Raw genomic sequence first — 223613 nt, 5'->3', positions numbered from 1 at the left:
AGGCGTCGTCGGAGGAGAACCGCGCCTTCGAGCAGGCCGGGGCCGGTGACTGGGACGGCAACATCCACCCCTCGGAGCAGCAGTTCGGCGCCTTCACCATCGCCACCGACATCTGTGACGACCGGGGCGTGCGCTACCACAACGTCATCCGGTACCAGAACACCGACCTCGAGAACCGGTTCACCCGACGCTGGATGTACCCGGTGGTTCCCGAGCCGACCCCCCGGGAGCACCTGGAGGGCAAGGCCAACCTGGGCCCTACCGACGACTTCACCGCTCCGAACCCCGAGGACTGGCGTCCCTTCGGGGAGCCGCAGTCGTTCTGTTACAACGAGGTGCCCACGAAGGTCAACTGGCACTACCTGCGCTGGCAGATCGACACGGAGGCCCAGCGCAACGTCGAGCTCCAGGTGAACGACCGGGTCTACGACATGCGCGACATTCCCGTGCCCGCGTACGAGGAGCGCTACGACTCGCTCGACAACCTGCTCAACTTCTACGTCAGCACCCGTACGCACACGAACGTCCGGAACTTCCTGTTCCTGGACTCCGTGCTCATCTCGGTGGATTGGTAGGTCCTCATGCGACAGACGCAAACAGCCGTCCTCGAACGTTACCGGGTCCTGGAGGGGGACTTCGTCACCGAGCCGTACGAAGCGGCCTGGGCCGGCGAGGCCCGCTGGTTCGTGCAGGTGCTGGAGAGTTCCCAGCCGAAGACCCGGATCAGGATCACCACGCAGATCTCGCCCGACGGCCTGCACTGGTGCGACGCCGACGTGCCGACCCAGTTCACCGAAGGGAAGACGTTGATCTCGTGGCCGGTGCGCGAATTCGGGCAGTGGCTGCGCATCAAGGGATGCGTCGAAGGAGAAGGGGAATCGGTCAAGGTCCAGATCTACCTCACGCTCAAAGAGTGAGCCCTGGAGAGTCTCATGGCGACCACCTACAACCGGCGTAGCTTTCTCAGGATCAGCAGCTTGAGCCTCGCCGGCGCCTACCTCGCCGCCTGCAGCTTCGGAGGCGGCACCCGAGCCGGAGCCGAGGGACTGTTGCGGGCGGCGTTCAGCCAGCCGATCAACGACCTCGACCCGCACGGGCCCAGTAGCGTCGACGAGAGCACTCTGCTCGCGAGCAGGCTCGTCTACGACACGCTCATCCGGCGCGACGGCGAGGAGCTGGCGCCGAGCGTCGCCACGTCCTGGGAGCAGACCGACCCCACGACGTGGGTTCTCACCTTGCGTGACGACGTGACCTTCCACGACGGGACCCCGCTGACCGCGCGGGACGTCAAGGCCTCGCTGGAGCGTGTACGGGACGCCGGCACGGCGCAGTCCGCGCTGTGGACGTCGGTCACCGAGGTGGAGGCCGCGGACGACCACACCGTGCGTGTGGTCACCGACGAACCGTTGGGCACGCTGCCGGTGAACCTGACGCTGATGTTCATCCTGCCCGCGGACAAGATGAACGACGAGGGCTTCTTCCGGAAGCCCATCGGCAGCGGCCCGTTCAAGGTCGATTCGTTCACCCCCTCCGACGTGCTGGAGCTGTCGGCGGCGGACCACTGGAACGGCAGGCCGGAACTGACCAGGGCGGCCCTGCCGTACATCCCGGAGACGTCCAGCCAGATCACCGCGTTGCGGACCGGTGAGCTGGACGTGCTCTGGCCGGTGCCGCCCGACCAGATCCGGCAACTCGACGGCCGCGACGACATCACGTTGGAGACGGTGCCCAGCTACGCGTACTACTTCAACTGGTTCAACTGCGGCCGCGAACCGTTCACCGATCCGCGCGTCCGGAGGGCGTTGTGGAAGGCCGTGGACGTCGCGACCATCGTCGAGAGCCTGTTCGGGGCGGGGGCGGAGCTGATGACGGCGCCCATCCCGTCCACGGTGTTCGGGCACGCGGCGCAGAAGCCCTACCCGTACGACCCGGAAGCGGCCAGGAGGGAACTGGCGGAGGCCGGCCTCGGTGACGGATTTCGCACCTCGCTGATGTGGTTCTCCGGCACCGGACCGCTCGCCGACGGCCTCGCCCAGGCGATGATCTCGGACTGGGCGAAGATCGGCGTCGTCGTGGAAGCGCAGAACGTGGAGAAGGCCGAGTGGCTGCAACGGCTCAACGACAAGGACTTCGACATGGACCTGCAGATCAACACCGTCACCACGGGCGACGCCGACTTCACGTTGGGCAGGCTGTACGACTCGGCCGCCGACCGGATGGGGTATGCGAACCGGGAGCTCGACGTGGTTCTGCGCCAGGCACACAAGGAGTCTGACCAGGGCAAGCGCCGCGAGTTGTACGCCGAGGCGTGCAGGATCATCTGGGACGACGCCGTCGGTATCTTCCCTGCAGCATTGGTCAGCACCTACGCCCTGCGCGGTTCGGTGAAGGGCTTCGAGCCCGTTCCGAGCAACCAGCCGGACCTGCGCGGCGTGACGCTCGCGAACTGAGGGGGAGCACATGGGTGAGTCACGGCGGGTGACGTTGAAGGACATCGCCAGGTCGCTCGGAGTGTCGGTCAACACCGTGTCCCGGGCGTTGGCCGACAAGGACAGTGTCGGTGAGGACACCCGGGCGAGGATCAAGGCTGAGGCCGCGCGACTGGGGTACGTCCCCAACTCGATGGCCCGGTCCCTGGTGCTCGGCTCCGCCATGACCCTCGGCCTGGTGATCACCAACCCGTCGAACCCGTTCTACTCGCAACTGATCAGCACCATCGAACAACGGGGCCGCACCCACGGCTACTCGCTGATGTTGCTGGTCACCGAGGAGAGTCCGGAAGTCGACCGCCGTGCCGCGGAAACCCTCCTGCGGTGGGGTGTGGACGGTGCGCTCGTCGTCCCCGTCCAGGGCGAAGGGGAGCACTGGGAACGGCTCGACGAGTCGGGGATCCCGCTGGTCTGCCTCAACCGTGACCTCCCGACGCTCGACCTCGACTTCGTGGGCGTCGACTACGAACACGGCGCCTACGAAGCCACCCGGCACCTCATCGACGGCGGTGCTCGCTCGCTCCGCCTGCTGGAGGAGGACCTTCCGATCTCCCCCGTCGCTGAACGAACCGCGGGCTTCCGCAAGGCGTTGGCCGAGGCTGGAATCTCCTCGGCCGGAGACCCCGTGATCTCGGTTCCCACCCGGCGCCGCGAGTCGCTCGCGCTGCCGTGGGAACCCGCCGACGCCTACCGGTTGGCGCAGGACATCGTCGACCAGGGCGACCTCCCCGACGCCGTCATGGTCGGTAACGACTACTTCGCGCTCGGCGTGTACCGCGCGCTGACCGAGGCCGGATTGCGAGTGGGTGACGACGTGCTGGTCGGCGGGTTCGGCGACCACCCGTTCTCCGCCTACCTCAGTCCGGGGCTGACCACCGTGCGGCTGCCCGCCGCGCAGATCGGCACCGCTGCCGTCGACCTGCTGCTGAACCGCATCCGTGGTGGCAGCCACGGCGGCGGCGACAATGCCGCCGCCGAGAAACGACGCGAACGGTGTGATCTGGTCGTGCGGGCATCCAGCCGAGCCAGTAAGGGCACAATGACGTGATCATTTACATCGCACGCCGGCTGGGACAGTCGGTGTTCCTCATCTTCGGCGCGATCACCATCGTCTTCGTGGTGTTGCGCGTGGTCTCCGGTGACCCCGCCTCGCTCATGCTGGGCGCACAGGCCACCGAAGCGGAGCTCGAAGCGGCACGCGAGCGACTCGGTCTCGACGACCCGTTGTGGGACCAGTACCTCCGCCACCTCGGCGAGGTCGTCACGCTCGACTTCGGAGAGTCTTGGCGCCTCGGCGGGGACGCGCTGGCGAACGTGCTGGAACGGCTTCCCGCGACACTGACCCTCGCGGGATGGTCGCTGCTGTTGACCGTGCTGATCGGCTTTCCGCTGGGTGTCTACGCCGCTCGCCACACCGGCAGGCTCGCCGACCGGTTGGTGTCGTACCTGTCGCTTGCGGGCCAGGCCCTGCCGTCCTTCTGGGTCGGCATCATGCTGGTGCTCGTCTTCGCCCGGATGCTGGACATCCTTCCCGGCACCGCCGACGGCACTCCGCTGGGCGCGATCCTGCCCGCGTTCACACTCGCGCTGCCGTTCGTCGGCTGGCTCGCCCGCCTCGTCCGCAACGGCACGCTGGAGGAGCTGGGCAAGGAGTACGTCCGCACCGCCCGCTCGAAGGGACTGCCCGAACGCGTGGTGTTCAACGTCCACGTGCTGCGCAACACCCTGACCCCCGTGGTGACCGTGCTCGGCCTGGTCATGGGCAACTTCATCGCCGACGCCGTCATCATCGAGCAGGTGTTCGCCTGGCAGGGCATCGGCACGCTGATGATCGACTCGATCATCCACCGCGACTACGCGGTCGCGGAGGCGGCGATCATCCTGATCGCGGTGTTCTACATCGGACTCAACCTGCTGGTCGACGTCCTTTACTTCCACCTCGACCCGAGAATCACACTGGAGACCGTATGAGGTCCACGGCTGCCAAGATCGCGGGCGGAGTGCTGGCGTTGTTCGCGCTCGTCGCGGTGTTCGGCCCGTTGGTCGTGCCCTACGACGGCGTCGCGACCCACGTCACCGACCGCCTCCTGCCCCCTGGAAGCACCTTGTCCGACGGCGGCCTCGCGCTGCTCGGAACCGACCAGGACGGCCGGGACGTCTTCGCCCAGTTCATCGCGGGGTCCCGTGTCTCGCTGCTGGTGGCGGTCACCGTGGTGGTCGTCGGCGGACTCGTCGGCCTGGTACTCGGACTGCTCGCCGGCTACTACGGCGGCTGGCTCGACGCGCTCATCTCCCGCGTCGGCGACATGCAACTGGCCTTCCCCAGCATCCTCCTCGCGATCCTGCTGGCGGGTGTGCTCGGACCAAGCCTCCTCAACGTGATCATCGCGCTCGCGGTGACCCGGTGGGTGATCTTCGCCAGAGTCGTACGCGGCTCGGCACTGGCGGCACGCAACCGCGAGTTCGTCGACTCCGCGCGTGTCCTGGGCGCGAGCGACGTGCGGATCATGGCTCGCTACGTGTTCCCGTCCTGTGTCCAGCCCCTGGTCGTGGCCGCCACTATGCAGGTGGGGCTCACCATGGTGGCCGAGGCCGCGCTGTCGTTCCTCGGGCTCGGCGTTCCCATCGACCAGGCGTCGTGGGGGTCGACGATCGCCAACGGACGTGACTACCTCGACTCGGCCTGGTGGATCGCCACGGTGCCCGGGGTTGCGCTCACCCTGGTGGTGATCTGCGTCGGTGTGCTCGGTGACGCGTTCCGGGACCGTACCGACCCGAAGATCACGAAGAACCGGAAGACGACGACAACGACGGCAACGGCGGTGATCCGATGAGCAGGCTACTGGAGGTGTCCGACCTCGCTGTCGCGTTCGGTGACGTTCGCGCGGTCCGAGGTGTGTCGTTCACCGTCGAGGCAGGCGAGTCACTCGCGATCGTGGGCGAGTCCGGCAGTGGCAAGAGCCTCAGCTCGCTCGCCGTGCTCGGGCTGTTGCCGCCACAGGCCCGGGTGGTCGCAGGCGATATCCGCTGGGACGGCCACGACCTGCTGGCGTGCGGCGACGAGGAGCTGCGGCAGCTGCGCGGCGAGGAACTGGCGATCATCTTTCAGGATCCTCTCAGCGCGCTGAACCCGTCGTTGACCGTCGGTTATCAGATCGGCGAGATGTTCCGCCGGCGCCGCGGGCTGAGCCGGGAGGAAGCGCGAAACCGGGCGGTCGAGGCGATGGCCGAGGTCGGCATTCCGGACGCCGCGGCCAGGGCGGGCAACTACCCGCACGAGTTCTCCGGTGGTATGCGCCAACGCGTGATGATCGCGATGGCTCTGGCACTGGAGCCTCGGCTGCTCATCGCCGACGAGCCGACCACCGCCCTCGACGTGACGGTGCAAGCCCAGATCCTGCGACTACTTCGCCAGCGGCAGGAAGCCGGCCTCGCGGTGATCATCATCAGTCACGACCTCGGCGTGGTCGCTCGTACGGCACAGTCGGTCGTGGTGATGTACGCCGGGAGGGCCGTGGAGTCGGGCACGGTCGCGGACCTCTACAGCGCGCCCGCGCACCCCTACACGCGGGGGCTCATGGCGGCGAGCCCGTCGGCACGCGACGCGGATCGAACCATCCGTCCCATCGACGGCTACCCACCGGACATCACGTCGCCCCCCAGCGGCTGCGCGTTCCACCCCCGGTGCCCGTTCGCGCAGGGGCGCTGCCGGACCGACGAACCGGAGCTGCGCACCATCGCGCCCGGCAGGAAGAGTGCGTGTCACTTCGCAGAGGAGGTGCTGAGCCGTGGCGAGTCACTCGGTGCAGCCCGTGCTTGAGCTGGTCGACCTGGTGGCGGGCTACCAGCAACGGCAGGGCATGTGGGGACGGCGTCGGAACGTGCGCGCCGTCGCGGGAGTGAACCTCACCGTCCACGCGGGCGAAACGGTGTGCCTGGTGGGCGAGTCCGGTTGCGGGAAGTCCACAGTGGCCCGAACGGTCGTGGGACTTCTGGAGCCGCAGTCCGGCGAGGTCCGGTTCGACGGACGGGACGTGCGCACACTCTCCCGCGCCGAACGCAAGGACCTCCGGCGTCAGGTCCAGCTCGTGTTCCAGGACCCGTACGCCTCGCTCAACCCGAACATGACGGTGCACGAGTTGGTCAGCGAGGCGTGGCGTATCCATCCCGGCCTCGTCGAGCGGGAGTCCTGGGACGCCGAGGTCGCGTCGCTGTTGGAACGCGTCGGATTGAGTCCCGGTCACGCCGAACGCTACCCACACCAGTTCTCCGGTGGACAACGACAGCGGATCTCCATCGCCAGGGCTCTGTCGGTGAGGCCCCGGCTCATCGTCTGCGACGAGGCTGTCTCGGCTCTCGACGTGTCGATCCAGGCGCAGATCCTGAACCTGCTCGCGGAGCTTCAACGCGACCTCGGAGTCGCCTTCCTGTTCATCACCCATGACCTCGGCGTGGTACGGCACTTCGCCGACCGGGTCGCGGTGATGCACCTGGGCACGATCGTGGAAACGGGCGAGGTCGGCCAGATCTACGAGCGACCCGCCCACCCGTACACCCAGGCGCTGCTTTCGGCCGCGCCCAGCCTGGAGGACTGGCGTTCTCCGAGCACGGACGAGATCGTGCTGCGGGGAGACGTACCCTCCCCGCTCTCTCCACCGCAAGGCTGCCGGTTCCACACACGGTGCTGGAAAACGAGAGATCGGTGCCGGGTCGACGAGCCGGAACTCGTCCACCGCGACACCGATCACCCGGTCGCCTGCCATTTTCCGGCGGAGGTGCTCACCTCGTCCACTATGGATTGAGCCAGTTCACTCGGCGGTTTCCACCATCGTGGCGTAGGCGACGACATTGTCCCGGTAGCTCGCCGCGGACTGGTCGAACTCACCGCCGCAGGTGATGAGCCGCAACTCCGCGCCCTCGGTGTCGCCGTACACCTTCTCGGTGGGGAACTCGTCCTTCGGGTACTGCTCGACCTCGTCGACCTCGAACCTGATCGACGTGCCGTCGGACCGGTCCACGATCACGTCGTCACCGACCTCCAGGTTGCGCAGCTCGAAGAACACACCCTTCTGGTTCTTCCAGTCGACGTGTGCGGCCAGGACCGAGGGGCCGCGCTCGCCGGGGGTGGGAGACTCGACGTACCAACCGACGGCCTGCGCGCCCTCGGGCACCTCCATGGTGTTGTCCGGCTTCAGGCCGAGCCCCACGAACGTTCCCGAGTCCACCCCGAGTGCGGGGATACGTAACCGAGAAGGTGGCGACGGCGACAGGAAATCCTGAGCGCCGACTTCGCCCTGCTCCATCCCCGCCTCGGCATGCCCCGCGATCTGTTCGGAGCCGCCGCAACCGGAGAGCAGTAGCAGGAGGGCCAACGCCACCGTCCCCGCCAGTCGGCGAACCGACGGGCGGGAACGGAGAGACGTCACATCACGCATCGCGGATCGGCTCAGAGCAGGGCCGCCAGCGACCCGTCACCGGTCTCGACACCACCGTGCGGCTTCTTGTGGACCTGCTTCTTGTGGTGCTTGCGGTCCTTGTCGTGGTGCTTGCCCTTGTCGTGGTGCCTGTCCTTGTCGTGGTCCTTGCCGTGGTCCCAGTCCTTGTCGTGGCCGTGGTCCTTGCCGTGGTCCCAGTCCTTGCCGTGGTCCCAGTCCTTGTCGTGGCCGTGGTCCTTGCCGTGGTCCCAGTCCTTGCCGTGGTCCCAGTCCTTGCCGTGGTCACCGTCGTGACCCTTGTCGTGCTCCCAGTCCTTGCCGTGGTCACCGTCGTGACCCTTGTCGTGCTCCCAGTCCTTGCCGTGGTCACCGTCGTGACCCTTGTCGTGCTCCTTGTCCCACTCCTCGCCGCTGCTGACGAAGTCGTACTCGGCGCACTCGGTGTCGGACAGCGACTGCACGGAGATACCGGTGGCGCAGTCCTCGTCGGTGGAAGCGTTGGTGGTGCCGGAAACGGCCAGCGCGGCGCCGATCGCGATCGCAGTGACAACTGCACCTCTACGGATTGCCATGGTGAGAGTTCTCCTCGGAAATACTGGTTTCGATCACAACAACGGTGCGCTACTCAGGTACGCTCCGCGCCCGTGTGGCTACAGTGTGCGCAGCAATCGAGATCAGCAATCCTCGCCGCGTCCGAAACAACCGCGTGAGTGACGTTCGTGCCGCGGAGTCCGGGTCGGCAACGTCCACTTTCTACCGGCGGTGGAAGGGCACGCCACGATCGCGGGTTCCCGGGCGATTGCCCCGCCCTTCGGAGGGGTACTGCTTCCGGTGATGACAGCGGACATGCAGACCGTGCGCACACTGGCGCAGCTCGCCGAACTCACGAGTTCCGGCGAGGCTCCGTACCTGCGCTACTCACCCGGGCCCGAATCCGACGCCGAGCACTCCAGCACCGACCACGAGAGCGGCCTGACGATGCCGGGGGTTTCGGCGAACCCGCTCGCGGCACCCAAGTGGTGGACCCTGCCACTGGAGGACTGGCTCGCCCGCCGCGTGTGCCAGTACCTGCGCGAGCTCGACGAGGGTGCTCGGCCGTGGGTACTGTCGGGCAGGCAGGTGGATTTCGGGCCCGACAACGAACCACTGCTCGTGGACATCCAACCGGTCGCGTGGGTCGCCCCCGAACTCGTCGAGGAGGCACGCGAGCGCTACACCACCCGGCTCAGGGCGGGCGCGGCGACTCACCGCGACCGGTGACGAGTCCCCGGCTGCGCCAGACCCGCCTCGTAGGCGATGTGAACGAGCTGTGCTCGGTCCCGAGCGCCGAGCTTGGCGAGCAGCCTGCTGACGTAGGTGCGCGCGGTGGCCGGGCTGAGGTGGAGAACCGCCGCGATCTCCGTGTTCGACAGCCCAGCGGCGATCTCGGCCAGGACCTCCCGCTCGCGCTCCGTGAGCGGATCGAGCAGCCGGGGCTCGACTGTCCCGCTGTCGGAGGCCACGGCCGCGAGCACGCGACGGGTCACCGACGGCGACAGCAGCGCCTCACCCTCGGTCACGGTCCGCACCGCTGCCCGTAGTTCCTCGGGAGCCGTGTTCTTCAGCAGGAAGCCGGCCGCACCCGCACGGATGGCGTCGAAGATGTGCTCGTCGGTGTCGAACGTCGTCAGTACGACCACCCGGACCGACCGCAGCTCGGCGTCGGCCGTGATGCGGTGGGTCGCCTCGATGCCGTCCATGCCCGGCATCCGGATGTCCATCAACACGACGTCGGGGCGCAGCGAACGGACCGCGTGCACCGCGCTCGTCCCGTCCGACGCCTCCCCCACCACCGTGATGTCGTCGGCCCGGTCGAGCAGCGAGCACAGGCCGGCCCTCACGAGTTGCTGGTCGTCGGCGACCACGACCTTGATCATCGTTGCTCCAGGGGAAGTAAGGCGTCGATACGGAAACCCTCACCGGGCCGGGAATCGACGGCCAGGGACCCGCCCAGCAGAACGGTGCGCTCCCGCATGCCGCGCAGGCCGTTGCCCACCGCGTCGTCCACCGAACCCGACCACCCACGGCCGTCGTCGGCGACGCTGATCTCCAACCGGTCGTCACCGTAGGTGAGCACGATCTCCGCATGCGTGGCCGCCGAGTGGCGCAGGCTGTTGGCCAACGCCTCCTGCACGATGCGGTACGCGGTCGAGTCCACCGCCGACGGCAGTGATCTCGGAGTGCCCTCGACCGTGATGCCGACGGGCAACCCGCTGTCCGACGTCGCCTGCACCAGGGTGTCGAGGTGGCGCACGCTCCCGACCGGCGCGCGCGACGGGTCCTCGTCACCGGACGAGGCCAGCAGCCCCACCGTCGCCCGCAGTTCCCGCACGGCTCCGTCGGCCGCCTCTCGGATCACCCCCAGCGCCGCTCGCACCGACTCGGGGTCGTCGTCGACGGCCTCGGTGGCGACGTTCGCCTGGATCGAGATGACCGTGACGGTGTGGCCCAGCACGTCGTGCACCTCGCGGGCGATCCGCATGCGTTCCTCCTCCATCCTGCGCCGCGCCCGCTGCTCCTGCTCCGCGGCCAGCAGCGCCCGCGAGCGGACGCCGTCGCCCAACGCGATCGCCGCCGCCATCAACCCGACGGTGGAGGCGAACTCGTACCCGAACAGGTACACCGGATCGTCCCCCTCCGCGAGCCGGAAACCGGTCGTCACCGCCAGCAGTCCGACGGACACCGCCACGGCCACGCGCGTTCTGCCCGCCTCGGCCGTCGAGTACAGCGCCGCGGCGACCGGGATGGCGAGCCCGATGGGCGGGTAGTCCGCGAGGTAGTAGCCGATGATGCCCGCGACCGTGGCCGCGAGCGTCAGCACGGGGTAGGAACGCCGCACGAACATCAGGGCACCGAGCCCCAACGCGAAGAGGAACGCCCCCGGTTCCGGACCGCGCGTCCCACCCAGATCCGCCGCGATGGCGACCGCGACCACCGCGGACACCGCGACGGCCAGGACCGCGTCCACCACGCGGTCGTCCACCCTCCCGTCGACACGCACGTCGTCGAGGGTAGCGATCGGAGCGCCGCCGCGCGGTCGTCCACAGTCGAGTCCGCGCTACCTCCGATGTCGCCTCCCGCCGACACACGGGCGTGGTGAGAACCGAGTCCGGACGGACGACGAGCACCCGTCCCCGTACCTACCGTGCTGGACATGCGCACTCTCGGAGTTGCCGTGCTCGGCGTCTTCGCCGGGCTGGCAGTCGGTTTCGCCCTCTTCAGCGAACTCGTCGGCCGGCTCGTGGCCGATGACGGCGTGGTGGAGGCACCGTGGACGTTCGTCATCGGTTTCGGCCCCCAGCTGTCCGCCGTGGTCGGTGGCGTGGTCGCCGTCGTGCTCGACACGAAACTGCGCCGCAGGCGGGAGGAACGGTGAACGCGGGCATGTCACGGCGGACGGCGTTGCGGCTGGCCGCGGGCGGATTGGCGGCGCTGCCGCTGTCGTCGGCATGTTCCGGACCCGGACTCTCACTGTCCGTGTCCGGTGGCCCCAACGTGACGACCGAGTCGAGCGCGGGTGCCGTGCTGCGGTCGCGTGCCCGGCTGCCCGAACCGTTCACGCTGCCGCTGAGCGTCCCCGAAGTACTGCGGCCGTCGTCGTCCGACGCCACCACCGATTACTACGAGCTCACCCAGCGGGAGTCCGACCTGGAGATCCTGCCGGGTCTGCACACCCGGGTGTGGGGCTACGACGGGCGGTTCCCCGGACCCACGATCGTGTCACGGCGCGGGCGGCGCACGGTGGTGCGGCACCGCAACGAGCTGCCCGTGCCGACGGTGGTGCACCTGCACGGCGGCCGGACCCCTCCCGAACACGACGGTTACCCGACCGACCTGATGCAGCCCGGCGCGCGACGCGAGTACGTCTACCCGCTGGATCAGCCCGCCGCCACGCTCTGGTATCACGACCACCGCATGGACTTCACCGGCCCGCAGGTGTACCGCGGGCTCGCCGGGTTCCACCTCCTGCACGACGACGAGGAGGACCGGCTCGGGCTCCCCTCGGGCGAGCGCGACATCCCGCTGCTCATCGCCGACCGCGCCTTCGCCGAGGACGGCTCCTTCGACTACCCGGCGCGCGATCCCTCGTTGCGCGGCGAACCCGGGGTGACCGACGACTTCGCCAGCGGAGTCCTGGGCGACTGCGTGCTGGTGAACGGCGTGCCGTGGCCCTTCCTGGAGGTTGAGGCCGTGCGGTACCGCTTCCGGCTGCTCAACGCCTCGAACGCCCGGCGCTACCGCCTGGCGCTCGACCCTCCCCCTCCCGGCGGGGCCGCCTTCACGCAGGTGGGCGGCGACCAGGGGTTGCTCGCCTCGCCGGTGCTCCACGAGGAGCTGCCGATCGCGCAGGCCGAACGGTTCGACGTGGTGGTGGACTTCTCCGCGTACCGGCCGGGACAGCGGATCACACTCGTCAACACCCTGGGCGAGAGCGGCACGCGCGCCGTGCTCCGGTTCGTCGTCACCCGGCGGGCGCGGGACGACAGCCGGGTGCCACGCACGCTGGCCGAGGTGGAGCCTTTGTCGCGATCGCAGGCACGTGTCGAACGGGAGTTCGTCTTCGCCCGTGGCGGCGCCCAGCACCACGGCATGACGCTGTGGACCGTCAACGGGCAGGCGTTCGATCCCAGACGCATCGACGCCGACCCGGAACTGGGTTCGGTGGAGCTCTGGCGGATCAGAGCACAGAACGTGCCACATCCGATCCATGTCCATCTCGCACCGTTCCAGGTGCTGGGCGGCGGACCGACCACCTCGGGCTGGAAGGACACCGTGGACCTCGACAACGGTGGCGAGGCGGAGATCCTGCTGCGGTTCGACGGCTATCGCGGCCGGTACGTGTTCCACTGCCACAACCTGGAACACGAGGACATGATGATGATGGCCAACTTCGAGGTGCGCTGACACCGTGTCCGCGGTTCCCGTACGCGGCGGGTCCAGGAACCGAGCGGGCCACGGCCGTGCACGCTCGGACCTACCGATCGATGCCGCTGCGGGCGTGCACCAACCGCACGAGGCTTCCAGGCACCAGCTCGTCCTGGCGTTCCCACAGGTCGGCGGGTACGGCGGCACGCTCATCGTGGTCAGCCACCACGACGAAGGTGTGGCTGCCGAGCAACGCCGCCACACCGTCGGGCGTGAACGTGCTGCGCCACGGTTCCGCCCCGTCCGAAGCCACCGCGGACACCGCGCGAACGTAGAGTTCGGCACGCGCGTCCCGCCATCGCGGCGGAACGTGGTAGTCGGCGACCAGCTCACTGCCCGGAGACAGGCGCGCCAGGTCTGCGAGCACCCGGTGGAGTTCGCTCTGCCGGAAGTACGGTATCCCGCCGAGCCAACTCACGAACACCGGACGTGAGGGATCGAGCCCGGCCTCCACCACACGGCCGAACACCGAGTCGAGTGTCAGGTCGAGCTCGGCATAACGCACGGTGTCCGGGACGTCCACATCGGACTCCGCAAGGCGGTGTCGCTTCCATCGCTGCGTGCCTGGATGGTCGACCTCGACGACGAGGAGACGGCGGGCGAGATCCGAGCGCGCGCCGAACGTGTCGAGCCCCGCCCCCACCAACAAGTACTGGTCCACACCACGATCGACGGCGGCTCGCAACGCGGCCTCGGCGAATCGACTACGCACGGTGGCGCTCACCCGGGCGTTGACCAGGATGGGGTGACCGCCCTGCTGTCGGTGGTAGCGGATCATCTCGGCACCGGCACTTCCGAGGACCCGCTCGGCCAGGGTGTCGAGGAAAAGGGCGGGTTCGCCATCGACGGTGAGATGTGCGGCACGGGCCGCGGCGGACAACAACGCGGTACGACTCGGCTGAAAATCGACTGTCACACCGGCAGGATATTCCAAAACAAAACAATAATACCAAAAAACAATATTTTCTACAAGGCGGAATCCATTTCGAATTGATAACCACGTCGACAATGTGACACGCCCACCGCCGCACCACACCGTCATCGGCCGAGCTCGGCCAGGAGGCCACGAACTGCCTCCCGGCCGGCCCGGCTCGCACCCACGGTGCTCGCCGAGGGCCCGTATCCCACGAGACGCAACCGCGGCACGCCCACCACCCGCGTGCCGTCCATCCGGATACCGCTACCTGCCCCGCGTAGCCGCAGCGGTGCCAGGTGGTCCAACGCCGGGCGGAAACCCGTCGCCCACAGGATCACATCGGCACGTTGCTGCCGACCGTCCGCCCAGCGCACACCGTGCGGCGTGATCCGCTCGAACATCGGCCGCCGCACCAACAGCCCGGCCTCCCGGGCGGCGCGCACCTCGGGAGTCAACGTCAACCCGGTCGCCCCCACGACGCTGCCCGGCGGCCTCCCGGACCGGACCCGCCGGTCGACCTCCGCGACGACCTCACGCCCGTGCTCCGGTGTGAACTCGCCCTCGTGGAAGACCGGGGGGCGCCGGGTGACCCAGGTGGTGCCTTCGGCGACCTCCGCGATCTCGACGAGCAGCTGCACCGCCGACGTGCCGCCACCGACCACCACCACGTGAGCCCCCGCGAACGGTGCAGGCCCGGTGTAGTCGGCGGTGTGCAGTTGCCTGCCGCGGAACGTCTCCCGGCCCGGGTAGTACGGCCAGAACGGCTTGTCCCACGTTCCCGTCGCGTTGACGACGCCGCGCGCCGACCACGTCTCGCCCGCCGTGTCCACGAGGAACCGGCCGTCGGATGTCCGCCGCACGGCACGCACGCTCACCGGACGGTGCACGGGCAGATCGAACGCACGCTCGTACTCCTCGAAGTAGGCGGCCATGACCTCGGCTGCGGGGCGGGCCGGGTTCCCGCTCCCGGGGACCTCGACGAGCCGTAGTCCCGGCAGGTCGTGAACGCCGTGGACCCGGTCCATCCGCAGCGTCGGCCAGCGGTACTGCCACGCGCCACCTGCCCGCTTGCCGTGGTCGAGCACCACGAACCCGGCGCCGCCGCGCAGACCGGCACGGTGCAGGAAGTACGCGGACGACAGCCCCGCCTGTCCGGCGCCGATGACGACGACGTCGGTTTCATGGTCAGCTCGCATGTCCGGTGCAACGCCGCGACAGGCGGCCGCCTTCCCGAGTTCGCCGTGCGCAGGCCGCGGACACGCCTACAAGAAGTGCGGACACGCGTGCGCAGCCTGCGGACACGATGTCGGGGTTCAGCGACGGCGGCGGAGCAGCCTCCTGACCGCCAGGAAGGCGAAGAGGGCCGCCAGGCCCGCGAGCGCGGGCGCGAGGCGCTTGGCGACGGAGGCGCCGGCGTAGTCGACCAGGTCGATGGGCTCGGCTTCCCTCGGTGTGGTGGCCGTCGGCTTGACGCTCTCCAGCTTCGGCTTCCCAGTGGACGGGGCCTCGACCGACGCGGCGGCCGCACCCGACGTTCCCGCAGCGGTCTCGACCCCGGTCGCCGCGGCGGTACCCGTCGTGGCCCCCGCCGTGGCCCCCTCGGAGGTCTTCGGCGCGCCCGGGGTGGTGTCCTCACCCTTCACCTCCCCCGCACCGCCGAGCATGTCGGCGAGGTTGGTGGCGAAGTTGTCGAGGATCTTGCCACCGACCTCGGAGATCATGCCGCGCCCGAACTGCGCGGGCTTGCCGGTGACGTTGAGGTCGGTGGCCACTGCGCCCTTCGTGGAGCCACCCTCCGCCGTGAGGGTCACGGTCACGGTGGCCGCGGCCGTCCCGGCACCACGGGCGTCCTTACCGGACGCCTTGATCATGATCTTGCGCTCGTCGGCGTTCTTCTCGAGGAACTCGCCCGACCCCTTGTACAGCAGGGACACCGGCCCGAGCTTGACCTTCACCGTGCCCTTGAACTTGTCCCCCTCCACGGAGGTGAGGGTGGCTCCTGGCATGCAGGGCGCGACGCGTTCCGGGTCCAGCACCGCCTTCCACACCTCGTCGATGGGCGCCGGAACGGTGAATTCATGGTCGAGCCGCACAGGCCGACCTCCTTCCTCAACTCTTCCTCAGTGCCTGGCCTTGCTCACCAAGGCCGTCCCCGAGGCCACTGTAACCCGGTGATCACTACCGAACGTGGCCTCGGGAACACGGTCGTGGGCCAGACCTCAGCCCGTGACCGCCGTGGTGAGTGCCCTGCCGGTGAGTACCCGGGCAAGGTGCTGCCGATACTCGACATCGGCGTTGCTGTCGGGCGTGGGACTGGTGCCCTCCGCCGCCCGCTCGGAGGCGGCCCGGATGGCCTCCGCCGTGGCGGGCTGCCCGATCAGGGCTTCCTCGACGGCACGAGCCCGTACCGGCACCGACGCCATGTTGGTGAGCCCGACCCTCGCCTCGGCGATGTTCCCGGCCTCCGTTCGCACGGTGGCGGCGACGGCCACGATCGACCACGCCTGCGCGACGCGGTTGAACTTCTCGTAGTGCGCTCGCCAGCCGGTGTGCTTGGGAATCCGCACCTCGACGAGAATCTCGTCGGGCCGCATGGCGGTGGTGAAGAAGTCGGAGAAGAACTCCGTGGCGTGCACGGTGCGGGAACCGTCCATGCCGCGCACCACCATCTCGGCGCCCAACGCGAGGGCTGGTGCCAGGAGGTCGCCTGCCGGGTCGGCGTGGGCGAGGGAGCCGCCGAACGTGCCGCGGTGCCGCACCTGCGGGTCGGCCACCGTCGCGGTCGCCTTGGCGAGCAGTTCCGCGTGGTCGGCGATCAGCGGGTCGTGCACGACCTCGTGGTGCGTGGTCATCGCCCCGATGACGACGGCGTCCCCGTCGTCGCGCACCCCACGCAGCTCGGCGATCCGTCCGAGGTCGATCAGCGTGGTGGGCGCCGCCATGCGCAGGCGGAGCACGGGCAGCAGGCTCTGACCACCCGCCATGATCTTCGCGTCCTCACCCGCCTCGGACAGCGCCCGCACCGCCTCATCCACTGTGGACGGGGCAACGTAGTCGAACGGAGCCGGGATCACTGCGCACCTCCGTGTTCGGCGTCGATCGATCCGAGGCCACCACCGGCCTCGGTACCCAGGCCACCAGCGGCCCGTTCCCCGGTGTGAATCGCCCGCCACACCCGCATGGGTGTGCACGGCATCTCGATGTCGTCCACCCCGAAGTGCCGCACCGCGTCGACGACGGCGTTCACGACGGCCGGCGTGGAGGCGATGGTGCCCGCCTCGCCGACGCCCTTCACCCCGAGCGGGTTGGTGGTCGACGGCGTCTCGGTGCGGTCGGTGACGAACGACGGCAGGTCCGCCGCCGAGGGCAGCAGGTAGTCGGCGAGCGTGCCCGACATCAGCGTGCCGCTCTCGTCGAACACGGCTTCCTCGAACAGCGCCTGCGCGATGCCCTGCGCGAGTCCACCGTGGATCTGGCCCTCGACGATGAGCGGGTTGACCACCGCGCCGACGTCGTCCACGCACACGTACTTGCGGATCGCCACCCGGCCGGTCTCGGTGTCCACCTCCACCGCGCACAGGTGGGTGCCGTGCGGGAAGGAGAAGTTCTCCGGATCGAAGGTGGCCTCGGAGTCGAGCGACGGTTCCACGTCGTCCGGCAGGTCGTGGGCCGCGAACACGGCGAGCGCGATGTCCTGGATCCCGGTGGACCGGTCGGTGCCCTTGACCTTGAAGGTGCCACCGGAGAACTCCAGGTCGTCCTCGGCGCACTCCATCATGTGGGCGGCGATCCGGCGGGCCTTGGCGACGACCTTCTCGGCGGCCTTCACGACCGCGATCCCGCCGACGGACAGCGAGCGCGATCCGTAGGTGTCGAGTCCCTTGTGCGACGACTGGGTGTCGCCGTGCAGGATCTCCACGTCCTCGAAGGGAACGCCGAGCTGGTCGGCCACGATCTGACTCCACGCCGTCTCGTGACCCTGGCCGTGGGCCGACGAACCCGTGACGACCTCGACCTTGCCCGTGGGCAGCATACGGATGGCGGCGTGCTCCCAGCCGCCCGCGCCGTAGTCGAGGGAGCCGAGCACCCGCGACGGCGCGAGGCCGCACATCTCGGTGAACGTCGAGATTCCGATGCCGAGCTGCACCTTATCCCCGCGTTCCCGCCGCTCACGCTGCTCGCGTCGCAGCCCCTCGTAGTCGAACAACTGCATGGCCTTCTCGGTGGCTGCCTCGTAGTTGCCCGAGTCGTAGGTCAGCCCCGCGACGGTGGTGTAGGGGAACTCGTCGTGGGCGATCCAGTTCTTCTCCCGCAGCTCCATCGGGTCCATGCCGAGCTCGGCCGCGAGCTCGTCCATCATGCGCTCGATGGCGAACGTGGCCTCCGGCCGTCCGGCGCCCCGGTAGGCGTCGGTGACGGTCGTGTTGGTGAACACGTTCGTGCACGTGAAGTGGTACGCGGGGAGCTTGTAGATCGCGTTGAACATGAACGCGCCCAGGATCGGCACCCCGGGCCCGACCAGGCTGAGGTAGGCGCCCATGTCGGCGAGCAACTCCACCTTCAGACCGGTGAGCGTGCCGTCACGCTTGGCGCAGATGGTGATGTCCTGGACCTGGTCGCGACCGTGGTGAGCCGCCACCATCGACTCCGACCGCGACTCGGTCCACTTCACCGGCCTGCCGAGCTTGCGAGCCACGAGCAGCGCGATGAACTCCTCCGGGATCACGGCCAGTTTGCCACCGAATCCGCCGCCCACGTCGGGGGCGATGACGCGCAGCTGGTGTTCCGGAATGCCGAGCGTCAGAGCGGACAGGGTCTTGGTGATGTGCGGGATCTGGGTGGCCGACCACATGGTGAGCTGCGCGGCCGTCGGATCCACCACCACGGAGCGGGGTTCCATGAACGACGGGATGAGGCGCTGCTGGCGGAAGCGCTTCCGCAGCACCACCTCCGACTCGGCGATGGCCTGCTCGACGTCGTCGCCCGAGCCAGCCTCGGCGGAGTCGAACGTCCACACGGCACTGCGGTTGGTGCCGAGGTCGGCGTGTACGAGCGGCGCGTCGTCGGCGATCGCGTTCTCCAGTCCCAGCACCACGGGCAGCTCGTCGTAGTCGACGTCGATCTCGGCGAGCGCGTCGTACGCCTCGGCCTGGCTGCGCGCCACGACGACGGCGATCCCCTCACCCGCGTGGTTGACCGTGCCCTGTGCCAGCACAGGCCTGCGCGGCCACTTCATGTCCGGGGTGATCGGCCACGCGCACGGCAGACCGATGGCGCCCTCGGGGTCGAGGTCGTCGGCGGTGTACACCGCGATGACGCCGGGCATCTCGCGGGCCGCCGACGTGTCGATGTTCGTGATGCGCGCGTGCGCGACGGTGCTGCGGAGCACAGCGAAGTGCACCATGCCGGGCAGCGTGATGTTGTCGGTCCACCGGGTCCTGCCGGTGATCAGGCGCGCGTCCTCCTTGCGGCGACGGGCCTTGCCGATCTCCGGCTCCATCGTGGCGGTCATCTACTCAGCACCTCCACCCATGCTCGGCGCCGTCGCGGTGCCCGTGGCCTCGCCGACGCGTTCGGCCTCCGGACCGGCTCCGGGGCGCATGCGCTCGGCCGCGTCCCGCACCGCGCGGACGATGTTCTGGTAACCGGTGCAGCGACAGAGGTTGCCCTCGAGGCCCTCGCGCACGGACTGCTCGTCCGGATCGGGGTTCTCGGAGAGGAGATCGAGGGACTGCATGATCATCCCGGGCGTGCAGAAACCACACTGCAGGGCGTGGTTGTCCTGGAACGCCTGCTGCACCGGATGCAGCTCGCCGTCGCGCGAGAGTCCCTCGATCGTCGTGACCTCGTGGCCGTCGGCCTGGACGGCGAGAACCGAGCAGGACTTCACGCTCTGCCCGTCCAGGTGCACGGTGCACGCGCCGCAGTTGCTGGTGTCGCACCCCACCACGGTGCCGACCTTGCCGAGCTGGTTGCGCAGGTAGTGGACGAGAAGCGTGCGCGGCTCGACCTCGTCGGTGTAGCGGGTTCCGTCAACGGTGACGGTGATGCGCATTGGGCCTCCTGTACTGGCTCGACCCGCCGGGGCGGGCCGCGGGTGGAACGGCCGTAGCCGATCAGCTAGTGATCGGCCTCACAGGCAACCCTGCTACGTCCGCGCGGTGACGACAACCCCTGCCGCCGTCGAACCGGTGGGGTCTCCCTCCATCGGGAGCGGACTTTCCAGCGCAGCGACAAAACCAGCGTTTCGTGTCACCGGTGCGGGCGATACTGGCCGTCATGGGACGCCCGTCACTCACCCGACACCTGCTCAGGGCGAAGGACCTCGCCGACGCCTACTACGCCGAGCCGCTCACCGTGGCCGGTCTCGCCGAGGCGGCCGGGCTCTCGCGTTCCCACTTCTGCGAGCAGTTCCGGAAGGCGTTCGGGGAGTCACCGCACGCGTACCTGCTGACGCGACGGCTGGAACGCGCGGCGGCCCTGCTGCGCACCACCGACCGGACGGTCACTGAGATCTGCCACGCCGTCGGACTGACCAGCGTCGGATCCTTCACCACCAGCTTCACCCGCACCTACGGCCGTTCACCGAAGGCGTACCGGCGCTCGTTTCCTCCCGCGGCCGTGCACGCCCGCGTCCCCGGGTGCGTCCTGCGCGCGTACGGGCGTCCCCGACTCCGGACGTTTCGAGAAGAACCGCCGCGTGGTGACGGTCTAACGTCATCGAACACACCGTCGAACACACGGTCGAACAGTGAGGAGTGACGATGTTCCGGATCGGCAGCATGCAGGTGTGGGTACACGACCAGGACGAGGCACTGGACTTCTACACGCGCAAACTCGGCATGGAGGTCCGTGCCGACGTGACGGTGCCGGAGATGGGCGACTTCCGGTGGCTGACCGTCGGCCCCGCGGGTCAGTCCGACGTCTCGATCGTGCTCATGGCGATCCCCGGCCCACCCGTACTCGACGAGACGACCTCCGCCCAGGTGGCCCAACTCATGGAGAAGGGCGTCGGCGCGTCGATCTTCCTCGTCACCGACGACTGCCGCAGGACCTATCAGGAGCTGAGTGCCCGCGGGGTGGAGTTCGTGGAGAAGCCGGAGGAACGGCCCTACGGCATCGACGCCGCGTTCCGCGACCCCTCGGGCAACCACATCCGGCTCACCCAGGTCTTCGACGGCATGGGGTGACCGCGAGCCGGGGAGGAGGTGCCCGCTCGCCGGTCAGCGGTGCTGTTCGGTGTGGATACGGCCGTCGATGTCGGACAGTCGGCGGCCTCCACCTCCCCACCGCAGCGCGATGATCTCGGCGGCGATCGACACGGCGGTCTCCTCCGGTGTACGCGCGCCGAGGTCGAGGCCGATCGGGGAGGCCAGCCGTTTCAGCTCGGCGTCGGTCATGCCGGCCTCGCGCAACCGGCGCAACCGGTCCTCGTGGGTGCGGCGGGAGCCCATGGCGCCGACGTAGGCCACGTCGAGCCGGAGCGCCACCTGGAGCACCGGCACGTCGAACTTCGGGTCGTGGGTGAGCACGGTGACGACCGTCCTGCCGTCGATACGGCCCGCCTCGGCCTCCGCCGTCAGGTAGCGGTGCGGCCAGTCCACGACCACGTGGTCGGCGTCCGGGAAGCGGCTTCTCGTGGCGAACACCGGGCGGGCGTCGCACACCGTGACCTCGTAGCCGAGGTAGGAGCCCATCCTCGCCATCGCCGCGGCGAAGTCGATGGCGCCGAACACCAGCATCCTGGGCGGCGGTTCGAACGAGTTCACGAACACGGCCATGCCCTCGCCCCGGCGCTGCCCCTCGGGCCCGTAGTGCAGGGTGCCCGACCGGCCCGAGGCGAGCAGGCCACGCGCGTCGTCGGCCACGGCGTCGTCGATGCGGGACGAGCCGAGCCCGCCCACCACGCGGTCCTGCCACACCAGCATGCGCCTGCCCAGCAGCGTCGCGTCGGTGTGCTCGACGATCGTGGCGACGGCCACCGGCGTGCCCTGGCGCACCGAGGCGACCAGTTCGGGCAGCTCGGGCATCGACTCGCGGTCGATGCGCTCGACGAAGATGTCGATGATGCCGCCGCACGTCAGCCCCACGGCGAACGCGTCGTCGTCACTGACGCCGTAGCGTTGCAACACCGGAGTGTGGGTCCGCACGACCTGCTGCGCCAGCTCGTACACCGCGCCCTCGACGCAGCCACCGGACACGCTGCCCACCACGTCGCCGTCGGCACCCACCAGCATCGCCGCGCCGGGCGCGCGCGGCGCCGACGAGAAGGTGGCGACCACGGTCCCGACTCCCACGGTCTCCCCCGCCTCCCACCGGCGGTGGAGTTCGTCCAGCACGTCATGCATGTGCGATCTCCCTCAGCAGTCGTTCGAGCGTGGCCAGGCTGTGACCCGCGAGCAAGCGGTCCACGTGCGGCAGGACGGCGGCGATGCCGGACTGCACGGGCTCGTAGCCCTCGTGCCCGGCGTGCGGGTTGACCCAGAAGACCCGGTGGGCGAGGCGGCGCAGGCGTGCCGCCTGGTCTCCGAGCAGCCGGGTGTCGCCGCGTTCCCAGCCGTCCGAGAAGACGACGACGGTGGCGCGGCGAGCCATGCCGCGCTGTCCCCACCGGTCGAGGAACACGCGCAGTGTCTCGCCCAGCCGCGTGCCTCCGGCGAAGTCGGCGACCGCGCCCGCGGCGTCGAGCATCGCCCGCTCGGGGTCGCGCTGCCGCAACTGCCGCGTCACGCGGGTCAGCCGCGTGCCCAGGGTGAAGACCTCCACGTCCGCAGGCGACGCCCTCACCACGACGTGGGTGAAGCGCAGCAGGGCGTCCGCGTACGGCTTCATCGACCCCGACACGTCCACGAGCAGCACCGTCCTGCGGGGCCGGGTGCGCCGTCGGGAGTGGACGAGGCGCCCGGGTTCCCCGCCGTCGGCGAGCATCGCCCGCAGCGTGCGGCTCGCGTCGAGGCGACCTCGCCGCGCGGTCCGGTACCGCGGCGAGGAGCGGCGCGCGGGCACGGGGCGCAGCGTGTCCAGCAGTTCGCGCAGGTGGCGCCGTTCGGCCTTGGTGAGCTCGGCCAGGTCGCGGTGCCGCAGGACCTCGGCGTCACTGGCGGCCACGCTCAGCCGCTCGTCCGTTCCCGAGCCCTCACCGGCACCCGCCGGTTGCGTCACGAGAGCCGCGATCCGGGGCTGCGTGGGCACCGGCAGGGCGTTGCGCTGCCGCACGGGAGGTTCGTCGCGGAACCACGCGGCGAACGCCTCGTCGTAGCGCGGCAGGTCGTCGGGCTCCGAACACAGGGCGAGCCTGCCCGCCCAGTAGAGCTGTCGCGGGTCGGCGACGTCCACACGCTCCACCGCGTCGAGGTAGGCCTGCACCCGGTGCGCGTCGCAGCGCACCCCGGCCTCCCGCAACGCCGCCGCGAAACCGACCAGACCGGTCAGTGGGTCGGCCCCTGGGTCGAGGCCTGGGTCGAGCCCTGACTCGTGCGGAGCCCGCGTGTTCATGTCTCCATTGTCGCCCTCCGGGAAGGGAAGATCCATGCTCACGGCGCCGAAAGCCCGTCAGCCCAGGAGCGAGTCGAGCGCTGCCCGGACCCGGTCCAGGTCCTCGCTGTACTTCAGCACGGCTCCGAGCGTGGTGGCGGCGGAGGCGGCGTCGAGTTCGTCCCTGCCCAGAGCCGTCAGCGCCTGCGCCCAGTCGATCGCCTCGGCCACGCCCGGCGGTTTGAGCAGCTCCATCGCACGCAGGCGCTGCACCGCCTCGGCGATCTGCCGGGAGAGCCGCTCACCGAGGCCGGGCACCCGGCGGCGCAGGATCGCGATCTCGCGGTCGAGTCCGGGATGCTCCACCCAGTGGTAGAGGCAGCGGCGCTTGAGCGCGTCGTGGACCTCGCGGGTGCGGTTGGACGTGAGGACCACCAGCGGCGGGGTCTCGGCCCGTATCTGGCCGTACTCGGGAATCGTGACGGCGTTCTCGTCCAGCAGTTGCAGCAAGAACGCCTCGAACTCGTCGTCGGCACGGTCGATCTCGTCGACGAGGAGCACGCACGGCGCGGAGGTGAGCGCCCGCAACAACGGCCGCGCCAGGAGGAACCGTTCCGTGTAGAGGGACTGCTCTGCGCTGTCCGCGTCCAGCCGTCCGCCCTCGGCCGCCTCCAGCGCCCGCAGGTGCAGCAGCTGCCGGGGAAAGTCCCACTCGTACAGTGCCTGCCCCGCGTCGATGCCCTCGTGGCACTGCAAGCGGATCAACGGCAGGTCGAGCGACTCCGCCAGTGCGACCGCCAGCGAGGTCTTGCCCGTACCCGGTTCGCCCTCACAGAACAGTGGTCGCTGCATGCGCAGAGCCAGGAACGCTGCCGTGGCCACGCCCGCGTCGGCGAGGTATCCCGCGCGTTCGAGGATCTTGGCGAGTTCGTCGGGTGTCTCCGGCGACGTGCCCTCCGCGCCGGGTGCTCCGCTGCTGTCGGCTGTCACACGGCCGAGCCTACTGGCCTCGGCTCGCGACGGCGGCGCTCCGGCCCCCGCTCCGTTCAGCTCTGGTCGGGCGCGTCGCTTCCCGGCAGGTCGGCCGGCGAGTCGACGTCGGTGCCCTCGGACAGGTCACCGCACTCCACGAGCCGCAGGTCGGCTCGGCCCCGCAGCCACTCCCGCGCGCCCACGTCACCGCGCGTGACGTCGGCGATGTCGGCCCACCACCGGCGGCCGAGCAACACCGGGTGTCCCGGTACACCGTCGTACGCGGCGCGCGCCACGGCCTCCGGCGCGGCCATCGCCCGCAGGCGGGTGACGACGTCGGACCCGACGCCGGGAAGGTCCACCAGGTGCACCAGAACCGCGTCCGGCACCGGAGCGAGGTGGGCGAGCGTGCGCAGTCCCTCCCGCAGGGAGGCGCTCATGCCCTCCTCCCAGTCCGGCACGTTCACCGTCGTGACCCGGCCGGGCAGCAACGTGCGCACGTCGTCGGCCCGCGCGCCCAGCACGACGACGACGGGATCGCAGCCGCCCTCGGCCAGCACCCGCACGGCACGCGTCACCAGCGCCTCGCCGTCGACCTCGACGAGTGCCTTGGGCCTGCCGAACCGGCGTCCCGCCCCGGCGGCCAGCAACAGGCCCGCGGTCCTCATGACACCCGCGCCGAGGGAGCGACGGCCAGGTCGGCCTCGATGCGTTCGGCGGTCTCCCGCAACCGGGGGAGCAGCCGGGTCCGCGCCTCCTCCGGACTCGTACGGCTCGCGTGCGTCGAGATGTTCACGGCAGCCACCACCTTGCCGTCCTTGTCGTGGATGGGAGCGGCCACCGACCGCAACCCCTCCTCCAGTTCCTGGTCGACGAGCGCCCAGCCCTGTTCGCGCACCACGTCGAGCTCGGCTCGCAACGACGGGGCGGAGGTGATCGTGCGGTGGGTGAGCCGGTCGAACTCAGCCTCGTTCAGGTACGCGGAGAGGGCGTCCTCGTCGAGCCCGGCGAGCAGCACGTGTCCCATCGACGTGGCGTGGGCCGGGAACCGCGTGCCCACGTCGATGCTCACGGTCATGATCCGGGAGACGGCGACCCTGGCGACGTAGACGATGTCGGTGCCGTCGAGCACCGACACCGAGCACGACTCGTGCACGTCCGCCGACAGCCGTTCGAGGTGCGGCTGTACCACCTCGGGAAGGGAGAGGCTCGACAGGAACGCGTAGCCGAGTTCGAGCACCCTGGCGGTGAGCCCGAAGTACCGGCCGTCCGAACGGACGTAGCCGAGGTCGGCCAGGGTCAGCAGGAACCGGCGCGCGGCGGCCCTGGTCAGCCCGGTCGCCTTCGCCACGTCGCTGAGCGTGAGCTGCGGTGTCCCGGCACCGAACGCCTTGATCACGGCCAGCCCACGCTCCAGCGACTGCACGTGGTGTGCGGCCCGTCCGCTGCCTGACTCCATGCGTCCAACCTATCGCGGCGGGGCCCCCTCCGGAGCCCGCCCGTCTCGGAGAGTGAGCGTCGGCGTGGGCGTGCCCTCCTGCGTGCCGTTCACGCCTCCAGCACCACGGCGAGCCCCTGACCGACGCCGATACAGATGGCGGCCAGGCCCCAGCCGCCGCCCTTCCTGCGCAGCTGGTGCGCCAGCGTGCCGAGGATACGTCCGCCCGACGCGCCGAGCGGGTGTCCGATCGCGATCGCGCCACCGTGGACGTTCACGATGCCGGGGTCGAGGTCGGGCCAGTCGGCCAGGCACGCGAGCGACTGCGCGGCGAACGCCTCGTTCAGCTCCACCGCGGTGAGGTCGCCCCAGCCGATGCCCGCGCGCTTGAGCGCGAGCTCGGCCGCCCTCACAGGCCCGATTCCGAACACGTCGGGGTCGACGCCGGCCGCCCCGCGTCCCGCGATCCTGGCCAGCGGGGTCGCGCCGATCCGGTCGGCTCCGGCACGGTCGGCGAGCAACACCGCCGAGGCACCGTCGGACAGCGGCGAGGCGTTGCCCGCCGTCACCGTGCCGTCGGCGCGGAACACCGCCTTGAGCTTCGCGAGTTTCTCGGGCGACGTGTCGGGCCGGACGCCCTCGTCGCGGCGCAGCTCCGTGCCCTCCACCGGCACGACGTGGTCGTCGTAGAAGCCCTCTTCCCACGCCTTCGCGGCGGCGCGGTGACTGCGCAGCGCGAACTCGTCCTGCTGCTCGCGACCGATGCCGTACCGCTGCGCGAGCAGTTCGGTGCTCTCCCCGAGCGAGACCGTCCACTTCCCGGGCATCCGCGGGTTGACCATGCGCCAGCCCAGGGCGGTGGAGTACAGCGTCTCGTTGCCGTTCGGGAACGCCTTCCCGGGCTTGGGCAGCACCCACGGCGCGCGGCTCATCGACTCCACACCGCCCGCGACCGCCACCGACGCCTCCCCGACCGCGATCTGCCTGCTCGCCTGGATCGCGGCGTCGAGGCCGGAACCGCACAGGCGGTTCACCGTGCTGCCGGGCACGCTCGTGGGCCAGCCCGCGAGCAGGGTGGCCATGCGGGCGACGTTGCGGTTGTCCTCCCCGGCGCCGTTCGCGTCACCGAGCACGACCTCGTCGACGAGTTCCGGGTCGAGGTCCTGGCGTTCGCCCAGCGCCCGCAGCACGTGCGCGGCGAGGTCGTCGGGGCGCACGCCGGACAGCGCGCCGCCGTACCGCCCGAACGGCGTCCGAACCGCGTCGAGTACGAACACGTCAGTCATGGTGTGCCTCCTGCGTCCTGGTCACGATGCCGCCTGCAACTCGCGCAGCACGGTCAGCTCCCGGTCCGTCGGCGGTTCCGTCGTCGACAACTCGGGCGAGACCCGAAGGTCCCAGCCCGTCGCCTCCCGTACCCGTTCGACGTCCACGCCGGGATGCACCTGGGTCAGCACGAGTTCGCGGGTCTCCGGGTCGGGCCGCAGAACACCGAGGTCGGTGATCACGAGCGTCGGTCCGGCACCGCGGAGCCCCAGCTTCTCCCGATCCCCCGGACCGCGGCCGTGCCCGACCGAGGTGACGAAGTCGACCCGGTCGACGAAGGTGCGCCTGCTCTGGCGCACCACCACGAAGACCTCACCGCACGAGCCCGCGATCTCCGGTGCGCCGCCCGCGCCCGGCAACCGTACCTTGGGGGCCGCGTAGTCGTCGCCGATCACGGTGGTGTTGATGTTTCCGAAGCGGTCGAGCTGCGCCGCGCCGAGGAAGCCGACGTCGATGCGGCCCGGCTGGAGCCAGTAGTTGAACACCTCCGGCACGCTGACCACCGCGTCGGCGGTCTCGGCGAGGATGCCGTCACCGATGGAGGCGGGCAGCCGGCCGGGCTTGGCCCCGAGCGCCCCGGACTCGTAGATCAGCACGAGGTCGGGCGCGTGGGTCCGCCGCGCGACGTTGGCCGCCGTGGAGGGCAGTCCGATGCCGACGAAACAGCGGGTGTCGCCGGTGAGCGCCCTGGCCGCCGCGATCGACATCATCTCGTCGGCGGTGTACCCGGAAGCCGCCTGTTTCGAGGAGTTCACGCCTTCACCTCCGCACCGGACCTCGTTTCCCGCACCCACTCCTGGAACGCCTCGCGATCCCGGCTGACGGCGTCCCACCGACGGTAGTAGTCGTTGTCCCGCTCGTAGTAGCCCTGCGCGTACGAAGGGTGCGCGCCGCGGGGGACCTCGGCGACGCGGGTGACGACCCAGGACGGCAGCATGACCTGGTCGGGCACCGGTTCGAGTTCGTCGACGACCTCCTCCACGGTGACCAGGCTGCGCCGGGCGGCGAGCACGGCTTCCTTCTGCACGCCGGCCAGCCCCCACAGCTGGACGTTCCCCCTCCGGTCGGCCCGCTGTGCGTGGATGATCGAGACGTCGGGGTTGAGCGCGGGCACGGCGGCGAGCCGCTCCCCGGTGAACGGGCACGTGATCTCGGCGATCGTGCCGGTGTGGTCCGGCAGATCGGTGCCCGCGTAGCCACGCAGTACCGCGAACGGCAGGCCGGAGGCACCGGCGACGTAGCGGTTGGCCATCCCGGCGTGGCTGTGCTCCTCGATCTCCAGCGGCACCGGCCACCCGTTCTGCACGGCGTCGCGGAAGCGGTGCAGCGAGCCGACCCCCGGGTTGCCACCCCACGAGAAGACCAGCTTGCGCGCGCACCCGGCGCCGATGAGCTGGTCGTACACGATGTCGGGCGTCATCCGCACCAGTTCCAGGTCACGCCGTCCCTGCCGAATGATCTCGTGGCCTGCGGCGTGCGGGATGAGATGGGTGAACCCTTCCAGCGCCACCGTGTCACCGTCCCGAACCAGCTCGGCCACGGCGTCGGCCAGAGAAACGATCTCCGCCACGTCATCACCCTCGTTCGCATTACGCACAACTGTTCTCAATGTGAACATAGCAGCGTCGTCAAGACCGGGCGAGCCCGTTAAGGTGCACCCGGACCCTGTGGCCGACGAGTAGCAGCGAGAGGACGACCGCGACGTGAGACCCCGGATCGTGGTGACCAGGAAGATCGCCGAGCCCGCGTTGGAACTGCTGCGCGAGACGGGAGAGGTGTGGGTTCCCGAACCCGACCGCGCGCTGCCCACGGAGGAGCTGCACGCCGCCGTCGCGGGTGCCGACGCGGTCGTGAGCGCGCTGCACGACCAGGTGGACGGAGCCTTCGCCGACGCGGCGGGCCCACAGTTGAAGGTGGTCTCCACGGTCGCCGTCGGATACGACAACATCGACGTTCCCGCGCTCCACGCCCGCGACGTCGTCGTCACCAACACCCCCGGCGTCCTCACGGACGCGACCGCCGACCTCGCTTTCGGCCTGCTGCTGTCGGTGACCCGCAGGCTCGGCGAGGCCGAACGGCTGCTACGGGCACGCACGCCGTGGATGTTCCACCCGAGGTTCATGCTCGGAACCGGGCTGCAGGGCAAGACACTCGGCATCGTCGGACTCGGCCAGATCGGCAGGGCCATGGCCCGGCGGGCGCTGGCCTTCGGCATGGACATCGTCTACACCGGACGCAGGCGCGCCGACCCGGGCGTCGAGAGGGAACTCGACGCCCGGTACGTCACGCTGGACGAGTTGCTGCGTACCTCCGACGTGGTCTCACTGCACTGCCCGCTCACCCCGCAGACCCGGCACCTGATCGACGCCGACGCGCTCGCCACGATGAAACCCACGGCGTTTTTGGTCAACACCACCCGCGGCCCCGTGGTGGACGAGGCCGCCCTCGCCGACGCGCTCAAGCGGGGCGCGATCGCGGGCGCGGCGCTCGACGTGTTCGAGAAGGAACCCGAGGTCCATCCCACGCTCCTGGAGCTGGACAACGTGGCCCTCGCACCGCACCTGGGGTCGGCCACCACGGAGACCCGCACGGCGATGGCCGTGCTCGCCGCGCGCAACGCCATCGCCGTGCTGCGCGGTGAGGAACCGCCGACCCCGGTGAGGAGCTAGCCGTGCGCGTGGTCGTCGCTCCAGACAAGTTCAAGGGCAGCCTCACCGCCGTCGAGGCGGCCGAGGCCATGGCGGCCGGGGTCCGCGACGTCGTCGACGCGCGCGTCGACCGTTGCCCCGTCGCCGACGGCGGTGAGGGAACCCTCGACGTCCTGCTCGCCGCGGGCGGGCGCAGGGTCGACGTCGAGGTCCCCGGACCACTGTCGGCGCCGGTCGCCGCGCACTACGTGGTGCTCGACGGCTGGGCCTACGTGGAGTCGGCCCGCGCCTGCGGGATCGAGTACGTCGAGCCCACCCCCAGAACGGCACTGCGCGCCCACACCCGCGGCGTCGGCGAACTCGTGCGGCACGCGGTCGAGCACGGCGCCCACGGCGTGGTGCTGACGGTGGGCGGCACGGCGAGCACCGACGGCGGCGCCGGCATGCTGCGCGCACTCGGCGGAGTCGTCCACGACGCGCGCGGCAACCCCGTGGAGCCGGGCGGGGGCGCGCTGGCCTCGGTGGCGACCGTGGACCTCACCGCGGTACGGCGGCTCCTCGACGGCGTCGAACTCAGGGTGGCGACCGACGTCACCAATCCTCTCCTGGGCCCCCACGGCGCGGCGGCGGTGTTCGGCCCTCAGAAGGGCGCGGGGGTTCAGGAGGTGCGACAGCTCGAAGCCGGCCTGCGCGTCTGGTCGCACGCGCTCACCCAGGCGGGCGCCTCCGACGTGGCCGACACCCCCGGCGCGGGGGCGGGCGGCGGCGTCGCCGGATCCGCCATCGCGCTGGGCGCCGAGGTCGAGTCGGGCTTCGAGCTGGTCTCCACCGTCATCGGCGTCGACGAGGCCGTCCGGGGAGCCGACCTGGTCATCACCGGCGAGGGCTCTCTGGACGCCCAGAGCCTCGCCGGAAAGGCCCCGGCCGGGGTCGCCGACCTCGCGCGCCGGGCGGGGGTGCCGGTGGCCGCCGTCGCGGGCCGGATCGCGCTGGCTCCGAACGAACTCGCCGGTGCGGGCATCACGGCATGGCGTGCCCTCGTGGACGAGGCCGAGTCGGTCGAGGACGCCCTGCGGCGCGCGGCGGAACTCCTACGCGGCGCGACGGCGGCCGTCGTCCGGGAGTTCAGGGCTGGAGCACGATCTTGACGGCGCCGTCGCGCTTCTTCTGGAACATGTCGTAGGCCTCCGGTGCCTCCGACAGCGGAAGGTGGTGGGTGGCGAGGTCCTCGACGCCGAGCGGGTCGCCGTCACCGGTGATCAAAGGCATGACGTCGTCGATCCAGGCATGCACGTTCGCCTGTCCCATGCGGAGCTGGACCTGCTTGTCGAACAACGTCATCATCGGCATCGGATCGAGCATGCCACCGTACACACCGGACAGTGAGATCGTGCCGCCGCGGCGAACGGCGTCGATGGCCACGTAGAGCGCAGCCAGCCGGTCGATCCCCACCTTCTCGACGGCCTTGGCCGCCAGCGGCCCCGGCAACAGCGTCGCCAGCTGCTGGGCCAGTCCCGTCACCGGAGCGCCGTGGGCCTCCATGCCCACCGCGTCGACCACCGAGTCCGCGCCCCGGCCGTCGGTGCGGTCGCGGACCGCGTCGGCCACGTGCTTGTACTGGCGCAGGTCGATCGTGTCGATGCCGTGGCTACGGGCCAGTTCGAGTCGCTCGTCCACGAGATCGACCCCGATCACCCTGCTCGCACCGCGATGAAGGGCGATCCGCGCGCACATCTGCCCGATCGGCCCGAGCCCCAGAACCAAAACCGATCCGCCGGGCGGGACGTTCGCGTACTCCACGGCCTGCCAGGAGGTGGGCACCACGTCGGACAGGTAGAGAAACCGGTCGTCGGGCGGCCCCTCCGGCACCTTGATCGGCCCGAAGTTCGCGAACGGCACCCGCAACCGCTCGGCCTGCCCGCCGGGCACCTGCCCGTAGAGCTTGGTGTAGCCGAACAGCGCCGCACCCTTGCCGTGTTCGGTGACCTGCGTCGTCTCACACTGCGAGTACAGCTTCTGATCACAGTAGTAGCAGTGTCCACAGGAGATGTTGAAGGGCACGACCACCCGGTCGCCCGGCTTGAGGTTCTCCACCTCGCTGCCGACCTCCTCGACGATGCCCATCGGCTCGTGACCGAGGATGTCGCCGGGGTCGATGAAGGCGCCGAGCACCTCGTACAGATGCAGGTCCGAACCACAGATGCCCGTCGACGTCACCCTGATCACCGCGTCGGTGGGCTTCTCGATCCTGGGGTCGGGTACCTCGTCCACCCGAACGTTGCGCTTTCCCTGCCAGGTCACGGCCTTCATGGCGCCTCTCTCCCTCGCCCGCCGGCCTGGCGGGTCATCGGTGGTCGCCTTCTTCCGGTGTCGTCGAAAGGCGGCGTACCACCGATGACCGACGGCCAAACGGATCAACCCGCCTGCGGCATCACGGCGAAGTTGAGTTGACCTTCCTCGTCCTGCTGGATGTCGAGGACCTTGTCGTCGAGGAACGTCGCCGCCTGGGGTTCGAGGAAGACCCTGGCGCCGCTTTCCGTGCCGAGGACCTGGTCACCCGCTTCGGGTGCCTGGGCGATCGACAGCGCAAGCTGTGCGCCTTCCTCCGTCTCCTCCCGCAGCGCGAACCGCAGACCCGCGGAATCCTGACCGTCCTGTGCGGTCAGAACGCTGATCGCCTCGGCGGCAGCGTCGGTCATGGCGAGCATGTCGGTGTTTCCCTTCGTTCGCGTACGGCTGCCACCCCCACCGTAAGGGCATCCGGCCCGGTGCGCCGCCCGCGCGCCGGACGCCGCGGGCGGAAGGCCCTGACACTCACAGTGCCTCCGCCGCCGTGACGAGGTCGGCGACGAGGCCGGCGTACGCGCGTTCGCGGTCGGAGTCCCTGGCCCGGAGCACGGCCGACGGGTGCACGGTCGCGACGGCGAGCGGTGGATCGGCCACCCCCGGCAGTTCCAGCAACTCCCCACGCCGGGAGCTGACCCGGAAGTCCGGGCCGAACAGCGACTGTGCCGCCGTGGCGCCCAGTGCGACCACCAGTTCGGGCCGGACGGTGTCCAGTTCGGCCAGCAACCACGGCTTGCACGCCACGATCTGCGACCGCGACGGTTTCTTGTGAATGCGCCTGCCGCTCTTCTCGTCGCGGGTGAAACGGAAGTGCTTGACGGCGTTGGTCACGTACACGGTGTTCCGGTCGATACCCGCCTCCACGAGCGCACGGTCGAGCAACCCGCCCGCGGGACCGACGAACGGCGCGCCCTCGCGGTCCTCCCGATCGCCGGGCACCTCCCCCACCATGACGATCCGGGCGCGTTCCGGTCCCTCACCGAACACCGTCCGCGTCGCGTCGGCGTAGAGGTCGCAGCCCCGGCAGACCGCCGACGCCTCGCGCAGCGCCGTCAGGTCCCTCTCCCGCGGCAGGTAGTTCTGCGCCCCCTCGTAACGGACCACGCGGGACCCCCTCGCCCTGGTCGTTCGTCGCTGTCAGTCCGGGTCGGTGGCACGCCCGGCGGACGTGTCGTCGAGCACACTGACCCACAACAGGGCGTGCCACAACGCGTCGAGCCGGGCGAGCGGATCCGGGTCCGCGCTCACCAGCGAGAGCTGGAACCGCGCGTCGTCGGTCTCGTCGTTGAGCTGGGCGAGCACGGCACGCAACACCGCGCGAAGGGCCGGGTCGACCTCGTCGATGTCGACGTCGTTGTCGGCCGCGTCCACCAGGTCGGCGGTGTAGGTCCCCCCGGGTTCCCGGTCGTCCGCGTTCCTCCGCAACGCCCGCACCACCGAGGCGACGAGTTCCGCGAGCACGGGCTCGAACAGGCGGTCACCGTGCGGGCCGACGACCCGCGTGAGCAGTCCGGCGAGCGCTTCCACGTCGTCGCGCCGGGCGATCTCCACGAGCTGTTCGGTGAGCCCGCGCACGTCCGCGCCCGCCGAGCTCATCGGCCGGCCTCCGGGTCCTCGGGGGTGCGGGCATCGGCCACCGGGCCGTCCGCCTGGTTGGCGTTCTGCGCCGGCCCGACACCCTTCGCGTCGGGATGGACGAGATCCTCGTCCGGCGGTACGGGTTCGACGTCCTCCGTGACGTCGTCCACCGTCTCGTCCAGCTCGCCGGCGGGAGTCGCGGCGACGGGACGTTCCGGAACGTCGGCCGCCTGGACGTCGGGTCGCTCCTGCCGCACGCGTTCTTCCAGAGGTTCGCCCTGCCGCTGCTCGAACGGGGTCATGCCGTAGCGATCGGCCTCGCTCCAGTGTTCCGGCGGATCCATGCCCTCCTCGAGCGGATCGAGCCGCATCCGGTCCTCGTCCAGGTCCTCGGCGCTGTTCAGTGCGGCCGGATCGGTCTCGACACTGTCCGGCATCCCGGTGTCCTGTGGAGGAGTCACTGGTTCGCTGCCGTCACTCATGGGCACCCTCCTTGTTCGCGAAGTCCCGGCGTACCCACTCGACGTCCACATCAAACGCCGTGCGAAGTCCGTGTGAGTAGAACCGGGAAAAGGTTGCGGCGCGCATGGCGGGCTTCCTACGGTAGGAAGAGCGGTTGACACGTGGCAGCCGCGAACCACGGCAGGACTTCATCTCCACGCGTTCATCGCGAGGGATCCGATGTCCGCCGGTGTGCCCTGTCCGAACCGCTACGGAGGGACAACAGTGCGTAGCACCGACCCGAACATCCTGACCTCCCAGTCGACGCCCGCCGCAGAGCCGCGGTCGCTGGACAGCCACGGCATGCGCATCGACGCCGAACGACGGTCGGGAGACGTGGTGGTGGCGCACGTCTCCGGCGAGGTGGACCTGCTGTCGGCACCCGAGTTGCGGCAGTGGGTGGAGCAGAGCACGACCGCCGCGAGTGGGCTCGTGCTCGATTTCGACGGTGTCGGTTTCCTCGGCTCGGCCGGACTGTCCGTGTTGGCCGAGCTGGCGGAGAAGGCCGCGCACGACAAGCTCACGTGGGCGGTCGTGGCCACCAAGCGCGTGGTCCTGCGTCCCCTCGAGGCCACGGGACTCGTGGCGCAGATGCCGGTGTACTCGAGCGTCGACGACGCCGTGAAGGCCGTCACCGACGGCGAGTGACCGCCGGTCCCTGTTCCGCGTGTCGGCACGTGGCTCCGCTCACCGTGACGACGTGACCGACCACCGCGACGAAACCGACCCGGACTACCGGTTCACCCTCGCCAACGAACGCACCTTCCTCGCGTGGATCCGCACGTCACTGGGTCTTGTCGCCGGTGGCGTAGCGGTGCACCAGTTGGTGCCCGGTCTGGCCACCGAGACCATGCGCACGCTGCTCGCAGCGTTGTGCATCGGCCTGGCCACACTGCTCGCCGCCCTCGCCTACCCACGCTGGTGGCGCATCCAGCGCGCCATGCGCCGCGGTGAACCGCTGCCCCGGAGCCCGCTGCTACCCGTCGTTTCGGCCGTCGTGCTCGTCATCACCGTGGTGGCGGCCGTTCTCGTGGTGACGGGATGAGCGACGACCCCGCGCGGGGGTTGCCGTCCGAGCGCACGGGACTGGCCTGGCAACGCAGCGCACTCGGTGCCGGTGCGGTGTCGTTGCTGCTGCTGTACCACACCGTGCACACGGGCTGGAGTGCGCTGACAGCCGCCGCCGCGTGTACTGCCCTCGCCGCCGTGGTGCTCGCGCTCGCGGGCGCGAGGCGAGACCGTGATCTCCGCCGCGCCACCCCGACCGCGCCGCCGAGGACTGCCCTCGCCGCCGTGGCGTTCCTCGTGACGACCGCGACCGTGCTCACGTTGACGGCACTGCCGTGGTGACGCGCGACGCGTGCTCTGTGGATCGGTCGGCGCATCCCCTGGTTCGCCGCCATGTCAGCGCCTAGCATGTGCTGCACGGTCGCGACCACGACACCGGTTGCCGTCGCACCGGTTTTTCCGTCGCGACCGGATGTCTCGTTCGCATCCGCGCCGCCGCTGCCGGACCGACGGCGATCTCTCGTTCGCCCGTGGAGCCGACAATGGACAGTGCTGCCTCCGGTGGTCCGCCCCTGCCCGACCCCGCGTTGACCGCGGCGCAGATCGACCCCGTGGTCCACGACGCCGTCGAGGGCGACGCCCTGGCCGTTCACACATTGACCCGCATGATCGCCCCGGTCGTGACGCAGTACTGTCGCGCCAGGCTGGGCAGGCGCGACTTCGGCTACATCTGCGCGGACGATGTCGCACAGGACATCTGCGTCGCCGTGTTGCAGGCGCTGCCGCACTACCACGACCGCGGCGGATCGTTCCTGTTCGTCGTGAGGGCGATCGCCTCGAACAAGGTGGCCGACGCGTTCCGCCTCCTCGCACGTGAGCGCAGCCGTCCCACGCCCGACCTCCCCGAACGTTCGGACGACGGCAGGGACGATCCGGAGCCGAGGTCGATCAACGCCGAACTCGGTCGCGAGTTGGGCCGGCTGCTGCGCCGGTTGCCGAGCCGGCAGCGCGACATACTCGTGCTCCGGGTCGTCGTCGGCCTTTCCGCACGTGAAACCGGGGAAGCGCTGGGCCTGTCACCAGCCAACGTGCGTACGTCCCAGCACCGGGCGCTGTCCCGGTTGCGCACGCTGGCCGCGGCGGCACCCCTCTGAGCCCACGGCCTCCCGGAGACCTCTCAGTGCGGGGCCGCGTCGCGCAGCGCGGGCAGCAGCTCCCGTTCGGCCGCGTCGAGGAACGACTCCTGATGGTCACCACCGATCTGGACGAGCGCCAGGTCGGTGAAACCCGCGTCGAAGAACGGCTTGGCCGCGTCGACGACTCGCTCGACGTCGGCGCCGCACGGGATCGAGGCCGCGACGTCGGCGGGCGTCACGAACTGCGTGGCGGCCGCGAACGCCTGCGTTCCGGGGAGCTCGGCGTTGACCTTCCAACCGCCCGCGAACCACCGGAACTGCTCGTGCGCGCGGGCCGCCGCGGCATCCGGGTCGGTGTCCCAGCACACCGGAATCTGACCGATCTTGCGGGACGCCTCGGCGTTCGCCGCGGTACGCACCTCGTCCCACAGGGAGCACAACCGCGCCTCCGGTTGCACGGCGATCAACGCGTCGGCCAGCGGGGCGAACCGCCGTACCGACTGATCACCCGACACCGCGACACCGACGGGTGGGCGCACCTCCGGCAGGTCCCACAGTTTCGCCGAGTCGACCCGGTAGTGCTCACCGGCGAAGTTGGTGTACCCGCCGTCGAACAACCCGTTGATGATCTGCAACGCCTCGGCCAGCATGTCGTGGCGCACGTTCACCGGTGGCCATCCCCGACCCACGACGTGCTCGTTGAGGCTTTCCCCCGCACCCAGACCGAGGAGAAAACGCCCCTCGGCCAGCAGTTGCACAGTGGCGGCCTTCTGCGCCACCACCGCGGGGTGGTACCGCATGATGGGGGCGGTCACGTAGGTCATGAGCTCCATGCGCTCGGTGGCCTGCGCGACCGCTCCGAGCACACTCCAGGCGTACGGGGCGTGTCCCTGCGAGTCGAGCCACGGTGAGTAGTGGTCGCTCATGGCCGCGAAGTCGAAACCCACCTCTTCGGCGCGGACCGCGTGCCCCACGAGAGCACGTGGTCCAGCCTGTTCGGTGAGCAACGTGTAGCCCAGCCGCACCGTTTCGGTCTCCTTCCGACGGCGAACGAGGGTTCTTGCGTCAGGCCGTCGGCTGGAGCTTCTTGCGCCGGGCGATCGCCTCGCGACGTTCGGTCTCGTCAAGCCCGCCCCAGACCCCGAACGGCTCCTGCACCGTCAGCGCGTGGTGCCTGCACTGCACGATCACAGGACACGTGCGGCAGATCTCCTTGGCCCTCGCGACCCGGTCGGCGCGCGCGAAGCCGCGTTCTCCGTCAGGATGGAAGAACACGGAGCTGTCGAGATTCCGGCAATTGCCGTGTCGCTGCCACTCCCAGACCTCGGCGACCGGAGTGGGCAGGCGAGACGTGTCGGCCATCGGTGGTGTCACCTCCGTGCTTGTACGAACCGCGTCAGTGGGGGCCGTTTACCCCGGTTGCGAGAAGCTCACACCTCAGGTACCCGGATGGAACTCGTCGTCCTCGTCATGGGGCACCGGGGCCGCCTGTTCGGCGACGTCGGCGGGATCGGCCTCCATCGGCACTCCCGTCTCGACCGGGTGGTCGGCCGTGTCGACGGCAGGAAGCTGCTGCTCGGTGACATCCGCCTCGGGCGCGAGGTCGTGGTTCTCGGTCATGATCGAGCAGGTACCCCGCCGCCCGGCCTTTCAATCGATCCGCTCACCGCCGGACACGTCCGACCGGATTGACTCTCGTCACCTCCGGTGCCGCACGCACCCGTGGCGTGTTACGCATAGAACACGGCGAGACCACGGAGGGACACCATGGCCGAGCGGGAGTACGACCTCGTCCTCTTCGGGGGAACGGGATTCACCGGTGGCCTGACCGCGGAGTATCTGGCTCGCAACGCTCCCGAAGGCTGCCGCTGGGCGCTCGCGGGACGCAGCTCCGCCAAGCTCGAACGGCTCCGCGACCGCCTCGCCCGCATCAACGCGGCATGCGCGGAGCTTTCCCTGCTCGAGGCCGACGTCACCGATACCGGGTCACTGCGCAGGCTGGCCGAGTCCACCCGCGTGGTGATCACCACCGTGGGCCCTTACCTGCACTACGGTGAGGCGCTCGTGGCGGCGTGTGCCCGCAGCGGCACCGACTACGTCGACCTCACCGGCGAACCCGAGTTCGTCGACCGCATGTACCTCGCACACCACGAGACCGCCCGTGCGACGGGAGCCCGGCTGGTACACGCCTGCGGCTTCGACTCCGTGCCCTACGACCTCGGCGTGTACTTCACCGTGCAGCACCTGCCGAAGGCGGTGCCGTTGACGGTGGAAGGGCAGGTGCGGGCGCAGGCGGCGTTCTCGGGCGGCACCTACGCCTCCGCGCTCACGGCGTTCTCCCGGTCGAGGCAGATGGCGCAGACCGCACGTCGCCGCCGCGCGGTGGAGAAACGCCCGCACGACCGTGGCATCCACCTGCCCACCGGCCCGCTGTACCGCGACCGGGAGACCGGTCGCTGGCTGGTGCCGCTGCCGACTCTCGACCCGCAGATCGTCGGCCGGTCCGCCGCCGCGCTCGACCGCTACGGTCCGGACTTCACCTACCGCCACTACGCCGCCGTCAAGCGGCTCCCGACCATCGCGGCGGCCGGGCTCGGACTCGGCGTGCTCGGGATACTCGCCCAGATCCCGCCCGCGCGCAGCGCCCTCGGCAACCTGCGCAAGCCCGGTGAAGGTCCGAGCGAGCAGCGCCGCCTGCGGTCGTGGTTCTCCGTCCGCTTCGTCGGCGAGGGCGGCGGCGAGCGCGTCGTCACCGAGTTCGCCGGTGGCGACCCCGGCTACGACGAGACCGCGAAGATGCTCGCCGAGTCGGCGTTGTGCCTGGCGTTCGACGAGCTGCCCACCACAGCGGGCCAGGTGACGACGGCGGTGGCGATGGGCGACGCCCTCCTCAACCGCCTCTCCCGGGCGGGAATGACGATCCGCGTCGTCCAGCGGTCGTAGGGCCTGTCCTCGGCCCCTCCCCCGTCGCGAGCGGCTGGCCGGGGTTCAGGGACGGGCTCGTAGCCTGCGGTCGACTACGCCACGAGACGGCGGACCACGGCGTCGGCGAGCAACCGTCCCCGGTCGGTGAGCACCGCCTTACCCTCGGCGGCGGCGCCCCGGTCCAGCAGCCCGTCGGCCACGGCGCGGTGGGCCCGCTCCACCCCGTCGGCGCCGAGGGCGTCCAGCGACAGCCCCTCCGCGAGACGCAGTTCGAGCATCACCCGCTCCAGGCGCCGGTCGTCCTCGGTCAGCCGCTCCTGCCCGGCCACGGGAAGTTCACCCCGCGCGAGCACCGACGAGTACCGCGCCGGATGCTTGACGTTCCACCAGCGCACCCCGCCGACGTGGCTGTGCGCTCCGGGGCCCGCACCCCACCAGTCGCCGCCGAGCCAGTAGCCGAGGTTGTGCCTGCACCTGGCCTTCGGCGAGGACGCCCAGTTGGAGACCTCGTACCACCGCATCCCCGCGGCCGTGAGCATCGAGTCGATCAGCTCGTAGTCGTCGGCGAGCACGTCGTCGTCAGGCGGCGGCAGCTCTCCCCTGCGGACTCGCCGGGCCAGTGCCGTGCCCTCCTCGACGATCAACGCGTAGGCCGACACGTGGTCCACGCCCGCGTCGAGCACCGCCTCGACGGAGGCCCGCAGGTCGGCGGTCCGTTCCCCGGGGGTGCCGTAGATGAGGTCGAGGTTCACGTGCTCGAACCCCGCCTCACGCGCTTCGGCGGCCGCACGCGTGGGACGTCCGGGCGTGTGCACGCGGTCGAGCACCTTCAACACGTGCCGGGCCGTCGACTGCATCCCCAGCGACACACGCGTGTACCCCGCCTCGCGCAACCCGGCGAAGAACTCCGGCGACGTGGACTCGGGGTTCGACTCGGTGGTCACCTCGGCGTCCGGGGCGAGCCCGAACGAACTCCGCACGGCGCCGAGCACGTGACCCAACCCGTCCGCGCCGAGCAGGGACGGAGTACCGCCCCCGACGAACACGGTGTCGGCGGGCGGAGGCGTGCCGAGCAGCTCCGCGGCGAGGTCCAACTCCCGGCGGAGGCCGTCGAGCCAGGACTCGGGCGAGGCGGCCGTGCCCAACTCCCCCGCCGTGTAGGTGTTGAAGTCGCAGTAGCCGCAGCGCGTCGCACAGAACGGCACGTGCACGTACACGCCGAACGGTCTGCTGCCCACCCCCTCCACCGCGGCAGGGGGAAGAACGAAGGGAACTGTCGACTCACCCACGCGCCCAGTGTCGCACCCGGCATATCACCCGAGGACGGCGACGTCGAGGCGGTCCGCCCACGCCGGAGTGACCGTGGGCACACCATCCCGCGAACCCGTGCGTAGGGGCCGGTTCCCACGATGCGAACCGCCCTGGACGCCGTCCGGAGCGCGTGCGACGGTGAGCCCGTGACTTCAGCAGGTGTGTTCCTCGTGGTGCGACGCCACGTCGACTACCTGCGGGTGAACAGCAGCCTCTGCCGCCGCTGACCGACCCCGAACCCAGCGGCCCGGCCCACTCCCGAGGACCCGGCACCCATAGCGCCGCCGCGCCGGTCGCCGCCTTCACCGACTCGCCGCCCCATCCCGACCAGGATCCGACACCCAGCTCTCGGAGGACCAGGACATGGCCCCACACGCAGGCAGTGCCACCCGCACCCGACGCCCACGCGGTGAGGGCCAGTGGGCACTCGGTTACCGGGAACCCCTCAACGCCAACGAACAATCCAAAAAGGATGATCCGCCGCTCAACGTCAGGGAGCGGATCGAGAACGTCTACGCCCACCGGGGATTCGACTCCATCGACCCCGGCGACCTGCGGGGGCGTTTCCGCTGGTACGGCCTCTACACCCAGCGCAGACCGGGCATCGACGGCGGCCGGACGGCGACGCTGGAGCCGGAGGAGCTCGAGGACCGCTACTTCATGCTGCGCGTGCGCATCGACGGCGGCGCGCTGACCACCGACCAGCTCGCGCTCATCGGCGAGCTGGCCCAGACCTACGCCCGCGACACGGCCGACATCACCGACCGGCAGAACGTCCAGTACCACTGGGTTCGCATCGAGGACGTGCCCGCCATCTGGGCGAAGCTGGAGTCCGTGGGCCTGTCCACCACCGAGGCGTGCGGCGACAGTCCCCGGGTGATCCTCGGCTCCCCCGTGGCTGGCATCGCCGCCGGCGAGGTGCTCGACGCCACACCGGCGATCGACGAGATCCGCCGCCGCTACATCGGGGCTCCCGAGTTCGCCAACCTTCCGCGCAAGTTCAAGACCGCCGTCTCCGGCCTGCCCGACGTCGCCCACGAGATCCACGACGTCGCGTTCGTCGGTGTCGACCACCCCGACCACGGGCCCGGCTTCGACCTGTGGGTGGGCGGCGGCCTGTCCACGAACCCCATGCTCGGCGTGCGCCTCGGTGCGTGGGTGTCGCTGGAGGAGGTTCCCGACGTGTGGGCGGGCGTGGTCGGCGTGTTCCGGGACTACGGCTACCGCAGGCTCCGCTCCCGCGCGCGGCTCAAGTTCCTCGTGAAGGACTGGGGGGCCGAGAAGTTCCGCGAGGTGCTGGAGCGGGAGTACCTCGGGCGACCCCTGCCCGACGGCCCCGCCCCCGAGGTACCCGCCCACCCGGTCGACCACGTCGGCGTGCACCGGCAGAAGGACGGGCTCTACTACGTCGGTGCGGCCCCCGTCGCCGGACGTGCCTCCGGATCGATGCTCATCGCCGCGGCCAAGGCGGCCGAACGCGCCGGCTCCACCCGCGTGCGGCTCACGCCGCAGCAGAAGCTGATCGTGCTCGACGTGCCGGCCTCGGAGGTCGACGGCCTGCGCACCGCACTCGCCGAGGCCGGTCTCGACACCGACCCCTCGCCGTGGCGGCGCGGTGTCATGGCCTGCACCGGTATCGAGTTCTGCAAGCTCGCGATCGTCGAGACCAAGGCCCGCGCGCAGCGACTCGTGACCGAACTCGAACAGCGGCTGGCCGACGTCCAGTCCGGTGTCGAGCACCCGGTGAGCGTGCACCTCAACGGCTGCCCCAACTCGTGTGCCCGCATCCAGGTCGCCGACATCGGACTCAAGGGACAGATCGTCACCGACGCCGAGGGCAGACAGGTCGAGGGCTTCCAGGTGCACCTCGGCGGCGGCCTCGGCCTCGACGCGGGATTCGGCCGTAAACTGCGCAGGCACAAGGTCACCGCCGCCGAGCTGACGGACTACGTGGAACGTGTCGTACGCAACTACCTCGCCCAGCGCGAGGACGGTGAACGGTTCGCGCAGTGGGTGGCCCGGGCCGAGGAAGCGGACCTGACATGAGCGAGTCCGTGTCCACCCCGCCCACCCGCGCCACGCCTTTCCACTGTCCGTACTGTGGCGATGAGGATCTTCGCCCGGAGGACGGCACGGCCTGGCTGTGCGGCGCCTGCAGGCGGGTCTTCGCGGTGCAATTCGTCGGTTTGCGGATAGCGGAGGTAAGTCGATGACCGCAGCGGCTTCGCGGGACGAGCTCAAAACGCTGGCGGCCGAGGCGTCCGAGAGGTTGGCGGAGGCGACCGCCGACGAGGCGCTGCGGTGGGCGGTGGAGCAGTTCGGCGACGACCTCATCGTCGCGTCCAACATGCAGGACGCCGTGCTCATCGACCTCGCGACGAAGGTCAAGCCCGACATCGACGTCCTCTTCCTCGACACCGGCTACCACTTCGCCGAGACCATCGGGACGCGCGACGCCGTCGCCACCGTCTACCCGGACGTGCGCATCGTCAACGCGCTGCCCGACCAGACCGTGGCCGAACAGGACGCCGAGTACGGGCCGAAACTCCACGACCGCGACCCGAACCGGTGCTGCCACCTGCGCAAGGTGGTCCCGCTCCAGCGGACCCTCGCGTCGTACTCGTGCTGGATCACCGGCGTGCGCCGCGTGGACGCGCCGACGCGGGCGAACACGCCCGTCGTCATGTGGGACGAGCGCAACGGGCTCGTCAAGGTCAACCCCATCGCCGCCTGGACGGACGCCGAGTTCGACGACTACATCCAGCGAGGCGGCATACTGCAGAACCCCCTCGTCGGCGAGGGCTACCCGTCGATCGGTTGCGCCCCCTGCACCACGAAGGTGGCCCCCGGTGCCGATCCCCGCAGCGGGCGCTGGGCCGGCACGTCGAAGACCGAGTGCGGCCTGCACGCCTGACGCTCACGACTCCGAGGGAAGGGTCCCTTTCGACGCCGAGGGACCCGATGCCAAGGGAAGGGAATCCATGACGACTGCGCAGTCCGCGACCGACGTGGCGCGGGACAACCTCGCCGCCCTCGAATCGGAGGCGGTGCACGTCTTCCGCGAGGTCGCAGGCGAGTTCGACCGCCCGGTGATCCTGTTCTCCGGCGGCAAGGACTCCACTCTGCTGCTACACCTCGCGATCAAGGCGTTCTGGCCGGCGCCGGTGCCGTTCCCGCTGCTGCACGTGGACACCGGGCACAACTTCGACGAGGTCATCGCCTTCCGCGACCACGTGGTGGACAAGTACGGCCTGCGGCTCGTGGTCGCGAAGGTGCAGGACTGGATCGACGACGGCCGGCTGGCGGAACGCCCCGACGGCACGCGTAACCCGCTGCAGACCCAGCCGTTGCTCGACACCATCGCCGAACACCGCTTCGACGCCGTGTTCGGCGGCGGCAGGCGCGACGAGGAACGCGCCCGCGCCAAGGAACGCATCTTCAGCCTCCGCAACGCGTTCGGCCAATGGGATCCTCGCCGCCAGCGGCCGGAGCTGTGGAACCTGTACAACGGCAGGCACCGCCCCGGCGAGCACGTGCGCGTCTTCCCGTTGTCCAACTGGACCGAGGCCGACGTGTGGAACTACATCAAGCGGGAGAACGTCGAGCTTCCCTCGATCTACTACGCCCACAAGCGCCAGGTGTTCCGCCGCGACGGCATGTGGCTCACCGAGGGGCCGTGGGGCGGGCCTCGCGAGGGTGAGGAGGTCAAGGAGCTGATGGTGCGGTACCGCACCGTCGGGGACGGCTCGTGCACCGGTGCCGTGGAGTCCACGGCCGCCACCGTCGACGAGGTCATCGCCGAGGTCCAGGCCAGCCGGCTCACCGAGCGCGGCGCCACCAGGGCCGACGACCGGCTGTCGGAAGCCGCCATGGAGGACCGCAAGCGGGAGGGGTACTTCTAGATGTCGAGTCTGCTGAGGCTGGCCACCGCCGGAAGCGTGGACGACGGAAAGTCCACACTCGTCGGGCGCCTGCTCTACGACACGAAGTCGGTGCTCGCCGACCAACTCGACGCCGTGCAGCGCGCGAGCGTCGACAAGGGCCTCTCCACGCCCGACCTGTCCCTGCTGGTCGACGGGCTGCGGTCCGAGCGCGAGCAGGGCATCACGATCGACGTGGCTTACCGGTACTTCGCGACCCCGAAGCGCAGTTTCGTGCTCGCGGACACGCCGGGACACGTGCAGTACACGCGCAACACCGTCACGGGCGCCTCGACGGCGCAGCTCGCCGTGCTGCTCGTGGACGCGCGCAAGGGTGTGGTGGAACAGACCAGGCGACACGCGGCCGTGCTCGCCCTGCTCGGCGTTCCGCGCCTGGTACTTGCCGTGAACAAGGTCGATCTGATCGGCTACGACTCCTCGGCGTTCTCCGTCATCGCCAAGGAGTTCACCGCGCACGCCACCTCGCTCGGGTACGCCGAGGGCTCCGTACTGGCCGTCCCGGTGTCGGCGTTGCACGGCGACAACGTGGCCACCCGTTCGGAGAACACGCCGTGGTACCAGGGCCCCACGCTGCTGGAGCACCTGGAGACCGTGCCGGTGGCGCCGGACCCGCACGAGGCCGCGTTCCGCTTCCCGGTGCAGTACGTGATCCGGCCGCGCACCGCGGAGCACCCCGACTACCGTGGGTACGCCGGACAGATCGCGGCGGGCACCGTGCGGCCCGGTGACGAGGTCGTGGTGCTGCCCGCGGGGCTGCGCAGCACCGTCGAGCGCATCGACACCCCGGGCGGCCCGCTCGACGAGGCCGGTGCGGGCACGTCCGTGACGGTGCTGCTCTCCGACGACATCGACATCGCGCGCGGCGACCTGATCGCGTCGGCCTCGGCGCCACCGACCGTGACCGACGAGTTCGGCGCCACGCTGTGCTGGTTGTCGGCCAAGGCGTTGAAGCCGGGGGCCAGGGTGCTCGTCAAGCACGGCACCCGCACCGTGCAGGCGCTGGTGCAGGAACTCACTTCGCGGTTCGACGAGCAGACGCTGTCGACCGTGCCCGCCCCCGAGTCGCTGGAGCTCAACGAGATCGGGGCCGTGACACTGCGGTCGTCCGAACCGATCCCCGTGGACGACTACGCCGACAGCCCCCGGACGGGCGCGTTCCTGGTGATCGACCCGGCCAGCGGCGACACACTGGCCGCGGGACTCGTCGGAGAGCGCTTCGCCGCGCTGAACACAGGCGCGTGAACCGGTGAGCCGACGTCCCGCGCTGCTGGTGGTGGCGCACGGCAGCCGTGACCCACGCTCCGCGGCCACCGTGCGCGACCTCGTCGGTGTGTTGCGCGGGAGGGCCCCGGAACTGGACGTCCGGGAGTCGTTCCTCGACCTGTCGCGACCGTGGACGGGCGACGTGCTCGCCCGCCTGCACGGTGACGGGCACCGGCACGTCGTCGCGGTGCCCCTGCTGCTGGGCAGCGCCTACCACGCCCGCGTCGACCTGCCCGCGATCGTCGCCGACGTGACCACCCGGTTACCCCACCTGCGCGTCACGGTGGCCGACGTCCTCGGCGCCGACCCGGCCCTGCGGGCGGTGGCGCTGGACCGCCTCATCGAGGCGGGCGCGGACCTGGACGACCCCGGGCTGGGCCTCGTGCTCGCGGCCGTGGGGTCGTCGCACGCCCCGGCGAACGCGGTCGTCGAAGGCCTCGCGCGGGAATGGCAGGGACGGCACGGCTGTCCGGTGGCTCCGGCGTTCGCGAGCGCGACCCAGCCCGACGTGCCGTCGGCGCTGGTCGCGCTGCGTGCCCGCGGTGCGCGGCGGTTCGCCGTCGCGTCGTGGTTCCTCGCGCCGGGCCTGCTGCCTGACCGTGTGGCCCGGCTGGCGGAGCAGGTCGACCGGGATGTGCTGATCGCCGCCCCGCTCGGCGCCGACGTCCGAGTGGCCGACGTCGTGCTGCGCCGCTACGCCGACGCCCTCGCGGCGCCGCGGGCGGCGCGCCGCTCGGCCTGACACCGTGTCCGCAGCCTGCGCACGCGTGTCCGCACTTCCCGTACGCGGGAGCGGTCGACCCGCACGTGGGGTCAGAAGAGCAACGTGACGACAGCACCCGCGTAGATCGCCGCCAGCAGTACCCCGTCGAAGCCCAACCGCCACCAACCACGGGGCTGCCGCAGCAACAGCCCGCCCAACAGCACCGCGGTCATGAGCAGCGCGGCCGTGGTGAGGAACAACTGGTCCGGTCCGGCCGCGTGGTAGAGGGAGCCCGCGCGGAAGGCGACATCACCGACCACAAGGTTCAACGCGTCGAGGCTGTTACCTCCGATGATGGCCGCCACGGCGAGGGTCAACGCCCCTCGCCGCACGGCAGTGACGGCTGTCACGGTCTCGGGTAAAGCGTTCACGAAGCCCATCAACACCGCTCCCACGAAACCCGCGTTCAAGCCGGTGGCGGCCACGAGACTCTCGGCGGCCCGCGCGACCGCCCAGCCACCGACCACCACCACAGCCGCGATGACCACGAACTCCCCCACGAGCGAGGCGGTGGACCGCCTGCCGAACGGATCGTACTCGTCGGGGCGATCGATGCGCGTCTCCCGCGTGGACACCGCCAGCCACATCGGCCGCGAGCGCCCTTGGACCAGCTTCAACCCACCGAGGTAGAAAGCCACCATGATCGGTGACACGGGATGCACGCCGAGCACGGTCACATCGGGGCTGAAGGCCCCCAACAGCGCGGTACTGAGCAGCACGATCAACAGGCAGCCGAAGAGGAGGTTCTGCTCGGACGCGGCGGCGTGTTCCAGGTTCACCCTGCGGTACGCGACGTCAGCGGCCACGATCGCCAGCGTCTGCACCGCGATACCGCCGACGGCGTTGCTGTAGGCCAGTTGTGGTGCGCCGTCCGCCGCGCTGACGGCGGTCATCACGATGCCGGACAGGGACGTCACGAGCCCGAAGAACACCGCCCCGAAGAACGCCTCCCCCTTGCCACTGCGGTCAGCCAGGGTGTCGCCGAGGCTGACGATCCTGACGCTGCACACCACGGTGACCGCCCCGGCGAGCACGAACCCCACCACGGCGAGCCAGACCGGCCACTGTGCTGAGAACATGGCTGCAGTCTGGTTCAGCGCGTCCAGCGGTGCAGTGCGGCAAGTGCGGGAAGTGCGGACACGCGTACACAGGCTGCGGACACGATGGGGGCGGGTGATGTGCCAAGGTGTGGACCATGGCTGACGAACTGGTGCACTACACCACTGCCGCGGGAGTCGCCACGATCACCCTGGACTCCCCGCACAACCGCAACGCGCTGTCCGCGCAACTGCGATCGGAACTCGCCTCGGGTCTGGAGCGGGCCATCGACGACGAGTCGGTGCGCGTGATCGTGCTCGACCACACCGGCCCCGTTTTCTGCGCGGGTATGGACCTGAAGGAAGCCAGGGGCGCGGGTGCGGGACAGCAGGGCGTCAACGAGTTCCCCGCCCTGCTTCAGCGGCTGTGGACGTGCCCGAAGCCGGTCGTGGCCAAGCTCGCCGGTCCGGCGCGCGCCGGTGGGGTCGGCCTGGTCGCCGCCACGGACATCGCCGTCGCGGCCGAGACCGCCACGTTCGCGTTCACCGAGGTCCGCATCGGTGTCGTCCCCGCCGTGATCTCGGTGACCGTGCTCCCCCGCCTCGACGCCAGGGCCGCCCACGAACTGTTCCTCACGGGCGAGACGTTCGACGCCAGGCGTGCCGCCGAGATCGGACTGCTCAACGCCGCCGTGCCCGCCGACGAACTCGACGCCGCGGTCGACCGTTACGTCGACTCGCTCCTGCTGGGCGGGCCCGCCGCCCTCGCGGCCACGAAGGAGCTCCTGCAGGGCGAGACGGCCCGCACGATGCCCGAGACGTTCGAGAGGATGCAGGCGCTGTCCGCGCGGTTCTTCGCCAGCGAGGAAGGCCAGGAGGGCATCACCGCGTTCGGCGAGAAGCGCGAACCGAACTGGGTACCGGAGCGCCCCTGACACCGCTCGCCCGGGTCCGCGCCGCCGTGCGACGCCGTGGACCCGGGCCGCTCAGTCGGCGAGCACCACGGTGAGGCTGCGCCCGTCCCGCCGTCCCTGACGCGGGGTGAGCGCACGCTGGGCGTCGGAGAGCACGCCGTGCACCGCGAGATACGACCGGGGGTCGGCGCGCTTGAGCACGTCGGCGGCCCGCCAGATCAGCACGTGCTCGCCCGGCGGAAGCCACGACAGGTCGGTCAGCCCGTCGTACATCGTGTCGAGGTTGCGGCCGAAGTGCTCCGGCAGCGACAACGCCGACGCGATGGCGTCCAGCGTGCCGCCGCGGTCCGGGTACGCCGCCGTGTCCACCACGTGCGGGTACGCGCCACGGGCGCGCGCCTGGTCGGCGAGCGTCTTCGAGTCCAGCTTGGGCCTGACGGTCGTCACTGCGTTTCCACCGTGACGCGTTGCGGAGCGTCCGCCCCGCGGATACCGGCTGATGTGTGAACCACCAACGTCTCCCTGGTTCCGAAGCTCGAATCGTCCCGTTGCGGCACCGCGAGGACGTCGCACGTCGACACGCCCCCGGAAACCGGTTCCGCGCCCGGCAGGCTACCCCCATGGGGGCCCGGATTTCCAACCCCGAAAGCCTGTTGTGCGAACCACCCCACGATCGCCAGCACGATCAGCGCCACGAGCGCGATGCGGATGCGCCTACGAGACAGCATCGGACCTCCCGCGCCCCTCACCACGCTCCGTGTCGTCGGCTGGGGCCCCGGCTCGGCGCAGTGCGGCGAGCCTGTCGGCCACGCCGTCCACTCCGCGGTGAACCACCCACGCCGCTACGGCGCACAGCGGAAGTAGGACGGCGATCACCAGCACGAATTGAATGGGGAACCACTGCTGCGCGAGCCACAGCTCGAAGCCGTCCCACCAGCGGGCCACTCCGTCGAACACGTCACCGAGCGTACGCCAGGTAGGTTGGCGCCATGTTCGCCGTCTACGCCAAGGAACCCAACGCCGACGATCCGCTGGCCTCGCTCGTCGTGGGCGACCGGCCCGACCCCGAGGTACCCGAGGGCTGGGTGCGGGTGTCGGTGCGTGCTGCCAGCCTGAACATGCACGACATCTGGACCCTGCGAGGGGTCGGAATCAAGCCGGACCAGTTCCCGATGATCCTCGGTTGCGACGGGGCCGGTGTGCTCGACGACGGCACCGAGGTGGTGCTGCACTCCGTCGTCAACGCTCCCGAGTGGCGGGGCGACGACACCCTGGACCCGAAGCGCACGCTGCTGACGGAGAAGCACCAGGGCACCTTCGCCGACAGCGTGGTGGTGCCCGCCCGCAACGTGCTGCCCAAGCCCGCCGGACTGTCGTTCTCGGAAGCCGCCACGATGGGCACGGCGTGGCTGACCGCCTACCGCATGTTGTTCGTGAAGTCGGGGCTGCGTCCCGGCCAGACGATGCTGGTGCAGGGCGCGTCCGGCGGTGTCGCCACCGCGCTCGTCCAGCTCGGGCGTGCCGCGGGCTTCCGCGTGTGGGTGACCGGCAGGACCGAGGAGAAGCGGGCGCTGGCCGAACAGCTCGGCGCCCACGCCTCGTTCGAACCGGGCGCCCGCCTGCCGGAGCGGGTGGACGCCGTGTTCGAGACCGTGGGCAAGGCCACGTGGGCTCACTCGCTGAAGTCGCTGAAACCCGGCGGGATCGTGGTGGTGTCGGGCTCGACCAGCGGCCCGGACCCCAGCGCGGACCTGCAGCGCGTGTTCTTCCTCCAACTGCGGGTGACGGGCTCCACCATGGGCACCCGCGAGGAGCTCGCCGACCTGCTCTCCTACGTCGACCTCGCCGGTATCCGGCCGCGGATCGGGGCCGAACTGCCGATGACCGAGGCCGCCACCGGGTTCGCCGACATGTTGGAGGGCCGCACCTCGGGCAAGATCGTCTTCACGAGGTGACTCCCGGCCGTCCGGTCGTGGGATGACCTGGACCGCCACACCGACGCGCCCGCGCGGGCGGCGAACTCGCCGCCCGCGTCGCGGCCTTCCCTCGACACCACTACGCGAAGCGGCGTGAGGAACGCCGCAGTGCCTCCCGCGCCTCGTCCCACAGCCGGTCGACGATCCGCTCCGCGGGGCCGCCGTCGGCCAGGGTGTAGGTCTGGCCCGCCCACAGGGACATGGCCTCCGGGTCGCCCGCCTGCCCGGACGCGGCCCTCACGGGTTTGGTGAGCCGGTGCAACTGCGGGTAGGCGGCAGGCGCGTGGTCGGAGTGCTCCCGCAGGAAGCGGTTGACCAACCCCCTGGCCGGACGGCCGCTGAACGCCCGTGTCACCGCGGTGGGACGGCCACCGGCGACGAGCGCCTCTCGCTGGGTGGGGTTCGTCCCCGCCTCGTCAGCGCGTAGGAAGGCGGTCCCCAGTTGCGCGGCCACGGCTCCGGCGGTCACCACGGCCGCCACGTCGGCGCCCCGCACGAGCCCACCCGCGGCCACCAGCGGCAGGTCGGTGACCGCCGAGCACAGGCGCAACCCCGCCAGCAGCCCGTACAGCGGCCCGCCGCTGGGGTCGTCCGGGTCGTCGGTGAACACACTGCGATGCCCGCCCGCCTCGAAGCCCTGCACGCACAGCGCGTCGACACCGAGCTCCGACGCCTGGCGGGCCTCCTCCGGCGACGTCACCGTGACGACCACGGTGGTGCCCACCTCGTGCAACCGGTCGACGTCCGAACCCGAAGGCAGCCCGAACGTGAACGAGACCACGGGCACCCGAGCCTCGACGAGCAGGTCGAGCTTCGCCGAGTAGCCGTCGTCGTCCCAGCGCGGTTCACCCGCCTCGGTTCCGTACCGTCGCGCCTCGTGACCCACCCGCTCGACGTACGCGCTCAGGTCCACAGTAGAGCGGATTCCCGGCACGAACAGGTTCACCCCGAACGCGGCGTCCGACAGGCGCCGGACAGTGGTGATCTGCTCGGCCAGGCTCGCGGCGGTGAGGTACCCGCCCGCCAGGTATCCGAAGGCTCCGGCTCGTCCCACCGCGGCGACGAGCTCAGGCGTGGAGGGGCCACCGGCCATAGGCGCGGCGATCACGGGCACGCGCAGGCTGTCGAACATGGCACCAGCGTACGAAGAGCCCCACCGACGGTGTGACGCGCCCACCGGTTGCCGAGCGGACCCGTGGACCACAGGTGTGGACCACGGGTGTGGACCAGAGCCGGGCTACTTCTTGCCCTTGCCCTTCCCCTTGTCCGCCTTGTCGCCCTTGTCACCGTCACCGCTGGACAGCGCGGCCACGAACGCCTCCTGCGGCACCTCGACGCGGCCGACCGTCTTCATCCGCTTCTTGCCTTCCTTCTGCTTCTCCAGCAGCTTGCGCTTCCGCGAGATGTCACCGCCGTAACACTTGGCGAGAACGTCCTTGCGGATCGCCCTGATCGTCTCGCGGGCGATGATGCGGGAGCCGACGGCGGCCTGGATCGGTACCTCGAACTGCTGCCGAGGGATCAGTTCACGCAGCCTGGTGGCCATCCGGTTGCCGTAGGAGTAGGCGGCGTCCTTGTGCACGATCGCCGAGAACGCGTCCACCGGCTCGCCCTGCAACAGGATGTCCACCTTGACCAGATCGGCCGCCTGGTCGCCCGCCTCCTCGTAGTCCAGCGACGCATAGCCGCGGGTGCGCGACTTCAGCGCGTCGAAGAAGTCGAAGATGATCTCGGCGAGGGGCAGCTTGTACCGCAGCTCGACCCGGTCCTCCGACAGGTAGTCCATGCCCAGGAGCTGGCCGCGCTTGCCCTGGCACAGCTCCATGATCGCGCCGATGAACTCCGAGGGCGCGATCACGGTGACCTTGCTGACCGGCTCCCGGACCTCCGCGATCTTGCCGCCCGACGGCCAGTCGGAGGGGTTGGTGACGACGTGCTCGCTGCCGTCCTCCATGAACACCTGGTACACCACGTTGGGGGCGGTGGCGATCAGGTCGAGCCCGAACTCGCGTTCCAGCCTGGCCCTGGTGATCTCCAGGTGCAGCAGTCCCAGGAACCCGCAGCGGAACCCGAATCCCAGTGCCACCGACGTCTCGGGCTCGTAGCTCAGCGCGGCGTCGTTCAGTTGCAACTTGTCGAGCGCCTCGCGCAGGTCCGGGTAGTCGGAACCGTCCACCGGGTACAGGCCGGAGAACACCATCGGCACGGGCTCGCGATATCCGGCCAGCGGCTCGCTGGCCCCCTTGCGCTCCGACGTCACGGTGTCGCCGACCTTCGACTGGCGGACGTCCTTGACACCGGTGATGAGATAGCCGACCTCCCCGACCCCGAGTCCCGCACACGCCTTGGGCTCCGGCGAGATGATGCCGACCTCCAGCAGCTCGTGGGTGGCGCCGGTGGACATCATCTTGATGCGCTCCCGCGGCGTGATCCTGCCGTCCACGACCCTGATGTAGGTGACCACACCCCGGTAGGTGTCGTACACGGAGTCGAAGATCAACGCCCTCGGGGGCGCGTCAGGGTCGCCCTCAGGGGGCGGGACCTGGGCGACGACCTGGTCCAGCAACTCCCGCACGCCTTCGCCCGTCTTCGCCGACACGCGCAAGACGTCCTCGGGTTCGCACCCGATGATGCCCGCGAGCTCGGCCGCGTACTTGTCCGGCTCCGCGGCGGGGAGGTCGATCTTGTTGAGGACCGGGATGATGTGGAGGTCCTTGTCCAGGGCGAGATACAGGTTCGCCAGCGTCTGCGCTTCGATGCCCTGCGCCGCGTCCACCAGCAGGATGGCACCCTCACACGCCTCGAGAGCCCGCGAGACCTCGTAGGTGAAGTCGACGTGTCCCGGCGTGTCGATCAGGTGCAGCACGTGGTCCTGGCCCTCGTGGCGCCACGGCAGGCGCACGTTCTGCGCCTTGATCGTGATGCCCCGCTCCCGCTCGATGTCCATGCGGTCGAGGTACTGGTCGCGCATCGTCCGTTCCTCGACCACACCGGTGAGCTGCAGCATGCGGTCGGCCAGGGTGGACTTGCCGTGGTCGATGTGGGCGATGATGCAGAAGTTGCGGATGAACTCCGGCGGTGTGAACGTGGCGTCGGCTGACGGGCGTGGCTGTGTCACTCGTACCTCGGGGGTCATTCGTGGCTGGTGAGCTCCATGTTCCCATGCCACGCCGCGCCGGGATTCCGGGGTGATCCCCGATGCGCACGGGACGGTTTCGTGTTGACCTCGAAGGATGAGCTCTCTCGGACAGGTACTCGACCGCGCGTTCGGCCACCCGCGGGGACCGCTCGGCAGACTCGGCGGGATGGTGATGGCCCGTGGCAACGCCGCGACCGAACACCACATCGTGTCGGTCGCCAGACCCACGACGGAGGAGACCGTGCTCGTCGTCGGGCCGGGGCCGGGAGTGGGACTCGCGGCGGCCGCCGAGCGGGCACGCACGGTGATCGGCGTCGACCCCTCGCACGAGATGCTGGAGTTGTGCGCCCGGCGCTGCGCCGACGCGGTCGAGGCGGGCACCGTGGTGCTGCGGCACGCGACCGCGGCCCGGACCGGCGTCGATCCCGCGTCCGTCGATGTCGTCGTGAGTGTCAACAACGTGCAGCTGTGGGAGGATCGCGCCGCCGCGTTCACCGAGCTGCACCGCGTGCTTCGCCCCGGCGGGCGAATGGTGCTCTCGGCACACGAGAAGTGGCTGCCCGTCACCCGCCACGAGCTCGCGGCGGAGGTAAAGGCCGCCGGCTTCACCGACGTGCAGACATGGGCGTGGCAGCCTCCGAGCCCACTCGCGGGTCGCGCCGTGCAACTACGGGCCTGGCGTTGAGCCTGTTCTGCGAACCCTCAGCTACCTGCCGCGCACCGCTCACGACGGAGAAGGGTCCGGGAACAGGCTCTGGGACTCACGGTGTGCGCACGTCGACCCGCAGGGGATGGTCCGGCGGGATCTCCACCAGCACGATCCGCGTGCTGTCGGGATCGGACAGCCAGGCCTCGTCGAGGCCCCACGGCTCACGGCGCGGCTCCCGGTCGAGGGTGACTCCCCTGGCCCGCAGCTCGGCCACCGTCGTCGCCAGGTCTCGGACCTGGAGCCACAGCGCGACGTCCTCGGTGCGGCCGGCTTCACCCCGGCCGACGATCTCCAGGAATCCACCACCGAGGAAGAACACCGTGCCACCCGGGAACTCCCGGTAGATCGCCAGCCCGAGGGTGTCGCGGTAGAACGCCGTCGTCACGGCGGGGTCCTTCGGGTTCAGCAGGATTCGGCTGCTCAGCACGTCCATGCCCCCACGGTCTCACGGCCCGCCGCTCGGGGTGCGGCATCTCGCGCCGCCGGCGTTGCTAAGCTGTTGAGCTGTTGCCGTGCGGCATTCCGCAGGGGAGGAAACCCGGGCCCTGCCGCCCGGGGCCGTATCAGCGCGGCAACGACAACCGAGACGAAGGAGCGCCCGCATGGCCAACATCAAGTCCCAGATGAAGCGCATCAAGACCAACGAGAAGCGCCGTCTGCGCAACCAGTCGGTCAGGTCGTCGGTGAAGACCGCGATCCGCAGGTTCCGCGAGGCCGCCGAGGCCGGTGACAAGGCGAAGGCCGTGGAGCTGCAGCGCGAGGCCGCGCGCAAGCTCGACAAGGCCGTGACCAAGGGCGTCCTCCACAAGAACCAGGCCGCCAACAAGAAGTCGGCGATGGCGCTGCGCGTCAACCAGCTCTGAGATCGGTGAGCTTCGAGAACCCCCGGCGCGGACTTCCGCCCGGGGGTTCTCGTCATGACCGCCTCCAGGTGGTCAGCGCTGCCTGCGGGCTGCAACGATGTCGAGAACGGCGCGTTCGAGGGCGTACGCCGGATCGGCCGCGGCACCCTTGACCTCGGCGTTCACCCGCGCGGCCACGCGCATGGCCGCAGCGAGCCCCGCGGCACTCCAACCCTTCGACTGGCCCTGCGCCTTGCGGATCTTCCACGGCGGCATGCCGAGCTCACCCGCCATCTGGTTCGGGTTTCCCCTCCCGGCCGCGGACACCCTGGCTATGGTGCGCACCGCGTCGGCGAGAGCGTCCGCCAGCAACACGTGGGCGACCCCGATCTGCTGGGCCCAGCGCAGCGATTCCAACGCTGCCGCACGGTCACCGGCCACCGCCTTCTCGGCGACCTGGAACCCCGTCACCTCCGCGCGACCCCGGTGGTAGCGCCGCACCGCCTCCTCGTCGACCGACCCGCCCGAGTCCGCCACCAGCTGCGTCGCCGCCGACGCCAGCTCGCGCAGATCCGTGCCCACGGCGTCGACCAGGGCCACCACGCCGGCGGCGTCGATGCGGCCTCCCGCCCTGCGGACCTCGTTACGAACGAACGACTCACGCTCGGCGGGCTTGGTGATCTTCGGACATTCCGTGACGGCGGCGCCTGCCTTGCGCAACGCCGCGGGCAGCGACTTCGCGGCCTTGCTGCGTCCACCGCCGCTGTGCACGACGACCAGCACGACGCCGTCCGCCGGGTCGGCGATGTACGACAACACGGCGTCGGCGTTCTCCTGACCGATGTCCTGGGCGGCGTCGAGCACGACGACGCGTCCCTCGCTGAACAGTGACGGGCTCACCAGTTCCGCGAAGTACGAAGGCGTGAGTTCGCTCACGCGCACGCGGACCGCGTCGGCCCTCGGGTCGGCCAGGCGCGCGGTGTCGAGCGCTTCGCGCACAGCCCTTTCGACGAGCAGTTCTTCCTCACCGAGTACCAGGTGCAGGGGCGGTGGCGTGGTGGCTGGACGACTCACGGTTCGATCCTGCCACGAATGACCTCGCCCGCGGCGCACGTGGCACGCGGCGCGGCCCATGCCGTACGCTACCTCTCGTCGCCGCGACACACCGACGGCGAACCACAACCGAACAGCTCATCCAGAGGGGCAGAGGGACCGGCCCGTTGAAGCCCCGGCAACCGGCGTCAGCCTGTCATCTCGGATCACGCGAGGTAGCTGACGACATCGGTGCCAATTCCGTCCCGCGTCAGCGGGAAAGATGAGGAAGGACCTCGCGATGACCGCAGTTGTATCCACGCCCTCCCGCCGTGCCGTCGACCTGGGCCCCGCCGTGGAACTCGTGTCGAAGGAGGAGGGCCACCGCCAGCCGCTGGCTCCGGAGTTCGTCTCCCCGCACGACTTCTCGCCGCTGGAGGTCGCCTACGACTTCGGGCGCGTGCGCCGGGAGGACATCGAATCCGGACCGCGCAACATCTGGCGCTACAAGAAGCTGCTCCCCGTTCCGTCGAACGTCGAGGAGATCCCGAACACCGAGCCCGGCTGTACCCGGCTGGTGCGAGCGGACCGGCTCGCGAAGGAACTCGGTGTGCGGCGACTGTGGGTGAAGGACGACACCGGCAACCCGACGCACTCGTTCAAGGACCGTGTGGTGGCCGTGGCTCTGGCTGCCGCTCGTGAGTTCGGCTTCGACACCCTTGCCTGCCCCTCCACCGGCAATCTCGCCAACGCCGTCGCCGCCGCCGCTGCCAGAGCGGGCTGGCGGTCGGTCGTGCTGATTCCCTCGTCGCTGGAGCGGGCGAAGGTACTCACGACCGCCGTGTACGACGGCGCGCTGATCGCGGTGGACGGCAACTACGACGACGTCAACCGGCTGGCCACCGAACTCGCCGCCGAGCACGAGAGCTGGGCGTTCGTCAACGTCAACGTGCGGCCCTACTACTCCGAGGGGTCCAAGACGCTCGCCTTCGAAGTCGCCGAACAGCTCGGCTGGCGGCTCCCGGAACAGATCGTCGTTCCGATCGCGTCGGGCTCGCAACTGACCAAGGTGGACAAAGGTTTCCGGGAACTCGGCGAGCTCGGGCTGGTGGACGCCGCTTCGTATCGCGTGTTCGGCGCACAGGCCACCGGGTGCTCACCGGTGTCGGCCGCGTTCCGTGACGGGCACGACGTGGTGCGGCCGGTGCGACCGGACACCATCGCCCGCTCGCTGGCGATCGGCAATCCAGCCGACGGTCCGTACGTCCTCGACACCGTGCGCCGCACGGGCGGAGCCATCTCCGACGTCAGCGACGACGAAGTGGTCGAGGGCATTCGGCTGCTGGCCCGCACCGAGGGGATCTTCACCGAGACCGCCGGGGGTGTCACCGTGGCGACGGCGAAGAAGCTCCTCGAGGCGGGCAAGCTCGACCCGGACGCCGAGACGGTACTGCTGATCACCGGTGACGGGCTGAAGACCCTCGACGCACTCGGCGACCGCGTCGGCCCCAAGGCCACCGTGCCGCCGTCGGTGGAGGCCGTGCAGACCGCACTCGACGGCTGAGTCCTCCGGTTCGGCCCGGCCGCCGACGCGGCGCCGCACCCCGCGTCACCACGGCGGGTTCACCCTCGTCCACCACGACGGCCGTGTCGCCTCCGGTGTCGGTCCTGGTCACCAGCGACCCCACTCCGGCGAGCACCTTCAGCGTCACCGGGCTGGGATGGCCGTAGGAGTTGTCCGCCCCCACGCTGGTGACCGCGATCCGTGGCGACACCGCCGTGAGGAAGCCCGGGAGCGTGTACCGGCTGCCGTGATGCGGGACCTTGAGGATCTCCGCGCGGAGGTCCTCACCCGCGAGGAGGTCCGCCTGCGCGGAGAGTTCCACGTCCCCGGTCAGCAGGATGCGGCCCGCCGGGGTGGTGGCGCGCAGCACCACCGAGCTGTTGTTGACCGTGGTGCCGTCGGCGTCCTCGGCCGGTGCGGTGACGGGCGCGGTCGGCGCCAGCACGTCGAGCCGGAGTTCGGGCCACGTGAGTCGATCGCCTGCCCCCAGTTCCACCACCGGTACACCGCGCGCGGTGGCCGCCCCGAGCACGTCGTCCCACGCCCAGCCCGGGCTACGTCCCGGTCCCACGGCCACCGCCCCCACGGCCCGTCCGTCGAACACCGAGGCGAGCCCACCCACGTGGTCGGCGTGCAGGTGGGTCAGCACCACCAACGGCACGCGTTCGACGTCGAGTCGTTCGAGACAGCGGTCGAGCAGCAGCGGGTCGGGGCCGGTGTCCACGACCACCGCCCGCCCTCGCTCTCCCGTGGCCAGCACGAGACCGTCGCCCTGGCCCACATCGCACGCGACGAGCACCCAGTCGTCGGGTGGCCAGCCGGGCGCCAACACTCGCGTGGGTACGGCGAGCACGAGCACTACGACCGCGAGGAGCGCGAACAGCGACCGTGTTCGGCGATACCGCATGCCGCACACGACCACAGCCACGACGAGTGCGGCGAGTACCGCACCCCACCACCCCGACGGCCAGTGCAGCACCGCGCCGGGTATCGCCGCCGCATGTCGCGCGACGAGGATCAGCCACTGCACCCCCGGGCCGACGATGTGCACGACGATCTCGGCCGCACCGGGCCACCACGGTGCGAGAACCGCGGCCACGACCCCCAGCACGGTCACCGGAGCCACCACCGGAGCCGCCAGCAGGTTCGCGACGACGGACACCAGGCTCACCTCGCCCGCCATCCCGGCGATGACCGGCGCGGTCACCAGGAACGCCACCGTCGGCACCACCAACGCCTCGGCCGTCCCCCTCGGCAGGCCACGCCGGGACAACGCCCGAGACCATCGCGGCGCCAGTAGCACCAGCCCCGCCGTCGCCACCACCGACAGCACGAATCCCATGCTCACGGCCATTTCGGGGTCGTGGAGCCCAAGTACGCACACCGCCGCGGCCAACGCGGGCAGAGCCGAGCCCCGGCGGCCCAGTACCAGGGCGAGCAGTCCCACCGCACCCATCACACCAGCACGCAGGACACTCGGCTCGTAGCCCACGAGGGCGACGAAGCCGGCCAGGGCGACCGCGGCGAGCGCCGCCGAAGTGCGCGGCCCACACCGCAGCACCCGAGCCAGCAGCAGCACCGCTCCGCACACAATGGCCACGTTGGAACCAGAAACCGCGGTCAGATGCGACATCCCCGCTTCGAGGAACTCCTGCTCGACACGGCTCGACAGCGCGCTCGTGTCACCGACGACCAGACCCGGCAGCAGACCCGCCGGCTCCTCCCCCAGCACGCCGGAGACGAGCCGGAACTCCTCCCGCAGCGCCTCGGTGGCTCGTTGCCACCACGGTGGTTCCTCTTCCAAGTCAGGCGGGCCACGCACGTACCCGACCGCGACCGTCATCTCGTGCGGACGAGCGGGCGCCAGCTCCGCACGCACCGTCACCCGCTGCCCGGCAAGCACGCCGTCCCAGGATTCCGCGGTGCCCAGGAGCAGCACTCGGCCCTCGGAACCGACGTCCTCACCGCCGGACACCGTGGACACAACGTCGACGGGAACAAGCACCGACCTGCTCCCGCCCGGCCGCGACCCGTACCCGCTCGTGTGCACGGGTCGTGGCCGTTGCGCGACCACAACCGTCAGCGTCACCTCCTCGCCTCGCCGTGCCTGTTCCCTCAGCGGGTCGTGCTCCGCGGTGTGCAGGCGTGCCGTGGTCGGCCACACCGTGAGCAGTCCACACACCAGCAGTGCACCGGCAGCGGGTCTCCATCGGCGGCGGTCGCGCCCGCCACGCGAGGCCCATCTCCACAGCACCACCGCGCAGGCACCCCCGGTGAGGCCGTACACCAGTCCCGCCCACCAGCCCCACAGCAGGCCGAGGGCCGTGCCCGCCCACACCGTCACGGCAGCCGGGACCAGCCGCCAATCGTGTCTTCCCGCGTCCATGCGCGTCATGGGACCCGTGGCTCGAAGAACCACTTCCGTTCTCCGTCACCCGACCATCACCCGATCGCGCAGGCGCGCGAACCGTTTGGCGCCGATGCCGTCGACTTCCCGCAGCTGCTCGACCGACGTGAACCGGCCGTGCTGCTCGCGCCATTCGAGAATCCGCTCCGCCGTCACCTCCCCCACACCCGGCAAGGTCTCCAACAGTCCCTGGTCCGCCGAGTTCAGATCGATCTTCACTCTGTCCTCAGTGGACTCCGATGCTCCACCTGAGCCCGTGGGGCCGGAACTCGCTCCTGGGGGCGGTGTCACTCCGACGTAGATCTGTTCGCCGTCCGACACCCGGCGCGCCAGGTTCACCGTCAGCAGATCGGCGTCCCGCTTCGCCCCACCGGCGAGTTCGATGACGTCGGCCACCCTGGCCCCCGGTTCCACGGTGATCAGGCCGGGGTCGGCGACCGTGCCGACGACACTGACCACGAGAGACGTCGGCGCCGCACTCGTGGAGGTTGCCGAGCCGGTGGGAGCCGAGTGCGACACCGCCGACACCTGCCGAACGGTGGGCAGTGGAGGCGCTCGCTCCGGTTCGGGCCTACTGCCGAGAACCATCGCCGCCACGACACCGATCCCTATGGCGCCGACCACTGCGGCGGCGATCGTGCTCCGTCTGCGATGCCCGGCCGCCGCACGCCGTCCGCCGGGACACCACCGCTCCACGAGTCTGGCGACCGTCGTGTCGCGGGACGGTGCGCCATGGCGCGGTGATGCCTGCTCCTCAGGCCCGGCACGTCCCGCACGTCCTTCCGCCTCGGCGGCCAGCTGGGCCAACCGAACACGGGGCGGCGCGCCCGTGTCCCGGCTTTCGCCGTCGTCGTCCGGTGGGCTGCTCGGCGGAACGTTCGCCTCGTGCTGCGTCGCACGGCGGTTCCGTGTGAGAACAGAGTCTGCTGTGGTCTCGAACACGCATTCGACGCTACGGTGACGCGTCCCACCGTCGCGAGAGGACGTCACGGCACCTGTGGACAACCCCGAGACTGTGGACAACTCCGGCGCGACAGGTACCGGTCGCTTACCGCGGCGTGACGCTCACGCCATTCCGGTACGTCGGCGCACCACGACCCCGACCACGCCCGGACCGGTGTGCGCACCGACCACCGCTCCCAGTTCGGACACCACGCAACCCGCCGAACCCGGCACGCGCTCGTCGATCCGCGTGGCGAGCTGGGCCGCCCGGTCGGGAGCAGCCAGGTGATGCACGGCAATCGACACCTCGTCGTCGCCCGCGGCCTCGGCGACGAGGTCCACCAACCGGTTCAGCGCGCGCTGCATCGTGCGGACCTTTTCCAATGGACGGATCTCACCCTCCGCCATGTGCAGCACCGGCTTCACAGCGAGCGCCGTGCCGAGCAGCGCCGCGGCGTGGCCGATACGCCCGCCCCTCCGGAGATACTCCAGGGTCTCCACCGCGAAGAACGTCTCCGAAGCCTCGGCGGCAGCCACGGCCGCAGCCTCGACCTCCTCCACGCACGCGCCGCGCCGCGCGGTCTCCGCGGCTTCGAGGGCGGCGAACCCCAGCCCCATCGCGATGGTGCGTGAGTCGACCACGCGTACCAGGTCCGGTCCCACCTCCTGAGCCGCCAGCACGGCGGCCTCCCAGGTACCGGACAACTTCTTGGACAGGTGGATCGACACGATCGCGTCGGCACCGCCGTCCAACGCCGCCCGGAAGGCCGCCGCGAAAGCGGCGGGCGTGGGACGCGAGGTGGTGACGATCTTCCGCTGTTCCAGCGCACCGGCCAACGCCGCCGGACCGAACTCGGCGCCGTCGAGGGAGGACACGCCGTCGACGAGCACGTGCAGCGGAACGACGCTGATGCCGTTCCGCTCGGCGAAGCCCTCGGGCAGGTGAGCTGTGGAATCCGTGACAACCGCGACCGGCACGCGGTCAGCCTACGTGGCCGAGCCGCTCGGCGTCCGGAGCGGCGCTACCCACCCGGGTGACGAGCGGACGGATCAGCTCGGCCATCGCAGCTCCGATCGCAGCGTGCCCCTCCCAACCCCAGTGCATCCCGTCGGGGTTGCCGTGACCACCGAGGACGTGGGGGGCGACGACGGCGGGCACGTCCAACACCGGGACGTCCGCCCGCGCCGCCCAGCTCGCGATGGCGGCGGTGGTGCGAGGCCGGGCAGTCTGCACGTAGCCGTACGAGGCCGCCCGGTGTACCGACGGCAGCCAGCCCACCACGGGAAGCGACGGCCTGAGCACCCGCAGGGCCGACACCGCCGTGTCGAGGTAGCGCACCGTCAACCGCGTGGGCAGGACCGACGGCCGCCCCCGCAACGCGACCGACAACACGGGCTGCGCCGCCAGGTACGCCCGGCGTGCGACGCGCCGCAACGGGTCGGGCCGGAGATACCGCAGACCCGTACGCAGGTACGTCGGCAGCGGCGACGGCAACGTGTCCATGCTTCCCACCGCGAGCACCACGACATCCGCGCGGTGCAGCTCCGCCCACACCCTCGGGTCGCCGATCATCGCCCACCACGCGTCGCGGGCCGTCCACCCGGCTCCCGCCACGAGATCGGCGCTTCCTCCGAGCGCGTGCGCGGCGACGTTGGGCCACAATCTCGGATCGTCCGCTGGATGGCCCCCTTCCGGGCCGTGGAAGCTCAGCGAGTCACCGAACACCAGAAGCCGTGGCGAACGCTCGCTCAACCGGTGATTCCCGCGTTGTAGGCGCGAAGCCTCCAGGTCTCGTCCTGACGCTCCAACTCCACCCAGTGACAGTTGGCGATCCCCCCGAGCGAGGGCCACAACTCCACGGGAAGTCGCAGCAACTTCGCGGTCAACGCGAGGATCAGCCCACCGTGCGCGGCGAACAGCACGGTCCGGACGTCGTCGTCTCCGTGCAGCAGGTCGGCGACCACCTCGTGGGCTCGCTCGGCGACCTCCAACCGCGACTCGCCGCCTGGTGGCGCCCACGTGGCGTCGAGGCGCCAGCGGTCGCGTTCGCCGGGCGCGCGCTCGTCCACGGCGCTGCCTGTGAGCCCCTGCCACTCGCCGAGGTGTGTCTCGCGGAGCCGCTTGTCCAAGCGCAGCGGCAGGTCGAACGCCTCCGTCAGCACGGTGGCGGTGTCGGTGGCACGACGCAGGTCGGAAGCGATGACGAGATCCGGCTCGAACCGGGCGAGCGCGGGCGCGGCGAACCTCGCCTGGTTCCACCCGACCTCGGTCAACGCTGAGTCGAGCTGGCCCTGCATCCGCCCGGCCGCGTTGTAGTCGGTCTCACCGTGCCGCCACAGCACGAGCCGCCGCAGCGTCACGACGCGTCCGCCCCCTGATCACCGTCCGTGTCGGCGGGCTCCAGCCCGTCCACCTCGATGCGCGGGCAGTCCTTCCACAACCGCTCCAGTCCGTAGAACGCGCGCTCCTCGGTGTGCTGGATGTGCACGACGACGTCGACGTAGTCGAGCAGCACCCAGCGCCCCTCCCTGGCGCCCTCCCTGCGCACCGGCTTGTGCCCGGCGATGCGGAGTTTCTCCTCGATGTTGTCGACGATGGCCCCGATCTGCCGCTCGTTGGGCGCGGACGCGATCACGAAGACGTCGGTGATCACGAGCCGCTCCGAGACGTCGAGCAGCACCACGTCGGTCGCCTTCTTGTCCGCCGCCGCGTGCGCGGCCGCGGTCGCGAGGTCTCGGGCTTCGGCCGTCGCTGCCACGGTGCTCCTTACTGAGTTGAACGTATGCCGAAAAAGCCTACCCGCAGCGGCGCGTTCAGCCCCAGGCAACGTGCCCACCGGACTCCGGCCCGGCTTGCTTCCGCGGCCGCGCAACGTGGGCGGGGAGGGCACTCGCCGTCACTCGCTCGGCAGGTACAGCTTCCGCTTGCTGATGTAGCGCACCACGCCGTCGGGCATGAGGTACCACACGGGCTCACCGTTGCGCACGCGCTGGCGGCACGCCGTCGACGAGATGGCCATCGCGGTGACCTCCACGAGGCTCACCCGGCCCTCCGGCAGGTGGTGGTCGTTCAACTGGTATCCCGGCCGGGTGACACCGATGAAGTGCGCGAGGTCGAACAGCTCGTCCACGTCACGCCACGTCAGGATCTGCTCCAGCGCGTCGGCGCCGGTGATGAAGAACAGTTCGTCGTCGGGGTACTCCTCCCGGAGGTCACGGAGGGTGTCGACCGTGTAGGTCTGGCCGCCCCGGTCGATGTCGACACGGCTGACGGAGAACACCGGGTTCGACGCGGTGGCGATGACCGTCATCAGGTAACGGTCCTCCGCCCTCGACACCGCCCGGCCCGCCTTCTGCCAGGGCTGCCCGGTGGGCACGAAGATCACCTCGTCGAGCCCGAACCGGTGCTGCACCTCGCTCGCGGCGACGAGGTGACCGTTGTGGACGGGATCGAACGTGCCGCCCATGACCCCGAGCCGACGTGCGGACATGACAACCCACCTTAGACGCTGCACCATGCCACCGGGATGCCGGCGACCCCTGCAATGCAACCACCGCGGTGGTGAGGACCTTTCCCGACACCGTTTCGTGTGGCACAGTTCACGGCCGGGCGGGTGCTGGGACGGCGGGGAGGAACGACATGGCCGGGCCTGGAGTGGAGACCACGGGAGAGCCGACCGGACGGCACCGGCTCCCCGTCCGCAGGTTGTTCGCCGCCAGCGCGGGCAACGCGCTGGAGTGGTTCGACTGGACCATCTACGCGACGTTCAGCATCTACTTCGCGAGCGCCTTCTTCCCCGGGGAACTCGCACAGCTCAACACGTTCGCCACCTACGCGCTCGCGTTCTTCTTCCGGCCACTCGGTGGGCTGCTGATCGGCCGGTTCGCCGACCTTCGTGGGCGCAAACCCGCGATGCTCTTCACGATCACGCTCATGGCGGGTGGGTCGGTGATGATCGGCCTGCTCCCGACGTACGACCAGATCGGTTGGGCGGCTCCGCTGCTGTTGCTGGTGGCCCGGATCGCGCAGGGGCTCTCGCTCGGTGGCGAGGTGTCCAACGCCTCCGCCTACCTCGCCGAAGTCGCACCGGCGAGGCGACGCGGCCGGTACTCCTCGTTCTTCTACCTCTCCACCGGCACCGCCGTGCTGCTGGCCTCCGTCCTCGGGTTCGTCCTCGCACGCTCGCTGACCGAGGCGCAACTGGAGTCGTGGGGATGGCGGCTGCCGTTCCTGCTCGGCGGCGTGCTCGGTCTCGTCGCCCTGTGGCTGCGCCGCACGCTGGAGGAGACCGAGCAGTTCCGCAGCAACGCCTCCGCCGCACGCCGGGTACACCGGCCGCTGCTGACCACGCTGCGCAGGCACCCGAGGGCCGTGGGACAGCTCGTCGGCTTCACCATGCTGTCCACGCTGTGCTACTACACCTTCTTCAGTGCACTGACGCCGTTCGCCGTGACCACGCGCGGCGTGGACGACGTCGACGTGTTCCTGGCGCTGTCCATCGCGACGGCGTTGTTCGTGGCGCTGCAGTATCCGATGGGTGCGTTGTCCGACCGCGTCGGCCGCAGGCCGCAACTGCTGGTCTGGTCGGCGGCCACGGCGATCCTGATACTCCCTCTGTCCTCGCTCGTGCGTCCGGGATTCGTCAACCTGCTCGTCGTGTTCTGTGTGGGCCTCGGCCTCTACACCGCCATGACGTCCATCGCACCCGCCGTCATGAGCGAGTTGTTCCCCACCGCACTACGCGGACTGGGTATCGGCGCCTGGTACAACCTCACCGTCGCCGTGTTCGGCGGCACGGCGCCGTTGCTGGTCACGGCGCTGTCCGCGGCCGGACTGTCGACGGTGTTCTTCGGCTACGTCGCCGCCGGGGCCGTGGTCGCGTTCCTCGTGATCTGGCGGCTGCCGGAGACCAGCGGCACCGAGCTGCGCTGAGCAGGGCCTGGCGAGTGGTGTCCCGCCGTGCTAGGACTGCGGACACGAGACGGGACGACTCGGGTCAACGTCGGCGTAGCGGGACCAGGTCGTCGGCGTGGACCACCTCTCGACGTTGCTCCGGAGGGAGTTCGTGGGAGGAGTGGCCGATCAGCTCCGGCAGCTCGGTGACGTCGAAGGCCACCACACCCCGCGCCACCACGGTCTGCTCCGGATTCACGAGGTCCACCACGTCGCCGGCCTGGAAATCGCCGTCCATCCCGACGATCCCCGCCGCGAGCAGCGAACGGCGGTGTCGCACCACCGCCGCCACGGCACCGTCGTCCAGCAGCAGCCTTCCGCGCGAGCCCGCCGCGTATCCGAGCCAGAACCGGCGTGCGGGCATCCGGGTCGGAGCGTGCGCGAACGCCGTGCCGACCGCCGCGTCCCCCAGCGCCGAACGCGCCTGCTCCGCAGCGGCGATCAACACGGGGATCCCGGCCGCGGCGGCCGTGCGCGCGGCAGCGACCTTGGACATCATGCCGCCGGTCCCGAGCCCGGAGCTGGACCGGCCGACGGCCAAGCCCTCCAGATCGGACTCCGACGTCACCTCACTGATCTTCCGGGTGCTCCCGGAACGCGGGTCACCGTCGTACAGCGCGTCCACGTCGGACAGCAGAACGAGGCCTTCGGCACCGATCAGGTGCGCGACGAGCGCGGCGAGCCGATCGTTGTCACCGAAACGGATCTCCTCGGTGGCCACCGTGTCGTTCTCGTTCACCACCGGCACCGCGCCGAGGGCCAGCAGACGGGAGAACGTGCGCTGGGCGTTGCGGTAGTGCGCGCGACGCACCACGTCGTTGGCCGTCAGCAACACCTGCCCCACGGTGAGCGAGTACCTGCCGAACGACTCGGCGTACGCGTGGGCCAGAGCCAGCTGGCCGACACTCGCGGCGGCCTGCTGCGTCGCCAGGTCCCTCGGCCGTGCGCCGATCGACAACGGCGCCAGCCCCGCGCCGATGGCCCCCGAGGAGACGAGCACGATCTGGGTTCCACGGGCCACCCGGTCGGCGATGGCGTCGACGAGCGCGTCGAGCCGTGCGACGTCGAGTCCGCTGCCCGCGGTGGTGAGCGCCGACGAGCCGACCTTCACCACCAGTCGCCCGGCGTGGGCGATGGCGTCCCGTACCTCACTCATCGGCGCCTTCGGAGTCGTCTTCAGGGTCGTCTTCGTCGGGTACACCCTCTCGCCGCAGGCGACGGGCCTCCTTACGCTCGGCCGCGCTCACCCTGCCGGAGCCTTCGAGACGCGGATCGGTGCCACGACCGGCCAACGTGCCGACGACACCCGGTGTGGAGGGCTCCCAGTCGAACGTGACACCGGCGATGGTCACGGGGCAGCCCGGCTCGGCGCCGAGCCGGGTCAGCTCCTCCTCCACCCCCAGCCGGTTCAGCCGGTCGGCGAGGTAGCCGACGGCCTCGTCGTTGGCGAAGTTCGTCTGCCGGACCCACCGTTCGGGCTTGGCGCCCCGCACCACGAAGCCGCCCTCTTCCTCCGGGTCGGGCTCCACGGTGAAGCCCCCGTCGTCCACGGCCTTCGGTGTCACGACGACCTTGGTCGGTGTCGGCGGCGGCTGCGAGGCACGGTAGGACTCGACGATCTCCCCGAGGGCGTAGGTGAGCTCCCGCAGCCCCTTGTGCGCCACGGTGGAGATCTCGAACACGCGCAGGCCCCGCGCTTCGAACTCGGGCCTCACCAGCTCGGCCAGCTCGGCGGCGTCCGGAACGTCGATCTTGTTGAGGACCACGATCCTGGGCCTCGACGCCAGGTCGCCGCCCAGTGCCGGGGTGTACCGGGCCAGTTCGTCCTCCAGCGCGTCGACATCCGACACGGGGTCGCGTCCCGGCTCGTACGTGGCGCAGTCCACCACGTGCACCAGTACCGCACACCGCTCGATGTGGCGTAGGAAGTCGAGCCCGAGCCCCTTGCCCTGGCTCGCGCCGGGAATGAGCCCCGGCACGTCGGCCATCGTGAACACCATCTCGCCCGCCGTCACCACGCCCAGGTTCGGCACCAGCGTGGTGAACGGATAGTCCGCGATCTTCGGTTTGGCTGCGGACAGCACGGAGATCAGGGACGACTTGCCCGCCGAGGGGAAACCGAGCAGACCCACGTCGGCGACCGACCGCAGCTCCAGGACGAGATCGCGTTCCTCGCCGGGTTCACCCAGCAGCGCGAATCCCGGTGCCTTGCGGGCCCTCGACGCGAGTGCGGCGTTGCCGAGCCCGCCCCGGCCGCCCTGGGCGGCCACGAACCGGGTGCCCGCACCGATGAGGTCGGCCAGCACCTCTCCGTCCTCGTCGAGGACGACGGTGCCGTCCGGAACGCGCAGCTCCAGTGTCTCGCCGGCAGCTCCGTTGCGGTGACTTCCCTGCCCCTGCTTGCCGTTGCCACCGCGCGCGTGCGGGCGGAAGTGGAAGTCGAGCAGCGTGTGCACGCCAGGGTCGACTACGAGCACCACGTCGCCGCCGTGGCCCCCGTTGCCGCCGTCCGGGCCGCCGAGCGGCTTGAACTTCTCACGGTGCACCGACGCGCAACCGTTCCCGCCGTCGCCCGCGGCGACATGAATCACCGCGCGATCCACGAATCGGGATGCCATTGGGCCGCCTTCCTGGGGCAGAGAACACCTATCACAGCAAAACGAGGGACGGGGCCGGAGGTGTTCCGGGCCCGCCCCTCGTTTCGAGTAGCGTGTGCTGGCCGGGCCGGTCAGGCCTCGACCGGCACGATGTTGACCGTCTTGCGGCCACGCTTCGTGCCGAACTCCACCGAGCCCGCAGCGAGAGCGAACAGAGTGTCGTCGCCGCCCCGGCCGACGTTCACGCCAGGGTGGAACTTGGTACCGCGCTGACGGACGAGGATCTCGCCCGCCTTCACGACCTGACCGCCAAACCGCTTGACGCCGAGGTACTTCGGGTTGGAGTCACGGCCGTTACGAGAGCTGGACGCGCCCTTCTTGTGTGCCATGGCTGGTCAGGTTCCTCACTTGTTGATGCCGGTGACCTCAAGGCGGGTCAGCTGCTGCCGGTGACCCTGGCGCTTGTGGTAGCCGGTCTTGTTCTTGAACTTGTGGATGCGGATCTTCGGGCCCTTGGTCTGCTCGACGATCTTGCCCGTCACCGAGACCTTCGCCAGCGTGTCGGCGTCCGTCGTGACCTTGCCGTCGTCGACCACCATCACGGCGGGAAGGGTGTGCTCGGTGCCCGGCTCGCCGTCGAGCTTCTCGACCTCGACGACATCGCCGACGGCGACCTTGTACTGCTTGCCGCCGGTCTTGACGACTGCATACGCCGACACGGAAGTCTCCTGATTACTCGACTACTTGGGTTGGGGCTACGACGACCCGCCTGGTCGCGGGCCGCCTTACAGGGTACTGAGTCCCTTACTCACGCGGCGCACCGGGGTGCTTGGAAGCAGTGAGCCTCCGGCGCGCCGCGTCAGGTGGTCTCAGCCGTTGTCCCGGGCGGGCACCGGTGGCCCTGCGGGACGGCTCGCGGCACGACGTGGCCGTCGGGCCGCGCGCGTTGCGGGGGCGGGAACGGCCGGTGCCTCGTCCTTCGCCTCGGTCCGGGGTTCGTTCTCCGGCTCGGCGTGCCCTGCCGGCACGGAACCCGCGGGCACGACGCCGTTGCGCTGCTCCTCGGGCTCGGGCCTGGCCTTCTGCTCGGCCTTCACCTCGTCACGGCGCTCAGCGGCCTGGTCGGTCGCCGGCGTTTCCGAGCCCTTCGTACCGACGGCCTTGGACGCGTTGGCCATGGCCTGCACGGCGGACACCGCCGACTCGCGCTGCTCCGGGGTGGGAGTCGGCGCGGCCTGCTCGGCGGCCTTCGCCGCCTCCTGCTCCGCGGCCTTCGCCTTGCCGCGCGAGCGACGCGACGAGTGCTGGCCACCCTGGTGATGTCCGTGGTGACCGTGGTTGCCGCCTCCGCCGTGCCCGTTGCCACGCTGAGGCTCGGTCGACACGATCACACCCCGGCCCTTGCAGTGCTCGCAGGTGGTGGAGAACGCCTCCAGCAGGCCCGTGCCGACGCGCTTGCGCGTCATCTGCACCAGCCCCAGCGACGTCACCTCGGCGACCTGGTGCCGCGTGCGGTCGCGCCCGAGGCACTCGGTGAGCCTGCGCAACACCAGCTCGCGGTTCGACTCCAGCACCATGTCGATGAAGTCGATCACGATGATGCCGCCGATGTCCCGCAACCGGAGTTGCCGCACGATCTCCTCGGCCGACTCCAGGTTGTTCCTGGTGACCGTCTCCTCCAGGTTGCCACCCGAACCGGTGAACTTGCCGGTGTTGACGTCGATCACCGTCATGGCCTCGGTGCGGTCGATCACCAGGTACCCGCCGGACGGCAGCCACACCTTGCGGTCGAGCGCCTTCATGAGCTGTTCGTCGATGCGGTACTCGGCGAACACGTCTCCGGTGCCGACATAGCGCTTGACGCGGTCGACCAGGTCCGGAGCGACGTGTTCGACGTAGGCGTGAATGGTCTCCCACGCGGTGGTGCCCTGGATCTCGAGCTTGCTGAAGTCCTCGGTGAACAGGTCGCGCACGACCTTCACCAGGAGGTCCGGCTCCTCGTACAGCAGGACGGGCGCGCTGCCCTTCTTGCCGTTCGCGGCGTCGGCCTTCTCCTTGATGACCTCCCACTGGGCCTCGAGCCTGCGGACGTCCCTGGCGAGCTCGTCCTCGCTGATGCCCTCCGACGCCGTACGGATGATCACACCGGCGTCCGCGGGGACGATCCGCTTGAGGATGTCCTTGAGCCTGCGGCGCTCGTTCTCCGGCAGCTTGCGGGAGATGCCGGTGGCACCGCCCGAGGGCACGTACACGAGGAACCGGCCGGGCAGGGAGATCTGCGTGGTCAGCCGCGCACCCTTGTGACCGACGGGGTCCTTGGTGACCTGCACCAGTACGTGGTCGCCGGTGGACAGCGCCTGCTCGATCTTGCGGGCTTTGCCCTCCAGGCCCGCGGCGTCCCAGTCGACCTCGCCCGCGTACAGGACGGCGTTGCGGCCGCGGCCGATGTCGATGAACGCCGCCTCCATCGACGGCAGCACGTTCTGCACCCGGCCGAGGTAGACGTTGCCGACGATCGAGCCGCTGCCTGCCGAGGTGACGAAGTGCTCCACGAGCACACCGTCCTCGAGCACACCGATCTGGGTGGAGTCGCCACGTTCGGCCACCACCATCGTGCGCTCGACCGACTCGCGCCGCGCGAGGAACTCGGACTCCGACAGGATCGGGGCGCGCCTGCGGCCCGCCTCCCTGCCGTCACGACGGCGCTGACGCTTCGCTTCCAGCCGAGTGGAGCCACGCACGCTGCGCACGCCGTCCTCCGCCTTGCCGTCCTTCTCCTCGGCCGGCTTGGCGTCGCGGACGTGCACGACGGTGTTCGGCGGGTCGTCCGAGGCCGCGGCCGTCTCGGCGTGGTCGCCGTCCCCGCTCTTGCGGCGGCGCCGACGACGGCGGCGTTTGGTGGTCGCCTCCGTCTCGCCCTGGGTCGTGCCCTGGTCGCTCTGGTCGTCCCGGCCCTGCGCGGAACCACCGTCCTCCTGCTTCGTGGCTTCCGTCTCGGCGGCCGTGGCCTCGGAGGAGTCCTCGTCCTCCGACGAGTCCTGCTCGTCTCCGGCACCCGCGTCCTCGCCGCCCTTGCCGCGGCCCCGGCCCCGGCGGCCTCGCCGACGCCGACGGCGGCTACCGCCTTCGGACCCGTCGTCGTCGCCGGTCCGGTTCTGGGCCTGCTCGGTCTCGCTGTCGGATGCCTCGTCGGTGTCCTGCCGGACCGGAGCGCTGGGCGGAGTCACGGCCGCCACCGGGTCGGGCGGCAGGAACAGCGGGGAGGGAGCCGCGAAGACCGGTGTGTGCGGCGGCCCCGGCTCCGGCTCTCGCGCGGGCGGGGTGAGGGCGGGCGGCGTGGCCGGAACGGACGGAGCGGCCGGAGCGGACGGAGTCGTCGCAGCGGGGACCTGCTGCTCGGCTCGTCGCTCCTGCTGTGTCCTCGCCTCGTCCTTCCGCTCCTGCGGCGCGGGCTTCCGAACCGGTTCCGCCGGTGTCGGCTCGCTCACAGTTTCGGCCGCCGGCTCCGACGGCTCACCGCCCGCGGTCACCACCTGCGCGCCGGAGCCGGTTTCGGAGCCCTCCGCCTCGGGTTCGGGCGCCTCCTGGACCGTGTCCACCCCGAGTTCCTCCGCCACCCGCAGGGCGACGTCCTTCGCGACGCCCGACTGCGGGCTACGCGCGGTGTGCCCGAGCCGGGCCAACGTGGCCAGCACCTCACGGCTGCTGGTGCCCAGCAACTTGGCCAGCAGGTGAACCCGGGTCTTCTCCGGAAGCTCGGCCAGCGCACGTGCGGTGGATGTGGCGGCAGTCCCGCCAGCGTTCTCGGCGGGTGTCTCCGCGTTCGACATACATCTCCTCCGCCCCCGGGCGCGTTCATCACGCGGCCGCGCAGGGGCCGTATCTCTGTTGTATACCGCCCTGGTGGGGTCACCGTGACGGAAATCCTTGCCTGTCATGCCACCGGAGGGCCGGCCACACCGGCACGACCCCGATGACGGGTCCCGCGGCGACGAACCGGTCGACCTCGAACGCCCCGCAAAGCGTCGCCACGTCGTCGAGCCGCCCGACACAGGATGTGCGTGGCGGCGACCAACGCGCGGTTCTCCCAGCTCATCGCCGGGTCGCCCGAAGCTGTCCGCCACCTCGTCGGCGACGGCGCCAACCCGGCAACCGACACCCAGTATCCCATACGACCCCGGCGCCATCGTTCGCGTTCGGCAACGATGCCGTCGGGGCAGGCTCACGCGTTCCGGTTGTCGGCCTCTGACCTGCTCGTTACCGTGCGCTGACAGGGACACGCGAGGACACGCCGGAGGTGGGAGTGCGCAGAACCGGAGGGGCGGCCCTGCTCACCGCCGCGCTCGTGCTCGGCAGCGGCCCGGTCGAAGCCGACGCCACACCAGCGGCGACCGAGGAGTGCGCCCCCGAGGGGCCCGCACTGCGGTATCTCGTGGTGTTCGAGCGTCGGACCTCGGACGCCGACGCGACCACCCTGGTGGACACCGCGTGCGGCGAGCTCGAGACCTACCATCCCGAGATCGCGGTCGGAGTGGCCACCTCGGCCGACGACCGTTTCGCCGACCGGCTGGGTCCACACCGCGCCTTCAGCGCCGGACAGGCCGGTGACGACGCCGAGACGAGCGCCACCACGTCGCGGCCGCACCCCGACCTCGACGGCTCCGCGGACCTCACCGGCCGGCAGTGGAACCTGCGGGCCGTTCGCGCCGAGGAGGCACACTCCCGGCAGCGGGGCACCGACGACGTCGTGATCGGCGTGCTCGACTCCGGTGTCGACCCCACTCACCCGGACCTGCGACATGCCGTCGACCGGAAGCTGTCGGTGGGCTGCCTTTCAGGGACGCCCGACCGTGCCCCGGAGGCCTGGCAGCCCACGAACTCCGCCCACGGCACGCACGTCGCGGGAATCCTCGCCGCCGCCGACGACGAACGCGGTGTGACGGGAATCGCACCCGGCGCGCGGGTGGCGTCGGTACGGGTGATCGACGACGACGGCCAGGTGAGTCCCGAGGCCGCCGTCTGCGGACTGATGTGGGCGGCGGAGCACGACTTCGCCGTGGTCAACGGCAGTTTCCTCGTCGCACCGTGGTCGGCGGCGTGCGCGCGGGGACCGGGGCACGGAGTCGTGCGCGAGGCACTGAGCCGGGCTCTTCACCACGCGCACGAAGAAGGCACGCTCACCGTCGTGGCCGCGTCCAACAAGGCCACCGAGCTGACCCCGTCTCACCCGGCCAGGAACGCCCGATCGGGCCCGCACGCCTGTGAGGCCCTCCCAGCGGGCCTGCGGGAGGCGGTGTCCGTGTCGGCGTCCACCCGGTCCGGCCGCAAGGCCGGGTACAGCGCCTACGGCCTCGGGGTGATCGACCTGACCGCCCCCGGCGGCGAGGCGGGCCAGTGTGTGCTGTCCACTGTCCCCGGCGGCTACGGCACGCTCTGCGGCACGTCGATGGCGGCTCCCCACGTCGCGGGCGTCGCGGCGCTCGTGGCTTCCGACCATCCCGGTGTGACGCCGGACGAGCTGGGCGAAAGGCTCACCGCCACGGCCACCGCGGTGCCCTGCCCCGACGACTACGACCTCACCGGCAACGGAACCCAGAACGCGTACTGCGAGGGCTACACCGGCTACAACGGCTTCTACGGTCACGGCCGCGTCGATGCCCTGGCCGCCCTGACCGCCCTGGCGAGGGCGGGCTCACCCCGGTGAGATCCCACAGTCCCGGACCTGCCTCAGGCGGCCTCACGCGCGGCGGCGTTCCAGGATGTCGTCCAGCACCAGGGACGCGCCGATGCCGAGCATCCACACGTCCTTGGCCAGTGACAGTCCCTCCTGGGTGGGGCGCAGGCTCTTCTCCATACGCATACCGGGGGTTTTGAAGTACATGCCGACCAGTCCCGCCGAGAACACCGCGAGGCTGGCTCCGGCGACGACCGACGGGACCACCGGCACCATGAGCGCCGCCCCCAGTGCCATCTCCCCCATCGACAGCAGTCGCACGAACTTGCTCGGTGGCACCTTCTTGAGCTGCGGATACGTGCCGGAAGCGAAACCGTGCAGCTGTCCCGCCGTCGCTTCGTCCGCGCCCCGCTTGGAATAGCCCGAGTTGAAGATGAAGGCACCGGTGGTGAGCCGCACCGGCAGGTGCGACGGCCTCGGCCACATCACGGTGCGCGCCCCGGTCGACCGGCTCGCAAACAAGCCCCGTTTCCTGCCCACGTCGTGCTCCGTTCCCACTCACACTGAACCTGGCGGTGGTCTTCCCGCCGACGTGGCGGCTCAACCGCTCCGGGCGCGGGGTCAGGCGTCCGTGTCGCCCCTCGGGCTTGGTCGACGACAGGCACACTCCTGCCCCTCCCACCGCGGCCTCCAGCACCGCTCGGTGACTGAGGGCGGGCGCGAACTCACCCGCTCAGCGGTCGGGATCCCACACGAACCGACACACTCTGCACTCACGCATGCCGTTCAGCCGGTTGTCGGACACCACGATCGTCGACCGACGACTCCCACAGTGAGGACAACTGCCGGGTGGGAACAACCGTGGGTGCCGTCGACGGAACTTCTCCGACGGCCGCCAGGAGTCGAGCTTCACGACGAGCACGATCCCTCCCACGACCAGCACACCGAGGGCAACGACAACGATCACCGAGCTGGGCACCGGCGGAGTGTACGCCGCGCCGCTCGGACGTCACCGCAACAGCGTGTGCAGTCGGCGGGACACGCCGTACACCCCCAGAGCGGCGAGCACGACGAGATACGCCACGTGCCCCACCATCGACCAGTCGAGCACACCGGCGGCGAACCCACGGGACAGCTCCACACCGTGGTAGAGCGGCAGGCACTGCACGAGCACCTGGATCGGTTCCGGGTAGACCGACAGCGGGTAGAACGTCGTCGAGAAGAAGAACAGCGGCATCACGGCGAGCTGGATGTAGTCGAACTGCGAGGTGGTGCGCAGCAACGTCGCGCAGACCATCCCCACGGCGGCGAACGCGAACGACACGAGGACCGCCACCGGGATCACCAGCACCGCCCACGGCGTGGTGATCAGACCCATCGCGCCCATCACCCCGAAGAACGACACCGCGTAGAGGGCACCGCGCAGCACCGCCCAGCCGATCTCGCCGAGAGCGATGTCGAACGGCCCCATCGGCGTGCTGAGCACGGCCTCGTAGGTCCTGTCGTAACGGAACTTGAAGAACACCCCGAACGTCGCGTCGAACATCGCGCCGTTCATCGCCGACGCCGCCAGCAGGGCCGGGGCGACGAACGCCACGTAGTCCATCACCTGCCCGCCCGGGCCGGTCACCTCGGGCACGAGCCTGCCGAAGCCGACCTGGAACGCGAGCAGGTAGAACAGCGGCTCGAAGACGCCCGAGACGAACACGAGCCACGCCCGCGAGTACACCATCGCCGAGCGCTCGATGAGCGCACTGGCCCGACCGACGTAGAGCGACGGCGGAAGGATGCGCAGCAAGAGCCCGCCGGTTCTGCGTGAGCCGGACCGGGACGCGGGCGTCGCACTGCCGGTGACGACCATCGCCTACACCACCAACCTGCGGTAGAAGAAGTGCCGGGCGGCGAGTCCCCCGACGGCGAACAGCACCACGAGCACCGCCGCGTGTCCCAGCGCAGGGAGAAGTTCGAGACCACCCAGGGTGACGCCACGGGCGAGCTCGTTGCCGTGCCACAGCGGTGAGATCCAGGCCAGCCAGCGCAGCGCGAGCGGAATCTCCGACACGGGGAAGAACGTGCCGGCGAACAGCACCATGGGCATCAGCACGAACCGGAACAGCGCCGAGAACCGACTTCCCTCGTCATAGGTCGTGGCGGCGAACGCGGTCACCGGAGCGGCACAGGCCAGACCGGTCGCGACGCCCACCACCGCCGCGCCCACCACGCCCGGGCCGGTCCAGGCGCCGAAGAAGGACGCCACCACCACGTACACGACCGCGGCGAGCACGATGCGGAGCCCGACCCAGAGGAGGTGTCCACCCAGGACCTGCCCCGGCGTGACGGGCGTCGAGGTGATCGCCAGGTAGTCCTTATGCCACTTGAAACCGGACAGCACGGGCCAGCTCGACTCGCCGACCGCGAACTGCACGGAGCCGGCGACCAGCAACGTGGGCGCGACGTACTGAACGTACGAGAACCCACCGGTGAGCACGCCGGGTTCGACCTGCGAACCGAAGCCCACGCCCATCGCGAGCAGGAACAGCAGCGGCTGCAGGCCCGACGAGTACAGATTGGACTTCCAGTACCGCCGGTACCACGTCCAGTACCCCTCGACACGCAGCCAGGCGCCCCGCCACGCACCCACGACCCGCACCTCGGATCTGGTGGAGCCGAAAGCCCTTTCCGTCGTGGTCATTCGATCAGACTCCTGCCGGTGAGACGCAGGAACACGTCCTCGAGCGTGCTGCGGCGCACGAGGCTCGACACCGGGCGCACACCTCGGGCGTGAACGCGCTCCAAGGCCGACTCCCCCGAATCGACGTAGACGAGGATGCGGTCGGGCAACACCTCGGTGCGCCGGCCGAGATCCGACGCCGCGGCCACCGCCTCGTCCTGCTCGCCGGGCGGCAACCGCAGCTCCAGCACCTCCCGCGTCGAGTAGCGGTCGATGAGCTCCGCGGGCGATCCCTCCGCGACGATCCTCCCGCCGTCCATGACGACGAGCCGGTCGCAGAGCTGCTCCGCCTCGTCCATGTAACAACGATCGTCGTGAGGCGAACGGGTTACCGGGAGACCGGGACCAGGCGACCAGCGGACACACAGCTACGGCGGAAGTGCGACGGGATCGCCTCCGATAGAGGACCGGCCGGACCGTTCACCACGGTCCGGTCCTGGCAACGGAGGTGCAGAAATGGAATTCGAAGACTACGTGCGTGAGGTCTACAAGCTCGCCCACCGGATTCACGAGGCAGCCGGGGCGACCATGCCACCGGCCGCCATGCTGGCGCTCTCAGACAACCTCATGACTGCTGCCGGCCGAGCGTCCGAGGGCGTCCTAGACCAGGTGGACTTGCTGATGCTGGTCACCCAGGCCACCGAGGACCGTGCCGAAGGGGAGGCCGCGTGACGCTGGCCCTGGTAAACGACCGGGACCGGCCGCGGTCGGAGATCGTGGACGATGTGGCCGCGGCCCTCGCACCCGTAGCGATCGACGGAGCCATGTTGCTAGCCGGAGTCGTGCTGGCTCAGCGAAAGTGAGAGGCCGGGGACGTCCCTACCGTCCCCGGCCCGCTGGCCAGGTTACCCGATTCCCGGCCCCGAGTTGGCCGTAGACGAGAGGGAGGACGTATGTCGATAGCCGACGACGAAGAACGCTCACAGCCGTGCCCGAGGGGGCACGGCCCGGAGCACAGAGAGTTCAAAGGGAATGGCCGGTGGGTGTGTTACGCCTGCCGGTCTCAGTTCGCCAACCGCACGAGAAACCTGAAGCGCAGTATCCGTAAGGAGAGTAAGAATGCCGGTCGTCACCAAAACCACTGAATGCGACATTTGCGGGCTGGAAATCGAGTACACCAGCCGCAAGCCGCCCCGAGTCCACCCGAAGCCGTCCCCATGCTGGAAAGAGGCCCGGAATCGTCAGCAGAGAGCCCGGAGAGGGCGGGAGGACACCGAATACCCGTGGAAGTTGCCGAACCGGGAGAGGCCAACTCAGCGGCTTTGCGAGCCGTCCTGTTGGGTGCCCGCCCGACGGAAGGGCGAGCCGGTCAAGGTGCGTTACGGCTGTCGGGTGTGCTGTAGCTACGACGGCCTCCGTACCCGCGGCAGCTTGGCAGACGGGATGACAAGGAGGCCGGCCGTCAACCGGGACGGCTCCGAGATGGTCAGCGTGGCCCACCGGCTGGAGATGGTCCAGGACACCGGGGTAGACATCCCCGCTTTCGCTGACAATGAAGAGCGGGACGACCAGGCCAAATCTTGGCTGCACCCGCTCCGCCTGGTTCGCGACGAGGACACCCGGAAAGCCGCCTCAGATTGGCTCTCGCGGGCCGGGCTCGGTCAGGGCATCTTCTGCGGGGATACGGGCGCTCTGAACGACAGCGGGCAAACCATCCCGGTTATCGGACTGCTGGAGCCGATGCCCGCTCAGCCAGCCCGGCGGCCCCGAGTGCTGGTGCATGGTTGCCAGCCTCCGCCCGATCTCGAAGTGTTCGCCCCGTTGGCTTGAGTCTGCGACGGACCGGGGCTCACGGCCCCGGTCCCCGCTGGTCAGGACACGAGTGAAGCTTTTCTCAGTATGGTGAGAGGAGGGGGTAAAACCTCTCCTCTTGGAGCTAAACCACCTTTGGCCGGGTGGTCACTGGCGCGGCCGGGCTACCAACCCGGCCGGGGGCAACTCGCATGGCGACTAACGCGAGCCCGTCGGACACCTCCGCCTTGACGGCCGGGACAACGAAGGGCACAGCCCCCTTACCCCTGATCATCTATGGGGGGTAGGGGGGGGCAAGTGTCCCTTCGTTGTCCTCTCCCTGAGCGGAGCTAACCAAGGTCAACACCTTCAGCAGACTTAGTTAACTAGCCGAGGACGGACGGTAGTTCGGCTGAGGCTTCCTGAGCTAACCGAGGTAGACGAGGACCAGCCCGGCCCGAAGCCGGGCAGGTCCGGAGTCAACCCAAAGTCAACCGGCCGCCTAACTCCCGGCCGGTTCAGAGCGCCTAGCGGGCTTCCTTCCGCCCGCCTGAGCGCTCCTTCCTGTTGCGGGGAAGTCAGCCACCCGGCGGCTATCTGGCCGGCCGTCGGGTGGCTTCTCACAGTCTTCGGTGACCTTGCGGCGGTCACCGAGGGGCAGCCGTTCGGCTGTCTGGTGTCGATGCCCCGTGCGTCTGGTCTGGTCAACCAATGGTGGCGCATGGAGCGAGGAGCCCCGGCCCTAACGGCCGGGGCTTCTCCCATGTCTACGGAGGTTACTACGGTGAACGTTCGTCGGGCCGTCCTAAAGGCCATCGCAGACGGTTCCTGGTACTCATACCCCGAGGTTCGCGACTACGTGGCCGCCGAGCAGGGCGTACCGCGTGACCAGGTTTACCGGACCATCCGCGGGATGTACCGGAAAGGCGTCATCGAGCGGCACGGTTGGCCGTTGCCGTTCGATGCCGAAGAGGACGTCAGACTCATTCGACTCGCTACCCCCACCCGGTCCACTGGAGGCCGGTCTTGAAACGTCCGGGGCTTAGTCCCCCCGGTCGACCGTCGCCTTCGGGTGACGGTGGTCGCTCAGGCGTGTGAGCACTCGTGCGCCGGCCCGGCCTCTACCACATCTGGCCGCCGGGCTCCGAATCTCCCGGGCCACCTACGTGTTGTCGAGTTCGCGTAGGTAGGCCCGGGTCCTAACTCGACGAACTCGACATCCCTGGTTGGCGCGATGCCGCCGGGCTGCTATCCGCGATGGAGGCAACCAATGTCCGAAGAGCACACTGAGGCGACCGAGGTCACCGAGGAAGAAGCCCTCGGGGACGCCGGGAAGAAAGCCCTAGCCGCCGAGAGGGCCGAACGTAAAGCCGCGATGGCGCGCGTGAAGGAACTCGAAGCGAAGCTAGCTGAGCTGACTTCCGACTCGGACGACGAGGAAGCTCACCCCGAGGAAACCGAAGAGCCGCCCCCGGAGCCAACTCCGGAGCCCGCTCCGCAACCTCGGGTCTCCCTGGAATCAGCGCGAGGTAGAGGCGTCCCAGCAGACTCCCAACTGACCGCGGCTGACTTGAAGGTCATGTCACCTAAGCAGATTGAAGCAGCCCGGAGAGCTGGACGACTTCGCGATTACCTCGCCAACCGACGATAAGGATTACCGACAATGGCCGTTGACTCTTTCCGCCCCGAGGTGTGGGCCGCGGCGATCATCACCACGCTTGACGAGAAGCTGACCTACGGCACTCCCGGGGTGACGAACCGGGACTACGAGGGTGACATCTCGGAGTACGGCGGTACGGTGCGGATCAACTCCGCAGCGGACCCGGCAATCGTGGACTACGTGCCGTACACCCCGATGACCTCGGGTGCGCCGACGACCACGAGTCAGCTCCTGGAGATCAACCAGCGTAAGGCGTGGGTGTTCGACCTGGACGACGTGGACGCCGCCCAGGTCCGCAACGACGGCGAACTGATCTCGAAGCTGACCGCGAGGGCCGCCCACAAGTTGGCTCTTACGGCGGACGCCTACGTGGCCGGCCTCATGGCTGCCGAGGTCGCCCCGGGTGCCGAGGTTGCCGCGGACGCTACGAACGCTTATGAACTCCTCGTTGACCTCGGTACCGAGCTTACGGAGAACGACGTTCCCCAGGCTGGCCGGTGGGTTGTGGTACCCCCGGCGTTCCACGGCCTGCTTCAGAAGGACCAGCGGTTCGTGTCCTCGGGTGACGACCGGGGTGCCGTGGTCCGCTCTGAAGGCGTGGTCGGCCGGGCGGCCGGGCTCGACGTCCTCGTGTCCAACCAGGTTCCCGAGGGGCCTGGAGCCACGGCAGGCGGCTACCTGGTGATTGCCGGTCACGGCATGGCGACGACGTTCGCTCAGCAGATCAGCAAGACGGAGGCCGTCCGTACCCCGGATATGTTCGTGGACCGGATGCGTGGTCTGCACGTCTACGGGGCGAAGGTGGTTCGCCCTGAGGCTCTGGCAGCCCGAGACGTCACGATCTCCTGACGCTGACAGTGAAGGCCGGACCGCTCGAAAGCGGTCCGGTCCCACTCCCGGAGGACTCATGAAGGTCTGTAGTACGCCAGGGTGCCCGGAGTTGACGAAGGCCGGCCGGTGCGACGAGTGCCGCCGGACAGCCGACCGTCGCCGAGGCAGCTCTAGTCAGCGTGGGTACGGCACCCGGCACGCCCGGGTGTTCCGGGAGGCCGTGCTCGCTCGGCAACCGTGGTGTGCCCTCGGGTGCGGTAGACCCAGTGCCCACGCCGACCACTACCCGGTAGACAGGCGGACTCTAGTGCTCCGCGGTGCCGACCCTGACGACCCGGCGAACGGTCGTGGTCTTTGTCATCGGTGTCACTCGAAGGTGACTGCTCGCGAGCATGGCAGCTTTGGTCGCCCTGGGTGACTGAATCCTGGTGGCTTTCGGTGACGGTGGGGGGTACCCCCTGTGGCTGTGGGTAGCAAAGACCGCTGGAGAGGTGTCTCTGTGGTCTGTCAGGTTCAGAAGGTCGCTCAGGGTGGCAAAGGTAGACGGAGAGTGACCGGCCACTGTGGACGATCTGGACACTTCGGCTTCACTGCAACGCTGGCCACAAGATTTCGAAGCTTGTTTCTGTGAACTAGATCGCACAGTAAGTGCGGTTACTCATGGTTGACTTATACCGACTTGTAAGAGAAGGGCCGAACAATGGCCGATAGGTCTATCTCGGTTCGCCTGAAGGCCGACGTCGCCCAGTACATGGCCAACATGAAGCGCGCCGGCCGCGTGACTTCTGAGGCGATGGACGAGGCCGAGAAGTCCACTGCCGGCCTCGGTACCGCGGCCGACAAGGTGGCCCGCCGGGCGAACCTCCAGTTCAACGCATTAGCCACCACGGTCGGCTCCGCTCTCCCCGCGGCCTCGTCCGCTGCTATCGCGGCCATGACGACCGGGGCCGCTGCCGGGTTCGCGGCCCTCGGCGCTGTGGCTCTCCGGGAGAACGAAGCCGTTCGGGCTTCGTTCGAGTCCCTGGGCAGCACAGTCAGCGACGGGTTGGCCCAGGATGCGGCCGTCATGGAGTCCGCTTTCACGGGGGCAGCCGCCGAGATCGGGGCCGCGTATGAGCGGATGCGGCCTCAGCTCCAGGAAGCGTTCACCGCTTCCGTCCCGGCTGTCGAGTCGATGACGGATGGCGTGATCGCACTCGGTGAGAACGCCCTCCCCGGCCTTGTTCTCTCGGTGCAGCGGGCCGAACCCGTGTTCGACGGGTTCGAGTCCGCCCTAGGATCACTCGGTTCCGGTATCGGGGAGTTCGCCGAGGTCACTTCTCGGAGCTCCGAAGCTGTCGGCCTCGGACTCGAACACCTCGGGGACCTGACCGAAGAGGTCTTAGGCGGCATGGCTCCGCTACTCGGTGACCTCTCCGCCTTGTGGGCGGACAACGGTGACGAGGTGGCCGAGGCTGTCGGCCGGATTCTCGACGTGATCGGGGAGCTGTCCGGCGGGGCCATGCCTGTGATGTCTACGGCTGTCGGGTCGGCCGTGGACGTCCTGAACGCCCTACTAGCCGTCCTGGAGCCGATCGCCGGAGCGATCGGGCCAATGGTTGGCACGTGGCTGTCTGTGGCTGCCGCTATGAAGGCTGTCGGGGCCACCCGGTCGGCTATTGCCGGGGTGTCTACGGCGGTCGGCAACCTCGGGGATTCGATGGCCCGGGCCAACCGCCCGGCGGCGACGTTCCGCACAGTCGGAGCCGGTATGGCGTTGGCCGCGGCGATGGCGGCTGACGAGATGCTTCGTCTTCGGCCGAACGTTGACGGCCTCGTAGCCTCGTTGAACACGTTGAACCGGGAAGGCCGGTTGTCCGGTGAAGCTCTCTCCGTCTTCGGTGACGACCTCAGCGGCGTCCAGCAAGCCCTAGACATGGTGAACGACACCGGGGTTACCCGGTGGTTGAACGAGGTCGGCGAAGGTCTGCCGTTGATGGCCTCGTTCACGACCACGCTAGGCGAAGCCGAGGCCGCTCTAGGTTCGCTGGATGATGCCCTAGTACGCATCGCCGAAGAACAGGGACTAGACGCCGCTCAGGGCGCTTTCAACGACCTCGTAGACCGCGCCGGCCTCAGTAGCGACGCGGTTCAAGACCTCCGAGACCGGCTGCCCGGCTTCGCTGACGCCATGAGCGACGCCGCTAACGCCACCTCCGAGGCATCCGAGGCGCTGAACACCTATTTGGAGTCTCAGCGGGCCGCTACGGACCCGGTTTTCGCGTTGGGGCAAGCCATCCGAGGTGTGGACGAGGCCCAACGGGCGTACAACAAGGCCGTCAAGGACTACGGGGCGAACAGCCCACAAGCGCGGGAAGCCTCGTGGGCGTTGGCTGAGGCGGTCTCGGGCGCTGAGCAAGCCGCGCTGAACGGCGAAATCTCGTTCGAAGAGTTCGAAGCCCGGCTACAGGACTGGGTTGCTCAGGGAGCGATCACGGGCAAGCAGGCTGACGACATCCGTAACCGGGTCGCCGACCTCCGAGGCGAAGCCGAGGACTACCGAGGCAACTACGCCGCGGACTTCAAGGCCAACACAGCGGACGCCGTGCGGAAGCTTGGTGGCATCATCCGGATGATTAACGGCATCCCGCGGACTGTGACGACGACTCACAACGTCGTCACCTACTACAGCTCCCGAGGTAACCGGGTTGGTACCCAGAACTCCGCCGGCGAGTGGTACCAGGGTGGCGGAGGGTACGCCGATGGCGGCCTTGTCCGCGGCCCCGGTGGGCCGCGTACGGACTCCATTCCGGCGATGCTGTCGGCCGGGGAATTCGTGGTGAACGCCAAGGCGACTCAGGATCACCTGCCGTTGCTCGAAGCACTCAACTCCGGCCGGTCTACCGGTGCCTCGGACACCCGCGTCAACGGCGTCCGGTCGGTCCCGGGTAGCTCTGCCACAGTAGTTAACAACTACAACCTGTCGGCCCCGCACTACGTCGGCTCGAAGGATGACCTCTTGCGGACGCTTCGAAAAGAGGTGTCTAAGGCGTACGGCGGCAACGTGCAGAAAGCGCTAGGCAAGGCGTAGACGGAGAGAGCCCCGGGGCCGAAACCCCGGGGCTCTATGCTAACTTCACTCCTGCCACAGATATGAAGTTGCAGGGTCGAGGGTACACCCGGAAGTCCCTCCCTCGTCATCCGCCCCCGGCAGGTTGACGGCAGGTGTAAGCCCGGGCCGACGTTCACAGCGCCGAGGCACCCGTTAGAGGGGTGATGCGCTGGAGCCTGCACACGTGTGGTCTAGGCGCACCCCGCTACCGACTGTGGAAGCTGTGCAGGCGAGACCAGGGCAACCTACCCGCCAACGTAGCTCTGCCCTGATTCCCCGGCGCGACGACGGCTTAACAACCGTTGTGGGACGACCGACGACCGACCGACGGCGTACGGACGTTCTTCCTCTGAGTGGGCCCACCCCGGCTTTTGGCCGCTGTGAGCCCACCAGGGGGATTCCCTTCCTCACTCACTCCGGCCCCGGAGCATGGTCCTCCGTGCGTTGAGGGAGCTATGAAGACGTTCAACTTCAAGGGACTCGACTTCCGCGTGATCGAGCGGGGCGGAGACCCGTGGTTCGTGGCGAAGGATGTGTGCGACGTCCTGGGCATCCGGTCGGACACGGTACGCGCCGTGTTGGACGCGGATGAGGTGGCAGAGACCAACCCCAACAGTATTGGGGTTGCCTCTGGGGGCCGAAACCCCCTGATCATCAATGAGCCAGGCCTGTACTCGCTCATCCTCCGCAGCCGGAAGGAGCGCGCCCGCGAGTTCAAGCGTTGGGTGACTCACGAAGTTCTCCCCGCTATCCGGCAGACAGAGAACTACGTCAGCCCAGGCGGTGAAGGCGCTCGCCACGCTCCCCGGTCACGGGGAGGCGACGACGGCTCAGGTAGCGGAGTTCTATGAGGTCGATGCGGAAGCGATCCGCTTCCATGTCTCCGCGCACAAAGACGAGTTGATTGAGAACGGATACCGTGTTCTTGCAGGTCAGGAACTGCGTGAGTTTCGCTCACTTAGCCCTGACCTGGGGATTCGCGGCTCCCGGCTCGCACTCTGGGACCGACGAGCCGTCCTCAACCTCGGGATGCTCCTCCGAGACTCCGAGGTCGCGAACTGTCAGCCGTCCCGACGTCTCACGTCGGCTATCTGCCGCCGAAGGTCTTCCAGGTCCCACCGGGCGTGACCGCCCGCGGTGACCTCGGTAGGCAGCACGCGACCTTCCCGCAACCAGCGGGCAAGCGTTGACCTGTCCACGGAGAGCGCCTTAGCGGCCTCCCCAGTCGTCAAGAGTCGTCCCACGCTACGGAGAGTCGTCTACCTCGTTCGCTCGACTCCACCCGTTCGCCTGGTTTACCTCGTTTACCTCGTTCGCTACGTTCTTCGGCGTGGCCAAGACAACAGAAACCGTCGTGGGCTTGTTGGGTATCCGGCACGTGGTCGTGGGCTGGACGACGGACAGCCGCGGCCGGGAAGGCGACTTGACGGCGTGCGGCCGGGTAGTCCACACGGCCGTCAAGCCGTCCCCGGATACCGTGGATTGCCGGTTGTGTCAGAGCTCGTCAGCCAACGGGAAATAAAGGTGGGTGTACACGGCTAGCGGTAGATCACCCCGGGTCTTCCTCCACTGGGCCATCACGTACACGCCGAACTTCCGGAGGATTTCGCCGCGTTCCTCGTTGTCCGCGGCCTCCCAGAGGTCACGGTAGGTCTTCCCGGTTGGCGTGGAGCGAACCCCGGGCGTGGTCGATTGTTGGGCCGTGAGTTCGTCCCGTTCGGCCTCTAATGACGAGTACAGCCGGTGGAATCGCCGTTCCCCGTCGTCCCCGGTGAACCGACCGCGGATATAGCGGTCGGTTTCCAGCTGGTCCATGGCCTCCGCTATCTCGGCCAACCGGGCGGAGTGGTCGAGCACGGGTACCGCGTCGACTTCGATCACGGGTAGGTCACCGTAGTCGTCCAGGAACGCCGATTCCACGAAGTCTTCTAGCGCTTCAGCCGGGTATCCGGCTGCCCAGCAGTCCTCCACCCCGGGGAACGTTCGCACCGAGCACACGTATCGACGCTGGTCTTTCTCCCCGCCGGGGTGGTGGACCATCGGCCGGCCGCACCCGTTGCAGTACGCCACCCCTCGGAGCATCGATTGCCCGCGTACCCGGTAGGTCTTCGGCGGCCGGTTGATCAGCGCTTGCAGCTCATCCCACTCTGCACGGGTCAACATCGGTTCCCCGATCATCCGGGGGTTGCCCTCGTCGTCTCGGACGACTTCGCCGCGGTAGACGTACTGGCCTAGTAGGTGGCGGCGTCTCAGGGTGTCGTGCAGGGTTTTCCGTCGCCACGGTCGGCCCTTCGGTCTCCGGCCCATGCGGACCGCGTGACGGTCCCACGCGGTTAAGACGCCTTCCTGGTTCAGGTACGCGGTGCAGTAGTTCAGGGTGTAGCCCTGCCGGAGCAGGCTGATTACCGACACGATCGCTTCCTGAGCCTCGGGGTCGATAGCGAGCTTGTAACCCTCGGGTGTCTTGACAGCGTAGTAGCCGAACGGAGGCGGACCGCCCGCGTAACGGGCGGTACGTCGGAGAGCTCTCCGGGAAGCCCGGGCGCGGTTCCGTAGTTTCGTGAGTTCGTCCTGTGCCATACCCACCCTGAAGCCGAGTTCTGTGGCGGAGGTCGTCAGTGTGTTAACTCCCTCGGTGACGGCTACAGCAGACTTCCCGAGTTCGGTCAACATCGGCACTAGGTCGCCGTAGAAGTGCGTAGCTGACCTGACGGCGCGGTCTATCTTCCAGAAAGCCACGATGTCCCACTGAGCTAACTTCTGTGGATTGGTCAGCCAGGGGCCGAGTTCGGGCCGCCGGGAGGGCGGCACGGACGCCGATACCCCGATATCCACGGCCTCCCCCGTGATCTCGTGGCCTTCCCGGTCGGCCCACGCCATGATGTCCCGTCGTTGGGTGTCGGGTGACTCGGACAGCTCCCGCCTCTTGGACTGCCGGACGGCGATAAGTACGCGCATGACCAGGGAGTTTACCGAGAAGTTGACAACAACGAAAGTTGTTGCTTAGAGTCGTCCATGTAGTGGGTTGTGACGAGCAGGGTGACACCCTGCGACTTGAGCCGGAACAACTTGTCCCACAACAGGTGCCGGGCCTGGGGATCGAGCCCGGTGGTCGGCTCGTCGAGCAGCAGCACGTCGGGATCGTTGACGAGCGACCGTGCGATGGTGAGCCTGCGCTTCATTCCGCCGGACAGCGACTCCACCTCGGCGTCGGCGCGGTCGGTGAGCTGGGCGAAGTCGAGCAACTCCTCGGCCTTCGCCCGCGCACTCGCCCGCGACAGCCCGAAGTAACGGCCGTACACCTGGAGGTTCTGGCGCACCGTCAGTTCGAGGTCGAGGTTGTCCTGCTGCGGCACCACGCCCAGCCTCGCGCGGATGCGGGGGCCGTCGCGCTCGGGGTCCATCCCGAGCACCGTCAACCGCCCCTCCGACCGGGGGGACGTCGAGGCGATCATGCGCATGGTCGAGGACTTACCCGCGCCGTTGGGGCCAAGGAACCCGAACGCCTCTCCTCTTCGCACGTCGAGGTCGATCCCGCGTACCGCTTCGAACTCGCCGAAGCGTTTGACCAGCCCCTCGGCCCGCACGAGGGTATCCACGGGTGCCGTTCCGGGCCTGCTGTCGTCGGACACGACGGCAACCCTGCCAGAGCCCTCCGACAGAACGAACCGATTTACCGAGACGACGTGTCGCGACCGCGGTCAGGCCGACCGGCTCCGGTCGGGCACCCTCGCCCGGATACCCCGGAAATGGTCGTCGACGGCGGCTCGCAGGGCCGCTTCGTCCCTGGCGCGCAACGCCTCAAGGATCGCCCGGTGCCTGCGAGCGGTGAGCAGCGGTGTGTCGTTCGCCCTCGGAAGCTCGGGGTCAAGCGTGTTGAACACTCGCCAGAACACGCGCAGCAGGTCGAGGACGAGGTCGTTGCCCAGCGGCCGGTACAGGGTCTCGTGGAACCGCCAGTCCGCCTCCGGCGCGTACCGGCCCTGCTCGGCCTCACGCTCCATCGCGGTCACCGTGGCGGTCAGCTCGTCGAGGTCGAGCCGGTCGTAGGCGTCGAGGACACGGCCCACGAGCCCGCTCTCCAGCACCTCCCGTACCTCGAGCAGGTCCCGGATGTCGGCGTAGTCGCCGCGCAGCGACAGGGCCCCGCGGAACGCGAGCCCCGCCTCCAGGCCCGTCAGCGGCATCGACCCCACGTACGTGCCGTAGCCGTGGCGGATGTCGACGATGCCGACCGCCTCGAGAGCCTTCATCGCCTCGCGCAACGGGTGTCTGCTGACGTCCAGTTCCTTCATCAGCTCGACCTCGGTGGGCAACGCGGCACCCGGAGCGAGTTCACGTTCGACGATCAGGCGTTTGATCGCCTCCTGCAGCGCCCTCTGGTTGGCGCGCGCACCGTGCCTGCGTCCACCCGCCGTCGAGGTTGTCACGCCACGCGAGTCTAGAGGTTCACGCATTCCGGCCCCGCACCGTCGTCGCAGCGCCGGAGACCGAGCCTTGCATTCGCCATCCCTCCGGGACTACGGTACGCGCCGACATAGGACATCCTATGTCTAGTCTCCACGGAGGTCCAGGTCATGGCAACGACGCCGCCCGACACCCCCAACTCGTTCCGACAACTCAGCCGTCCCCAGCGCAAGGCGTTCTTCGCCGCCTGGCTGGGCTACCTGCTCGACGGATTCGACTTCATCCTCATCACCCTGGTGCTCACCGAGATCGCCGCCGACTTCGAGCTCTCGCTGACGCAGGCGGCGACGCTCGTCTCCGCCGCCTTCGTGTCGCGCTGGCTGGGCGGGCTCGCGCTCGGGGCGATCGGTGACCGGTACGGCCGCAAACCCGCCATGATCCTGGCGATCGTCGCCTTCTCGGTCGGCAGCGCCCTGTGCGGCTTCGCGTGGGACTACTGGTCGCTGTTTTTGTTCCGCGCGGTCGTCGGCATCGGCATGGCCGGCGAGTACGGAGCCAGCGCCACCTACGTCATGGAGTCCTGGCCGAAGTCGATGCGCAACCGCGCCACCGGCTTCCTCCTGTCGGCCTACCCCATCGGCACCGTCCTCGCCGCACTCGCCTACGAGCTCATCGTTCCCGTCGGCGGTTGGCGCTGGCTGTTCTACGCGGGCATCGTTCCGATCGCCCTCACGCTCTACCTGCGTCGTTCCCTGCCCGAGGCGGCCGAGTGGGAGGAACAGGTCGGCAGGCGCGCCGAGACGACCACGTCCTCGGTGCTGTTCGCGGCGAAGCGCCGGATTCCCAACACCGCGCTGGCCGTGGTGCTCTCGGCTGCCCTGGTGCTCATCTTCAGCCAGCTCGGCGGAGGTGCCATCCCGTACCTGATCGTGCTCTGCGTGCTGTGCTTCGTGGCGTTCGCCGTGCAGCTCGCGGGCCGGTTGTGGCCGGTGATGATCGCGATCATGCTCACGGTGTTCTGCGCGTTCCTGTACTCGTGGCCCATCCAGTCGCTGCTGCCGACGTACCTCAAGACCGAGCTCGGCTACGACGCGGGACAGGTGTCCAACGCACTGACGTGGGCCGGCCTCGGCTACGCGGCCGGGTCCTGCCTGGCGGGGTCGATCGGCGACAGGCTCGGCACCCGCCGCGCCTACGTGCTCGGCCTCTTCGTGTCGCTCGCGTTCGTGTTCCCGGTGTTCGCCCTGCCCGCGGGCAACGTGGTGTTGCTGTGGGTGCTCCTGTTCGCCATGCAGGCCACCAGTCAGGGGATCTCCGGGCTGCTCCCGAAGTTCATCGGCGACCACTTCCCCACCCGGTTGCGCGCCGCCGGACTCGGGTTCTCCTACAACGTCGGCGCGCTCGGCGGGGCCGTGGCTCCGCTCGCGGGCGCGGCGATCGCCGAGGACTTCGGCAGCCTCGGCTCGGCGCTCACCACGCTCGCCGTGTCGCTGACCGTCGTGGTGGCCCTCATCATCGGACTCGACATACCCGCGCGCATCGGCCGCGCCCTGCGCGTGCCCTCCGACGCTCCCGCACTGTCCACACCGGAAAGGAAGGAAAGCAGTGGTGCCTGATCCCGCCACCCGACCGCCGCACGGCGTCGTTCCCCCGCTCGTCACCCCGCTGGACGAGCACGGAGAGGTGGACCGTGCCTCCCTGGAACGCCTCGTGTCGTTCCAACTCGACGCCGGGGTGGACGGCGTCTTCGTCGGTGGGTCGAGCGGTGAGATCGCCCTGCTCGACACCGCGCAGCGCCGAGCGGCGGTGGAAGTGGTGGTCCGCACGGTGGCGGGTGCCGTGCCGGTGCTCGCCGGAACGATCGACACGGGTACCCGCAGGGTCGTCGAACACGCCCGGCAGGCCACCGAGCTGGGCGCCGACGCGGTGGTGGTCACCGCCCCGTTCTACGTGCGGCCGGGCGCGGCGGAGATCGTCGACCACTTCCGGTACGTGCACGCCGCCGTGGACGTACCCGTGGTGGCGTACGACATCCCCAGCGCCACGCACGTCGCGCTGACACCCGACATCGTGGCCGAACTGGCCGCCGAGGACCTAGTGGTGGCGTTGAAGGACTCCAGCGGCGATCTCGCCGCCTTCCGGGAGATCCTGCGGAGAACGGAACTTCCCGCCCTGACCGGCTCCGAGCTGTTCGCCGACACCGCGGTGCAGGTCGGAGCCGCCGGCATCGTGCCGGGCCTCGGCAACGTCGACCCCCACGGCTACGTGCGCCTCCACCGGGCGGCACGCGAGGGCGACCACGCCACGGCCGCGGCGGAGCAGGACCGCCTCGCCCGGCTGTTCCGCATCACCACCGTGGCCGACCGCTCCCGCGTCGGCTTCACGGCGGGCGCGCTCGGCGCCTTCAAGACCGCGTTGGCGGTCCGCGGTGTCATCGCCCACCCCGCCACCAACCTGCCGTTGCGCCCACTCGACGACGACGAGGCACGGGGAATCGCCGCCATGCTCGACGAGGCCGGACTCGGCCCCGTACGAGCGAACTGAACGTACGTCGAGGTGACCGGGTCGCCGATCCCGCCCGGTCACACTCGGTGTGCGGTCCTCACAGGTCGGGGAACCACAGCTTCAGCTCACGCTCGGCCGACTCCGGCGAGTCGGAGCCGTGCACGAGGTTGTACTGCGTCTCCAGCGCGAAGTCACCGCGGATGGTGCCCGGCGTCGCCTTCTCGACGGGGTCGGTGCCACCCGCCAGCTGGCGGAACGCGGTGACGGCGCGCGGGCCTTCGACCGCGATGGCCACGAGCGGCCCCGACGTGATGAAGTCGAGCAGGTCGCCGTAGAACGGCTTGTCCTTGTGCTCGGCGTAGTGCTCCTCGGCCACCGAACGCTCGGCGATGCGCAGGTCCATGGCAGCCAGGCGCAGGCCCTTGCGCTCGATCCGGGCGATGACCTCGCCGACGAGACCGCGCTCGACGCCGTCGGGCTTGACCAGAACCAGCGTGCGCTCACTCACGGTGCGTTACTCCTTCGGGTTATCACGTACGGAAATGAACCGGATTCGACCCCCGGTATGCGCAGCCTAACGGGCTGACCGTGACACACCACGTGCCGGTCACCCCACCCGGTCGGCCGTTGACACCATCCGATACCGCTGGGACAGTTTCCGGGAACTGTTCTTCGTTTCCGGAATGGTCATCGAGCTGGGGGCGTCATGCCTGACGAATACGGTCTCGACCGGGACGGGATCGAACGACTCGACGACATCCTCCACCAGGTCGGCAACGAACTCGGGCTCCCCGGTTTCGATCAGCGCGCCACCCTCGAAGGGTTTCTCACGACGCAGTCGGTGAGCCGGTACGAGAACGTCGAGAAGCCCGTGGAGGAAACGGCTCTCGAACTGACGAGATCCGCCAACGAGAAGTACCCGCGGGGCGTCGAGGCCGTGCAGCAGTTCGCCCACCACGCCCACGTGACCATCGGGAACACGGCGGAGGGTATGGCCAAGGCGGGCACCCGACACCAGGTCACCGGGGACGACGTGGCGGCATGGATCCGCGAGCGCGGCACCGGCGGCTGAAGGGCGATCGCGCATGGCTCCCGAGGACGTGATCGACGAGGGACTTCTCTCGGACACCCGTGAGGAGGACTCGTTCCTCCGGCAACACGGGAAGAACCTCCCGCCGGGCGGGAACACGCTACGGCTCGTCCGCGACGTCGGCACCGAATTCGACGCGTGCGTCGCCGAACTCGACCAAGCGGTGCGGGAGTCATCCGCGTGGACCGGCGCCGGAAAGAACGCCCGCACACAACGGATCGAAAAGATCGAAAAAGGGTTCGCCGCCGTGAGCGCCGCGAAAGTGCTCGACTTCGACCTCGCGTCACTGGCGAACGAACTGGAGAACACCCCTGCGCTGCGGGTCCGGGTGGAGTCACTGCCCCCACCGGAGCAGCCACGACGGCAGGAAAGGCCCGGAGACGATGACTTCTTCGACGGGTTCGGGATTCGCGGCTGACGAGGGGAACGAGGAACGCGAGTGCGTGTTCCACTCCGGCACCCCATCGCTCGGTCGTGAGGACGTGTCACCGGCTTCCCCCAGGCGTGCCGCTGGCAGCCGGGTCTCCGCACTGCTGCTCATCGTGTGGACGTGCGCGTCACTGCTCGCCTGCCTGCTCGCGGGCCTGCTCGGCTTCGTCGAAGTCGTGCGGGCGTGCGACGGCACCGCCGCACTGCGGTTCGGCGCAGGCATCGAAGTGCGGTGTCACGACGCCGGAAACCCGGCGGGCACGCCCGTGAACGCCGTCGCGGCGGTCGTTCTGTTCGCCGGAGCCGGACTGGCGGTGACCCTGCTGCTGGCCATCTGGCACGGGATCGTGCGGGCCCGTGAGGACTCACGCTGAGCCCGCGTACCGGAGCTGTGGACACGCGTGCGCAGGCCGCGGACACGGAAGTTCAGGAGGGTTGGCCGCCCTGCGCACCGGCCTGTTGGCTGGGCAGCCGCCCCTCCGCCATGCGGCGGGCGACGTCACGGCGCAGCCACATCAGCCAACCCCACACGGCCAGGAACAGCACGCCGATCACCGTCACCCACGGCAGCGTGACGACGAACGCGACCAGACCGACGTTGAGGGCGAGGATCACCCAGATCGACCACGGGAAACGCAGCAGCCCGCAGCACGCGAGCAACGCCACGGCGATACCGCCCACCGTCCAGCCCTGGACACTGCTCAGACCGTCGCCGAGCTGCGCGACGACCGGCAGGGCGAGCCCGACGACGATGGCCTCGAGAACCAACGTCCCGGCCTGCACACCGCGGAAACCCTTCATCGGGTCCTTCGCGGGCGGCGCCGGCGTCCCCAAGGCCGCCTGCGCTCCGGACGAGGCTGACTCACTCATGCGGGCTCCTTGCCGAACAACGTGCGGGCCTCCCCCGCCGTGACCACCGATCCCGTGATGAGCACCCCGCCACCGGACACCGGCTCCTCGGGGTCGTCCGTCTGCTCGACGAGGGCGATCGCGGTCTCGACGGCCGTGTCGAGGCGCGGTTCCACGGTCACCCGCTCCTCGCCGAAGACGGACACGGCGAGCGCGGCGAGTTCGTCGACCGGCATGGCCCGCGGCGACGAGTTCCGGGTGACGACGAGGTCGGACACCACGGGTTCGAGGGCTTCGAGGATACCGGCGGCGTCCTTGTCCGCCATGACTCCGACCACGGCGGCGAGCCGCCGGAAAGCGAACTCCTCGTCGAGGGTGCTCGCCAGTGCGGCGGCACCGTGGGGGTTGTGCGCCGCGTCGAGCAACACGGTCGGTGCCGCCTTGACCCGTTCGAGCCTGCCGGGTGTCGACACGGCGGCGAACGCCTCCCGCACCGCATCCACCACCAGTTTGCGGTCCTTTCCCGCCCCGAAGAACGCCTCGACGGCGGCGAGCGCCAGTGCGGCGTTGTTGGCCTGGTGCAGGCCGTGCAGGGGCAGGAAGATCTCGTCGTACACGCCGCCGAGCCCCTGCAGGTTGAGCAGTTGCCCGCCCACGGCGACGTCGCGGCTCAGCACCCCGAACTCGCTGCCCGCGCGGGCCACGGTGGCGTCCACCTCGACGGCGCGTTCGAGCAGCACCCGCTCGGCGTCGGGCTGCTGCTGGGCCAGCACGGCGATACCGCCGGGTTTGATGATTCCCGCCTTCTCGCCCGCGATCGAGCGGAGGTCGTCACCGAGGTAGTCGGTGTGGTCGAACCCGACGGGGGTGACGACGGAGACCTGGGCCTCGGCGATGTTGGTGGCGTCCCACCGACCGCCCATGCCGGTCTCCAGCACGGCGACCTCGACGGGAGCGTCGGCGAACGCGGCGAACGCCATGCCGGTGAGCACCTCGAACTTGCTCATCTTCGGCTCGTTCTCGCCCGCCGCGTCGTCCACCATCGACACGAACGGCTCGACGTCGCGGTAGGTGTTGACGTACTTCTCCGCGGAGATCGGTGCGCCGTCGATGCTGATGCGCTCGGTCACCAGTTGCAGGTGCGGGCTCGTGTACCGGCCCACCCGCAGGCCCAGGTGGCTGAGCAGGGCCTCGATCATGCGGGTCGTGGAGCTCTTGCCGTTGGTACCGGCGACGTGGATCACCGGGTACGCGCGGTGCGGGTCACCGAGCAGGTTCGCGAGCGTGGAGATCCGCGTCAGCGAAGGCTCGATCTTGGTTTCGGGCCAGCGCCGGTTCAGCTCGGCCTCCACGGCCAGCAGGTCCTGGCGGGCCCGCGCGTCGATCGCGGCTTCGTCGACCGGCTCGGCGTCGGCCTCTTCGTCGGGGTCGTCGGGCAACGGCCCGGCGATGAAGTTCTCCCCCTGCGACAGTTCGGGGGGAAACTCCTGGTCGTCGGACGGCACGCACTCTCCTCACAACTAGCGGTGACGACCTCGAGTCTACGTCGCCGCCGATACGGTGACCGCGTGCCCTTCAACCACAACGACTGCTACCACCCGCTGCTGATCCGGCTCGTGCCCGACGGTGCGCGGCGCGCGCTGGACGTGGGGTGCGGAACGGGCAAGCTCGCCCGCAGACTCGCGGCGCAGGGCTTGGAGGTCGACGCGCTCGATCCCGCGGACGAGGTGCTGTCCGTGGCCCAGGCGCTCGGCTCTCCCGGCCCGGGAACCATCGTCTACCGGCAGGCGGACGTGACCACGCACCCGCTGCCGTCACGCCACTACGACCTCGTCACGTGTGTGGCCTCGTTGCACCACGTGCCGTTCGAGACCGTGACGACGCTGCGGGACGCACTCGCACCGGGCGGTGTGCTCGCGGTGCTGGGGCTGGCGAATCCCAGCACCGTGCGCGACCGGGCGGTCTGGCTCGGTTCCATCCCGGTGAACCTGCTGGCGAAGGCGACGGTGTCGGTGGCCGAACGGCTGGCCGGCGGTGCCGACCCGGTGCCCCGGGCCCCGATCCGGGACTGGGACATGTCGCTGGACGACGTGCGCCGTGAGGCCGCCCGGCTGTTGCCGGGCAGCCGGGTACGCGTACTGCCGTTCTGGCGCTACCTCCTCACCTACCGCCGGGTGTGAGACCCGACAGCGACGGGACGTCCACGCTTCCCGGCGGGACGACGACGGTGACCGTCGTGCTCCAGAAGCATGCCCCCGCTTCCGGTGAGCTCCGGGTGGTCACCGGAAGCGCCACCTGAGCGCTCCGGAGGGACACAGGTCCACCGCCAGGCGGACCGACTCGGCGTGCTCGGCGACGGGGTCGGCCCGCACGACCACGACGCCGTCGTCGTCCTGGTCGAACACGTCGGGCGCGGTCAGCGCGCACATGCCCGAAGCGGCGCACACGCTCCGGTCCACCTCGATCACGACCACTCCACGGGCAGCGCGTGCACACCGTAGATCGCCATGTCGTGGCGCAGCGGGACCTCGTCGGCGGGAACGGCCAGGCGCAGTGCCGGGAACCGCCGGAACAGGGCCGTGTACCCCGCGCGCATCTCGATCCGGGCGAGCTGCTGCCCGAGGCACTGGTGCACGCCGTGCCCGAACGCGAGGTGGCCGCGTGCGTCGCGTCCGAGGTCGAGCGTGTGCGGGTCGGCGAACCGGTCGGAGCTCCGGTTCGCCGCCGGAATGGAGACGATCACCATGTCACCGGCCTTGATGTGCTGCCCCGCGAGGTCCACGTCCTCCAGTGCGGCGCGCCCGGTACCGAACTGGGTGATCGACAGGTACCGCAGCAACTCCTCCACCGCGGAGTCGGCCGAGACCGTGCCCGCACGGAGGGCCTCGGCCTGCTCGGGGTGCCGCAACAGCGCGAAGGTTCCCAGCGCGAGCATGTTCGCCGTGGTCTCGTGCCCGGCGACGAGCAACAGCAACGCGATCCCCAGCAGTTCCTCGTCGTCGAGAGTCCCGCTTTCGGCGAGGCCACCGAGGATGTCGTCACCCGGTTCGCGCCGGGTGCGGGCGATCAGTTCCTTCAGGTAGCCGAGGAGAGTGGCCATGGCCTCCCCTGCCTCGGCGTCCGACACGCCCAGCCGCAGCAGCACCGCGCTGGCGTTCTGGAACAGTGCCCGGTCCGCGTACGGCACCCCGAGCAGTTCACAGATCACGAGTGACGGGACGGGCAACGCGAACGTCGCCACCAGATCGCTTCCCGGGCCTGCCTGCTCCAGAAGGTCGAGCCGCTCGGCCACGATCTGCTCCACCCTGGGACGCAGTTGGTTCATGCGGCGCACGGTGAACTGCCCCGTCAACGCCCGCCGGTAGCGGGTGTGGTCGGGCGGGTCCATCGCGATGAAGAACCCGGGCAACGCCGCCTGGCCCGCCTGGAAGTTGGGAACGTTCGGCCGGTGGACCGGTGAGCGGCGGAACTCGAGTCTGCTGGTGAACCTCCGGTCCGCCAGCACCTCCCTGGCCACCGCATGGTCTGTGACGAGCCAGCCGACGTGCCCGTCCGGGAAGGCCAGCGGGCGCAGGGGCGCACCGTCGAGGAGTACCGCGGGCGGATCGAACGGGTTCGGCCTGGCGATCGGCAGTGGTGCGGCCATGGGTGCTCTCCCTTCGACGAGGACACCCACAAATTACACAAGGTGTATTTTTACAGTCAATGAATATTCGGTGATCGGTTTACAGTGATGCCCATGGCCGAGGTCGGGTTGCGGGAACGCAAGAAGGAACGGACACGCCACACCCTCCAGCGGGAGGCCATGCGCCTGTTCACGGAGAAGGGCTACTCGGAGACGACCGTCGCCGAGATCGCCGCCGCAGCCGACGTCTCGACGAAGACACTGTTCAACTACTTCGGGAGCAAGGAGGACATCCTCCTAGCTCATCGGAGGCGACGCATCGACACCCTCGCGGCCCGGCTGGCTGAACACGCGACGACCATGTCTCCCAGGGACGCGCTGCTCGCCACGGCCGAAGATCTGCTGCGCTGGTTGCTCGAGGGCGACGGCGAGAGCTTCAGCACCGCCGAACAGCTCGCTCAGGGCCGGCTCATCCTGGCGGTCCCCGAACTTCGCAGCGGGGCTCTGACCCTGTTGTACGACGCTCAGCTCCGCCTGGCCGCCGTGCTGCACGACGCGTACCCCGAGGCACTCACCCCGGTGGAGGCCGCCGCAGCCGTAGGGGCCCTCATCGGTGCCATGCAGAGCGCCGGGCTTTCGGCGATCGCCCGGTCCGGGTCCCCAGCCGAGACCTTCGAAGCAGCGCGCCACGCCGTGCGCGTCGTCGCCGGCGGCCTCGACGCCCTCCCGCCGGCATGACAAGGCCGGCGCCGGATGACATGGTTTGCCACCCGACGCCGGCCGTAGCGGGGCGGCCCGGCATCCGCGCCCGCGTCTGTCACCGATCCGTCACGCGCGCCACTGTTCGATCACAGCCTGCGCGTCGCGGACCAGCACGGTCTTCACCTCCTCGTCCGACACCCGCTTCTCGACGCTGTCGGCGAACGTCTGCATCACCGCCGAGGCGGCGGAGGCGCTGAACCGCTTGAGGCCCTCGGCGACGGAAAGCCGGAGCTTCAGGTCCTTCGCCGTCTTCGCGCTGATGCGGTCCTCGTCGGCGAAGCGCTCCACCAGTGCCCGCAGGTCCTCGACCGACGTCGTCACGGTGAAGGTGACCTTCTGCTCCGCCGTGTTGCCCGCCTTGTCGGTGGCCTTCACCACCAGCTCGTGCGAACCGAGCTCCAGCGTGTAGAGCGGGATCTCCGCGCCGTTCTCCACGGTCTCACCGTCGAGCGTCGCCTCGACCGAGTCGACGCCCACACCGGAGTCCGTGGCCTCGAAACCGAGCGTGAGGTCACCGGAGTCACCGTAGGACGTACCGTCCTCCACACCGGACACCGTGACGGTCGGGGCGTCCTTGTCGACCTGCGCCACGCCGTCGCCGATGAACGTCAGCGAGTCGAGGTCGAACGGGCTGGTGCCGCCGCGGAACACGACGAACAGCTCCGTGGTCCCGCCCGGGTCGGTGACGGCGACCGGAGGCAGCTCGACGTAGTTGTCCCAGCCACCCGTGGAGGGCACCTCCACCTCGGCGACGAGCGGGCCGTCCACCGCACCCGCACGCAGCTCGACCGAGCCTCCGCGACCGTCCGGGGCCGACACGCGCAGCGACACCTCGTCGATGCCCGTGAAGTTCACCGGGGTGAAGGCGATCCAGTCACCGTCACTGATGTCACCGATGCGCTTGCCGTTCTCCGCACCCTCCTGGTTCACCACGCGGATGCCCTGCGACGAGGTGAAGTACTCCGCCTGCTTGTGCTTCGGCTGGAGCACCACGGTGTCCCGGCCGGTGAGCGCGGGCGCGCCGTCGCCACCGTGGTCTGTGTAGCTGGCGTCGACGGAGTAGAAGATGTTCGCCCCGGCGTGCCCGTCGTCCACGATGGTCTCGATCACGCCCTCGCAGGCGTTGATCGGGTCCATCGGGTGAGCGTGCGCGTCGTGACCGAGCGCGGGCTGGACGACGACCTCGCCGCAGTCGATCTGCCCGTCCTCGGGGTCGGTGACGTCGACGTCGAAGGCCACCTGGTCACCGAACTCGAAGAACCCACCGTCGGCGGGCGCCTTCACGGAGACCGACGGGGCGGTGTTGCCCACCGTCACCGTCACGTTCCCGACGCCGGCCTTCCCCGTCGCGTCCGTCACCGTGAGCTGGACGTTGTACTGACCGTTCTCGGCGTACGTGTGCGTGGGGTTGGCCTCGGTGGACGTGCCGCCGTCACCGAAGTCCCACGAGTAGGACAGCTCCGTTTCCTCGGGGTCGTGGGAACCCTCGCTGCTGAACGACACCTCCAGCGGCGTCTGACCCGAGGTCGGGTCGGCGCTCACCTTGACGATCGGCCTGCGGTTGCCCTGGTTGTACTCGATGCGGTACAGACCGGAGTCGGGGTTGTCACGACCGTAGCCGCCACCCCACTCCAGCAGGTACAGCGCCCCGTCGGGACCGAACCGCATGTCCATCGGGGCGAGCGTCTGCTGGCTCGTGAGCCACGGGTCGAGGTTCAGCACCTCGCCCTGCTCGTCGAGCGTGATCGTGTAGATCTTGTTGCGCGCCCACTCGTAGAAGAACGGCTTGCCGTCGTAGTACTCGGGGAACTTGATCTCCGAGTCGAGGTCGGGGTCGTACCGGTACACCGGCCCACCCATCGGGGCGGCACCGCCCGTCTCCAGGATCGGGAACTCCTCCGAAGCGCCGTAGCCGTACCACACGTCGGCTTCCTGCGCGGCGGGCAGCTCGGTCAGCCCCGTGTTGTTCGGCGAGTCGTTGACCGGGTTGGCGCAGTCGAACTTCTCCCCCGAGGTACCGGTGGCGAAGTCGTAGTCGTTGTACGGGATGTTGTTGCCGATGCAGTACGGCCAGCCGTAGAAGCCCGGCTCCTTCACGATGTTCCACTCGACCTTGCCGTCCGGTCCGCGGTCGGGGTCGGCAGTGCTCGAGTCGGGACCGTAGTCGGCCATGTAGATGGTGCCGTCGACGTCCACCGTGAACCGGAACGGGTTGCGGAAGCCCATCGCGTAGATCTCGGGCCGCGTCTTCTCCGTGCCGGGGGCGAACATGTTGCCCTCGGGGATGGTGTAGCCACCGTCGGCCTGCGGGGTGATGCGGAGGATCTTGCCGCGCAGGTCGTTGGTGTTGGCCGAGGTCTTCTGCGCGTCGAACAGGTCACGCCCTTCCCGCTCGTCGATCGGTGAGTAGCCGCCCGACTCGAAGGGGTTCGTGTCGTCACCGACGCCGATGTAGAGGTCGCCGTTCGGGCCGAAGGTCAGGTAACCGCCGGTGTGTCCGGGCTCGGAGCGGCGTGACGCGGGGATGTCGAGGATCTGCACCTCGGTGTCGGGCGAGATCGTGTTGCCCTCCACCGTGAAGCGCGAAACCCGGTTGATCTCCTGGTCGCCCGGGGGCGAGTAGTACAGGTAGATCCAGCCGTTCTCGGCGAAGTTCGGGTCGAGCACCAGACCGACGAGGCCGTCCTCGCCACCGGAGTAGACGGGAAGCTCCATCGCGGTGGAGGTGCTTTCGGTCGCCGGGTCGTACACCATCACGCGACCGAGGATCTCGGTGTAGAACACGCGGCCGTCCGGGGCGATGTCCATCGCGGTCGGGGCCTGCGTGTTGGTGTCCAGGGCGACCTTCTCGAAGGCGTCGTCGACAGTGGCCGAGCAGTCGGCCTCCACCGTGCGGGCCGCCGTGCGCAGACCGCCGAGGATGTGCTGGATGAACAGCTCCTCGCTGTACGCCGCCGTGTCGTGGCCCATCGCCGTGGCCCAGACGCGGGCGAGACCCACGTCGCGACACCAGGAGATCGGGTGGTCAGCACCCATCGCGTCGGGGCCGGGGTTGTAGGTCGACTCGTCCGCCGACACGAGCACGTGCACGTCGCCGCGCATGCTCTTGTCGAAGTTGTACCACTCCTCGGCGCGTTCCCAGCGCGCCGGCAGCCCTTCTGTCGAAGGGTGGTGGTGGTCGGTGACCTTCGCCGTGCCGTCGAGCACGCCCGGCGAGTGCGACGGCATGTGGGCGCCCGCGTTCACGAGGTCGTCCCAGTAGGGGAAGTCGTTCTCGATCCCCATGTCCGTGGCGTTGTGGATGGCGGCGATGCCACCACCGTTCTCCACGTACGACTTCATCGCCTCGCGCTGTGCGTCGTTCTCCCAGACCATGCCCGAGGTCTGGAACATGATGATCACGTCGTACTCGGCGAGGTCGGCGTCGTTGAAGACGCTGGAGTCCTCGGTGTGGTCGAACGTGAAGTTGTTCTCCGCGGCGAGGTTTTCGAACATCTCGATCCCGGCCGGGATCGACGTGTGCCGGTAGCCTTCGGTCTTGGTGAACAGCAGCGCGTGGAACTCGGCCTCCTGGGCCTGCGCGCCCGCCGGGAGCATTCCGACGGCGAGCACACCGCCCAGCGCGCCTGCGCCGATGCGCGACAACAGTTTCTTGCGTCTACTCATGAAATCCTCACGTGTGAAGAGGGAAATGAGCGATCACGGCGTGCCGGCGCCGTCGACGGTCAGGACCGGGTTTCCTGTTGCGACATCACCTCCTTGAGAAACGCCAGGCCGTCGATCGCCAGCGCGTCCTGGCTCGTGGCGAGCGGACGCCAGATCGAGGCGGCCGTGGCGATGCTGTTGTTGTGGGCGGTGAAGGACTCGATGCACAGCGGACCGGCGTAGTCCGTGTCGGCGATCGCGGCGAGCAGTTCCGGCCAGTCGAAGTGGTCACGACCGGGTGTGCCCCGGTCGTTGGCGCACACCTGCACGTGCGCGACGCGGCCGTGCGCCGACCGGATGGCCGCGGCGACATCGCGTTCCTCGATGTTCTGGTGGTAGACGTCCAGCGCGATCCCGCAGGACGGCAGCCCGTCCATCGCCCGCAGCGTCTGCTCCACGGTGTTGAAGAGGCTGGTCTCGTAGCGGTTGAGCGGCTCGACGCCGAGCAGCACACCGACGTCGGCGGCGTGCTCCAGCACCGGGCCGATGTTGTCGCGCCACTCGCGCACGCATTCGGCCCGCTCGCGCTCGGTCATCCGCCAGGTCCTCCCCACGGAGGCGTACGCGGGCCCGCTCAGCGCCGGTGCTCCGAGTGAGGCCGCGATGTCGAGACACCTGCGCAGGTAGTCCTGCGTGGCGGTGATCGTGGCCGCCTCCGCCCGCACCAGCTCACGGCCCTCGCCCATGACGAGCACCAGCGACGCCCCCAGGCCGTGGTCGGCCAGCAGCCGGGCCGCCTCGCCGGGGTCCCAGTCGCCGAGGTCCTCCACAGGGAGCTCGGCGACGTCGAACCCCGACGAGGCGATGGCCGGCACGAGCCCACGCAGAGCGGCGTCGTCCAGCGGTGACGTCCAAACCCAGGTGTTCACCCCAATGGGATGCACTGTGGACACTCGCCGCTCCTCGTCACTGCCAGCGCTGCGGGAAGTCGGGCATCTCCTGGCAGCCGCACAGCGCGTAGTGCAGCGGCGGCATGCCCTCGGTGAGGTACTGGTCAAGGCTCTCCGAGGTCACCACCGGCTGCGGCAGGATCCACTCCTTGGGCACCTCCTCGCCCTTCAGGATCTTGAGGGCGGCGATCACCGGGGTACGCCACTGGTAGGTGGGGTACGTCGGAGCCTGGGCCGTCAGGTTCTCGCTCTTCCACTTCTCCAGGAACTGCTGCTGGTCCTCACCGGAGATGGCCGGAGCCTCCATGCCCTGGTCCTCGAACGCCTCCAGCACCGCGACGGCCGCCGTGCCGTCGTCCATCCAGATGCCGTCGATCTGGCCTTCGCGCTGCAGGTAGTCACTGACGATGCTCTTGGCACCGGCGGTGTCGTTCTCGGTGAACTCGACGCCCACGACGTCGACACCGCGGTCGGCGAAGATCCGCTCCGCCGCGGCCCACCGGTGCTCCAGCACGTCCACACCGGGCAGCACGCGCAGGGCCAGCACCTTGCCGCCCTCGCCCACCTCGTCGGCCAGGAACTCCGCGGCCGAAGCACCGAACGCGTAGCCGCCGATCGGGTGGATGAACGTCACCGGGCAGTCGGTGTTGACGCCACGGTCGAACACGATCACCGGCATACCGCTGCCACACGCCTGCTCCACGGCGGGCGTCAGCGTGGACGTCGTGTTGGGCGAGACGATCAGCGCGTCACAACCCTGCGACGTCAGCGACGAGATGTCGCTGATCTGCTTGTCGTCCTTGGCCTCGGCGTCGAGAACGGTGAACTTCTCGATCTCGTCGTGCAGGTCGACCTCGGCCTGCATGGTCTTCCACCCGACCTGCCGCCACGGGTTGTCCACCGACGCGTTCGAGAAGCACAGGTGGTAGGGGCCGTCCTTGGCGTAGGACGACGTGTCCACCATCTCCGGTTCGAGCGCCTGCTCCCACGGCTTGCCCTCGGGGCCCTCCGGGGTGGCGTCCCGCAGTGCGAGCTGCCGCTCGTACTCGGCCTGGTCGAAGAACTCGTTCGACTGCGACGACTCCGACTGCGACGCGTCCCCTGGCCCGGTGTCGGCGGGAAGCTCGCTGGTACAGCTCGCCATCGCGAGCGCACCGACCGCCGCGACGACGGTCAGCCATGTCTTTCTCATGTCGTTCTCCTTGTCCGGAACCTCGACCGCCCCACTGCCGCGTAGGCCACGGCGGCGATGATGATGACGCCCTGTACCGCAGACTCCAGTCCTCCCGAGACGCCGAGGAGGTTGAGCAACGAGAACAGGGCTTCCAACGTGAGCGCGCCCGCCATCGCGGCGACGACGGAACCGCGTCCGCCACCGAGCACGACGCCCCCGAGCACGACCGCGGTGATGACCTGGAACTCCAAGCCCTCACCGACCTGTGCCGACACCCCGGCGAATCCGCCGAGCAGGATCGCGGCGACGGCCGCCGAGATGCCCGACAGCACGAACGCCAGCGTGCGCATTCCCTCGACGCTGCCACCGCCGAGCCGGACCGCGGTCTCGTTGTCCCCGACCGCGACCAGAGTGCGCCCCCTACCACTGCGCATGAACATCACCGCCGCGACCACGAGTACTGCGAGCAGCAGCACCGACCACGGCACCTGGCCGAGCAGCGGCACGTCGAACCCTTCGCGGCCCACGGTGCGGAACGCCTCCGTCAGCGAACCGCGCGGCGCGCCGCCCGTCCACAGGAACACCGCTCCGTCGAGCACCAGCAGCATTCCCAGCGTGACGATGAACGACGGCACCAACAGCCGGGTGGTGATGAGCCCGTTGACCAAGCCCACGACAGCGCCGATCACCAGCAGCAACGGGATCACCCACAGCGTGGCGCCCTCGTCGCCGTTCAGCAGTCTGGCCGCGATCACGACCTCGGCGGTGACCAGCGAACCCACCGACAGGTCGAAACCACCACTGACGATGACGAAGTACTGTCCGATCGCGAGGATCATCAACGGCGCCGCCCGCTTCAGCAGCGCCAGGTAACCGGACGGCTCGCTGTAGGCGGGACCGGCGAACGCCAGCGCCACCAGCAGGATCGCGAGCACGGCCAGCACGGGGCCCGTACCGTCGGTGAGCTTCGGGCGTGGCAGCCGGCGAGTGGCCGGGGTAGCGGTGTGCGTCATCGGGCGGCCTTCCTGCGACGGGCGTACAGCGCGACGGCCACGATCAGCACGACTCCCCGGACCACGTCCTTGAAGAACGAGTTCATACCGAGGTCGTCGAAGATCGTGTCGAGCGTGGCGAGGATGAAGACGCCGCCGATCGTTCCCGCGACACCGCCCCGACCGCCTGCCAGGATGGTGCCGCCGAGCACCACGGCCGCGATGGACTCCAGGTCGTAACCGCCGTCGGTGCCGACCCACGGCGAGCCGGAGCCGAGCCTGCTCGCCAGGAACAGTCCCGCGAGCCCGGCCGCCACCGCACACAGCACGTGCACGGTGATCACGGTGCGGTCGTTACGGATACCCGAGAACCGCGCGACCTCCTCGTCACCGCCCACGGCGTACACGTGGTATCCGGGGCGGGTCCTCGCGAGGAACCACCAGGCGAGCACCGCCAACCCCAGCATCAGCAGCGCCGACACCGGAACCGGACCGATCCGGTCGTACCCGAGGTGCTGGAACGCCGTCGGCACGTCACCGGCCGGGCCCTCGTAGTTGTTCTCCAGGTAGCCCCGGATGACGAGTCCCGTGCCCAGCGTGGCGATGAACGCGTTGACCTTCAGCTTGGTGACGACCAGCCCGTTGACCAGTCCCACACCGGCGGCGCACGCGAGCGTCAACAACACGGCGGGAAGGATCATCGAGTCGTTGCCCGCCATCGTCTCCGCCGCGATCAGCGAACACAGGCCGACGAGATACGCCACCGACAGGTCCAGCTTGCCGGTCAGAATGACCATCGTCTGGCCGATGGCGACGAGACCGAGTGCGGTGCTGCGCGTCAGGATGTTCATGATGCCGCCCTGGTCGAGCAGCACACCACCCTGCAGTCCGACGAGCACACTGCCGATGACCAGCACCAGAACCAGTGCCGCGTAGACGGCGACGACGGGGTTCGTGAGGTGCCGAGTCCACTGAGGACGCTTCGGTACCGCCGGGGCCGTGACAACCTCGCTCACACGGCCTCCTCTGTAATGCGGGACACCCGCACCCGATCGGCCTCCGCGAGCAGCACGAAATTCTCGCTCACACGGCCTCCCAGCATCCTGCGGGACACCCGCACCCGATCGGCCTCCGCGAGCAGCATGGATTCTCGCTCACACGGCCTCCTCTGTCCTGCTCTCGGTCACGGCGTGGCCCGTGGCCAGCCTCATCACCGCCTCCTCCGTCGGCCCCGCGGGCAGCTCACCCGCTATTCGCCCGTCGTGCATCACGAGCACCCGGTCGCTCATGCCGATCAACTCGGGCAGCTCGGACGAGATCATCAGAATCGCGACGCCGTCCCGGGCCAGACCACGGAGCAGCTCGTACACCGCCTGCTTCGCACCGACGTCGATGCCTCGCGTCGGCTCGTCGACGATGAGCACCCGCGGTTCCACCGCGAGCCACTTCGCGAGCACGACCTTCTGCTGGTTCCCACCGGACAGGAAGCGCACTTCCTGCTCCGGCGAGCGCGCGACCACGGCCACCGACTTCAGCAGCTCCGAGATCGGCACCGCCTTTCCACGCGGCCGCCGGGAGAACGCCGCCCGCCGCACGAGCAGCGCGTTGTCCCGCACCGACTGGCGCAGCGCCAACCCCTCGCCCTTGCGGTCCTCGGTGACGTGCGCGATCCCGAGTCGTACCGCTGTACGGGGTGAGGACACGCGTACCTGCTCGCCGTCCAGCTCGACCGTCCCCGTCCTGAACGGCTCGACACCGCACACCGCGCGCGCCACCGCGGAACGGCCCGCTCCCTGCAACCCGGCCAGGCCGACGACCTCACCGGCCCGCACGCTCAGGTCGATGTCCGAAAGCCGCTCGTTGCCACAGCCCACCAGTCGCAGGCGCGTCCTGCCCACTTCGGACTCGGTGGCCCTCGGGGGGAACAGAGCGTCCAGGGAGCGGCCCACCATGTGCCGCACGAGGTCGTCGCTCGTGAGTTCACTCCTCGGCTGTGAGGTCACCAGCGCGCCGTCCTTGAGCACGGTGATGCGGTGGCTGAGGTCGAAGACCTCCACGAGGCGGTGGGACACGTAGAGAATCGCGATACCGCGCTCGCACAGCCGCCGCACGAGCCCGTACAGCAGGTCCACCTCGTTGTCGGCCAGCGCGGCCGTGGGCTCGTCCATCGCGAGCACGCGGACATCGCTGGATAGCGCCTTGACGATCTCCACGACCTGACGCTGCGCCACCGACAGCAGCCGGACGGGGTCGCGCGGCGAGATGCCCACGGCGCCGAGGTCGTCCAGCAACGCGGCGGTGTCCGCCTCCATGCGCCGCCGGTCGACCACGCCGCGGCGGACGGGCTCCGAGCCGAGGAAGACGTTCTCCGCCACCGAGCGATCACCGAGCAGGTTCAGTTCCTGGTGGACGATCGACACGCCGGAGGCCTGCGCCTGTCGCGGCGACGAGAACGTCACCGGACGGCCGTCGAGTTCGACACTCCCGCCGTCGGCGGTATGGACCCCGGCCAGGATCTTCATCAGCGTCGACTTGCCGGCACCGTTCTCGCCCACCAGCGCATGCACCTCGCCGGGGTACAGGTCGAGGTCCACACCATGGAGCACCGTGTTGCCCAGGAACTGCTTGGTGACACCCCGCATCCGGACCACCGGCGCATCCCCGGTGAGGCCAGTCACAGTCATGACTGGGCACAATAGTGTCGAGCTTTTGCGTATGTCAAACAAAAGTTACGACTTGCAACACCTAAGCGCGTGCACAGCACACCCAACGATGGGTGTCACGATTCGCAAAACTCACCCATTCGGAAGATCCACCCGCGGGTTCGAGCAGATAGAACTAGGGCATGCGCAGCCGCCGGAGCCTGGTCACCGTCCTCGTGTCCGTGCTCGTCTCGGTGCTCACACTGACCTTCCTCCACCCCGCCACCGCTGCGGCAAAAGCACCACAGCCGTCCCAGGCGTCTCAGCCGGTCCAGACGTCTCGCGGGTGGGTACATTACGTCGCGCTCGGCGACTCGTACACCTCCGGCCCGCTGATCCCCTTCCAGCGGCTCGACCCCCTCGGCTGCCTGCGGTCCACTCAGAACTACCCGTCCGTCGTCGCCCGTGGACTCGACCGCACCGTGCTCACCGACGTCAGTTGCGCAGGAGCCGACACCGGTGACATGACCCAGCGGCAGGAGGTCACGCTCGGGTACAACCGGCCGCAGTTCGACGCCCTGCGCTCCGACACCGACCTGGTCACCGTCGGCATCGGCGGCAACGACTACGGGGTCTTCGGCAGCATCATCAGCACGTGTCCCGGCCTCCGTGACTCCGATCCGACCGGCAACCCGTGCCAGAAGCACTTCACCGTCGACGGCGTGGACACCCTGAAGGCGGCCATCGCCGAGACGCGGAAGGACGTCGAGGCCGTGCTCGACGGTGTCCGGAAGCGGTCACCCGAGGCCACGATCCTGCTCATCGGATACCCGCGGATCGCCCCACCGAGCGGGACGTGCCCGGACATCCTGCCGTTCGCCGACGGCGACTACGCCTGGCTGAACGACATCGAGGAGACGCTCAACGCCGCACTCGCCTCCGCGGCGGCGAACAACGGCACGGCGACGTTCGTCGACACCTACCCGGCGTCCCTCGGCCACGACGCGTGCGCCGACCACGCGTGGATCCAGGGGCAGCACATCAACCCGATCGGCGCGGCGAACTACCACCCGAACCGCCGGGGTATGGAAGGCGTCGCCGAGGTCATCCTCGACCACCTCGCCGCACGCGGGTGGTGACGGCACGGGCCGCCACCACCCTGGGCGTCAGGAACCGAGCTGTTCCAGCCGGGCCGTGATGCGCTCGATGTCGGCGGCGGCGACGTCCCGGCGGGTGCGGATCTTCTCCACCACCTCGGCGGGTGCCTTGTCCAGGAAGGACTGGTTGCCGAGCTTGCCCTCGGTCTGCTTGAGTTCCTTCTGGGCCACGGCGAGGTCCTTCTCCAGCCGCTTGCGTTCGGCCGCGACGTCGATGGCACCCGAGGTGTCCACCTCCACCGTCGCCATGCCGCCCGCCAGCGCGACCTCCAGGGACGCCGTCGCGGAGAAGCCGTCACCCGGCTCGCTCAACCGGGCCAGGGAGCGCACGGCCTCCTCGTGTCCGGCGATGACCGCGAAGCCGTCACCCGACAGCCGCGTCGCGACGCGCTGCCCGGGCTTGAGGCCCTGGTCCGAACGGAAGCGCCGCACCTCCGTGACGAGCTTCTGCACGTCCGCGATCCGGGTGTCGGCGTCCGGGTCGGCCTGCCTGGTCCACTTCTCACCGACCGGCCACTCGGCCACCACGAGCGACTCCCCGCCCGTGAGCGTGGTCCACAAGCGTTCCGTGATGAACGGGATGAACGGGTGCAGCAGCCGCAGCACGACGTCGAGCACGTGGCCGAGCACCGCGCGTGTGCCGTCGGCGTACTCGCCGGAGAGCTGCACCTTCGCCAGCTCCAGGTACCAGTCGCAGAACTCGTCCCACGTGAAGTGGTAGAGCACGTTCGTGGCCTTGGCGAACTGGAACTGCTCCAGCAGCGTGTCCACCTCGGACACGACGGCCGACAGCCTGCCGAGGATCCAGCGGTCGGACTCGGTCAGCTCGCTCGCGTCGGGAACCGGTGCCGCCACGGTGGCGCCGTTGGAGAGCGCGAAGCGCGTGGCGTTCCACAGCTTCGTGCAGAAGTTGCGCGAGCCCGCGGCCCACTCCTCCGCCAGCGCCATGTCGGCACCCGGGTTGGCCCCGCGCGCGAGGGTGAAGCGGGTGGCGTCCGCGCCGAAGCGGTCCATCCAGTCGAGCGGGTCGATGACGTTGCCGCGCGACTTCGACATCTTCTTGCCCTGCGCGTCGCGGATGAGACCGTGCAGGTAGATGTGCTCGAACGGGATCGAGCGCTCCGGCCCGTTGTCCCGCATGCCGTAGAGGCCGAACATCATCATCCGGGCGACCCAGAAGAAGAGGATGTCGTAGCCGGTCGACAGCACGCTGCTGGGATAGAACTTCGCCAGGTCGGCGGTCGGCTCCGGCCAGCCCATGGTCGACATCGGCCACAGGCCGGAGGAGAACCACGTGTCGAGCACGTCCGCATCCTGCGTCCAACCCTCGCCGCTGGGCGGCTGCTCGTCCGGGCCCACGCACACCGTCTCGCCGTTCGGGCCGTACCAGACCGGGATGCGGTGGCCCCACCACAACTGGCGCGAGATCGTCCAGTCGTGCATGTCGTCGACCCAGTCGAAGTAGCGCTTCGCCAGCTCCGGCGGGTGGATCTTCACGCGGCCGTCGCGCACGGCGTCGCCCGCGGCCTTCGCCAGCGGCTCGACCTTCACCCACCACTGCAGCGACAGCCGCGGCTCCACCACCGTGTCACAGCGCGAGCAGTGACCCACCGCGTGCACGTAAGGGCGCTTCTCGGCCACGACGCGGCCCTGCTCGCGCAGCGCCGCGACGATGGCGGGACGGGCCTCGAAGCGGTCCATGCCCTCGAACGGGCCGTGCGCGGTGATCACGCCCCGCTTGTCCATGATCGACGGCATGGGCAGGTCGTGCCGCCTGCCGATCTCGAAGTCGTTGGGGTCGTGCGCGGGCGTCACCTTCACCGCGCCCGTGCCGAACTCCGGGTCGACGTGGGAGTCGGCGACGATCGGGATGCGACGTCCCGTCAGCGGCAGCTCCACCTCGGTGCCCACCAGGTGCGCGTAGCGCTCGTCGTCGGGGTGCACCGCCACGGCCGTGTCACCGAGCATCGTCTCGGCCCGCGTGGTGGCCACCACGATCGACGCGTCACCGTCGCCGTAACGGATGGAGACGAGCTCGCCGTCGTCGTCGGAGTGGTCGACCTCGATGTCCGACAACGCCGTCATGCAGCGCGGACACCAGTTGATGATGCGCTCGGCACGGTACACCAGGCCGTCGTCGTAGAGCCGCTTGAACATCGTCTGGACGGCCTTCGACAGGCCCTCGTCCATGGTGAAGCGCTCGCGCGACCAGTCCACGCCGTCGCCGAGCCGCTTCATCTGGTCGAGGATCTTGCCGCCGTACTCGGCCTTCCACTCCCAGACGCGCTCGACGAACCGTTCCCGACCGAGGTCGTGGCGGGACAGGCCCTCCTTGCCCAGCTCCCGTTCCACGACGTTCTGCGTCGCGATACCCGCGTGGTCCATGCCCGGCAGCCAGAGCACCTCGTAGCCCTGCATGCGCCGCCGCCGCGTCATGGCGTCCATGAGCGTGTGGTTGAGCGCGTGCCCCATGTGCAGGCTGCCGGTGACGTTGGGCGGCGGGAGCACGATGGTGAACGGCGGCTTGTCCGAAGCCGCGTCGGCTTCGAAGTAACCAGCCGATACCCACCGCCGGTAGATGTCGGCCTCTTCGGCGGCCGGGTTCCAGGCTCCTGGCAGGTCGGGGGTGCTGGCTGCGCTTTCCGTCACGATGAGTAAGTCTACGAACGTCCTCGCCGCGCCTCTCACCGGCTCTCACCGCCGCGCCCCCGCGTGGGCGGGCGGAACCCGTCAGGACACAGCCGGCATGACGACGGTCGGGATGAACACGGCGGCCATGACGATCTCCTCGGCGGCGCGGCGCAGGGCGTCGCCTGCCCAGTTTCCCTCCGCGATCTCCTTCGCCCTTCGCTGGGCCACGCGGGCGTCCTCACGGCCCACGACGTGTTTGGCCTCCACGGTGGTGGCCAGCAGGGCGATCAGTGCCGCCATCCGCTCGTCGGGCTGCTCCCCGTCGACCAGCACGCGCCGCAGCCCGGCCTTCAGGTTCTCCTCGTGCCGCGAGTCCTCGGCAGGCCACCGGGTCGTCGGGAACAACCCCAGGACCCTGCCGTCCTCCCTGCGGAGGATGCCGCGCTCGGCCAGGCCGTCGAGCAGGCGGGTGACCAGGTCGCCCTTGGCGAGGGGACGCAGCGCGTCCTTGGGCTTCTTCCCCGCGAGACCGAACACGCGCTCCAGGGCGTCGTCGAGCGGGCCCCTGCCGGTCGGCGTGCTGTCCCTGACCACGATCCGGCCGGGCTTTCCCTCGTCGGCCTCGGTGGTGACGTCCACACGCTCCAGCAGGGCGAGTTCCACCAACAGCGCCCCGGCCAGCGCGTACTCCAGGTGCGAGACCATGCCGACCGGCTTGCCCGCCTCGTCGTCGTAAGCCAGCAGCAACAGGTCCTCGGCGATCAACATGCCCGGCAGCCTACGGACATGATCATCTTTCCGCAGCGTTCACCACGACAGCGCCACGTACAACGACGCCACGGCCGACGCGAGGTAGCAACCGGGAAAGGCGATGTTTCCCAGGACTCGCGCCCGGACGTGAGCCAGGACCGCGCCCACGTAGAAGCAGACGAGCCCGAGTGCCGCGGCGACCCCGACGACAGGTACCCCGAGGAGTCCGAGCAACAGCCCTATACCTCCCAGCCCCTTGAGAACTCCCAGCCAAGGCAGCCACGACCGGGGCACTTCGACCGCGGCCGAGTTGGTGAGCACGAACTCGGCCGCCACGAGATCCGCCACGGCGATGGCCAGGTTCGCCACGATCGTGACCACGACGACGGCCCATTCGACGGCGTTCACGACCGAGCCCCCTCGCCTGAGACCGGGTAGACCTCCAGCAACGCCAGTCGTCGCGGATCGGCCATGACGTCGTAGCGCACGACACGGCCTCCCTCGACGTGGAACAGCAGCACGGATCGCACAGCGCCGTCCGACACGACCACGATCGCCGGACGGCCGCCGACGGTGGCGACCCGGGCCCGTCTCGCGTTCGCTCTCAGCGACCGCGTCTCCTCCACCACAGCCCCGGCACCACGGACCAACTGCGGCATCCCCGGGGCCAGTGCCTGTGGGTCGGCCGTCCGGACGACGTCCGGGTCCAGGACCGTCGCCAGAGCGTCCATGTCGCCGTCCTGAGCGGCGCGCAGGAAAGCCTCCACGACCTTCCGGGCGCTCTCGGCCGGGGCCTGCCGTGGCTTCGGGCCGCGACGCCGGAGGCGCTCCCTGGCGCGGCTGGCCAGTTTCCGCGCCGATCCGGTCGTGGTGCCGAGGACGGCGGCCACCTCGCCGAACGACATGCCGAACACCTCGTGCAGCACGAGCGCGACCCGCTGCGGCGGCGTCAGTTCCCGCACAACCACGACCAAAGCCGCTGTCACCTCGTCCGCGAGCTCGACCACCTCCCCCGGTTCCCACTCCTCGTCAGTGGGCGGGAGGTCCCCCGGCTGCCAGGGCACCTCCCGCCGCTTGCGGAGCAGGTCGAGACACAGCCGGGTCGTCACCGTCGTCAGCCAGGCCGCGGGATTGTGGAGCCCGCGCGCGTCGGCGCGCTCGTAGCGGATCCACGCCTCCTGGACGACGTCCTCGGCGTCGGGATCGGAGCCCGTGATCCGGAATGCCATGCACAGCAGCTGAGGTCGACATGATTCGAAGAGTTCGAGTCGGGCAGGCGTCACCGCGGCACCTTTCGTGATCGGGCGGTCAACAGCGTTGCCCCTTCGACGCGCTCGCGCCCCGGAACGTGACTCCACAGTGGCGAGCTCCCATGGCTCCCGCACGTGCGAGCCCGTCGCGAAACGCGCCATCATGGAACTGCCGACCCGGTTCGCACGAGAGGCGAGGGAGTGGTGCCCGGTGGGCCGAGTGACCGTACGCAGGCCCGTGCGCAAGTTGACACCGCACGGCGAGCGGCGACGGCCCGACACGCTCGCGGCCGAGGAACCGCTGGAGATCCGCCTCTCGGGCACGCCGCTGGCGGTCACCATGCGCACCCCGGGCCACGACGTCGAACTCGCCCACGGCTTCCTGCTGTCCGAAGGCGTCATCGGTCACCGGGAGGACGTCGTGCTGGCGCGGTACTGCGACAGCGTGGACGACTCCGGGCGCAACACGTACAACGTGCTCGACCTGCGACTGGCCGAGGGCGTGCCGATGCCCGACGTCGGCGTGCAGCGCAACTTCTACACCACGTCGTCGTGCGGGGTGTGCGGCAAGGCGGCGCTGGACGCCGTTCGGCTCAAGAGCCGGTTCCACCCGGCAGGCGCCTCGTTCACGATCGAGGCGGACCTGCTGACGACCCTGCCGGACTCGCTGCGGGAACGGCAACGCGTGTTCGCCGCCACCGGCGGCCTGCACGGGGCGGGACTGTTCACCTCGGACGGCACCGTGCTCGCGGTGCGGGAGGACGTCGGCAGGCACAACGCGGTGGACAAGGTGCTCGGCTGGGCCATCCAGCAGGACCGGGTGCCCGCACACGACCTCGGGCTGCTGCTGTCCGGTCGTGCCTCGTTCGAGTTAGTTCAGAAAGCGGCCATGGCGGGTATCTCCCTCGTCGCCGCTGTGTCGGCTCCGTCCTCACTGGCCGTCGAACTGGCCGAGGAGTGCGGCATGACGCTGGTGGGCTTCCTGCGCGGCGAAAGCATGAACCTGTATACCGGAAACGCAATCGCATGAGGACGGTCCGTGAGGCCAAGGCACTACCTGGGGGCAGAGGTGTTGGGGACGGGCGACGGCCGACGATGGACCAGCAGGCGGTCGGTCCTGCTGGGCGCCACCGCCGTCACGACGCTCGGGATCACCTCGTTGTGCGGAGCGTCGTCGACGACGCGCTCGATGCACTACGACGGTGCGGTGGTCGTCGAACGGCGCTACTCGCGGCATCGGGGTGAGAGCGTCGATGTCATCTACAAACTGCCCCGACGGCAGCCGCCGCCCGGCCTGCCGATGGTGCTGTTGTTGCACGGGCGCAACGGCACAGCCCGCCGCGCGGGCCCGCCCGGCCTGGTGCCCGGGCTCGTCGAGGCCGTGAACGAAGGACGGATCCCCCCGTTCGGGTTCGTAGCCGTGGACGGGGGCAACACCTACTGGCACGAGTACCACCACGGGGACGACCCCATGGCCATGCTGCTGGAGGAGGTGCCCGCCTGGTTGCGGGAACGCGGACTGGCCGACCGGCGCGGTCTTCCGTTCGCCGTGGTGGGAACGTCGATGGGTGGTTTCGGTGCGTTGCTCTACGCGCGCCGCCGGTCCGAACGGCGACAACCCGTGCGCGCCGTCGGTGCCATCGCCCCGGCCTTCATGTCGTGGCAGAGGATGCGCGAGCGCAACGCCTGGCGCAGCAAGGCGGAGTGGCGTTCCATGGACCCCCTGGCGAACGTCCACGCCACACGCGGCATTCCCACGGGAGTCTGGTGCGGCAGCGACGACCCGTTCATCGACGGGGTGCGCGCGTTCATTCGCCGAGCCGATCCCGAGGTCGCCGACATCGACCCGGGCGACCACGATGGTTCGTACTTCCGCACCACTGTGCCGGGGCTGCTGCGCTTCCTCGGGCGGTACGCGCCCGGCAGGCCGCAGCGCCGGGTCTAGTGCCTCAGCGGCGCACGTGGATGTGCGTGGTCAGCCCGTCGGGAGCGACGTGCGTACGGACGAGGTCGGCGACCTGGTTCACGAGGAACAGGCCTCGTCCCCCGTGCCGGTATTTCGACACCGGCCTGCGGCCGGCGAGCCGGTCGGTGAGCCTGCCCTCGTCCGAGACCTGGCAGACCACGCCGTCACCGTTCCCCCACACCGCGAGCTCGCCGTGGCCACCTCCGTGCCGGACGCTGTTGGCACACACCTCACCCACGGCGAGCGCGACGTCGTCGAGCCTGTCCCCCTCGATACCTGCGCGGGCCGCGAACTCCGTGGCGACGCGACGTGCCTTCGACAGGGTCTCGACGTCGAACGGGACCACGAACGCCTCCGGCGGGGCCGACAACGGCTCGTTGTAGCGGTCGTACGCCAGTTCGGGCGAGTAGCGCGGACTCGGCCGCGCACCGTCGCCGCCCGCGTCGGCTTCCATGAGCAACGGATGGGTGGCCTCGGCGTCCCGCACCACGCCGGGCCCGAGAGCGTCCACGTCGTAGGGACACATGAACGTCGCCGGCCGGCAGACGAACGCCAGGTTCACCATCGCCTCGTGCTGCACGCACGCCGGGTACTCCTCTTCGGCCCGCCCGGACCACACGGGTTCGCCGATCACACGAGCGGGGCCCGACGGGTGCTCGTCGAGGAAGGTGTGCAGGGCCGGGATGATCCGACCGGGATTACGACCGAGCTCCTCGATGTCGACCAGGCGCACCTTCTCTGCGGCAGCTCCGAGCGCGTCCTCCAACCGACGTAGCCGCCGCGCGGGCACCGCCACCACCACGGGCTCTCCCCTGTCGAGCCCGTCGAGAACGAACGGGACGGTACTCGACACGTAGCCGATCTCGTCCCGGTAGAAAAGCGCCCGATGGGAGAACGTTCCCTCGGCTGCGCGCGACCCTGTCGTCACCACCGGTCCCCTGCCGTCACACTTCTGACTGGTTGCGGGCTATCCGGAGTGGGCTTCTCGTAAACCCTTCAGACGAAGGTACGGACGACGTACGACATGGACCACAGCGCCACCGCGACGGCGATGGTGTACCACGCCACGTACGTCACGAGTTGCCGGTCGGTCTGCGCCGTCCGGGCCCGCCAGGCGGCCAACCCCGCGGCAGCGAGCCCCGCCAGAGGAATGAGGGGCGCGGCCGAAGCGCGCGTGACGGTGGCCAGCAGGCACACGGCGGCCAGGACACCGAGCGTGACCACGAGAGCCAGGTGCACCCCGAGGCGGCGCAACCCCACGACCACGACGAGCTTGTGGGCCAGTTCGTCGAAGTCGACGTCCTGGTCGCCACCCGGTACAGGCGGAGACTTCGGCGGTGTAACTGTCATGGGTACCGAGAGTAGCGGTCAGCTGTCAGGCCGACTTCTCGCCACGCTCCCGCTGCCTACGGGTGGGCTGACGCGACACGATCGTGGGATTCACGTTCTCCCGCACGGTCTGCTCGGTGATGACGACCTTGGCGACGTCGTCCCGGCTCGGGATGTCGTACATCACCGGCTGGAGGACCTCCTCCATGATCGCGCGCAACCCTCGGGCACCGGTGCCCCGCAACAGCGCCTGGTCGGCGATCGCCTCCAACGCCGTCTTGGTGAACTCCAGCTCCACGTTGTCCATCTCGAACAGCTTCTTGTACTGCTTGGTCAACGCGTTGCGCGGTTCGGTGAGGATCCGCACCAGCGACGGCTTGTCGAGGTTGGTGACGCTGGCGACCACCGGCAACCGGCCGATGAACTCGGGAATCAACCCGAACTTGATCAGGTCCTCCGGCATGGTCTCGCCGAAGATGTCGCTCTCCTCGATGTCCCGCTTCGTGCGGATCTCCGCACCGAAGCCCAGACCGCGCTTGCCGATGCGATCGTTGATGATCTTCTCGAGCCCCGCGAACGCGCCTGCCACGATGAACAGCACGTTCGTGGTGTCGATCTGGATGAACTCCTGGTGCGGGTGCTTGCGGCCACCCTGCGGCGGCACCGAGGCGGTCGTGCCCTCCAGGATCTTCAGCAGCGCCTGCTGCACGCCCTCGCCCGAGACGTCGCGGGTTATCGACGGGTTCTCCGACTTACGGGCGATCTTGTCGACCTCGTCGATGTAGATGATGCCCGTCTCGGCGCGCTTGACGTCGTAGTCGGCGGCCTGGATGAGCTTCAACAGGATGTTCTCGACGTCCTCGCCCACGTAACCGGCCTCGGTGAGCGCCGTGGCGTCGGCGATCGCGAACGGCACGTTGAGCAGCTTCGCGAGCGTCTGCGCGAGATACGTCTTGCCGCACCCCGTGGGCCCGAGCATCAGGATGTTGGACTTCGCCAACTCCACGGGCTCGTCCTTCGAGTCCTTCGTGCCCTTGGACTCCGACTGGATGCGCTTGTAGTGGTTGTAGACGGCCACGGCCAACGTCCGCTTGGCGTCGTCCTGACCGATGATGTACTGCTCGAGGAACTCGTGGATGTCAGCGGGCTTGGGCAGCTCGTCGAGCTTGACATCGCTCGTCTCGGCGAGCTCCTCCTCGATGATCTCGTTGCAGAGCTCGATGCACTCGTCACAGATGTACACGCCGGGCCCGGCGATGAGCTTCTTCACCTGTTTCTGACTCTTGCCACAGAAAGAGCACTTCAGCAGGTCTCCGCCGTCGCCGATCCGTGCCATGACCGCTGACCTCGTCCCCTCCCGGTGTCGATGACACCTCTGTCCTGCGTTGCCACTGACGGTACCCGCCCCGCGCGCCTCGCGGGAGAATTACCAGCGATCGGGCGCCCGGCAGGTCCAGCCTAATGCGGGAAACGGGCGGCGGCCCTCCGACGGAAACGCCGACACGCCGCCCGTTCCCCCATCGCCGTCAGTCCTGCGACGCCTTGCGGTACTCCAGCACCTGGTCGATGATGCCGTACTCCTTGGCCTCCTCGGGCGTGAGGATCTTGTCACGCTCGATGTCGGCCCGGACCTCGTCCGCCGACTTGTTCGTGTGCTTCGCCAGGGTGTTCTCCATCAGGCGACGCACCCGCTGGATCTCGGCGGCCTGGATCTCCAGGTCCGACACCTGCCCGTACGCGCCCTCCGTGGCGGGCTGGTGGATCAGCACGCGCGAGTTGGGCAGCGCCAGCCGCTTGCCCTTCGTGCCCGCCGCCAGCAGCACGGCCGCGGCCGACGCGGCCTGACCGAGGCACACCGTCTGGATGTCCGGACGCACGTACTGCATCGTGTCGTAGATCGCCATCAACGCGGTGAACGAGCCACCCGGCGAGTTGATGTAGAGGATGATGTCGCGGTCCGGGTCCTCGTGCTCCAGGTGGAGCAGCTGGGCCATCACGTCGTTGGCCGAGGCGTCGTCGACCTGGACTCCCAGCATGATCTGCCGCTCTTCGTAGAGCTTGTTGTACGGGTTCGACTCCTTCATCCCGTAGCTGGTGCGCTCCACGTACGACGGCAGGATGTACCGGGACTGTGGAAGTTGGAAACCGTTCATGATTCTCCTCCTACCCTGCCCGGTCAGTTGGCGTTCGGGGTCGGGTTTTCACGGGTGAGGACTTGGTCGACGAAGCCGTAGTCCTTGGCCTCGGTCGCGGTGAACCACCGGTCGCGGTCACCGTCGGCGATGATCTGCTCCACCGTCTGGCCGGTCTGCTCGGCGGTGATACGTGCGAGCTCGTACTTCCACTTGCTGAAGACCTCGGCCTGGATGGCGATGTCGGAGGCAGTACCGCCGACACCCGCCGACGGCTGGTGCATGAGGATGCGCGCGTGCTGCAAAGCGTAGCGCTTGCCCGGCGTCCCCGACGACAGAAGGAACTGACCCATCGAGGCCGCGAGCCCCATCGCGTAGGTGGCGACGTCGGGCTCGATGAGCTGCATCGTGTCGTAGATGGCGAAGCCGGCGGTCACCGACCCACCCGGCGAGTTGATGTAGAAGCGGATGTCCGCCTGCGGGTCCTCCGCGGCCAGCAACAACAGCTGCGCGGTGATGCGGTTGGCGACCTCGTCGTTCACCTCGGAGCCGAGCACGACGATGCGCTCCTGGAGCAACCGCTCGTACACCGAGTCGGTCAGGTTGAGCCCGGCGGTGCCGGTCCGCCCCTCGGGCATGTGCTGCGTCACGTCTGCCTGCCTTTTCGGGAGTTCGAAGATCTTGACACCGACCCTAACGAACTCGGGCGGCGCAGGAGTCCTGACACCGCCCGAGTTCGCTCAGAGCATGAGAAAAGGTCACCGGTCAGGCGTCGAAGCCGCCTCGTCCGAGACGTTCGAGGCCTCCGAGCCCGTCGACGCACTGTCCTCACTCGACCCTTCCCCAGCGGCAGTCTCGTCGCCCTGCGCCGAGTCCGCAGCCTGGCCGGCCTCCTCGGCCTCGTCGGGGCCGAACAGCTCACCGAGGTCGAGGGCCTCACCGGAAGCGTCGGTGACCGTCACCTGGCGCACCACGTTGGCGAGCGCCTTACCGCGCCGCACGTCCGCGTAGATCGCGCCGAGCTGGCCGGCCTCCTGTGCCCTCCGCACGTACTCGTCCGGGTTCATACCGAAGCGCTGGGCCTGGTAGATGATGCGCTCGGTGAGTTCGGAGTCGCTCACCGAGAGGTCGCGCTCGTCGGCGAGGGCGTCGAGCAGGAGTTGGGTGCGCACCGCCTTCTCGGCTTCGGCGCGAACCTCGGTCTCCCACTCCTCGGGGTTGCCGCCCTGCTCCTCCAGCGAGCGCTTGAACGCCTCCTCGTCGTGGTCGAACGGGTGGATGGCGTCGTGCTTGCGGTTGGAGATCTCGGCCTCGAGGACCTTCTCCGGCAGCGGCACCTCGACGCGCTCCAGCAACTCGTCGAGAACCTTGTCCCTCGCCTGCACGCCCTGCTGGACACGCTTCATACGCAGCAGCCGCTCGCGCAGGTCGGCCTTCAGCTCGTCGAGCGTGTCGAACTCGCTGGCGAGCTGAGCGAACTCGTCGTCGGCCTCGGGCAGCTCACGCTGCTTGATCGAGTTCACCTTCACGGCGACCTCGGCGTCCCTGCCCGCGTACTCGCCCGCCACGAGCTTGGTGGTGAAGGTCCTGGTCTCACCCTCGCTCGCGCCGATGATGGCGTCGTCGATGCCCTCGACGAGCTGGCCGGAGCCGATCTCGTAGGACAGGCCGGTGGTGGCGGCGTCGGGCACCTCTTCACCGTCGACGGTGGCCGAAAGGTCGATCGAGACGAAGTCGCCGTTCTCGGCGGGCCGGTCGACGCCTGTCAGCGTGCCGAACCGGGCGCGCAGCTGGTCGAGCTGCTCGTCGACCTCCGCGTCGTCGAGCTCCACGTCGTCCACGCTGACCGTGAGGTCGTCGAGGTCGGGAAGGGTGATCTCAGGACGGACGTCCACCTCGGCGCTGAACTCGAGCACCTCGCGGTCCTCGAGCTTGGTCACCTCGAATTCGGGCTGCCCCAGCGTGCGAACCTCGCCGCTGCGCACTGCCTCGAGGTACTTCGCGGGGATGGCCTCGTTGACGACCTCTTCGAGCACCGGGGCGCGGCCGATGCGGCTCTCGAGTACGCGAGCCGGGGCCTTGCCGGGACGAAAACCTGGGATCCGAACCTGCTGAGCGATCTTCCGGTAGGCGCGGTCGAAGTTCGGTTTGAGCTCGTCGAACGGCACCTCGACATTGATCTTCACGCGCGTCGGGCTCAGCTGCTCGACGGTGCTCTTCAACGTTATCTCCTCGCCGGGACTGTATCGGTATCGGTAACCGGTCCAGCGACCGCAGGCCAAGCAGGGACCGGATGTCCGAGTCTAGGCCACCGACCGCACCCCCCCGTGGTGCGGGTCCGCACCCGGGTGAGCGTGCGGGACACCTCAGCCGAGCGGGTCTTCGCTCGAGTGGCGGCCCTGGTAGATGTCGGGGACACCGTCGCGGTCGGCGTCTTCGGTCTCCTTCTCGTGGACCTTGCGGTAGTGCCGGTTGCGCAGGCGCAGCACCACCGCCGCGATGAGCGCGGACAGCAGCGAACCGCACAACACGGCGATCTTCACGACCTCGCCGCGCTCGTCGCCCGAGGCGAACGACAGCTCCCCCACGAGCAGGGACACGGTGAACCCGATGCCGGCCAGGACGGCGACGCCGAACACGTCCACCCACGCCACGTCACTGTCCAGTTCGGCCTTGGTGAACCGGCTCATGAGGAACGTGGTGCCGAAGATGCCGACGGCCTTACCGAGCAGCAGACCGGCCATGATGCCGAGGGCCACGGGATCGCTCAGCGCCGAGACCAGCCCGTCGAGACCGCCGAAGGCCACGCCCGCGGCGAACAACGCGAAGATCGGCACCGCGACGCCGGCCGACACGGGCCGCCAGCGGTGTTCGAAGTGCTCGGCCATCGACACGGCCTCACCCTCACGCCTGAGCGCGGGCACCGCGAACCCGAGCAGCACACCCGCCACCGTCGCGTGGATGCCCGAGGCGTGGACGAGCGCCCAGGCCACCACGCCGAGCGGGATGAGCAGCCACCACGACCGCACCCGGCGCTGCACCAGCAGGGTGAACAGACCCAGCGGGACGAGCGCCAGGAGCAGCGGTACCACCGACAGCTCCTCCGTGTAGAACACCGCGATGATGCAGATGGCGATGAGGTCGTCGACCACGGCCAGCGTCAGCAGGAACATCCGTAGCGCCGACGGCAGGAACCGCCCGACCACCGCGAGGACCGCGACAGCGAAGGCGATGTCCGTGGCGGTCGGGATGGCCCAACCTCGCAGGGCGCTCGTATCGCCCAGGTTCACCAGTACGTAGATGGCCGCAGGAAGCACCACGCCGCCGACCGCCGCCACGATCGGGATGGCCGCCTTGCGTGGATCCCGCAGGTCGCCGACGACGAACTCCCGTTTGAGCTCCACACCCACCACGAAGAAGAAGATGGCGAGCAACCCGTCGGCCGCCCACTGCGACACCGACAGGTCCAGGTGAAGGGCGTGCGGGCCGATGGTGAACTCGCTCACGGCGGTGTAAGCACCCGACCACGGCGAGTTCGCCCACACCAGGGCCACGACCGCACCGATCAGCAGCAGGATTCCGCCGACGGTCTCCTGCCGCAGGATGTCGGCCACGCGTCTCCACTCGCCCCAGGACGAGCGGCTGAACAACTTGGTCTTCGCGGGTGGTGGGGAGCTCATGCGGGTATCGTCAACCCCTCCGGATCGGATCGACAGTCGGGCATATTGACCGTCACTTTACTTACCGAACCTCACGATCAGTGGAGTCGAGAAGACCTACTCCGGCTCCTCAGTCCTCCCCGCGCAACCACACCCGCCACGTCACGACCGCCGGAACGACCACGGCCAGAACGGCGCCCAGGGCGCTGACCGGCCAGAATCGCAGTTGCGCACCGGCGGCCACGAGCGCCAGCCCCACGACGAAGCAGGCGCACAACGCGACGAAGGTCACGACCTGCCGCGACAGGTGGTCGGAACCGAAGTGCGCGAGACGCCGGGCGAGCCGGGGATCGTCCTCGCTCAGCCCGCGTTCGATCTCGACGAGCCGACGCCGCTCGTCGTCGCGAAGTGTCACGGCGCCATCACCACCACCATTCACCATTGTCGAACGACGACGGGTCCATCTGGCACCGCTGTTCGCGCGGTCTCACCGGACCCCGGGGCACAACTCACCCCTTCCGGGATGCCCGGCACGCCGTTAGATTCCCCGTACCGCCGACGTAGCTGGGAGGCCCATGTCGATGCCCGGAGGGCGGGCGGCGTCCGTGGCGGCCCGGACTCCGTCCCGAAGCCGATGGCCGTTGCGGGCGCGCGGGCTGCGCGACCCCGCCCCCACCCTCGAAACGGCGAGGCACGTGGCGGAGGACCTCGCGGACGGGCTCTCCGGCCCCCGGGTACGCGCGGCCGCACGCGGCATCCGCCGCCTGCTCGCGGCCGACGCCGTGGGCCTGTCCGACCTGTCCGGTCACCTCGTGGCCGTGGGCACGATGCCGTCCGACGTCGACACCACAGCGATGGTCGAGGACGTACTGCACACGGAGAGCCAGTGCAGGCGGGCGGAGGTGGTGGCCCTGCCGCTGGTCGTGCACGACGAACTGGCCGGAGTCCTCGTCGTTTCCGGAACGGCGAGGATGGCCGCGCTGCGCGAGGTGGCGAGCCTCGGCGAGGCCGCGCTCGAACGGGGCAGGCTCGAAGCGTCGGCCGAGGAGGCCGCGGCGGCGGAACTGCGCGCGCTGCGCGCGGAGATCTCCCCCCACTTCGTCTACAACGCCCTCACGGTCATCGCCGGGCTGGTGCGCCCGGATCCCGACCGCTCGCGTGAGCTGATGCTCGACTTCGCCGACTACATCCGCTACAGCCTGGCCCGCCACGGGGAGTACACGACCGTCGCGGACGAGTTCCACGCCATCGAGACGTACCTGGCCCTGCAGCGCGCCGTCCTCGGTGAGCGGCTGCGGGTGCAGGTGCGGGTGGCGCCCGAGGTCCTGCCCGTGTCGATCCCCTACCTCGTGCTCCAGCCGCTCGTGGAGAACGCGGTACGGCACGGCATCGAGCGCAGGCCGGAGGGCGGCACGGTGACCGTGCTCGGGGAGGCGGAGGGCACCGACTGCGTGATCAGCGTGGAGGACGACGGGACGGGGATGGACCCGGCCAAGGCCGAACGCCTGCTCGCCGGCACCGGGGAGTCGGACAGCGTGGGGCTCGCGAACGTCGACCGGAGACTGCGTAACGTGTACGGACCGTGGTTCGGCCTCGTCGTGGAGACCGCGGAAGGTGAAGGAACACGGGTGATCGTGCGAGTGCCTCGGTTCCAGCCGGGAGTGATGCCGTGACCGGAGAAACCCAGCCGGCACTGCGTGTACTGGCGGTCGACGACGTGCCCGCCGCGCTGGACGACCTGTGCGGAATGCTGCGGGACGCACCCGAGGTGACCGAGGTCGCCGCCGCGGGCGACGCCGTAGCCGCGCTCAAGCGGTTGCAGTCGGAGGAGTTCGACGCGGTGTTCCTCGACATCTCGATGCCCGGCCTCGACGGGCTCGAGTTCGCCTCGCTGCTGACCAAGCTCGCGAAACCCCCGGTGATCGTGTTCGTCACCGCCTACGACGAGCACGCCGTGGCGGCTTTCGGCATCGGCGCGGTCGACTACCTGCTCAAACCCGTGCGTCCCGAACGGCTGGCGGACGCTCTCGCCCGGGTGAGCAGGATGGTGTCGGCCCCCTCCGCGCAGCAGACACCGCAACAACCCACTCCCGACGCGCTCGCGGCGCTGCCCGTGGAGTCGGGTGGCCGCACGCGTTACGTCAGCAGGCAGGACGTGCGGTTCGTGGAGGCGCACGGCGACTACGTGCGGCTGCACACCCGCTCGGGGGTCCACCTCGTACGGATGCCGATCTCCCGGCTGGAGGAGTACTGGGCGGGAGCCGGGTTCGTGCGCACACACCGCGGGTTCCTCGTGGCTCTGGCCGCCGTGCGCGAACTGCGCAGCGACTCGGTGGGCGGGCTGCTCGCCCACACCGACCTCGGTGACGTGCCGGTGAGTCGCAGGCACGCGCGCAACCTCAGGGAACGCCTCCTGCGTGCCGCGCAGCGCGGTGAGCTGCGTCCGGACACGGCACTATGACCGTCCAGCGCAGGGTGACGGTGACGAGCCCGCAGACCCGGCTCGCCCACGCCCGCCGCCGTTACCGGGGACCGTGGCGACCGACCACGCTCGATCCGGTCGAGGCCCCCTTCGCGGTGGCTCTCTACCGGCGGCAGCGGCGACGCGCCGTGGTCGCGCTGACGACGGCGTTCGCCCTGGTGTTCGGGTTGCCACTCGTGCTGGCACTCGCCCCGGGGCTGGGCGAGCTGCGGTTGTTCGGCGTCCCGGTCTCGTGGCTTTCCGTGATGGTTCTGCCGTTCCCCGCGATGGCGTTGTTGGCGTTCTGGCAACTTCGGGGGGCCGAGCGGGAGGAGAGCGCCGTGGGAGCGGAGGCCCCCGGCGAGGACGGGCGATGATCGTCGCACTCGCCGTCGCGCCCGTCCTGCTCGTCACTCTCGCCATCGGTCTGCACGGGGTCGCCGCGATGCGCACGACCTCGGACTTCCTCGTGGCCTCGCGCCGCGTCTCCCCCCTGCTGAACTCCGCAGCGGTGTCCGGGGAGTACCTCTCCGCGGCGTCCTTTCTCGGTGTGGCCGGGCTCATGGTGCGCGACGGGGTCGGAGCGCTGTGGTACCCGGTCGGCTTCACGGCGGGCTACATCGCCATGCTCACCCTCGTCGCCGCTCCGATGCGCCGGTCCGGGGCGCTCACCGTGCCGGACTTCGCCGAGGCCCGGCTCGGCTCGCCCGCCCTGCGCAGGCTCTCAGCCGTGGTGGTGCTGGTGATCGGAGTGCTGTACCTGGTGCCGCAGTTCCGCACGGCCGGGCTCGTGCTCAGTGTCGTGAGCGGCACGCCGTACTGGGTCGGCGTGCTGCTGTCCGGCGTGGCGGTCAGCGCCACCCTCGCCCTGGGCGGAATGCGGGCCGCCACCTACGTCCAGGCGTTCCAGTTCGTGCTGAAACTGGTGCTCTTCGTCGTCCCCGCCGTGTGGCTGCTGGCGCAGGCGGGTCCGGACGTGCGGCAGGAGGCGCTGCACCCGGCCGAGTTCACCCACTTCGAGACGCGCACGCCGGTGTCCTTCCGCGTCGACGCCACCCTGGAGGTGCCCGACGGCGTGCGGGTGGTCGGCCGCGACGGCGAGGTGAGCCCGGTGCCACCCGGCGAGTGGCACGTGCCCGCAGGCACCACGGTGGTGTTCGAGGAGGGCAGTGCCGCGCCCGTACCGGAGGGCGAGGCCGCGCCGGGCGCGCCCGGCTGGGAACGACCGCTGCTCGAACTCGGCGACACCGGCCACCCGCTGCTCGCGACGTGGGCCGTGCTCATGGCGACCATGTTCGGCACGATGGGGCTGCCGCACGTCATCATGCGGTTCCACACCAGCCCCGACGGACGCGCAGCGCGGCGCACTGCCGCCCTCACCGTGGCGCTGCTCGGCGTCTTCTACGTCTTCCCCGGCGTCTACGGGATGCTCGGCCGGGTGCTCGTGCCGCACCTGTACCTGTCGGGGGCCACCGACAGCGCCGTGGTGGCGCTGCCCGCGCAGGTGGACGCGGGTCCGATGGGCGGGTTGTTCACAGGGCTGCTCACGGCGGGTGCCTTCGCCGCGTTCCTCGCCACGTCCCTCGGTCTGCTGCTGGTGGTCTCCGGCGCCATCTCCCACGACCTCGTGCCCGGCGGGCTGCGGCAGCTCAGGGTCGCCGTGGTGGGCGCCGCGGTCGTGGTGGTGCTGCTGGCGCTGCCCGCCGTGTCCTTCGACGCGAGCACGCTGGTCACGTGGGGGTTCACCGTCGCGGCGTCCACGTTCTGCCCGCTGCTCGTGCTCGGCATCTGGTGGTCCCGCCTGACCGCGACGGGTGCCGTGGCAGGCGTGACCGCCGGGCTGCTCGCCTCCTGCGGTGGTTTCGTGCTCGGCGTCGCCGACCCGCCGGTACCCGACTGGGTGTCGATCCTGCTCGTGCAACCCGCCCCGTGGTCGGTCCCACTGGCGTTCGCCACGATGGTCGTGGTGTCCCTGTTCGGCAGGCCACCACCGTGGTCGACCGCCGCGATGCTCCGCCTCCACCTCCACGAGCACCGCCGGTTCCCGTTCGCCGACCGCTCGACACTGGCACGTGATCTGGGCCACTCGTCGTGGACCGCACGCCGCTCGTCGGCCGTTCGTCGCATCACACGCCGATTGGTCCGCTGACGATTACGTCCCGTCCGTCCCCCTCCCTACTGTGACGCACCACGCACACCCACGTGTCACTGACGAGGAGGTCAGGAGTGAGCGCCACCGAGCCCCCTACCCATCCACCGGGGTCGCCGACCTGGGCGGAGGTCCACGCGAGTGAGGACTTCCAGCGGCTGCGCAGGCGGCTCCGGCGGTTCGTCTTCCCCATGACCGCGCTGTTCCTTGTCTGGTACCTGCTGTACGTCCTGCTGGCGGACTACGCGCACGGCTTCATGTCGATCAAGCTCGTCGGCAACATCAACGTCGGGCTGGTCCTCGGCCTGCTGCAGTTCGTCTCGACGTTCGTCATCACCGGGCTGTACGTGCGCTACGCCAACCGCAAGCTCGACCCGATCGCCGACCGGATCAGGCAGGACATGGAAGGGGAGGCGTCATGACCCTCGCCCAGGGCATCGAGGGCAACAACCCGATCCTCAACATCAGCATCTTCACCCTGTTCGTGCTGGTCACCCTGGTGGTCGTCTTCCGGGCGTCGCGCAACACGAAGACGGCCTCCGACTACTACGCCGCGGGGCGCGCCTTCACCGGGCCACAGAACGGCACGGCCATCGCGGGCGACTACCTTTCGGCCGCCTCGTTCCTCGGCATCGCGGGTGCCATCGCGGTGTACGGCTACGACGGGTTCCTGTACTCGATCGGCTTCCTCGTCGCCTGGCTGGTGGCACTGCTCCTCGTCGCCGAACTCCTGCGCAACACCGGCAAGTTCACGATGGGAGACGTGCTCGCGTTCCGCATGCGGCAGAAGCCGGTGCGCGCCGCGGCGGCGACCTCCACGATGGCGGTCTCGTTCTTCTACCTGCTGGCCCAGATGGCGGGCGCGGGCGCACTCGTGTCACTGCTGCTGGGCGTCGAGGGCGACCTCGGGCAGGCCGTGGTCATCGCCGTCGTCGGCGTCGTCATGATCGTGTACGTGCTCGTCGGCGGCATGAAGGGCACCACCTGGGTGCAGATCATCAAGGCCGCCCTGCTCATCGCGGGTACCTTCGCGATGACGGTGTGGGTGCTCGGCCGCTACGGTCTCAACCTCTCCGAACTCCTGGGATCGGCCGCCGCGCAGTCCCCCGACGGCGAGGCCGTGCTGAACCCGGGAGCGAAGTACGGGGTCAGCGAGATGTCCAAACTGGACTTCCTGTCGCTCGGTGTCGCGCTGGTGCTGGGCACGGCCGGTCTGCCGCACGTACTCATGCGGTTCTACACCGTGCCCACGGCCAAGGACGCACGCAAGTCGGTGGTCTGGGCCATCGCCCTGATCGGCCTGTTCTACCTGTTCACGCTGGTGCTGGGCTACGGCGCCGCCGCGATCGTCGGGACGGACACGATCAGCAACGCGCCCGGAGGGGAGAACTCGGCGGCACCGCTGCTGGCGGAGGCGCTGGGTGGACCACTCCTGCTGGGCTTCATCGCGGCGGTGGCGTTCGCCACGATCCTCGCCGTGGTCGCCGGCCTGACGATCACCGCGTCGGCCTCGTTCGCCCACGACGTGTACGCCAACGTCATCAAGCACGGCAAGACGGACACCAAGAACTCCGAGGTGAAGGTCGCGCGTATCACGGCGTGCGTGATCGGTGCCGTCGCGATCCTCGGCGGGATCCTCGCCAAGGACCAGAACGTGGCGTTCTTGGTGGCGCTCGCGTTCGCCGTCGCCGCGTCCGCGAACCTGCCGACCATCCTGTACTCGCTGTTCTGGAAGCGCTTCAACACCTCGGGCGCACTGTGGTCGATCTACGGCGGGCTCGCGGTGACGATCGTGCTGATCGTGTTCTCCCCGGCGGTGTCGGGCACCGAGAAGTCCATGATCACCGGTGTCGACTTCCACTGGTTCCCGCTCCAGAACCCGGGGCTGGTGTCGATCCCGGTGTCCTTCTTCCTCGGCTGGCTGGGCACCGTCCTGTCGAAGGAACACCTGGAGGGCAAGCACAAGGAGATGGAGGTGCGGGCCCTCACCGGCGCGGGAGCCGAGAAGGCCACCTCGCACTGACCTCGACCGCCCTGACGGCGGCCTGCTCCCAGCGGGAAGCAGGCCGCCGTCAGGGCGTCCGGACCTGGTCGGGGTGACAGGATTCGAATCGGCCACCACGGAGCCGATGGCCCGGACTGGTCAGGGCCCTCCCTGCGCGAGGGCCCGTAGGTGGGAGAGAGTGATTCGACGTCGGGTGGGGTCGACGTCGAGAATCCTCACGACGAGGGAATCGCCGACCCGGACCACTTCCTCGGGATCGGCAGCGGGATCCTCGGACAGCTCGGTGTGGGGTACGAGCCCTTCGATGCCATCCTTTCGTTCCTCGATGCGAACGAAGGCGCCGAAGGGCACGCGTTTGGTCACGACCCCGGTCACGACCTGGCCGACCCGCTGTACGAACTGCGGCATCGGGTCCGCCTGCAACGCCTTCAAGGACAGCGACACACGCTCCCTCACCATGTCGACGTCGAGGATCTCGGCCGAGATCTCCTGACCCACGGTGACGACGTCGGACGGGTGATCGACGCGCCTCCAGGACAGCTCCGGAACATTGATCATTGCGGTGAATCCACCGATGTCCACGAAGGTGACACCGAAGTCGGCGATCTCCGTGACCACGCCGGTGACGATCTGTCCGCGACGGAGAGTCCTCAGGAAGGCCCAGTCCCGGTCGTCGGGGGTCCGCTCGGTCCTCCACCGGGCCCGCAGAACGCCGTCACTGTCGGGCATCACAGCGGTGAACAGCGGGTGGCGCGAGTCGACGTCCAGGGGCAGGACGGCAGCGGCCCTGGCACCCGCCACCCGGGTGGCCAGTGCCCCGTACCCGGTCTCGTCGACGATTGCGCTGGTGATCTCCCCGTTTTCGGCCTCCCACACGAGTTCCACCAGGCCTTCGTCGGGGAGCATGGCGAGAACCGCGGCCACGTCGGCGGACAGGTCCGGCCAGACGGTCAGCCTGGCACGCGGGGTGATCCTGGCGCGTATCGCGTCGAGGGTGTTCTCCGTGAGACGGTGCCAGCGGGAGGCGTTGCCGACGTATCCCTCCTCCAGTATGGCCGCCTGCTGTATCGCGATGGACCAGCGCAAACGGGCCCAGAAATCCTCGTCGGCAGGCCGCTGTGGGCCTGACTCGTCGAAGTCCGCCTCGTAGGGTGACACCTGCAGTCGTTCCGGGAAGAGTCCGAGCGCCCGGGTGCGCGCAAGGGCGCTCTCGCAGGGCTTGTCGCTACTGACGTAGACGTACTAGTCCCACCCGACGTGCACGGCGAACGTGTCCTCGACTTCCAGACGGCACCAGGCGCCGTTGTCACGGAGCATGGCCCGCACCAGCTCCAGACCGACGGAGAGGGAAACCTCCGCGCCGTCGTGGAAGCCACTGAGGTCGGGCGGGAAGAGCCCGCCCAGGCCGTGGTCTTCCACTGTCGGCTCCAGGCCGAAGTGGGCGACGCCGCTGATCTGCGGCTCCCGAATCGCCAGGTGGTCGACGCCTGTGGCCGCCGCGAAGGCGGCCACAGCCTGCAGGTAGGCCGACTCCACCGCCCCATGGTCGCTGGTCGGCTCCTCCACACCGATGTAGTGGCCGTGCTGGTCCCGATCGGCGGGGTCGTACTTGGTGATCCGGTGGACGAAAGGCAGCACACTGCTCCCTGCGGGGTCGACGATGCTCGCTCAGCGGTCGATCTCGTGACCGGGAGCTCGGGACGGGACGGGCCGGCGCGTCACCACCCGGTTCGTCCTGCCGCCTACGAGGATGACCATCGAGATCGTCTTCTGCAAACGGGATTTCGTGCCCTGGCAGGCTCGGCGGCGATCGATGCGGGTGACGCGGTTCTTGGGTCCTTCGGTGGCTTCGTGCCGTCCACGGGGTTCGGCCGGTGGTTCGGATGCTTGAGGGAGCCACTCGGCAGGGTCCTCAGCGTCGGTGGCGACGGGCTTCACTGATGGCGCCGGCATGCGGCCATCCGCCAGGCGAAGTGTCACCAAGCGCCGTGCCGAGCGGACGGGCGGCCAGCAGACCCACCGGGACCGGTGTCCTGCTGGCCAGCGACCTACAGTCGGGGTGACAGGATTTGAACCTGCGACCCTTCGCTCCCAAAGCGAATGCGCTACCAAACTGCGCCACACCCCGTCCGCCACGCGAGGGCGGTGTGCGACCACTCTAGCGGGTACCGCTACACTACCTACGCAGCCGGGTGATCCGGCCGCACGCGGGCGTAGCTCAATGGTAGAGCCCCAGTCTTCCAAACTGGTTACGCGGGTTCGATTCCCGTCGCCCGCTCCACCTGGGAAGGCCCTGGCCACGCCGGACACGGCGAGCCGGGGCCTTCGCCGTCGGGGCCGCTGAACGGTACGGCGCGGCCACCTCGTCGAGGCGCCGCCATCCGAGGCCCGCGTCGCAGCCCGCTTGACAGCGGTCGGAACCGCCTTTCTCCACCCATATTCAGTGACCCATATCACATTTTTCCCTGTGATCCGGGTCACCACCTTTAGTGGTCACTCGGTTGCTCAGCGTAACAAAACCGCAGGTCCGCGCGCCCTCGCCACTAAACCCCCCGTTCTTCGATTTCACTCCTTTATCGACAATCCCCTTTGAACAATTCGCTTTGTACACGTTGTACGTGGTTACCGTTTTGTGTCGCCGAAAACGGCGGCGCAGCCCCAGAGGAGATCCGTGAACACGCAAATCCGCCCGGAGGAAACAGTTGAGACTCAGAGCATTCGAGAGGTCGGTCGCCATGGTGGCCGTCAGTGCGATAGCGCTGCTCTCCGGCCCGAGCGTCAGTTCGGCCATGATGAACCAGAACGCGAATGGCGGCGATGGCGAAAAACCTCCCTCGACAACGGTCAAGGACAAACCCAGGCCGGGCGACAACATCGGCAGACCCGCCACCCCGACCGGGGAGCGAATCGTCGACATAGCCGCCCGGCAGGCCGGTGACCCGTACGTCTACGGAGCCGTGGGACCCGACCGGTTCGACTGCTCCGGGCTCACCCAGTACGTCCACGCACGGCTGGGCATCGAACTACCCCGCACCTCGCAACAGCAGCGAGCGGCGCTCCCCGAACTGTCGAAGAAGCAGATGCGCCCCGGTGACCTGCTGTTCTTCCACTCAGGCGGCCACGTCTACCACGTCGGCATCTTCGCGGGGAACGGCAGGATGTGGGCCGCCCCCGAACCCGGCGACGTCGTCCGCCTCCAGAACATCTGGACACAGTCGTTCACCGTCGGTCGCGCCTGGTGACCCGGCCCCGGGAACTCCTGGGCTCCTGTCCGCGTTGCTGGTTCAGAGAGCCCAACAATCGGGGAGTAGCCCATGGGAACCACGATCACGGTGATCGTGCTCCTGCTGATCATCGTCGCAGGCGCGACGTACCTCGTCCGCTCCCAGGCCCAGGCCAAGCGACGTCAGCTCGAAGACGCGAAGGCCGAAGCTCGACGCTGGGTCGAACGCCTCGGTGGCCAGGTCCTGAACCTCACCGGGACCGACACGGCCTCCCAGCAGGCGATGGCCGACGCCAGCGAGCGGTACAACGCCGCGGGATCCGAGATGGAGCGCGCCGAGACTGTCGAGCAGGCACACCTAGCCAAGAAGACCGCGCTGGAGGGCCTCTACTACGTCCGTGCCGCACGCACGGCGATGGGCCTCGACCCCGGTCCCGCGCTTCCTGACGACCCCGAGCGGGAGCGTGCGGGCAAGGTCACCGAGCACCGTTCGGTCGACGTGGAGGGCCAGCACTACGAGGCGTCTCCTCAGCCGACGGCGAGCACCCCGCACTACTACCCGGGTGGCCGGGTCGCCGGCCGCCCCGTGCCGCAGGGCTGGTACAGCGAGCCCTGGTGGAAGCCCGCCCTCGTCGCGGGAGCGTGGGGTTTCGGCTCGATGTTGCTGTTCTCCACCATGTTCTCCGGGATGGCCGGAATCCCGAGCGCCGCAGCCTGGGAAGCAGGCTACGACGCCGGCCAGGAGGACGCGCTGGAGGGCGGTGACGCCGGCGGTGACGCCGGGGACGCCGGTGGCGATGCGGGCGACGCCGGAGGCGGCGAGGACTTCGGTGGCGGTGATTTCGGAGGCGGAGACTTCGGCGGAGGCGACTTCGGCGGAGACTTCGGCTTCTAGGCCGCTCGACAGACGGGCGGGCCGGTCCCTGAGCGGGATTCGGCCCGCCCGTTCTCATGTCCCGGTTCTCGACCTCGTCCCTGAGCGAACCCACCAGGACCCGCTACTGCTCCGCCGGCCCTGCGGCGAATTCAGGCACCTGGCTCAGGACGGCTGGCAGGTGGGACACCAGTACAGGTTCCGCCCCGCGAGCTCGGTGTGGGCCACGGGCGTGCCGCACACCAGGCACGGCTGCCCGGTACGGCGGTAGACATACACCTCGCCGCCGTGGCGGTCGTTGCGGGGCGCCCGGCCCGTGACCTCGGGACGGTGTTCCCAGGCGACCGTGTCGATGCGTCCCACGCGGACGCCGTCGCGCATCAGTTCGCGCAGATCGGCCCAGACCGCCTCCCACTGCTCCCTGTGCAGCGCTCTGCCGGGCAGCATGGGCGCGATGCCCTGCCGGTACAGCACCTCGGCTCGGTAGACGTTACCGACACCGGCGATGACGGACTGGTCCATCAGCAGCGCGGCCAGCGACGTGCGCGACCGGGAGATGCGTTCCCAGGCCCGTTCCGGGTCGGCGTCCCGGCGCAGCGGGTCGGGGCCGAGCCTGGCGACGATGGCCTCCACCTCGGGTGGGCTGAGCAGTTCACAGCGGTTCGGGCCCCGCAGGTCGGTCCAGTGTGTACCGCCCACGAGCCGCATACGCACCTGTCCCACGGGCTCGGTGACAGGAAGGACGTTCTCGGTGAAAGCGCCGTACAGTCCGAGATGGATATGGACGGTCCCGTGTGGACCGTAGCTGTGGAACAGGTGTTTGCCGTACGCCTCGGCCGCCGTCATCACGTGTCCGCTGAGTACGGCGGCCTCGGCTGCAAAGCGTCCCTGCGGGCTCGACACCTCCACCGGCGCGCCGACGTAACGGCGCTCGTGCAGGCGCGCCAGCCGGTGCAGCGTGTGGCCCTCGGGCATCAGCTCTCCGGCAGCTCCGGAGCGGTGCCCGTGCGCTCGTAGTGGCTGATCTGCCCCACCCGACGGACGTGCCGCGCGTCCTCGGACGCCGGAGTGGCCAGGAACGCCTCGACGATCTCGGTGGCCTCCTCGAGCGAGTGCATACGCGCGCCCACGCCGATCAACTGGGCGTGGTTGTGCTCGCGGGTGAGCTTCGCCGTCTCGACACTCCACGCGAGCCCCGCGCGGGCGCCGGGGACCTTGTTGGCGGCGATCTGCTCGCCGTTGCCCGACCCGCCGATGACGATGCCGAGGCTGCCCTCGTCGGCCACGACTCGGCGGGCGGTCTCGATGCAGAACGCCGGGTAGTCGTCAGCCGCGTCGTAGACGTGCGGACCGACGTCGGTCACCTCGTGGCCCTGCCCGCGCAGGTGGGTGACGAGGTGGTTCTTCAGCTCGTAGCCGGCATGATCGCTTCCCAGGTACACGCGCACGGCTGTCAAGTCTGCCATCCGCGCGGGCGCGCGACCGAACCCACCCGCGCGGAGGTGCACTACGCTCCGCGGATGAACGCACGGTGGATCGAACTGGGTGACGGCGTCTTCACGCGCCGGTACGAGGAACTGGACCTGTCCACAGGCCTCGTGCTCGGTGAGCAGCGGTGCCTGGTGGTGGACACCCGCGGCGACGCCGAGCAGGGGGCGGAACTCGCCGCCGCCGTGCGGGGCATCACCCCGCTGCCGTGGACGGTGGTGCTCACGCACGACCACTTCGACCACGCCTACGGCGTCCCCGCTTTCCTGCCGTGTGACGTGTGGGCTCACCCCGCGTGCTGGGCCGAGCTCGTGCGTGCGGACCGGGCCGCGCGAGCCGGCCTGCCGGTGACGGACCGGGTCGAGCTCGACCTCGGTGGCCGCCCCGTGGTGCTCGCACACCCCGGCGTCGCCCACTCCCCCGGTGACGTCGTCGTGCACGTGCCCGACGCGGACGTGCTGTTCGCAGGTGACCTCCTGGAGCACGTGCCGGGCGGTACGTACAGCGCCGAGTCGTTCGGAAGCGACACCGCGCTGGACGCCTGGCCCGCGGCGCTGGAACGGTTGGCGGCGTTCGGCGCCACGACAGTGGTGCCGGGCCACGGCGAACCGGCAGGCCCCGACCTCGTCGAGTCCTGCCGCGAGGGCCTGCTGGCCCTGCGCGGTCTGCGCCGGAAGGTGCGGGCGGGGGAACTGACCGAGGAACAGGCGGTCGCCCACTCTCCCCTGCCCGCCGACGTCACGCTGGCCGCGCTGACGAAGCCTCCCGCCTGAGAGCCTGCTCCCGCACCCTCGACCACCTGCTGCGCGAGGCTCACGACGGAGAAGGGTCCGAGAACAGGCTCCGAGGTGTCAGTCGAACTTCAGCGAACCGGTACGCGTGCGCTTGAGTTCGAAGAAGTCCGGGTAGCTCGCGAGCGCGCGAGCGCCCTCGAACACGCGGACGGCGTCCTCGCCCTTGGGGATCGACGTGAGGACGGGCCCGAAGAACGCGACGCCGTCGATGTGGATCGTCGGGGTGCCCACGTCCTCGCCCACCGGGTCCATGCCCTCGTGGTGGCTCGCGCGCAACGCCTCGTCGTAGTCGGTGCCCTCCGCCGCCTTCAGCAGCTCGGACGATCCGCCGACCTCCTCGACCGCCTGCTTGAGCACGAGATCGATGTCCTTGTTGCCCTCGTTGTGGTAGCGGGTGCCGAACGCGGTGTAGAAGTCGCGCAGCACCTCCTCACCGCGCTCGGCGGCGAGTGCGACGGCGACTCGCACGGGAGCCCACGCCTTGTCCAGGAGTTCGCGGTACCACTGGTCCAGTTCCCGGCCCTCGTTGAGCACCGACAGACTCATGACCCGGAACCGCAGATCCAGGTCGATCTGCTTCTCGACTTCGAGGATCCACCGCGAGGTGATCCACGCGAACGGGCACAAGGGGTCGAAGTAGAAGTCGACCCGTGTGCGATCGGACTGGGCACCTGCCGTCATGACAACTCCTTGTCGTCACTGATTGCGCTGGAAACAGGCCGGGTAAGCCTCACCGAGGACCAACAGCGCGCCCGGTTGCGTTGTTCCCGTCGCTGTGTCCTACGGCGCATGATTGGATGCGCTGAGCACAGTAGTTGCGATGACCGACAAGAAGACATCCACGACAGACGAACAGCGCAGAGGTGCCAGTGCCCGCCCCGAACCTGACTCGCGAACAAGCTCAGCAGCGCGCCGACCTGCTGGAGGTTTCCGAATACGACATCGAGCTCGATCTCACCGACGGCCACGGCGGGCCGGGTGAAGGCACGTTCGAGTCCAGGACGGCCATCCGGTTCGCCTCCGCCCGGCCGGGAGAGAGCAGTTGGGTGGACATCGTCGCCGCGGGCGTGCGGGAGGCGGTGTTGAACGGCCGGCCGCTCGACGTCTCGGGCTACGTGGAGGACGAGGGCATCGCGCTGCCCGACCTGGCCGCCGACAACGAGCTCGTCGTGCTCGCCGACTGCCGGTACATGAACACCGGCGAGGGCCTGCACCGGTTCGTCGACCCCGTCGACGGTGGCGTCTACCTCTACACGCAGTTCGAGACGGCCGATGCCAAACGCATGTTCGCCTGTTTCGACCAGCCCGATCTCAAGGCCACCTACCGGCTGGTCGTGACGGCGCCGAAGGACTGGAAGGTGGTGTCCAACGCACTCGTGGCCTCGCGCGAGGAGACGCCGGAGGGCGCGGTGCGCACGGTGTTCGAGACCTCCGAGCGCATGTCCACCTACCTGGTCGCGTTGATCGCCGGCCCGTACGCCGAGTGGCGCGACACCTACACGGACGAGCACGCCACGATCCCGCTGGGCATCTACTGCCGGGCCTCGCTGGCGGAGTTCATGGACGCCGAGCGGCTGTTCACCGAGACCAAGCAGGGCTTCGGCTTCTACCACGAATCCTTCGGGGTGCCGTATCCGTTCTCGAAGTACGACCAGCTGTTCGTGCCCGAGTTCAACGCGGGCGCGATGGAGAACGCCGGCGCGGTGACGTTCCTGGAGGACTACGTCTTCCGCAGCCGCGTGACCCGCTACTCCTACGAACGGCGCGCCGAGACACTGCTGCACGAGATGGCGCACATGTGGTTCGGCGATCTGGTGACGATGCGGTGGTGGGACGACCTGTGGCTCAACGAGTCGTTCGCCACCTTCGCCAGCGTCCTGGCTCAGGCCGAGGCCACCGAGTACACCGGGGCGTGGACCAGCTTCGCCAACATCGAGAAGTCGTGGGCGTACCGGCAGGACCAGTTGCCGTCGACCCACCCCATCGCCGCCGACATCGTCGACCTGCACGCCGTGGAGGTCAACTTCGACGGCATCACCTACGCCAAGGGCGCCAGCGTGCTCAAGCAGCTCGTGGCCTACGTCGGGCTGGAGAACTTCCTGTCCGGGCTGCGGGTCTACTTCGACAAGCACGCCTGGGGCAACGCCACCTTGGCCGACCTGCTCGCCGCGTTGGAGGAGGCGTCGGGCCGTGACCTGTCGTGGTGGAGCGCGCAGTGGCTGGAAACCACCGGCCTGAACACGCTGCGCCCGCGGTTCGAGGTCGGTGACGACGGCCGCTACCGTTCCTTCGCGATCGTGCAGGGCGGCGCGAAACCCGGCGCGGGGGAACTGCGCACCCATCGCGTCGCGGTCGGCGTCTACGACGACGACGGCTCGGGCAAGCTCGTGCGCACCCGTCGCGTGGAGCTGGACGTCGACGGTGAGTCCACCGACGTGCCCGACCTCGTCGGCGCCGAAGCGGGGGCGCTGGTGCTGGTCAACGACGACGACCTCACCTACTGCGCCATGCGGCTGGACCCCGGTTCGCTGGAGACGCTGGTGGACCGCATCGCCGACATCACCGAACCTCTCCCCCGCACGCTGTGCTGGTCGGCGGCGTGGGAGATGACGCGGGACGCCGAACTCAGGGCCCGCGACTTCGTCACGCTGGTTCAGCGGGGTGTCCACGCCGAGACGGAGGTCGGTGTGGTGCAGCGGCTGCTGCTGCAGGCTCAGACGGCGTTGAACTCCTACGCACAGCCGTCGTGGGCGGCCGAGCACGGCTGGCCCGGCTTCACCGCCGCGCTGCTCGAACTGGCCCGCTCCGCCGAGCCCGGATCGGACCACCAGCTCGCCTTCGTCAACTCGCTGACGAGTTCGGTGCTCGACGGGCCCGCCCTCGACGTCCTGGCGGGCTGGCTCGACGGGTCCGCTCCGCTGGAAGGGCTCACCGTGGACACCGACCTGCGGTGGCGCCTGCTGCACGCGCTCGTCGCCCACGGACGCGCAGCGGACCCGGAGATCGACGCCGAACTGCGGCGCGACGACACCGCCACCGGCCGAAGGCACGCCGAACGGGCCCGTGCCCTGCGACCCACTCCCGAGGCCAAGGCGCAGGCGTGGGAGCGCGCGGTCTACGACGACGAGTCGCCGAACGCCGTGAACGAGGCCGTCATCGCGGGGTTCACCCACCCCTCGCAGAAGCACCTGCTCGGTGACTACACGCAGCGGTACTTCGACATGCTCGACGAGGTGTGGAGCCGTCGGTCGAGCGAGCGCGCTCAGCCGACCGTTCTCGGGCTGTACCCGTCGTGGGAGGTGTCGCAGGACGGCATCGCGCAGGCCGACGCGTGGCTCGCCGGCGCCCACGCCGCCGCCCTGCGGCGGCTGGTGACCGAGGGCCGCGCCGGTGTCGTGCGAGCACTGGCCGCCCGGCGGTTCGACGAGAGCTGACCCGCGTCCACCCGGACACGACGAAGGCCGCCGTCCCCGCTTGAGGGGCGGCGGCCTTCCGGTCCGGTGGAGCGACTCAGGAACGCGGTGCGGAGCCTGCCTGGTCGGCCATCATGCGCAGGCCGCTGACGAGGCCACCGATGAGGTCGCCCTCCTTGAACGAGGCGACCATGCTCATCACCGCGAGCTTGGCGCCGCGGTCGGACAGCCGCTGCTTGGCGTGAGCACCGGTGATCACCTCGACGACGCGCTCACCCGGCGACACGGCCACCAGGACGGACTCGTCACCACGCTCACGGAGCGTGTCGTGCAGCGTTTCCGCACCCTTCCGCGGCTCGTCACCGAGCTCGCCGACGTAGATGCTGAAGTTGAGGCCGGTCTCCCGGCTGGCCAGCGTCAGCGCCTCGTCGAGTCGAGCGAGTTGCGCAGTGCCGAAGGGGCCGGATGGAGTAACGGGCTCGTACATCTGCGCGACCGAGACTCGCCCACTCGCCGTCACGGCGGCACCGGGCTGGAGTTCGGTCCCCTCAAGCCCGGTGGACGAGCTCTCGCGGGTCAGTTCACCAGTTGCCACTGGCACCTCCTCGAACCTTTGCCGGAACGGCGTCACCGTGCTCGGCGTCGTCGGCGTGTCGCTGTCCCACACCCTCCGGGTTGGCGGTCCACCACACGGGCGGGTAGTCCCACGCCTGCCCCGGCCGGTAACGGGGCCTACTCGCGAACTTCGACCGTAGCGTCACCAGCGCGAAGAAGCCGTAGACGGCCAGCGGTATCGCCACGAAGACCAGGATCGTCTCGAGGATGCTCACGGCGGCAGGGTAACCGACCGGCCCTTCCGCTACTCACCTGCCACGGTGAAACATCGCCCGCACTCACGGGCAGGCCCCCTGGTCACCCGCTTGCCACGCGGGTAATCCCACGATGAGGGGAAGGCCCATTCGCGAAAGGTCGCACTTCCACGTACGTGCGGTGGCACCCGCCGACAACACCTTGTTCCTCCAAGGAAAGGCTCGTACGTTTTTCACCTGTACGGGCCTTGCGCCACCGTCCTCAAGTCCTTATCAGGTCACCACGGTCACAGGAGGACCTGCCATGTCCACCATTTCGAGCGTCACCCCCGTCCTGTCCGACACCGCTGTTCGCGGCACTCGCGTCACCGCCGGCACCCGCGTCACCTGCGGAACCAGGGTCACCAGAGGAACGCGCGTCACGCGAGGAACGCGGGTCACGGCAGGCACTCGCGTCACCCGAGGCACTCGCGTCACGCGAGGAACGCGGGTGACCGCCGGCACCCGTGTGACGAGGGGCACCAGGGTGACGCGGGGCACCCGCGTGACCTGCGGGACCCGCGTCACCCGCTGAATCCTCTGCCGACGACGCCGGTCAGGCTGCGGGAGCGCCCAGGTAGCGCTGCCACGACGGATCGGCCTCCTTGGCGTGCGCCAACAGCCGCCAGTGCGGCCCGCGCGGCTCCCTCGGCACGATCCGTAACCGCCATCCCAGCTCGGACAGGAGCTTGTCGGCCTTCCGGTGATTGCACTTCGCGCAGCAGGCGACGCAGTTCTCCCACGAGTGCGCCCCGCCCCGGCTACGGGGTACCACGTGGTCGATGGTCTCCGCCCTGCCGCCGCAGTAAGCGCAACGGAACCGGTCGCGGTGCATGAGCCCCGCCCGCGTCAGCGGAACCTGGGCCCGGTAGGGTACCCGGACGTATCTGCTGAGCCGGATCACCGACGGCAGCTCCACCGTCATCGTGGCCGAGTGCAGCGTGATCCCGGCCGGATCCTCGTGGACGACCTCCGCCTTGCCGCAGACGAGCAGCACGATGGCCCGCCGCAGCGGTAGCGCGGTGAGCGGCTCGAACGTGGCGTTGAGCAGCAGCACACGCCGTTTTCCCAGACCGGGCGACGTCGGAGTCGGCCCTGTAGACCCTCCGGGGTCCCGCGACCAGCGATGGTGGGACCGGGTGACCCGGCCCACCCTCGCGGGCGGGCCCGTGGGCGACGGTCCGACGACGGTCGTCGGCACGCAGGGCGCGAACGTCTCGGGCGCCGACCCGGCGGGCTGCCGGGCTCCGGCGCCGTGAGGGCTGGGTTGTCGGTCTTCCACGCGACCACCTCCACCGGTGCAGCCCTAAGTCGACCACACATCGCCCCCCGAGCGCACGTGCGTTCTGCCACCGACCTCGTCTGGGTACGGTTGCGGACGGGTCGATTTCGGCCCACATACCCCGATCGAGACCCACGTCGGGCCCGGAAGCGTGCCGTGCCGTACGAGGGAGGGAGTGCACCGTAGTGGAGGAGTTCCTCAACGAGCCACCCGCTTGCATCAAAGAAGTGGGAACGTGGTGTGAGCAGGTCTACCGCGTCACCGGCAACGAGTGGCTCGCGGCCTCGGCCGACTGGCTGGTGGCACGACCACTTCGCATCCTGCTCATCCTGCTCGGTGCATTCGTCATCCGGTTCGTCATCCGCAAGCTGATCGACCGGTTGACCAGGACTCCCGACGACGCGGAGTCCGACGGCAACGCCAAGGTTCCCGCGCTGCTCCGCCCGCTCAAGGAACGGGTGGCCCCCGAAGTGCTGGGACCCGTTGCGCTGGAACGACGGCGACAACGGGCTCAGACCATCGGGTCGGTGCTCAAGTCACTCACCAGTTTCGTGGTGTTCGGGCTGGCGTTCGTTCTCGTCCTCGGTGAACTGGGCATCAACCTCGCCCCCATCCTGGCCTCCGCGGGGATCGTCGGTGTGGCCATCGGTTTCGGCGCGCAGAACCTCGTGCGGGACTTCCTGTCGGGCATCTTCATGATGCTGGAGGACCAGTACGGTGTCGGCGACGTCGTGGACGTCGGCGAGGCCGTCGGCACGGTGGAGTCCGTGGGCCTGCGCATCACGACGGTGCGCGACCTCAACGGCACTGTCTGGTACGTGCGCAACGGTGAGGTGTTGCGGGTCGGGAACTTCAGCCAGGGCTACGCCGTCGCCGTCGTGGACGTCCCCCTCGGCTACGACACGGACGTGACGAAGGCCACCGCCGTGCTGGAGCAGGTCGCGCAGGAGGCCGCGGACCTCGACACGATCCGCCCCGACGTGCTCGAGCATCCTCAGGTGCTTGGTGTGGAGAACGTCACCCCGGAGGCCCTCCAGTTCCGCCTGACGACGAAGGTGCGGCCCGGTCGCCAGTGGGCGGTCCAGCGCGTGTTGCGCGCCGAGATCATGCGCGCTCTGGAACGCGAGGGGTTCGATCCGCCGCTCGGGCGTTTCTTCGGGTCCCTGCGGGGCGGTGACGGAGGGGCAGCCCGCGACTGAGAACCTGCAGAATGGAGACGTGACAGACGTGAGCAGTGCCCAGCCCTCCCAGCCGGCGCCGCAGCCCGAGTCCTTCTACGAGGCGGTGGGCGGCGAGGAGACGTTCCGCAGGCTCGTCGCCCGGTTCTACGCGGAGGTGGCCGACGACGAGATCCTGCGGCCGATGTACCCCGAGGAGGACCTCGGCCCCGCGGAGGAACGGCTCCGGCTCTTTCTCATGCAGTACTGGGGTGGGCCGCACACGTACTCGGAACGGCGGGGGCACCCGCGGCTGCGGATGCGTCACGTGCCGTTCAAGATCGGACCGTTCGAACGCGACGCGTGGCTACGTGCCATGCGGATCGCCGTGACCGAGTCAGGCATCGAGGAGCCCTACCGTTCCCAGCTCTGGCAGTACCTGGAGATGGCGGCCAACTCGCTGATGAACAGCTGGGAGTGAACGCAGCGACCGACACGGGCGCCGGCCCGCCGCTGACGGCGGAAACCGGCGCCCGTGTGCTGTCAGCAGCCTCTCAGCCCGGCGTTCGCCTCAGCGGCGACCGTAGGAAGGCTGGGTCTGCGCGTTGAACTCGTCGAACCTCACCGACTTCGCCGGAGCCGTGCGAGGATCACGGAGGTCCAGCACGTCGAACCCCTTCTGGATGTCCGACGAGTAGATGTAGCCGTTGTAGTAGTACGCCGACCACGAACCGCCGGTGATGTTCTCGGTCTCGGACAGCGGGCCACGCTCGAAGTAGGCGATCTCCTTCGGCCGGTCCGAGTTCGTGAACTCCCACACCGACACCCCGCCCTGGTACCAGGCCTGGACCATGATGTCGCGGCCCTTCACCGGGATCAGCGAGCCGTTGTGCGCGACACAGTTCTCGGTCTCACCCTGGTGACGCGGGATCTTGTAGTAGCTGCGGAACTTCAGCGTGGCACGGTCTCCCTCGCCCCTGAGGTCGTAGATGCCGTTGGCCCCGCGCTCCGAGCCGATCTCCGCGTTGCAGGTGGGCATGCCGCCACCACCGAGCTCGTCGGTGAACACGACCTTCGTGCCCGCGTTGTTGAAGGTGGCGCTGTGCCAGAACGCGAAGTTGGTGTTGTCCTGCACACGGTCGATCACCCGCGGGTTCATCCGGTCGCTGATGTCGACCAGGATGCCGTCCCCCATGCAGGCTCCCGCCAGGAGGTCCTTCTCCGGGTAGGCGGTCAGGTCGTGGCAACCGGTGGTCTTGCGCGAGTAGCCGTCACCGGGGTTGCCGCCCTCGGGGAACAGCACCGGCGTGGCCACCAGCTCGGCGTCCTCCGGACGGTCGACGGGGACCTCGACGATGGACACCTTGTCGTGCGGCGGCTGGCAGTTCGGCAGCTCCGGCGCGGGCGAGTACGACGACACGTACAGCAGCACGGAGTCCCGCTCCGGGGCGGGGACCATGGTGTGGGTGTGCGATCCACAGTCCGTGCGCACCGAGGCGACGTAGGTGGGCCTCGACAGATCGCTGATGTCGAAGACCTTGATGCCCTCCCACGCGTCCGGGTTCGACGCCTGCGCGGGTTCGCTCGTGCAGGAATCGTTGGTGCGGGCGTAGTCGGTGGACAGGAACAGCAGGTCGCCGGACACGGACACGTCGTTCTGCCCACCAGGGCACAGGACCTGGCTCACGACCCTGGGCTTCTTCGGCTTCCTGACGTCGTAGACGGTGAAGCCGTTGTAGTTGCCGACGATGGCGTGTCCTCGGGTGAACGCGATGTCGGTGTTGAACGCGCTCTGGTTCGCGAAGGGCCCTTCCTTCTCCAGGTGAGCGACCTGGCTCAGGTTGCGGCTGTGCACCACTTCGTCGACGTCCGGGATGTCGTTCTGCTGGGCCGCGGCTGGCGCGGCGAGGCCCGCGACCGCCAGCGCCGCGGTACCGATCAGCACCCCGGCCAGACGTCCGCGTCTGCGTGTTGTGTTCACGCGCGTTCTCCTCTCCCCGGTCGGGCGGGTGAACAATCGAGCCATTCTGGTCGGGGACACCCGTTCGGGGATAGCGACGATCGGACGGTTTTCTCGGTAACGCAGCGTGACCACTTGACGCGGCCGAGTGCTGCCTGTTGTCTTGGAGGCCATGCGACGTGTGCTGGCGGCCGGCGCGGCCGTGACCCTGCTGCTCGTCACCGGGTGCACGGCGGAACCGGAGCCCCTCCCTGCTCCTCAGTCACCAGGCGTCATCGTGCCGCAGGGCCCCGGCGACAAGGCTCGGATCGTGCCCGCCGACGAGGCCGCCGAACAGGCGGGGCAGGTCCGGGTCTCCGACGCCGACATCGAGTACATGCGCAGGATGATCCCGCACCACGAGCAGGCGATCGTGATGACGGACCTGGTCGCCGACCGGGCCGAGAGCGCACAGGTCAAGTCCATCGCCGGGCGCATCGCCGCGGCGCAGGAAGGCGAGATCGCCGTGATGGAGTCCTGGCTCGACGAGCATGCGGGCGGAGGCGACACGGAGGACCACGGCGAAGCCGGTGCTCACGGCGGCCATGCCGGGCACGACATGCCCGGCATGGCGACCGAGGAACAACTCGACGCGTTACGCGCGGCCACGGGCGAGGAGTTCGACCGGCTGTTCTGCGAACTCATGATCGCCCACCACGAGGGTGCGCTCACGATGGCCGAGGACTACCTGCCGCGTGGGATCGAACCGCGCGCCCTCGCGATGGCGCAGGAGGTCGTCACCACTCAGACCGCGGAGATCGAGCACCTGCGCGCCATGACGCCGTGACGCCCGCTCACAGCAGCAGCGGCAGCAACGCGTGCCGACGGCGCAGCACGGCCCCGTAGCGGGCGTCGAGCCGGAGCCACGCGTCCGTCGCCGACACCCGCACCACGTCGTCGGCCAGCGAGGAGTCCACGAAGCCCATTCCCGACAGGGCGAACAGGCAACGCATCGGGACCTTGACCTCGTCGCGGTCCCGGGACACCGTGAGCACGGTCTGGTCCATCAGGGACGCGGGTGGTGTGCCGTGGGGACCGACGTTCTCGCGTGCGAGTTCGACACCCCGATCGGCGAGGTCGCTCACGACGGTGACGGGCAGCGTGTCCACGGCCCGCCAGCTGCTCCCGGACGGCAGTTCGGACCGCCACAGCAGGTCGCGTGGGGGCCCGGGGTCCATCCGATCGGTGCGCGCGACCGTGAGCGCCGCCAGGAGTTCGTTGCCGGACACGGTGACGTCCGACGGAGTCACCTCGCCCTCGACGGCGCGCGTCACGAGGACGTCGAAGGGAGTGGTGGCCCACGCCTCCACGAGGCGGTCGTTGCGCTGCCGCAACCGCACCGCGGTAGCGGCGTCGAAACGCACCGCCCTGGCCACGAACGCACCCAGGCTCGCCCGGTCGGCCGGGTCGGGAATCCGCAGCTCCGTCACACCCGGCCTCCACTCGGTACGTGCTCGACCAGAAAAGCCCGCTCGGCCTCGGAGAGCCGGCGCGGCCTGCCTCGTTCGAGGTCGTAGGGAGCGAGCACGGTGGTCGCCGTGGCGGCCACCGCGTCCTCCTCGGACGGCCCCGTCCGCACCCGGTAGTCGAGGGCGAACGAGGCGTGTCGCAGGTCCGCGAGTGTGATCTCGACCCGGACCTCCCGGCCGTCGACCACGATCGGCGCCCGGTAGTCGACGTGCAGCCGTACCACGACGATCCCCTTGGCGAAGTCGGACAACCCACCCGAGTCGCCTCCGGTGTCTCCGGTGTCGCCGGGTCCGTCGGGCGCGCCGCCGAACAGCAACGGCACCCTGGCCTCCTCCAACAACGTCACCAGGCGCGCGTGGTTCACGTGCCCGAACGCGTCCATGTCCGACCACCGCGGCCGGACCCGCGTGACGTACCGGGTCGCCTCCCGTTTCATCCCGTCGCCCCTCAGCGCACCGTGCCGCGGATCTGCCGCACGGCCACCGAGAGCGTCGCCAGGTCGAGCCTGCCGGAACTCTCGATCTCGTCCAGCGTGACCCGCGCGCGAGCCAGCCTCGACGAGTTCGCCTGCTCCCACTGCGCGATCTTGTCGTCCACACCGTCCTCGGGATCGCTGTGCCGCAGCGCGTCCAGCGTGATCGCCCGCATCGACGAGTACAGGTCGTCACGCAACGCCAGTCGCGCCAGAGCATGCCACCGGCTGCCCCGCTCGAGCGCGTTCACCGAGGTGAGCATGCGGTCCATGCCCAGGTGGTCGGACAGCGCGTAGTACAGCTCGGCGGTCTCCACCGGACTGCGCTCGGCGGCGAGGCCCACCTCGCGTTCCGCCAGCTCCGCCACCTCGACGATGTCGAGCAGCGAGTAGCTGGTGAGCAGCAGCGAGACCCGCCGGGCGAGGTCCTCGGGAACGCCCTGCTTCATGAGGGCTTCCGTCTCCCTCCTCACGGCCTCGGCCTCCTGGCCACGCAACAGGTCGGCCAGCTTCGGTACCAGCGTGCCGACGGGCTCGGCGAACCGGCTGATCTCCGCGCCCACCGCGAGCGGCTGCGGCCGGTTGGTGAGGAACCACCGGGCCGCGCGGTCGAGGAGTCGACGGGTCTCCAGCACCATCGCGTCGGCCACGTCGGTGGGCACGACGTTGTCGAGCGCGTCGATGCCCTTCCACACCGCGGGCAGGTCGTACACACCGGTGACGACCGCGAAAGCACGCACCGCGTCCGTGCCGTTCGCGTTGAGCTCCTCGGCGAGGCGGAACGCGTACGACACGCCCGCACCGTCGACGACCTCGTTCACCAGCAGTGTCGTGGTGATCTGCCGGCTGAGCGGGTGCTTGGCGATCTCGTCGGCGAAGTCACGCCGCAGCGGAGTCGGGAAGTACTCCGAGAGCCTGCGGGCGAACACGTCCGCGTCCGGAAGGTCGCTGTCGAGGATCTCGTCCTTGAGGTCCAGCTTGACGTGCGCGAGCAGTGTCGCCAGTTCGGGCGAGGCCAGCCCCTCCCCCGCCTTCTCGCGGGCCGCGATCTCCGCTTTGCTCGGCAGAGCTTCGAGTTCGCGGTCCAGAGCGCCCTTCTTCTCCAGCGCGGCCACCAACCTGCTGTGCACCGAGAGCATGGGTCCGGCGTGGGCCCTGCTCACCCCGAGGACGCTGTTCTGCCGGTAGTTGTCGGCCAGCACGAGCTGCCCGACCTCGTCGGTCATCTCCTCCAGCAGGGCGTTGCGCTGCTCTTCCTTCAACTCGCCCTTCGACACGAGCTGGTCGAGCAGGACCTTGATGTTGACCTCGTGGTCGGAGCAGTCGACCCCGGCGGAGTTGTCGAGAGCGTCCGTGTTGATCTTGCCACCGTGCCGGGCGAACTCGATCCGGCCGCGCTGGGTGAAACCGAGGTTGCCGCCCTCACCGACGACCTTCGCACGGAGCTGACCACCGTTGACGCGCACGGCGTCGTTGGCCTTGTCCCCCGCGTCGGCGTGGGTTTCGCTCTCCGCCTTGACGTAGGTGCCGATACCGCCGTTCCACAGCAGATCCACCGGCGCCAGCAGGATCGCCCGGATCAGCTCGGCGGGTGCCATCGTGGTGACGTCGTCGGGCAGGCCGAGCGCCTGGCGCACCTGCGGACTGACCGGGATGGTCTTCGCCGAACGCGGGTAGACGCCGCCGCCCTCGCTGATGAGTGAGCGGTCGTAGTCCTCCCACGACGACCTCGGCAACTCGAACAGCCGCTTCCGCTCCCGGTACGAGGTCGCGGCGTCGGGGTTCGGGTCGAGGAAGATGTGCAGGTGGTTGAAGGCGGCCACGAGCCGGATGTGCTCCGACAGCAGCATTCCGTTGCCGAAGACGTCCCCGGCCATGTCGCCGATACCGACGACCGTGAAGTCCTCGCGCTGCGTGTCCTTGCCGAGTTCCCGGAAGTGCCGCTTGACGCTTTCCCACGCGCCCCGCGCGGTGATGCCCATGGCCTTGTGGTCGTAGCCTCGCGAACCACCCGAGGCGAACGCGTCGCCGAGCCAGAAGCCGTAGCTGGCCGCCACCTCGTTGGCGATGTCGGAGAACGTCGCCGTGCCCTTGTCGGCGGCGACCACGAGGTAGTTGTCGTCGCCGTCGTAACGCACGACGTCCCGCGCGGGCACCGTCACCCCGTCGACCAGGTTGTCGGTGAGGTCCAACAGACCCGAGATGAACATGCGGTAGCACGCGATGCCCTCGCGCTGGTGGTTCTCCCTGTCGATGCCGGGATCACCGGTCGGCTTCGGCGGGTTCTTCACCACGAAGCCGCCCTTCGCGCCCACCGGGACGATGACGGCGTTCTTCACCGCCTGCGCCTTGACCAGGCCCAGGATCTCGGTGCGGAAGTCCTCGCGGCGGTCCGACCAGCGCAGCCCCCCGCGCGCGACGGAACCGAACCGCAGGTGCACTCCCTCGACCCGGGGCGAGTAGACGAAGATCTCGTACGCCGGACGGGGTTCGGGCAGGTCGGGAATCCGCTGCGGGTCCAGTTTGAACGCCAGGTACGGGCGCGGTGAGCCGTCCTCGTCCGTGACCCAGTAGTTCGTGCGCAGCGTCGCGGAGATGACCGACAGCAGGCGCCGCAGGATGCGGTCGGTGTCCAGACTGGTCACCGCGTCGATCATCGAGTTGATCTCGGCGACCTGGGCGTCGACGTCCTCGGCCCGGTGGCTGTCGTCGCGGCCGGGCGCGAAACGCAACTCGAACAGCCGCACCAGCGCCTTGGCGACGTCCGTGTGCGCGAGCACTGCCGCCTCGATGTAGCCCTGCGAGTACTGCGATCCGGCCTGCCGCAGGTAACGCGAGTACGCCCGCAGCACCGCGGCCTGCCGCCACGTGAGCCCCGCCTTCAACACCAGCGCGCTGAAGCCGTCGCTCTCGGCGAGCCCGTGCCACGCCGCGGCGAACGCGTCCTGGAACCGCACGCGCAGGTCCTCCTCGGCGGCGTCGCCGAGTTCGGCCAGCACCCGTGGCTCGATCCGCATCCCGAAGTCGTAGATCCAGCACTGGTTGCCGTCCTCGGTACGCACCTCGTACGGCCGCTGGTCCACCACCTCGACGCCCATCCGCTGCAGCATCGGCAGCAACGTGGACAGCGTGACGCCCTCCCGCAGGTACAACTTGAACCGCCGGTCCCCCGGCGCCGCGTCCACGGGCAGGTAGAACGACATGTCCAGCGAGCCTGGCTCGCTCAGCGCCTCGAGCCTGCGCAGGTCGGTCAGCGCGGTGTCTGCGCCGAAGTCCTCCTTGTACGCCTCCGGGAAGGCGGAGGCGAACCGCTGCGCCTGCTCGGTGGCCGACTCCTCACCAGCCAGGGTGACGGCCTTGCCGTTGCCCGCGCGCACCCTGCGCTCGGCCAGGATCGCCTCCACCAGCGAGTCGTCCCACGTGCGGACGGCTTCGTTGAGCCGCTCCTGGATACGGACGGTGTCGGGCTCTGTGACGGCGTCCGGCTCGGTGTACACGGTGAAGTGGATCTGTGCGAGCAGGGTCTCGCCGAGACGGGTGCTGTACTCCAGCGACGTGCCGTCGAGCTCGTCCAGCAACACCTGCTGCATGGCCAGCCGCGACCACGTGGTGTACCGGTCGCGGGGCAGGAACACCAGGCACGAGTAGAAACGCCCGTACGGGTCCTTGCGGAGGAACAACCGCAGTCTGCGGCGGTCGGCCAACGTGATCGCGCCTGTGGCCGTGGCGTACAGCGAGTCCGCGTCGGCCGACAGCAGGTCGGCCAGCGGCCAGTTCTGCAGCACGTCCAGCATCCGCTGTCCCGAGTACGACTCCATCGGGAACCCGGCCCGGCGGATGACCTCGCGGACACGCCGGTTGACCACGGGGATGTCGAGGACGTCCTCGTGCAGGGCCGAGGAGGTGAACATGCCGAGGAAGCGGTGCTCTCCGGTGACCCGGCCCGCGTCGTCGAAGGTCTTCACACCGACGTAGTAAGGGTAGATCGGTCGGTGCACAGTGGACGGTGAGCTCGCGTGGGTGAGCACGAGCAGCGTGGGAGACAGCACGCGCGACGCCGTGTCGGGGCCCTTGGTGAGACTGCGCGCGGCGAGGCTGTCCTGCCGCAACACGCCGAGGCCGGACGCGAGCACCGCCCGCAGCACGGGTTCCTCGCCGGACTGCGACTCGGGCACGACCTCGTAGTGGCGGTACCCCAGGAACGTGAAGTGGTGGTTGGCGAGCCAACGCAGCAGCGCGGCGCCCTCCGCGACCTCCTCGTCCGGCAGCGGCGGCGGTTGCTCCTCGAGCGAGACCGCGATGTCGATCGCGGCCTGGGTCATCTTGTCGGTGTCCTCGACGACCTCGCGAACGTCGCTGAGCACCGCGACCAGCTTGTTGTCCAGGTCCCTCGCCCGCGCCGGGTCACCGATCGGGTCGATTTCCAGGTACATCCACGATTCGGCTGCGGCGCCCGACGGAGGCTGCGCGACGTCGGCCTTCGGGTGGATCTCCTGCAGTGCGCCCGTGACGTCCCTGCTCACGACCACGATCGGGTGCACGATGCGCTGCACCTGAACCCCGCTGCGGGACAGTTCGGCGGCCACCGAATCCACCAGGTAGGGCATGTCGTCCGTGACGACCTGCACGACCGTGGCCTCGCGTGCCCAGCCGTCGTGGGCGGCGTTCGGGTTGAACAACCGGACGACCGGCCTGCCCGGAACACGCTGCCGGGCGAGTTCCATGTGCGACCTGACAGCCCCGACCAGATCGGTCGGATCGTCACCGAGGATCTCCTCGGCGGGGACGAGTCGGTAGTACAGCCGGACGAGGTCCGCGATGTCCGGCGCCTGCGCGGCGGCCGCCTCGACGAGTTCGTCGCGGATCTGTTCCGGGCTCCGGGGCCGGCCGGGCGGGTCGGTGTTCACGCCCTCCGTGCCGGGGTGGATCGATGTTCCGGTCGAGTGTATGTCAGACAACCCAACTCTCCACTGTCCTGGCTAGACCCCAACGTCACGCCTCTCCACGCTACTGTCCCACGCCCCCCGAACAGCGGTTGCCAGGCCCCCTGTGGCGCGCTAGCCGTTGCCGCGGTGCTTGCCGTTGACAGGTGGTTGCTCGTCGTCCACGCCGAGCCGCCTCACCAACGCCGCGGCGCTCGCGGTACCCGCCTGGTGCTCGGCCAGCGCCCTGGCCAGCAGCTCCGCGAGACCCGCGTCCGGTGGCGGGTCGTCGGTGGGCGCACCGTAGGCGGCACTCGGGTTGGAGAACTGCTCCGCGTGGTCGGTGGTGGAGCTCGACGCGCTCCGGTCACCCGATCCGTTCGCCGAGACCTCCGCCGAGGGGACGGAGTCCTCCTTCAACGGGGCCAGCGACGGCGGCAGCTTGAGCCGGGGCAACCAGCCGTAGGAGTCGGTCTGGGAATCGGGCCGTTCACTCGGCTCGGCACGGGACGACGACCGGTCCGCCGCCCTCGGCTCCGACTGTTCCGGCGCCGCCTGCTGGGTGGGTGCGGAACTTTCCTCGTCCTTGTCGGCGGCACGGCGCCGGCCGCCGCCTCCCGGCGAGATCCCCAGCCGGTCGAGCACCGACCGCGCCGCGACGGAGCCGTGTTCGGCGTCGTGCCGGGTCTTGCGCGTGGTGTCCGACGGCGTTTCCGAGTCGGCGGGTTCCGGCTTGCGCCGTCGCCGCCTCGGCTCCGGCTGCTGCGTCTCGTCGGTGATCACGGGCGTGACGGCGGTGACCTCGGTGGCCGACACGCTGTCTTCCGTGCTCGTCCTCGGCGCGGGGGTTTCGGCCACGTTCGCGGCCGGGTCCCGCGACGGCTCCGACCGCGGTGCGGAGCTCTCGTCGGAAGCCGCCAGCCGCAGCATCGGCAGCACGACCCTGGGCCTCGACGAGCCGCCGCGTTCGTCGGCCCTGCGCCTACCACCGGACTGCCTGCCGGACTCGGTCACCGGTTGGGACGACGTCCGCTGGACGGGAGGCTGCGCCGCCATGGAAGAGCCCGAAGCCGCCGAGGCGGCCTGCGCTGCCGCGGCCACCATCTCCGCCAGGTCGACGGGCGCCTGCTCCCCGGCTCCGAACGCGCCGGTGAGCAGTGCCCGGGCCTGGCTGCTCACGCGCGTGTACAGATGCTCGGCGGACCGGGCGCGGTACAGGCACTGGATCGCTTCGCTCGCCTCGCCGATGCGCTCCTCGACGTTGGCCAGCTCCAACCACAACCGCGCCGTCAGCGCGTACAGGCCGTGCCTGCCCGCACTGTGCACGGCCTCACGTAGTGTGCGCGCCGCCGTCTCGGCGGAGCCGTTGACCAGGTGCACGCGAGTGGCCACGGCCAGCCTCAGCCACGCCATCGGAGCGACAGCGGCGGCGCGCTCGGGCTCGGCCAGCAGAGGTTCTGCCACCTCGAGTGCCAGGTCCGCGTCCCCGCGGTCGAGCAACGCGCAGACCAGTTCGAGGACCAGCCGGACGCGCGCCAGACCGCCGTCCGCGCCGGGGTCCGCCAAGTCGTCGAGGAACCCGATCCCCGTGCGGGCGGCGTCGGCGGCACTCACCAGATCACCGTGCCGCCTGCGGTGAGCCGACACGCCGACGCGCAACAACGCCCTCGCGATCAACCGGTCGTCGTCAGGAAGCCGGGAGTCACGGGAGATCAGGCGGTCGCCCTCCATCAACACCCGGTCGAGTTCGACCTTGCGGCCGAAGGTGCCCAGACAGCCGACGAGGTGACACAACGCCGCGGCACGCTGCACCGACGACAACCCGCCGACGGTCAGCACCGGCCGGAGCGCCGCCAGGCCCGTCAGGGGCGCCCCCACCGACCGCGCGCACACCGCCAGGTCGGTGCGCAGCTGCGCCACGATGACGGGATGTTCCGCGTCCTCGGCCGCCCGCAACGCCGTCACAGCACGACCCACCGTGGACGCCCGGTGTCCCAGCCGAACCTTCGCGTGAACGGCGAGGCTCTCCGCCCGCACCCACAGTTCGTTGTTCCCACACGCCTCCGCCACCGCGGCGGCTCGCTCGCCGAGAATGAGAGCCAACTCGGGAGCCCTCACCTGGAGGGCCGAGGCCCGCTCCACCAGACGCTCGGCAGAAGCCGAACCCCCGGTCACGCCACCGGACGCCGCTCTCCGGTCGCCCGTCGCGCTTTCGCCTGTCTGCTCAGTGGTCGCCACTGGGTCTGTCCTCAACTGTCGGCTCCGGGGCTCGGACTCCGTCGTGCGACGTCAGTCGCGGGTCAGTTTCCGATGCGTCACCCGGTGAGGCCTGGCCGCTTCCGCACCCAGCCGCTCGACCTTGTTCTTCTCGTAACCTTCGAAGTTGCCCTCGAACCAGAACCACTTCGCCGGGTTCTCCTCGGTACCTTCCCAGGCGAGAATATGGGTCGCGACCCGGTCGAGGAACCACCTGTCGTGCGAGATCACCACGGCGCAACCGGGGAACTGCTCCAGCGCGTTCTCCAGCGACCCGAGCGTTTCGACGTCGAGGTCGTTGGTCGGCTCGTCGAGCAGGATCAGGTTGCCGCCCTGCTTCAGGGTCAGCGCCAGGTTCAGCCGGTTGCGCTCACCGCCCGAGAGCACGCCCGCGGGCTTCTGCTGGTCCGGCCCCTTGAAACCGAACGCGCTCACGTACGCGCGCGACGGCATCTCGGTCTGCCCGACGTGGATGTAGTCCAGCTCGTCGGACACCACCTGCCACACCGTCTTGTTCGGGTCGATGCCCGCGCGCTGCTGGTCCACGTAGGAGAGCTTGACGGTCTCGCCGATCCGCACCTCGCCCGAGTCCGGCTGCTCCAGCCCCACGATCGTCTTGAACAGCGTCGTCTTGCCGACACCGTTGGGGCCGATGACCCCGACGATGCCGTTACGCGGCAGCGTGAACGAAAGGTCGTCGATCAGCAGGCGGTCGTCGAAGCCCTTCCTGAGGTTCTCGACCTCCACGACGACGTTGCCCAGCCTCGGACCCGGCGGGATCTGGATCTCCTCGAAGTCCAGCTTGCGGGTCTTCTCCGCCTCCGCGGCCATCTGCTCGTAGCGTTCGAGCCGTGACCGGGACTTGGTCTGCCTGGCCTTCGCGTTCGAGCGGACCCACTCGAGTTCCTTCGACAGCCGCTTCGCGAGCTTGGCGTCCTTCTTGCCCTGGACCTCCAGCCGTTCCCGCTTCTTCTGCAGGTAGGTGGAGTAGTTGCCCTCGTAGCCCTCGACCCGGCCCCGGTCCAGCTCCATGATCCACTGGGCGACGTTGTCGAGGAAGTACCGGTCGTGCGTGACGGCGAGGACCGCGCCGGGGTAGTTCGCCAGGAACTGCTCCAGCCACAGGACGCTCTCCGCGTCGAGGTGGTTGGTGGGCTCGTCGAGCAGCAGCAGGTCCGGCTTCGACAGCAGGAGCTTGCACAGCGCAACCCGGCGCCGCTCACCACCGGAGAGGTGGGTCACCGGCTCGTCGCCCGGCGGGCAACGCAGCGCGTCCATCGCCTGCTCCAGCTGCGAGTCGAGCTCCCACGCGTCGGCGTGGTCGAGCTCCTCCTGCAGCTTGCCCATCTCCTCCATCAGCTCGTCGCTGTAGTCGGTGGCGAGCAGCTCGGCGATCTCGTTGAACCGGTCGAGCTTCACCTTGATGTCGCCGAGGCCCTCCTCGACGTTGCCGCGCACCGTCTTCTCCTCGTTGAGCGGCGGCTCCTGCTGCAGGATGCCCACGCTCGCACCGGGCTGGAGGAACGCCTCGCCGTTGCTCGGTTGGTCGAGCCCAGCCATGATCTTCAGAACGGTGGACTTACCCGCACCGTTCGGCCCCACCACGCCGATCTTGGCGCCGGGGTAGAACGCGGTGCTGACGTCGTCGAGGATGACCTTGTCCCCGACGGTCTTGCGCACCTTCTTCATGGTGTAGATGAACTCGGCCATACCCCGATCGTAGAGCGAGGCCGAGGCCGCCCTCACCCCGGTCACCGGTGGGTCACCCGGTACGCGAAGGGCGCGTCGGTCAGTCGCGTGGTCCGCCCCGCTGCGCCAACTGCTTCAACATGGCGTTGTAGGCGGTCAACTCCGCGTCACCGGTGCTTTCCTCCCGGCGGTCACGCCGCTTGGCCTCACGCTCGTCGCTTCGCGACCACTGCACGAGCAGGGCGATCATGACGATCAGTACGGGCAGCTCGCCCGACGCCCACGCGATACCGCCACCGATCCGCTGGTCGGTCAACAGGCCGTCCACCCACGGGAGGTCGAGCGAGCGGTAGAAGCTCTCACCGATCACCGTCTGCATGTTCATCAGGATCACCCCGAAGAACGCGTGGAACGGCACGGACGCCAGCAGCAGGCCGAGCCTGCCGAGCGGCGGCAACTGCCGGGGCGCCGGATCGATACCGATGATCGGCCAGAAGAACGTGTAGCCCACGAGCAGGAAGTGCGCGTTCATCGCCACGTGGGCCCAGTGCTGGTCGAGCGCGACGTCGAACAGGCCCGAGTAGTACAGGGCGTAGAACGAACCGACGAAAAGGACCAGCGCGACGATCGGGTTGGTGAGCACCTTCGCGACCGGCGAGTGCACCAGGGCCAGAATCCACTCCCGGGGCCCCGGTGGGCGGTTACGCCCCGCCGGGGGCAGCGCCCGCAGCGCGAGCGTCACCGGACCGCCGAGCACCAGCAGGATCGGCACCAGCATGTTCAGCGTCATGTGCCCGATCATGTGGATGCTGAACATCGCGGGTGAGTAGCGGCCGAGACCGGAGGACGTGGTGAGAAGCAGCACCGCGCACCCGGACAGCCACGCCACCGTGCGCCCAACCGGCCAGGCGTCGCCCCGGCGCCGCAGCCTGCGCACTCCCGCCAGGTAGAGCGCGGCGAGCACGACGGCCGCCGTGCCGTAGACCAGGTCGAAACGCCATTCCGTGAACACGCCGAGCGGGGTGAGTGCGGTGTCGAGGTCGTAGCCGATGAGCAGCTCGGTGGTGGACGGCTGGGCCGCGATCTCCAGGGGCGGCGGCGTGCGGGACAGCGCCGTGGCCAGACCGAACGTCACGAACATGACCAGTACCTCGACGGCGGCCAGCCGCACCAGCGTGCCACCGCCCCTGCCGTCGGCGAGCTCCCGCACGCTGCGCTTCCGGTGCTGATGGCCGAACACGCCGAGCACCGCGATCGCGACGACCTTCGCGAGTACCACCAGCCCGTAGTCGGTGGTGAGGAGCTGGTCGGGGGCCACGCGCACGAGTGCGTTCACCACGCCCGAGACACCCAGCACGATCCAGCAGACCAGCGCCGTCGTGGAGAACCGCGAGGCGGCCAACGGCAGGTGGTCACCCCTGCGCCGGGCGTGCGCCAGCAGGGCGATGAGCCCACCCACCCACAGCGCGGCGCCGACGAGGTGGAACAGCAGGCTGTTGGTGGCCACGTCGTGCGAGCCGCCACTCGCGGAGTGTCCCGTGGCGGCGATCGGCAGCAGCCCGCCGATCGAGACGAAGAACAGCACCGCGGTCCAGCCCCACGACAGCACCAGGCGACAGCCCAGTGCCAGCAGCAACGCGACGCCTGCCGTGATGAGCCAGCCCTTCGGCTGTTCGATGGCCTCGACGTAGTTCAGCAGTACCACGGGATCGAACACGGCCGTGACGGGCTTGCCCGCGCCGTCGGCCGCCGTGAAGAACACCGACGCGACCGCGAAGAGGAACCACACCCACGCCGCCGTTCCCGCTGTCCGCAGGGCGGCGTAACCGTCCACGTCGAGTGTTCCCGACCTCTGGGGCGGCACGAGGAACGCGGCCAGCAGCAGCGAGCCGACGCACACCGCCGCGGACAGGTCGGAACCGACCCGCACGACCATGATCCCGTAGCGGGTGACGTCGCCGGGGTCGGTCAGGCCCGCCACCCCGTAGCTCAGGCCGCCGGTGAGCACGACGATGCCCACCGCGACGGCGACGGCGAGCAGGCCGCCCACGAGCAGGAGCGGTCCCAGGGCCGCACGGCGGCGTTGCCGCCGGGGCGCTGCCCCGCTCTCGGCGCTCACTGTGCTGCTGTCGGGGGCGTCAGGTTCGGCTTCCGCGGACACGCCTTCGAGGGTATGCCCGGTTCACTGAGACTCCCTCAGCGGAGGGCGCCGGATGTGGGACGGCTCGCGCGTTCGGGTTCGCGGCCTTCCCGGAAGGTCCGGGAAGACTTTTCGGGTACGGCGCTGTAGCACATTCGACACACGAAGTGAGCACTCTCGGGCCTTTGGGGACAACTTCCACTCCTCCGGGGCGCCTCCGCGCGGTTGTCCACAGGACCACGTTTCCCCGGCTGACTCCCCACCCACCGAGCGGCCATCGTGGACCGCGACAGCCACCCCGGCCACAGGGCCGGCGTCGAGAGGGGAGAGCACCCGTGAACCACCACCCGCGCCACCGCAGCTTCGCCGAGGCACTCACGAGCACCCGTACCGCCCTGCGGCGTCGTCGTGCGGTCGTGCTCCTGTCCGGACTGGCGTTCACATTGGCGTCGGGCGTCGCACCCGCTGCCGCCACGACTCAGACGGAAGCGGGTACGCCCCGTGGGGAGAGCGCGTGCGAAACGGGTGAGTTCTGCGCGTGGCCGGAGGCCGGCTACGGCGGCGCCATCGTCCGACTCGACCTGCGCAACACCAACCCCGAGGAGTGCAGGCCCCTCCCTGACGGGATGACGGCGCGTTCGTTCAGCAATCTCATCGATCGGCACGTGACCGTCTACCAGGACGCGCAGTGTTCCACGGAGGCGGACTTCAGCACCTATCCCGGGCCCGGCACGTTCGTGCCACGAAGTCCGTACGTGGTGCGGGCGGTGCAGATCTGGAACTGAACTCGCTCCCCGCCATCCGGTCCGAGCCGCGGCGTCACCACGGCAGGGGAACCCGTGTGTGACGGCGTGGGTTCCGGGGCCGCCGCCCGCCCCGACCGCGCGGCCCCGTTCCCGGGACGTCCGACCGCCACCCGACGTCCCGGGAAGCCCACCCGGTCGGTGGCCGGTCTCGCTCACAGCGACGGCCGGTCACCGGCCGGGCACGGGTGACCGGACACAAGCCGCCGAGCCGGGGGCCACGACAGCACGCCGCAAAAGAGATCGTCGTCACCACGGAGGCGGCGGCTGGGAGCCCCAGGGGGCCTTGAAACGTGTTCAAACTGGCCCCCGGACTCGCCGTTACGCCCGACTCCGGGTCCGCTGATCACGATTGTGCTTACCTTGAGCGAAGATTCGGTCACCAGCCCGGGTGAGGGGTGAAACGATTCCCCGGTATCGAGCGATCAGGCAGGTAGCGGCGACTAAGCTGGGTCACGTGCAGTGACCGAGTGCGGTCGCCACAAGCCTCCGTAGCTCAGCTGGATAGAGCAAGAGCCTTCTAATCTCTAGGTCGCAGGTTCGAGTCCTGCCGGGGGCGCAAAGCAGCACGTCAGCACTAGTTTCGAGCAGCAAGGACGACGCTTCGAGTGGCGCACCGTCCATAAACTGGCCATAAACGAACGCGCGTACGGCCGCCCTGCGTGGCCACGTCGATACTCTGACTGGGTACTTCGAGGTCTGGCAGCGCCACAGTGTCGTCGACCCGCGCACGCGAGGATGGTTCCCTGATGAGAGGGCCGTCTGACGGCACCGGCCCCGGACACCGCACACAGTGCCGGGCCGCTCTGTGTGCCCGCTCACGCACTTTCCGCCACTCTCGCGGGTGATTCTCTTCGCGGAGATCGTGCCCCGGTTGACCCACCGGGGGTTTTTCGCGAAGAGGACACGACTCCGCGAACGAGGTGATCCGCGTGCACGTCGACGAACTCGCCGGGAACCCGTGGGCGAACGGATTCAGGAGTATCGGGAGCGGCGTGGCATGTCCCGCCCTGTCCTCGCTGGCTTGGTAGGTCGGTCCCCGACTGGCTGAAGAAGGTGGAGCGTGAGCATCTGCTGCCGCCTCGGCTGGAAATGCTGGTGAAGTTGGCTGACGCGCTTGACCTGCATGAAGTCGCCGCGCTCACCGGAGATCAGGCGGCCACGGTCAGCGCCGCCCGCCGGAAAGGCCACGAGGCCGTGCCCGCGATCCGCGAGACGATCGAAGAGACCGTGCTCGTGGTCGACCGCGAGCAGCACTACGACGTGGACGCTCTGGTCGACCGGGCCGCGTACGCCTGGCGGGTGGGACACACCTCGGCTACACCGCGCGCCGATGTCGGCCGCGTGTTGCCGTCGCTGCCGCGGGATGCACGCCGGGCCGCCCGTGTGCTCACCGGGCCCGACCGCCGTACGGCGAATACCGCGCTCGTCGCCGCGTACGCACTGGCGGAACAGGCGCTCGCGTGGGTGTCCGATTCTGCATTGCTGTGGCTGTCCGCTGACCGGCGCATAACGGCCGCCGAACAGGCCGACGACCCAGCAAGCCTCGCGGCCGCGGCGTGGGTCGTGGGCAACGTGTGGAGGTCGACGGGCCGTGGGAATGAGGCGCTGCGACTCGCGGTCGGCGCGGCCGACGTGCTTGCGCCGTATCTCGATGGCGACGACGACAGCATGCGTGCATTGTGGGGTGCGTGCAGGCTGCACGCGGCGATCACGGCCGCTCGCCTCGGCGGGACGCGTTTCGTTACCTTGACGACGCCGACACGATGGTGCCTCGCCTCCCCAATGACTACGCGCACCCGTGGACGTTGTTCGGCCACCCGAATACCGACCTCACCGGGGCGTCGGTCGCAGTCGACCTCCGTAAGGGCGGAACCGCGCTCGACAAGGCCGAAGCAGTCGGCCCGGACGTGATCCCGTCATGCGATCATCAGGCACGGCTGTGGCTGGAAACCGCACGGGCGTACGCACACAGCAACGCGACTACACCGGCGCGCTTCACACGCTGCAACGCGCCAAGGCGGCGAGCACGGAGTCGACGCGCTGCTGACGCTGCCGGAACCGTCGTGACCCGCGTGCTTACGGAACCGTTGCCCGCTATCGACGACCAACCCACGACTCTGCTCACCCCGGTACCGGACCGGACTTACCACAGTGGCCGGTCTTCGACTGCGACTCACCGCTGCGGGCCGGTGACTGGCGCCTACGGCCGATGCCGTCAGGGTGGGCACCGTTCACGACCGCACTCGGCCGGCGCCTCGTCGACGGACTGCACCGCCTGTAGACCTCCGACCGCCGCGGGCGACCTCTTCCCCTCCGCCTCCTCGCGGCGGCGGACTCCACACAAGAAAAGAACAATCCCGCGCCCAACACCGTGGCCAGGGGCGCCACGCACAACAGCATGCCCATGCTTAACCCGCGTTATACGCGGGCACTCACCAAGAGCGCCACTCGCAGGCACTGACGGAACCGACGAACTGGTCGAGCTTGCCTCGTTCAATGGTCGACACGGTCCTGTCGCCCCAGCACAGCGCGTGTACTCACACTTTCTCCTCGTGTTCAAGGACGGCCTCGCCGGGGGCCATTTCGGTCGGTTGGCTATTCAGTACACCATTCCCCCTGCGTGCTCCCGCACCCGCTGGAGGCACCCGAGAGCCATCGACCGAGCTTTCTCGTTGCCACGGTTGAGGATTCGGCGGACCTCGGCGCGATCGCGTGCTCACTCCGCGCGGGCTTTCCTGATCGGGCGCAGATGTTCGTTGACGCTCCCCGTGACCACCTTCCTGAGCGTGCCCTCGCCGCCGTCACCGATCTCATCGGCGACTTCCAGAGGCGGCCGCCCCTGACAGAGCGCCGCGAGGAGGAGAAAGCTCGACACCTCGGGGCGTCTCTCCGGTTCGGAGGGTGGTCCGCCGTTCCGGATCGGTCTTCGCACGCCTGTTCAAACGGGTCGTTTCGTCTTCGTCGGCAGCGAGCGGTATCGCGTTGTTCCGGCTCTTGCTCATCTTCTGCCCGTCGATCCCGAGTAGGGACGGTGCCTCGCTGAGCAGGGCGTCCGGTTCCGGAAAGAGGTGCCCGTAGCGGTTGTTGAACCTCCGCGCGACCAATCGCGTCATCTCGAGGTGCGGCAATTGGTCCTTGCCGACGGGAACGAGGTTCGCCACACACGCCAGGACGTCGGCGGCCTGGTGCACGGGATAGGCGAACATCAAGCCACTCACCGCGGCCTGCCTGCTCGCGGCGCTCTCTTCCTTCGATGGGGTCGCGGCCGAGTTCCGCGACGGTCACAAAGCTGAGGAACAAAAAGCAGCAGCTGGTTGAGTTCGGGCACCTGGCCGTGAGCGAACACCGTCGCGCGCGGGATCGATGCCGACCGCCCGACAGTCGAGCCCGAGCCCCTCCACGTGCTCGGGGAGGTTCTCCGCGACGTCGCGGTCGGTCAGTACCTGGTGGCCGGCGACGAGCACGAACGTCTCGACGCCGAGCCGTTGTAGCCGCACACGGTGGCGCAGGCTGCCGAAGTAGTGGCCCACGTGCAGCGGCCCGGTGGGACGGTCACCGGTGAGCACTCGGAACCACGCGGGTCCTGGCGATCTCGCGTTCCGGTTCTTCGCTGCGTTGGTGAGCCGCCCGCAGCGACGGTGCGAAGGATTCGGTCATAGCGCGCCTTTCTCGTTCGGTGGGTCGTCCGCCGACCAGGCGCGTCACACGGGGGCTCGCGGGGCCGTTCGCAGATGACCCGTACGCATAGGCGAAGACACCCCATCGTTGTGGACCCACGCAAATACTCCGGATCACTGATTCGGTGAGAGAGGCCAGAACACCTCGGCTCAAGGCCACGCCGCATGTCCCGTCACGTGGTGGCGCCCATGCGAGCACGGTTGTCCGCGTCGAACACGCCCCCCGGGTCACGGCACCCGGCCTGTGCCGGCCCGCCGCTCACTCGGTCGACCGGCCCACTGTTTCGGGACGTGTGGGAAGGTCTCGGACCCGCGCCACCGGACTGCACAGCAGCAGCACGGTGCACGCGGTGAGAGTGCCCGCGATGATCCACATCGTGGTTCGGGGGCCGAGCGACTCACCGAGCGCGCCACCGAGCAGTGCGCCGAGGGGCAGAGTGCCGAAATTGACCACTCGCATGCTCGCCGAGATCCGGCCGATCATGTTGTCCGGGCAGTAGGTCTGCACGAAGGCCGCGCTGATGACGTTCGGGGGCACGATCCCCGCGGTCACCACGACACCACCCACCACGAGGAACACGATGCCGAACCCGGTGTCGGCCAAGGGAACCAGCAAGGCGAACGGCATCGCGATCACTTCACACAGGATGATCGTCCGCGCGGTGCCGAACCGGCGTGACAACGGCGCGGCGACCATCGCACCGAGGACGCCCCCGACACCGATGGCACCGATCAAAATGCCGATGGTGGCGGGTGGAAGTCCGACCGTGCGCGCCAGGAAGACCACGAGAATCGCTTGCAGCGCACCGGAGGCCAGGTTCGAGACGGCCGCATAGAGCGTCAGGGAGCGCAGGTAGCCGTCCGTCCCCACGAAACGGACCCCCTCCCCGATCTCCCTCAGCAATCCCCCTGCTTGCTTGCCGTTCGATTTCTCGGCGCGCAGGTGTTGCTCGGGCACCCGGAGGAAGCGCAGACAGACCGCGGACACGACGAACGTGAAAGCGTCGACGAGCAACACCCCGGCCGCGCCGACCGCTTGGGCGATCACCCCACCGAGGCCGGGCCCCGCCACCTGCGCGGCCTTCTCCGTTCCCTGCAGTCTGCTGTTCGCCGCCGCGAGATCGGCGCCGGGAAGCAGCGCGGGCAGATACGCGTTGTACGCCGTGGAATAGAACACCGCCGCCACACCGCCGACCAGCGCGACGGCGAGAAGGTGCCACACGGTCAGCCAGCCGAACCACCACGCGACCGGTACCGACGCGAACGCCATCGCGGAGACGACGTCGCTGACCAGCATCACGCGCCACCGGGAGATCCGGTCGACCCAGGCCCCCACCACCAGGCCGATCACCAGCCACGGCAGCCAGGCCGCCGCTTGGAGGACGCCGACGAGGAACGTACTGGCGTGGAGCGTGTCCACGGCGATGAGCGGTAGTACGACGACGGTCATCGCGCTGCCGAACTTGCTGGTCGCCTGGCTGGTCCAAAACAGCAGGAAGGTTCGGCTCCGCAGTGTTCGCGGCCCCGTCGCGACGGGAACACCACGCCCGGCATCGGCAGCGGTCCCGGTCATCTGCCGTCCTCCCGATGCCGGGGGAACGCTTGCACCTGGAAGATCACGTCTTCGGCTTCCTCGCCACGACTGTCCCGCGACAGGGCCTCGTACCGTGCGAGCACGGCGGTCACCTCACGGCCCAGTGCCAGGAGTTCGTCCGGCGTCAGCCGCAGCACCCAGTGCCCTATCCCGGCGGCGTCACGCCACGCGTCGTCCCAGTCGCCGTGCAGGAACTCCTCGGCTCGTCGCAGCTGTTGGGCCAGGGTGTGTGACTTCAACCCGACAAGGGACTGACGGGCCTCCGGATCGCCCCGGAAATCGGCGTCTCGCACACTGGTGTAGCGGTGGCAGGCCCGCCACCAGCGTTCCCGTCGGTTACCACGCTCGCCGTCCTCCTCGATGAATCCCGAAGCGGCGAGCTGACGCAGGTGCCAGCTCACGTTCCCGCTGGTCTCACCGACCCGCGCGGCAAGCTTGGTGGCCGTGGCGGGGCCATCCATTCGGAGCAGGTCCAGCAACCGCAGCCGTAGTGGGTGGGCAAGTGCGCGCAGACTCCCCATGTCCAGCCGCTTGGCGTTCGCCTCTTCGGTCACCCGACCAATCTAGAATCCAAAGAACTCTTTGCATAGAGTTCTTTGCAATTGGCCCCCACGGAGCACCTCCATCCCCGCACATGACGACATCCGCGCAACGACCACCACGAACGAACAGTGGAACGACGCGCTATCGAGGCACTCGGCGTCGATCCGAACGCGTAAGCCGCGACGATGCCCGTCGTACCGCTCAGGACTGGCCGGTTTCGCGGGACACCACGGCCATCACCCGTTGCAACAGGGCCTGACCGACCTCGTCACCCAGGCTGGCGCGCAGGTACAGTCCATCGCCGAGCAGCCCGATCACTTCCGCCGTCAACGGGTCGTCGACATACTCGGCAAGCAGTTCCGCCCACATCCTGCTGACCTTGATCATGGTGTGGTTCACGCGGGGCTCGGTTCCCAACAGCCGCAGCGCCGCCATCGCGGCCCGGTGAGCCGGGTTGTCCATACGCGCGTCACTGACGGACGAGAACAGGTAGTACCGCAACGCGCCTTCCGGGGCCGTCCGCGCGTACTCGATGTCGGCGGCGGTGAGCCGCAGTACTCGGTCGAGAAGCCCGTCGAGCAGGGCTTCCTTGGAACCGAAGTGGTAGAGAAGGCCCCCCTTCGACACCTTCGCCCGCGCCGCGACGGCATCGAGCGTCACGGCGGTGGGGCCATGCTCGATCAAGACACCCTCGTAGGCGTCGAGAACCAGCTCACGCGATGACGGCCTGCCCATGCCGCTTGACCATACCGTCCAGACGGTCTAGTTTCGAGCCGGAGGGAAACTACACCGTCTGGACGGTTCAGGGAATTGATCGTGGAGAAGGCCGGGCGCCGCGAGTGGGCCGCGCTCGCCGTGCTGGTACTGCCGGTCCTGCTGATCAGCGTCGACATGACCGTGCTCGGGTTCGCGCTGCCCTATCTCAGCGAGGACCTGGCACCCACCGGCGCCGAGCAGCTGTGGATCGTCGACATCTACTCGTTCGTGCTCGCCGGGCTGCTGGTACTCATGGGCACGCTGGGCGACCGGATCGGCCGCCGCAAACTGCTGCTCAGCGGCGCCGTCGCGTTCGGCGCGGCCTCGGTGCTCGCCGCCTTCGCCCCCACCCCGGCGCTGCTCATCGCCGCGCGAGCGCTGCTCGGCGTCGGCGGTGCGACGCTGATGCCGTCCACACTCTCCCTGCTCCGCAGCATCTTCACCGACCCTGCCCAGCGCAGGCTGGCGATCGCGGTGTGGGGTTCCGGGTTCTCCGGCGGCATGGCACTGGGTCCGGTGCTGGGCGGCTGGCTGCTGGAGCACTTCTGGTGGGGCTCGGTGTTCCTCGTCAACGTGCCGGTGATGCTCGTCCTGCTGGCCGCAGGCCCGTTCCTGTTACCCGAGGCGAAGGACCCGAAGCCAGGCCGCTTCGACGCGCTCTCGGCGGTGCTGTCACTGGCCGCGATGCTGCCCGTCGTCTACGGCATCAAGCGGTTCGCCGAACACGGCCTCGACCCGATCGCCGCGCTCGCGGCGGTCGCCGGGCTGGGAGTCGGCGTGGTCTTCGTGCGAAGGCAGCGCGCGCTGGCCGACCCGATGCTCGACCTCTCGCTGTTCCGTCACCGGGCGTTCAGCGCCTCGGTGCTGACGAACATGCTCGGGGTGTTCTCCCTCGTCGGGTTGCTGTTCCTCGTGCCGCAGTACCTGCAGCTCGTGCTGGGGCTGCGGCCCATGACGGCAGCGTTGTGGCTGCTTCCCACCACCGTGGCCGGGGTCGCGGGTTCCCTTACGGCGGCACGGCTGGCCCGGCGTGTATCGGTGGCGCGTCTGGTGTGTGGCGGTCTGCTGGTCGGAGCGGCCGGGTTCGCGGTGCTCGTCGCGCTGGGAGCCGAGAGTGGGCTCGCCACGCTCACGATCGGCATGGTGCTCGTCGGATTCGGCGTTCCACTGACGGAGACACTCACCAACGACCTCATCATCACCGCCGCGCCCCGTGAACGGGCGGGCGCGGCCTCGGCGATCTCCGAGACGGGCTACGAACTCGGTGGTGCCCTCGGCACGGCGGTGCTGGGCAGCATCGCGACCGCCGTCTACCGCGGCGGCGTGCCCACCGACGCGGGTTCAGCGGCTCGCGAGACCCTCGGTGGCGCCGTCGCCACCGCCTCCGAACTACCGCCGGAGCAGGCCACGTCGCTGCTCGACACGGCACGCGAGTCGTTCGTCCAGGGTATGCACGTGAGCGCGGTGGTCGGAGCACTGCTTCTGACCTACACGGCGGTGCAGGCGCTGGTGCTGTTGCGGCAGCGTTCCACCGGAACCGGCGCACCGGCGATGCCTCACGCCGGCTGAGTGTCCGGCGGTTCCCCGTCGACCGCCGGACACGCCACGGCCCGCTTACAACGCGACGGCCGCCCTGCCGAGGTGGTTGTCCCAGTACGCCCACAGCACGGAGGCCGACGTGCGGTAGACCACGGTGTCGGAGGCCGGGTCGAGCACCAGGTACTGGCCGTTCTCGTAGCCGGCGACGGTCAGGAAGTGGGCCACGTCGTTGCCCGACCACGGCAGGTCCCTCATGTTGCCCGCCATGATCACCGGCCTGCCGCCGCGCACGTGTGCCAGCGCGGTGTCGAAGTTCCACAGCACGGTGGCCTGCACGCCGTTGGCGGCCAGTGCTCTACGGACGTCGGACTCGCTGGTGCCGAACTCGTTCGGGTTGTTCCAGGTGGGGTCGTAACCCATGTCGGCCCTCGCCCGGTTGATCGCCGCGACCGGGTACGACGGGTCCCACGACCTCGGTGTCACTCCCAGGGCCAGCAGGGCCGTGACCACACTGGTGGGCCCGCAGTCCTCACCCTGGTTGGGCTGTCCCTGGAACTGCGAGATCGGCACCAGGCGGCCGTCCGAACCACCGTCGTCACCGCAGTCCGGCACACCCGGGATGCGGTGGTCGTGGCCGGTGGCCATGTACGCGTCGGCGACGTATCCGCCGAGGCTGGGTACGTAGTCCCACAGGTCGCTGGTGAACCCGTAGGTGTTGGTCACCGCGTCACCCTGGGCCTGGCACGAGATGTCCACCACCGTGCCGTCCCACACCAGACCCACCACGGAGCTCGCCGTGGTTGGTCCACTTCGGACGTTGAGTCCGTCGCCGTCGGTGTTGCCGACGGTCGCGGTCGCCGCCGACGCGAGCCCGCCGGTACCGACGAGCGTGGCGGCGAGCACCGCGAACACCAGCAGCAGCCGGACCGGCAACGACCGTGCTCTCGACACGTTCTTCCCAGGTGTTGTCACAAAGCCCTCCCCGTTGTCGGGTCCCCGGTGCGGTGTGGCACGGGTGCGTCCCCCGGCAGACCCGCACCACCGTGCTGCCTGGTTGTACGTGCGCACACGCGGGGAGGGAACCGACGAACGGTGCAACGCCGGAAAGAGCTTTGGAAGTGGGAGCTACCGGTGAACGCGCTGCGGCACGTTCCACGGGTTGTCGTCACGCAGTGGTTCCGGCAGCAGCGAGGGAGGCCAGTTCTGGTAGCTCACCGGGCGGAGGAACCGCTCGATGGCCGCCGTGCCCACCGACGTGGTCGCAGGCGCGGTCGTGGCGGGGAACGGGCCGCCGTGTTGCATGGCGGGTGTCACCGAAACCCCTGTGGGCCAGCCGTTCCACAGCACCCGGCCGCTACGGTCCACACAGGCCACCACGAGGTCGGACAGGCTCGCGGCCTCGTCGTCCTCGGCGTGCACGGTGGTGGTCAGCTGCCCCGGCAGTCCCCGGACGACGGGCGCGACGTCGGCGAGTCGGGAGTACGTCACCACGAGCCCGAAGGGTCCGAAACACTCCTCCGCCGAGGCGGAATCGCCCGCGAAGGTCTCCAAATCGGTGGTCACCAGGCGGGGCGCGAGCGAGGTGGTGTCCTCGGGCCACACGAGCTTCGTCACTCCCGGGCGCTCGCCGAGCCGGGCCGCCGTCCGCAGGAATCCGGTGCTGATGCGGTCGTTCAGCATCGGGGCGGCGGCGACCTCCCGCAGGGCGGCGGTGACGAGACCGAGCAGCTCGCTGCCCTCCGGCACGAACAGCAGGCCCGGGTTGGTGCAGAACTGCCCGGATCCCTGGGTCAGCGATCCGACGTAGCCCTGCGCGATCTCCGCCGCCCGAGCTCGCGCCGCGCCGGGCGTGACCACGACCGGGTTGCTGCTGCCGAGCTCACCGAAGAACGGGATGGGCTCGGGCCGCTCGGCCGCGATCTTCGCGAGTGCGAGCCCGCCGGTGACCGAACCGGTGAACGCGGCGGCCCGGATCTCGGCGCTGCGCAACGCCTCCACACCGGCCTGTTCCCCTTCGATCAGCGTGAACACGCCGGGCCGGTCGAGCGCGGTGCTCACCAGCTCGGCCGTGCGCCGGGACAGCTCCGGGTGCCCGGGATGCGCCTTGAGGACGACGGGACAACCCGCTGCCAGCGCCGACGCGGTGTCCCCGCCCGCCACGCTGAAGGCGAACGGGAAGTTGCTCGCCGCGAACACCAGTGTCGGGCCGAGCGGCACGCGGTAGCGTCGCAGCTCCGGGCGTGGGCCGGTGGGCCAGTCCGGATCCGCCCGGTCGATACGCACGTCGAGGAACTCCCCCGCCGCGGCGACCTCCGAGAACAGCCGCAACTGGAACACCGTGCGGGTCAGTTCGCCGTTCAGCCGGACGCTGCCGAGCCGGGTTTCCGCGTCGGCCAGCTTCACCAGCTCGTCGCGGTGCTCCTCCAGCGCGTCGGCCACCGCGGCGAGCGCCTCGGCGCGCTCGGACGGTGAGGTCCGGGCCCAACCGTGGGCGACGCGGGCCGCCTCGGTCACGGCGATGCTCACCGCACTGCTGTCGGCATGGTGTGTCACGTCAGGTCCCTTCTCGGTCTGTGGTGGGCAGCTCGGCGAGATCACCGATCCGCACGGGCGCCGCGAGAGGGCGCTTCACCGCGCCCGAGGTGGCGTGTCCCGCGCTCTGCCCGGTGTCCGATGTGGAGAGGCATCCGGCCGCGAATCCGCAGATGCGGCCCTGACACCAACCCATCCCGGTGCGGGTGAACGACTTGAGCCCGCGCGCGTCGTCAGCGCCGAGCTCGGTCCTGGCCTGCCGCACCCGCTCGTACGGCACCTCCTCGCACCGGCAGACGAGTGTGTCCGGCGTCAGCCACGACTCCCATCCGGCGGGCACGGGATGTGCGGTGTGCATGGCGGCGGCGAAGTCGCGGTGTCGTCGGATGTCGCGTACGAGCGCGGCGTCCGGGCTCGGCGCTCCGGCCGCGGAGGCGCCCGCGACGGTGCCCTCGGCCACGGCGAGCAGCGCGCCGCCCACCCCGGTGAGTTCACCGGCCAGGAACAGTCCGGGCACGTCGGTGGCCTGCCGGTCGTCGACCACGCCCACGAGGCTGCCGTCCACGTCGACGCGCGTGCGCGCGCCCAGCGCCGTCGCCAGTTCCAGTTGCGGGGTGAAGCCCCAGCCGAAACCCACGACGTCGACGTCCGTCAGGACGGTGTCGCGGCCGGGCAGGACCCGCCCCGCCGCGTCCACGCGAGAAAGCCGGACGCCGGTCACGCGCTCACTCCCCAGCACCTCGGTGACGACGGTGCGCGTGCGCCACCGGATGCGGTGCCGGGCGAACGTCGCCGCGTACTCGGCGGCCTCGCCCAGTTTCGCCGGTGAACGCACGGCGCTTCGCAGGTGGGGAAGCCACCCGGTGAGCGACGCCGACTCGCAGACGGCGGCCACCGTCGCTCCCGCCCGCGCGACCGAGGCGGCCACCGGAAGCAGGAACGGTCCCGTGCCCGCCACGACGACCCGGCGACCCGGTGAGACGCCGTTCGCCTTGACGAAGGCCTGCACTCCCCCCGCCGACATGACGCCGGGGAGGTCCCAGCCCGGTACCGGGAGCTGCCGGTCGTAGGCGCCGGTGCACAACACCAGCCGGTCGCACTCCAGCACGTCGGTGCCGCGTCCGTGTGCCGCCGTCGTCGGTGTCGTCCGCACCTCGAATCCGGTGCCTTTCCGCGAGACCATCCACACCTGCCTGCCGGGCCGGTAGGTCACCGCTTCCCGCGCGACCGCGGCGTCGAAACGGCTCCGCAGTCGCGTGTACACCGGCCACGCGTGCTGGCCCCGCCCGTCGTAGCCGGGACGCGCCACCTCGTTCGGGTGCCGCCAGAACTGTCCGCCGGGCTGTTCGCCCGCGTCCACCACGACGACCTTCCGGCCGCGCTCGACGGCGGCGACGGCCGCGGCGAGTCCCGCCGGACCGGCGCCGACCACGACGACCTCGCTGCGTGTCGTGCTCGCCGCGCTCACGAGTCCACCGCCGTGGAGACCCGCATCCCGTCGGCCACCTGCACGCAACACGCTCGCTGGCCCGGCTCCCCGTCCACGGTCACCAGGCAGTCGAAGCAGACACCGATGCCGCAGAACAGCCCGCGTGGCCGTCCACCGACCCGCGTGCTGCGCCAGGCCGTGATCCCGTTCATCACCAGCGCCGCGCCGAGCGTCTGCCCGGCCTGCGCGCGAAGCGGCCTGCCGTCCACGGTCAGTTCGAGGTCGCGCTCGCTCATGCGTCACCGTCCTCCGTCGTGCCGAAGCCCTCTGTCGCACCGAAGCGCTGTGGCGCGAAAGGCTCCAGGTCCAGCTCAGTCGGTTTGCCCGTCAGTGCCTGCGCGAGGAGTTTGCCGGTGCCGACGGACAGTCCGACGCCCGCGCCCTCGTGCCCGCACGCGTGCCACAGACCCGGCGCGCGAGGGTCGGGGCCGATGACCGGCAGGTGGTCGGGCGAGTAGGGCCGGAAGCCGTGGTAGTGACGCAGCGCCCGCACCTCGGCCAGGAACGGGAACAGCGCCACGGCGTTGCGCGCCAGCGTCCGCAGGGCATCGGCGCTGGGAGTGCGGTCGAACCCGACCCGTTCCCGGGTCGAGCCGATGAGAACGGTGCCGCCCGGTGTTCCCTCCACCACCGCGGAGGCCTGCAGGCCCGCGTCGGAGCTGCCGACGTTGTCGACGTACTCGGCGGCGTACACCTTGTGCCGCACGGTCGGTGGCAACGGCTCGGTGACCAGCACGAACCCCCGTCGCGGTTCCACGGGCACCCGTACCCCGGCCAGTGCGGCGATCTCGGCCGCCCACGGACCCGCCGCGTTCACCACCGCACCGCAGCCGAGATCGCCCGCGGTGGTGCGCACCCCGCACACGCGGCCGTCACGCCGCACCAGCCCCGTCACCGTGGCCTTCGTGACCAGCCGGGCGCCGTGCTCACGCGCCAGCCGCACGAGGTGGGCGGCGACGAGCATGGGCTGCACCTGGCAGTCGTCCGGGTAGTACGCGGCGCCCAGCGCGTGCGGCGTCACCTCGGGCTCCGCCTCCCGCAGCGCATCACCGTCGAGCCGCTCCACGGTGATGCCGTGTTCCCGCTGGGAGGCCACCAACCGCTCCAGCGAGGCGAGGCTCGACTCCCGCGACGCCACGATCACGCCGCCCTTCGGCTCGAACTCCCACAGGTGCGCGAACTCCGCGAGGTCGTCGCGCCACACACCGAGGGAGTACCGGGCCAGTTCCAGTTCCGGGCCGAGCTCCTTGTCGGAGATGAGAACGTTGCCCTCGCCCGACGACGAGGTTCCCGAGGCGGGCCCCGCCCGGTCGACGACCGTCACCGACAGCCCCTGCCGGGCCGCGAAGAAGGCCACCGCCGAGCCGACGACGCCCGCGCCGATCACCACGACGTCCGCGGCCGTGCTCGTGGGTGCGTTCATCCGCGCACTTCGCTTCCTATCCTTCGTCGGTCTCGGCCGAGTCGTATCCGGTGGCCCACAACCCTCGTGCGTGCCCGATGTGCCGCCGCATGAGCTCGAACGTCGCCTTCGCGTCGCCCGCCTCCATGTGGTCGAGCAACTCGTGGTGCTCGCGGGCCGAGCCGTCGAGCAGGCCCTGCCGCATGAGGGACTTCAGGCCGTACATCCGCGTGCGCATGCGCAGGCTCGTGGCGAGCGCCACCAGCTGGTCGTTGCCGGTGTGGCTCAGCAACCGGGCGTGGAACTCGCGGTCGGTCACCAGGTACCGCGCGAGGTCCTTGTCCCTCGCCGCGTCGACGATCCGCTGCGCCAGCTCGCGCAGCTCCACGAAGCCGCCCTCCGGCACCCGCCCGACGACGTCGGCCACGGCGGGCGGCTCCAACAGCAACCGGACCTCCGTGAGGTCGTCCAGTTCCTTGTCGCTGACGCCGCGAATCCGGAAGCCCTTGTTCTTGACGGTCTCCACGAGACCGTCCTGCGCGAGTTCCACCATGGCCTCGCGGACCGGTGTCGGCGACACCCCGAACGCCTTGCCCAGGGCGGGCGCCGAGTACACCTCGCCCTCCTCCATCTCACCGGAGATGATCGCCGCGCGAAGCTGCTCGATCACCGTCTCCCGGAGGCTCGCGTGGCGGTTCAACGGGGGCAGGTTCGGTGTGGTGCTCATGTGTCTCCTCGAGAGCGGATGGACACCAGCATCATCCTGGCCCGTCGCACCTCCACGAACGGGTGGGTGCGACGGGTCCGCCGACGAACGCGGCCGGGTGACCTCACAGCAGGAACCCCGCCGGGAACGGGTCGTCCGGGTCGAGGAAGTACTGTGCGGTACCGGTCAGCCACGCACGTCCCGTCACCGTGGGGACGACCGCGGGCCTGCCGCCGACCGTCGTCTCCTCGACCAGCCGGCCCACGAACCGGGTTCCGATGAACGACTCGTTCACGAAGTCGGTTCCCAGCGCCAGTTCCCCGCGTCCGTGCAGCTGCGCCATCCGGGCGCTCGTGCCCGTTCCGCACGGCGAACGGTCGAACCAGCCGGGCGCGATGGCCATCGCGTGCCGTGACACCGCCGCGGTGGATCCCGGAGCCGCGAGGTAGACGTGGTGGCAGCCCCGGATGTCCTGCCGCTCCGGGTGCACCGGCTCGTCGGTGGCGTTGATCGCCTCCATGATCGCCAACCCGGCGCGCAGCAGGGCGTCCTTGTTGTCCCGGCTGAACTCCAGGCCCAGCTCCGAGACCTCCACGACGGCGTAGAAGTTGCCGCCGAACGCGAGGTCGTAGCGCACACTGCCGACGCTCGCGACGTCCACCGTCGCATCCAGCCGGTCCACGAAGGACGCCACGTTGCGGATCGTGACCGACTCCGCGTGGCCGTCGCGCACCGCCACCTCCGCGTGCACGAGCCCGGCGGGCGTGTCGAGGCGCACCGTGGTGACCGGCTCGACGACCTCCACCATGCCCGTCTCCACGAGCACCGTGGCCACTCCCATGGTGCCGTGCCCACACATCGGCAGCAGGCCGGAGACCTCGATGAACAACACGCCGAAATCCGCGTCCGGCCGGGTCGGCGGTTGCAGGATCGCCCCGCTCATCGCACTGTGCCCGCGCGGCTCGTACATCAGCAGGGTGCGGACGTGGTCGCTGTTCTCACGGAACCACAGCCTGCGCTCGGCCATCGTGTCACCGGGGATGGGAGGCACTCCCCCGGTGACCACACGCGTCGGCATCCCCTCCGTGTGGGAGTCGACGACGTGGAAGATGCGCTTGCTCCTCATCGTGGCGTCCCCGTTCTCAGCGGTAGCCCTTGGCGAGCGCGGCCTCGGTGTCGCGGACCACGCGCTCGTGGATCTCCGGTGCCAACGGGCCGCGCGGGGGACGGCACGCACCACCGCGGAGCCCGGCGACGTCCATCGACAGCTTGATGCACTGCACGAACTCCGTCTTGCTGTCCCAGCGCAGCAACGAGTGCAGGTCGCGGTAGAGCTCCATGGCCTTCGGCAGGTCGGCCACGTCACCCGAGGTCGCCAGACGGTACAACTCCACAGTGGACCTCGGGATGGCGTTGGGGTAGCCCGCCACCCAACCCACGGCACCGGCCATCGCCGTCTCCAGCAGCGTGTCGTCGGTGCCGATGAGGATGTCCACCTCGGGGGCCAGTTCGCGGATCTCGTAGCAACGGCGGACGTCACCGGTGAACTCCTTGACACCGACGAGCAGTCCCTCCTCGCCGAGGCGCGCGATCAACGCGGGCGTGAGGTCGACCTTGGTGTCGATGGGGTTGTTGTAGCCGACGACCGGCAGGCCCACCTTGTTCGCATGGCGGAAATGGTCGACGACCTCGTCGGTGTTCGCGCGGTAGGCGTTGGGCGGCAGCAGCATCAGCGCCTTCGCTCCCGCCTCGGCGGCCTGCTCGGCCCAGTGCGCGACCTGGAGACCACCGTAGGCGCCGACTCCGGCCATGACGGTGAACCCCTCGGGCGCGGCCTGCACGGCGGTCTCCACGACCTTCGCGCGCTCCGCCTCCCCGAGCGTCTGGTACTCACCCAGCGAGCCGTTCACCGCCACGCCGTCGCAGCCGTTGTCGGCGAGGAAGCGGACGTGCTCGGCGAACGCGTCGTAGTCGACACTCAGATCGTCGGTGAAGGGCAGCGCCGTCGCCACCAGAACACCATGCCAGGGCTTGCGAGCTTCGGACATGAACGATCCTTCCCACCTGTCACGACCCGGGACCGGGTCCGCAAACAAAGTACCATGTGACATTTTACTGCGCCAGCTCCTCCGGACCGGTGGCCGACCGCCCCGGCGGCGCCGTATCCGTCGCCCGCTCCGGCTGAGCCTCCTCCGCCCAGAAGTCGGCACCCGTGATGCCGAGCGACACCGGATCGAACCGCGGATCGAGCCCCTGCCCGCGCTGCGCGTCGTAGTCCCGCGCCACCTTGCGCACCACCGGCGACAACAACAGCAGGCAGACCATGTTCAGCCAGCCGAGAGAGCCGTAACCGATGTCTCCGATCGTCCAGATCACGTCGGCCGACTCCACCGCGCCGTAGAACGTGATGGCCAGCATGCCGATCTTCAGACCCTGCGACGCCCACCCCACGGCCCTGCCGCCCAGCAGGTACAGCAGGTTGGTGGAGGCGATGTAGTAGAACGCGATCAGCGTGGTGAAAGCGAAGAAGAACAGCGCGACAGCCACGAAACCGGGTCCGAAGCCGGGCGCCACGGTGTCGACGGCGTGCTGGGTGTACTCCGGTCCGGCGGCGAGGCCCGGCACGTTGGTCATGAGCTCCGCGCCGTCGCCTCCGACGACGTTGTAGGAACCCGTCACCACGATCATCACCCCGGTGGCCGTGCAAACGAGCAGCGTGTCGACGAAGATCGAGAACGCCTGGACCAGACCCTGCTTCACCGGGTGCGACACCGCTGAGGCCGCGGCCCCGAAAGTGCCCTCCCCGACACCGGCCACGTTCGAGAAGACCGCTCGCCTCACCCCCCACGCGACGGCGGCGCCCACGATCCCGCCGAACACCTGGTGAGCGCCGAACGCGCTGCCGACGATGAGGCCGAGCGTCGGGACGACGCTGTCGAGGTTCAGCAGGAGGATGACGAAGGTGGCGAGCAGGTAACCCACCGCCATGATCGGGACCATGACCTGCGCCGCGCCGACGATGCGCCGGGTTCCACCCAGGACGACGAACGCGAACAGGCCCGTGACCACGATCGCGGTGACCCAGCCCGGGACCCCGAAGGCGCCTTCGACACTCGCGGCGATGTTGTTCGACTGCACACCGGGGAACACGAACCCGTAGCCCACGAAGGTCACGAGCGCCAACACCACGGCGAGCCACTTCAGCTTGAGTCCGTGCTCCACGTAGAACGGAATGCCGCCGCGATGCTCCCCGGCGACCCTGCGTTTGTAGACCTGCGCGAGCACGGTCTCGGCGAAGGCGGCGGCCGAGCCCAGCAGGGCACACAGGGCCATCCACACGAGCGCGCCGGGACCGCCTGCCGCGATGGCCGTGGCGACACCCGCGATGTTGCCCACCCCCACGCGACTCGACAGGGTCAGCAGCAGCGCCTGCAGCGGGGAGATGCCCTCCTCCGACGTCTTTCCGGCGGTGATCTCCCTGAGCATGTCGGGAAGGCGCCGGAACTGCACCCCGACGGTCAGCACGGTGAAGAACAGGCCCACGGCCAGCGCGAAGTACGCCATGGGATTCCAGATGCTGTCGCTGATCGCGACGAGCGTGTCCATCGGAGCTCCTTTGCACGCGGATGTGACAACGACCGACGTGCGGCGACAGACAGCCCGGCGCACCAGATCGACCGGGATCGGCGCTGCCCGAGGGCCGGTCGGCCCCGCCGGTGCGCAATACAATGTCACATTGCTTCGCGTGTGGACAAGAGTCCGGCCGGAGTTGGTTCCCCGCGACCCCGCCGGTCGCGCAGTTCGGCTTCCGGACGCCCGCCGCGGCGGAGATGACCCGCGGCGACCTTCGCGGTGAAGTCGGCGAGTTCCCGCTTCACCACCGGAGCGAGCAGGACGAAGCCGCACACCACGAACTTGTAGACCAGTCCCGCCACGCGTCCGCGCCCGAACAGGTGCTGCCACGCCTGCTGGCCGTAGTATGCCCAGCTCAGCACGGTGGAGAAGGCGAAGAGCGTCACCACGACCGACAGCACCACCGGGAACCACGGCAGCACCGTGGCGAACGCATCGGACGTCAGGGTGACACCTTCGGGCGCGTCCGCGCCGATGGACACCGCGGCGCGCGCCTGTTCCCAGCTCGGCGTACTCGCGATCACGATCGTCAACGCCGTCATCGTGCGGACCACGACGGTGTCGACGAACGGTTCCAGCAACGCGACGAGCCCCTCGGTGACGGGGTGACGCGTTTTCACGGCCGAGTGGTGATCACCGCCGAGCCGATGCCCGCCTCGCTGGAGAACAGCGCCCGCTGGAACCCGACGATGAGCGCACCGAGGACATCGCCCGCGACTCCCTCGGGCGCGAACGCACCGGAGAGGACCTCGCCGATGGCCGCGGGCACGTGAGTGATGTTGACGAGGATGACCGTCAGGCACCCGGCGACGTAGACGGCGGCCACCAACGACACGAGACGGGAGGCGACCGTGGAGATGGACCTGATGCCGCCCATGATCGCCGATGCCACGAGGTCCGCCTCAGACCGCCCGCGCTGCCGAGGAGCAGGATCAGCGGAGCACCCGGGGAGGCCAGGACCTCGCCGGGTACGGATCCCCTGCGCCCGAAGCGGTCCACCAGTTCCCGTCGGAGGTAGTGCATCGGGCCGCCGGAAACCGTTCCGTCGGCGTGTACTTCGTGGCCATGTCGAGGAATCCACAAAGGATCGCCCAGAAAGCGGCTCCCGGACCACCGATCGTGGCGGCGGCTGCACCGGCGGCGGGCCAGCCCGACGGTGCCGGACAGCGCCGCCGTGAGAGCGCGGAAACGACTCACCTCGCCGGGATCGTTCCTGTCGGTGTACCCGCCGCGCTCGATGCCTCAGCGGCGAGGACCTCGGTTCCGTGACTGTGCAACACGGGGCGCCGTACAAGCACAACCACCGGCTCGGCGCAGCCGAACAGAAGTTCGCCTGACACCGGCCACGCCGACGGTATTGGATGTCACCATGCGGAACTCAAGACCGTTGTGTCCCAAGGTGATCCTCGAAGGAACCCGGCTGACGAAGAAGACGGAACTGGCCTTCACCCTGCGAGATCATCCCCGTTTCGTCGGTGCTCGCCGGTACCGCTACCACCTGCCGCTGGTGTCGGCTCCAGTGGAGTGGCCTGACGAACGAGGCCTGGGGTCCCAGCCTCATCACCTTCCCGCCGGAACACGAGGAAAAGGCGTTGGAGGCGTACCGGACGTGGCTCCGGTTGTTCGAGTTGCACCGCTACTACACCTGGGTCGTCGATCGTTTCCACCTCTCCACGGCGGTCCACCAGGAACGGCAGGAGCGCGCCTTCGACATCGAGCAGATCGAACGCCGACTGCTGCCTCTCGGGTTCGCCGTCGTGTTGTGCACGCGGACACCAGAGAGTTTCGCGGCGGCGCGCGAGGAGCGGCTGCGGGTCTCGGCCAACCCGAGCCAGTACGACGACCTGGACGTCTTCGTCCGTGAGCAGGACGCGTTGCGGAAAGCGGCGGAGCGCAGCGCGCTGCCGGTGCTCGAACTCGACGTGACGAACCGCTCGGAGGCCGAACTCGCCGACGTGGTCACCGACTGGTACGCCGATCACAACCTCTTGCATCAAGATCACTGAAAGTTACAGAAAGATTCTTGCATCCTCGGGGGACCGGGGCTACCGTCTTGCGCACCCGGTCTCAGCGAGGAGAGCCATGACACGCAGAAAAGTCCTGGCGCTCGCCGCGGCCACCGCCCTTGCGGTGACCGCGTGCGGCGAGTCCGCCACCGACCAGAGCAACGCGGCGGAGCAGGCGAACAACGATCCCCAGGCCGTGACGGGCACCGTCACCTTCTGGGACACCTCGGACGCCACCACCGAGTCGCCGGCCTACAAGGAACTGGCCAAGCGGTTCGAGCAGGAGTATCCGAAGATCAAGGTCGAGTACGTCAACGTCCCCTTCGACGGTTCGGACGACAAGTTCAAGACCGCGGCGCAGAACGGTGAGGGCGCACCGGACGTCATGCGTTCCGACGTCGGTTGGACGGCGACGTTCGCCGCGCTCGGCTACCTCCAGCCGCTCGACGGCACGCCCGCGCTCAAGGGCTCGGACGACTACCTGCCGGTGCCCATGGAGAGCAACGTCTACGAGGGGAAGACCTACGGTGTCCCACAGGTCACCGACACCCTCGCCCTGCTCTACAACAAGGAGCACTTCGCCGAGGCCGGCATCGCCGAGCCGCCCGCCACGTGGGAGGAACTGCGCGAGGCGGCCGAGAAGATCGAGGAGAAGGTGCCGGGCACCACGGGCATCTTCCTCAACGCCGACTCCTACTACCTGCTGCCCTTCGTCTACGGCGAGGGAGCCGACTACGTCGACGTCGAGGGCAAGCGCATCACGATCGACAGCCCCGAGGTGAAGGCCGCGATCGAGACCGTGCGCGAACTGACCGCCGACGGGGTCGGCACCACCGACACGAGCGCGAACAAGTACACGAACATGCAGGACGGGTTCAAGAAGGGGTCCGTCAGCATGATCATCAACGGCCCCTGGTCGGTGTCCGACGCCCTGTCCGGAGAGGCGTTCGAAGACCCCGGCAACCTCGGCGTCGCGCCCGTCCCCGCGGGCCCGAAGGGCCAGGGCGGCCCGGTGGGCGGCCACAACTACACCGTCTACGCGGGCTCACCGGATCTCGCCGCCTCCTACCTGTTCGTGGAGTTCATGAACCGGCCGGAGAACCAGGCCTACGTGGCGGCCGAGAACAACACCCTGCCCACGCGCACGTCGGTGTACGAGACCCCCGAGGTCACGGACAACGAGATCCTCGCCGCGTTCCAGGAGCCGATCGAGCTGGCCAAGCCCCGGCCTGCCGCGCCGGGCGCGGGCACGCTCTACGACCTGTTCACCCCGTTCTACGAGCAGATCCTCGGCGGTCAGGCGCCCGTCGAGGAAGGACTGGCGCAGGCGCAGCGCACGGTGCCGGGCTTCGAGTCATGACGACGACGGCCGTTCGTCCCCCTGCCGGGGCGGCACCCGAAGCGGTGCCGCCCCGCGGGCGCCTGCGCGACAGGATGAGCAGGCACTGGTACGCGTGGGCGATGGTGGCCCCGGTCGTGCTGGTGCTCGCCGTGCTCGTGTTCTACCCGCTGGCCCAGGGCGTGTACCTCTCCCTGACCAACGCCAACGAGATGAACAGCGCGCGCACGATCGGCGTCAACGAGATCGAGGCGACCTACGAGTTCGTCGGCCTGGCCAACTACGTCGACGTGTTGTCCGGTGTCGAGGGCGCGTTCTACTCGCGGCTCGTGTGGACTCTGGTGTGGACGGTCACGTGCGTCGTCCTGCACTACTCACTCGGGCTCGGGCTGGCGCTGTTGCTCAACCGGGCCTTGAAGGGTCGCTCGGTCTACCGGATGCTGCTGATCCTGCCCTGGGCGGTGCCACCGTTCGTGGCCGCGTTCGCGTGGCGCCTCATGCTGAACACCGAAGGCGGCGTGCTCAACGCACTGCTGGGTGCCGTCGGGATCGACAGCGTCGACTGGCTGGGTGACCCGACGGCCGCCAAGATCGCGGTGATCCTCGTGAACGTCTGGCTGGGGGTGCCGTTCATGATGGTGGCGCTGCTGGGCGGACTGCAGACGGTACCCAGGGAGCTGTACGAGGCGGCCGAAATGGACGGTGCGACACCGTGGCAACGGTTCCGTGCCGTCACCCTGCCGGGCCTGCGGCCCGTGTCCGGGACGGTGATCCTGCTCGGCACCATCTGGACGTTCAACCAGTTCGCCGTCATCGCCCTGCTCACGGGAGGCGGTCCGGGCGGAGCGACGAACATCCTCGTCACCGAGGCCTACGAGCGGGCGTTCCAGGGAATCCGGGACTACGCGGGCGCGGCCACCTACGGTGCGCTCATCGCGTCCATGCTCGTGGTGTTCGCGTTCTTCTACCGCCGCTGGCTCGACCGGCAGTCGAGTGAGGTGCTGTCATGACCGAGAAGGTGCGCCGCAGGGACCAGCGCAGCGTGCTGTCGTCCACGGCGCTGCACACCACTCTGGTGCTCGCGAGTGTCGTCGCGGTGTTTCCGGTGGCGTGGGTGGCCCTGACGTCGCTCAAGACCGACCGCGGCACCTGGACCCGGCCCGACGAGCTCGGCACGCTCGGCCTCGACAACTACTCCCAGGTGTTCGGCGAAACGCAGTTCACGACGTGGTTCCTGAACTCGCTGATCGTGGCGACGGCCACCACCGTGTTCGCGGTGCTGATCGCGGCCACGGCGGGTTACGCGGCCTCCCGCATGCGGTTTCCGGGCAAGCGGCCGCTGATGTGGTCGTTCCTCATCACCCAGATGTTCCCGGCGGCCGTGCTGATCGTGCCGCTGTACAACGTGCTGTCGGAACTGGGTCTGCTCGACTCCTACGGCGGTCTGGTGCTCGCGTCCTCCACCGTGGCGGTGCCGTACTGCGCGTGGATGCTCAAGGGCTACTTCGACACGATTCCGGTGTCGATCGACGAGGCGGGGCGCGTCGACGGGCTCAGCCCGTTCGGCACGTTCTGGCGTCTCGTCGTGCCCCTGGCGAAGCCGGGCATCGCGGTGACGGTCTTCTACTCCTTCATCACCGCGTGGGGCGAGGTGGCCTTCGCGGGTGTGTTCATGCAGAGCGAGGAGCACTACACGCTCCCGGTGGGTATGGCGACGTTCGTCAGCGACTTCAAGGCCGAGTGGGGGCTGCTCACGGCGAGCTCCGTCGTGGTCATGGTGCCGTCGGCGATCGTGTTCTTCCTCGTCCAACGTCATCTCGTCGCCGGGCTCACGGCGGGCGGCGTCAAGAGCTGAAAGGAAACCATGAGCAACGAGTGGTGGCGCACCGCGGCGATCTACCAGGTGTACGTGCGCAGCTTCGCCGACGGCAACGGCGACGGCGTCGGGGACCTGCCGGGCGTGCGGTCGAGGCTCGACCACCTGGCCGACCTCGGTGTGGACGCCGTGTGGCTGACCCCGTTCTACACCTCCCCCATGGCCGACGGCGGCTACGACGTGGCCGACTACCGCGCCGTCGACCCGGTCTTCGGTGAGCTCTCCGACGCCGAGGCCCTGGTCACCGAGGCACACGACCGTGGGTTGAAGGTCATCGTCGACGTGGTGCCCAACCACACGTCGTCGCAACACCCGTGGTTCGTCGAGGCGTTGGCGGCGGGCCCCGGCTCGCCCGCCCGCGACCGGTACCTCTTCCGCGACGGCCGGGACGGCGGCCCGCCCAACGACTGGGAGTCGATCTTCGGTGGTCCCGCGTGGACGCAGGTGGCCGACGGCCAGTGGTACCTGCACCTGTTCGACCCGGGCCAGCCCGACCTGAACTGGCAGAACCCCGAGGTGCGCGCGGAGTTCGAGAGCATCCTGCGGTTCTGGCTCGACCGCGGTGTCGACGGCTTCCGCATCGACGTCGCCCACGGCATGGTGAAGGCGGACGGGTTGCCCGACGCCGCGTGCACCGACCAGGCGTCGCTGCTCACCTCGCGACCGTTGCCGTACTTCGACCAGGACGGCGTGCACGAGATCTACCGCGAGTGGCGGAAGATCCTCGACTCCTACCCCGGCGAGCGCATCGGCGTCGCGGAGGCGTGGGTGCCGAGTGCCGAACGGCTGGCCCGCTACCTGCGGCCGGACGAGCTGCACCAGGCGTTCAACTTCCACTACGTCGAGGCGGACTGGTCGGCAGCGGCGTTCCGCCGGGTCGTCGACGAGTCACTGGCGGCCGTGGCCGGCGTGAACGCCCCTTCGACATGGGTGCTGTCCAACCACGACGTCCAGCGGCACGTCACCCGCTACGGCGGCGGGGAGCGGGGGCTGCGCCGGGCCAGGGCCGCCGCCCTGCTCACCATGGCGTTGCCGGGTTCGGTGTACGTGTACCAGGGCGAGGAACTGGGCTTGGAGGAGGTCACCGACCTGCCGGACGAGGTGCTCGCCGACCCGGTCTGGGAGCGTTCCGGGCACACCGACCGGGGGCGTGACGGCTGCCGGGTGCCGCTGCCGTGGTCGGGCACGGAACCGCCGTTCGGGTTCGGCGGCTCGTCGTGGCTGCCACAGCCCCGGCACTGGGCGGAGTTCACCGTCGAAGCCCAGCGCGACGACCCGGACTCCACGCTGTCGCTGTACCGTGAGGCTCTGCGGCAGCGCCGTGATCTTCCGGCGGAGGGCCTCGCGTGGGGCGCCTCGCCCGACGACGTGCTCGTCTTCCGGCGGGGATCGGCTTTCACGTGCACGGTGAACTTCTCGTCGTCACCGGTGACGGTCGACCGTCCGGGGACGGTGCGGCTGGCGAGTTGCCCGGCCTCGGAACTCGACATCGCCGGCGACACGGTGACGCTGCCGCCGGAGAGTGCCGTGTGGTGGAGCGGAGACGTGGATGGTTAAGGGCTCACTCGACGGTATTCGCCTCGCCGACATCGCCGAGCTGGCGAACGTCAGCGAGGCGACGGTGAGTCGCGTGCTCAACGGCAAGCCGGGTGTCGCCGCGGCCACCCGGCAGGCCGTGCTGGCGGCCATGGACCGGCTCGGTTACGAACGCCCCGCCCGGGCGCGGCAGCGCAGCGCGGGCCTCATCGGGTTGATCATCCCCGAGCTGGACAACCCGATCTTCCCGGCGTTCGCCCAGGTGATCGACCGGACGCTGGTGATGCGCGGCTACCGGTCGGTGCTGTGCACGCAGGCGCCCGGCGGTGCCACCGAGGACGAGTTCATCGAAACGCTCACCGCGCGGGGCGTGTCCGGCATCGTGTTCGTGTCGGGCCTGCACGCCGACACCACCGCCGACCACGACCGGTACCGCCGGCTCATCGAGGGCGGGGTTCCCGCCGTGTTCGTCAACGGGTACGCACCTGACGTGAAGGCACCGTTCTTCTCCGACGACGACGGTGCGGCGGTGGAACTGGCGCTGACTCACCTGCGCGAACTGGGCCACGAACGCATCGGGCTCGCCGTGGGGCCGAAGCGGTTCGTCCCCGTCCAGCGCAAGACCGAGAAGTTCCGCGAACTCATGGCCCCCGTGGTCGGTGCCGACGAGGTCGACGAGCTCATCGTGCACACCCTGTTCTCCGTCGAGGGCGGGCACTCCGCGGCCTGGGCGCTGCTGGAGCGGGACTGCACGGCGGTGGTGTGCGGCAGCGACCTGATGGCTCTCGGCGCGATCCGCGTGGCCCGCAGGCGCGGGCTGGAGGTGCCGAGGGACTTCTCCGTGGTCGGCTACGACGACTCGCCGCTCATCGCGTTCACCGATCCACCGCTGACCACCATCCAGCAGCAGGTGACCGCGATGGTCACCGCGGCGGTGCGCACGTTGCTGGACGAGATCGCCGGCGCCGCACCTCCCACGGAGGAGTACCTGTTCCAGCCGGAACTCGTCGTGCGCGGCTCCACCGCCGCGTGCCCGGTCCGGGAGTGAAGTCACGCCGTTCGCGGTCAGGTCCAGCATCGGGACCGCGAACGGCGACCCGTCGTGGAGGGCCGTCACCGACGGTTCGCCGTCGTCCGCGCCGTGGATCGGGCGCAGGCTCGTCGCGGGCCCTTGCCTCCGTCCATCCACAGTGCCACATCGGGAGCGAGGTTCCCGAGTGCGGCGCCACAGCGGTGGGCGCCGCACGGGTGCTGCACGAGGCAGGCGTGCCAATCCTGGCGGGCACGGACGCCACCCCGCTCGCCCCGACGGCGCGGCGAGAGCCCGGTCAGGACGCGACCTCGAACGCTCCCCCGCCGCGCCAGACGTCGGCCAGTTCCTCCACGGACACGCCGAGGGCGTCCGCCAGCCGCACGACCGTGCCGAACGCCGGACTCGGCAGCCGCCCCGTCTCGATCTTGCGCAGGGTCTCCGGGGACATACCGGCCCCACGGGCGACCTCGTCGAGACCGCGGTCGCGCCGGAGTTCGCGCAACAACGCTCCGAGGCGGGCCCCGGCCTGGACCTGCTCGGGTGTGAGCGGCAGACGCACCATGCGACCAGGGTAGGGTCGGTATACAAATACCGACAAGTGCTACTCTGCGACGCGCCGGTATTTTTATACCATTCAAGGAGCGTCACATGATCGAGTTGAAGTCCCCCGCCGAGATCGAGCGGATGCGCACCACCGGGGCGTTCGTCGCCCAGGTGCTCGCCGAGCTGCGGGCCAAGGCCGCCGTCGGCGTGAACCTGCTGGACCTCGAACACCACACCCGGACGTTGATCCGCGACCGCGGCGCCGAGTCCTGCTACTGGGACTACGCGCCGTCGTTCGGTCGCGGCCCGTTCCGCAACACCGTCTGCCTGTCCGTCAACGACGCCGTGCTGCACGGCCTGCCCCACGACTACGTTCTGCGCGACGGCGACGTCCTCAGCATGGACCTGGCCGTCGCGATCGACGGGTGGGTGGCCGACGCCGCCGTCACCGTCGTCGTGGGCACCCCCGCCGAGGCGGACGTCCGGCTCGTGCGCGCCACCGAGGAGGCACTGGCCGCGGGCATCGAGGCGGCACGGCCGGGCAACCGGCTCGGTGACGTCTCGGCGGCCATCGGAGCGGTGGCGGCGGCCCACGGCTACGGGGTCAACACCGAGTTCGGCGGACACGGATTGGGCCGCACCATGCACGAGGACCCGCACGTGCCCAACCGGGGCCGTCCCGGCCGGGGACTGCTGCTGCGTCCGGGGATGACACTCGCGCTGGAACCGTGGTTCACCGCGGGCAGCGCCCGGATCGTCATGGACCCCGACGGCTGGACCATCCGCTCGGCCGACGGCTCGCGCACGGCGCACTCGGAGCACACGGTCGCGATCACCGAGGACGGGCCCGTGGTCCTCACCCGGCTCGGCGACGGGGAGTGAGACGTCATCGACTCGCCTCCGCGCGGCGTTCGGCACGTCTCCGAAGCACCTGCTTGACCGCCACCACGACGACGAGAACCTGCGGCAGCAACAGCAGTCCCGCGCACAGCGCCCCGTACCAGAACCGGCCCGACAGCGGTCCTCCCGCGAGCATGTCCGCCGCCCAGTCCACCACCGTGACGATCGGTGGCAACGCGAACACCGCGAACCACGCGAGGACCCCGGCCGAACCGGCCAGCCACACCCAGCGGAACCACAGCCCGGCCCGGACGTCCGCCGGCGCCGCGCCGGCGAGTTCGGCCCGCTGTTCGGCGGTGAGCCGTCCGAACGCCCGCCGCAGCAACAGTGTCTTGACCCGCCAGAGGTTCCGGCAGCCCAGCGCGTTCACCAGCACCGCGTAGAGGTCACTGCGCAGGAACACCATGCACTGCCACAGCAGGCCAGCCAGCTTCACGTACACCCAGACGGCGAGTGTGGCGTCGACGACCCCGGGCGGCGTCCACACACCCGTGTGGACGAGCAACCGCGCCCCCAGCAGCAGGCTCAGCACGACGACGTCGACGGCGAGGCCACCGAGCAGGGGCACGTACCGCCTCCGGCGTGGCACCGTCCACACCTGTGTCAGGTCGGTCTCGAACACGAGGAGCACCGACCGGCGGTCCACACCGAACCGGGCGTTGATACCGATCGCTCTCGCCGCGAGCCAGTGGCCGCCCTCGTGCAACGCCATCGACAGCAACGCGAACGGCACCAGCAACAACGCGCTCGATCCGATGTCGCCCGTCAGGAAGGCGTCCTCACCCGGCGACGGCCACAGTCCGGGCACGGTGAGGAAGGTGCCCACGCAGAACAACGCCAACACGCCGTAGACCGTCCAGGCGGCCCGGCCGAAGAACGGCGCGGCCACCCGGGGGCTCAGCCCGGCGAGCCACCGCTTGTTCTGGATGGCCGCCGTTCGCTCGGCCTCCCGTGGCTCGCCCGAGCCGTCGTCGACGAATCCGAGTTCGCGCAGCACCTCCACGAACGCGGCGACGTCCACCGGCTCTCCAGCGAACGCCTCCGCCTCCTCGGCGGCCTCACGCTGCCCCGCGCCCCGTTGCAGCGCTCTCACGACGACACCGCCCACGGGTGGGATCGTGACGAACGTGCCCGACTCGGGGTCGCCGACGACGACTTCGTCGCCGTCGGACACCACGCTGAGCGGGCGCAGCCGCACCCGGCTCTCGCTCGGTGCGCTCATCGCCGCTCCGGCGCGAGCGCGCACGCCCGGCAGTCCGGGTCGCGCGGGAACGGCACGGTCTCGGTCGTCAGCCCCGTGCGCAGGTCCAATGTGACTCGCGTGCCCGCGGCTCTCGGTGCTTCGAATCCCGTCAGGTACCGCAGCGCCTCCAACGCGATGAGAGACCCCACCTGCATGGCGATGGGAGCGATCAACGCGTTGTTGAGTTCCAGACCGTGGGAAAGCCGGCGGGCGACTCCCGCGGAGGTTCGCTCGGTGGGGGACGGCTGGTCGGACTCGTCGCACAACAGACACGGGCTGACACCCGGGTCGACGGAGCAGTACATCACCTGGGTGCGCCCCATACCACCGCAGACCAGCGGGACACCGGCGCGCATCACCGCCTCGTTGACCACCAGGTGGATGTCGTGCTCGCCGTCGAGCCCGCCCGCGACCACGTCGACGTCGTCCAGCAGGTCGGCGAGGTCGTCCGGGCCGCTGATCCAACGGTCGACCGTGCGCACCTCGATGTCGGGGTCGTAGTCGCGCACCCACTCCGCGGCGCGGTCCACCTTCGACCGGCCGATGTCGGCGTGCCGGTAGAGGAACTGGCGGGCGAAGTTGCGGGGCGCGACGTCATCACGGTCCACCAGGGTGAGCCTGCCGACCCCGTACCCCGCGAGGCACTGGACCAGGGACGATCCTCCACCACCGACCCCGAGCACGAGCACGTGCGCATCCCGCAGCCTCCGGACGAAGTCAGCCCGCGAACGCTCCAGCGAGGAGTAGGTGCCGAAGAAGGTCAGGTTCGAGAAGTGCCGCTCGTCGAGACGGGGGTCGCCGAGCCACTGTTCGTCGGCCTTCTCCACGAGTCCGAGTGAGTCGAGCCCCTTCAACCCGTCACGTACGTCCTCCGCTGTGAGGTCAAGGCCACGATCACGCAACCGCGCGGCCAGTTCCTCCGCCGTGGCGGGTGCGGCGGACAACGCCTCCAGGAGCGCCCGCACGGTGCCGTCGGGGTCCGTGAGGGTGAGCGCCTCCCGAGGGTCGTGCACCAGGATGAGATCGTCGCCGAGGCGTTCCCACGCGCAGTCCTTCAGCTTTACGCGCATCGTGTCTCCCGTCGGTGGAACCGGGTGGGGCGGAAAGGAGCACCTCCCGCCCCACCGCGAGGTGGATCAGACCTCGAAGCCCGTCGCCTTGACGGACTCGACCTTGCGAACCTCGATGGTCATGTCACCCTCCTTCCTCCGTGAACCGGCTGGGTGTCATCAGCTTTGTGGGCAGCGCTCGAAATCCGCCATAGAGTCGCCACAACAGCGGTACACGTGGAGGTGACCGAGATGGACTTCGCGGTCCTCGGGCCGGTGCGCGCCTCACTCGACGGTCGTCCCGTCCCGTTACGAGGCAAGCGATCCGCCGTTGTGAGCACTCTGCTGCTCCATCCGGACGTCGCCGTGCCGCGGGAGCGGATCGTCGCGTGGCTGTGGGACGAACCACCGAAATCGGCCGTCGCCAACGTGCAGACCTACGTCTCGCAGTTGCGCCGTGCCTCGGTCGACATCGCCCCCGAAGGTCGGGCCTACCGCATCCCGCTCGACGGCCACCGACTCGACCTGGTCGAGTTCGAGGACGCGGTGCGCTCGGCACGGCGCGCGGTCACCGCGGGCGAACTCGATGTGGCGCACTCCGAGTTCGGGCGGGCTTTCACGCTGTGGCGCGGAAGGCCGGCAGAGAACGCGCCACTGGCCGACGCCGCGCTGCCACGGATCGCGGAGCTGGAGGAACGAGCCCGCAGCGCCAGGGCGGAGTGGGTCGAGGTCCGGCTGCACCTGGGCCTGCACGACGAGGTGATCAGCGAGTTGACCGTCCTCGTGGAAGCGGAACCGCTCCGAGAGAGGTCGTGGCGTCAGTTGATGACCGCCCTGCACCACTCGGGTCGCCGCGCCGAGGCGCTCCAGGTCTACGCGAGAGCCCGCACCACGCTGGTGGACGAGCTCGGCGTCGAACCCGGTCCCGAACTACGCGACCTGCACCTGGCGATCCTCCACGACGAGGAGCCCACGACCTTCCGGGCCCTGGGCCCGGCCGAGGTGCGGACGTGGCGTCCGGCCGAGCCGTCACCGTCGGGACCCGGATGCCAGCTCCCACCGGACATCGCGGACTTCGTCGGGCGAGAGCGGGAACTGACCGACATCCACGCCGCGTTGCGCCGGAAGGGCTCGGCACCGTCCATCGTGGTGATGAGCGGCCCACCGGGGGTCGGCAAAACCACCGTCGCCGTGCGCGCGGCGCACCTGGCCCGCCCGGAGTACCCCGACGGCCAGCTCTTCGTACGGTTGCGTGGTGGCGAACACGACCCCAGGACGCCCGCTGACCTGCTCGGCGAACTCCTGCGGCTGCTCGGCGTGGACGGAGCCGTCATTCCGGCCTCGGTGGCAGAACGCGCGGCGATGTACCGCGCGAGGATGGCCGACCGGCGCGTCCTGGTGGTGCTGGACGACGCGGCCGACGAGGAACAGATAGCACCGCTGCTGCCGGGAACCTCGTCCACGGCCGTGCTCGTGACGTCGCGAACCCCGCTGGCCGCGCTGCCGGGCACCACCGCCGTCAACGTCGACCTTCCGGACCCGGACTTCGCCAAGGCCCTGCTCGCCAGGTTCGTCGGCCGTGAACGGGTGGACAGCGAGCCGCGATCGGCGGAGGAGTTGCTGTCCTCCTGCGGGTACCTGCCGCTCGCGATCCGGGTCGTCGCCGCTCGGCTCGCCACCCGTCCCGGCTGGCCGCTTTCCGAGCTGTCCCGGCGGTTGCGCGGCGCGCGGTCACGTCTCGACGAGTTACGAGTGGGTTCGCTCGACGTGCGAAGCACGTTCTCTGCCGGTTACTCGGCTCTGCCCGATGACGCCCGCCGTGCCTTCCGGCTGTTCGGGCTCACCGGCGCCGAGTCGCTCGCGCCGTGGGCCTTCACCGCGTCACTGACCGGGTCCGCCTGCCCGCAGCGCGCCGACCGAGCCATGGAGGCACTCGTCGACGCGGGCCTGGTGACCGCGTACGAGCGCGACGGCGCGGGGCAGTTGCGTTACCGCATGCACGCTCTGCTCAGGTCGTACGCCCAGGAGCACGCCGACGCGGCGCACGACCCGGACAACCGGGAAGACCGGACGGGGCTGCTCCGGCTGGCGGCCCGGGCACACGCCCGAGTCGTGGCGGCCTCCCGCCAGCTACCGCTGCCCTTCGCTCCTCCCCTACCCCACCATCCGCCGCGTAGTGAGCCCTGCCTCGACGACCGTCTCTGGTCGTCGGCCGAGCGGGCGACCCTGCTGTCGTTGATCGAAGCCGTGGCTCCCAGCGCGCTCGGCACGGCGGTGGACCTCGCCTGCGACTTCACCCCGCACCTGGTGAACGACGGCTTCCACGACGACGCCGTGAGGGTGCTCGGGACGCTCGTGGACAAGGTGAGCGGTACCGACCCCCACGCCGAGGCCCGCCTGCGACTGGTGCGGGCGGACGTCGAGATCGACCGGGGACACGTCGGCGTGGCGGGGAAGGAGTACCGGGCACTGCTCGATTCCCTCCGGCTACACGGCGAGGATCACGCCGCCGCGTACGCGCTGACGGGACTGGCCGCCTGCGAGGTGATGAGCGGCGCCCTCGACGTGGCCGGTGCGCTGTCCGACGAGGCGGCGGCGACTTTCGACGCACACGGTGACGCCCACGGCCTCTTGCAGGCGTGGCTGGTCCGCGCCGGGGGCCTGCTGCAACGCGGCAGGCACGCCGACGCCGTGACCCTGTGCCTTCGCGCGCTGTCCCTTCCGGAGGCGCGCTGCGGTGTCCACGAAGCGGCCTTCCTGAGGGTGCTCGGCATCGCGTGGTTCGAGTCCGGCTCACCGCGGCGTTCCCTCCCCTACTACGAGGAGAGCCTGCGGCTGAGCAGGGAACTCGGCTGGCGCAAGGGCGAGCGCATCACCCTGCGCAGGCTCGGGGAGGCGCGGGCCGCGCTCGGCGAGATCGACACCGCGATGGCGTTGCTGGAGCAGTGCCGGGCGATGTTCGGCGAAGCGGGCGACGTGCAGGGCGAGGCGCTGACCGCGTACTCCCTCGGGGAGGCCCACCGTCGTCGGGGTGACGTCAGGACCGCGCTGGGGCACTTCGTCGCGAGTGTGAGCCTGCTGGGCTCCCAAGCCGACCCCTCGTGGCGGGCCAGGGCCGCGCACGCGATCAGCCGATGCCGTGCCGCTCTCGTGGGGTCGTGACACGCAACGCCGCCTCGACGTGCCGCAGCGATCGGCGCACGTTGTCCTCGTCCGTCAGCTCCCGCGCCTCGCGCGGACTCGCCCATCTCAGGGGTGCGTCGGGTCGTTCCGGGCGGACGTCGTCCGGCCGGTCCGTGACGAACACGAACCGAAGGTCGGCATGCTCCACGGCGACCTCCGCCGGCGAGGTGGCGACCGGCACCACCGCCACGTGGAGGAGATCGGAGGTGTAAGGCCTGAGGTCGATGAGCGCGGTCTCCTCGCGGGCCTCGCGCAGCGCGACCGCCACGGGGTCGGCCTCACCCGCGTCGCCGTGTCCTCCGACGTGCAGCCAGGTGTTCTGCCGGGGATGCCAGCGCAGCAGCACCCGGCCGGTCTCCGGATGCACGACGAACGCCGACGCCGTCAGGTGGAGCGGCCTGGTCCGGTCCCAGGGATCGGCGGCCTCGTCCAGCAACGCACGGACACGCGCGACGTCGGCGCGTTCGGTGCCGTCGGCGGGACGGTGGCGGTCGAGCAACCGCAGGACGACTGTCACGGTGTCGGGCGGAGCGGACATGCTCGGACGGTACCGATGGCCACTTCCAGCGGTCGACCGGTTTTCAACACCACGAAAAGATCGGATGTATCGTGTCGGTAACCGCGTCCGGAAGGGAGCAGTGACCGGCACATGCCGCAGATCGCCCTGCACACCGTGCTCAAACCCGGTAGAGAGGCCGACTACGAGGCGGTCCACGAGACGATCCCCGCCGACGTCGCCGCGGCACTCGCGGAGAACGGCGTCCGGGACTGGCGCATCTGGCGCGACGGGCAGCACCTGTTCCACCTGATCGACGTCGAGGACTACCACGCCATGCGCGACGCGCTGCGGGAGCACCCGGCCAACATCCGCTGGCAGGCCACCGTCGGGCCGCTGCACGACAAGGCCGACGACTACTCGGGTACCGACGACGGCATTCCGCTGTTGTGGAGCCTGGCCGAGCAACGTGGGCGCGGACCCCAGGACAGCACCGAACGCGAGGAGTGACCCACCACCATGTCCGTCACCGACAGCGCCATCGAGGCGATCAAACAGATGATCGTCGACGGGGAACTGCGGCCCGGCGACCGCCTGCCGAGGGAGGCCGACCTCGCCGAGCGACTCGGACTGTCCCGGAACTCCCTGCGAGAGGCCGTACGGGCGCTGTCGCTCATCCACGTGCTCGACGTGAGGCAGGGTGACGGCACGTACGTCACCAGTCTCGAACCCGCACTGCTGATGGACGCGATGGGTTTCGTGGTCGACTTCCACCGCGACGACACCGTGCTGCAGTTCCTGGAGGTGCGACGCATCCTCGAACCCGCGGCCACCGCCATGGCGGCGTTGAGCATGCCGCAGTCCGAGATCGCCGAACTGGGCACGCTGCTCGACTCGCTCGGCACCAACCCCACCGTGGAGGAACTCGTCGCGAACGACCTGGAGTTCCACCACCGCATCGCGGCCGGCTCGGGCAACCAGGTGCTGTGTTCCTTTGTGGACAGTGTTTCCGGGCGCACCCAGCGGGCGCGCACCTGGCGCGGCATCACGCAGGACGCCGCCGTGGCACGCACGGTCGCCGAGCACAGGGCCATCCAGCAGGCACTGGCCGAGCGACAGCCGGAGGTGGCGCGGTCGTGGGCGACCGTCCACATCGCGGGCGTCGAGCAGTGGCTGCGCCAGACACTGGTCGAGGAAGAAACGGGCCAGGACACCCCGGTCCTGTGATACCTTCTCGCCAGCGTCGCGTGTCGGTGGCAGACCGTGTCAGGCATGGAGGCGCCGGAGTTGAAGGAGCACGACGATGACCACGTCGTTTCCTTCGCCCTCACGTGACTGAGGGCGAGAAGGCCAGGCTCGTCGCCTGGAGCCGCGAACTGCACGCCGTCCACAAGCGGCTGCGCGAAGCCCTGCGATTGACCAGGGACGCGCTCGGCAGTGAAGACAGTGGAGACAGCGGAGACAGCGGAGACAGCGGAAACCACGGGAACAGTGGAAACACTGGGGAGGCGGCTGAGCCGCTCACCCGGGAACTGTTGTTGTTCTGCCACGGCTTCTGTACCGCGCTGACAGGACACCACGAGGGCGAGGACCGCGAGTTGTTCCCCGCCATCGCCGAGGCCCACCCGGAGCTGCGCGAGACCCTGCGGCGACTGGAGCAGGACCACTCGATGATCGCCCACCTGCTCACCGGATTGCAGGCGGCGCTGGAGCGAAACGCTTCCCACACCGAACTCGACCGGCACCTCGAGGGAATCGAAGCGATCATGGAGAACCACTTCCGCTACGAGGAACGCCAACTGCTGGCGGTGCTCGACACGCTCGCGCTCGACGCCGATCCCCGAGCCGTCCTGGGACCGCTGTGAGTGTCGGTGAGAGGATGGAACCGTGATCGAGGACCGGGAACTGCCCTACCTGCGTCGATGCGTGGAGCTCGCCGCCGAGGCGCTGGCCGCGGGCGACGAGCCGTTCGGTTCGGTGCTGGTCGACGGCGACGGTGTCGTGCGCGCGGAGGACCGCAACCGGGTCGCGGGTGGCGACCGGACCCGGCACCCCGAGTTCGAGCTGGCCCGCTTCTCGACGACCGCCATGTCCGTCGACCAGCGGCGACGCGCCACCGTCTACACCTCGGGTGAACACTGCCCGATGTGCGCGGCCGCGCACGCGTGGGTGGGGCTCGGCCGGATCGTCTACGTCGCCTCGTCCGCGCAGTTGTCGACCTGGCTCACCGAGTTGGGTGTGCCCGCTCCGCCGGTCCGGACCCTGCCGGTCGCCGAGGTCGCTCCCGGTGTCGTGGTCGAGGGCCCCGTACCGGAGCTGGTCGAGGACGTGCGGGAACTCCACGTCCGCTTCCACCGGGGAACCGCGGACTAGGGCTTCCCACGCCTGGGATCGTGGTGGTGCGGCGGGGTCCACTCCCACCGCACCACCACGACGTCACTTGCGCAGGCGCAGGTCCTGCATACCGCCGTCGACGGCGAGGCACACGCCGTTGGTCGAACCCGACAGCGGGCTCGCGAGGTAGGCCACCGCGTGGGCGATCTCCTCGGGCGACACCAGGCGACCGTGCGGCTGCCGTGCCTCCAGTGCCGCGCGTTCGGCCGTCGGGTCGTCGGCCACGGCGAGCAGCCGCCCGACCCACGGCGTGTCGGCCGTGCCCGGGTTGACGGCGTTCACGCGTACGCCCTCGGCCAGGTGGTCGGCGGCCATGGCGCGGGTCAGTGCCGCGACCGCGCCCTTCGTGGCGCTGTAGAGGGCACGCTGCGGCAGGCCCGCGGTCGCCGCGATGGAGGCGACGTTCACGATCGTCGCCGACGACGACCGCCGCAGGTGCGGCAGGGCGGCCCGGCTGACGCGGACCATGCCGAACACGTTGACCTCGAACACGCGGCGCCACTCGTCGTCGTCGTTGTCCTCGACCGTGCCCTGCGCGCCGATTCCCGCGTTGTTGACGAGGATGTCCAGTCCGCCGAACCGCTCGACGACGTCGGTGACGGCGCGCCGCACCGAGGCGTCGTCAGCGACGTCGGCCGACACGGACACCACGTCGCCGTCGGTGCTGTCCGGGCTCTCCCTGAGGTCGAGCGCCGCCACCCGCGCGCCACGGTCGCGCAGCGCGGCCACGACCGCCGCGCCGATACCGGACGCACCGCCCGTGACGATCGCCCGCAGTCCCTCGAACTCCGCCTTCGTCATGCTCGGCTCCTCGCCGCCCGGTACGTCTGCCGCTGCCTGCCCAGCCCCTCGATCTCCAGCTCCACCACGTCGCCGTCGGCGAGGTACGGGAACCGGCCGGACAGCGCGACGCCCTCGGGCGTTCCCGTCAGCACGAGGTCACCGGGCTCCAGAGCCAGGTACTGGCTGATGTGCCACACGAGGAAGTCCACACCGAAGATCATGTCGGCGGTGGTGGAGTCCTGCCTCGGTTCGCCGTTGACCCAGCTCCGCAGCCGCAGGTCGGTGTGGGTCACCTCGTCGGCCGTCACGAGCCACGGCCCCACGGGGCTGAATCCCGGCGCGCACTTGCCCTTGCTCCACTGGCCGCCGGAGTCGACGAGCTGGTACTGCCGTTCCGAGAGGTCGTTGGCGACGACGAACCCGGCGATGTGCTCGCGCGCCTGGTCGGGCGAATCCAGGTAGGAGGCCCGCTTGCCGATCACCACTCCGAGCTCGACCTCCCAGTCGGTGCGCTCGCTGCCCGGCGGGATCGTGACCTCGTCGTGGGGGCCGGCGACGGTGTTGGGAGTCTTGAGGAAGAGAATGGGCGTCTCCGGAGGCGGCGAGCCCGACTCGGCGGCGTGGGCGGCGTAGTTCATGCCCACGCAGATCACCGCGCTCGGTCGGGCGATCGGCGAGCCGACGCGGGCGTCGGTGTGGCCGTCCAGGACGGGCAGCCGTCCCGCCGCCAGCGCCTCGGCGGCGCGCTCGACGCCCCCGGAGCCGAGGAATTCGCCGTCCACATCGGAGGTGACGGCACTGAGGTCGTATGCGGTGTCGCCGTCGAGCACGACGGGCGTCTCGGCACCGGCGGGGCCGAGGCGGGCGAACTTCACGTGTGCACTCCTCAATGATCGGGTCTTTGTCCCGGTTCGGCCTCCATATTGACGCGTGCGCGCGGAGAAAGAAAGTCTTGACCCGCGATACATCGGATGTCTATCGTTTCGCCGCAGTGACTCACACCAACGAAGGCGGTAGCTCCGTGGCGCGCATTCTGGCCCTGCACACCCACGACGTGCGCTTTCCGACGTCCCAGACGCTGGACGGCTCGGACGCGATGAACCCCGACCCGGACTATTCGGCGAGCTACGTGCGGGTGGTCACCGACGCCGAGGACGGTCTGTCGGGTCACGGCTTCGTGTTCACCATCGGCAGGGGCAACGACGTTCAGGTGGCCGCGCTGCGCACGCTGGAGGCGCACCTGGTCGGGCGCGACGTCGACGCCACCCTCGCCGACCTCGGCGGCATGTGGCGCGAACTGGTGCACGACTCGCAGCTACGCTGGCTCGGCCCCGAGAAGGGCGTCATGCACATGGCCATCGGTGCGGTGGTCAACGCGCTGTGGGACCTCAGGGCCAAGCGCGAGGGCAAGCCGCTGTGGCAGTTGCTCGCGTCGATGAGCCCCGAGGAACTCGTCGACCTGGTGGACTTCCGCTACCTCACCGACGCCCTCACCCGCGACGAGGCTCTCGAACTGCTGCGGGCCGCCGAGAGCGGCCGCGCGGAGCGGGAGCGCACGCTGCTCGAACACGGCTACCCCGCCTACACCACCACGCCCGGCTGGCTCGGCTACGACGACGACAAGCTGAAGCGACTGTGCCGCGAGGCCGTCGACGACGGCTTCACCCAGATCAAGCTGAAGGTCGGCGCGGACCTCGACGACGACATCCGCAGGTTGAGGATCGCCCGGGAGGTGTGCGGCCCGGACGTGCGCATCGCGGTCGACGCCAACCAGCGGTGGGACGTCTCCGAGGCGGTCACGTGGGTCAAGGCGCTGGAGCGGTTCGACATCGCGTGGATCGAGGAGCCGACCAGCCCGGACGACCTGCTCGCCCACGCCGCGATCGCCAAGGCCGTGGCACCGGTGCCGGTGGCCAGCGGCGAGCACATCGCCAACCGGGTGCTGTTCAAACAGTTCCTGCAGGCCGACGCGATCCGGGTGCTGCAGCTCGACGCCACCCGCGTGGCCGGCGTGAACGAGAACATCGCGATCCTGCTGCTGGCGGCGAAGTTCGGCGTGCCCGTGTGCCCGCACGCCGGTGGCGTGGGCCTGTGCGAGGCCGTCCAGCACCTCGCGATGTTCGACTACGTGGCGGTGTCCGGCAGCACCGAGGGCCGGGTCATCGAGTTCGTCGACCACCTGCACGAGCACTTCGTCGACCCCGTCGTCGTGCGCGGCGGACGCTACGTCGCTCCCACCACCCCGGGTGCGAGCACCGAGATGTTCCCGGCGTCGCTGCGGGAGTACGAGCATGGCTGAGCGACCGACGCTGGAGTTTCCTCCGCTGTCGCTCGGGGCCGCCAACCTCGGCAACCTGTACGAGCGCATGACCGACGAGCAGGCCTGGGCCGTCCTGGAGACGGCCTGGGAGCGCGGCGTCCGGTACTTCGACACCGCCCCGCACTACGGGCTCGGGCTGTCCGAACGCAGGCTCGGCGCGTTCCTCGCCACCAAGCCGCGTGACGAGTTCGTGGTCTCCACCAAGGTCGGCAGGCTGCTGGAGCCCGTGCCCGACACCGGGGAACTCGACACCGCACACGACTTCGTCGTCCCCGCCGACCACAGGCGGGTGTGGGACTTCTCCGCCGACGGCGTGCGCCGTGGCCTGGAGGACTCCCTGAACCGGCTGGGACTCGACTCCGTGGACGTGCTGTACCTGCACGACCCCGAGGAAGGCGCTCCCGGCGCACTGGACACCGCGCTCAGCTCCGGGCTCGACGCGCTCGCCACGCTGCGGGACGAGGGCGTGGTCTCCGCCGTGGGCGTGGGCTCGAAGTCGACCCCGGCGCTGCTGGCCTCCGCCCGCACAGGCGTGCCCGACCTGCTGATGGTGGCGGGCCGCCTCACACTGCTCGACCAGTCGGCGGCCGAGGCCGTGCTGCCCGAGTGCCGTGCCCGCGGCATCGGCGTGGTGAGCGCCGCCGTGTTCAACTCCGGGGTGCTCACCACGTCCGAGCCCGACGAGAGCGGCCGGTACGAGTACGGGCCCGTACCGACGGAGGTACTGGCCAGAGCCCGCGCCATCGCGGCGGTGTGCGCCGAGTTCGGGGTGGACCTGCCGACCGCGGCACTCCGCTATTCCCTCACCGAGCCCTCTGTGCGTACAGTCGTGGCCGGTTCGGCCACCCCCGCCCAGATCCGAGACAACGCCGACCGCATGGCAGCCCCGGTTCCCGACGGGCTGTGGAAGGCCCTGCGAGACAAAGGACTGACACGGCTATGACAGTGCCGACAGTGCCGATGGTGCCGCATTCGTCGTCCCGCCCCTCGGGAGTTCGCACGGTCGACGCTCACCTGCATCTCTGGGACCTCTCCGTCAGCTCCTACGGCTGGATTCCCGAGGACAGCCCCCTGCACGCCACCATGACGGCGGAGCGGGCCCGCGCCGAACTGGACGCCGCCGGCGTCGAGCACGCCGTGCTCGTACAGGCGGAGGACTCCGAACGGGACACCGAGTTCATGCTCGCGCAGGCCGACGCGCATCCGTGGATCGTCGGCGTGGTCGGCTGGGTCCGGCTGGACGAGCCGGGCCGTGCCCGCGAGCAGCTCGACCGGCTGTGCGAGCACCCGGCGTTCACGGGGGTCCGCCACCTGGTGCACGACGACCCGAGGGACGACTTCCTCGCCCTGCCCGAGGTACGTACCTCGCTGAAGTCGCTGGCCGAACGCGGACTGCCCTTCGACGTCCCCGACGCCTGGCCCCGGCACCTGTCCGCGACGGTGGAGCTCGCCGACGCCGTGGGCGACCTGCGCATCGTGCTCGACCACCTCGGCAAGCCGCCCGCAGGCTCCACCGATCCCATCGCGTTCGCGCGGTGGCGCGAGCTCGTCACCGAACTGGCACGCAGACCCAACACCGTGGCCAAGGTGTCCGGCCTGCACGCGCCGGGTGTGGAGGTGACGGTCGACGCCCTGCGGCCGGCGTGGGAGACGGCGCTGGAGGCGTTCGGGCCCGACCGCCTGCTCTACGGCGGCGACTGGCCGATGACCCTGCCGCACGGCGGCTACCAGCCGATGTGGGAGGTCACGGCCGAGCTGGTGGCCGAACTCGGCGCGGACGAACAGGCCGCCGTGCTCGGCCGCACGGCACAGAAGGTGTACCGACTCGATGGTCCGCGACGCAAGGGAGCGTGAGGCATGAGCGACACGGCCACGGCCACCCCGGAAGCCACCGCCACGCAGCCGGCGTTGTTGCGGGTCGAGGGTGTCCGGAAGAGTTTCCCCGGCGTGCGGGCGCTGGACGGCATGCGGCTCGAACTGGCCTCGGGCGAGGTGCTGGCACTCGTCGGCGAGAACGGCGCGGGCAAGTCCACGCTGATGAAACTGCTGTCGGGCATCGAGAAGCCCGACGCCGGTGAGTTCTTCCTCGACGGCCGCCCCTACCGGGCCGCGAACCCGCGCGAGGCGACGGGGTTGGGCATCAGCATCATCCACCAGGAACTCAACCTCGTGCCGCACCTGACGGTGGCGCAGAACATCTTCATCGGCAGGGAGCCGCGCAGGGCGGGGCTGCTGCTCGACGAGCGCAGGCTCAACCACGACGCGGCCGAGCTGCTGGAGCGACTGCACCTACCGCTGGACCCGAAGGCCGTCGTCGGCGACCTCACGGTGGCGAAGGCGCAGATGGTGGAGATCGCCAAGGCGCTGTCGTACGACCCGAAGGTGCTGATCCTGGACGAACCGACGGCCGCCCTGAACGACAACGAGGTCGCCACCCTGCACGAGCTGATCCGCCGGTTCGTACGGCCGGGCACCGGCGCCATCTACATCTCCCACCGAATGGAGGAGATCAAGCGGATCTGCGACCGCGTCACGGTGATCCGCGACGGCGCGTACATCGACACGGTCGACTCCGCGACCACGACGACGTCCGAGATCATCGCCCGGATGGTCGGCCGCTCACTCGACACGAACGTGGGGCCGGTGAACGTGCGCGACGACCGGGAGGTCGTGCTGGACGTTCGCGGCCTGTCGACCAAGGCACTGCTCGACGACGTGAGCTTCGAGCTGCGGCGCGGCGAGATCCTGGGGTTCGCGGGCCTGATGGGTGCGGGCCGCACCGAGGTGGCGAGGGCACTCGTCGGTGCCGACCCGATCACCTCGGGCACCGTGACACTGCACGGCAGGCGCGTGCGCGTCAAACGGCCCGCCGACGCCGCCCGGCTCGGTATCGGGTACCTGTCCGAGGACCGCAAACGGTTCGGCCTGCTGCTCGAGAAGGACGTGAAGGCGAACATCGCGCTGGGCTCGCTGAGCCGGTCGTTCTCCACGGCGGGCTTCGTGAACGACCGCGAGGTCCGCGACACCGCGCGACGCTACGTCGAGACGCTCAGGATCAAGACTCCGTCGATCGACCAGATCGCCAAGCACCTGTCCGGCGGCAACCAGCAGAAGGTCGTCATCGCGAAGTGGCTGGTCACCGACTGCGATGTGCTGATCTTCGACGAACCCACCAGAGGCATCGACGTCGGCGCGAAGGACGAGATCTACACACTGCTGAACGACCTCGCCGCACAGGGCAAGTCGATCATCATGATCTCGTCCGAACTCCCCGAGATCCTCCGCATGTCGCACCGGGTCGCGGTGATGAGCGAGGGACGGCTGACCGCCGTGCTCGACGCGGACGAGGCGAGCCAGGAGAACATCATGCACTACGCCACGCTGCGCCCCGAGGTGGACGCGGTCGGCGACGAGGCCGAGAAAGAGGCGGGACAGCGATGACAACGGTCAAGACGCAACAAGCGAGCACATCGGACACCGGCGCCACGAACGGCGTCCAGGGAATGCTGAAGAGCAGGCTGCAGCAACTGCTCGCGTTCGCCAGCCTCATCGTGATCTACGCGTTCTTCTCGATCGCGAGTCCGTACTTCTTCACGTACGACAACTTCACCGCGATCCTGTTCTCGACCGTCGTGATCGGCACGCTGGCCATCGGAACGACGTTCGTCATCATCACGGGCGGTATCGACCTGTCCATCGGCACGGGCATGGCGCTGTGCGCGGTGATGTCGGGCGTGTTCCTCGTCGATCTCGGCCTGCCGCTGCCCCTCGGCGTGCTGTGCGCGGTGCTGTTCGGCGGGCTCGTCGGCCTGGTGAACGGGCTCAACATCGCGTTCCTCAAGATCCCGCCGTTCATCGCCACGCTCGCCATGATGCTGGTCGCCGAGGGGCTCGCGCTGGTCCTGTCCGACAGCGCGCCGATCTACTTCAACGACGTCCCGGGCTACGTGGAACTCTCCCGCGGCAACCTGATCCCCGGCGTCGACTTCCCGAACGCGGTGCTCATCCTCATCGCCGTGGCGATCATCGCCAGCGTGCTGCTGACCCGCAGCGTCCTCGGCCGCTACACGTACTCGATCGGCAGCAACGAGGAAGCCACGGCGCTGTCGGGCATCGACGTGCGCCGCTGGAAGATCGCCGTCTACGCCTTCGCGGGGCTGTTCATCGGCCTGGCCGGTGTGCTGATCTCCGCACGGCTCGGTTCCGCCCAGCCCGCGACCGGCATGGGCTACGAGCTGCAGGCCATCGCCGCCGTCGTCATCGGCGGAACGTCGCTGTCCGGCGGCAAGGGCTCCATCCTCGGCACCCTGATCGGCGCGCTGATCATCTCGGTGCTCAACAACGGACTTCAGATCATGTCCATCCCGCAGGAATGGCAGAACGTCATCCTCGGTTGCGTCATCCTCGTCGCCGTCTACGCCGACCGGATGCGCAAGAAGGACACCTCGGTCTGACCGCCCACCCCACCAGAACAAAGGAGATCTGGTCATGAAACTCACCAGGCTCGCAGCGGCGGCCGCGGCGGCCGCGCTGGGACTGACGCTCACCGCGTGCGGCTCGGAGTCCGGCGGCGGCGGGGGCGACCAGCCCTACATCGCCATCGTGTCGAAGGGCTTCCAGCACCAGTTCTGGCAGGCGGTGAAGCAGGGCGCCGAGGAGGAGGCGGCCAAGCTCGGCGCCCGCGTGACGTTCGTCGGTCCCGCCACCGAGCAGGACGTCGAGGAACAGCTCAACATGCTCACCAACGATCTCGCCAAGAGCCCCGACGCGATCGGTTTCGCGGCGTTGGACAGCAAGGCCGCCGCACCGCTTCTTGAGCAGGCGCAGGCACAGGACATTCCGGTGGTCGCCTTCGACTCCGGCGTGGAGAGCGACATCCCGGTGACCACCGTGGCCACCGACAACAAGGCCGCCGCGGCCGAGGCCGCGAAGCACATGGCCGAGGCGTTGGACGGCAAGGGCAAGGTCGCGATGGTGGTGCACGACCAGACCAGTCGCTCGGGTATCGACCGCCGCGACGGCTTCCGCGAGTGGATGGAGGCCAACGCGCCCGGCATCACCGTGCTCGACCCGCAGTACGGCGGCGGTGACCAACTCGAGTCGGCCAACATCACCAAGTCGATCATCTCGGCGAACCCCGACCTCGACGGCGTCTACGCCTCCAACGAGGGCTCGGCGATCGGTGTGATCAACGGGGTCCGCGAGAGCGGCAAGGAAGGCCTCACCGTGGTCGGCTTCGACTCGGGACAGGCACAGATCGACGCCATCCGCAGCGGTGCGATGACCGGCGCGGTCACCCAGGACCCCATCGACATGGGACGCAGGCTCGTGGCCTCGGCCATGAAGGCCATCAACGGTGAGGAACTGCCGAAGCAGATCGACACCAACTTCTACTGGTACGACAGGAACAACATCGACGACGAGGAGATCCAGGCCGCGATCTACGAGTGAGCTCGGGGTTTCGGCAGGGCCACCGGCACGGACGCCGGTGGCCCTTTCTCGTGTCCGGCTCCGGCTGCCCCGGACGGCCGACGCGATCGGGCGATCCCTTCGCTACGCTCGCCGTGTGTCGGATCACAGGAAAACCCTCGACCTCGATCTGAGCCGCCCCAGTTCCGGGCGGGTCTACGACTACTGGCTCGGCGGGTCCAACAACTACGCCGTCGACCGCGAGTTCGCCGAGAAACAGCTCGCCCGCGCCCCCGAGATCCGGGAGGCGGTGCGCGAGAACCGAGCCTTCCTCCGCAGGGCCGTGCGGTTCGCGGCGGAGAGTGGTATCCGCCAGTTCGTCGACATCGGCAGCGGCCTGCCCACGCAGGGCAGCGTGCACGAGATCGCCGACGAGGTGGCTCCCGGCGCGAGCCGTGTGGTCTACATCGACAACGAGCCGGTCGCCCACGCCCACGCGCAGATCCTGTTGGAGGACACCGCCGACCCGGCTCGGCACCGCGCGCTGGCCGGCGACTTCTTCGACGGTGCCGAGTTGTGGAAGCGGGTGCTGGCCGAGGGCATCGATCCCCGGGAGCCGATCTGCCTGCTGACGGTCGCGCTGCTGCACCTGCTGCCCGCGGAGCAGAAGCCGGAGACCGTGCTGGCGTTCTACCGCGACCAGCTCGCTCCCGGCAGCCTGCTGGTGCTGTCCCACGCGTGTCTCGACACCGGTGACGAGTCGGCGCAGCAGGCGTTCGGCCAGATCAGCGACGACTACCGTTCCCGGACGTCGATGAAGGGCGACAGCGGGTTGCGCGGCCGCTCGGAGATCGCGGAGTTCTTCGGCGACTTCGAGCTGCTCGACCCCGGCCTGGTGTGGTTGCCGCAGTGGCGTCCCGACTCGCCGTTCGTCGGCGACCCCGCCCGGACGCGCGCTGTGGCGGGAGTGGCACGCAAGAACCCGGCATGACCGGCCCAGCCGTGGAGGGCAGGCCCACCCGGCGTGGGACGGGCCTGCGCGCCGATCTGCGCGTCGCGGTGTTCGACGCGAGTGCCGCCCTGCTCGTCACACTCGGGCTGTTCGCCTGGTTGACCGCGCGGATCGCCTCCGGCGAGTCCCCCACCCTCGCGGTGATGCCGTTCCTCGCGGACGCCGGTCAGTACTGGCTGTACTGGTTGTGCCAGGCGTTCGGCTGGTCGGCGCTGCTGTGGGCCTGGCTGACGACCATGCTCGGTCTGATCCGGTCGAGCGCCCGCCCGAGCTGGCTGCGCGTCGCACCGGCGCGGGTGGAACGCTGGCACCGGGCCACCAGCCTCACCACGATCGGCCTGATGTTCGCCCATGCCGCCGCCTTCTTCGCGGAACTCGTCCGCGAGGGCGACGGGGTGTGGGCGTCGTTCGTGCAGACGTTCGTGCCCGGCGGCTACACCTCGGGCACCGGGCGGGTCGCCATCCTGCTCGGCCTGCTCGCGTTCTACCTCGCGATCCCGCTGGGGCTCGCCTTCTACGTGCGCGACCGCCTTGGCGCTCGCCTGTGGCGGGCACTGCACCGCTGCATCCTCGTGGTGTACGTCCTGAGCGTGTGGCACACGTTGCTCTACGGCACCAACGTCTGGTTCGACGGGTGGCCGAGGACGACCCTGTGGGTGTTGCAGTTGCCCGTGGCGGTCCTGCTGCTGGCGCGGGTCGTGGCGCCCGCTCGGCCCGTGGAGCGCTGGGAGCGGACGCGGGGTCTCGTGCCGGTCGCCCGCCGTGTGGGCGCCCTGCTGCTGGCCGCGGGCACCGTGGTCGTCCTGGTACTGGTCGTCGTCACGGGTCGGGACGGGGGCAGGCCGCTCAGTCAACCCGCCCCCGCGTCGGTCGTCGACGAGCGCGGTCAGTGACGAGGCTCCCAGCGGAAGTACCGCTTCGCCGCGCCCGCACCGAGCACCGCCCAGGCGACCAGGCCCCCGAGGGCCGGTAGCGCGCCGGAGGCCGTCTCGGACAGCGGCGCCCCCGTGTACGCGAGTTGCGTCAACTGCACGACCGCGCCGCCCGGCGACAGCATCTGCACCGTGCTCAACCCCTCCGCCAGGTCCGTCGCCGCCCAGATCGCGGTGCCGATGAGCACGAAGAACACCGGTGTGGCCACGGTCTGAGCCTGCTCCCCCGACGACGCGAACCCGGTGGTCGCCATGCCGAGCCCCACACTGCACACCGTGCCGAAGACGATCACCGCCACGAGCAGCACGGGATTCGCGGGCAGCGACTCGGCGGCCACGGCGGTCACCACCACCATGAGCAGGCACTGCACGACCGTCACCACCACCACGGGCGCCAGCACGCCCGCGAGAATGGTGGCGTCGGACGCCTCCGAGCAGCGCAGTCGTTTGAGGTACAGCTCGTCGCGGCGATAGGTCAGCGTGCCCGCCGCGGCGATGCAGCCCGACATGCCGAACACGGTGAGCAGCATCAGCGCGACGTAGAACCCCCAGCCCGCCGCGGGGGCCTGCTGGAGCCCGGAGACGACGAACATGCCGCCGATCACCAACGGCATCAGCAGCGCCGACACCGCCACGGCGGTGTTGCGCACCAGCAACCTCAGTTCCGCGGTGAAGATCGACGACAGAGCGCGCGTGTTCATGCCGGTACCTCCGAAGGTCGGGTCGACTCGACGACGTCGCGGAACACCTCGTCCAGCGTCGCGTGGCGGGCGCTGAGGCCGTGCAACCGCAGCTCGTGGGTCCGGGCCCACGCCAGCACGTGTTCCAGGTCGCCCTGCAGGTCGTCGGTGGTGATGCCGACGCGCCCGTCGGCGCAGGAGTCGAGGTCCACGTCACCGAACAGCCGGGGCAGGGATGGCAGCGTGGGCGGCACCGCCCCGTCCGGTGTCGCCACCCGGAAGTCGATGCGGGCCCCGTAGCGGCCGAGGACCTCGGCGAGGCTGCCCTCCACGGCGAGACCCCCCTCGTGCATGATCGCCAGCCGGTGCGCGAGCCGTTCGGCCTCCTCCAGGTAGTGCGTGGTCAAAACGACCGTGGTGCCCTCGGCGAGCAACTCCCTCACCAGCTCCCACGTCGCCTGCCGCGACTCCGGGTCGAGGCCCGTGGTCGGTTCGTCCAGGAACAGGACCTCCGGGCCACCGAGGGTGGCGAGCACCAGGTCGAGCCTGCGCCGCTCCCCTCCCGAAAGCTGCTTCACCCGCACCCCGGCACGATGGGCGAGCCCCAGTCGTTCGAGCGATTCATCCACAGTGGACTTCCTGGTGATCACCCGGCTCCACATCCGAGCCGTCTCGCGCACGGTGAGGTCGCCCGCGAACCCACCGGCCTGCAGCATGATCCCGCACCGCCGGTGCACCAGGGCGCGCTCGCGGAACGGATCATGACCGAGCACGCGTACCGTGCCCTCCGTGGGCGGCCGGTGCCCCTCCAACGTCTCCATCGTCGTCGTCTTTCCCGCTCCGTTCGTGCCCAGCAGCGCGAACAGCTCCCCCCTGCGTACCGAGAACTCCACGTCGCGCACAGCGACGAAGTCGCCGTAGGCGCATCGCAGCCCCCGCGCGGCCACCACTGTTTCACTCATGCCCCCAGCCTGCGCACCCGCGACCGCGCCCGGTAGGGGCAGGTGTCAACGGTCCACATGCGAATGTCCGTGCCGCGCCATGACATCTGTCATCGCGGTGGGGCCGGGTTATGCTCCGTGGCGTGAGCGACGAGGAACCCGGCACCGGCACGGGAATGAGGCGACTGCGCAACTACACGTGGTGGTCGCTGGTGCTGTTGAGCTGCCTCGCCGCGATTCCGGTCCTGCAACTCGCGGCCGGGGACACCGTGCCCCCGGCCATCCTCGTGGTCACGGCTGCGGCCACGGTGTTGACGGTCGTGCAGCGCGTGCGGTTCGTCGCCCGCGGCCTGCGGCGCGGCCAGTCCCCGCCCGGCCCACGCGCCGAGCACGCCGTGACCTTCGCACTGGTCGCGGCCGCCTGGGGCTACGGTGTCGCCGTCGAGTCGAATCCCACCCCGTGGGCGTTCCTCCCCAGCCTGGTCGCCGGGGGTGTGGTGCTCGACGTGGGAAAGGGCCGTCGGCGCTCGGTGACGCTCCTCATGGCGGTCGTGGCGGCAGCGGCCTGCCTGGCGGCGATGCCCTACCGCGAAGCGGATTCGGGCGAGTGGTTCCCGTGGTTCATGGCCGCGCTGGTCGCCGCCTTCGTGCTGTGCTTCGCGGCCCTCGACGTCACGCAGGTGTGGTTCTGGGACATGGTCGTGCAGATCGACCGGTCGCGGGAGGTCGCCGAGGAACTCGCCGTGGCCCGCGAGCGCCTGCGGTTCGCCGCCGACCTGCACGACATCCAGGGCCACCACCTCCAGGCGATCATGCTCAAGGGAGAGCTGACCGAACGCCTCATCGGGCGGGACGACGACGCGGCCAGGGCACAGGCCGCCGAGCTCACCGAACTCGCCCGCACGGCGCTGAAGGACACCCGCCGCGTCGTGCACGGCTACCGGAGCACCGACCTGCGCCAGGAGATCGCGGGCGCCGTGGACCTCCTCGGTGCCGCGGGTGTCGACACGCGGGTACACGGTGACACGCGGAACGTGCCGCCCCCGCTCCAGGCGTTGTTCGGCGCGCTGGTGCGCGAGGGCACCACGAACATCCTCCGGCACAGCCAGGCCACCCGCTGCGAGCTGACGTTGGAGACGGACCACACCACGGCCCGCGTCCGGCTGGTCAACGACGGCGTGAGCCTCCAGGACACCCGGCCCGGCAGCGGCATCGCCGGGCTTCGCGAGCGGTTCGCCGCGCTCGGTGGCGACGTGGAGGGCCGCGTGGTCGAGGATGGTGCCGACACGACGTTCGAACTGGGCGGTCACGCGCCCGTGCGGAGGTGAGACAGCTGATCCGCATCGTGCTCGCCGACGACGAGGACCTCATCCGGGGCGCGTTGGCCACACTGCTCGACCTGGAGGACGACATCGAGGTCGTGGGCCAGGCCGGGGACGGCGACGAGGCCGTCGAGCTGGTCCGTCGCACCAGGCCCGACCTCGCGGTGTTCGACCTGGAGATGCCGCGCTCCGACGGTCTCGACGCGGCGAGCCGGGTGCGCGCCGAACTCGACGTTCCGATCGTGATCGTCACCCGGCACGCGCGGCCCGGGGTGCTGAAACGTGCGCTGACCAGCGGTGTGCGAGGGTTCGTGCCCAAGACCACGGCCGCGAGCCGCCTCGCGGAGATCCTGAGGGACGTCCACGCGGGCAAACGCTACGTGGACCCGGAGATCGCCGCGTCCGCCCTGACGGCGACGAGCTGCCCGCTCACCGAGCGAGAGCTGGAACTGCTGCGGTACGCGCACACGGGGAGCACGGTCGGGGCCATCGCCGAACGGGCCCACCTCGCCCCCGGCACGGTACGCAACTACCTGTCGTCGGCCATGACCAAGCTCGGCGTGTCGACCCGGTACGAGGCCGCTCGCCGCGCCTGGGAGGAGGGCTGGATCTGACGCCGCGCGACACCCCGGCTTCCTGCCGCGGCTAGGGTCTTGGTCGTGGTGACCCTGCATTGCCGTGGCCGCGTGGTGGAGCGGAACCGGGCCCTCGTCATGGCCATCGTCAACCGGACCCCGGACTCGTTCTACGACCGGGGCGCCACCTACGCCCTCGACTCCGCGGTGCGTGCCGTGGACGCCGCCGTCGCGGACGGAGCCGACATCGTCGACATCGGCGGAGTGAAGGCGGGTCCGGGCTCCGACGTGTCCGTGGCGGAGGAGATCCGCCGCGTGGCCCCCGTGGTGGCCGCGGTCCGCGACCGCCACCCCGACCTGCTCATCAGCGTGGACACGTGGCGCGCGGAGGTCGGCAGGCGGGTGTGCGAGGCGGGCGCCGACCTCATCAACGACACGTGGCAGTCGGCCGATCCCGCGCTGGCCGAGGTGGCCGCCGAGTTCGGTGCGGGCTACGTGTGCTCGCACACCGGGGGCGCTTCGCCCCGGACCCTGCCCCACCGCGTCGAGTACGACGACGTGGTGGCCGCCGTGGTCGAGGAGGTCACCAGGCGAGCCGAACACGTGGCCGCGCTCGGCGTGCCCGAGGGTGGCATCCTCATCGATCCGACCCACGACTTCGGCAAGAACACCTGGCACGGGCTCGAACTGCTGCGGCGGCTCCGCGAACTCACCGCCACACCGTGGCCGGTGCTGCTCGCGCTGTCGAACAAGGACTTCATCGGCGAGACCCTCGGCGCCGAGCTGCACGACCGCGTCGACGGCACGCTCGCGGCGACGGCCGTGGCGGCCTGGGAGGGTGCGGCGGTGTTCCGCGCGCACGAGGTGCGCCGCACCCGGCAGGTGGTGGACATGGTGGCCGGCATCCGGGGCACCCGACCGCCGTCGCTGGTGCTGCGCGGCATGACGTGACGTCCTCCCCTGCTTGCAGGCGGGAGACTCCTTCCACACCTGGGCGTGCAAGGAGTCTGGGGGGATTCCTGTTTCGGCGCCCCGCGCCCCGGTGAACCGTTCTACCCTTGTGTAATTTCAGAATTTTCTGAAATCATCTTCGAATGGAGAGATCACCGGAGGGCGGGCGGCCGTCGGCCGACATGTCACCCGCCGAGGAACTGGCGTTGACGCTGACCCGCAACGGGCTGCAGCGAATGACCGCGCGGGTCCTGGCTGCGCTGCTGTTCACCGAGCAGGAGACGCTGACGGCCGGAGAGCTCGGCGAGCGACTGCGAGCGAGCGCGGGCTCGGTGTCGACCGCGCTCAGGACGCTGACCACGACGGGCCTCGTCGAGCGGGTTCCGGTTCCGGGAAGCACCCGCACGCACTATCGCTGCCCGGACGACGCGTGGGTGCGGTTGATGTCCACGCAGAACGAGGTGGTGCGGGCGATGCTGGCCGCGGCGGAACGAGGGATCGAGGCCGCGGGAGACGACAGCGCGGCTGGCAGGCGGTTGACGACCATGCGCGACTTCTACGCCTACCTCATGAGCGAGCTTCCGCTGCTGCTCGACCGATGGCGGCGCCCGAACCCGGGCACCGCGGCAGGCGGGGAACGGCGATGAAGGTTCTCATCCTGACGCTGGGAACCCGTGGGGACGTGCAACCGTTCGTTGCGCTGGCCAGGCAACTCCACCAGCAGGGTCACGAGGCGGTGATCGCCGCGCCGCACCGGTTCGCCGCGTTCGTGCGCGACCACGGGGTGACCTTCGCGGGGGTCGACGACGGCCCGCTGCGGGTACTGGACGAGGGCTCGCCGGTGGCGGACGTGGCGAACGGCGGTGTCAGAGCGAAACTGGCTCTGGCCAGGGCACTGCCGACGATGTTCACCCAGCTCCTGCGCGACTGCTGGGTGGTGGCCTCCGAGGGTGCGGGGCGTGGCGCCGATCTCGTGGTCCACAACGGCCAGATCGTCGCGGGACCGCACCTCGCGGAGAAACTCGGTATTCCGGCGGTGCTGGCGTTGCCGCTGCCGATGTACGTGCCGACGGGTGCGTTCCCGTGGCCGGGCCAGGACCTCCCGCACACGTTGCCCGCCGTCGTGAACCGGCTGTCCTACGCCGGAATGAGGGGCACGACCCTGATGTTCGGCCATCGCATCGACCGGTGGCGGGAGGAACTGGGCCTGCCCCGGCGCCGGGGCAGGCACGACCCGCTACGCACCGTCGACGGCGCGCCCGCGCCGGTGCTGCACGCCGTGAGCCCGCACGTCCTGCCGCGCCCGGCGGACTGGCCCGCGACCGCCGTCATGACGGGCTACTGGTTCCTGGAGGACACAGCCACCACGCCCGAGGCGCAATCGCTGCCCGCCGACCTCGACGCGTTCCTCGCCGCCGGGGAACCGCCTGTTTTCGTGGGTTTCGGCAGCATGTCCGGCGCGGACCCCGCCGCCACGACCGTCACCGTGGTCGAGGCAGCTCGCCGCGTGGGGACCCGGGTCGTGCTGGCCACCGGCTGGGGCGGGCTCGGCGCTGTACCACCGTCCGACGACGTCCTCGTCGTCGGCGACGTCCCCTACCACCGGTTGTTACCGCGGGTGTCGGTGGTGGTCCACCACGGCGGCGCGGGCACCACGGGAGCGGCGGTCGCGGCAGGCAGGCCGCAGCTCGTGTGTCCCTACGTGGCCGACCAGCCGTTCCGGGGGCGGCGCATGCGCGCACTCGGTGTGGCACCGGAGCCGATCAGCCAGAGGAAGCTCGGGCCGGAGAACCTCGCCGGTGCTCTGAGCCAGGCTCTCGGCGACCGGGCCATGGCGACCGCCGCCGCCGAGCTGGGCCGCCGGGTACGCGCCGAGAACGGTGTCGCGGCAGCGGTGCGTGAGCTGGAAAAGGTTGTCGGCGGCACCCCCACGTCGCCGGTATAGCTTCGTCCGGCGCGGGTATGCCAGGCACATGGCCGATTTCGAGCACACCCGAGTCATCGACGCCGAACCCCGCGTCGTCTTCGACATCGCCTCGTCGGAGTCGTCTCTGGACAGCTGGACGCCCGAGGGGGTGGAGGTGGAGCCCCAGGGCGAGGGCACCCTGCACGCCTGGGTGGCCAGCGGCAGCGACGTCCACGACGAGACGGGCTACCTCGACACCGACCGCGACCGGATGCGCCTGCGGTGGGGCGGCACGGACACCGGCTACGAAGGCTGGCTCCAGATCGAACCACACGGTGACAGCGGCTCCGGGGGCTCCGGGAGGCCGGGCACGCTCGCGACCCTGCACGTGACGTTCGAGGGCGGGGCGCCGGAGACGATGGGCGGCGAGCACAGCGCCTCCGTCGACAACAGGATCGAGCAGGCGCTCGACCGGCTCGTGTCCTTGGTGCACGACCGCACCGAGACGACCCGGTGACCGGCATGCGTGTCGTGGTGACCGGTGCGACCGGCAACATCGGCACCAGTGTGGTGCGGGCGCTGGCCGACGATCCGGCGGTCGAGTCGATCGTCGGCCTCGTGCGCCGCAAACCCCGGTGGTCGCATCCGAAGCTGACCGTCAAGAAGATCGACCTCGGCAAGGTCGGCAAGGCGAGCGAGGCCGCGCTCGACTCGGTGTTCGCCGACGCCGACGCCGTCGTCCACCTCGCGTGGCTGTTCCAGCCGACCCGCGACCCGGTGAAGACGTGGCGGACGAACGTGCTGGGCAGCCTGCGCGTGTTCGAGGCCGTCGCGCGCTGTGCGGTGCCCGCGCTCGTGTACTCGTCGTCGGTCGGAGCCTATTCCCCCGGCCCCAAGGACCGTGGCGTCACGGAGGATTGGCCGACGCACGGCTGGCCGGGAGCGGCGTACACCCGCGAGAAGGCGTACCTGGAGCGGGCGCTCGACGCGTTCGAGGCCGAGCACGAGCAGATCCGCGTGGTGCGCATCCGGCCGGGGTTCGTCTTCCAGCGGGAAGCGGCGTCCGAGCAGCGCAGGATCTTCCTCGGCCCGTTCGTGCCCACGAGTCTGGTGCGGCCGGGCCTCGTGCCGCTGGTGCCGAACACGCGGTCGCTGCGAATGCAGGTCGTGCACTCCGACGACATCGGCGAGGCGTTCCGGCTGGCCGTGACCCGCGACGTGCGCGGCGCGTTCAACGTGGCGGCCGACGAGCCCGTCGACGCGGCGCTGCTCGCCCGGTTGCTCGGTGCGCGCACGGTGCCGGTGCCCTCGCGGCTGTTGCGCACGGCCGTGTCGGCGGCGTGGACGCTCCGGCTCGTGCCCGCCTCGCCACAGTTGTTCGACGCGGTGGTACGGCTGCCGCTGATGGACACCACACGAGCCCGCACGGAACTCGGCTGGCAACCCCGGCACTCGGCGGGCGAGGCCGTCGCCGAGTTCCTCACCGGCCTGCGGGAACGCGCCGGTGGACAGACCCCGCCCCTGGCCTCCTCCGTCGAGGGCGGCAGGCTCGGCGAAGTGGCCACGGGGGTCGGCAAGCGGCCGTGATCCGGCCCGCGGCTCCCCGCCCGCTCAGCTCGCCGTGCCAGGGACGCCGGGCCGGACGGCGGATGTGTCCCCGACCAGCCCGCGCAGCGTCACGGCGCGGCTGACGTCGGTGGGTGTGACGATGCCGACGAGCCGATCGCCGTCGAACACCAGCGCCCGCCCGTCCGGAGTCTCACCCAGCGAGGGCAGCAACTCGGTGAGCGGGGTGTCCGGCGTGGCTTTGGGAACGTCGTCCACGGGACACTCGATCGAGCGCACGCTGGTGGTGCCGCGCTCGTCGACCGGAACCGACCGCAGGCGGTTCAACGTGACCAACCCCTCCACTCGCCCGGCCTGGTCGACAACCGGGAACGCGGAGTGCCGTCGCGAGAGCACCACGTCGTGCAGGAAGTCGTGTACCGACAGGCCCGCATCGGTGGTGTCGGGGTCCGCGGTCATGACCTCGGCCACCCGCACGTCCCCCAGGGTGCTGCCCAGCTGCGCCTGCCGTTCCTCGGCGCCCGCGACCGTGACGACGAACAGCCCGATGAGCACCCACCACAGACCGCTGCCACTGCCCGCGAACAGCAGTTGCCACGCACCCAGCAGGATCAGCGCGATGCCGAACCCCCGGCCCGCGCGGGCGCTCCAGACGGCCGCGCGGTTGCGGTCGCCCTTCCACGCCCACAGCGCGGCACGCAGGATCCGCCCGCCGTCCAGGGGTGCGGCGGGCACGAGGTTGAACACGGCCAGCACCGCGTTCAACACCGCGAGGTAGACCGCCACCATCACGACGAGTGTCGGCGCGTCCACCGCGACGAGCAGCCACGCGAGCGCGCCGAAAAGGGCACCGGCGACCACGCTGGCCAAGGGGCCCGCCGCCGCTATGCGCAGATCGGCGACGGGAGTACGCGCCTCGCTGCGCAGCGCGGCGAGGCCACCGAGCAGCCACAGGGTGATGTCCCGAACCTCGATCCCCTGCCGCCGCGCCACGATCGCGTGCGCGAGTTCGTGCGCGAGCAGCGAAGCCAGGAAGAGCAGTGCCGCCACGAGCGCCGCGGCGACGTAGGCACCGCCGGAGTAGCCGGGCACGAGCACGGGCCAGCTCCGGAAACCGAGAGCGAGGACGAGAACGAGTAGAATCCCGAGCACGCTCCAGTGCGCACCGATCCGGATACCCGCGATGGTGCCGAGTTTGAACGTTGACGACATGTGACGTCTCCAGCAGCGTCCGAATGGGTTAACGCTCCACTGAATGGGCTACCCGAATGTCGTAGTCGGCAGACACGGAGGATGAAATGCCGGAGAAGAACGACCTGCACGACAAGACAATGGGAGAACTGGCCGACACAGCACACCGTGAGGGCATCCCGTTCGTGGCGCACATGAGCCAGAGCGAACTCGTCGAGGCGATCGAGCAGCAACGCGAGGCGAACGAGCTCCAGCCCGAAGTCCAGCCTCCGCTCCCCCGGCAGCCCAGCGACGAGCAGGCGACGGGCAAACCGACGCCCGCTTCCTGACCCGGGTCACGCGGACGGCAACGTGGCCGACCGCGCAGCCGGTCACCCGCCGGCCCTCATTCACTGACCACGAGGTCGCTGCTGGCAGCCTGGGCTGCCTGGATGTCCCGGCTCAACGCCGCGCTCATCCGGTGAGCCCTCGACAGCGCGGAGGCGACCTCGAAGATCGACTCGGCCACCTCGCCGTAGGCCCTCGGATCCCGTCCCCCGACCCGGCCGCACCACAGGCACTGTTCGAGCCACGTGGCCATCTCGGGCAGGCACCTCGCCAGGTTGTCGACGAGCAGCTTCAACGATCCGAGCACCTCGTGCAGTTCGCCGGGGCTCGCGAGGATGTCGCCGTCCACCGGGCCCGAAGTCCGCAGCGACAGCGCCCTGACCGCGTCCTCCGCGCGGGCGGCGAGCCGTGCTGGTGAGTTCTCCACGTCACCACTACCGGGAAGCTCCATGATCGCCTTACTCTCTCGTCGAGACGGTCGCGCTGTACAGCTACCCGCCGACCAACCCGGACAAACGGTCCAAGAGTCCCGACACGTCGACTGCTCTACTGGTCGGACGCCGACGTGTCAGGAGTTCTAACTCCCCCGGTTCTCGCCGAGCTCCTCGGCGATCGGGTGCTCACCGACGTCCTTGGCCTGCTCGGACAGTCCGGGCTTGCCGTGCGTACGACGACGCTCGGCCCGCTCCCGGTCGTCCTCCGGTGACGCGAACGAGACGGCTCGCTCGACCTCGCCGAGGCTGGCGTAGGTCTCGGCCGGAATCCCGTTCAGCTCGCGCAGGGTGTCGGAGTCCGCATCGGCGCGTTCGGCGCACCGCACCAACTCCGCGCGCTCGGCGGGAAAGTCCGCCTCGGACAACGCCGCATGCAGGCGTTCCACGGTGGTTGCCATCACGCTCACCTCCACGGCGCGGCTACCCGTGGGTCAGCGTCGTGAAACGGCTCCGGGTCATTCCAGGCGCGCGTCCTCCGGCGTGGCCCGCGCGAGGCTCGCCAGCACGCTGATCGCGGTTTCCAGTGTGGACGGATCGGGGCCCGCGAGCGCCAGCCGCACCGCGGTGGGAGCGTGGGCAGCTCCGACCGCGAAGGCCCCCGAGGGGCTCACCGCGATGCCCCGCCGGGCCGCCGCCGCGACGAACGTGTCGGCCCGCCACGGTTGCGGCAGTTCCCACCAGCAGTGGTAGGCACCCGGGTCGCCGCGCACCTCGAACCCGTCGAGTCCACGTCGGACGATGCCTGCCCGTCGCACCGCGTCGGCACGCTTACGCTCCTGCACTGAGGCCACGGTGCCGTCCTCGATCCAGTGGGTCGCCGCGACCAGCGTGAACCCCGCAGCCGCCCATCCCCCGGACCGCAACGCCGCCGCCACCCGTCCCGTCAGCTCGGGGGGCACCACCAGGAAGCCGAGGGTGAGGCCGGGCGAGAACCGCTTCGACAGACTGTCCACCAGGACCGTGCGCTCGGGCGCGTACGCGGCCAGTGGCACCTCGTCGCGCAGGAACGCGTAGATGGTGTCCTCGACCGCGCCGATGCCGAGTTCCCGCAGCACTTCGGCCAGCTCCTGCCGGCGGGACTCCGGCATCGTGACGCCGAGCGGGTTGTGCAGGGTCGGCTGCACGTACACGGCGTCGGGCCGGGTCTCGCGAACGGCCTCGGGCACGAGCCCCTGCTCGTCCACGGGCAGCGGCACGAGCGTCACGCCGAGGCGCGCGGCGATGCCCTTCACGACGGGATAGGTCAACGCCTCGACGCCGAGCCTGCCGCCGACGTCCACGAGCGCGGACACCGCTGCCGCGATGGCCTGCCTCCCGTTGCCCGCGAACGCCACCGTCGCCGGGTCGGGCGCCCAGCCCGACCTCGCGAGCACGGTCGCCGCGGCGACGCGGGCGGCGGCCGTTCCCGATGTCGCCTTCGGGCGCAGGGCCTCGGCGAGCACGTCGGCGCGCAAGAGGCGTTCGAACCCCGGCCGGAGCGTATCGAGCGAGTCGGGCAACCCGGGCGGCAGGGAGATGTTGAGTTCCAGGTCCACGGTGGCGGAGCCAGGTTCGGCCAGCGCGGGCTCGGGCCGGACGCGGGCCGCCCGCACGTACGTTCCCCGCCCGACCTCGCCCACGACGAGTCCGCGGCGGGTGAGTTCCTGGTAGACCCGGGCCGCCGTGGAGACCGCGATGCCGTGGGTGCGCGCGAACCGGCGTTGGGTGGGCAGCCGTTCGCCCGGCCGGAGGCGTCCGGCTGCGATGTCCGCGGCCACGGCGTCGGCGAGGGAACGGTAGTCACGCATACGCGCATTATTGCACCGAGTTCAATGTTGTCATTGAACCGATCGATTGAACTCGATAGCGTCGAATCATGCCCTCACTTCCCCTGCCTGACATGACCCTCGGCTACGACGACGTCGGCCACGGCGCCCCCGTCGTCCTGTTGCACGGCCACCCGTTCGACCGCACCCTGTGGCGCCCACAGGTCCATCGCCTCGCCGAGGAGGGATTCCGGGTGGTCGTGCCCGATCTCCGCGGGTACGGCACGAGCCGAATTCCCGACACTCCGGGCTCGGCGACGGTGACGCCGTTCGAGCGCTACGCGGAGGACCTCACCGCCCTGCTCGACCACGTCGGGATCACCACGTTCGTCCTCGGTGGACTGTCGATGGGCGGGCAACTCGCGATGGAGTGCTACCGGCACCTCGGCGACCGGATCGAAGCCCTGCTGCTCGCCGCGACCTCCGCCCGCGCCGACACCGCCGAACAACGGAAGACACGGCTGACCACGGCCGAGCGACTGACACGGGAGGGAATGGCCACGCTCCCGGCCGAACTGTTGCCGCGGATGCTGAGCGCCGAGAGCATCCGAACGTTGCCTGCCACGGCGAAACACGTGCTGCGGATGATGCGTGCGACGCCGCCCGAGGGAGCCGCGGCCGCGCTGCGGGGCCGCGCCGACCGACAGGACTACGTGGCTCTCCTCGGCCACATCACCGTGCCCACACTCGTCGTCGTCGGCACCGAGGACACCTACACGCCCGTCGCGGAGGCCGAGCTGATCCACGAGCGAGTCCCGGACTCGCAGCTCGTCGTGCTGGACGGTGTCGGACATCTGCCGAACCTGGAACGAGAGGTCGAGTTCGACGACCACCTCGTCAAGTTCCTGAACACACATCGGGAACACTGACAGGACACCAGAACCCCCAGGGGACGCCGGGGCCCCAGAGGACCCAGAGGACCCAGAGGACACTGTGGACTGACTGCGCCGCACCTCACCAGTCGACGCGGTCCGTGACCACTGTTGTCGCACTCCGTGATCGACGGCCGACGAAACGGGCCATTGTGCCACATCGCGCGCACATTCCGTCACAATCCCTATCGGTGGCAACAGCTCGTGATGATCTACTGTGAGACAGCTCAGCTCGGCTGTTCCCGGTCCTGAAGGGCTCAGACGTGGACAACGATGTGTCGGTGGCCCGGCTCTCCGACGACGACGACTGGAACGATCGAACTCCGCCGGGGCCGCGGTCGCGGATGCGCATGCTCGCGGTGATGGGGGCCGTGGTCGTGGGCTGTGTCGTCGCGGCCGTCGCGGTGAACCTCGTACCGGACGACGGCGTCCGGCGCGCGGACGACCGCGGTGACCGCATCGTGGTCATCGACCCCGACAACACCGAGCTCTACCCCACCACGGGCGACGTGGCCCCCACGACGGACGACGACCGCGTCGTCGTCACCGACGTCACGGACCTGTCCCAGGACGGAGACACGTCCGCTCCGCAGGACGGCACCACCGGCGAGGACGGCGGCTCCCTCGACGACCCGGCCGACGACCCCGGAGACTCCGACGAGGACGACACTCCCGACGACGACCGCGACGAGGACGAGAACGACCGGGGCGACGAGAACGACGAGGACACCGACGACACCACCTCGCCCGGCCCGTCCGACACCGGCACTCCCGGTCCGACGAGTTCCCGGCCGTCGACGAGCACCCCGCCGACCACCACCCCGCCCGGCGAGGACGAGGAGGACGAAGAGGACGAGGGGTGTTCGCCCTGGTGGTGGCCGGGCTGCTGGTGACGCCGGTCAGGACGGCTGCCGCGTCACGACCACCAAGGGCCCGTGCGGCGCGGTTCCGGTCCGGTGTATCCCGCAGTCCGCTCGGGTAGCCCGCTCGTGTGAGTACGAGTGTGAGTGCGCGACCCGAGGCATCCGTACCCGAACCGGCCCCCGTGGCGCCGTTACCGCTGCCCCGGGGACCGCTGTCGGAGGCCGTGGTGACGGCTCTGCGCGGCAGACCCGGCGGCCCACACCACCTGCCGACGGACATCGGCAGCCCCGACCCCTACGGTGACGATCTGCACCTCGCGTTGCAGACGTGCTACGAACTGCACTACCGAGGCTTCGCCGACGTCTCCCCCGACTGGGAGTGGGACCCCGACCTGCTGCGCCTGCGCACGGCGCTGGAGCAACGGTTTCTCGCGGCCCTGCGTGCGGACGTGCCCGGCGGGGGTCGTGACCGCGACGTCGCCGCCGCCCTCGACGAACTGCTCACCGAACCCGTCCACGGGACGGGGCTGAGCCACTGGTTGCAGGACGAGGGCACCTGGCCGCAGATGCGCGAGTACCTCGCGATGCGCTCGATCTACCACCTCAAGGAGGCCGACCCGCACGCGTGGGTCATCCCACGGCTGCGCGGGCAGGCCAAGGCAGCCCTGGTCGCCGTGGAGTTCGACGAGTTCGGCGGCGGTCGATACGACCGCATGCACTCACGGCTCTACGCCGACCTGCTGGAGGCCGCGGGACTGCGTTCCGACTACCTCGGCTACGCCGAACACGTTCCGCCGCAGGCGTTCGCCACGGTGAACCTGATGTCGATGTTCGGCCTCCACCGTTCGCTGCGTGGCGCGCTCGTGGGGCACTTCGCCGCGGCCGAGATCAGCACGGCCCCGAGTGCCCGCCGCATGGTGCAGGCCCTCGACCGGCTCGGCGCCCCGGAGGCGTGCCGGTTCTTCTTCAGTGAGCACGTCGAGGCCGACGCGGTGCACGAGCAGGTGATGCGGCGCGAGGTGATCGGCGACCTGCTGGCGCGCGAGCCGGAGCTGGCCGCCGACGTCGTGTTCGGTATCCAGGCGACGGAGTTGCTCGAGTCCCACCTCACCGACCACACGCTGTCGCACTGGCAGGAAGGTCGCAGCGCGTTGCGGCTTCCACCGCACGACGGCTGAACGATCGAACAACGGACCGAACACCGCCGCAAGCGGAATTCAGCGCCGCTTGCGGCGGTGGCTGGCGTCGCAGAACGGGTAGTTCCTGCTGCGGCGGCAGGCGCACACGGCGACCTGGAACCGGTCCGAGACCACGGTCGTGCCGTCGTCGAGCTGCAACTCGACGGGCCCCTCGATCAGCACGGGCCCTCCGGGCACCACGGTGACGCGGCGGGGCTGGGACCTCCTCGACCGCGTGGGGGACCACTCAGTCGGTCCGTTCGGTTCGATCGGCACGGATGACCACCAACTCTTCCTCACGTTGCCCCTCGCCGATCAGCCCACGCCGTTCCAGGTAGCGCGCCCGGCCCCGCAGCACGGGTCCGAACGGCACCGGACGGCGGGCCACGACCGACGTCTTCAACCCACCCTCACCGAGTGCCGTGAGCGTCTCCTCCACGCCGGACAGCGACGACTGCACGAGCAGCAGACAGCCCCGTTCGGACAGCAGGCCGGGAACCGCCGCGCAGAGCGGATCGATGACCGCGCGCCCGTCACGGCCGGCGTCCCAGCGGGGTGACGTTCGCCCGCCACCCGGCCACGGCACGTACGGCGGGTTGGCGAGCACGAGGTCGAACGGCCCCGGCGGCGGTGCCGACGAGACGTCGGCCCGGCACACCCGTACGGGAAGCCGCCGCACGCGCGCGTTGAGCCACGCCGCCACGAGCGCCCGCCGCGACACGTCGAGCGCGGTGACCTCGGCCGCCCCCGCACGCGCCGCCGCGACGGCCAGCGCTCCCGTTCCCGTACCCACGTCGAGCGCTCTCGCACCAGGCGGCAGCGTCACCGCGGTGAGCGCCTCGGACAGCAGGTCGGTGTCGTCCTGGGGGCGGTACACCCCTGGTGGCCGCACCAGCAACATGCGTTTACTCGTTCCCCGGCCAGGCACCGGTCGCCTTCTCGTATCCCGCGGCACCGGCCCGGTCGACCGCTGCCTTCACTGCTCCCACCACGGCTCCCTGAGCAGCGGCGGCCGCCACGACCTGCCACGCCTTGAAGTTACGGTCGGTGGCTTTGGGCGCCCTGGAATCCCCGGTCACCCGCCGCCACAACTGCCTGAACACCGCGCTCGCCAGGAGGCCACCGCCCACGCTGACCAGCAGGCTGAGTGGGCGGTACAACACCTTCACCGCTTCAGCCTCCACGTGAGCAGGCCGCCGAAGAGGGCCGCGACGGCCGCCCCGCCCGCCGCCACGAAGACGGGGTTGGCCCGCAGGACACGCAGCACGACCTGTGAGCGGTCGTGGAACTGCTCCTTGGCGCGTTCCCCCACGTTGAGCCGGTTCATGAGTTCCCTCGCGGTCTCACCCAGCTCCTGCCTCGTGAGTTCGATGTCCGTGCGCGCCTGCTCCACCGTCTGCGGGAACTCGTCGTCCGGCGAGCTCGACGAGGAGGTCGACGAGGTCGACGAACTCATTGCCGCATCCTCTCCTTCACGGTGTCGATGTCCTTGCGCACGCTCTCGATGGACTCCCTCGGCATGGGTGGTGTCGCCTTCTGCACCTGGTTCCTGCCGAGGAGCGCGAGCAGCCCGGCCAACAACAGCAACGCGCCGCCGACCACCAGGGCCGCCGCCCACGCGGGCAGCACGAGCGCGAGCGCCAGCACGGCAGCGGCGACGAGCACCGCCGTCCCGAAGAAGGCCAGCAACCCGCCCGCTCCGGCCATTCCCGCGCCGATCCCGAACCGCTTGCCCTTCGTCTGCATCTCGGCCCGGGCGAGTTTCATCTCGTCGCGGACGAGCCTGCTCACCTGTGCGGAGAGGTCGTTGACGAGCTGCGCCACCGAGCGCTCGCCCACGGCGTCACGCTGTTCGTCGTACACCACGGCTTCCTCCCATTCGTCGTGTACACGCGGCACTCACGCACCGGTGACCGCTCGACGGTGGTCACCGTGTGCCCCGAAGGGAGCTGGCACAAACCTCCGGCGACGCTCACCGGAGAAGGCCTCGAAAGGCCGAACGACCGTGGTCCCACTCGGGTGAGTGTGGACACCCGCTCGACGGGTACCCCGGCCACATCATGGGAAGACGTGAGCTGGTGGACTGGTTCGGTCAGAGGTGCCACGGACCGATGGAACTGCGAGTTCCCGCCGATCCTCGACATCTGGCGACGGTCCGCATGATGGCACAGGGAGTGGCCGAGCGCGAGGGATTCGGCCCCGACGAGGTCACCGACATCGTCCTCGCGGTCGACGAGGCGTGCGCGAGTCTCGTCCACGCCTCCGTGCCGGGGGCGCTGTTGACCTGCCGGTTGTCCGTCGTGTTCGGCACCCTGCGCGCCGAGGTGTCCGCGACGACGGTCTCCGGTGGTGTGCCGAGCAAGCACTCCCTCGGATGGCAGATGCTGGGCACGGTCACCGACTTCCTGTCGGCGTGGCGCTACGACTTCGACCCGCAACGGGACATGGACCGGGTGGTTCACATCGACTTCGCGAAGCAGGCCGCCCACCGCATCGCCCGGTAACGCCCACCCGCCACGCGCGGCGAGGTCCGCGACGCCGAGAGGGGGCAGGACATGAGAGGTTCGGAAAGAGCGCATCCGCCTGCGGCGGCGCTGCGCCTCACGGTGCTCGTCATCGGCCTGGCCTACCTGGTGCTCGGTATCTCCGGGTTCGCGCTGGTCGGCTCCGACATGGGTTACGACCCTTCCCGTACCGTGTGGGTGTTCGGGATCAGCGGCCTGCTCAACATCGGACACACGGGGGTGGGCGCGCTGGGGGTGGCGGCCGCGCACACCGAGGCGACCGCACGCGCGTTCGGCTGGCTGAGTTTCTTCGGCTTCGCCGGGATCTTCGCCTACAGCATGCTGGCCATAACCGTCTCGCCCCTGGGCAATCTCGCTAACGTGCACGTGGCGAACGTGTGTCTGTACGGGGTGACAGCGGTGCTGGGCCTGCTGATCAGCGTGGTGCCGTCGCGGGGCGGTGCGGCGACCGGACACGCCACGTGACGGGTGCCGGAACATCCTCTACGCAGGGTCACCACCCCACGACCGGCCGCGCTACGGACGGTTTAGCCCAGCAGGCGTCCGGGCAACTTCGGTGGCATGAAAGTCCTGGTGTGGCATGTCCACGGTTCGTGGACAACCGCGTTCGTTCAAGGAAAACACACTTACTTACTGCCCACTGTGGACGATCGCGGGCCGTGGGGCAGGGGACGCTGCGGGCGGAACTGGCCCACCTCCGCGGTGGAGGTGAGCCCCGACGACCTGCGTGAACAGGACGTCGACGCCGTGGTACTCCAGCGACCCGAGGAGATCGAGCTCACCCACCGGTGGCTGGGGCGCACCCCTGGCGTGGACGTACCCGCCGTCTACGTCGAGCACAACACCCCTCGGGAGCACGCGGCCACCACCCGGCACCCGATGGCCGACCAGGACGGCATCCCCGTCGTGCACGTGACCCACTACAACGAGCTGATGTGGGACAACGGGATCGCCCCCACGACGGTGATCGACCACGGCATCGTCGACCCCGGACACCGCTACACCGGCGAACTTCCCCGCGCCGCCGTGCTCATCAACGAACCGGTGCGGCGAGGCCGCGTGGTGGGCACCGACCTGCTGCCCGTGTTCGCTCGCGCCGCACCGGTCGACCTCTACGGGATCGGGGTGGAAAACGTCGCCGTCGACGGGGTGACCCCGGTCGGCGATCTCTCCCACGAAGCACTGCACACCGACATGGCACGCAGGCGCGTCTACGTGCACACCGCACGGTGGACCTCACTGGGGCTGTCCCTGCTGGAAGCCATGCAGCTCGGTATGCCCGTGGTCGCGGTCGCCTCGACCGAGGCGGCCACGGCGGTGCCGTCCGACGCGGGACTCGTGTCCACGGACGTCACCGACCTCGCCTCGGCGGTGTCGACCCTCTGCGCCGACCCGGAACTGGCCACGCGCATGGGCAAGTCGGCACGCGAGTACGCCCTGGCGCACTTCGGTCTCGACGCGTTCCTGCGCCGCTGGGACGTCCTGCTCGAATCGCTCGCGCCCTGAACCCCTCGCAGGAGGCACGATGAAGATCTCGATGGTTTCCGAGCACGCCAGCCCACTGGCGGCACTGGGTGAGGTCGACGCCGGGGGACAGAACGTGCACGTCGCCGAGCTGTCCGCGGGCCTGACCAGGGCGGGACACGAGGTGACCGTCTACACCCGCCGGGACGACGAAAAGCAGCCCGACGAGGTCACCATGCCCGGCGGCTACCGCGTGGTGCACGTACCCGCGGGCCCGCCCCGGTACGTACCGAAGGACGAACTGCTGCCGCACATGGGCGAGTTCACCCGGTTTCTGAGCTCTCACTGGGAGGCGGACCGCCCGGACGTCGTCCACGCCCACTTCTGGATGTCAGGGCTGGCCTCGCTGATGGCGGCGCGTCCGCTCGACGTCCCGGTGGTGCAGACTTTCCACGCGCTCGGCGTGGTCAAGCGTCGGCACCAGGGCGCGCACGACACGAGCCCCGCCGAACGGATCGGCTTGGAACGGCTCATCGGCAGGCACGCGTCCCGGGTGGCGGCGACGTGCTCGGACGAGGTGTTCGAGCTGGTGCGGATGGGGCTGCCGAGGTCACGCATGTCGGTGGTCCCCTGTGGGGTGGACCTGGAGCGCTTCACCCCCCAGGGCCCCGCAGAACCCCGGGACCACCGGTACCGCGTCGTCTCGGTGGGCAGGCTGGTGCCGCGCAAGGGCTTCGACGTCGCCATCGCGGCGCTGCGTTCCCTGCCCGAGGTGGAGCTGGTCATCGCGGGCGGCCCTCAGGAGGGCAGGCTGGCCGAGGACCCGGAGGCACAGCGCCTGCTGCGGTTCGCCTCCGAGCTGGGAGTGGCCGACCGCGTGCGGTTGACAGGGCAGATCGCCAGGGCCGACGTGCCCGCGTTGCTGCGTTCGGCCGACGTGGTGGTGTGCACGCCGTGGTACGAGCCGTTCGGCATCGTGCCGCTGGAGGCGATGGCCTGCGGCGTGCCCGTGGTGGCCGCGGCGGTCGGTGGGCTCACCGACAGCGTGGTGGACGGGGTGACGGGTGTGCACGTGCCGCCGAGGCGGCCCGACGCGGTGGCCGCGGCCGTGCGCAAGCTGCTCTCCGACGCCGCGCTGCGCGACGCCTACGGCATCGCCGGCTCCGATCGCGCCCGGTGCCGGTACTCGTGGGACCGCATCGCCACCGACACCTTCCGCGTCTACGAACGCGTGGTGCCCGCGGCAGCGCTCAGCGAGGAGACGGGGTGAGAGGGTAGCGACGGGAAAGGGGGACCGGCCACGAGCGCCGGTCCCCCTTCTTCGCACCGCTCAGGAGCCCACCGGGACGGTGACGTCGAAGGACAACGCG

General features: G+C 69.7%; 223 protein-coding genes, 3 tRNA genes, 3 pseudogenes and 1 riboswitch (2 of these 230 cut by a window edge). Of the genes and pseudogenes, 102 read left to right on the top strand and 127 right to left on the bottom strand.

Features of this window, described 5'->3' with window-relative positions:
* The 8 genes in view from SACCYDRAFT_RS07655 to SACCYDRAFT_RS07620 are tightly spaced (at most 60 nt apart) and all read left to right on the top strand, a layout consistent with a single transcriptional unit that may run on beyond the window.
* Positions 1-575, top strand: the 3' portion of a protein-coding gene (locus tag SACCYDRAFT_RS07655) for a DUF6772 family protein (protein WP_005455112.1). The gene continues 391 nt to the left of window position 1, outside the view; the window shows 575 of its 966 coding nt (coding positions 392-966); its start codon lies off the left edge, out of view; the stop codon is at positions 573-575.
* A gap of 6 nt (positions 576-581) precedes the next feature.
* Positions 582-917, top strand: coding sequence for a hypothetical protein (locus SACCYDRAFT_RS07650; RefSeq protein WP_005455104.1), 336 nt, complete (start codon positions 582-584; stop codon positions 915-917).
* 60 nt (positions 918-977) lie between these two features.
* Positions 978-2450: an ABC transporter substrate-binding protein gene (locus tag SACCYDRAFT_RS07645; protein ID WP_232283794.1), complete on the top strand. Its 1473-nt coding sequence runs from the start codon at positions 978-980 to the stop codon at positions 2448-2450.
* A gap of 10 nt (positions 2451-2460) precedes the next feature.
* The gene (locus tag SACCYDRAFT_RS07640) at positions 2461-3537 is read left to right on the top strand and encodes a LacI family DNA-binding transcriptional regulator (protein ID WP_005455100.1); all 1077 of its coding nucleotides are present in this window, start codon (positions 2461-2463) and stop codon (positions 3535-3537) included.
* Complete coding sequence (locus SACCYDRAFT_RS07635; protein ID WP_005455098.1) at positions 3534-4460, top strand: ABC transporter permease; 927 nt, start codon at positions 3534-3536, stop codon at positions 4458-4460. Before SACCYDRAFT_RS07640 ends, SACCYDRAFT_RS07635 begins: the two co-directional genes overlap by 4 nt.
* Positions 4457-5323, top strand: a complete 867-nt coding sequence (locus tag SACCYDRAFT_RS07630) for an ABC transporter permease (protein ID WP_005455095.1) — start codon at positions 4457-4459, stop codon at positions 5321-5323. Before SACCYDRAFT_RS07635 ends, SACCYDRAFT_RS07630 begins: the two co-directional genes overlap by 4 nt.
* On the top strand, positions 5320-6309 hold the full coding sequence (locus SACCYDRAFT_RS07625; protein ID WP_005455094.1) for an ABC transporter ATP-binding protein: 990 nt from the start codon (positions 5320-5322) through the stop codon (positions 6307-6309). Before SACCYDRAFT_RS07630 ends, SACCYDRAFT_RS07625 begins: the two co-directional genes overlap by 4 nt.
* Positions 6278-7291: an ABC transporter ATP-binding protein gene (locus tag SACCYDRAFT_RS07620; RefSeq protein ID WP_005455093.1), complete on the top strand. Its 1014-nt coding sequence runs from the start codon at positions 6278-6280 to the stop codon at positions 7289-7291. The genes SACCYDRAFT_RS07625 and SACCYDRAFT_RS07620 overlap by 32 nt, the downstream gene beginning before the upstream one ends.
* A 6-nt stretch (positions 7292-7297) precedes the next feature.
* Here SACCYDRAFT_RS07620 and SACCYDRAFT_RS07615 read toward each other — a convergent pair whose 3' ends face one another.
* Together SACCYDRAFT_RS07615 and SACCYDRAFT_RS07610 are read right to left on the bottom strand one after the other, a co-directional pair.
* Positions 7298-7924 carry a class F sortase gene (locus SACCYDRAFT_RS07615; RefSeq protein WP_005455091.1) on the bottom strand — a complete coding sequence of 209 codons (627 nt, stop codon included), beginning with the start codon at positions 7922-7924 and terminating at the stop codon, positions 7298-7300.
* 11 nt (positions 7925-7935) lie between these two features.
* Positions 7936-8496 (bottom strand): hypothetical protein, encoded by a 561-nt coding sequence (locus SACCYDRAFT_RS07610; RefSeq protein WP_005455090.1) that lies wholly within the window; start codon positions 8494-8496, stop codon positions 7936-7938.
* Positions 8497-8758: 262 nt separating this feature from the next.
* Between SACCYDRAFT_RS07610 and SACCYDRAFT_RS07605 the strand changes: the two genes are divergently transcribed.
* Positions 8759-9184 carry a DUF6098 family protein gene (locus SACCYDRAFT_RS07605; RefSeq protein WP_232283793.1) on the top strand — a complete coding sequence of 142 codons (426 nt, stop codon included), beginning with the start codon at positions 8759-8761 and terminating at the stop codon, positions 9182-9184.
* Here SACCYDRAFT_RS07605 and SACCYDRAFT_RS07600 read toward each other — a convergent pair.
* Positions 9169-9840 (bottom strand): response regulator transcription factor, encoded by a 672-nt coding sequence (locus tag SACCYDRAFT_RS07600; protein ID WP_005455088.1) that lies wholly within the window; start codon positions 9838-9840, stop codon positions 9169-9171. The two genes, SACCYDRAFT_RS07605 and SACCYDRAFT_RS07600, sit on opposite strands and share 16 nt — an antisense overlap.
* Positions 9837-10964: a sensor histidine kinase gene (locus SACCYDRAFT_RS07595; protein WP_043536266.1), complete on the bottom strand. Its 1128-nt coding sequence runs from the start codon at positions 10962-10964 to the stop codon at positions 9837-9839. Before SACCYDRAFT_RS07595 ends, SACCYDRAFT_RS07600 begins: the two co-directional genes overlap by 4 nt.
* A 153-nt stretch (positions 10965-11117) precedes the next feature.
* Between SACCYDRAFT_RS07595 and SACCYDRAFT_RS07590 the strand changes: the two genes are divergently transcribed.
* Complete coding sequence (locus tag SACCYDRAFT_RS07590; protein WP_043537142.1) at positions 11118-11339, top strand: DUF5957 family protein; 222 nt, start codon at positions 11118-11120, stop codon at positions 11337-11339.
* Between the two features lie 8 nt (positions 11340-11347).
* Complete coding sequence (locus SACCYDRAFT_RS07585; RefSeq protein WP_198284976.1) at positions 11348-12868, top strand: multicopper oxidase family protein; 1521 nt, start codon at positions 11348-11350, stop codon at positions 12866-12868.
* 70 nt (positions 12869-12938) lie between these two features.
* On the opposite strand, the gene SACCYDRAFT_RS07580 is transcribed toward SACCYDRAFT_RS07585, so the two are convergent.
* The 6 genes from SACCYDRAFT_RS07580 to SACCYDRAFT_RS07555 all read right to left on the bottom strand — a co-directional run bounded on the left by SACCYDRAFT_RS07580 (position 12939) and on the right by SACCYDRAFT_RS07555 (position 19860).
* Entirely contained in the window at positions 12939-13805 is an 867-nt protein-coding gene (locus SACCYDRAFT_RS07580; protein WP_157606472.1) for a class I SAM-dependent methyltransferase, read from the bottom strand.
* A 122-nt stretch (positions 13806-13927) separates the two neighbouring features.
* Entirely contained in the window at positions 13928-15001 is a 1074-nt protein-coding gene (locus tag SACCYDRAFT_RS07575) for an NAD(P)-binding domain-containing protein (RefSeq protein ID WP_005455077.1), read from the bottom strand.
* Between the two features lie 117 nt (positions 15002-15118).
* Complete coding sequence (locus SACCYDRAFT_RS07570) at positions 15119-15898, bottom strand: SRPBCC family protein (RefSeq protein WP_005455075.1); 780 nt, start codon at positions 15896-15898, stop codon at positions 15119-15121.
* 126 nt (positions 15899-16024) lie between these two features.
* Positions 16025-16879: an FAD binding domain-containing protein gene (locus tag SACCYDRAFT_RS07565; protein WP_005455073.1), complete on the bottom strand. Its 855-nt coding sequence runs from the start codon at positions 16877-16879 to the stop codon at positions 16025-16027.
* The gene (locus SACCYDRAFT_RS07560) at positions 16876-19317 is read right to left on the bottom strand and encodes a xanthine dehydrogenase family protein molybdopterin-binding subunit (protein ID WP_005455071.1); all 2442 of its coding nucleotides are present in this window, start codon (positions 19315-19317) and stop codon (positions 16876-16878) included. The genes SACCYDRAFT_RS07565 and SACCYDRAFT_RS07560 overlap by 4 nt, the downstream gene beginning before the upstream one ends.
* Entirely contained in the window at positions 19318-19860 is a 543-nt protein-coding gene (locus SACCYDRAFT_RS07555) for a (2Fe-2S)-binding protein (RefSeq protein WP_005455069.1), read from the bottom strand.
* 224 nt (positions 19861-20084) lie between these two features.
* Between SACCYDRAFT_RS07555 and SACCYDRAFT_RS07550 the strand changes: the two genes are divergently transcribed.
* Positions 20085-20567, top strand: coding sequence for a helix-turn-helix domain-containing protein (locus tag SACCYDRAFT_RS07550; RefSeq protein ID WP_043537141.1), 483 nt, complete (start codon positions 20085-20087; stop codon positions 20565-20567).
* Positions 20568-20569: 2 nt separating this feature from the next.
* Positions 20570-20995, top strand: a complete 426-nt coding sequence (locus tag SACCYDRAFT_RS07545) for a VOC family protein (RefSeq protein WP_005455064.1) — start codon at positions 20570-20572, stop codon at positions 20993-20995.
* 33 nt (positions 20996-21028) lie between these two features.
* Here the strand turns inward: SACCYDRAFT_RS07545 and SACCYDRAFT_RS07540 are convergent, their stop codons facing one another.
* The 8 genes from SACCYDRAFT_RS07540 to SACCYDRAFT_RS07505 all read right to left on the bottom strand — a co-directional run bounded on the left by SACCYDRAFT_RS07540 (position 21029) and on the right by SACCYDRAFT_RS07505 (position 28585).
* Complete coding sequence (locus tag SACCYDRAFT_RS07540) at positions 21029-22153, bottom strand: XdhC family protein (protein WP_005455061.1); 1125 nt, start codon at positions 22151-22153, stop codon at positions 21029-21031.
* Entirely contained in the window at positions 22146-23300 is a 1155-nt protein-coding gene (locus tag SACCYDRAFT_RS07535) for a vWA domain-containing protein (protein ID WP_043536264.1), read from the bottom strand. Before SACCYDRAFT_RS07535 ends, SACCYDRAFT_RS07540 begins: the two co-directional genes overlap by 8 nt.
* 57 nt (positions 23301-23357) lie before the next feature.
* Positions 23358-24269, bottom strand: a complete 912-nt coding sequence (locus tag SACCYDRAFT_RS07530; protein WP_005455057.1) for an AAA family ATPase — start codon at positions 24267-24269, stop codon at positions 23358-23360.
* Between the two features lie 56 nt (positions 24270-24325).
* The gene (locus tag SACCYDRAFT_RS07525) at positions 24326-24919 is read right to left on the bottom strand and encodes a nucleotidyltransferase family protein (RefSeq protein ID WP_005455056.1); all 594 of its coding nucleotides are present in this window, start codon (positions 24917-24919) and stop codon (positions 24326-24328) included.
* A complete protein-coding gene (locus SACCYDRAFT_RS07520) occupies positions 24916-25710 on the bottom strand; it encodes an IclR family transcriptional regulator (protein ID WP_005455053.1) in 795 nt (264 codons plus the stop codon). Before SACCYDRAFT_RS07520 ends, SACCYDRAFT_RS07525 begins: the two co-directional genes overlap by 4 nt.
* An 89-nt stretch (positions 25711-25799) precedes the next feature.
* The gene (locus tag SACCYDRAFT_RS07515) at positions 25800-26975 is read right to left on the bottom strand and encodes a thiolase family protein (protein ID WP_005455051.1); all 1176 of its coding nucleotides are present in this window, start codon (positions 26973-26975) and stop codon (positions 25800-25802) included.
* A gap of 21 nt (positions 26976-26996) precedes the next feature.
* Positions 26997-27725 (bottom strand): CoA-transferase subunit beta, encoded by a 729-nt coding sequence (locus SACCYDRAFT_RS07510; RefSeq protein ID WP_052309178.1) that lies wholly within the window; start codon positions 27723-27725, stop codon positions 26997-26999.
* A 41-nt stretch (positions 27726-27766) separates the two neighbouring features.
* Complete coding sequence (locus tag SACCYDRAFT_RS07505; RefSeq protein ID WP_005455047.1) at positions 27767-28585, bottom strand: CoA transferase subunit A; 819 nt, start codon at positions 28583-28585, stop codon at positions 27767-27769.
* A gap of 133 nt (positions 28586-28718) precedes the next feature.
* Here SACCYDRAFT_RS07505 and SACCYDRAFT_RS07500 point away from each other — a divergent pair, with 133 nt between their 5' ends.
* Positions 28719-29684, top strand: a complete 966-nt coding sequence (locus tag SACCYDRAFT_RS07500; protein WP_005455045.1) for a 2-hydroxyacid dehydrogenase — start codon at positions 28719-28721, stop codon at positions 29682-29684.
* Between the two features lie 2 nt (positions 29685-29686).
* On the top strand, positions 29687-30811 hold the full coding sequence (locus tag SACCYDRAFT_RS07495; protein WP_005455043.1) for a glycerate kinase: 1125 nt from the start codon (positions 29687-29689) through the stop codon (positions 30809-30811).
* On the opposite strand, the gene SACCYDRAFT_RS07490 is transcribed toward SACCYDRAFT_RS07495, so the two are convergent.
* The 5 genes from SACCYDRAFT_RS07490 to SACCYDRAFT_RS07470 all read right to left on the bottom strand — a co-directional run bounded on the left by SACCYDRAFT_RS07490 (position 30789) and on the right by SACCYDRAFT_RS07470 (position 34069).
* Entirely contained in the window at positions 30789-31973 is a 1185-nt protein-coding gene (locus SACCYDRAFT_RS07490) for a zinc-dependent alcohol dehydrogenase (RefSeq protein WP_005455041.1), read from the bottom strand. The two genes, SACCYDRAFT_RS07495 and SACCYDRAFT_RS07490, sit on opposite strands and share 23 nt — an antisense overlap.
* Positions 31974-32077: 104 nt before the next feature.
* Positions 32078-32371: a hypothetical protein gene (locus SACCYDRAFT_RS07485; RefSeq protein ID WP_005455040.1), complete on the bottom strand. Its 294-nt coding sequence runs from the start codon at positions 32369-32371 to the stop codon at positions 32078-32080.
* A 106-nt stretch (positions 32372-32477) separates the two neighbouring features.
* Positions 32478-33113 carry a UdgX family uracil-DNA binding protein gene (locus SACCYDRAFT_RS07480; RefSeq protein ID WP_005455039.1) on the bottom strand — a complete coding sequence of 212 codons (636 nt, stop codon included), beginning with the start codon at positions 33111-33113 and terminating at the stop codon, positions 32478-32480.
* A gap of 33 nt (positions 33114-33146) precedes the next feature.
* Complete coding sequence (locus SACCYDRAFT_RS07475) at positions 33147-33605, bottom strand: hypothetical protein (protein ID WP_005455038.1); 459 nt, start codon at positions 33603-33605, stop codon at positions 33147-33149.
* Complete coding sequence (locus SACCYDRAFT_RS07470) at positions 33602-34069, bottom strand: hypothetical protein (RefSeq protein ID WP_005455032.1); 468 nt, start codon at positions 34067-34069, stop codon at positions 33602-33604. The genes SACCYDRAFT_RS07475 and SACCYDRAFT_RS07470 overlap by 4 nt, the downstream gene beginning before the upstream one ends.
* Before the next feature lie 244 nt (positions 34070-34313).
* On the opposite strand from SACCYDRAFT_RS07470, the gene SACCYDRAFT_RS07465 reads away from it, so the two are divergent.
* The 4 genes from SACCYDRAFT_RS07465 (at position 34314) to shbA (ending at position 36250) form a co-directional block, all read left to right on the top strand.
* The gene (locus tag SACCYDRAFT_RS07465) at positions 34314-34736 is read left to right on the top strand and encodes an STAS domain-containing protein (protein ID WP_043536261.1); all 423 of its coding nucleotides are present in this window, start codon (positions 34314-34316) and stop codon (positions 34734-34736) included.
* Between the two features lie 52 nt (positions 34737-34788).
* On the top strand, positions 34789-35133 hold the full coding sequence (locus tag SACCYDRAFT_RS07460) for a YidH family protein (protein ID WP_005455024.1): 345 nt from the start codon (positions 34789-34791) through the stop codon (positions 35131-35133).
* Positions 35130-35438, top strand: coding sequence for a DUF202 domain-containing protein (locus tag SACCYDRAFT_RS07455; RefSeq protein WP_005455022.1), 309 nt, complete (start codon positions 35130-35132; stop codon positions 35436-35438). The genes SACCYDRAFT_RS07460 and SACCYDRAFT_RS07455 overlap by 4 nt, the downstream gene beginning before the upstream one ends.
* A gap of 200 nt (positions 35439-35638) precedes the next feature.
* Positions 35639-36250 (top strand): RNA polymerase sigma factor ShbA, encoded by a 612-nt coding sequence (shbA, locus tag SACCYDRAFT_RS07450; protein WP_005455020.1) that lies wholly within the window; start codon positions 35639-35641, stop codon positions 36248-36250.
* 23 nt (positions 36251-36273) lie between these two features.
* Here the strand turns inward: shbA and SACCYDRAFT_RS07445 are convergent, their stop codons facing one another.
* The 3 genes from SACCYDRAFT_RS07445 to SACCYDRAFT_RS07435 form a co-directional block, all read right to left on the bottom strand.
* Entirely contained in the window at positions 36274-37257 is a 984-nt protein-coding gene (locus tag SACCYDRAFT_RS07445) for a TIGR03557 family F420-dependent LLM class oxidoreductase (RefSeq protein WP_005455019.1), read from the bottom strand.
* Positions 37258-37297: 40 nt separating this feature from the next.
* Entirely contained in the window at positions 37298-37594 is a 297-nt protein-coding gene (locus SACCYDRAFT_RS07440; protein ID WP_005444655.1) for a WhiB family transcriptional regulator, read from the bottom strand.
* A gap of 75 nt (positions 37595-37669) precedes the next feature.
* Positions 37670-37852: a hypothetical protein gene (locus SACCYDRAFT_RS07435; RefSeq protein WP_005455018.1), complete on the bottom strand. Its 183-nt coding sequence runs from the start codon at positions 37850-37852 to the stop codon at positions 37670-37672.
* Positions 37853-37999: 147 nt separating this feature from the next.
* Here SACCYDRAFT_RS07435 and SACCYDRAFT_RS07430 point away from each other — a divergent pair, with 147 nt between their 5' ends.
* Positions 38000-39175 (top strand): saccharopine dehydrogenase family protein, encoded by a 1176-nt coding sequence (locus SACCYDRAFT_RS07430; protein WP_005455017.1) that lies wholly within the window; start codon positions 38000-38002, stop codon positions 39173-39175.
* 74 nt (positions 39176-39249) lie between these two features.
* On the opposite strand, the gene hemW is transcribed toward SACCYDRAFT_RS07430, so the two are convergent.
* Positions 39250-40446: a radical SAM family heme chaperone HemW gene (gene hemW / locus SACCYDRAFT_RS07425; protein ID WP_005455016.1), complete on the bottom strand. Its 1197-nt coding sequence runs from the start codon at positions 40444-40446 to the stop codon at positions 39250-39252.
* 385 nt (positions 40447-40831) lie between these two features.
* On the opposite strand from hemW, the gene SACCYDRAFT_RS07420 reads away from it, so the two are divergent.
* The 6 genes from SACCYDRAFT_RS07420 (at position 40832) to SACCYDRAFT_RS07400 (ending at position 46414) form a co-directional block, all read left to right on the top strand.
* Entirely contained in the window at positions 40832-42514 is a 1683-nt protein-coding gene (locus tag SACCYDRAFT_RS07420; protein ID WP_005455015.1) for a nitrite/sulfite reductase, read from the top strand.
* Positions 42511-42681 (top strand): hypothetical protein, encoded by a 171-nt coding sequence (locus SACCYDRAFT_RS26800; protein ID WP_005455014.1) that lies wholly within the window; start codon positions 42511-42513, stop codon positions 42679-42681. The genes SACCYDRAFT_RS07420 and SACCYDRAFT_RS26800 overlap by 4 nt, the downstream gene beginning before the upstream one ends.
* A complete protein-coding gene (locus SACCYDRAFT_RS07415) occupies positions 42678-43382 on the top strand; it encodes a phosphoadenylyl-sulfate reductase (RefSeq protein WP_005455013.1) in 705 nt (234 codons plus the stop codon). Before SACCYDRAFT_RS26800 ends, SACCYDRAFT_RS07415 begins: the two co-directional genes overlap by 4 nt.
* 67 nt (positions 43383-43449) lie before the next feature.
* Positions 43450-44370, top strand: coding sequence for a sulfate adenylyltransferase subunit CysD (gene cysD / locus SACCYDRAFT_RS07410; RefSeq protein WP_005455011.1), 921 nt, complete (start codon positions 43450-43452; stop codon positions 44368-44370).
* On the top strand, positions 44371-45651 hold the full coding sequence (locus tag SACCYDRAFT_RS07405) for a sulfate adenylyltransferase subunit 1 (protein WP_005455009.1): 1281 nt from the start codon (positions 44371-44373) through the stop codon (positions 45649-45651).
* 4 nt (positions 45652-45655) lie between these two features.
* Positions 45656-46414, top strand: a complete 759-nt coding sequence (locus tag SACCYDRAFT_RS07400; protein WP_005455007.1) for a sirohydrochlorin chelatase — start codon at positions 45656-45658, stop codon at positions 46412-46414.
* A 71-nt stretch (positions 46415-46485) separates the two neighbouring features.
* On the opposite strand, the gene SACCYDRAFT_RS07395 is transcribed toward SACCYDRAFT_RS07400, so the two are convergent.
* Positions 46486-47514 (bottom strand): sodium:calcium antiporter, encoded by a 1029-nt coding sequence (locus SACCYDRAFT_RS07395; RefSeq protein WP_005455005.1) that lies wholly within the window; start codon positions 47512-47514, stop codon positions 46486-46488.
* A gap of 116 nt (positions 47515-47630) precedes the next feature.
* Between SACCYDRAFT_RS07395 and SACCYDRAFT_RS07390 the strand changes: the two genes are divergently transcribed.
* Positions 47631-48407: an enoyl-CoA hydratase family protein gene (locus SACCYDRAFT_RS07390; protein ID WP_005455003.1), complete on the top strand. Its 777-nt coding sequence runs from the start codon at positions 47631-47633 to the stop codon at positions 48405-48407.
* A 51-nt stretch (positions 48408-48458) separates the two neighbouring features.
* Here the strand turns inward: SACCYDRAFT_RS07390 and SACCYDRAFT_RS07385 are convergent, their stop codons facing one another.
* From SACCYDRAFT_RS07385 to SACCYDRAFT_RS26795, 3 genes are read right to left on the bottom strand one after another with little or no spacing between them, the layout of a single operon-like run.
* Positions 48459-48833 (bottom strand): barstar family protein, encoded by a 375-nt coding sequence (locus tag SACCYDRAFT_RS07385; RefSeq protein WP_005455001.1) that lies wholly within the window; start codon positions 48831-48833, stop codon positions 48459-48461.
* Positions 48830-49114, bottom strand: coding sequence for a hypothetical protein (locus SACCYDRAFT_RS07380; protein ID WP_005454999.1), 285 nt, complete (start codon positions 49112-49114; stop codon positions 48830-48832). Before SACCYDRAFT_RS07380 ends, SACCYDRAFT_RS07385 begins: the two co-directional genes overlap by 4 nt.
* Positions 49101-49343, bottom strand: a complete 243-nt coding sequence (locus SACCYDRAFT_RS26795; protein ID WP_005454993.1) for a hypothetical protein — start codon at positions 49341-49343, stop codon at positions 49101-49103. The genes SACCYDRAFT_RS07380 and SACCYDRAFT_RS26795 overlap by 14 nt, the downstream gene beginning before the upstream one ends.
* A gap of 32 nt (positions 49344-49375) precedes the next feature.
* Here SACCYDRAFT_RS26795 and SACCYDRAFT_RS07370 point away from each other — a divergent pair, with 32 nt between their 5' ends.
* Positions 49376-50341 carry a zinc-binding dehydrogenase gene (locus SACCYDRAFT_RS07370; RefSeq protein WP_005454992.1) on the top strand — a complete coding sequence of 322 codons (966 nt, stop codon included), beginning with the start codon at positions 49376-49378 and terminating at the stop codon, positions 50339-50341.
* A 100-nt stretch (positions 50342-50441) separates the two neighbouring features.
* On the opposite strand, the gene SACCYDRAFT_RS07365 is transcribed toward SACCYDRAFT_RS07370, so the two are convergent.
* Positions 50442-51494 carry an NAD(P)H-dependent flavin oxidoreductase gene (locus tag SACCYDRAFT_RS07365; protein WP_005454991.1) on the bottom strand — a complete coding sequence of 351 codons (1053 nt, stop codon included), beginning with the start codon at positions 51492-51494 and terminating at the stop codon, positions 50442-50444.
* A gap of 105 nt (positions 51495-51599) precedes the next feature.
* Positions 51600-53498, bottom strand: coding sequence for a translation elongation factor 4 (gene lepA, locus SACCYDRAFT_RS07360; RefSeq protein ID WP_085979174.1), 1899 nt, complete (start codon positions 53496-53498; stop codon positions 51600-51602).
* A 97-nt stretch (positions 53499-53595) separates the two neighbouring features.
* On the opposite strand from lepA, the gene SACCYDRAFT_RS07355 reads away from it, so the two are divergent.
* Positions 53596-54186, top strand: coding sequence for a class I SAM-dependent methyltransferase (locus SACCYDRAFT_RS07355; RefSeq protein ID WP_005454976.1), 591 nt, complete (start codon positions 53596-53598; stop codon positions 54184-54186).
* 76 nt (positions 54187-54262) lie between these two features.
* Here the strand turns inward: SACCYDRAFT_RS07355 and SACCYDRAFT_RS07350 are convergent, their stop codons facing one another.
* Complete coding sequence (locus SACCYDRAFT_RS07350; protein WP_005454975.1) at positions 54263-54643, bottom strand: VOC family protein; 381 nt, start codon at positions 54641-54643, stop codon at positions 54263-54265.
* A gap of 169 nt (positions 54644-54812) precedes the next feature.
* Between SACCYDRAFT_RS07350 and rpsT the strand changes: the two genes are divergently transcribed.
* Entirely contained in the window at positions 54813-55073 is a 261-nt protein-coding gene (rpsT, locus tag SACCYDRAFT_RS07345; protein ID WP_005454974.1) for a 30S ribosomal protein S20, read from the top strand.
* Between the two features lie 72 nt (positions 55074-55145).
* Here the strand turns inward: rpsT and holA are convergent, their stop codons facing one another.
* Entirely contained in the window at positions 55146-56126 is a 981-nt protein-coding gene (holA, locus tag SACCYDRAFT_RS07340; RefSeq protein ID WP_005454969.1) for a DNA polymerase III subunit delta, read from the bottom strand.
* Between the two features lie 114 nt (positions 56127-56240).
* A riboswitch (SAM riboswitch) is annotated at positions 56241-56374 on the top strand.
* An 11-nt stretch (positions 56375-56385) separates the two neighbouring features.
* Between holA and thrC the strand changes: the two genes are divergently transcribed.
* The gene (thrC, locus tag SACCYDRAFT_RS07335) at positions 56386-57648 is read left to right on the top strand and encodes a threonine synthase (RefSeq protein ID WP_005454968.1); all 1263 of its coding nucleotides are present in this window, start codon (positions 56386-56388) and stop codon (positions 57646-57648) included.
* On the opposite strand, the gene SACCYDRAFT_RS07330 is transcribed toward thrC, so the two are convergent.
* The 7 genes from SACCYDRAFT_RS07330 to nadD all read right to left on the bottom strand — a co-directional run bounded on the left by SACCYDRAFT_RS07330 (position 57542) and on the right by nadD (position 64488).
* Entirely contained in the window at positions 57542-60043 is a 2502-nt protein-coding gene (locus tag SACCYDRAFT_RS07330; RefSeq protein ID WP_005454967.1) for a ComEC/Rec2 family competence protein, read from the bottom strand. The genes thrC and SACCYDRAFT_RS07330 overlap by 107 nt on opposite strands.
* A 36-nt stretch (positions 60044-60079) precedes the next feature.
* A complete protein-coding gene (locus SACCYDRAFT_RS07325; protein ID WP_005454960.1) occupies positions 60080-60862 on the bottom strand; it encodes a ComEA family DNA-binding protein in 783 nt (260 codons plus the stop codon).
* 258 nt (positions 60863-61120) lie between these two features.
* A complete protein-coding gene (locus SACCYDRAFT_RS07320; RefSeq protein WP_005454958.1) occupies positions 61121-61975 on the bottom strand; it encodes a DegV family protein in 855 nt (284 codons plus the stop codon).
* Positions 61976-61979: 4 nt separating this feature from the next.
* Positions 61980-62750, bottom strand: a complete 771-nt coding sequence (gene octT, locus SACCYDRAFT_RS07315) for a diglucosylglycerate octanoyltransferase (protein ID WP_005454957.1) — start codon at positions 62748-62750, stop codon at positions 61980-61982.
* Entirely contained in the window at positions 62747-63358 is a 612-nt protein-coding gene (locus SACCYDRAFT_RS07310; RefSeq protein WP_005454954.1) for a histidine phosphatase family protein, read from the bottom strand. Before SACCYDRAFT_RS07310 ends, octT begins: the two co-directional genes overlap by 4 nt.
* Positions 63355-63756, bottom strand: coding sequence for a ribosome silencing factor (gene rsfS / locus SACCYDRAFT_RS07305; RefSeq protein ID WP_005454953.1), 402 nt, complete (start codon positions 63754-63756; stop codon positions 63355-63357). Before rsfS ends, SACCYDRAFT_RS07310 begins: the two co-directional genes overlap by 4 nt.
* A 138-nt stretch (positions 63757-63894) precedes the next feature.
* Positions 63895-64488 carry a nicotinate-nucleotide adenylyltransferase gene (nadD, locus tag SACCYDRAFT_RS07300; protein WP_005454952.1) on the bottom strand — a complete coding sequence of 198 codons (594 nt, stop codon included), beginning with the start codon at positions 64486-64488 and terminating at the stop codon, positions 63895-63897.
* Positions 64489-64637: 149 nt separating this feature from the next.
* Here nadD and SACCYDRAFT_RS07295 point away from each other — a divergent pair, with 149 nt between their 5' ends.
* On the top strand, positions 64638-65930 hold the full coding sequence (locus SACCYDRAFT_RS07295) for an MFS transporter (RefSeq protein WP_005454951.1): 1293 nt from the start codon (positions 64638-64640) through the stop codon (positions 65928-65930).
* A 64-nt stretch (positions 65931-65994) separates the two neighbouring features.
* Here the strand turns inward: SACCYDRAFT_RS07295 and proB are convergent, their stop codons facing one another.
* The 5 genes from proB to SACCYDRAFT_RS07270 form a co-directional block, all read right to left on the bottom strand.
* Positions 65995-67107, bottom strand: coding sequence for a glutamate 5-kinase (gene proB / locus SACCYDRAFT_RS07290; protein WP_005454950.1), 1113 nt, complete (start codon positions 67105-67107; stop codon positions 65995-65997).
* Positions 67100-68569: a GTPase ObgE gene (obgE, locus tag SACCYDRAFT_RS07285; protein WP_005454949.1), complete on the bottom strand. Its 1470-nt coding sequence runs from the start codon at positions 68567-68569 to the stop codon at positions 67100-67102. The genes proB and obgE overlap by 8 nt, the downstream gene beginning before the upstream one ends.
* Before the next feature lie 110 nt (positions 68570-68679).
* Complete coding sequence (rpmA, locus tag SACCYDRAFT_RS07280; RefSeq protein WP_005454947.1) at positions 68680-68937, bottom strand: 50S ribosomal protein L27; 258 nt, start codon at positions 68935-68937, stop codon at positions 68680-68682.
* A 15-nt stretch (positions 68938-68952) separates the two neighbouring features.
* On the bottom strand, positions 68953-69267 hold the full coding sequence (gene rplU, locus SACCYDRAFT_RS07275; RefSeq protein ID WP_005454945.1) for a 50S ribosomal protein L21: 315 nt from the start codon (positions 69265-69267) through the stop codon (positions 68953-68955).
* 150 nt (positions 69268-69417) lie between these two features.
* Positions 69418-72378: an Rne/Rng family ribonuclease gene (locus SACCYDRAFT_RS07270; RefSeq protein WP_005454944.1), complete on the bottom strand. Its 2961-nt coding sequence runs from the start codon at positions 72376-72378 to the stop codon at positions 69418-69420.
* Positions 72379-72851: 473 nt separating this feature from the next.
* Here SACCYDRAFT_RS07270 and SACCYDRAFT_RS07265 point away from each other — a divergent pair, with 473 nt between their 5' ends.
* Positions 72852-74252 (top strand): S8 family peptidase, encoded by a 1401-nt coding sequence (locus tag SACCYDRAFT_RS07265; RefSeq protein ID WP_005454943.1) that lies wholly within the window; start codon positions 72852-72854, stop codon positions 74250-74252.
* Between the two features lie 33 nt (positions 74253-74285).
* Here the strand turns inward: SACCYDRAFT_RS07265 and SACCYDRAFT_RS07260 are convergent, their stop codons facing one another.
* The 4 genes and pseudogenes from SACCYDRAFT_RS07260 to SACCYDRAFT_RS07240 form a co-directional block, all read right to left on the bottom strand.
* Positions 74286-74708, bottom strand: coding sequence for a hypothetical protein (locus SACCYDRAFT_RS07260; RefSeq protein WP_232283836.1), 423 nt, complete (start codon positions 74706-74708; stop codon positions 74286-74288).
* Between the two features lie 523 nt (positions 74709-75231).
* Positions 75232-76083, bottom strand: a complete 852-nt coding sequence (locus SACCYDRAFT_RS07250) for an ABC transporter permease (protein WP_005454941.1) — start codon at positions 76081-76083, stop codon at positions 75232-75234.
* 3 nt (positions 76084-76086) lie between these two features.
* A complete protein-coding gene (locus SACCYDRAFT_RS07245) occupies positions 76087-76914 on the bottom strand; it encodes an ABC transporter permease (RefSeq protein ID WP_005454940.1) in 828 nt (275 codons plus the stop codon).
* A pseudogene (locus SACCYDRAFT_RS07240) lies at positions 76911-77255 on the bottom strand (ABC transporter ATP-binding protein); the annotation flags it as partial. The pseudogene SACCYDRAFT_RS07240 and the gene SACCYDRAFT_RS07245, both read right to left, overlap by 4 nt.
* A gap of 154 nt (positions 77256-77409) precedes the next feature.
* On the opposite strand from SACCYDRAFT_RS07240, the gene SACCYDRAFT_RS07235 reads away from it, so the two are divergent.
* The 6 genes from SACCYDRAFT_RS07235 to SACCYDRAFT_RS07215 all read left to right on the top strand — a co-directional run bounded on the left by SACCYDRAFT_RS07235 (position 77410) and on the right by SACCYDRAFT_RS07215 (position 85117).
* The gene (locus tag SACCYDRAFT_RS07235) at positions 77410-77625 is read left to right on the top strand and encodes a hypothetical protein (RefSeq protein ID WP_005454939.1); all 216 of its coding nucleotides are present in this window, start codon (positions 77410-77412) and stop codon (positions 77623-77625) included.
* Between the two features lie 759 nt (positions 77626-78384).
* On the top strand, positions 78385-78723 hold the full coding sequence (locus SACCYDRAFT_RS07230; protein WP_157606471.1) for a hypothetical protein: 339 nt from the start codon (positions 78385-78387) through the stop codon (positions 78721-78723).
* A gap of 1231 nt (positions 78724-79954) precedes the next feature.
* Complete coding sequence (locus SACCYDRAFT_RS26265; protein WP_005454933.1) at positions 79955-80335, top strand: hypothetical protein; 381 nt, start codon at positions 79955-79957, stop codon at positions 80333-80335.
* 12 nt (positions 80336-80347) lie between these two features.
* Positions 80348-81193 (top strand): phage major capsid protein, encoded by an 846-nt coding sequence (locus SACCYDRAFT_RS07225; protein ID WP_005454932.1) that lies wholly within the window; start codon positions 80348-80350, stop codon positions 81191-81193.
* A 682-nt stretch (positions 81194-81875) separates the two neighbouring features.
* Positions 81876-84245 carry a hypothetical protein gene (locus SACCYDRAFT_RS07220; protein ID WP_005454929.1) on the top strand — a complete coding sequence of 790 codons (2370 nt, stop codon included), beginning with the start codon at positions 81876-81878 and terminating at the stop codon, positions 84243-84245.
* A 476-nt stretch (positions 84246-84721) separates the two neighbouring features.
* Complete coding sequence (locus SACCYDRAFT_RS07215; protein WP_005454924.1) at positions 84722-85117, top strand: BRO-N domain-containing protein; 396 nt, start codon at positions 84722-84724, stop codon at positions 85115-85117.
* A 210-nt stretch (positions 85118-85327) separates the two neighbouring features.
* Here SACCYDRAFT_RS07215 and SACCYDRAFT_RS25725 read toward each other — a convergent pair whose 3' ends face one another.
* The 4 genes and pseudogenes from SACCYDRAFT_RS25725 to SACCYDRAFT_RS07200 form a co-directional block, all read right to left on the bottom strand.
* A complete protein-coding gene (locus SACCYDRAFT_RS25725) occupies positions 85328-85510 on the bottom strand; it encodes a helix-turn-helix domain-containing protein (RefSeq protein WP_083844732.1) in 183 nt (60 codons plus the stop codon).
* 250 nt (positions 85511-85760) lie between these two features.
* Positions 85761-87224, bottom strand: a complete 1464-nt coding sequence (locus tag SACCYDRAFT_RS07210; RefSeq protein ID WP_005454923.1) for a recombinase family protein — start codon at positions 87222-87224, stop codon at positions 85761-85763.
* A gap of 41 nt (positions 87225-87265) precedes the next feature.
* Positions 87266-87865 (bottom strand): annotated as a pseudogene (locus SACCYDRAFT_RS07205) (ABC transporter ATP-binding protein); the annotation flags it as partial.
* A 102-nt stretch (positions 87866-87967) separates the two neighbouring features.
* Positions 87968-88696 carry a FadR/GntR family transcriptional regulator gene (locus SACCYDRAFT_RS07200; RefSeq protein WP_232283791.1) on the bottom strand — a complete coding sequence of 243 codons (729 nt, stop codon included), beginning with the start codon at positions 88694-88696 and terminating at the stop codon, positions 87968-87970.
* 147 nt (positions 88697-88843) lie between these two features.
* Here SACCYDRAFT_RS07200 and SACCYDRAFT_RS07195 point away from each other — a divergent pair, with 147 nt between their 5' ends.
* Positions 88844-90289: an MFS transporter gene (locus tag SACCYDRAFT_RS07195; RefSeq protein WP_005454917.1), complete on the top strand. Its 1446-nt coding sequence runs from the start codon at positions 88844-88846 to the stop codon at positions 90287-90289.
* Positions 90279-91217 (top strand): dihydrodipicolinate synthase family protein, encoded by a 939-nt coding sequence (locus tag SACCYDRAFT_RS07190; protein WP_005454916.1) that lies wholly within the window; start codon positions 90279-90281, stop codon positions 91215-91217. Before SACCYDRAFT_RS07195 ends, SACCYDRAFT_RS07190 begins: the two co-directional genes overlap by 11 nt.
* 58 nt (positions 91218-91275) lie before the next feature.
* Here SACCYDRAFT_RS07190 and ndk read toward each other — a convergent pair whose 3' ends face one another.
* Positions 91276-91686 (bottom strand): nucleoside-diphosphate kinase, encoded by a 411-nt coding sequence (gene ndk, locus SACCYDRAFT_RS07185; RefSeq protein WP_005454914.1) that lies wholly within the window; start codon positions 91684-91686, stop codon positions 91276-91278.
* A 198-nt stretch (positions 91687-91884) separates the two neighbouring features.
* Between ndk and SACCYDRAFT_RS07180 the strand changes: the two genes are divergently transcribed.
* The 3 genes from SACCYDRAFT_RS07180 to SACCYDRAFT_RS07165 are packed head-to-tail and all read left to right on the top strand — an operon-like array spanning position 91885 to position 93071.
* Positions 91885-92250, top strand: a complete 366-nt coding sequence (locus SACCYDRAFT_RS07180; RefSeq protein WP_005454906.1) for a hypothetical protein — start codon at positions 91885-91887, stop codon at positions 92248-92250.
* 13 nt (positions 92251-92263) lie between these two features.
* A complete protein-coding gene (locus SACCYDRAFT_RS26790) occupies positions 92264-92686 on the top strand; it encodes a hypothetical protein (protein ID WP_005454905.1) in 423 nt (140 codons plus the stop codon).
* On the top strand, positions 92652-93071 hold the full coding sequence (locus SACCYDRAFT_RS07165) for a hypothetical protein (protein WP_005454904.1): 420 nt from the start codon (positions 92652-92654) through the stop codon (positions 93069-93071). Before SACCYDRAFT_RS26790 ends, SACCYDRAFT_RS07165 begins: the two co-directional genes overlap by 35 nt.
* A gap of 52 nt (positions 93072-93123) precedes the next feature.
* Here the strand turns inward: SACCYDRAFT_RS07165 and SACCYDRAFT_RS07160 are convergent, their stop codons facing one another.
* Positions 93124-93567, bottom strand: a complete 444-nt coding sequence (locus tag SACCYDRAFT_RS07160) for a DUF4233 domain-containing protein (RefSeq protein WP_005454902.1) — start codon at positions 93565-93567, stop codon at positions 93124-93126.
* Positions 93564-95051 (bottom strand): bifunctional tetrahydrofolate synthase/dihydrofolate synthase, encoded by a 1488-nt coding sequence (gene folC / locus SACCYDRAFT_RS07155; RefSeq protein ID WP_005454900.1) that lies wholly within the window; start codon positions 95049-95051, stop codon positions 93564-93566. Before folC ends, SACCYDRAFT_RS07160 begins: the two co-directional genes overlap by 4 nt.
* Positions 95052-95114: 63 nt before the next feature.
* Between folC and SACCYDRAFT_RS07150 the strand changes: the two genes are divergently transcribed.
* Positions 95115-95726, top strand: coding sequence for a class I SAM-dependent methyltransferase (locus SACCYDRAFT_RS07150; RefSeq protein ID WP_005454898.1), 612 nt, complete (start codon positions 95115-95117; stop codon positions 95724-95726).
* A gap of 99 nt (positions 95727-95825) precedes the next feature.
* Here the strand turns inward: SACCYDRAFT_RS07150 and SACCYDRAFT_RS07145 are convergent, their stop codons facing one another.
* Both SACCYDRAFT_RS07145 and SACCYDRAFT_RS07140 read right to left on the bottom strand, forming a co-directional pair.
* Positions 95826-96014, bottom strand: coding sequence for a ferredoxin (locus tag SACCYDRAFT_RS07145; RefSeq protein WP_005454896.1), 189 nt, complete (start codon positions 96012-96014; stop codon positions 95826-95828).
* The gene (locus tag SACCYDRAFT_RS07140) at positions 96011-97192 is read right to left on the bottom strand and encodes a cytochrome P450 (protein ID WP_005454894.1); all 1182 of its coding nucleotides are present in this window, start codon (positions 97190-97192) and stop codon (positions 96011-96013) included. The genes SACCYDRAFT_RS07145 and SACCYDRAFT_RS07140 overlap by 4 nt, the downstream gene beginning before the upstream one ends.
* Positions 97193-97285: 93 nt before the next feature.
* On the opposite strand from SACCYDRAFT_RS07140, the gene SACCYDRAFT_RS07135 reads away from it, so the two are divergent.
* Positions 97286-97909 (top strand): TetR/AcrR family transcriptional regulator, encoded by a 624-nt coding sequence (locus SACCYDRAFT_RS07135; protein WP_232283790.1) that lies wholly within the window; start codon positions 97286-97288, stop codon positions 97907-97909.
* Between the two features lie 90 nt (positions 97910-97999).
* Here SACCYDRAFT_RS07135 and SACCYDRAFT_RS07130 read toward each other — a convergent pair whose 3' ends face one another.
* From SACCYDRAFT_RS07130 to SACCYDRAFT_RS07105, 6 genes are all read right to left on the bottom strand, one after another.
* Complete coding sequence (locus SACCYDRAFT_RS07130) at positions 98000-101599, bottom strand: ThuA domain-containing protein (protein WP_005454890.1); 3600 nt, start codon at positions 101597-101599, stop codon at positions 98000-98002.
* A 59-nt stretch (positions 101600-101658) separates the two neighbouring features.
* Positions 101659-102531 (bottom strand): sugar phosphate isomerase/epimerase family protein, encoded by an 873-nt coding sequence (locus tag SACCYDRAFT_RS07125; protein ID WP_005454885.1) that lies wholly within the window; start codon positions 102529-102531, stop codon positions 101659-101661.
* A 13-nt stretch (positions 102532-102544) separates the two neighbouring features.
* A complete protein-coding gene (locus SACCYDRAFT_RS07120; RefSeq protein WP_005454884.1) occupies positions 102545-103720 on the bottom strand; it encodes a substrate-binding domain-containing protein in 1176 nt (391 codons plus the stop codon).
* Entirely contained in the window at positions 103717-104715 is a 999-nt protein-coding gene (locus tag SACCYDRAFT_RS07115; RefSeq protein ID WP_005454881.1) for an ABC transporter permease, read from the bottom strand. The genes SACCYDRAFT_RS07120 and SACCYDRAFT_RS07115 overlap by 4 nt, the downstream gene beginning before the upstream one ends.
* Complete coding sequence (locus SACCYDRAFT_RS07110) at positions 104712-105710, bottom strand: ABC transporter permease (RefSeq protein ID WP_005454880.1); 999 nt, start codon at positions 105708-105710, stop codon at positions 104712-104714. Before SACCYDRAFT_RS07110 ends, SACCYDRAFT_RS07115 begins: the two co-directional genes overlap by 4 nt.
* A 138-nt stretch (positions 105711-105848) precedes the next feature.
* Positions 105849-107378, bottom strand: coding sequence for a sugar ABC transporter ATP-binding protein (locus SACCYDRAFT_RS07105; protein ID WP_005454878.1), 1530 nt, complete (start codon positions 107376-107378; stop codon positions 105849-105851).
* 161 nt (positions 107379-107539) lie between these two features.
* On the opposite strand from SACCYDRAFT_RS07105, the gene SACCYDRAFT_RS07100 reads away from it, so the two are divergent.
* Positions 107540-108475: an SGNH/GDSL hydrolase family protein gene (locus tag SACCYDRAFT_RS07100; RefSeq protein WP_005454876.1), complete on the top strand. Its 936-nt coding sequence runs from the start codon at positions 107540-107542 to the stop codon at positions 108473-108475.
* A gap of 27 nt (positions 108476-108502) precedes the next feature.
* Here the strand turns inward: SACCYDRAFT_RS07100 and SACCYDRAFT_RS07095 are convergent, their stop codons facing one another.
* The 4 genes from SACCYDRAFT_RS07095 to SACCYDRAFT_RS07080 form a co-directional block, all read right to left on the bottom strand.
* The gene (locus SACCYDRAFT_RS07095) at positions 108503-111142 is read right to left on the bottom strand and encodes a valine--tRNA ligase (protein ID WP_043536247.1); all 2640 of its coding nucleotides are present in this window, start codon (positions 111140-111142) and stop codon (positions 108503-108505) included.
* A gap of 81 nt (positions 111143-111223) precedes the next feature.
* Entirely contained in the window at positions 111224-111892 is a 669-nt protein-coding gene (locus tag SACCYDRAFT_RS07090) for a GOLPH3/VPS74 family protein (RefSeq protein WP_005454874.1), read from the bottom strand.
* Between the two features lie 39 nt (positions 111893-111931).
* Positions 111932-112282: a DoxX family protein gene (locus tag SACCYDRAFT_RS07085; RefSeq protein WP_005454872.1), complete on the bottom strand. Its 351-nt coding sequence runs from the start codon at positions 112280-112282 to the stop codon at positions 111932-111934.
* Positions 112279-113286: a sigma-70 family RNA polymerase sigma factor gene (locus SACCYDRAFT_RS07080; RefSeq protein ID WP_157606470.1), complete on the bottom strand. Its 1008-nt coding sequence runs from the start codon at positions 113284-113286 to the stop codon at positions 112279-112281. The genes SACCYDRAFT_RS07085 and SACCYDRAFT_RS07080 overlap by 4 nt, the downstream gene beginning before the upstream one ends.
* Before the next feature lie 49 nt (positions 113287-113335).
* Here SACCYDRAFT_RS07080 and fdhD point away from each other — a divergent pair, with 49 nt between their 5' ends.
* Positions 113336-114154, top strand: coding sequence for a formate dehydrogenase accessory sulfurtransferase FdhD (fdhD, locus tag SACCYDRAFT_RS07075; RefSeq protein ID WP_043537118.1), 819 nt, complete (start codon positions 113336-113338; stop codon positions 114152-114154).
* Between the two features lie 9 nt (positions 114155-114163).
* On the top strand, positions 114164-115069 hold the full coding sequence (locus tag SACCYDRAFT_RS07070) for an alpha/beta hydrolase (RefSeq protein WP_005454865.1): 906 nt from the start codon (positions 114164-114166) through the stop codon (positions 115067-115069).
* A gap of 4 nt (positions 115070-115073) precedes the next feature.
* Here SACCYDRAFT_RS07070 and SACCYDRAFT_RS07065 read toward each other — a convergent pair whose 3' ends face one another.
* The 8 genes from SACCYDRAFT_RS07065 to SACCYDRAFT_RS07030 all read right to left on the bottom strand — a co-directional run bounded on the left by SACCYDRAFT_RS07065 (position 115074) and on the right by SACCYDRAFT_RS07030 (position 122625).
* Positions 115074-116021 carry a sensor histidine kinase gene (locus tag SACCYDRAFT_RS07065; RefSeq protein ID WP_005454861.1) on the bottom strand — a complete coding sequence of 316 codons (948 nt, stop codon included), beginning with the start codon at positions 116019-116021 and terminating at the stop codon, positions 115074-115076.
* Between the two features lie 65 nt (positions 116022-116086).
* On the bottom strand, positions 116087-116440 hold the full coding sequence (locus SACCYDRAFT_RS07060; RefSeq protein ID WP_005454859.1) for a hypothetical protein: 354 nt from the start codon (positions 116438-116440) through the stop codon (positions 116087-116089).
* 25 nt (positions 116441-116465) lie between these two features.
* Positions 116466-117755 carry an ATP-dependent Clp protease ATP-binding subunit ClpX gene (clpX, locus tag SACCYDRAFT_RS07055; RefSeq protein WP_005454857.1) on the bottom strand — a complete coding sequence of 430 codons (1290 nt, stop codon included), beginning with the start codon at positions 117753-117755 and terminating at the stop codon, positions 116466-116468.
* A 190-nt stretch (positions 117756-117945) separates the two neighbouring features.
* Positions 117946-118572: an ATP-dependent Clp protease proteolytic subunit gene (locus SACCYDRAFT_RS07050; RefSeq protein ID WP_005454855.1), complete on the bottom strand. Its 627-nt coding sequence runs from the start codon at positions 118570-118572 to the stop codon at positions 117946-117948.
* Between the two features lie 23 nt (positions 118573-118595).
* The gene (locus SACCYDRAFT_RS07045) at positions 118596-119201 is read right to left on the bottom strand and encodes an ATP-dependent Clp protease proteolytic subunit (RefSeq protein ID WP_269744649.1); all 606 of its coding nucleotides are present in this window, start codon (positions 119199-119201) and stop codon (positions 118596-118598) included.
* Between the two features lie 108 nt (positions 119202-119309).
* Positions 119310-120773 (bottom strand): trigger factor, encoded by a 1464-nt coding sequence (tig, locus tag SACCYDRAFT_RS07040; protein ID WP_005454851.1) that lies wholly within the window; start codon positions 120771-120773, stop codon positions 119310-119312.
* Between the two features lie 144 nt (positions 120774-120917).
* Positions 120918-122231: a Na+/H+ antiporter NhaA gene (gene nhaA, locus SACCYDRAFT_RS07035; protein ID WP_005454849.1), complete on the bottom strand. Its 1314-nt coding sequence runs from the start codon at positions 122229-122231 to the stop codon at positions 120918-120920.
* A gap of 109 nt (positions 122232-122340) precedes the next feature.
* Entirely contained in the window at positions 122341-122625 is a 285-nt protein-coding gene (locus SACCYDRAFT_RS07030) for a DUF3040 domain-containing protein (RefSeq protein WP_005454843.1), read from the bottom strand.
* Positions 122626-122791: 166 nt separating this feature from the next.
* Between SACCYDRAFT_RS07030 and SACCYDRAFT_RS07025 the strand changes: the two genes are divergently transcribed.
* The 6 genes from SACCYDRAFT_RS07025 to SACCYDRAFT_RS07000 all read left to right on the top strand — a co-directional run bounded on the left by SACCYDRAFT_RS07025 (position 122792) and on the right by SACCYDRAFT_RS07000 (position 128843).
* The gene (locus SACCYDRAFT_RS07025) at positions 122792-123883 is read left to right on the top strand and encodes a sensor histidine kinase (RefSeq protein WP_005454842.1); all 1092 of its coding nucleotides are present in this window, start codon (positions 122792-122794) and stop codon (positions 123881-123883) included.
* Positions 123880-124671 carry a LytR/AlgR family response regulator transcription factor gene (locus tag SACCYDRAFT_RS07020; protein WP_005454841.1) on the top strand — a complete coding sequence of 264 codons (792 nt, stop codon included), beginning with the start codon at positions 123880-123882 and terminating at the stop codon, positions 124669-124671. The genes SACCYDRAFT_RS07025 and SACCYDRAFT_RS07020 overlap by 4 nt, the downstream gene beginning before the upstream one ends.
* Positions 124668-125048, top strand: coding sequence for a hypothetical protein (locus SACCYDRAFT_RS07015; RefSeq protein WP_005454840.1), 381 nt, complete (start codon positions 124668-124670; stop codon positions 125046-125048). The genes SACCYDRAFT_RS07020 and SACCYDRAFT_RS07015 overlap by 4 nt, the downstream gene beginning before the upstream one ends.
* Entirely contained in the window at positions 125045-126820 is a 1776-nt protein-coding gene (locus SACCYDRAFT_RS07010) for a sodium/solute symporter (protein ID WP_005454838.1), read from the top strand. The genes SACCYDRAFT_RS07015 and SACCYDRAFT_RS07010 overlap by 4 nt, the downstream gene beginning before the upstream one ends.
* A 77-nt stretch (positions 126821-126897) precedes the next feature.
* Complete coding sequence (locus SACCYDRAFT_RS07005) at positions 126898-127242, top strand: DUF485 domain-containing protein (RefSeq protein WP_005454837.1); 345 nt, start codon at positions 126898-126900, stop codon at positions 127240-127242.
* Positions 127239-128843 (top strand): solute symporter family protein, encoded by a 1605-nt coding sequence (locus SACCYDRAFT_RS07000; RefSeq protein ID WP_005454836.1) that lies wholly within the window; start codon positions 127239-127241, stop codon positions 128841-128843. The genes SACCYDRAFT_RS07005 and SACCYDRAFT_RS07000 overlap by 4 nt, the downstream gene beginning before the upstream one ends.
* A gap of 120 nt (positions 128844-128963) precedes the next feature.
* Here SACCYDRAFT_RS07000 and SACCYDRAFT_RS06995 read toward each other — a convergent pair whose 3' ends face one another.
* The 3 genes from SACCYDRAFT_RS06995 to SACCYDRAFT_RS06985 all read right to left on the bottom strand — a co-directional run bounded on the left by SACCYDRAFT_RS06995 (position 128964) and on the right by SACCYDRAFT_RS06985 (position 130953).
* Positions 128964-129983 (bottom strand): S1 RNA-binding domain-containing protein, encoded by a 1020-nt coding sequence (locus SACCYDRAFT_RS06995; protein WP_005454835.1) that lies wholly within the window; start codon positions 129981-129983, stop codon positions 128964-128966.
* Positions 129984-130067: 84 nt separating this feature from the next.
* Positions 130068-130463 carry a hypothetical protein gene (locus tag SACCYDRAFT_RS26590; RefSeq protein ID WP_005454834.1) on the bottom strand — a complete coding sequence of 132 codons (396 nt, stop codon included), beginning with the start codon at positions 130461-130463 and terminating at the stop codon, positions 130068-130070.
* 416 nt (positions 130464-130879) lie between these two features.
* Positions 130880-130953, bottom strand: a tRNA-Pro gene (locus tag SACCYDRAFT_RS06985).
* A gap of 79 nt (positions 130954-131032) precedes the next feature.
* Between SACCYDRAFT_RS06985 and SACCYDRAFT_RS06980 the strand changes: the two genes are divergently transcribed.
* The 3 genes from SACCYDRAFT_RS06980 to SACCYDRAFT_RS06970 all read left to right on the top strand — a co-directional run bounded on the left by SACCYDRAFT_RS06980 (position 131033) and on the right by SACCYDRAFT_RS06970 (position 132943).
* Positions 131033-131106: transfer RNA gene (locus SACCYDRAFT_RS06980), tRNA-Gly, on the top strand.
* Positions 131107-131560: 454 nt separating this feature from the next.
* On the top strand, positions 131561-132067 hold the full coding sequence (locus tag SACCYDRAFT_RS06975; RefSeq protein WP_005454831.1) for a C40 family peptidase: 507 nt from the start codon (positions 131561-131563) through the stop codon (positions 132065-132067).
* Positions 132068-132139: 72 nt separating this feature from the next.
* A complete protein-coding gene (locus SACCYDRAFT_RS06970) occupies positions 132140-132943 on the top strand; it encodes a hypothetical protein (RefSeq protein ID WP_005454822.1) in 804 nt (267 codons plus the stop codon).
* A gap of 144 nt (positions 132944-133087) precedes the next feature.
* Here SACCYDRAFT_RS06970 and SACCYDRAFT_RS06965 read toward each other — a convergent pair whose 3' ends face one another.
* Positions 133088-133897 (bottom strand): Fpg/Nei family DNA glycosylase, encoded by an 810-nt coding sequence (locus SACCYDRAFT_RS06965; RefSeq protein ID WP_005454820.1) that lies wholly within the window; start codon positions 133895-133897, stop codon positions 133088-133090.
* Entirely contained in the window at positions 133897-134370 is a 474-nt protein-coding gene (locus SACCYDRAFT_RS06960) for a ribose-5-phosphate isomerase (protein ID WP_198284975.1), read from the bottom strand. Before SACCYDRAFT_RS06960 ends, SACCYDRAFT_RS06965 begins: the two co-directional genes overlap by 1 nt.
* A gap of 72 nt (positions 134371-134442) precedes the next feature.
* On the opposite strand from SACCYDRAFT_RS06960, the gene SACCYDRAFT_RS06955 reads away from it, so the two are divergent.
* Positions 134443-135183 (top strand): MBL fold metallo-hydrolase, encoded by a 741-nt coding sequence (locus tag SACCYDRAFT_RS06955; RefSeq protein ID WP_005454816.1) that lies wholly within the window; start codon positions 134443-134445, stop codon positions 135181-135183.
* Positions 135184-135261: 78 nt separating this feature from the next.
* Here SACCYDRAFT_RS06955 and SACCYDRAFT_RS06950 read toward each other — a convergent pair whose 3' ends face one another.
* Entirely contained in the window at positions 135262-135885 is a 624-nt protein-coding gene (locus SACCYDRAFT_RS06950; protein ID WP_005454815.1) for a mycothiol-dependent nitroreductase Rv2466c family protein, read from the bottom strand.
* Positions 135886-136073: 188 nt separating this feature from the next.
* Here SACCYDRAFT_RS06950 and pepN point away from each other — a divergent pair, with 188 nt between their 5' ends.
* Positions 136074-138638: an aminopeptidase N gene (pepN, locus tag SACCYDRAFT_RS06945; protein ID WP_005454813.1), complete on the top strand. Its 2565-nt coding sequence runs from the start codon at positions 136074-136076 to the stop codon at positions 138636-138638.
* Positions 138639-138714: 76 nt separating this feature from the next.
* Here the strand turns inward: pepN and SACCYDRAFT_RS06940 are convergent, their stop codons facing one another.
* From SACCYDRAFT_RS06940 to SACCYDRAFT_RS06925, 3 genes are all read right to left on the bottom strand, one after another.
* A complete protein-coding gene (locus SACCYDRAFT_RS06940) occupies positions 138715-139212 on the bottom strand; it encodes a DUF5130 family protein (RefSeq protein WP_005454810.1) in 498 nt (165 codons plus the stop codon).
* The gene (ctaJ, locus tag SACCYDRAFT_RS06935; RefSeq protein WP_005454809.1) at positions 139199-139447 is read right to left on the bottom strand and encodes an aa3-type cytochrome oxidase subunit CtaJ; all 249 of its coding nucleotides are present in this window, start codon (positions 139445-139447) and stop codon (positions 139199-139201) included. Before ctaJ ends, SACCYDRAFT_RS06940 begins: the two co-directional genes overlap by 14 nt.
* Positions 139448-140021: 574 nt before the next feature.
* Positions 140022-140618, bottom strand: coding sequence for an HNH endonuclease (locus SACCYDRAFT_RS06925; RefSeq protein WP_083844796.1), 597 nt, complete (start codon positions 140616-140618; stop codon positions 140022-140024).
* A 314-nt stretch (positions 140619-140932) separates the two neighbouring features.
* Here SACCYDRAFT_RS06925 and SACCYDRAFT_RS06920 point away from each other — a divergent pair, with 314 nt between their 5' ends.
* Entirely contained in the window at positions 140933-141946 is a 1014-nt protein-coding gene (locus SACCYDRAFT_RS06920) for a mechanosensitive ion channel family protein (RefSeq protein WP_005454803.1), read from the top strand.
* Positions 141947-141974: 28 nt separating this feature from the next.
* The gene (locus SACCYDRAFT_RS06915; RefSeq protein WP_043536234.1) at positions 141975-142385 is read left to right on the top strand and encodes a globin; all 411 of its coding nucleotides are present in this window, start codon (positions 141975-141977) and stop codon (positions 142383-142385) included.
* Between the two features lie 90 nt (positions 142386-142475).
* On the opposite strand, the gene SACCYDRAFT_RS06910 is transcribed toward SACCYDRAFT_RS06915, so the two are convergent.
* Positions 142476-143885, bottom strand: a complete 1410-nt coding sequence (locus SACCYDRAFT_RS06910) for an LVIVD repeat-containing protein (RefSeq protein ID WP_005454799.1) — start codon at positions 143883-143885, stop codon at positions 142476-142478.
* Positions 143886-144036: 151 nt separating this feature from the next.
* Between SACCYDRAFT_RS06910 and SACCYDRAFT_RS06905 the strand changes: the two genes are divergently transcribed.
* Positions 144037-144690 (top strand): DUF305 domain-containing protein, encoded by a 654-nt coding sequence (locus SACCYDRAFT_RS06905; RefSeq protein WP_043536232.1) that lies wholly within the window; start codon positions 144037-144039, stop codon positions 144688-144690.
* Positions 144691-144697: 7 nt separating this feature from the next.
* Here the strand turns inward: SACCYDRAFT_RS06905 and SACCYDRAFT_RS06900 are convergent, their stop codons facing one another.
* The 6 genes from SACCYDRAFT_RS06900 to SACCYDRAFT_RS06875 form a co-directional block, all read right to left on the bottom strand.
* The gene (locus tag SACCYDRAFT_RS06900; protein WP_005454795.1) at positions 144698-145333 is read right to left on the bottom strand and encodes a hypothetical protein; all 636 of its coding nucleotides are present in this window, start codon (positions 145331-145333) and stop codon (positions 144698-144700) included.
* A complete protein-coding gene (locus tag SACCYDRAFT_RS06895) occupies positions 145330-145809 on the bottom strand; it encodes an acyl-CoA thioesterase (RefSeq protein WP_005454794.1) in 480 nt (159 codons plus the stop codon). Before SACCYDRAFT_RS06895 ends, SACCYDRAFT_RS06900 begins: the two co-directional genes overlap by 4 nt.
* A gap of 11 nt (positions 145810-145820) precedes the next feature.
* Positions 145821-150803, bottom strand: coding sequence for an NAD-glutamate dehydrogenase (locus SACCYDRAFT_RS06890; RefSeq protein WP_005454793.1), 4983 nt, complete (start codon positions 150801-150803; stop codon positions 145821-145823).
* Positions 150804-150902: 99 nt separating this feature from the next.
* Positions 150903-153005 (bottom strand): hypothetical protein, encoded by a 2103-nt coding sequence (locus tag SACCYDRAFT_RS06885; protein ID WP_005454792.1) that lies wholly within the window; start codon positions 153003-153005, stop codon positions 150903-150905.
* A 51-nt stretch (positions 153006-153056) separates the two neighbouring features.
* Positions 153057-154733 carry an energy-dependent translational throttle protein EttA gene (gene ettA / locus SACCYDRAFT_RS06880; protein WP_043537114.1) on the bottom strand — a complete coding sequence of 559 codons (1677 nt, stop codon included), beginning with the start codon at positions 154731-154733 and terminating at the stop codon, positions 153057-153059.
* 79 nt (positions 154734-154812) lie between these two features.
* Positions 154813-156780 carry a cytochrome c oxidase assembly protein gene (locus tag SACCYDRAFT_RS06875; RefSeq protein ID WP_043537112.1) on the bottom strand — a complete coding sequence of 656 codons (1968 nt, stop codon included), beginning with the start codon at positions 156778-156780 and terminating at the stop codon, positions 154813-154815.
* 407 nt (positions 156781-157187) lie between these two features.
* Here SACCYDRAFT_RS06875 and SACCYDRAFT_RS06870 point away from each other — a divergent pair, with 407 nt between their 5' ends.
* From SACCYDRAFT_RS06870 to SACCYDRAFT_RS06860, 3 genes are all read left to right on the top strand, one after another.
* A complete protein-coding gene (locus SACCYDRAFT_RS06870; RefSeq protein ID WP_005454784.1) occupies positions 157188-157637 on the top strand; it encodes a peptidase inhibitor family I36 protein in 450 nt (149 codons plus the stop codon).
* A gap of 503 nt (positions 157638-158140) precedes the next feature.
* A tRNA-Arg gene (locus SACCYDRAFT_RS06865) sits at positions 158141-158214 on the top strand.
* Positions 158215-158711: 497 nt separating this feature from the next.
* Entirely contained in the window at positions 158712-159569 is an 858-nt protein-coding gene (locus SACCYDRAFT_RS06860) for a hypothetical protein (protein ID WP_232283787.1), read from the top strand.
* Positions 159570-160468: 899 nt separating this feature from the next.
* On the opposite strand, the gene SACCYDRAFT_RS26785 is transcribed toward SACCYDRAFT_RS06860, so the two are convergent.
* The 5 genes from SACCYDRAFT_RS26785 to SACCYDRAFT_RS06840 all read right to left on the bottom strand — a co-directional run bounded on the left by SACCYDRAFT_RS26785 (position 160469) and on the right by SACCYDRAFT_RS06840 (position 164207).
* Entirely contained in the window at positions 160469-160864 is a 396-nt protein-coding gene (locus SACCYDRAFT_RS26785; protein ID WP_232283834.1) for a tryptophan--tRNA ligase, read from the bottom strand.
* Between the two features lie 75 nt (positions 160865-160939).
* A complete protein-coding gene (locus SACCYDRAFT_RS26780) occupies positions 160940-161188 on the bottom strand; it encodes a hypothetical protein (RefSeq protein WP_232283833.1) in 249 nt (82 codons plus the stop codon).
* A 406-nt stretch (positions 161189-161594) separates the two neighbouring features.
* The gene (locus SACCYDRAFT_RS06850) at positions 161595-162908 is read right to left on the bottom strand and encodes an MFS transporter (RefSeq protein ID WP_005454778.1); all 1314 of its coding nucleotides are present in this window, start codon (positions 162906-162908) and stop codon (positions 161595-161597) included.
* Positions 162905-163483 carry a winged helix-turn-helix domain-containing protein gene (locus SACCYDRAFT_RS06845; protein ID WP_005454777.1) on the bottom strand — a complete coding sequence of 193 codons (579 nt, stop codon included), beginning with the start codon at positions 163481-163483 and terminating at the stop codon, positions 162905-162907. The genes SACCYDRAFT_RS06850 and SACCYDRAFT_RS06845 overlap by 4 nt, the downstream gene beginning before the upstream one ends.
* 190 nt (positions 163484-163673) lie before the next feature.
* Positions 163674-164207, bottom strand: coding sequence for a TetR/AcrR family transcriptional regulator (locus SACCYDRAFT_RS06840; RefSeq protein ID WP_005454776.1), 534 nt, complete (start codon positions 164205-164207; stop codon positions 163674-163676).
* 81 nt (positions 164208-164288) lie between these two features.
* On the opposite strand from SACCYDRAFT_RS06840, the gene SACCYDRAFT_RS06835 reads away from it, so the two are divergent.
* Positions 164289-165797, top strand: coding sequence for an MFS transporter (locus SACCYDRAFT_RS06835; RefSeq protein WP_005454775.1), 1509 nt, complete (start codon positions 164289-164291; stop codon positions 165795-165797).
* A gap of 45 nt (positions 165798-165842) precedes the next feature.
* On the opposite strand, the gene SACCYDRAFT_RS06830 is transcribed toward SACCYDRAFT_RS06835, so the two are convergent.
* From SACCYDRAFT_RS06830 to SACCYDRAFT_RS25715, 10 genes and pseudogenes are all read right to left on the bottom strand, one after another.
* Positions 165843-166739 (bottom strand): C39 family peptidase, encoded by an 897-nt coding sequence (locus SACCYDRAFT_RS06830; protein ID WP_005454774.1) that lies wholly within the window; start codon positions 166737-166739, stop codon positions 165843-165845.
* 153 nt (positions 166740-166892) lie between these two features.
* Positions 166893-168320: an aldehyde dehydrogenase (NADP(+)) gene (locus SACCYDRAFT_RS06825; RefSeq protein ID WP_005454773.1), complete on the bottom strand. Its 1428-nt coding sequence runs from the start codon at positions 168318-168320 to the stop codon at positions 166893-166895.
* A gap of 1 nt (position 168321) precedes the next feature.
* Entirely contained in the window at positions 168322-169767 is a 1446-nt protein-coding gene (locus SACCYDRAFT_RS06820; RefSeq protein ID WP_043536230.1) for an FAD-dependent oxidoreductase, read from the bottom strand.
* Entirely contained in the window at positions 169764-170024 is a 261-nt protein-coding gene (locus SACCYDRAFT_RS06815; protein ID WP_005454771.1) for a (2Fe-2S)-binding protein, read from the bottom strand. Before SACCYDRAFT_RS06815 ends, SACCYDRAFT_RS06820 begins: the two co-directional genes overlap by 4 nt.
* Complete coding sequence (locus SACCYDRAFT_RS06810; RefSeq protein WP_005454770.1) at positions 170021-171211, bottom strand: NAD(P)/FAD-dependent oxidoreductase; 1191 nt, start codon at positions 171209-171211, stop codon at positions 170021-170023. The genes SACCYDRAFT_RS06815 and SACCYDRAFT_RS06810 overlap by 4 nt, the downstream gene beginning before the upstream one ends.
* A 16-nt stretch (positions 171212-171227) precedes the next feature.
* Positions 171228-171917, bottom strand: coding sequence for a GntR family transcriptional regulator (locus SACCYDRAFT_RS06805; protein WP_005454769.1), 690 nt, complete (start codon positions 171915-171917; stop codon positions 171228-171230).
* Positions 171918-172020: 103 nt separating this feature from the next.
* On the bottom strand, positions 172021-173022 hold the full coding sequence (locus tag SACCYDRAFT_RS06800; protein ID WP_005454768.1) for a proline racemase family protein: 1002 nt from the start codon (positions 173020-173022) through the stop codon (positions 172021-172023).
* 16 nt (positions 173023-173038) lie between these two features.
* Positions 173039-173944: a dihydrodipicolinate synthase family protein gene (locus tag SACCYDRAFT_RS06795; RefSeq protein WP_005454766.1), complete on the bottom strand. Its 906-nt coding sequence runs from the start codon at positions 173942-173944 to the stop codon at positions 173039-173041.
* A 64-nt stretch (positions 173945-174008) separates the two neighbouring features.
* A complete protein-coding gene (locus SACCYDRAFT_RS06790) occupies positions 174009-175502 on the bottom strand; it encodes an alanine/glycine:cation symporter family protein (RefSeq protein ID WP_005454765.1) in 1494 nt (497 codons plus the stop codon).
* Between the two features lie 125 nt (positions 175503-175627).
* Positions 175628-176406, bottom strand: a pseudogene (locus tag SACCYDRAFT_RS25715) (alanine:cation symporter family protein).
* A 715-nt stretch (positions 176407-177121) separates the two neighbouring features.
* Here SACCYDRAFT_RS25715 and SACCYDRAFT_RS26775 point away from each other — a divergent pair.
* The 6 genes from SACCYDRAFT_RS26775 (at position 177122) to SACCYDRAFT_RS06755 (ending at position 183334) form a co-directional block, all read left to right on the top strand.
* Positions 177122-177535, top strand: a complete 414-nt coding sequence (locus tag SACCYDRAFT_RS26775) for a hypothetical protein (protein ID WP_232283786.1) — start codon at positions 177122-177124, stop codon at positions 177533-177535.
* 76 nt (positions 177536-177611) lie between these two features.
* Entirely contained in the window at positions 177612-178895 is a 1284-nt protein-coding gene (locus SACCYDRAFT_RS06775) for an extracellular solute-binding protein (RefSeq protein WP_005454763.1), read from the top strand.
* Positions 178892-179884, top strand: a complete 993-nt coding sequence (locus SACCYDRAFT_RS06770; RefSeq protein ID WP_005454762.1) for a carbohydrate ABC transporter permease — start codon at positions 178892-178894, stop codon at positions 179882-179884. The genes SACCYDRAFT_RS06775 and SACCYDRAFT_RS06770 overlap by 4 nt, the downstream gene beginning before the upstream one ends.
* Positions 179881-180729 (top strand): sugar ABC transporter permease, encoded by an 849-nt coding sequence (locus SACCYDRAFT_RS06765; RefSeq protein WP_005454761.1) that lies wholly within the window; start codon positions 179881-179883, stop codon positions 180727-180729. Before SACCYDRAFT_RS06770 ends, SACCYDRAFT_RS06765 begins: the two co-directional genes overlap by 4 nt.
* 9 nt (positions 180730-180738) lie before the next feature.
* Complete coding sequence (locus tag SACCYDRAFT_RS06760) at positions 180739-182307, top strand: glycoside hydrolase family 13 protein (protein ID WP_005454760.1); 1569 nt, start codon at positions 180739-180741, stop codon at positions 182305-182307.
* The gene (locus SACCYDRAFT_RS06755) at positions 182300-183334 is read left to right on the top strand and encodes a LacI family DNA-binding transcriptional regulator (protein ID WP_005454758.1); all 1035 of its coding nucleotides are present in this window, start codon (positions 182300-182302) and stop codon (positions 183332-183334) included. The genes SACCYDRAFT_RS06760 and SACCYDRAFT_RS06755 overlap by 8 nt, the downstream gene beginning before the upstream one ends.
* Positions 183335-183614: 280 nt before the next feature.
* Here the strand turns inward: SACCYDRAFT_RS06755 and SACCYDRAFT_RS06750 are convergent, their stop codons facing one another.
* Entirely contained in the window at positions 183615-183881 is a 267-nt protein-coding gene (locus SACCYDRAFT_RS06750) for a helix-turn-helix domain-containing protein (RefSeq protein ID WP_005454757.1), read from the bottom strand.
* A gap of 86 nt (positions 183882-183967) precedes the next feature.
* Here SACCYDRAFT_RS06750 and map point away from each other — a divergent pair, with 86 nt between their 5' ends.
* Positions 183968-184744 carry a type I methionyl aminopeptidase gene (gene map / locus SACCYDRAFT_RS06745; RefSeq protein ID WP_005454755.1) on the top strand — a complete coding sequence of 259 codons (777 nt, stop codon included), beginning with the start codon at positions 183968-183970 and terminating at the stop codon, positions 184742-184744.
* A gap of 4 nt (positions 184745-184748) precedes the next feature.
* Here the strand turns inward: map and SACCYDRAFT_RS06740 are convergent, their stop codons facing one another.
* Both SACCYDRAFT_RS06740 and SACCYDRAFT_RS06735 read right to left on the bottom strand, forming a co-directional pair.
* On the bottom strand, positions 184749-185984 hold the full coding sequence (locus SACCYDRAFT_RS06740) for a hypothetical protein (protein ID WP_005454754.1): 1236 nt from the start codon (positions 185982-185984) through the stop codon (positions 184749-184751).
* Positions 185981-187075 (bottom strand): HesA/MoeB/ThiF family protein, encoded by a 1095-nt coding sequence (locus SACCYDRAFT_RS06735; protein ID WP_005454753.1) that lies wholly within the window; start codon positions 187073-187075, stop codon positions 185981-185983. Before SACCYDRAFT_RS06735 ends, SACCYDRAFT_RS06740 begins: the two co-directional genes overlap by 4 nt.
* 231 nt (positions 187076-187306) lie before the next feature.
* Here SACCYDRAFT_RS06735 and SACCYDRAFT_RS06730 point away from each other — a divergent pair, with 231 nt between their 5' ends.
* Complete coding sequence (locus SACCYDRAFT_RS06730) at positions 187307-190216, top strand: AfsR/SARP family transcriptional regulator (protein ID WP_005454752.1); 2910 nt, start codon at positions 187307-187309, stop codon at positions 190214-190216.
* On the opposite strand, the gene SACCYDRAFT_RS06725 is transcribed toward SACCYDRAFT_RS06730, so the two are convergent.
* Complete coding sequence (locus tag SACCYDRAFT_RS06725) at positions 190182-190775, bottom strand: NUDIX hydrolase (RefSeq protein ID WP_005454751.1); 594 nt, start codon at positions 190773-190775, stop codon at positions 190182-190184. The two genes, SACCYDRAFT_RS06730 and SACCYDRAFT_RS06725, sit on opposite strands and share 35 nt — an antisense overlap.
* 111 nt (positions 190776-190886) lie before the next feature.
* Between SACCYDRAFT_RS06725 and SACCYDRAFT_RS06720 the strand changes: the two genes are divergently transcribed.
* From SACCYDRAFT_RS06720 to SACCYDRAFT_RS06705, 4 genes are all read left to right on the top strand, one after another.
* Positions 190887-191243 carry an L-rhamnose mutarotase gene (locus tag SACCYDRAFT_RS06720; RefSeq protein ID WP_005454749.1) on the top strand — a complete coding sequence of 119 codons (357 nt, stop codon included), beginning with the start codon at positions 190887-190889 and terminating at the stop codon, positions 191241-191243.
* 9 nt (positions 191244-191252) lie between these two features.
* A complete protein-coding gene (locus tag SACCYDRAFT_RS06715) occupies positions 191253-191960 on the top strand; it encodes a FadR/GntR family transcriptional regulator (RefSeq protein WP_005454747.1) in 708 nt (235 codons plus the stop codon).
* A 104-nt stretch (positions 191961-192064) separates the two neighbouring features.
* The gene (locus SACCYDRAFT_RS06710) at positions 192065-192598 is read left to right on the top strand and encodes a hemerythrin domain-containing protein (RefSeq protein ID WP_005454745.1); all 534 of its coding nucleotides are present in this window, start codon (positions 192065-192067) and stop codon (positions 192596-192598) included.
* Positions 192599-192620: 22 nt separating this feature from the next.
* Entirely contained in the window at positions 192621-193106 is a 486-nt protein-coding gene (locus SACCYDRAFT_RS06705; protein WP_005454744.1) for a deaminase, read from the top strand.
* Between the two features lie 63 nt (positions 193107-193169).
* On the opposite strand, the gene SACCYDRAFT_RS06700 is transcribed toward SACCYDRAFT_RS06705, so the two are convergent.
* Both SACCYDRAFT_RS06700 and SACCYDRAFT_RS06695 read right to left on the bottom strand, forming a co-directional pair.
* Complete coding sequence (locus SACCYDRAFT_RS06700) at positions 193170-193928, bottom strand: SDR family NAD(P)-dependent oxidoreductase (RefSeq protein ID WP_005454743.1); 759 nt, start codon at positions 193926-193928, stop codon at positions 193170-193172.
* Positions 193925-194785, bottom strand: coding sequence for a fumarylacetoacetate hydrolase family protein (locus SACCYDRAFT_RS06695; protein ID WP_005454742.1), 861 nt, complete (start codon positions 194783-194785; stop codon positions 193925-193927). Before SACCYDRAFT_RS06695 ends, SACCYDRAFT_RS06700 begins: the two co-directional genes overlap by 4 nt.
* Before the next feature lie 146 nt (positions 194786-194931).
* Here SACCYDRAFT_RS06695 and SACCYDRAFT_RS06690 point away from each other — a divergent pair, with 146 nt between their 5' ends.
* From SACCYDRAFT_RS06690 to SACCYDRAFT_RS06655, 8 genes are all read left to right on the top strand, one after another.
* A complete protein-coding gene (locus SACCYDRAFT_RS06690; RefSeq protein WP_005454740.1) occupies positions 194932-196209 on the top strand; it encodes an enolase C-terminal domain-like protein in 1278 nt (425 codons plus the stop codon).
* Complete coding sequence (locus SACCYDRAFT_RS06685) at positions 196202-197173, top strand: aldo/keto reductase (protein WP_005454739.1); 972 nt, start codon at positions 196202-196204, stop codon at positions 197171-197173. The genes SACCYDRAFT_RS06690 and SACCYDRAFT_RS06685 overlap by 8 nt, the downstream gene beginning before the upstream one ends.
* Positions 197170-198084: an amidohydrolase family protein gene (locus tag SACCYDRAFT_RS06680; protein WP_005454738.1), complete on the top strand. Its 915-nt coding sequence runs from the start codon at positions 197170-197172 to the stop codon at positions 198082-198084. The genes SACCYDRAFT_RS06685 and SACCYDRAFT_RS06680 overlap by 4 nt, the downstream gene beginning before the upstream one ends.
* A 3-nt stretch (positions 198085-198087) precedes the next feature.
* A complete protein-coding gene (locus tag SACCYDRAFT_RS06675; protein WP_005454737.1) occupies positions 198088-199671 on the top strand; it encodes a sugar ABC transporter ATP-binding protein in 1584 nt (527 codons plus the stop codon).
* Positions 199668-200684: an ABC transporter permease gene (locus SACCYDRAFT_RS06670; RefSeq protein WP_005454736.1), complete on the top strand. Its 1017-nt coding sequence runs from the start codon at positions 199668-199670 to the stop codon at positions 200682-200684. The genes SACCYDRAFT_RS06675 and SACCYDRAFT_RS06670 overlap by 4 nt, the downstream gene beginning before the upstream one ends.
* 34 nt (positions 200685-200718) lie before the next feature.
* A complete protein-coding gene (locus SACCYDRAFT_RS06665; RefSeq protein ID WP_005454734.1) occupies positions 200719-201681 on the top strand; it encodes an ABC transporter substrate-binding protein in 963 nt (320 codons plus the stop codon).
* A 115-nt stretch (positions 201682-201796) separates the two neighbouring features.
* Entirely contained in the window at positions 201797-202630 is an 834-nt protein-coding gene (locus SACCYDRAFT_RS06660; protein WP_043536225.1) for an SAM-dependent methyltransferase, read from the top strand.
* Complete coding sequence (locus SACCYDRAFT_RS06655; RefSeq protein WP_005454731.1) at positions 202627-203544, top strand: ferric reductase-like transmembrane domain-containing protein; 918 nt, start codon at positions 202627-202629, stop codon at positions 203542-203544. Before SACCYDRAFT_RS06660 ends, SACCYDRAFT_RS06655 begins: the two co-directional genes overlap by 4 nt.
* Here SACCYDRAFT_RS06655 and SACCYDRAFT_RS06650 read toward each other — a convergent pair.
* Both SACCYDRAFT_RS06650 and SACCYDRAFT_RS06645 read right to left on the bottom strand, forming a co-directional pair.
* Positions 203538-204284 (bottom strand): ABC transporter permease, encoded by a 747-nt coding sequence (locus SACCYDRAFT_RS06650; protein ID WP_005454730.1) that lies wholly within the window; start codon positions 204282-204284, stop codon positions 203538-203540. The genes SACCYDRAFT_RS06655 and SACCYDRAFT_RS06650 overlap by 7 nt on opposite strands.
* Positions 204281-205225, bottom strand: coding sequence for an ABC transporter ATP-binding protein (locus tag SACCYDRAFT_RS06645; protein ID WP_005454729.1), 945 nt, complete (start codon positions 205223-205225; stop codon positions 204281-204283). The genes SACCYDRAFT_RS06650 and SACCYDRAFT_RS06645 overlap by 4 nt, the downstream gene beginning before the upstream one ends.
* A gap of 122 nt (positions 205226-205347) precedes the next feature.
* On the opposite strand from SACCYDRAFT_RS06645, the gene SACCYDRAFT_RS06640 reads away from it, so the two are divergent.
* The 7 genes from SACCYDRAFT_RS06640 to SACCYDRAFT_RS06610 all read left to right on the top strand — a co-directional run bounded on the left by SACCYDRAFT_RS06640 (position 205348) and on the right by SACCYDRAFT_RS06610 (position 211545).
* The gene (locus SACCYDRAFT_RS06640; RefSeq protein ID WP_232283785.1) at positions 205348-206532 is read left to right on the top strand and encodes a sensor histidine kinase; all 1185 of its coding nucleotides are present in this window, start codon (positions 205348-205350) and stop codon (positions 206530-206532) included.
* Positions 206529-207140, top strand: coding sequence for a response regulator transcription factor (locus tag SACCYDRAFT_RS06635; RefSeq protein ID WP_005454727.1), 612 nt, complete (start codon positions 206529-206531; stop codon positions 207138-207140). Before SACCYDRAFT_RS06640 ends, SACCYDRAFT_RS06635 begins: the two co-directional genes overlap by 4 nt.
* A 45-nt stretch (positions 207141-207185) precedes the next feature.
* Positions 207186-208052 carry a dihydropteroate synthase gene (gene folP, locus SACCYDRAFT_RS06630; protein ID WP_005454726.1) on the top strand — a complete coding sequence of 289 codons (867 nt, stop codon included), beginning with the start codon at positions 207186-207188 and terminating at the stop codon, positions 208050-208052.
* Between the two features lie 143 nt (positions 208053-208195).
* Positions 208196-208699 carry a GbsR/MarR family transcriptional regulator gene (locus SACCYDRAFT_RS06625; protein ID WP_005454725.1) on the top strand — a complete coding sequence of 168 codons (504 nt, stop codon included), beginning with the start codon at positions 208196-208198 and terminating at the stop codon, positions 208697-208699.
* Positions 208696-209997, top strand: a complete 1302-nt coding sequence (locus SACCYDRAFT_RS06620; protein ID WP_005454724.1) for a glycosyltransferase — start codon at positions 208696-208698, stop codon at positions 209995-209997. The genes SACCYDRAFT_RS06625 and SACCYDRAFT_RS06620 overlap by 4 nt, the downstream gene beginning before the upstream one ends.
* A 28-nt stretch (positions 209998-210025) precedes the next feature.
* On the top strand, positions 210026-210475 hold the full coding sequence (locus SACCYDRAFT_RS06615; RefSeq protein ID WP_005454723.1) for an SRPBCC family protein: 450 nt from the start codon (positions 210026-210028) through the stop codon (positions 210473-210475).
* Between the two features lie 5 nt (positions 210476-210480).
* A complete protein-coding gene (locus SACCYDRAFT_RS06610) occupies positions 210481-211545 on the top strand; it encodes an NAD-dependent epimerase/dehydratase family protein (RefSeq protein WP_005454722.1) in 1065 nt (354 codons plus the stop codon).
* A gap of 24 nt (positions 211546-211569) precedes the next feature.
* On the opposite strand, the gene SACCYDRAFT_RS06605 is transcribed toward SACCYDRAFT_RS06610, so the two are convergent.
* Entirely contained in the window at positions 211570-212736 is a 1167-nt protein-coding gene (locus SACCYDRAFT_RS06605) for a site-2 protease family protein (RefSeq protein WP_005454721.1), read from the bottom strand.
* Positions 212737-212822: 86 nt separating this feature from the next.
* Here SACCYDRAFT_RS06605 and SACCYDRAFT_RS06600 point away from each other — a divergent pair, with 86 nt between their 5' ends.
* Complete coding sequence (locus SACCYDRAFT_RS06600) at positions 212823-213044, top strand: hypothetical protein (RefSeq protein ID WP_005454720.1); 222 nt, start codon at positions 212823-212825, stop codon at positions 213042-213044.
* A gap of 56 nt (positions 213045-213100) precedes the next feature.
* On the opposite strand, the gene SACCYDRAFT_RS06595 is transcribed toward SACCYDRAFT_RS06600, so the two are convergent.
* From SACCYDRAFT_RS06595 to SACCYDRAFT_RS06585, 3 genes are all read right to left on the bottom strand, one after another.
* Complete coding sequence (locus tag SACCYDRAFT_RS06595; RefSeq protein ID WP_005454719.1) at positions 213101-213493, bottom strand: hypothetical protein; 393 nt, start codon at positions 213491-213493, stop codon at positions 213101-213103.
* Between the two features lie 126 nt (positions 213494-213619).
* Positions 213620-213934 (bottom strand): DUF2795 domain-containing protein, encoded by a 315-nt coding sequence (locus SACCYDRAFT_RS06590; protein WP_005454718.1) that lies wholly within the window; start codon positions 213932-213934, stop codon positions 213620-213622.
* A 57-nt stretch (positions 213935-213991) separates the two neighbouring features.
* Positions 213992-215323 carry an aminotransferase-like domain-containing protein gene (locus SACCYDRAFT_RS06585; protein WP_005454716.1) on the bottom strand — a complete coding sequence of 444 codons (1332 nt, stop codon included), beginning with the start codon at positions 215321-215323 and terminating at the stop codon, positions 213992-213994.
* A gap of 68 nt (positions 215324-215391) precedes the next feature.
* Here SACCYDRAFT_RS06585 and SACCYDRAFT_RS06580 point away from each other — a divergent pair, with 68 nt between their 5' ends.
* The 3 genes from SACCYDRAFT_RS06580 (at position 215392) to SACCYDRAFT_RS06570 (ending at position 218254) form a co-directional block, all read left to right on the top strand.
* The gene (locus tag SACCYDRAFT_RS06580; RefSeq protein ID WP_005454715.1) at positions 215392-216210 is read left to right on the top strand and encodes an alpha/beta fold hydrolase; all 819 of its coding nucleotides are present in this window, start codon (positions 215392-215394) and stop codon (positions 216208-216210) included.
* A 266-nt stretch (positions 216211-216476) separates the two neighbouring features.
* A complete protein-coding gene (locus SACCYDRAFT_RS26260) occupies positions 216477-217106 on the top strand; it encodes a hypothetical protein (protein WP_005454713.1) in 630 nt (209 codons plus the stop codon).
* A 110-nt stretch (positions 217107-217216) separates the two neighbouring features.
* Positions 217217-218254 (top strand): iron-containing redox enzyme family protein, encoded by a 1038-nt coding sequence (locus SACCYDRAFT_RS06570; RefSeq protein WP_005454711.1) that lies wholly within the window; start codon positions 217217-217219, stop codon positions 218252-218254.
* A 39-nt stretch (positions 218255-218293) separates the two neighbouring features.
* Here the strand turns inward: SACCYDRAFT_RS06570 and SACCYDRAFT_RS06565 are convergent, their stop codons facing one another.
* The 5 genes from SACCYDRAFT_RS06565 to SACCYDRAFT_RS06545 are packed head-to-tail and all read right to left on the bottom strand — an operon-like array spanning position 218294 to position 220120.
* Positions 218294-218530: a CDGSH iron-sulfur domain-containing protein gene (locus SACCYDRAFT_RS06565; RefSeq protein WP_005454709.1), complete on the bottom strand. Its 237-nt coding sequence runs from the start codon at positions 218528-218530 to the stop codon at positions 218294-218296.
* Positions 218502-219155, bottom strand: coding sequence for a HemK2/MTQ2 family protein methyltransferase (locus tag SACCYDRAFT_RS06560; RefSeq protein ID WP_005454708.1), 654 nt, complete (start codon positions 219153-219155; stop codon positions 218502-218504). The genes SACCYDRAFT_RS06565 and SACCYDRAFT_RS06560 overlap by 29 nt, the downstream gene beginning before the upstream one ends.
* A 4-nt stretch (positions 219156-219159) precedes the next feature.
* Positions 219160-219423 (bottom strand): DUF4235 domain-containing protein, encoded by a 264-nt coding sequence (locus SACCYDRAFT_RS06555; protein WP_005454707.1) that lies wholly within the window; start codon positions 219421-219423, stop codon positions 219160-219162.
* Positions 219420-219710, bottom strand: a complete 291-nt coding sequence (locus SACCYDRAFT_RS06550; protein ID WP_005454706.1) for a DUF3618 domain-containing protein — start codon at positions 219708-219710, stop codon at positions 219420-219422. Before SACCYDRAFT_RS06550 ends, SACCYDRAFT_RS06555 begins: the two co-directional genes overlap by 4 nt.
* Positions 219707-220120, bottom strand: a complete 414-nt coding sequence (locus SACCYDRAFT_RS06545) for a phage holin family protein (protein WP_005454705.1) — start codon at positions 220118-220120, stop codon at positions 219707-219709. The genes SACCYDRAFT_RS06550 and SACCYDRAFT_RS06545 overlap by 4 nt, the downstream gene beginning before the upstream one ends.
* Positions 220121-220314: 194 nt before the next feature.
* Here SACCYDRAFT_RS06545 and SACCYDRAFT_RS06540 point away from each other — a divergent pair, with 194 nt between their 5' ends.
* From SACCYDRAFT_RS06540 to SACCYDRAFT_RS06525, 4 genes are all read left to right on the top strand, one after another.
* Complete coding sequence (locus SACCYDRAFT_RS06540) at positions 220315-220758, top strand: ATP-binding protein (RefSeq protein WP_005454704.1); 444 nt, start codon at positions 220315-220317, stop codon at positions 220756-220758.
* A gap of 51 nt (positions 220759-220809) precedes the next feature.
* Positions 220810-221244 (top strand): DUF4383 domain-containing protein, encoded by a 435-nt coding sequence (locus SACCYDRAFT_RS06535; protein ID WP_005454703.1) that lies wholly within the window; start codon positions 220810-220812, stop codon positions 221242-221244.
* A 96-nt stretch (positions 221245-221340) separates the two neighbouring features.
* Complete coding sequence (locus tag SACCYDRAFT_RS06530) at positions 221341-222285, top strand: glycosyltransferase (protein WP_005454702.1); 945 nt, start codon at positions 221341-221343, stop codon at positions 222283-222285.
* 19 nt (positions 222286-222304) lie between these two features.
* Positions 222305-223513 (top strand): glycosyltransferase, encoded by a 1209-nt coding sequence (locus SACCYDRAFT_RS06525; protein ID WP_005454700.1) that lies wholly within the window; start codon positions 222305-222307, stop codon positions 223511-223513.
* A 60-nt stretch (positions 223514-223573) separates the two neighbouring features.
* Here the strand turns inward: SACCYDRAFT_RS06525 and SACCYDRAFT_RS06520 are convergent, their stop codons facing one another.
* Positions 223574-223613, bottom strand: the final stretch of a protein-coding gene (locus tag SACCYDRAFT_RS06520) for an ATP-dependent Clp protease ATP-binding subunit (protein ID WP_005454698.1). 2492 nt of this gene lie beyond the right edge of the window; 40 of the gene's 2532 nt are visible here — the last part of the coding sequence; the start codon falls outside the window, past its right edge — the gene reads right to left on this strand; the stop codon is at positions 223574-223576.

The sequence above is a fragment of the Saccharomonospora cyanea NA-134 genome (assembly GCF_000244975.1).
GTDB lineage: Bacteria > Actinomycetota > Actinomycetes > Mycobacteriales > Pseudonocardiaceae > Saccharomonospora > Saccharomonospora cyanea.
Note: the sequence above shows the minus strand (reverse complement) of the source record. Positions and strands in the feature narration are given on the sequence as shown.

Excerpts from the sequence above, each read along its gene's own strand:
- SACCYDRAFT_RS07650 (WP_005455104.1), top strand. The coding sequence starts at position 582 with ATGCGACAGACGCAAACAGCCGTCCTCGAACGTTACCGGGTCCTGGAG.
- SACCYDRAFT_RS07640 (WP_005455100.1), top strand. The coding sequence starts at position 2,461 with ATGGGTGAGTCACGGCGGGTGACGTTGAAGGACATCGCCAGGTCGCTC.
- SACCYDRAFT_RS07630 (WP_005455095.1), top strand. The coding sequence starts at position 4,457 with ATGAGGTCCACGGCTGCCAAGATCGCGGGCGGAGTGCTGGCGTTGTTC.
- SACCYDRAFT_RS07625 (WP_005455094.1), top strand. The coding sequence starts at position 5,320 with ATGAGCAGGCTACTGGAGGTGTCCGACCTCGCTGTCGCGTTCGGTGAC.
- SACCYDRAFT_RS07615 (WP_005455091.1), bottom strand. The coding sequence starts at position 7,924 with ATGCGTGATGTGACGTCTCTCCGTTCCCGCCCGTCGGTTCGCCGACTG.
- SACCYDRAFT_RS07610 (WP_005455090.1), bottom strand. The coding sequence starts at position 8,496 with ATGGCAATCCGTAGAGGTGCAGTTGTCACTGCGATCGCGATCGGCGCC.
- SACCYDRAFT_RS07605 (WP_232283793.1), top strand. The coding sequence starts at position 8,759 with ATGACAGCGGACATGCAGACCGTGCGCACACTGGCGCAGCTCGCCGAA.
- SACCYDRAFT_RS07600 (WP_005455088.1), bottom strand. The coding sequence starts at position 9,840 with ATGATCAAGGTCGTGGTCGCCGACGACCAGCAACTCGTGAGGGCCGGC.
- SACCYDRAFT_RS07590 (WP_043537142.1), top strand. The coding sequence starts at position 11,118 with ATGCGCACTCTCGGAGTTGCCGTGCTCGGCGTCTTCGCCGGGCTGGCA.
- SACCYDRAFT_RS07585 (WP_198284976.1), top strand. The coding sequence starts at position 11,348 with ATGTCACGGCGGACGGCGTTGCGGCTGGCCGCGGGCGGATTGGCGGCG.
- SACCYDRAFT_RS07575 (WP_005455077.1), bottom strand. The coding sequence starts at position 15,001 with ATGCGAGCTGACCATGAAACCGACGTCGTCGTCATCGGCGCCGGACAG.
- SACCYDRAFT_RS07560 (WP_005455071.1), bottom strand. The coding sequence starts at position 19,317 with ATGACCGCCACGATGGAGCCGGAGATCGGCAAGGCCCGTCGCCGCAAG.
- SACCYDRAFT_RS07555 (WP_005455069.1), bottom strand. The coding sequence starts at position 19,860 with ATGCGCATCACCGTCACCGTTGACGGAACCCGCTACACCGACGAGGTC.
- SACCYDRAFT_RS07550 (WP_043537141.1), top strand. The coding sequence starts at position 20,085 with ATGGGACGCCCGTCACTCACCCGACACCTGCTCAGGGCGAAGGACCTC.
- SACCYDRAFT_RS07545 (WP_005455064.1), top strand. The coding sequence starts at position 20,570 with ATGTTCCGGATCGGCAGCATGCAGGTGTGGGTACACGACCAGGACGAG.
- SACCYDRAFT_RS07540 (WP_005455061.1), bottom strand. The coding sequence starts at position 22,153 with ATGCATGACGTGCTGGACGAACTCCACCGCCGGTGGGAGGCGGGGGAG.
- SACCYDRAFT_RS07535 (WP_043536264.1), bottom strand. The coding sequence starts at position 23,300 with ATGAACACGCGGGCTCCGCACGAGTCAGGGCTCGACCCAGGCCTCGAC.
- SACCYDRAFT_RS07525 (WP_005455056.1), bottom strand. The coding sequence starts at position 24,919 with ATGAGGACCGCGGGCCTGTTGCTGGCCGCCGGGGCGGGACGCCGGTTC.
- SACCYDRAFT_RS07520 (WP_005455053.1), bottom strand. The coding sequence starts at position 25,710 with ATGGAGTCAGGCAGCGGACGGGCCGCACACCACGTGCAGTCGCTGGAG.
- SACCYDRAFT_RS07515 (WP_005455051.1), bottom strand. The coding sequence starts at position 26,975 with ATGACTGACGTGTTCGTACTCGACGCGGTTCGGACGCCGTTCGGGCGG.
- SACCYDRAFT_RS07510 (WP_052309178.1), bottom strand. The coding sequence starts at position 27,725 with ATGATGTCGATCGCGGCGGCCAGGGCGCTCACCGGCGACACCCGCTGT.
- SACCYDRAFT_RS07490 (WP_005455041.1), bottom strand. The coding sequence starts at position 31,973 with ATGAAGGCCGTGACCTGGCAGGGAAAGCGCAACGTTCGGGTGGACGAG.
- SACCYDRAFT_RS07485 (WP_005455040.1), bottom strand. The coding sequence starts at position 32,371 with ATGCTCGCCATGACCGACGCTGCCGCCGAGGCGATCAGCGTTCTGACC.
- SACCYDRAFT_RS07475 (WP_005455038.1), bottom strand. The coding sequence starts at position 33,605 with ATGAGCTCGGCGGGCGCGGACGTGCGCGGGCTCACCGAACAGCTCGTG.
- SACCYDRAFT_RS07470 (WP_005455032.1), bottom strand. The coding sequence starts at position 34,069 with ATGAGTGACGGCAGCGAACCAGTGACTCCTCCACAGGACACCGGGATG.
- SACCYDRAFT_RS07455 (WP_005455022.1), top strand. The coding sequence starts at position 35,130 with ATGAGCGACGACCCCGCGCGGGGGTTGCCGTCCGAGCGCACGGGACTG.
- shbA (WP_005455020.1), top strand. The coding sequence starts at position 35,639 with ATGGACAGTGCTGCCTCCGGTGGTCCGCCCCTGCCCGACCCCGCGTTG.
- SACCYDRAFT_RS07440 (WP_005444655.1), bottom strand. The coding sequence starts at position 37,594 with ATGGCCGACACGTCTCGCCTGCCCACTCCGGTCGCCGAGGTCTGGGAG.
- SACCYDRAFT_RS07435 (WP_005455018.1), bottom strand. The coding sequence starts at position 37,852 with ATGACCGAGAACCACGACCTCGCGCCCGAGGCGGATGTCACCGAGCAG.
- SACCYDRAFT_RS07430 (WP_005455017.1), top strand. The coding sequence starts at position 38,000 with ATGGCCGAGCGGGAGTACGACCTCGTCCTCTTCGGGGGAACGGGATTC.
- SACCYDRAFT_RS07420 (WP_005455015.1), top strand. The coding sequence starts at position 40,832 with ATGGCCCCACACGCAGGCAGTGCCACCCGCACCCGACGCCCACGCGGT.
- SACCYDRAFT_RS26800 (WP_005455014.1), top strand. The coding sequence starts at position 42,511 with ATGAGCGAGTCCGTGTCCACCCCGCCCACCCGCGCCACGCCTTTCCAC.
- SACCYDRAFT_RS07415 (WP_005455013.1), top strand. The coding sequence starts at position 42,678 with ATGACCGCAGCGGCTTCGCGGGACGAGCTCAAAACGCTGGCGGCCGAG.
- cysD (WP_005455011.1), top strand. The coding sequence starts at position 43,450 with ATGACGACTGCGCAGTCCGCGACCGACGTGGCGCGGGACAACCTCGCC.
- SACCYDRAFT_RS07405 (WP_005455009.1), top strand. The coding sequence starts at position 44,371 with ATGTCGAGTCTGCTGAGGCTGGCCACCGCCGGAAGCGTGGACGACGGA.
- SACCYDRAFT_RS07395 (WP_005455005.1), bottom strand. The coding sequence starts at position 47,514 with ATGTTCTCAGCACAGTGGCCGGTCTGGCTCGCCGTGGTGGGGTTCGTG.
- SACCYDRAFT_RS07390 (WP_005455003.1), top strand. The coding sequence starts at position 47,631 with ATGGCTGACGAACTGGTGCACTACACCACTGCCGCGGGAGTCGCCACG.
- SACCYDRAFT_RS07380 (WP_005454999.1), bottom strand. The coding sequence starts at position 49,114 with ATGCTGTCTCGTAGGCGCATCCGCATCGCGCTCGTGGCGCTGATCGTG.
- SACCYDRAFT_RS07370 (WP_005454992.1), top strand. The coding sequence starts at position 49,376 with ATGTTCGCCGTCTACGCCAAGGAACCCAACGCCGACGATCCGCTGGCC.
- SACCYDRAFT_RS07365 (WP_005454991.1), bottom strand. The coding sequence starts at position 51,494 with ATGTTCGACAGCCTGCGCGTGCCCGTGATCGCCGCGCCTATGGCCGGT.
- lepA (WP_085979174.1), bottom strand. The coding sequence starts at position 53,498 with ATGACCCCCGAGGTACGAGTGACACAGCCACGCCCGTCAGCCGACGCC.
- SACCYDRAFT_RS07355 (WP_005454976.1), top strand. The coding sequence starts at position 53,596 with ATGAGCTCTCTCGGACAGGTACTCGACCGCGCGTTCGGCCACCCGCGG.
- SACCYDRAFT_RS07350 (WP_005454975.1), bottom strand. The coding sequence starts at position 54,643 with ATGGACGTGCTGAGCAGCCGAATCCTGCTGAACCCGAAGGACCCCGCC.
- rpsT (WP_005454974.1), top strand. The coding sequence starts at position 54,813 with ATGGCCAACATCAAGTCCCAGATGAAGCGCATCAAGACCAACGAGAAG.
- thrC (WP_005454968.1), top strand. The coding sequence starts at position 56,386 with ATGACCGCAGTTGTATCCACGCCCTCCCGCCGTGCCGTCGACCTGGGC.
- SACCYDRAFT_RS07330 (WP_005454967.1), bottom strand. The coding sequence starts at position 60,043 with ATGACGCGCATGGACGCGGGAAGACACGATTGGCGGCTGGTCCCGGCT.
- nadD (WP_005454952.1), bottom strand. The coding sequence starts at position 64,488 with ATGTCCGCACGTCGGCTCGGGGTCATGGGCGGCACGTTCGATCCCGTC.
- SACCYDRAFT_RS07295 (WP_005454951.1), top strand. The coding sequence starts at position 64,638 with ATGGCCGGGCCTGGAGTGGAGACCACGGGAGAGCCGACCGGACGGCAC.
- proB (WP_005454950.1), bottom strand. The coding sequence starts at position 67,107 with ATGAGTGAGGTACGGGACGCCATCGCCCACGCCGGGCGACTGGTGGTG.
- obgE (WP_005454949.1), bottom strand. The coding sequence starts at position 68,569 with ATGGCATCCCGATTCGTGGATCGCGCGGTGATTCATGTCGCCGCGGGC.
- rpmA (WP_005454947.1), bottom strand. The coding sequence starts at position 68,937 with ATGGCACACAAGAAGGGCGCGTCCAGCTCTCGTAACGGCCGTGACTCC.
- SACCYDRAFT_RS07270 (WP_005454944.1), bottom strand. The coding sequence starts at position 72,378 with ATGTCGAACGCGGAGACACCCGCCGAGAACGCTGGCGGGACTGCCGCC.
- SACCYDRAFT_RS07260 (WP_232283836.1), bottom strand. The coding sequence starts at position 74,708 with ATGTGGCCGAGGCCGTCGCACCTGCCGGTGCGGCTCACCACCGGTGCC.
- SACCYDRAFT_RS07250 (WP_005454941.1), bottom strand. The coding sequence starts at position 76,083 with ATGGTCGTCACCGGCAGTGCGACGCCCGCGTCCCGGTCCGGCTCACGC.
- SACCYDRAFT_RS07245 (WP_005454940.1), bottom strand. The coding sequence starts at position 76,914 with ATGACCACGACGGAAAGGGCTTTCGGCTCCACCAGATCCGAGGTGCGG.
- SACCYDRAFT_RS07235 (WP_005454939.1), top strand. The coding sequence starts at position 77,410 with ATGGAATTCGAAGACTACGTGCGTGAGGTCTACAAGCTCGCCCACCGG.
- SACCYDRAFT_RS26265 (WP_005454933.1), top strand. The coding sequence starts at position 79,955 with ATGTCCGAAGAGCACACTGAGGCGACCGAGGTCACCGAGGAAGAAGCC.
- SACCYDRAFT_RS07225 (WP_005454932.1), top strand. The coding sequence starts at position 80,348 with ATGGCCGTTGACTCTTTCCGCCCCGAGGTGTGGGCCGCGGCGATCATC.
- SACCYDRAFT_RS07220 (WP_005454929.1), top strand. The coding sequence starts at position 81,876 with ATGGCCGATAGGTCTATCTCGGTTCGCCTGAAGGCCGACGTCGCCCAG.
- SACCYDRAFT_RS07215 (WP_005454924.1), top strand. The coding sequence starts at position 84,722 with ATGAAGACGTTCAACTTCAAGGGACTCGACTTCCGCGTGATCGAGCGG.
- SACCYDRAFT_RS07210 (WP_005454923.1), bottom strand. The coding sequence starts at position 87,224 with ATGCGCGTACTTATCGCCGTCCGGCAGTCCAAGAGGCGGGAGCTGTCC.
- SACCYDRAFT_RS07195 (WP_005454917.1), top strand. The coding sequence starts at position 88,844 with ATGGCAACGACGCCGCCCGACACCCCCAACTCGTTCCGACAACTCAGC.
- SACCYDRAFT_RS07180 (WP_005454906.1), top strand. The coding sequence starts at position 91,885 with ATGCCTGACGAATACGGTCTCGACCGGGACGGGATCGAACGACTCGAC.
- SACCYDRAFT_RS26790 (WP_005454905.1), top strand. The coding sequence starts at position 92,264 with ATGGCTCCCGAGGACGTGATCGACGAGGGACTTCTCTCGGACACCCGT.
- SACCYDRAFT_RS07165 (WP_005454904.1), top strand. The coding sequence starts at position 92,652 with ATGACTTCTTCGACGGGTTCGGGATTCGCGGCTGACGAGGGGAACGAG.
- SACCYDRAFT_RS07160 (WP_005454902.1), bottom strand. The coding sequence starts at position 93,567 with ATGAGTGAGTCAGCCTCGTCCGGAGCGCAGGCGGCCTTGGGGACGCCG.
- SACCYDRAFT_RS07140 (WP_005454894.1), bottom strand. The coding sequence starts at position 97,192 with ATGGCCGCACCACTGCCGATCGCCAGGCCGAACCCGTTCGATCCGCCC.
- SACCYDRAFT_RS07135 (WP_232283790.1), top strand. The coding sequence starts at position 97,286 with ATGGCCGAGGTCGGGTTGCGGGAACGCAAGAAGGAACGGACACGCCAC.
- SACCYDRAFT_RS07130 (WP_005454890.1), bottom strand. The coding sequence starts at position 101,599 with ATGAGTAGACGCAAGAAACTGTTGTCGCGCATCGGCGCAGGCGCGCTG.
- SACCYDRAFT_RS07120 (WP_005454884.1), bottom strand. The coding sequence starts at position 103,720 with ATGAGAAAGACATGGCTGACCGTCGTCGCGGCGGTCGGTGCGCTCGCG.
- SACCYDRAFT_RS07115 (WP_005454881.1), bottom strand. The coding sequence starts at position 104,715 with ATGACGCACACCGCTACCCCGGCCACTCGCCGGCTGCCACGCCCGAAG.
- SACCYDRAFT_RS07105 (WP_005454878.1), bottom strand. The coding sequence starts at position 107,378 with ATGACTGTGACTGGCCTCACCGGGGATGCGCCGGTGGTCCGGATGCGG.
- SACCYDRAFT_RS07100 (WP_005454876.1), top strand. The coding sequence starts at position 107,540 with ATGCGCAGCCGCCGGAGCCTGGTCACCGTCCTCGTGTCCGTGCTCGTC.
- SACCYDRAFT_RS07090 (WP_005454874.1), bottom strand. The coding sequence starts at position 111,892 with ATGTTGATCGCCGAGGACCTGTTGCTGCTGGCTTACGACGACGAGGCG.
- SACCYDRAFT_RS07080 (WP_157606470.1), bottom strand. The coding sequence starts at position 113,286 with ATGGCGCGTTTCGCGACGGGCTCGCACGTGCGGGAGCCATGGGAGCTC.
- SACCYDRAFT_RS07060 (WP_005454859.1), bottom strand. The coding sequence starts at position 116,440 with ATGACAGTTACACCGCCGAAGTCTCCGCCTGTACCGGGTGGCGACCAG.
- clpX (WP_005454857.1), bottom strand. The coding sequence starts at position 117,755 with ATGGCACGGATCGGCGACGGCGGAGACCTGCTGAAGTGCTCTTTCTGT.
- SACCYDRAFT_RS07050 (WP_005454855.1), bottom strand. The coding sequence starts at position 118,572 with ATGAACGGTTTCCAACTTCCACAGTCCCGGTACATCCTGCCGTCGTAC.
- nhaA (WP_005454849.1), bottom strand. The coding sequence starts at position 122,231 with ATGAGCTCCCCACCACCCGCGAAGACCAAGTTGTTCAGCCGCTCGTCC.
- SACCYDRAFT_RS07025 (WP_005454842.1), top strand. The coding sequence starts at position 122,792 with ATGCCCGGAGGGCGGGCGGCGTCCGTGGCGGCCCGGACTCCGTCCCGA.
- SACCYDRAFT_RS07015 (WP_005454840.1), top strand. The coding sequence starts at position 124,668 with ATGACCGTCCAGCGCAGGGTGACGGTGACGAGCCCGCAGACCCGGCTC.
- SACCYDRAFT_RS07010 (WP_005454838.1), top strand. The coding sequence starts at position 125,045 with ATGATCGTCGCACTCGCCGTCGCGCCCGTCCTGCTCGTCACTCTCGCC.
- SACCYDRAFT_RS07000 (WP_005454836.1), top strand. The coding sequence starts at position 127,239 with ATGACCCTCGCCCAGGGCATCGAGGGCAACAACCCGATCCTCAACATC.
- SACCYDRAFT_RS06975 (WP_005454831.1), top strand. The coding sequence starts at position 131,561 with ATGGTGGCCGTCAGTGCGATAGCGCTGCTCTCCGGCCCGAGCGTCAGT.
- SACCYDRAFT_RS06970 (WP_005454822.1), top strand. The coding sequence starts at position 132,140 with ATGGGAACCACGATCACGGTGATCGTGCTCCTGCTGATCATCGTCGCA.
- SACCYDRAFT_RS06965 (WP_005454820.1), bottom strand. The coding sequence starts at position 133,897 with ATGCCCGAGGGCCACACGCTGCACCGGCTGGCGCGCCTGCACGAGCGC.
- SACCYDRAFT_RS06955 (WP_005454816.1), top strand. The coding sequence starts at position 134,443 with ATGAACGCACGGTGGATCGAACTGGGTGACGGCGTCTTCACGCGCCGG.
- SACCYDRAFT_RS06950 (WP_005454815.1), bottom strand. The coding sequence starts at position 135,885 with ATGACGGCAGGTGCCCAGTCCGATCGCACACGGGTCGACTTCTACTTC.
- SACCYDRAFT_RS06905 (WP_043536232.1), top strand. The coding sequence starts at position 144,037 with ATGCGACGTGTGCTGGCGGCCGGCGCGGCCGTGACCCTGCTGCTCGTC.
- SACCYDRAFT_RS06895 (WP_005454794.1), bottom strand. The coding sequence starts at position 145,809 with ATGAAACGGGAGGCGACCCGGTACGTCACGCGGGTCCGGCCGCGGTGG.
- ettA (WP_043537114.1), bottom strand. The coding sequence starts at position 154,733 with ATGGCCGAGTTCATCTACACCATGAAGAAGGTGCGCAAGACCGTCGGG.
- SACCYDRAFT_RS26785 (WP_232283834.1), bottom strand. The coding sequence starts at position 160,864 with ATGTTCGCCTATCCCGTGCACCAGGCCGCCGACGTCCTGGCGTGTGTG.
- SACCYDRAFT_RS06850 (WP_005454778.1), bottom strand. The coding sequence starts at position 162,908 with ATGACCGGGACCGCTGCCGATGCCGGGCGTGGTGTTCCCGTCGCGACG.
- SACCYDRAFT_RS06840 (WP_005454776.1), bottom strand. The coding sequence starts at position 164,207 with ATGGGCAGGCCGTCATCGCGTGAGCTGGTTCTCGACGCCTACGAGGGT.
- SACCYDRAFT_RS06815 (WP_005454771.1), bottom strand. The coding sequence starts at position 170,024 with ATGAGCGAGCGCGACCTCGAACTGACCGTGGACGGCAGGCCGCTTCGC.
- SACCYDRAFT_RS06810 (WP_005454770.1), bottom strand. The coding sequence starts at position 171,211 with ATGAACGCACCCACGAGCACGGCCGCGGACGTCGTGGTGATCGGCGCG.
- SACCYDRAFT_RS06805 (WP_005454769.1), bottom strand. The coding sequence starts at position 171,917 with ATGAGCACCACACCGAACCTGCCCCCGTTGAACCGCCACGCGAGCCTC.
- SACCYDRAFT_RS06800 (WP_005454768.1), bottom strand. The coding sequence starts at position 173,022 with ATGAGGAGCAAGCGCATCTTCCACGTCGTCGACTCCCACACGGAGGGG.
- SACCYDRAFT_RS06795 (WP_005454766.1), bottom strand. The coding sequence starts at position 173,944 with ATGTCCGAAGCTCGCAAGCCCTGGCATGGTGTTCTGGTGGCGACGGCG.
- SACCYDRAFT_RS06790 (WP_005454765.1), bottom strand. The coding sequence starts at position 175,502 with ATGGACACGCTCGTCGCGATCAGCGACAGCATCTGGAATCCCATGGCG.
- SACCYDRAFT_RS06775 (WP_005454763.1), top strand. The coding sequence starts at position 177,612 with ATGACACGCAGAAAAGTCCTGGCGCTCGCCGCGGCCACCGCCCTTGCG.
- SACCYDRAFT_RS06770 (WP_005454762.1), top strand. The coding sequence starts at position 178,892 with ATGACGACGACGGCCGTTCGTCCCCCTGCCGGGGCGGCACCCGAAGCG.
- SACCYDRAFT_RS06765 (WP_005454761.1), top strand. The coding sequence starts at position 179,881 with ATGACCGAGAAGGTGCGCCGCAGGGACCAGCGCAGCGTGCTGTCGTCC.
- SACCYDRAFT_RS06760 (WP_005454760.1), top strand. The coding sequence starts at position 180,739 with ATGAGCAACGAGTGGTGGCGCACCGCGGCGATCTACCAGGTGTACGTG.
- SACCYDRAFT_RS06755 (WP_005454758.1), top strand. The coding sequence starts at position 182,300 with ATGGTTAAGGGCTCACTCGACGGTATTCGCCTCGCCGACATCGCCGAG.
- SACCYDRAFT_RS06750 (WP_005454757.1), bottom strand. The coding sequence starts at position 183,881 with ATGGTGCGTCTGCCGCTCACACCCGAGCAGGTCCAGGCCGGGGCCCGC.
- map (WP_005454755.1), top strand. The coding sequence starts at position 183,968 with ATGATCGAGTTGAAGTCCCCCGCCGAGATCGAGCGGATGCGCACCACC.
- SACCYDRAFT_RS06740 (WP_005454754.1), bottom strand. The coding sequence starts at position 185,984 with ATGAGCGCACCGAGCGAGAGCCGGGTGCGGCTGCGCCCGCTCAGCGTG.
- SACCYDRAFT_RS06735 (WP_005454753.1), bottom strand. The coding sequence starts at position 187,075 with ATGCGCGTAAAGCTGAAGGACTGCGCGTGGGAACGCCTCGGCGACGAT.
- SACCYDRAFT_RS06730 (WP_005454752.1), top strand. The coding sequence starts at position 187,307 with ATGGACTTCGCGGTCCTCGGGCCGGTGCGCGCCTCACTCGACGGTCGT.
- SACCYDRAFT_RS06725 (WP_005454751.1), bottom strand. The coding sequence starts at position 190,775 with ATGTCCGCTCCGCCCGACACCGTGACAGTCGTCCTGCGGTTGCTCGAC.
- SACCYDRAFT_RS06720 (WP_005454749.1), top strand. The coding sequence starts at position 190,887 with ATGCCGCAGATCGCCCTGCACACCGTGCTCAAACCCGGTAGAGAGGCC.
- SACCYDRAFT_RS06715 (WP_005454747.1), top strand. The coding sequence starts at position 191,253 with ATGTCCGTCACCGACAGCGCCATCGAGGCGATCAAACAGATGATCGTC.
- SACCYDRAFT_RS06700 (WP_005454743.1), bottom strand. The coding sequence starts at position 193,928 with ATGACGAAGGCGGAGTTCGAGGGACTGCGGGCGATCGTCACGGGCGGT.
- SACCYDRAFT_RS06685 (WP_005454739.1), top strand. The coding sequence starts at position 196,202 with ATGGCTGAGCGACCGACGCTGGAGTTTCCTCCGCTGTCGCTCGGGGCC.
- SACCYDRAFT_RS06680 (WP_005454738.1), top strand. The coding sequence starts at position 197,170 with ATGACAGTGCCGACAGTGCCGATGGTGCCGCATTCGTCGTCCCGCCCC.
- SACCYDRAFT_RS06675 (WP_005454737.1), top strand. The coding sequence starts at position 198,088 with ATGAGCGACACGGCCACGGCCACCCCGGAAGCCACCGCCACGCAGCCG.
- SACCYDRAFT_RS06670 (WP_005454736.1), top strand. The coding sequence starts at position 199,668 with ATGACAACGGTCAAGACGCAACAAGCGAGCACATCGGACACCGGCGCC.
- SACCYDRAFT_RS06665 (WP_005454734.1), top strand. The coding sequence starts at position 200,719 with ATGAAACTCACCAGGCTCGCAGCGGCGGCCGCGGCGGCCGCGCTGGGA.
- SACCYDRAFT_RS06655 (WP_005454731.1), top strand. The coding sequence starts at position 202,627 with ATGACCGGCCCAGCCGTGGAGGGCAGGCCCACCCGGCGTGGGACGGGC.
- SACCYDRAFT_RS06650 (WP_005454730.1), bottom strand. The coding sequence starts at position 204,284 with ATGAACACGCGCGCTCTGTCGTCGATCTTCACCGCGGAACTGAGGTTG.
- SACCYDRAFT_RS06645 (WP_005454729.1), bottom strand. The coding sequence starts at position 205,225 with ATGAGTGAAACAGTGGTGGCCGCGCGGGGGCTGCGATGCGCCTACGGC.
- SACCYDRAFT_RS06625 (WP_005454725.1), top strand. The coding sequence starts at position 208,196 with ATGGAGAGATCACCGGAGGGCGGGCGGCCGTCGGCCGACATGTCACCC.
- SACCYDRAFT_RS06620 (WP_005454724.1), top strand. The coding sequence starts at position 208,696 with ATGAAGGTTCTCATCCTGACGCTGGGAACCCGTGGGGACGTGCAACCG.
- SACCYDRAFT_RS06615 (WP_005454723.1), top strand. The coding sequence starts at position 210,026 with ATGGCCGATTTCGAGCACACCCGAGTCATCGACGCCGAACCCCGCGTC.
- SACCYDRAFT_RS06610 (WP_005454722.1), top strand. The coding sequence starts at position 210,481 with ATGCGTGTCGTGGTGACCGGTGCGACCGGCAACATCGGCACCAGTGTG.
- SACCYDRAFT_RS06605 (WP_005454721.1), bottom strand. The coding sequence starts at position 212,736 with ATGTCGTCAACGTTCAAACTCGGCACCATCGCGGGTATCCGGATCGGT.
- SACCYDRAFT_RS06600 (WP_005454720.1), top strand. The coding sequence starts at position 212,823 with ATGCCGGAGAAGAACGACCTGCACGACAAGACAATGGGAGAACTGGCC.
- SACCYDRAFT_RS06595 (WP_005454719.1), bottom strand. The coding sequence starts at position 213,493 with ATGGAGCTTCCCGGTAGTGGTGACGTGGAGAACTCACCAGCACGGCTC.
- SACCYDRAFT_RS06590 (WP_005454718.1), bottom strand. The coding sequence starts at position 213,934 with ATGGCAACCACCGTGGAACGCCTGCATGCGGCGTTGTCCGAGGCGGAC.
- SACCYDRAFT_RS06585 (WP_005454716.1), bottom strand. The coding sequence starts at position 215,323 with ATGCGTGACTACCGTTCCCTCGCCGACGCCGTGGCCGCGGACATCGCA.
- SACCYDRAFT_RS06580 (WP_005454715.1), top strand. The coding sequence starts at position 215,392 with ATGCCCTCACTTCCCCTGCCTGACATGACCCTCGGCTACGACGACGTC.
- SACCYDRAFT_RS06560 (WP_005454708.1), bottom strand. The coding sequence starts at position 219,155 with ATGTTGCTGGTGCGGCCACCAGGGGTGTACCGCCCCCAGGACGACACC.
- SACCYDRAFT_RS06550 (WP_005454706.1), bottom strand. The coding sequence starts at position 219,710 with ATGAGTTCGTCGACCTCGTCGACCTCCTCGTCGAGCTCGCCGGACGAC.
- SACCYDRAFT_RS06540 (WP_005454704.1), top strand. The coding sequence starts at position 220,315 with ATGGGAAGACGTGAGCTGGTGGACTGGTTCGGTCAGAGGTGCCACGGA.
- SACCYDRAFT_RS06535 (WP_005454703.1), top strand. The coding sequence starts at position 220,810 with ATGAGAGGTTCGGAAAGAGCGCATCCGCCTGCGGCGGCGCTGCGCCTC.
- SACCYDRAFT_RS06530 (WP_005454702.1), top strand. The coding sequence starts at position 221,341 with ATGAAAGTCCTGGTGTGGCATGTCCACGGTTCGTGGACAACCGCGTTC.
- SACCYDRAFT_RS06525 (WP_005454700.1), top strand. The coding sequence starts at position 222,305 with ATGAAGATCTCGATGGTTTCCGAGCACGCCAGCCCACTGGCGGCACTG.